This is a genomic window from Rhodococcus sp. KBS0724, assembly GCF_005938745.2.
Taxonomy (GTDB): Bacteria; Actinomycetota; Actinomycetes; order Mycobacteriales; family Mycobacteriaceae; genus Rhodococcus_F.
Genome location: NZ_VCBX02000001.1, coordinates 5689461 through 5920146 on the forward strand (window position 1 = coordinate 5689461; position 230686 = coordinate 5920146).

General features: G+C 61.7%; 223 protein-coding genes (2 of these 223 only partly in view). 88 read left to right on the forward strand and 135 right to left on the reverse strand.

Annotated features, from left to right (window positions below):
• On the reverse strand, nt 1-320 hold the 5' portion of the coding sequence (locus FFI94_RS26075) for a helix-turn-helix domain-containing protein (protein ID WP_138870357.1). The gene continues 34 nt to the left of window position 1, outside the view; 320 of the gene's 354 nt are visible here — the first part of the coding sequence; its start codon is at nt 318-320; the stop codon falls past the left edge of the window.
• Between the two features lie 104 nt (nt 321-424).
• On the opposite strand from FFI94_RS26075, the gene FFI94_RS26080 reads away from it, so the two are divergent.
• The 6 genes from FFI94_RS26080 (at nt 425) to FFI94_RS26105 (ending at nt 5481) form a co-directional block, all read left to right on the forward strand.
• Nucleotides 425-1045 (forward strand): malonic semialdehyde reductase, encoded by a 621-nt coding sequence (locus FFI94_RS26080; RefSeq protein ID WP_138873428.1) that lies wholly within the window; start codon nt 425-427, stop codon nt 1043-1045.
• 81 nt (nt 1046-1126) lie between these two features.
• Nucleotides 1127-1582, forward strand: a complete 456-nt coding sequence (locus tag FFI94_RS26085) for a DoxX family protein (RefSeq protein WP_138870358.1) — start codon at nt 1127-1129, stop codon at nt 1580-1582.
• 266 nt (nt 1583-1848) lie between these two features.
• Nucleotides 1849-2496 (forward strand): ABC transporter permease, encoded by a 648-nt coding sequence (locus FFI94_RS26090; protein ID WP_138870359.1) that lies wholly within the window; start codon nt 1849-1851, stop codon nt 2494-2496.
• Nucleotides 2493-3689: an ABC transporter ATP-binding protein gene (locus tag FFI94_RS26095; protein ID WP_138870360.1), complete on the forward strand. Its 1197-nt coding sequence runs from the start codon at nt 2493-2495 to the stop codon at nt 3687-3689. Before FFI94_RS26090 ends, FFI94_RS26095 begins: the two co-directional genes overlap by 4 nt.
• A 92-nt stretch (nt 3690-3781) precedes the next feature.
• On the forward strand, nt 3782-4498 hold the full coding sequence (locus FFI94_RS26100) for an ABC transporter permease (protein WP_138873429.1): 717 nt from the start codon (nt 3782-3784) through the stop codon (nt 4496-4498).
• Nucleotides 4495-5481 (forward strand): glycine betaine ABC transporter substrate-binding protein, encoded by a 987-nt coding sequence (locus tag FFI94_RS26105; RefSeq protein ID WP_138870361.1) that lies wholly within the window; start codon nt 4495-4497, stop codon nt 5479-5481. Before FFI94_RS26100 ends, FFI94_RS26105 begins: the two co-directional genes overlap by 4 nt.
• Here the strand turns inward: FFI94_RS26105 and FFI94_RS26110 are convergent.
• The 3 genes from FFI94_RS26110 to FFI94_RS26120 all read right to left on the reverse strand — a co-directional run bounded on the left by FFI94_RS26110 (nt 5478) and on the right by FFI94_RS26120 (nt 8925).
• Nucleotides 5478-6260 carry a trans-aconitate 2-methyltransferase gene (locus tag FFI94_RS26110; protein ID WP_138870362.1) on the reverse strand — a complete coding sequence of 261 codons (783 nt, stop codon included), beginning with the start codon at nt 6258-6260 and terminating at the stop codon, nt 5478-5480. The genes FFI94_RS26105 and FFI94_RS26110 overlap by 4 nt on opposite strands.
• Nucleotides 6261-6306: 46 nt before the next feature.
• A complete protein-coding gene (locus FFI94_RS26115) occupies nt 6307-7785 on the reverse strand; it encodes an HNH endonuclease signature motif containing protein (RefSeq protein WP_138870363.1) in 1479 nt (492 codons plus the stop codon).
• Nucleotides 7786-7893: 108 nt separating this feature from the next.
• The gene (locus tag FFI94_RS26120; protein WP_138870364.1) at nt 7894-8925 is read right to left on the reverse strand and encodes a phosphatidylinositol-specific phospholipase C domain-containing protein; all 1032 of its coding nucleotides are present in this window, start codon (nt 8923-8925) and stop codon (nt 7894-7896) included.
• Nucleotides 8926-9059: 134 nt separating this feature from the next.
• Here FFI94_RS26120 and FFI94_RS26125 point away from each other — a divergent pair, with 134 nt between their 5' ends.
• Complete coding sequence (locus FFI94_RS26125) at nt 9060-10592, forward strand: AMP-binding protein (protein ID WP_138870365.1); 1533 nt, start codon at nt 9060-9062, stop codon at nt 10590-10592.
• On the opposite strand, the gene FFI94_RS26130 is transcribed toward FFI94_RS26125, so the two are convergent.
• The gene (locus FFI94_RS26130) at nt 10582-11133 is read right to left on the reverse strand and encodes a TetR/AcrR family transcriptional regulator (protein ID WP_138870366.1); all 552 of its coding nucleotides are present in this window, start codon (nt 11131-11133) and stop codon (nt 10582-10584) included. The two genes, FFI94_RS26125 and FFI94_RS26130, sit on opposite strands and share 11 nt — an antisense overlap.
• A gap of 179 nt (nt 11134-11312) precedes the next feature.
• Here FFI94_RS26130 and FFI94_RS26135 point away from each other — a divergent pair, with 179 nt between their 5' ends.
• Complete coding sequence (locus FFI94_RS26135) at nt 11313-12512, forward strand: cytochrome P450 (protein WP_138873430.1); 1200 nt, start codon at nt 11313-11315, stop codon at nt 12510-12512.
• Nucleotides 12513-12601: 89 nt separating this feature from the next.
• On the opposite strand, the gene FFI94_RS26140 is transcribed toward FFI94_RS26135, so the two are convergent.
• The 9 genes from FFI94_RS26140 to FFI94_RS26180 all read right to left on the reverse strand — a co-directional run bounded on the left by FFI94_RS26140 (nt 12602) and on the right by FFI94_RS26180 (nt 21233).
• On the reverse strand, nt 12602-13645 hold the full coding sequence (locus FFI94_RS26140; RefSeq protein WP_138870367.1) for a hypothetical protein: 1044 nt from the start codon (nt 13643-13645) through the stop codon (nt 12602-12604).
• On the reverse strand, nt 13638-14225 hold the full coding sequence (locus FFI94_RS26145) for a signal peptidase I (protein WP_138870368.1): 588 nt from the start codon (nt 14223-14225) through the stop codon (nt 13638-13640). Before FFI94_RS26145 ends, FFI94_RS26140 begins: the two co-directional genes overlap by 8 nt.
• 8 nt (nt 14226-14233) lie before the next feature.
• Nucleotides 14234-14839 (reverse strand): SipW-dependent-type signal peptide-containing protein, encoded by a 606-nt coding sequence (locus FFI94_RS26150; protein WP_092803702.1) that lies wholly within the window; start codon nt 14837-14839, stop codon nt 14234-14236.
• Nucleotides 14832-15575 carry a signal peptidase I gene (locus tag FFI94_RS26155; RefSeq protein WP_092803705.1) on the reverse strand — a complete coding sequence of 248 codons (744 nt, stop codon included), beginning with the start codon at nt 15573-15575 and terminating at the stop codon, nt 14832-14834. The genes FFI94_RS26150 and FFI94_RS26155 overlap by 8 nt, the downstream gene beginning before the upstream one ends.
• Nucleotides 15575-16114, reverse strand: coding sequence for a hypothetical protein (locus tag FFI94_RS26160; RefSeq protein ID WP_092803708.1), 540 nt, complete (start codon nt 16112-16114; stop codon nt 15575-15577). Before FFI94_RS26160 ends, FFI94_RS26155 begins: the two co-directional genes overlap by 1 nt.
• Before the next feature lie 26 nt (nt 16115-16140).
• On the reverse strand, nt 16141-16665 hold the full coding sequence (locus FFI94_RS26165; RefSeq protein WP_092803711.1) for an alternate-type signal peptide domain-containing protein: 525 nt from the start codon (nt 16663-16665) through the stop codon (nt 16141-16143).
• Between the two features lie 223 nt (nt 16666-16888).
• Nucleotides 16889-17815: an Ig-like domain-containing protein gene (locus tag FFI94_RS26170; protein ID WP_138870369.1), complete on the reverse strand. Its 927-nt coding sequence runs from the start codon at nt 17813-17815 to the stop codon at nt 16889-16891.
• Between the two features lie 860 nt (nt 17816-18675).
• Nucleotides 18676-20268, reverse strand: a complete 1593-nt coding sequence (locus tag FFI94_RS26175) for an amidohydrolase (RefSeq protein ID WP_138870371.1) — start codon at nt 20266-20268, stop codon at nt 18676-18678.
• The gene (locus tag FFI94_RS26180) at nt 20265-21233 is read right to left on the reverse strand and encodes a DMT family transporter (RefSeq protein ID WP_138870372.1); all 969 of its coding nucleotides are present in this window, start codon (nt 21231-21233) and stop codon (nt 20265-20267) included. Before FFI94_RS26180 ends, FFI94_RS26175 begins: the two co-directional genes overlap by 4 nt.
• A 53-nt stretch (nt 21234-21286) precedes the next feature.
• On the opposite strand from FFI94_RS26180, the gene FFI94_RS26185 reads away from it, so the two are divergent.
• Nucleotides 21287-21844 (forward strand): TetR/AcrR family transcriptional regulator, encoded by a 558-nt coding sequence (locus FFI94_RS26185; RefSeq protein WP_138870373.1) that lies wholly within the window; start codon nt 21287-21289, stop codon nt 21842-21844.
• Between the two features lie 14 nt (nt 21845-21858).
• On the opposite strand, the gene FFI94_RS26190 is transcribed toward FFI94_RS26185, so the two are convergent.
• Nucleotides 21859-22680 carry a carboxymuconolactone decarboxylase family protein gene (locus FFI94_RS26190; protein WP_260684336.1) on the reverse strand — a complete coding sequence of 274 codons (822 nt, stop codon included), beginning with the start codon at nt 22678-22680 and terminating at the stop codon, nt 21859-21861.
• Nucleotides 22681-22732: 52 nt separating this feature from the next.
• Nucleotides 22733-23359, reverse strand: coding sequence for a TetR/AcrR family transcriptional regulator (locus tag FFI94_RS26195; protein ID WP_138870375.1), 627 nt, complete (start codon nt 23357-23359; stop codon nt 22733-22735).
• 258 nt (nt 23360-23617) lie between these two features.
• Here FFI94_RS26195 and FFI94_RS26200 point away from each other — a divergent pair, with 258 nt between their 5' ends.
• Genes FFI94_RS26200 through FFI94_RS26210 form a run of 3 tightly spaced genes read left to right on the forward strand, consistent with a single transcriptional unit; the run spans nt 23618 to nt 27076 of the window.
• Entirely contained in the window at nt 23618-24850 is a 1233-nt protein-coding gene (locus FFI94_RS26200; RefSeq protein WP_138870376.1) for a cytochrome P450, read from the forward strand.
• Between the two features lie 28 nt (nt 24851-24878).
• Nucleotides 24879-25694 (forward strand): SDR family oxidoreductase, encoded by an 816-nt coding sequence (locus FFI94_RS26205; RefSeq protein ID WP_185993324.1) that lies wholly within the window; start codon nt 24879-24881, stop codon nt 25692-25694.
• Between the two features lie 14 nt (nt 25695-25708).
• Nucleotides 25709-27076: an aldehyde dehydrogenase family protein gene (locus FFI94_RS26210; RefSeq protein ID WP_138870378.1), complete on the forward strand. Its 1368-nt coding sequence runs from the start codon at nt 25709-25711 to the stop codon at nt 27074-27076.
• Nucleotides 27077-27130: 54 nt separating this feature from the next.
• Here the strand turns inward: FFI94_RS26210 and FFI94_RS26215 are convergent, their stop codons facing one another.
• The 5 genes from FFI94_RS26215 to FFI94_RS26235 form a co-directional block, all read right to left on the reverse strand.
• Nucleotides 27131-28441 (reverse strand): MFS transporter, encoded by a 1311-nt coding sequence (locus FFI94_RS26215; protein WP_260684337.1) that lies wholly within the window; start codon nt 28439-28441, stop codon nt 27131-27133.
• Nucleotides 28442-28503: 62 nt separating this feature from the next.
• The gene (locus tag FFI94_RS26220) at nt 28504-29961 is read right to left on the reverse strand and encodes an FAD-dependent oxidoreductase (RefSeq protein ID WP_138870380.1); all 1458 of its coding nucleotides are present in this window, start codon (nt 29959-29961) and stop codon (nt 28504-28506) included.
• Nucleotides 29958-30740: an SDR family NAD(P)-dependent oxidoreductase gene (locus FFI94_RS26225; RefSeq protein WP_138870381.1), complete on the reverse strand. Its 783-nt coding sequence runs from the start codon at nt 30738-30740 to the stop codon at nt 29958-29960. Before FFI94_RS26225 ends, FFI94_RS26220 begins: the two co-directional genes overlap by 4 nt.
• Nucleotides 30733-31569, reverse strand: a complete 837-nt coding sequence (locus FFI94_RS26230) for an SDR family NAD(P)-dependent oxidoreductase (RefSeq protein WP_138870382.1) — start codon at nt 31567-31569, stop codon at nt 30733-30735. The genes FFI94_RS26225 and FFI94_RS26230 overlap by 8 nt, the downstream gene beginning before the upstream one ends.
• A gap of 54 nt (nt 31570-31623) precedes the next feature.
• Nucleotides 31624-32064: a nuclear transport factor 2 family protein gene (locus FFI94_RS26235; RefSeq protein ID WP_138870383.1), complete on the reverse strand. Its 441-nt coding sequence runs from the start codon at nt 32062-32064 to the stop codon at nt 31624-31626.
• Between the two features lie 142 nt (nt 32065-32206).
• Between FFI94_RS26235 and FFI94_RS26240 the strand changes: the two genes are divergently transcribed.
• The 9 genes from FFI94_RS26240 (at nt 32207) to FFI94_RS26280 (ending at nt 41094) form a co-directional block, all read left to right on the forward strand.
• Nucleotides 32207-32929, forward strand: a complete 723-nt coding sequence (locus tag FFI94_RS26240; RefSeq protein WP_045064872.1) for an IclR family transcriptional regulator — start codon at nt 32207-32209, stop codon at nt 32927-32929.
• Between the two features lie 101 nt (nt 32930-33030).
• Nucleotides 33031-33996, forward strand: a complete 966-nt coding sequence (locus FFI94_RS26245; RefSeq protein ID WP_138870384.1) for a pirin family protein — start codon at nt 33031-33033, stop codon at nt 33994-33996.
• Nucleotide 33997: 1 nt separating this feature from the next.
• Nucleotides 33998-34759 (forward strand): pirin-like bicupin family protein, encoded by a 762-nt coding sequence (locus FFI94_RS26250; RefSeq protein WP_138870385.1) that lies wholly within the window; start codon nt 33998-34000, stop codon nt 34757-34759.
• A 28-nt stretch (nt 34760-34787) separates the two neighbouring features.
• Nucleotides 34788-35552: a pirin-like bicupin family protein gene (locus FFI94_RS26255; protein ID WP_138870386.1), complete on the forward strand. Its 765-nt coding sequence runs from the start codon at nt 34788-34790 to the stop codon at nt 35550-35552.
• A gap of 45 nt (nt 35553-35597) precedes the next feature.
• Nucleotides 35598-36521 (forward strand): PaaI family thioesterase, encoded by a 924-nt coding sequence (locus FFI94_RS26260; RefSeq protein WP_138870387.1) that lies wholly within the window; start codon nt 35598-35600, stop codon nt 36519-36521.
• Between the two features lie 65 nt (nt 36522-36586).
• Nucleotides 36587-37579: a protocatechuate dioxygenase gene (locus tag FFI94_RS26265; RefSeq protein ID WP_138870388.1), complete on the forward strand. Its 993-nt coding sequence runs from the start codon at nt 36587-36589 to the stop codon at nt 37577-37579.
• Nucleotides 37580-37665: 86 nt separating this feature from the next.
• Complete coding sequence (locus tag FFI94_RS26270) at nt 37666-38142, forward strand: hypothetical protein (protein WP_138870389.1); 477 nt, start codon at nt 37666-37668, stop codon at nt 38140-38142.
• 96 nt (nt 38143-38238) lie between these two features.
• A complete protein-coding gene (locus FFI94_RS26275; RefSeq protein WP_138870390.1) occupies nt 38239-39096 on the forward strand; it encodes a type IV toxin-antitoxin system AbiEi family antitoxin domain-containing protein in 858 nt (285 codons plus the stop codon).
• A gap of 39 nt (nt 39097-39135) precedes the next feature.
• Nucleotides 39136-41094, forward strand: coding sequence for a M13 family metallopeptidase (locus tag FFI94_RS26280; protein WP_138870391.1), 1959 nt, complete (start codon nt 39136-39138; stop codon nt 41092-41094).
• A 59-nt stretch (nt 41095-41153) separates the two neighbouring features.
• Here FFI94_RS26280 and FFI94_RS26285 read toward each other — a convergent pair whose 3' ends face one another.
• The gene (locus FFI94_RS26285) at nt 41154-42068 is read right to left on the reverse strand and encodes an SDR family oxidoreductase (RefSeq protein ID WP_033236661.1); all 915 of its coding nucleotides are present in this window, start codon (nt 42066-42068) and stop codon (nt 41154-41156) included.
• Nucleotides 42069-42170: 102 nt separating this feature from the next.
• Here FFI94_RS26285 and echA20 point away from each other — a divergent pair, with 102 nt between their 5' ends.
• The 4 genes from echA20 to FFI94_RS26305 are packed head-to-tail and all read left to right on the forward strand — an operon-like array spanning nt 42171 to nt 45690.
• The gene (echA20, locus tag FFI94_RS26290) at nt 42171-42947 is read left to right on the forward strand and encodes a (7aS)-7a-methyl-1,5-dioxo-2,3,5,6,7,7a-hexahydro-1H-indene-carboxyl-CoA hydrolase (RefSeq protein ID WP_033236660.1); all 777 of its coding nucleotides are present in this window, start codon (nt 42171-42173) and stop codon (nt 42945-42947) included.
• Nucleotides 42948-42953: 6 nt separating this feature from the next.
• Nucleotides 42954-43847: a cholesterol ring-cleaving hydrolase subunit IpdA gene (ipdA, locus tag FFI94_RS26295; RefSeq protein WP_138870392.1), complete on the forward strand. Its 894-nt coding sequence runs from the start codon at nt 42954-42956 to the stop codon at nt 43845-43847.
• Complete coding sequence (locus FFI94_RS26300; RefSeq protein WP_138870393.1) at nt 43844-44599, forward strand: CoA-transferase subunit beta; 756 nt, start codon at nt 43844-43846, stop codon at nt 44597-44599. The genes ipdA and FFI94_RS26300 overlap by 4 nt, the downstream gene beginning before the upstream one ends.
• Nucleotides 44596-45690, forward strand: a complete 1095-nt coding sequence (locus tag FFI94_RS26305; protein WP_260684338.1) for a nitronate monooxygenase family protein — start codon at nt 44596-44598, stop codon at nt 45688-45690. Before FFI94_RS26300 ends, FFI94_RS26305 begins: the two co-directional genes overlap by 4 nt.
• Nucleotides 45691-45739: 49 nt before the next feature.
• Here FFI94_RS26305 and FFI94_RS26310 read toward each other — a convergent pair whose 3' ends face one another.
• The gene (locus tag FFI94_RS26310) at nt 45740-46984 is read right to left on the reverse strand and encodes a winged helix-turn-helix domain-containing protein (RefSeq protein ID WP_138870394.1); all 1245 of its coding nucleotides are present in this window, start codon (nt 46982-46984) and stop codon (nt 45740-45742) included.
• A gap of 81 nt (nt 46985-47065) precedes the next feature.
• Between FFI94_RS26310 and FFI94_RS26315 the strand changes: the two genes are divergently transcribed.
• Entirely contained in the window at nt 47066-47623 is a 558-nt protein-coding gene (locus FFI94_RS26315) for a TIGR03086 family metal-binding protein (RefSeq protein ID WP_138870395.1), read from the forward strand.
• Here the strand turns inward: FFI94_RS26315 and FFI94_RS26320 are convergent.
• The 3 genes from FFI94_RS26320 to FFI94_RS26330 all read right to left on the reverse strand — a co-directional run bounded on the left by FFI94_RS26320 (nt 47620) and on the right by FFI94_RS26330 (nt 50973).
• Nucleotides 47620-47931: an HNH endonuclease gene (locus FFI94_RS26320; protein WP_138873432.1), complete on the reverse strand. Its 312-nt coding sequence runs from the start codon at nt 47929-47931 to the stop codon at nt 47620-47622. The genes FFI94_RS26315 and FFI94_RS26320 overlap by 4 nt on opposite strands.
• A gap of 76 nt (nt 47932-48007) precedes the next feature.
• Nucleotides 48008-49297: an alkaline phosphatase family protein gene (locus FFI94_RS26325; protein WP_138870396.1), complete on the reverse strand. Its 1290-nt coding sequence runs from the start codon at nt 49295-49297 to the stop codon at nt 48008-48010.
• Complete coding sequence (locus FFI94_RS26330; protein ID WP_138870397.1) at nt 49294-50973, reverse strand: alkaline phosphatase; 1680 nt, start codon at nt 50971-50973, stop codon at nt 49294-49296. The genes FFI94_RS26325 and FFI94_RS26330 overlap by 4 nt, the downstream gene beginning before the upstream one ends.
• Nucleotides 50974-51096: 123 nt before the next feature.
• On the opposite strand from FFI94_RS26330, the gene ilvD reads away from it, so the two are divergent.
• Complete coding sequence (gene ilvD, locus FFI94_RS26335) at nt 51097-52791, forward strand: dihydroxy-acid dehydratase (RefSeq protein WP_138870398.1); 1695 nt, start codon at nt 51097-51099, stop codon at nt 52789-52791.
• A gap of 41 nt (nt 52792-52832) precedes the next feature.
• Here ilvD and FFI94_RS26340 read toward each other — a convergent pair whose 3' ends face one another.
• Both FFI94_RS26340 and FFI94_RS26345 read right to left on the reverse strand, forming a co-directional pair.
• Entirely contained in the window at nt 52833-53489 is a 657-nt protein-coding gene (locus FFI94_RS26340) for a trypsin-like peptidase domain-containing protein (RefSeq protein WP_138870399.1), read from the reverse strand.
• 73 nt (nt 53490-53562) lie between these two features.
• The gene (locus tag FFI94_RS26345) at nt 53563-54279 is read right to left on the reverse strand and encodes a DUF6319 family protein (protein WP_138870400.1); all 717 of its coding nucleotides are present in this window, start codon (nt 54277-54279) and stop codon (nt 53563-53565) included.
• 225 nt (nt 54280-54504) lie between these two features.
• Here FFI94_RS26345 and FFI94_RS26350 point away from each other — a divergent pair, with 225 nt between their 5' ends.
• Nucleotides 54505-55524, forward strand: coding sequence for an adenylate/guanylate cyclase domain-containing protein (locus FFI94_RS26350; protein ID WP_260684524.1), 1020 nt, complete (start codon nt 54505-54507; stop codon nt 55522-55524).
• 5 nt (nt 55525-55529) lie between these two features.
• Here FFI94_RS26350 and FFI94_RS26355 read toward each other — a convergent pair whose 3' ends face one another.
• Nucleotides 55530-56135: a TetR/AcrR family transcriptional regulator gene (locus FFI94_RS26355; protein ID WP_138873433.1), complete on the reverse strand. Its 606-nt coding sequence runs from the start codon at nt 56133-56135 to the stop codon at nt 55530-55532.
• A gap of 97 nt (nt 56136-56232) precedes the next feature.
• On the opposite strand from FFI94_RS26355, the gene FFI94_RS26360 reads away from it, so the two are divergent.
• Nucleotides 56233-57804 carry an MFS transporter gene (locus FFI94_RS26360; protein ID WP_138870402.1) on the forward strand — a complete coding sequence of 524 codons (1572 nt, stop codon included), beginning with the start codon at nt 56233-56235 and terminating at the stop codon, nt 57802-57804.
• 13 nt (nt 57805-57817) lie between these two features.
• Here FFI94_RS26360 and dmpG read toward each other — a convergent pair whose 3' ends face one another.
• The 3 genes from dmpG to FFI94_RS26375 are packed head-to-tail and all read right to left on the reverse strand — an operon-like array spanning nt 57818 to nt 60611.
• Nucleotides 57818-58846, reverse strand: coding sequence for a 4-hydroxy-2-oxovalerate aldolase (gene dmpG, locus FFI94_RS26365; protein ID WP_138870403.1), 1029 nt, complete (start codon nt 58844-58846; stop codon nt 57818-57820).
• A complete protein-coding gene (locus tag FFI94_RS26370; RefSeq protein WP_138870404.1) occupies nt 58843-59787 on the reverse strand; it encodes an acetaldehyde dehydrogenase (acetylating) in 945 nt (314 codons plus the stop codon). Before FFI94_RS26370 ends, dmpG begins: the two co-directional genes overlap by 4 nt.
• The gene (locus FFI94_RS26375; protein ID WP_138870405.1) at nt 59784-60611 is read right to left on the reverse strand and encodes a 2-keto-4-pentenoate hydratase; all 828 of its coding nucleotides are present in this window, start codon (nt 60609-60611) and stop codon (nt 59784-59786) included. Before FFI94_RS26375 ends, FFI94_RS26370 begins: the two co-directional genes overlap by 4 nt.
• Before the next feature lie 69 nt (nt 60612-60680).
• Here FFI94_RS26375 and FFI94_RS26380 point away from each other — a divergent pair, with 69 nt between their 5' ends.
• The gene (locus FFI94_RS26380; protein WP_138870406.1) at nt 60681-61442 is read left to right on the forward strand and encodes an IclR family transcriptional regulator; all 762 of its coding nucleotides are present in this window, start codon (nt 60681-60683) and stop codon (nt 61440-61442) included.
• Between the two features lie 10 nt (nt 61443-61452).
• Here FFI94_RS26380 and FFI94_RS26385 read toward each other — a convergent pair whose 3' ends face one another.
• Complete coding sequence (locus FFI94_RS26385) at nt 61453-62355, reverse strand: AEC family transporter (RefSeq protein WP_260684340.1); 903 nt, start codon at nt 62353-62355, stop codon at nt 61453-61455.
• 35 nt (nt 62356-62390) lie between these two features.
• Here FFI94_RS26385 and FFI94_RS26390 point away from each other — a divergent pair, with 35 nt between their 5' ends.
• On the forward strand, nt 62391-62927 hold the full coding sequence (locus tag FFI94_RS26390) for a CGNR zinc finger domain-containing protein (RefSeq protein ID WP_138870408.1): 537 nt from the start codon (nt 62391-62393) through the stop codon (nt 62925-62927).
• A 3-nt stretch (nt 62928-62930) separates the two neighbouring features.
• Here FFI94_RS26390 and FFI94_RS26395 read toward each other — a convergent pair whose 3' ends face one another.
• Complete coding sequence (locus FFI94_RS26395) at nt 62931-63452, reverse strand: Lrp/AsnC family transcriptional regulator (RefSeq protein ID WP_138870409.1); 522 nt, start codon at nt 63450-63452, stop codon at nt 62931-62933.
• Between the two features lie 154 nt (nt 63453-63606).
• Between FFI94_RS26395 and hppD the strand changes: the two genes are divergently transcribed.
• Nucleotides 63607-64809, forward strand: a complete 1203-nt coding sequence (gene hppD, locus FFI94_RS26400; RefSeq protein WP_138870410.1) for a 4-hydroxyphenylpyruvate dioxygenase — start codon at nt 63607-63609, stop codon at nt 64807-64809.
• Here hppD and FFI94_RS26405 read toward each other — a convergent pair.
• Genes FFI94_RS26405 through FFI94_RS26420 form a run of 4 tightly spaced genes read right to left on the reverse strand, consistent with a single transcriptional unit; the run spans nt 64806 to nt 68798 of the window.
• Nucleotides 64806-65465, reverse strand: coding sequence for an NUDIX hydrolase (locus FFI94_RS26405; protein WP_138870411.1), 660 nt, complete (start codon nt 65463-65465; stop codon nt 64806-64808). The genes hppD and FFI94_RS26405 overlap by 4 nt on opposite strands.
• A complete protein-coding gene (locus tag FFI94_RS26410) occupies nt 65462-66748 on the reverse strand; it encodes an adenylosuccinate synthetase (protein WP_138870412.1) in 1287 nt (428 codons plus the stop codon). The genes FFI94_RS26405 and FFI94_RS26410 overlap by 4 nt, the downstream gene beginning before the upstream one ends.
• Before the next feature lie 28 nt (nt 66749-66776).
• On the reverse strand, nt 66777-67763 hold the full coding sequence (locus tag FFI94_RS26415; protein WP_138870413.1) for a hypothetical protein: 987 nt from the start codon (nt 67761-67763) through the stop codon (nt 66777-66779).
• 15 nt (nt 67764-67778) lie between these two features.
• Nucleotides 67779-68798 carry a serine/threonine-protein kinase gene (locus FFI94_RS26420; RefSeq protein WP_138870414.1) on the reverse strand — a complete coding sequence of 340 codons (1020 nt, stop codon included), beginning with the start codon at nt 68796-68798 and terminating at the stop codon, nt 67779-67781.
• 151 nt (nt 68799-68949) lie between these two features.
• Here FFI94_RS26420 and FFI94_RS26425 point away from each other — a divergent pair, with 151 nt between their 5' ends.
• Entirely contained in the window at nt 68950-70047 is a 1098-nt protein-coding gene (locus FFI94_RS26425) for an ABC transporter ATP-binding protein (protein ID WP_138870415.1), read from the forward strand.
• 55 nt (nt 70048-70102) lie between these two features.
• On the opposite strand, the gene FFI94_RS26430 is transcribed toward FFI94_RS26425, so the two are convergent.
• Nucleotides 70103-70792 carry an HAD family phosphatase gene (locus FFI94_RS26430; protein WP_138870416.1) on the reverse strand — a complete coding sequence of 230 codons (690 nt, stop codon included), beginning with the start codon at nt 70790-70792 and terminating at the stop codon, nt 70103-70105.
• Nucleotides 70792-71610 carry a DeoR/GlpR family DNA-binding transcription regulator gene (locus tag FFI94_RS26435; protein ID WP_138870417.1) on the reverse strand — a complete coding sequence of 273 codons (819 nt, stop codon included), beginning with the start codon at nt 71608-71610 and terminating at the stop codon, nt 70792-70794. Before FFI94_RS26435 ends, FFI94_RS26430 begins: the two co-directional genes overlap by 1 nt.
• Nucleotides 71611-71953: 343 nt before the next feature.
• On the opposite strand from FFI94_RS26435, the gene FFI94_RS26440 reads away from it, so the two are divergent.
• From FFI94_RS26440 to FFI94_RS26455, 4 genes are read left to right on the forward strand one after another with little or no spacing between them, the layout of a single operon-like run.
• Complete coding sequence (locus FFI94_RS26440) at nt 71954-72910, forward strand: carbohydrate ABC transporter permease (protein ID WP_138870418.1); 957 nt, start codon at nt 71954-71956, stop codon at nt 72908-72910.
• A complete protein-coding gene (locus FFI94_RS26445; RefSeq protein WP_138870419.1) occupies nt 72910-73764 on the forward strand; it encodes a carbohydrate ABC transporter permease in 855 nt (284 codons plus the stop codon). Before FFI94_RS26440 ends, FFI94_RS26445 begins: the two co-directional genes overlap by 1 nt.
• Nucleotides 73765-73817: 53 nt before the next feature.
• Nucleotides 73818-75194 (forward strand): ABC transporter substrate-binding protein, encoded by a 1377-nt coding sequence (locus FFI94_RS26450; RefSeq protein ID WP_138870420.1) that lies wholly within the window; start codon nt 73818-73820, stop codon nt 75192-75194.
• 2 nt (nt 75195-75196) lie between these two features.
• On the forward strand, nt 75197-75985 hold the full coding sequence (locus tag FFI94_RS26455) for a glycerophosphodiester phosphodiesterase family protein (RefSeq protein WP_138870421.1): 789 nt from the start codon (nt 75197-75199) through the stop codon (nt 75983-75985).
• Here FFI94_RS26455 and FFI94_RS26460 read toward each other — a convergent pair.
• Nucleotides 75931-76692: an SDR family NAD(P)-dependent oxidoreductase gene (locus tag FFI94_RS26460; RefSeq protein WP_138870422.1), complete on the reverse strand. Its 762-nt coding sequence runs from the start codon at nt 76690-76692 to the stop codon at nt 75931-75933. The two genes, FFI94_RS26455 and FFI94_RS26460, sit on opposite strands and share 55 nt — an antisense overlap.
• A gap of 184 nt (nt 76693-76876) precedes the next feature.
• Here FFI94_RS26460 and FFI94_RS26465 point away from each other — a divergent pair, with 184 nt between their 5' ends.
• Entirely contained in the window at nt 76877-77674 is a 798-nt protein-coding gene (locus tag FFI94_RS26465) for an SDR family oxidoreductase (protein WP_138873434.1), read from the forward strand.
• A 134-nt stretch (nt 77675-77808) separates the two neighbouring features.
• On the opposite strand, the gene FFI94_RS26470 is transcribed toward FFI94_RS26465, so the two are convergent.
• The 6 genes from FFI94_RS26470 to FFI94_RS26495 are packed head-to-tail and all read right to left on the reverse strand — an operon-like array spanning nt 77809 to nt 83473.
• Entirely contained in the window at nt 77809-78630 is an 822-nt protein-coding gene (locus tag FFI94_RS26470; protein WP_138870423.1) for a MaoC/PaaZ C-terminal domain-containing protein, read from the reverse strand.
• A 14-nt stretch (nt 78631-78644) separates the two neighbouring features.
• Complete coding sequence (locus FFI94_RS26475) at nt 78645-79823, reverse strand: lipid-transfer protein (RefSeq protein ID WP_138870424.1); 1179 nt, start codon at nt 79821-79823, stop codon at nt 78645-78647.
• Nucleotides 79823-80251, reverse strand: a complete 429-nt coding sequence (locus FFI94_RS26480) for a MaoC family dehydratase (RefSeq protein WP_138870425.1) — start codon at nt 80249-80251, stop codon at nt 79823-79825. Before FFI94_RS26480 ends, FFI94_RS26475 begins: the two co-directional genes overlap by 1 nt.
• Complete coding sequence (locus tag FFI94_RS26485) at nt 80248-81363, reverse strand: acyl-CoA dehydrogenase family protein (RefSeq protein WP_138870426.1); 1116 nt, start codon at nt 81361-81363, stop codon at nt 80248-80250. Before FFI94_RS26485 ends, FFI94_RS26480 begins: the two co-directional genes overlap by 4 nt.
• Nucleotides 81363-82310: a MaoC family dehydratase N-terminal domain-containing protein gene (locus tag FFI94_RS26490; protein ID WP_138870427.1), complete on the reverse strand. Its 948-nt coding sequence runs from the start codon at nt 82308-82310 to the stop codon at nt 81363-81365. Before FFI94_RS26490 ends, FFI94_RS26485 begins: the two co-directional genes overlap by 1 nt.
• Nucleotides 82307-83473, reverse strand: a complete 1167-nt coding sequence (locus FFI94_RS26495; RefSeq protein ID WP_138870428.1) for an acyl-CoA dehydrogenase family protein — start codon at nt 83471-83473, stop codon at nt 82307-82309. The genes FFI94_RS26490 and FFI94_RS26495 overlap by 4 nt, the downstream gene beginning before the upstream one ends.
• Before the next feature lie 135 nt (nt 83474-83608).
• Here FFI94_RS26495 and FFI94_RS26500 point away from each other — a divergent pair, with 135 nt between their 5' ends.
• On the forward strand, nt 83609-84061 hold the full coding sequence (locus FFI94_RS26500; protein ID WP_185993325.1) for a nuclear transport factor 2 family protein: 453 nt from the start codon (nt 83609-83611) through the stop codon (nt 84059-84061).
• A gap of 9 nt (nt 84062-84070) precedes the next feature.
• Here FFI94_RS26500 and FFI94_RS26505 read toward each other — a convergent pair whose 3' ends face one another.
• A complete protein-coding gene (locus FFI94_RS26505) occupies nt 84071-85291 on the reverse strand; it encodes a fatty acid desaturase (RefSeq protein ID WP_138870429.1) in 1221 nt (406 codons plus the stop codon).
• Nucleotides 85292-85408: 117 nt separating this feature from the next.
• Between FFI94_RS26505 and FFI94_RS26510 the strand changes: the two genes are divergently transcribed.
• The 3 genes from FFI94_RS26510 to FFI94_RS26520 all read left to right on the forward strand — a co-directional run bounded on the left by FFI94_RS26510 (nt 85409) and on the right by FFI94_RS26520 (nt 88705).
• Nucleotides 85409-86614, forward strand: a complete 1206-nt coding sequence (locus FFI94_RS26510) for an enhanced intracellular survival protein Eis (protein WP_138870430.1) — start codon at nt 85409-85411, stop codon at nt 86612-86614.
• Nucleotides 86615-86680: 66 nt separating this feature from the next.
• A complete protein-coding gene (locus FFI94_RS26515) occupies nt 86681-87220 on the forward strand; it encodes a GtrA family protein (RefSeq protein WP_138870431.1) in 540 nt (179 codons plus the stop codon).
• A gap of 282 nt (nt 87221-87502) precedes the next feature.
• Nucleotides 87503-88705, forward strand: coding sequence for a ricin-type beta-trefoil lectin domain protein (locus tag FFI94_RS26520; RefSeq protein ID WP_260684341.1), 1203 nt, complete (start codon nt 87503-87505; stop codon nt 88703-88705).
• Between the two features lie 68 nt (nt 88706-88773).
• Here FFI94_RS26520 and FFI94_RS34380 read toward each other — a convergent pair whose 3' ends face one another.
• The 3 genes from FFI94_RS34380 to FFI94_RS26530 form a co-directional block, all read right to left on the reverse strand.
• Nucleotides 88774-88899, reverse strand: a complete 126-nt coding sequence (locus FFI94_RS34380) for a hypothetical protein (RefSeq protein WP_255285241.1) — start codon at nt 88897-88899, stop codon at nt 88774-88776.
• A gap of 446 nt (nt 88900-89345) precedes the next feature.
• Nucleotides 89346-90176, reverse strand: a complete 831-nt coding sequence (locus FFI94_RS26525; RefSeq protein ID WP_138870433.1) for an SDR family NAD(P)-dependent oxidoreductase — start codon at nt 90174-90176, stop codon at nt 89346-89348.
• Nucleotides 90173-91804, reverse strand: coding sequence for an AMP-binding protein (locus FFI94_RS26530; RefSeq protein ID WP_397495583.1), 1632 nt, complete (start codon nt 91802-91804; stop codon nt 90173-90175). The genes FFI94_RS26525 and FFI94_RS26530 overlap by 4 nt, the downstream gene beginning before the upstream one ends.
• A 273-nt stretch (nt 91805-92077) precedes the next feature.
• On the opposite strand from FFI94_RS26530, the gene FFI94_RS26535 reads away from it, so the two are divergent.
• Genes FFI94_RS26535 through FFI94_RS26560 form a run of 6 tightly spaced genes read left to right on the forward strand, consistent with a single transcriptional unit; the run spans nt 92078 to nt 97627 of the window.
• Nucleotides 92078-93739, forward strand: a complete 1662-nt coding sequence (locus tag FFI94_RS26535; protein WP_138870435.1) for a class I adenylate-forming enzyme family protein — start codon at nt 92078-92080, stop codon at nt 93737-93739.
• Nucleotides 93736-94206, forward strand: coding sequence for a nuclear transport factor 2 family protein (locus FFI94_RS26540; RefSeq protein ID WP_138870436.1), 471 nt, complete (start codon nt 93736-93738; stop codon nt 94204-94206). The genes FFI94_RS26535 and FFI94_RS26540 overlap by 4 nt, the downstream gene beginning before the upstream one ends.
• Before the next feature lie 36 nt (nt 94207-94242).
• On the forward strand, nt 94243-94599 hold the full coding sequence (locus FFI94_RS26545) for an EthD domain-containing protein (protein WP_138870437.1): 357 nt from the start codon (nt 94243-94245) through the stop codon (nt 94597-94599).
• 45 nt (nt 94600-94644) lie between these two features.
• Nucleotides 94645-95541 carry a TIGR03619 family F420-dependent LLM class oxidoreductase gene (locus FFI94_RS26550; RefSeq protein WP_138870438.1) on the forward strand — a complete coding sequence of 299 codons (897 nt, stop codon included), beginning with the start codon at nt 94645-94647 and terminating at the stop codon, nt 95539-95541.
• 1 nt (nt 95542) lies between these two features.
• Entirely contained in the window at nt 95543-96073 is a 531-nt protein-coding gene (locus tag FFI94_RS26555) for a nuclear transport factor 2 family protein (protein WP_138870439.1), read from the forward strand.
• A 48-nt stretch (nt 96074-96121) separates the two neighbouring features.
• A complete protein-coding gene (locus FFI94_RS26560; RefSeq protein WP_138870440.1) occupies nt 96122-97627 on the forward strand; it encodes an HNH endonuclease signature motif containing protein in 1506 nt (501 codons plus the stop codon).
• A 22-nt stretch (nt 97628-97649) separates the two neighbouring features.
• Here the strand turns inward: FFI94_RS26560 and FFI94_RS33845 are convergent, their stop codons facing one another.
• Nucleotides 97650-97790, reverse strand: a complete 141-nt coding sequence (locus FFI94_RS33845; RefSeq protein WP_185993326.1) for a hypothetical protein — start codon at nt 97788-97790, stop codon at nt 97650-97652.
• Nucleotides 97791-97983: 193 nt separating this feature from the next.
• On the opposite strand from FFI94_RS33845, the gene FFI94_RS26565 reads away from it, so the two are divergent.
• Entirely contained in the window at nt 97984-99456 is a 1473-nt protein-coding gene (locus FFI94_RS26565; RefSeq protein ID WP_138870441.1) for an FAD-dependent oxidoreductase, read from the forward strand.
• Nucleotides 99457-99526: 70 nt separating this feature from the next.
• Here the strand turns inward: FFI94_RS26565 and FFI94_RS26570 are convergent, their stop codons facing one another.
• From FFI94_RS26570 to FFI94_RS26605, 8 genes are all read right to left on the reverse strand, one after another.
• Nucleotides 99527-100972 carry an aldehyde dehydrogenase gene (locus FFI94_RS26570; RefSeq protein ID WP_138870442.1) on the reverse strand — a complete coding sequence of 482 codons (1446 nt, stop codon included), beginning with the start codon at nt 100970-100972 and terminating at the stop codon, nt 99527-99529.
• Between the two features lie 266 nt (nt 100973-101238).
• Nucleotides 101239-102027, reverse strand: coding sequence for an SDR family NAD(P)-dependent oxidoreductase (locus FFI94_RS26575; protein WP_138870443.1), 789 nt, complete (start codon nt 102025-102027; stop codon nt 101239-101241).
• A gap of 70 nt (nt 102028-102097) precedes the next feature.
• Nucleotides 102098-102748 (reverse strand): PaaI family thioesterase, encoded by a 651-nt coding sequence (locus FFI94_RS26580; RefSeq protein WP_138870444.1) that lies wholly within the window; start codon nt 102746-102748, stop codon nt 102098-102100.
• On the reverse strand, nt 102748-103617 hold the full coding sequence (locus tag FFI94_RS26585) for a MaoC/PaaZ C-terminal domain-containing protein (protein ID WP_138870445.1): 870 nt from the start codon (nt 103615-103617) through the stop codon (nt 102748-102750). Before FFI94_RS26585 ends, FFI94_RS26580 begins: the two co-directional genes overlap by 1 nt.
• The gene (locus tag FFI94_RS26590) at nt 103617-104819 is read right to left on the reverse strand and encodes a lipid-transfer protein (RefSeq protein ID WP_138870446.1); all 1203 of its coding nucleotides are present in this window, start codon (nt 104817-104819) and stop codon (nt 103617-103619) included. The genes FFI94_RS26585 and FFI94_RS26590 overlap by 1 nt, the downstream gene beginning before the upstream one ends.
• A gap of 7 nt (nt 104820-104826) precedes the next feature.
• On the reverse strand, nt 104827-107007 hold the full coding sequence (locus tag FFI94_RS26595; RefSeq protein ID WP_138870447.1) for an acyl-CoA dehydrogenase: 2181 nt from the start codon (nt 107005-107007) through the stop codon (nt 104827-104829).
• A 34-nt stretch (nt 107008-107041) separates the two neighbouring features.
• Complete coding sequence (locus FFI94_RS26600; protein WP_138873436.1) at nt 107042-108205, reverse strand: steroid 3-ketoacyl-CoA thiolase; 1164 nt, start codon at nt 108203-108205, stop codon at nt 107042-107044.
• Nucleotides 108206-108385: 180 nt separating this feature from the next.
• Nucleotides 108386-108997, reverse strand: a complete 612-nt coding sequence (locus FFI94_RS26605) for a TetR family transcriptional regulator (RefSeq protein ID WP_138870448.1) — start codon at nt 108995-108997, stop codon at nt 108386-108388.
• 171 nt (nt 108998-109168) lie between these two features.
• On the opposite strand from FFI94_RS26605, the gene FFI94_RS26610 reads away from it, so the two are divergent.
• On the forward strand, nt 109169-110701 hold the full coding sequence (locus tag FFI94_RS26610; protein WP_185993327.1) for an FAD-dependent oxidoreductase: 1533 nt from the start codon (nt 109169-109171) through the stop codon (nt 110699-110701).
• A 79-nt stretch (nt 110702-110780) separates the two neighbouring features.
• Here the strand turns inward: FFI94_RS26610 and FFI94_RS26615 are convergent, their stop codons facing one another.
• From FFI94_RS26615 to hsaA, 6 genes are all read right to left on the reverse strand, one after another.
• The gene (locus tag FFI94_RS26615; RefSeq protein ID WP_138870450.1) at nt 110781-111785 is read right to left on the reverse strand and encodes a TIGR03617 family F420-dependent LLM class oxidoreductase; all 1005 of its coding nucleotides are present in this window, start codon (nt 111783-111785) and stop codon (nt 110781-110783) included.
• A gap of 10 nt (nt 111786-111795) precedes the next feature.
• Complete coding sequence (locus FFI94_RS26620) at nt 111796-112668, reverse strand: SMP-30/gluconolactonase/LRE family protein (protein ID WP_138870451.1); 873 nt, start codon at nt 112666-112668, stop codon at nt 111796-111798.
• A 91-nt stretch (nt 112669-112759) separates the two neighbouring features.
• Nucleotides 112760-113209: an SRPBCC domain-containing protein gene (locus FFI94_RS26625; protein WP_138870452.1), complete on the reverse strand. Its 450-nt coding sequence runs from the start codon at nt 113207-113209 to the stop codon at nt 112760-112762.
• Complete coding sequence (locus FFI94_RS26630; RefSeq protein ID WP_138870453.1) at nt 113206-113568, reverse strand: helix-turn-helix transcriptional regulator; 363 nt, start codon at nt 113566-113568, stop codon at nt 113206-113208. The genes FFI94_RS26625 and FFI94_RS26630 overlap by 4 nt, the downstream gene beginning before the upstream one ends.
• A gap of 56 nt (nt 113569-113624) precedes the next feature.
• Nucleotides 113625-114920 (reverse strand): glutamine synthetase family protein, encoded by a 1296-nt coding sequence (locus FFI94_RS26635; protein ID WP_260684343.1) that lies wholly within the window; start codon nt 114918-114920, stop codon nt 113625-113627.
• Between the two features lie 45 nt (nt 114921-114965).
• The gene (hsaA, locus tag FFI94_RS26640) at nt 114966-116132 is read right to left on the reverse strand and encodes a 3-hydroxy-9,10-secoandrosta-1,3,5(10)-triene-9,17-dione monooxygenase oxygenase subunit (protein ID WP_138870454.1); all 1167 of its coding nucleotides are present in this window, start codon (nt 116130-116132) and stop codon (nt 114966-114968) included.
• A 239-nt stretch (nt 116133-116371) separates the two neighbouring features.
• On the opposite strand from hsaA, the gene FFI94_RS26645 reads away from it, so the two are divergent.
• Genes FFI94_RS26645 through FFI94_RS26660 form a run of 4 tightly spaced genes read left to right on the forward strand, consistent with a single transcriptional unit; the run spans nt 116372 to nt 119139 of the window.
• Nucleotides 116372-117535, forward strand: coding sequence for a Rieske 2Fe-2S domain-containing protein (locus FFI94_RS26645; RefSeq protein ID WP_138870455.1), 1164 nt, complete (start codon nt 116372-116374; stop codon nt 117533-117535).
• The gene (locus FFI94_RS26650) at nt 117513-117809 is read left to right on the forward strand and encodes a hypothetical protein (protein ID WP_138870456.1); all 297 of its coding nucleotides are present in this window, start codon (nt 117513-117515) and stop codon (nt 117807-117809) included. Before FFI94_RS26645 ends, FFI94_RS26650 begins: the two co-directional genes overlap by 23 nt.
• 30 nt (nt 117810-117839) lie before the next feature.
• On the forward strand, nt 117840-118628 hold the full coding sequence (locus tag FFI94_RS26655) for an SDR family oxidoreductase (protein ID WP_138870457.1): 789 nt from the start codon (nt 117840-117842) through the stop codon (nt 118626-118628).
• Nucleotides 118629-118680: 52 nt separating this feature from the next.
• The gene (locus tag FFI94_RS26660; RefSeq protein ID WP_138870458.1) at nt 118681-119139 is read left to right on the forward strand and encodes a nuclear transport factor 2 family protein; all 459 of its coding nucleotides are present in this window, start codon (nt 118681-118683) and stop codon (nt 119137-119139) included.
• Between the two features lies 1 nt (nt 119140).
• Here the strand turns inward: FFI94_RS26660 and FFI94_RS26665 are convergent, their stop codons facing one another.
• The 5 genes from FFI94_RS26665 to FFI94_RS26685 all read right to left on the reverse strand — a co-directional run bounded on the left by FFI94_RS26665 (nt 119141) and on the right by FFI94_RS26685 (nt 124661).
• Complete coding sequence (locus tag FFI94_RS26665; protein WP_138870459.1) at nt 119141-119935, reverse strand: SDR family NAD(P)-dependent oxidoreductase; 795 nt, start codon at nt 119933-119935, stop codon at nt 119141-119143.
• Between the two features lie 165 nt (nt 119936-120100).
• Nucleotides 120101-121051: a TauD/TfdA family dioxygenase gene (locus FFI94_RS26670; RefSeq protein ID WP_138870460.1), complete on the reverse strand. Its 951-nt coding sequence runs from the start codon at nt 121049-121051 to the stop codon at nt 120101-120103.
• 79 nt (nt 121052-121130) lie between these two features.
• Nucleotides 121131-122651 carry an AMP-binding protein gene (locus FFI94_RS26675; protein ID WP_138870461.1) on the reverse strand — a complete coding sequence of 507 codons (1521 nt, stop codon included), beginning with the start codon at nt 122649-122651 and terminating at the stop codon, nt 121131-121133.
• 34 nt (nt 122652-122685) lie between these two features.
• Nucleotides 122686-123807 carry a DUF5938 domain-containing protein gene (locus FFI94_RS26680; RefSeq protein ID WP_138870462.1) on the reverse strand — a complete coding sequence of 374 codons (1122 nt, stop codon included), beginning with the start codon at nt 123805-123807 and terminating at the stop codon, nt 122686-122688.
• Nucleotides 123808-123857: 50 nt separating this feature from the next.
• Nucleotides 123858-124661: an SDR family NAD(P)-dependent oxidoreductase gene (locus FFI94_RS26685; RefSeq protein ID WP_138870463.1), complete on the reverse strand. Its 804-nt coding sequence runs from the start codon at nt 124659-124661 to the stop codon at nt 123858-123860.
• 189 nt (nt 124662-124850) lie between these two features.
• Here FFI94_RS26685 and FFI94_RS26690 point away from each other — a divergent pair, with 189 nt between their 5' ends.
• On the forward strand, nt 124851-125558 hold the full coding sequence (locus FFI94_RS26690; protein ID WP_138870464.1) for a TetR/AcrR family transcriptional regulator: 708 nt from the start codon (nt 124851-124853) through the stop codon (nt 125556-125558).
• Here FFI94_RS26690 and FFI94_RS26695 read toward each other — a convergent pair.
• Complete coding sequence (locus FFI94_RS26695) at nt 125555-126148, reverse strand: TetR/AcrR family transcriptional regulator (protein WP_138870465.1); 594 nt, start codon at nt 126146-126148, stop codon at nt 125555-125557. The two genes, FFI94_RS26690 and FFI94_RS26695, sit on opposite strands and share 4 nt — an antisense overlap.
• A gap of 102 nt (nt 126149-126250) precedes the next feature.
• Here FFI94_RS26695 and FFI94_RS26700 point away from each other — a divergent pair, with 102 nt between their 5' ends.
• The 3 genes from FFI94_RS26700 (at nt 126251) to FFI94_RS26710 (ending at nt 129121) form a co-directional block, all read left to right on the forward strand.
• Nucleotides 126251-127012: an enoyl-CoA hydratase-related protein gene (locus tag FFI94_RS26700; protein WP_185993328.1), complete on the forward strand. Its 762-nt coding sequence runs from the start codon at nt 126251-126253 to the stop codon at nt 127010-127012.
• Between the two features lie 243 nt (nt 127013-127255).
• Nucleotides 127256-127771, forward strand: a complete 516-nt coding sequence (locus tag FFI94_RS26705; RefSeq protein ID WP_138870467.1) for an OsmC family protein — start codon at nt 127256-127258, stop codon at nt 127769-127771.
• A gap of 36 nt (nt 127772-127807) precedes the next feature.
• Entirely contained in the window at nt 127808-129121 is a 1314-nt protein-coding gene (locus tag FFI94_RS26710) for a bifunctional o-acetylhomoserine/o-acetylserine sulfhydrylase (protein WP_138870468.1), read from the forward strand.
• A 63-nt stretch (nt 129122-129184) separates the two neighbouring features.
• Here the strand turns inward: FFI94_RS26710 and bphC are convergent, their stop codons facing one another.
• From bphC to FFI94_RS26735, 4 genes are all read right to left on the reverse strand, one after another.
• Entirely contained in the window at nt 129185-130105 is a 921-nt protein-coding gene (gene bphC, locus FFI94_RS26715) for a biphenyl-2,3-diol 1,2-dioxygenase (RefSeq protein ID WP_138870469.1), read from the reverse strand.
• 35 nt (nt 130106-130140) lie between these two features.
• On the reverse strand, nt 130141-131319 hold the full coding sequence (locus FFI94_RS26720) for an acyl-CoA dehydrogenase family protein (protein ID WP_138870470.1): 1179 nt from the start codon (nt 131317-131319) through the stop codon (nt 130141-130143).
• A gap of 325 nt (nt 131320-131644) precedes the next feature.
• Nucleotides 131645-132517: an alpha/beta fold hydrolase gene (locus tag FFI94_RS26730; RefSeq protein ID WP_138870472.1), complete on the reverse strand. Its 873-nt coding sequence runs from the start codon at nt 132515-132517 to the stop codon at nt 131645-131647.
• Nucleotides 132518-132593: 76 nt separating this feature from the next.
• Nucleotides 132594-133502: an IclR family transcriptional regulator gene (locus tag FFI94_RS26735; protein ID WP_138870473.1), complete on the reverse strand. Its 909-nt coding sequence runs from the start codon at nt 133500-133502 to the stop codon at nt 132594-132596.
• A gap of 138 nt (nt 133503-133640) precedes the next feature.
• On the opposite strand from FFI94_RS26735, the gene FFI94_RS26740 reads away from it, so the two are divergent.
• The gene (locus tag FFI94_RS26740) at nt 133641-134510 is read left to right on the forward strand and encodes a TIGR03619 family F420-dependent LLM class oxidoreductase (protein WP_138870474.1); all 870 of its coding nucleotides are present in this window, start codon (nt 133641-133643) and stop codon (nt 134508-134510) included.
• A gap of 31 nt (nt 134511-134541) precedes the next feature.
• Entirely contained in the window at nt 134542-135051 is a 510-nt protein-coding gene (locus tag FFI94_RS26745; protein ID WP_397495507.1) for a nuclear transport factor 2 family protein, read from the forward strand.
• Between the two features lie 63 nt (nt 135052-135114).
• On the opposite strand, the gene FFI94_RS26750 is transcribed toward FFI94_RS26745, so the two are convergent.
• Both FFI94_RS26750 and FFI94_RS33850 read right to left on the reverse strand, forming a co-directional pair.
• Nucleotides 135115-136698, reverse strand: a complete 1584-nt coding sequence (locus FFI94_RS26750; protein ID WP_138870475.1) for an acyl-CoA synthetase — start codon at nt 136696-136698, stop codon at nt 135115-135117.
• A gap of 70 nt (nt 136699-136768) precedes the next feature.
• On the reverse strand, nt 136769-136921 hold the full coding sequence (locus tag FFI94_RS33850) for a hypothetical protein (protein ID WP_185993329.1): 153 nt from the start codon (nt 136919-136921) through the stop codon (nt 136769-136771).
• A 258-nt stretch (nt 136922-137179) separates the two neighbouring features.
• Between FFI94_RS33850 and FFI94_RS26755 the strand changes: the two genes are divergently transcribed.
• Nucleotides 137180-138118: a 3-oxoacyl-ACP reductase gene (locus FFI94_RS26755; protein ID WP_138870476.1), complete on the forward strand. Its 939-nt coding sequence runs from the start codon at nt 137180-137182 to the stop codon at nt 138116-138118.
• A 30-nt stretch (nt 138119-138148) separates the two neighbouring features.
• Entirely contained in the window at nt 138149-138892 is a 744-nt protein-coding gene (locus FFI94_RS26760) for an SDR family NAD(P)-dependent oxidoreductase (RefSeq protein WP_138870477.1), read from the forward strand.
• 25 nt (nt 138893-138917) lie between these two features.
• Here FFI94_RS26760 and FFI94_RS26765 read toward each other — a convergent pair whose 3' ends face one another.
• Nucleotides 138918-139823 (reverse strand): amidohydrolase family protein, encoded by a 906-nt coding sequence (locus tag FFI94_RS26765; protein WP_138873439.1) that lies wholly within the window; start codon nt 139821-139823, stop codon nt 138918-138920.
• Nucleotides 139824-139949: 126 nt separating this feature from the next.
• Between FFI94_RS26765 and FFI94_RS26770 the strand changes: the two genes are divergently transcribed.
• The 3 genes from FFI94_RS26770 to FFI94_RS26780 all read left to right on the forward strand — a co-directional run bounded on the left by FFI94_RS26770 (nt 139950) and on the right by FFI94_RS26780 (nt 142720).
• Nucleotides 139950-140477: a nuclear transport factor 2 family protein gene (locus FFI94_RS26770; RefSeq protein WP_138870478.1), complete on the forward strand. Its 528-nt coding sequence runs from the start codon at nt 139950-139952 to the stop codon at nt 140475-140477.
• A 5-nt stretch (nt 140478-140482) separates the two neighbouring features.
• Nucleotides 140483-141616, forward strand: a complete 1134-nt coding sequence (locus tag FFI94_RS26775; protein WP_138870479.1) for an NADH:flavin oxidoreductase — start codon at nt 140483-140485, stop codon at nt 141614-141616.
• Nucleotides 141617-141721: 105 nt separating this feature from the next.
• Nucleotides 141722-142720 (forward strand): acryloyl-CoA reductase, encoded by a 999-nt coding sequence (locus FFI94_RS26780; protein ID WP_138870480.1) that lies wholly within the window; start codon nt 141722-141724, stop codon nt 142718-142720.
• A 24-nt stretch (nt 142721-142744) separates the two neighbouring features.
• Here the strand turns inward: FFI94_RS26780 and FFI94_RS26785 are convergent, their stop codons facing one another.
• Entirely contained in the window at nt 142745-143314 is a 570-nt protein-coding gene (locus FFI94_RS26785; protein WP_138873440.1) for a ribonuclease H, read from the reverse strand.
• Nucleotides 143315-143387: 73 nt separating this feature from the next.
• On the opposite strand from FFI94_RS26785, the gene FFI94_RS26790 reads away from it, so the two are divergent.
• Both FFI94_RS26790 and FFI94_RS26795 read left to right on the forward strand, forming a co-directional pair.
• Complete coding sequence (locus FFI94_RS26790) at nt 143388-144314, forward strand: DNA-3-methyladenine glycosylase (RefSeq protein ID WP_138870481.1); 927 nt, start codon at nt 143388-143390, stop codon at nt 144312-144314.
• Nucleotides 144315-144636: 322 nt separating this feature from the next.
• On the forward strand, nt 144637-145371 hold the full coding sequence (locus tag FFI94_RS26795; protein WP_138870482.1) for a FadR/GntR family transcriptional regulator: 735 nt from the start codon (nt 144637-144639) through the stop codon (nt 145369-145371).
• Between the two features lie 79 nt (nt 145372-145450).
• On the opposite strand, the gene FFI94_RS26800 is transcribed toward FFI94_RS26795, so the two are convergent.
• The 5 genes from FFI94_RS26800 to FFI94_RS26820 all read right to left on the reverse strand — a co-directional run bounded on the left by FFI94_RS26800 (nt 145451) and on the right by FFI94_RS26820 (nt 151505).
• Entirely contained in the window at nt 145451-146809 is a 1359-nt protein-coding gene (locus FFI94_RS26800; RefSeq protein WP_138870483.1) for an MFS transporter, read from the reverse strand.
• Between the two features lie 26 nt (nt 146810-146835).
• On the reverse strand, nt 146836-147795 hold the full coding sequence (locus tag FFI94_RS26805) for an alpha/beta hydrolase (protein ID WP_138870484.1): 960 nt from the start codon (nt 147793-147795) through the stop codon (nt 146836-146838).
• Nucleotides 147792-148811, reverse strand: a complete 1020-nt coding sequence (locus FFI94_RS26810; RefSeq protein WP_138870485.1) for an LLM class flavin-dependent oxidoreductase — start codon at nt 148809-148811, stop codon at nt 147792-147794. The genes FFI94_RS26805 and FFI94_RS26810 overlap by 4 nt, the downstream gene beginning before the upstream one ends.
• A gap of 73 nt (nt 148812-148884) precedes the next feature.
• The gene (locus FFI94_RS26815) at nt 148885-150354 is read right to left on the reverse strand and encodes an aldehyde dehydrogenase (RefSeq protein WP_138870486.1); all 1470 of its coding nucleotides are present in this window, start codon (nt 150352-150354) and stop codon (nt 148885-148887) included.
• On the reverse strand, nt 150351-151505 hold the full coding sequence (locus tag FFI94_RS26820; RefSeq protein WP_138870487.1) for an acyl-CoA dehydrogenase family protein: 1155 nt from the start codon (nt 151503-151505) through the stop codon (nt 150351-150353). The genes FFI94_RS26815 and FFI94_RS26820 overlap by 4 nt, the downstream gene beginning before the upstream one ends.
• 217 nt (nt 151506-151722) lie before the next feature.
• On the opposite strand from FFI94_RS26820, the gene FFI94_RS26825 reads away from it, so the two are divergent.
• Nucleotides 151723-152514, forward strand: a complete 792-nt coding sequence (locus FFI94_RS26825; protein WP_138870488.1) for an SDR family NAD(P)-dependent oxidoreductase — start codon at nt 151723-151725, stop codon at nt 152512-152514.
• 98 nt (nt 152515-152612) lie between these two features.
• Here FFI94_RS26825 and FFI94_RS26830 read toward each other — a convergent pair whose 3' ends face one another.
• Genes FFI94_RS26830 through FFI94_RS26845 form a run of 4 tightly spaced genes read right to left on the reverse strand, consistent with a single transcriptional unit; the run spans nt 152613 to nt 158080 of the window.
• Nucleotides 152613-153824 (reverse strand): CaiB/BaiF CoA-transferase family protein, encoded by a 1212-nt coding sequence (locus FFI94_RS26830; RefSeq protein ID WP_138870489.1) that lies wholly within the window; start codon nt 153822-153824, stop codon nt 152613-152615.
• Nucleotides 153817-154710, reverse strand: a complete 894-nt coding sequence (locus FFI94_RS26835; RefSeq protein ID WP_138870490.1) for a CoA ester lyase — start codon at nt 154708-154710, stop codon at nt 153817-153819. The genes FFI94_RS26830 and FFI94_RS26835 overlap by 8 nt, the downstream gene beginning before the upstream one ends.
• Nucleotides 154711-154726: 16 nt before the next feature.
• Nucleotides 154727-156373 carry an AMP-binding protein gene (locus tag FFI94_RS26840; RefSeq protein WP_138870491.1) on the reverse strand — a complete coding sequence of 549 codons (1647 nt, stop codon included), beginning with the start codon at nt 156371-156373 and terminating at the stop codon, nt 154727-154729.
• A 60-nt stretch (nt 156374-156433) separates the two neighbouring features.
• On the reverse strand, nt 156434-158080 hold the full coding sequence (locus tag FFI94_RS26845; protein WP_138870492.1) for an NAD(P)/FAD-dependent oxidoreductase: 1647 nt from the start codon (nt 158078-158080) through the stop codon (nt 156434-156436).
• 261 nt (nt 158081-158341) lie between these two features.
• Between FFI94_RS26845 and FFI94_RS26850 the strand changes: the two genes are divergently transcribed.
• The 4 genes from FFI94_RS26850 to FFI94_RS26865 all read left to right on the forward strand — a co-directional run bounded on the left by FFI94_RS26850 (nt 158342) and on the right by FFI94_RS26865 (nt 161841).
• The gene (locus FFI94_RS26850; protein WP_138870493.1) at nt 158342-159106 is read left to right on the forward strand and encodes an enoyl-CoA hydratase/isomerase family protein; all 765 of its coding nucleotides are present in this window, start codon (nt 158342-158344) and stop codon (nt 159104-159106) included.
• A 39-nt stretch (nt 159107-159145) separates the two neighbouring features.
• Entirely contained in the window at nt 159146-160054 is a 909-nt protein-coding gene (locus FFI94_RS26855; protein WP_138870494.1) for an SMP-30/gluconolactonase/LRE family protein, read from the forward strand.
• Nucleotides 160051-160803, forward strand: coding sequence for an SDR family NAD(P)-dependent oxidoreductase (locus FFI94_RS26860; RefSeq protein ID WP_138870495.1), 753 nt, complete (start codon nt 160051-160053; stop codon nt 160801-160803). Before FFI94_RS26855 ends, FFI94_RS26860 begins: the two co-directional genes overlap by 4 nt.
• Nucleotides 160804-160899: 96 nt before the next feature.
• On the forward strand, nt 160900-161841 hold the full coding sequence (locus tag FFI94_RS26865) for an LLM class F420-dependent oxidoreductase (RefSeq protein WP_260684345.1): 942 nt from the start codon (nt 160900-160902) through the stop codon (nt 161839-161841).
• 70 nt (nt 161842-161911) lie between these two features.
• On the opposite strand, the gene FFI94_RS26870 is transcribed toward FFI94_RS26865, so the two are convergent.
• From FFI94_RS26870 to FFI94_RS26880, 3 genes are all read right to left on the reverse strand, one after another.
• Nucleotides 161912-162715, reverse strand: a complete 804-nt coding sequence (locus tag FFI94_RS26870; protein ID WP_138870496.1) for a crotonase/enoyl-CoA hydratase family protein — start codon at nt 162713-162715, stop codon at nt 161912-161914.
• Nucleotides 162716-162754: 39 nt separating this feature from the next.
• Complete coding sequence (locus FFI94_RS26875; RefSeq protein WP_138870497.1) at nt 162755-163519, reverse strand: SDR family NAD(P)-dependent oxidoreductase; 765 nt, start codon at nt 163517-163519, stop codon at nt 162755-162757.
• Between the two features lie 67 nt (nt 163520-163586).
• A complete protein-coding gene (locus tag FFI94_RS26880; RefSeq protein ID WP_138870498.1) occupies nt 163587-164765 on the reverse strand; it encodes a thiolase family protein in 1179 nt (392 codons plus the stop codon).
• Nucleotides 164766-164896: 131 nt separating this feature from the next.
• Here FFI94_RS26880 and FFI94_RS26885 point away from each other — a divergent pair, with 131 nt between their 5' ends.
• Nucleotides 164897-166066: an acyl-CoA dehydrogenase family protein gene (locus tag FFI94_RS26885; protein WP_260684346.1), complete on the forward strand. Its 1170-nt coding sequence runs from the start codon at nt 164897-164899 to the stop codon at nt 166064-166066.
• Between the two features lie 173 nt (nt 166067-166239).
• Here the strand turns inward: FFI94_RS26885 and FFI94_RS26890 are convergent, their stop codons facing one another.
• From FFI94_RS26890 to FFI94_RS26925, 8 genes are all read right to left on the reverse strand, one after another.
• Nucleotides 166240-167475 (reverse strand): cytochrome P450, encoded by a 1236-nt coding sequence (locus FFI94_RS26890; RefSeq protein WP_260684349.1) that lies wholly within the window; start codon nt 167473-167475, stop codon nt 166240-166242.
• Between the two features lie 76 nt (nt 167476-167551).
• Nucleotides 167552-168577, reverse strand: coding sequence for an ABC transporter ATP-binding protein (locus FFI94_RS26895; RefSeq protein ID WP_138870499.1), 1026 nt, complete (start codon nt 168575-168577; stop codon nt 167552-167554).
• Nucleotides 168552-170552, reverse strand: a complete 2001-nt coding sequence (locus FFI94_RS34385; protein WP_138870500.1) for a dipeptide/oligopeptide/nickel ABC transporter permease/ATP-binding protein — start codon at nt 170550-170552, stop codon at nt 168552-168554. Before FFI94_RS34385 ends, FFI94_RS26895 begins: the two co-directional genes overlap by 26 nt.
• A complete protein-coding gene (locus FFI94_RS26905) occupies nt 170549-171490 on the reverse strand; it encodes an ABC transporter permease (protein WP_138870501.1) in 942 nt (313 codons plus the stop codon). Before FFI94_RS26905 ends, FFI94_RS34385 begins: the two co-directional genes overlap by 4 nt.
• A 59-nt stretch (nt 171491-171549) precedes the next feature.
• Complete coding sequence (locus FFI94_RS26910) at nt 171550-173067, reverse strand: ABC transporter substrate-binding protein (protein WP_138870502.1); 1518 nt, start codon at nt 173065-173067, stop codon at nt 171550-171552.
• A gap of 312 nt (nt 173068-173379) precedes the next feature.
• A complete protein-coding gene (locus FFI94_RS26915; protein ID WP_138870503.1) occupies nt 173380-174459 on the reverse strand; it encodes a Zn-dependent alcohol dehydrogenase in 1080 nt (359 codons plus the stop codon).
• Nucleotides 174460-174541: 82 nt separating this feature from the next.
• Nucleotides 174542-176665: an acetate--CoA ligase family protein gene (locus FFI94_RS26920; protein WP_138870504.1), complete on the reverse strand. Its 2124-nt coding sequence runs from the start codon at nt 176663-176665 to the stop codon at nt 174542-174544.
• A gap of 53 nt (nt 176666-176718) precedes the next feature.
• A complete protein-coding gene (locus FFI94_RS26925; RefSeq protein ID WP_138870505.1) occupies nt 176719-178833 on the reverse strand; it encodes an acyl-CoA dehydrogenase family protein in 2115 nt (704 codons plus the stop codon).
• A 109-nt stretch (nt 178834-178942) separates the two neighbouring features.
• Between FFI94_RS26925 and FFI94_RS26930 the strand changes: the two genes are divergently transcribed.
• Nucleotides 178943-179542, forward strand: a complete 600-nt coding sequence (locus tag FFI94_RS26930) for a TetR/AcrR family transcriptional regulator (RefSeq protein ID WP_260684352.1) — start codon at nt 178943-178945, stop codon at nt 179540-179542.
• Between the two features lie 22 nt (nt 179543-179564).
• On the opposite strand, the gene FFI94_RS26935 is transcribed toward FFI94_RS26930, so the two are convergent.
• The 12 genes from FFI94_RS26935 to FFI94_RS26990 all read right to left on the reverse strand — a co-directional run bounded on the left by FFI94_RS26935 (nt 179565) and on the right by FFI94_RS26990 (nt 189954).
• The gene (locus FFI94_RS26935) at nt 179565-180305 is read right to left on the reverse strand and encodes a FadR/GntR family transcriptional regulator (RefSeq protein ID WP_138870507.1); all 741 of its coding nucleotides are present in this window, start codon (nt 180303-180305) and stop codon (nt 179565-179567) included.
• A gap of 85 nt (nt 180306-180390) precedes the next feature.
• Nucleotides 180391-180798 (reverse strand): Zn-ribbon domain-containing OB-fold protein, encoded by a 408-nt coding sequence (locus FFI94_RS26940; protein WP_138870508.1) that lies wholly within the window; start codon nt 180796-180798, stop codon nt 180391-180393.
• Nucleotides 180799-180813: 15 nt separating this feature from the next.
• Nucleotides 180814-181989 (reverse strand): thiolase family protein, encoded by a 1176-nt coding sequence (locus FFI94_RS26945; RefSeq protein WP_138870509.1) that lies wholly within the window; start codon nt 181987-181989, stop codon nt 180814-180816.
• Nucleotides 181986-182444, reverse strand: a complete 459-nt coding sequence (locus tag FFI94_RS26950; protein ID WP_138870510.1) for an acyl dehydratase — start codon at nt 182442-182444, stop codon at nt 181986-181988. Before FFI94_RS26950 ends, FFI94_RS26945 begins: the two co-directional genes overlap by 4 nt.
• A complete protein-coding gene (locus tag FFI94_RS26955) occupies nt 182441-183049 on the reverse strand; it encodes a MaoC family dehydratase N-terminal domain-containing protein (RefSeq protein ID WP_260684353.1) in 609 nt (202 codons plus the stop codon). Before FFI94_RS26955 ends, FFI94_RS26950 begins: the two co-directional genes overlap by 4 nt.
• 73 nt (nt 183050-183122) lie before the next feature.
• A complete protein-coding gene (locus tag FFI94_RS26960) occupies nt 183123-184343 on the reverse strand; it encodes a CaiB/BaiF CoA-transferase family protein (RefSeq protein ID WP_138870511.1) in 1221 nt (406 codons plus the stop codon).
• Nucleotides 184340-185617, reverse strand: coding sequence for a CoA transferase (locus FFI94_RS26965; RefSeq protein ID WP_138870512.1), 1278 nt, complete (start codon nt 185615-185617; stop codon nt 184340-184342). Before FFI94_RS26965 ends, FFI94_RS26960 begins: the two co-directional genes overlap by 4 nt.
• Before the next feature lie 4 nt (nt 185618-185621).
• Nucleotides 185622-185828 (reverse strand): ferredoxin, encoded by a 207-nt coding sequence (locus tag FFI94_RS26970; RefSeq protein WP_138870513.1) that lies wholly within the window; start codon nt 185826-185828, stop codon nt 185622-185624.
• Between the two features lie 126 nt (nt 185829-185954).
• A complete protein-coding gene (locus FFI94_RS26975; protein WP_138870514.1) occupies nt 185955-186743 on the reverse strand; it encodes an SDR family NAD(P)-dependent oxidoreductase in 789 nt (262 codons plus the stop codon).
• A gap of 90 nt (nt 186744-186833) precedes the next feature.
• Nucleotides 186834-187670 (reverse strand): glucose 1-dehydrogenase, encoded by an 837-nt coding sequence (locus tag FFI94_RS26980; protein ID WP_138870515.1) that lies wholly within the window; start codon nt 187668-187670, stop codon nt 186834-186836.
• An 84-nt stretch (nt 187671-187754) separates the two neighbouring features.
• A complete protein-coding gene (locus FFI94_RS26985) occupies nt 187755-189431 on the reverse strand; it encodes an FAD-dependent oxidoreductase (RefSeq protein ID WP_138870516.1) in 1677 nt (558 codons plus the stop codon).
• A 43-nt stretch (nt 189432-189474) separates the two neighbouring features.
• On the reverse strand, nt 189475-189954 hold the full coding sequence (locus tag FFI94_RS26990; RefSeq protein WP_138870517.1) for a nuclear transport factor 2 family protein: 480 nt from the start codon (nt 189952-189954) through the stop codon (nt 189475-189477).
• Between the two features lie 418 nt (nt 189955-190372).
• On the opposite strand from FFI94_RS26990, the gene FFI94_RS26995 reads away from it, so the two are divergent.
• Nucleotides 190373-190783 carry a hypothetical protein gene (locus FFI94_RS26995; protein WP_185993330.1) on the forward strand — a complete coding sequence of 137 codons (411 nt, stop codon included), beginning with the start codon at nt 190373-190375 and terminating at the stop codon, nt 190781-190783.
• A gap of 1 nt (nt 190784) precedes the next feature.
• Here the strand turns inward: FFI94_RS26995 and FFI94_RS27000 are convergent, their stop codons facing one another.
• Genes FFI94_RS27000 through FFI94_RS27020 form a run of 5 tightly spaced genes read right to left on the reverse strand, consistent with a single transcriptional unit; the run spans nt 190785 to nt 194878 of the window.
• Nucleotides 190785-191153: a helix-turn-helix transcriptional regulator gene (locus FFI94_RS27000; RefSeq protein WP_138870519.1), complete on the reverse strand. Its 369-nt coding sequence runs from the start codon at nt 191151-191153 to the stop codon at nt 190785-190787.
• Nucleotides 191154-191209: 56 nt separating this feature from the next.
• Nucleotides 191210-192406 (reverse strand): acetyl-CoA C-acetyltransferase, encoded by a 1197-nt coding sequence (locus FFI94_RS27005; protein ID WP_138870520.1) that lies wholly within the window; start codon nt 192404-192406, stop codon nt 191210-191212.
• Nucleotides 192407-192444: 38 nt separating this feature from the next.
• On the reverse strand, nt 192445-192897 hold the full coding sequence (locus FFI94_RS27010) for a MaoC family dehydratase (protein ID WP_138870521.1): 453 nt from the start codon (nt 192895-192897) through the stop codon (nt 192445-192447).
• Between the two features lie 51 nt (nt 192898-192948).
• Nucleotides 192949-193695 (reverse strand): GntR family transcriptional regulator, encoded by a 747-nt coding sequence (locus tag FFI94_RS27015; protein ID WP_138870522.1) that lies wholly within the window; start codon nt 193693-193695, stop codon nt 192949-192951.
• Between the two features lie 31 nt (nt 193696-193726).
• On the reverse strand, nt 193727-194878 hold the full coding sequence (locus FFI94_RS27020) for an acyl-CoA dehydrogenase family protein (RefSeq protein WP_138870523.1): 1152 nt from the start codon (nt 194876-194878) through the stop codon (nt 193727-193729).
• A 220-nt stretch (nt 194879-195098) separates the two neighbouring features.
• Between FFI94_RS27020 and FFI94_RS27025 the strand changes: the two genes are divergently transcribed.
• Genes FFI94_RS27025 through FFI94_RS27035 form a run of 3 tightly spaced genes read left to right on the forward strand, consistent with a single transcriptional unit; the run spans nt 195099 to nt 198216 of the window.
• On the forward strand, nt 195099-195974 hold the full coding sequence (locus FFI94_RS27025) for a CoA ester lyase (protein WP_138870524.1): 876 nt from the start codon (nt 195099-195101) through the stop codon (nt 195972-195974).
• A complete protein-coding gene (locus tag FFI94_RS27030; RefSeq protein ID WP_138870525.1) occupies nt 195971-196966 on the forward strand; it encodes a MaoC family dehydratase in 996 nt (331 codons plus the stop codon). The genes FFI94_RS27025 and FFI94_RS27030 overlap by 4 nt, the downstream gene beginning before the upstream one ends.
• A gap of 20 nt (nt 196967-196986) precedes the next feature.
• Nucleotides 196987-198216 carry a CoA transferase gene (locus FFI94_RS27035; protein ID WP_138873445.1) on the forward strand — a complete coding sequence of 410 codons (1230 nt, stop codon included), beginning with the start codon at nt 196987-196989 and terminating at the stop codon, nt 198214-198216.
• A gap of 69 nt (nt 198217-198285) precedes the next feature.
• Here FFI94_RS27035 and FFI94_RS27040 read toward each other — a convergent pair whose 3' ends face one another.
• Entirely contained in the window at nt 198286-199443 is a 1158-nt protein-coding gene (locus tag FFI94_RS27040) for an acyl-CoA dehydrogenase family protein (protein WP_138870526.1), read from the reverse strand.
• Nucleotides 199444-199739: 296 nt separating this feature from the next.
• On the opposite strand from FFI94_RS27040, the gene FFI94_RS27045 reads away from it, so the two are divergent.
• From FFI94_RS27045 to FFI94_RS27065, 5 genes are all read left to right on the forward strand, one after another.
• On the forward strand, nt 199740-201077 hold the full coding sequence (locus FFI94_RS27045; protein WP_397495584.1) for an MFS transporter: 1338 nt from the start codon (nt 199740-199742) through the stop codon (nt 201075-201077).
• 135 nt (nt 201078-201212) lie between these two features.
• A complete protein-coding gene (locus FFI94_RS27050; RefSeq protein ID WP_138870527.1) occupies nt 201213-202343 on the forward strand; it encodes a thiolase family protein in 1131 nt (376 codons plus the stop codon).
• A 54-nt stretch (nt 202344-202397) separates the two neighbouring features.
• Nucleotides 202398-203162, forward strand: a complete 765-nt coding sequence (locus tag FFI94_RS27055) for an SDR family NAD(P)-dependent oxidoreductase (protein ID WP_138870528.1) — start codon at nt 202398-202400, stop codon at nt 203160-203162.
• A 41-nt stretch (nt 203163-203203) separates the two neighbouring features.
• On the forward strand, nt 203204-204856 hold the full coding sequence (locus tag FFI94_RS27060; RefSeq protein ID WP_185993442.1) for a class I adenylate-forming enzyme family protein: 1653 nt from the start codon (nt 203204-203206) through the stop codon (nt 204854-204856).
• Nucleotides 204853-205815 (forward strand): nitronate monooxygenase family protein, encoded by a 963-nt coding sequence (locus tag FFI94_RS27065; protein ID WP_138870530.1) that lies wholly within the window; start codon nt 204853-204855, stop codon nt 205813-205815. The genes FFI94_RS27060 and FFI94_RS27065 overlap by 4 nt, the downstream gene beginning before the upstream one ends.
• Here FFI94_RS27065 and FFI94_RS27070 read toward each other — a convergent pair.
• Genes FFI94_RS27070 through FFI94_RS27095 form a run of 6 tightly spaced genes read right to left on the reverse strand, consistent with a single transcriptional unit; the run spans nt 205812 to nt 211837 of the window.
• The gene (locus FFI94_RS27070; RefSeq protein WP_138870531.1) at nt 205812-206690 is read right to left on the reverse strand and encodes a LysR family transcriptional regulator; all 879 of its coding nucleotides are present in this window, start codon (nt 206688-206690) and stop codon (nt 205812-205814) included. The two genes, FFI94_RS27065 and FFI94_RS27070, sit on opposite strands and share 4 nt — an antisense overlap.
• Before the next feature lie 3 nt (nt 206691-206693).
• A complete protein-coding gene (locus FFI94_RS27075) occupies nt 206694-207596 on the reverse strand; it encodes a LysR family transcriptional regulator (RefSeq protein WP_138870532.1) in 903 nt (300 codons plus the stop codon).
• A gap of 30 nt (nt 207597-207626) precedes the next feature.
• Nucleotides 207627-208439, reverse strand: coding sequence for an enoyl-CoA hydratase/isomerase family protein (locus FFI94_RS27080; RefSeq protein WP_138870533.1), 813 nt, complete (start codon nt 208437-208439; stop codon nt 207627-207629).
• Nucleotides 208436-209197 (reverse strand): crotonase/enoyl-CoA hydratase family protein, encoded by a 762-nt coding sequence (locus FFI94_RS27085; protein WP_138870534.1) that lies wholly within the window; start codon nt 209195-209197, stop codon nt 208436-208438. Before FFI94_RS27085 ends, FFI94_RS27080 begins: the two co-directional genes overlap by 4 nt.
• Before the next feature lie 37 nt (nt 209198-209234).
• Nucleotides 209235-210281, reverse strand: a complete 1047-nt coding sequence (locus tag FFI94_RS27090) for an MBL fold metallo-hydrolase (RefSeq protein WP_138870535.1) — start codon at nt 210279-210281, stop codon at nt 209235-209237.
• A complete protein-coding gene (locus tag FFI94_RS27095) occupies nt 210278-211837 on the reverse strand; it encodes an AMP-binding protein (RefSeq protein ID WP_138870536.1) in 1560 nt (519 codons plus the stop codon). Before FFI94_RS27095 ends, FFI94_RS27090 begins: the two co-directional genes overlap by 4 nt.
• A gap of 186 nt (nt 211838-212023) precedes the next feature.
• Here FFI94_RS27095 and FFI94_RS27100 point away from each other — a divergent pair, with 186 nt between their 5' ends.
• Nucleotides 212024-212968, forward strand: coding sequence for a LysR family transcriptional regulator (locus FFI94_RS27100; RefSeq protein WP_138873447.1), 945 nt, complete (start codon nt 212024-212026; stop codon nt 212966-212968).
• On the opposite strand, the gene FFI94_RS27105 is transcribed toward FFI94_RS27100, so the two are convergent.
• Together FFI94_RS27105 and FFI94_RS27110 are read right to left on the reverse strand one after the other, a co-directional pair.
• Complete coding sequence (locus FFI94_RS27105; RefSeq protein WP_138870537.1) at nt 212902-213792, reverse strand: LysR family transcriptional regulator; 891 nt, start codon at nt 213790-213792, stop codon at nt 212902-212904. The genes FFI94_RS27100 and FFI94_RS27105 overlap by 67 nt on opposite strands.
• A gap of 33 nt (nt 213793-213825) precedes the next feature.
• The gene (locus FFI94_RS27110) at nt 213826-215016 is read right to left on the reverse strand and encodes an acyl-CoA dehydrogenase family protein (RefSeq protein WP_138870538.1); all 1191 of its coding nucleotides are present in this window, start codon (nt 215014-215016) and stop codon (nt 213826-213828) included.
• A gap of 221 nt (nt 215017-215237) precedes the next feature.
• Between FFI94_RS27110 and FFI94_RS27115 the strand changes: the two genes are divergently transcribed.
• The gene (locus tag FFI94_RS27115; protein ID WP_138870539.1) at nt 215238-216458 is read left to right on the forward strand and encodes an acetyl-CoA C-acetyltransferase; all 1221 of its coding nucleotides are present in this window, start codon (nt 215238-215240) and stop codon (nt 216456-216458) included.
• A gap of 11 nt (nt 216459-216469) precedes the next feature.
• Here the strand turns inward: FFI94_RS27115 and FFI94_RS27120 are convergent, their stop codons facing one another.
• The 4 genes from FFI94_RS27120 to FFI94_RS27135 all read right to left on the reverse strand — a co-directional run bounded on the left by FFI94_RS27120 (nt 216470) and on the right by FFI94_RS27135 (nt 220803).
• Complete coding sequence (locus FFI94_RS27120) at nt 216470-217678, reverse strand: CaiB/BaiF CoA transferase family protein (RefSeq protein WP_397495508.1); 1209 nt, start codon at nt 217676-217678, stop codon at nt 216470-216472.
• A gap of 21 nt (nt 217679-217699) precedes the next feature.
• Nucleotides 217700-218440, reverse strand: a complete 741-nt coding sequence (gene fabG, locus FFI94_RS27125) for a 3-oxoacyl-ACP reductase FabG (protein WP_138870540.1) — start codon at nt 218438-218440, stop codon at nt 217700-217702.
• A gap of 28 nt (nt 218441-218468) precedes the next feature.
• On the reverse strand, nt 218469-219632 hold the full coding sequence (locus FFI94_RS27130) for an acyl-CoA dehydrogenase family protein (protein ID WP_138870541.1): 1164 nt from the start codon (nt 219630-219632) through the stop codon (nt 218469-218471).
• Nucleotides 219633-219738: 106 nt separating this feature from the next.
• Complete coding sequence (locus tag FFI94_RS27135) at nt 219739-220803, reverse strand: enoyl-CoA hydratase/isomerase family protein (RefSeq protein WP_138870542.1); 1065 nt, start codon at nt 220801-220803, stop codon at nt 219739-219741.
• Nucleotides 220804-220912: 109 nt separating this feature from the next.
• On the opposite strand from FFI94_RS27135, the gene FFI94_RS27140 reads away from it, so the two are divergent.
• Together FFI94_RS27140 and FFI94_RS27145 are read left to right on the forward strand one after the other, a co-directional pair.
• Nucleotides 220913-222097: a CoA transferase gene (locus FFI94_RS27140; RefSeq protein ID WP_138870543.1), complete on the forward strand. Its 1185-nt coding sequence runs from the start codon at nt 220913-220915 to the stop codon at nt 222095-222097.
• A complete protein-coding gene (locus FFI94_RS27145; RefSeq protein ID WP_260684363.1) occupies nt 222094-223461 on the forward strand; it encodes an amidohydrolase family protein in 1368 nt (455 codons plus the stop codon). Before FFI94_RS27140 ends, FFI94_RS27145 begins: the two co-directional genes overlap by 4 nt.
• Here FFI94_RS27145 and FFI94_RS27150 read toward each other — a convergent pair.
• Nucleotides 223458-224978: an acyl-CoA synthetase gene (locus tag FFI94_RS27150; RefSeq protein ID WP_138870545.1), complete on the reverse strand. Its 1521-nt coding sequence runs from the start codon at nt 224976-224978 to the stop codon at nt 223458-223460. The genes FFI94_RS27145 and FFI94_RS27150 overlap by 4 nt on opposite strands.
• 45 nt (nt 224979-225023) lie before the next feature.
• Nucleotides 225024-225821: an enoyl-CoA hydratase gene (locus FFI94_RS27155; protein ID WP_138870546.1), complete on the reverse strand. Its 798-nt coding sequence runs from the start codon at nt 225819-225821 to the stop codon at nt 225024-225026.
• A gap of 110 nt (nt 225822-225931) precedes the next feature.
• On the opposite strand from FFI94_RS27155, the gene FFI94_RS27160 reads away from it, so the two are divergent.
• Complete coding sequence (locus tag FFI94_RS27160) at nt 225932-227362, forward strand: aldehyde dehydrogenase family protein (RefSeq protein ID WP_138870547.1); 1431 nt, start codon at nt 225932-225934, stop codon at nt 227360-227362.
• A gap of 62 nt (nt 227363-227424) precedes the next feature.
• Here the strand turns inward: FFI94_RS27160 and FFI94_RS27165 are convergent, their stop codons facing one another.
• The 3 genes from FFI94_RS27165 to FFI94_RS34395 all read right to left on the reverse strand — a co-directional run.
• The gene (locus tag FFI94_RS27165) at nt 227425-229344 is read right to left on the reverse strand and encodes an SEC-C domain-containing protein (protein WP_260684366.1); all 1920 of its coding nucleotides are present in this window, start codon (nt 229342-229344) and stop codon (nt 227425-227427) included.
• A 62-nt stretch (nt 229345-229406) separates the two neighbouring features.
• On the reverse strand, nt 229407-230555 hold the full coding sequence (locus FFI94_RS34390; RefSeq protein ID WP_260684368.1) for an SEC-C domain-containing protein: 1149 nt from the start codon (nt 230553-230555) through the stop codon (nt 229407-229409).
• 30 nt (nt 230556-230585) lie between these two features.
• Nucleotides 230586-230686, reverse strand: partial view of a hypothetical protein gene (locus FFI94_RS34395; protein WP_260684370.1) — the 3' portion only. The gene runs 565 nt beyond the window's last position; 101 of the gene's 666 nt are visible here — the last part of the coding sequence; the start codon falls outside the window, past its right edge — the gene reads right to left on this strand; it ends in the stop codon at nt 230586-230588.

A 230686-nucleotide genomic window follows, 5' to 3' on the forward strand; every position in this document is an offset into this window, starting at 1 on the left:
GCTGCCCAGGTCGTCAGTTCACTCAGCGCGGGGAGCAAGGCCTGTCCCGACGCCGTGAGTTCGTACGCCACCGCAATGGGCGGACCTGCGTCGACGGTGCGAATCACCAGACCAGCGCCTGCCAATTCCGTTAGTCGATCAGACAACACGGAGTCGCTGATTCCACTGACCGCCCGCTTGAGTTCGGCAAATCCAGCAGGCCCACCGAGCAGCGTCGCAAGGATTACACCGTTCCAGCGTTTGCCAAGAAAGCCGAACGCACGCGCCAACGCCGCATCGCAGACCCGTGGCTGGTGATCGGTCCCGCTCTCGCTCGGCATTTCCCCATCCTAGCTGAGGTGCTAACGTCAACCTAGGCACTATGTTTTTACTAGCAACTCGTAATACCGGGATTCCGGTTACACATCACGGAACGGAACGCATCATGTCGCTCGACGCAGCCACCCCCTTCACCTCACAACAACTCGACGCAGTTGGGCGAGAACTTCTCTTCACCGAGGCTCGCTCGGCCAACTCGTTCTCCGCCGAACCCGTCACTGACGACGAACTGACCGCGATCTGGGAACTCGCGAAGTGGGCACCGACCGCAGCCAACACCAACCCGCTGCGCGTGCACTTCGTTCGCACCGAAGAGGGCAAAGCTCGCCTCGTGGAGCACATGGCCGATGGCAATAAGGCCAAGACGGCTTCCGCCCCGGCCGTCGCAGTTCTCGCCGTCGACACCAAGTTCTACGAGCACATTCCGGCACTGTTCCCCATCCGCCCGGAAATGAAGGACTACTTCGAGGCCGACGAAGCCGCCCGTACGTCGACCAGCCAGTTCAATGCCGCATTGCAGGCGGGCTACTTCATTCTGGCCGTCCGCGCACAGGGTCTGGTTGCCGGTCCGATGGCCGGTTACGACGCCGCCGGCATCGACGGAGAGTTCTTCGCCGACGGCCGCCTCAAGACCACCCTCGTAGTGAACATCGGCCACCCCGGCGAGAACCCGTGGTTCGACCGCCTGCCGCGCCTGTCCAATGAGGATGCGCTCAGCTGGGCCTGAGTCGGACACTCGCGCAACCTTCGGACAATCGTCCAGTTTTTAGGGTAGGCAAACCAAACAAATGTGTGCAATGCTCCTCGAGTGAAAAACACATCCAACACAGCGGCGCCGTGGGGCATCGCAGCATTCCGCGTCGTTGTCGGCTTCCTGTTTCTCTGCCACGGCCTGTCGACACTGACCGGATGGCCGGTAGCGCCTTGGGGCGGTAACACATCGTCGTGGACGGAATGGCCCGGCGGCTGGGCAGCGACGATCGAACTGGTAGCCGGAGCGTTGATCATCGTCGGACTCGGTACTCGCGCAGCAGCTTTCATCGCATCGGGTTCGATGGCTGTTGCCTACTTCTGGAAGCATCAGCCCGACGGTGCGCTGCCCATCCAGAATGACGGAGACTCGGTAGTCCTGTTCTGCTGGTCCTTGCTACTGCTCGTCTTCATCGGACCTGGCGCTGCAGCACTGGACAACCTCCGACGCACCAAAGCAAGCACAAACGATTCCGTCGACGAACCTGTCTCAGTAGGTACTGCCAGCTCGTAATCCGCCCCAGAGCCCCTATCGTCTCGACTTCACGGTTGCCGAACAGCCGGCGTCGCACCGCACATTATTCGCGGAGTGACGCCGGCTGTTTTTGTCTGCCAAGAGCAGATGCGACACGCAGCTATCGGAAATATTTGCGGTACTGAACTTTTTGGACGAGTGTCAACGGAAACTCTTCGCGCCGCGAACGATGCTCGTGTATCGGAACTGCGTGACGGGTACTCGATCGAGCGAACAGCAATCCGAAAGAAGGTCGGTTCGGAAAAATGGGCGCATTGTGGGAATTTATCGTCGAACGGCGACAACAGTTGTTGACCGATTCGTATCTGCATGTCTCGGCAGTCATTCAGTCGGTGATCATTGCAACGATCGCCGCGGTGGCCATCGGAATTCTTGTGTACCGCAGCCCTATCGGCTCGTCGGTGGCAACAGCGCTGGCGAGCACGATTCTGACGGTTCCGTCGTTTGCTCTTCTCGGACTTCTCATTCCGATTCTCGGCCTGGGTGTCGCACCCACCATCACCGCGCTGATTCTCTACGCGCTACTGCCGATCATCAGAAACACCATCATCGGTCTCGACGCGGTCAATCCCGCGATCACCGACGCCGCACGTGGCGTGGGGATGAATCGTCTACGCGTTCTCAGCCGCATAGAACTGCCTATCGCGTGGCCGTCGATCCTGACCGGTATGCGGGTCAGCACTCAGATGCTGATGGGCATCCTGGCGATCGCCGCCTACGCAAAAGGCCCAGGTCTGGGCAACTTGATCTTCTCCGGACTATCACGCGTCGGCAGCCCCACCGCTGTTCCGCAGGCGCTGACCGGCACGGTACTCATCGTCATTCTGGCTCTGATTCTCGACGGTATCTACGTCGTCATCGGCCGGCTCACTACATCGAAGGGCCTCCAGTGACTGAAACCATCTCTCACGACGTCACCAGCGATCACACGGTTTCCGGGGTCGAGATCGTCCTGGAATCAGTGACCAAGCGGTACCCGGGGCAGAAAGCGGCGGCCGTCGACAACGTATCCCTCACTGTTCCTGCCGGTGAAATCGTTGTTTTTGTCGGTCCGTCGGGCTGCGGTAAGACCACCACAATGCGGATGATCAATCGGCTCATCGAACCGACTTCCGGCAAGATCACCATCGACGGCAAGGACGCTTTGTCGATCGACCCGGACAAGCTACGACGCGGCATCGGCTACTCGATTCAGCAGGCCGGGTTGTTCCCCCACTTCACGATTGCAAAAAACGTAGCAACAGTTCCAGGATTGATCGGGTGGGACAAGAAGCGGATTGCGGCCCGCACCGACGAGATGCTGGATCTGGTGGGGCTGGATCCGGATACGTACCGAGACCGCTATCCCCGGCAACTCTCCGGCGGTCAGCAGCAGCGCGTCGGCGTAGCTAGAGCACTTGCCGCCGATCCCCCGGTCCTGTTGATGGACGAACCCTTCGGAGCTGTCGACCCCATCACTCGCGGTCTTTTGCAGGACGAGTTGATGCGTCTGCAAACGGAACTCGGGAAGACAATCGTGTTCGTCACCCACGATTTCAACGAAGCAGTCAAACTCGGTGATCGAATTGCCGTGCTGGGCAACCAATCCACGATCATGCAGTACGACACTCCCGAAGCTATCCTCGCCAACCCTGCCAACGATATGGTCGCGGGCTTTGTCGGCGCCGACGCCTCTCTCAAACAGCTGACACTCACGCGCGTGCGGCAGATCAAACTCAAGCAATGCCTCACTGCGCGGGAGACCGACTCAGTGGATGAGCTGAGAAGTTCACTCGCAGCACGCAAGTGGAAGTGGGCGTTGATACTCGATCAGCGCGGGCGCCCGCTGCGGTGGGTGTCGCCGTCGCATCTGGCTCACGCGTCGTCGCTCCGCGGCATCGGCAACGAGATCGGCGAAGCCGTGTCGATTCAGTCGACCTTGCAAGATGCGCTCGAAGCTCTGCTCGCCGAGAGCAATGCGTCGACGGTGGTCACCGGTCGTCGCGGCGAATACGTCGGTCTGATCACTATCGACACACTGGTAAGCCATCTTTCGGAGATGCGTGAGGAGCACGCACACGATCACGACGAGGATGTTCCGGAGTGAGCACGTCGACCGAAGATCTCTCTACGGCATCCGCTACTGCAGCTACAGAGGCCGGTACCGCAGAGCAGGCCGCCACCCGACGTGCGGAAAGAATGCGACTGCTGGTCCAACCAGTTGTCGTACTGATACTTGTAGTCGGAGTGCTGGTCTGGGCCTTCAGCCGTGATCTCAACGCAACGCAGAAAGCCAGTATCAACGTCGAAAACATTACGACGCTCACCTGGCAGCACATCCTGCTCACCGCGGCGGTGGTCATCATCGTCGTGGCGATAGCCGTGCCGCTCGGCACGCTGCTGACCAGACCGAGATTCACCCGCCTGGCGCCGTTCTTCGTGGGAATAGCCAACATCGGCGCGGCCGCACCGGCCATCGGCCTACTGGTCCTGTTCTATCTCGCCACTCGCACCACCGGATTCTGGATCGGCGTATTTCCCATCGCGTTCTATTCGTTGCTTCCGGTGCTGCGCAACACGATTCTCGGCTATCAACAGGTAGACGAGACTCTCATCGATGCAGGACGCGGACAAGGCATGTCGACGCTCACCATCTTGCGACAACTCGAATTCCCGATGGCTGTTCCGTACATCCTTGCCGGTCTTCGTACTTCATTGGTCCTCGCGGTAGGAACGGCAACTCTGTGCTTCCTGGTCAGTGCCGGCGGACTCGGGATCATGATCGACACCGGGTACAAACTGCGTGACAACGTGACGCTGGTAGTGGGCGCAGTGCTGGCTGTATCGCTCGCTCTGCTCATCGACTGGCTGGGCGCACTGGCGGAACAGTTCCTCGGACCCAAGGGATTGCGATGACAACGCGACGTACACGCGGTTGGAAACTCACCGCAGCCGCACTCGGTTTCGCCCTAGTGGCGTCGTGCGGACTGGAATCCGGCGGCGCACTTCCCCTCGCGGTTGGGCCCGGAAGTATCCAACCCGTTCCGGAGCTCGAAGGCGTGAAGGTAACCGTCGGGTCCAAGGACTTCACCGAACAGATAATCCTCGGATACATCATCGAATTCGCGATGTCCGCTGCGGGCGCCGAGGTTCGAGACCTCACCAACATTCAAGGTTCCAACAGCACCCGCGACGCCCAACTCAACGGGCAGATCGATCTTGCCTACGAATACACCGGTACCGGGTGGATCAACTATCTCGGAAACGAGATCCCGCTACCCGATTCGCAGGCGCAGTTCGAAGCCGTCCGCGATGCGGATCTGGCTGCCAACGACATGGTCTGGACCGATCCGGCGCCGATGAACAATACGTACGCATTGGCCATGAGCAAGGAGACGGCAGAGAAGACCGGCGTCAAGACGGTCTCCGACTACGCGAAATTGGTCGAATCCGATCCCGGTGCTGCAGTAACGTGCGTCGAAACCGAATTCAACGTCCGGCAAGACGGATTCCCCGGTCTCGCAGCTAAATACGGTTTCGACGCTTCGCGTGCCCAGCGCCAGATCTTGCAGACCGGCATCATCTATCAGGCGACAGCCGACGGTACCCAGTGCAAGTTCGGCGAGGTATTTACCACCGACGGACGCATCATCGCCCTCGACCTCGTACTACTCGAGGACGATCTGTCGTTCTTCCCCAAATACAATCCAGCGCTTGTCATGCGCAAGGGCTTTGCCGAGGATCATCCGCAGGTAGCCGAGGTCATGGCACCAATCTCGGCTCGTCTTACCGACGAAGTAATGACCGAACTCAATCGCCAGGTGGACGTCGACGGCAAAGAGCCTGCTGAAGTTGCACGAGATTGGATGGTGTCGGAAGGGTTTGTGACAGCGGATTAGTCACCGGATTTCCGGCCTACGCAAAAGACTCGCCGGAACGGAAACAGGGTGCCTGCGACTGTGGGCGGATAGGCCTCGCGGAGCATCGCGGAGTACTCCTGCTCGAACTCGAGAGAATCGGCTTCACTCAGTACGTCGAGCACCGGACGCAGACCTGTTCCGCGAACCCAGCCCAGAACGGGGTCATCACCGGCCAGCACATGAATGTACGTTGTTTCCCAGGCATCGACATCGAACCCGTGGGCGTGCAACCTGGCCGCATAACGTGCCGGGTCGTCAACGCCCTCGGGTCCACGCAAGACGCCACCCACACGATCACGCCACCTCGACGACTCGGCAAGTTCACGCATCAAAGCGTGCGACGGGGCGTCGAAGTTACCGGGAACCTGCCACGCGATCCACGACCCTGGCGTCATGGCATCGGCCCATGCGTCGATCAGCTCACGATGGTTCGGAACCCATTGCAATGCAGCATTACTCACAATGACGTCGTAGCCGGTGGCATCGAACTCGTTGATGTCCTGCAGCGCGATCGTGACGTTGCCCGGCAGATCGGTGGGTGCCTGTGCCACCATCTCCGGCGAAGAATCGGTCCCCACCACACGAGCATCCGGCCAACGCTCGCCGAGCATCCCGGTCAGTGCCCCTGAGCCGCATCCGAGGTCCGCGACCCTAGCCGGCGTCTGCGCTGCTATCCGCGAGATCAAGTCGACATAAGGGCGTGAACGTTCGTCGGCGTATCGACCGTAGGTTTCGGGGTTCCACGTAACACTGCGCATGTGCCCATTCTGCCTGCCGTGGCAAGTTCAGGGAGGTCGTGACACCTCAGAATGGCGGCGGGTCGGCGCCGTAGTCGACGGGTTTGTGGGGTGTGGGTTTTCTGGTTTTCGGTTTCCGGCGGGTTGTTCGTCGTTTGCGTTCGGCCCGGATGCGGGCAGCTTTGTTCTCCAGTCGTGTTCGTCGCCGGGTGCCGCCTTCCGGTGGTGGTGGTTCCTGCCTTCCGGCGAGTAGCCCGGCCGGTCGGGTTCGGTAGCGATGCCCGGTCTGCGAGGTCAGGGTGATACTGCGATCCGGGTTCGGGTCGATCCGCCAGGATCCGGAATGCTTGAGGCGGTGATGGTTCCGGCAGAACGCACTCAGATTCGACGCCACCGTCCGCCCACCGCGGGCGGGATCGGTGTGGTTGAACGGATCGTTGTGGTCGAGGTCGCAGTTCCAGGCCGGGACATCGCAGTGCGGCCACTGGCAGCTGCCCGCGAAGACGCGTAACCAGGTGTCGAATGCGGCGCCGGGACGGTACACAAGCGCCGACGCAGGCACAGGCACAGGATCTGCGGGTATGGGGTCTGCCGGAACCCGTACTTCCCGCACGGTGGCGTCTTTCGCGATGTCGCGGGCATGCTCGGCGCTGATCACGCCGTATCCATCCAAATGGGCCGGCTCATCCGAGTCCGTATCCAGAGTGGTTTCGTACATCACCACATGCACCAACGGCCGACGCACAACGATCAGACCACTGCGGTCCTGCGGGCAATCATCACGGCCGCAGTCACACACCAACACCGTCGAACCGCTAACCAGCACGCCCAACGCATCCGCGCGGCGCTGCTCGTACGTGCGGGAATCATGACGGCAGACCGACATCGCCAACTCCCGCAACCGCCCGTCAAACGCCCGAGCCTGCTCCGCCGGGATACTGCCCAGGATGCGGGCCATCCCGTCCTCGGCGGCACTGACCCCAACGAACCTGTCGGCGAGGGCTCGGCGTCGGCGCTCCCGTAGCCCTTCCGGATCAACGCGGGCCACGATCCGATCGATCGCCGCCGTCAACCGTCGTCCCGTCAACCCGGTCCCACCGTCCACGGGTGGGGCCAACACCTGCTCGAGAAGTAAACGTTCGACCTCGTCGATCAACTCGTCACCGACATTCGCGGTCGCCGACTCGATCAACGACACCCGGTAGAAGTCGAGTTCACCGCGCGCCATCGCCGCCCGCGTCCGATGCAACCGCGTCTTGAGTGCGAACCCCAACCCGATGAGCTTTCCGGCCGCGGCACGCCCCATCGTGAGCACTGCACCGACCTCGGATTCGGCCAACTCGTGCGCCGACGACGTCCACGCCCCACCCTCGACATGCTCGCCGCTACGGCGGGTGAAGAACTCCGCTACCACCGCCAGTTTCCGCTCGACCAGCATCGCCTCACACGCATGCAACTCGGCCATCAAATCGACGAGGGCGCAGTCAGTTTCGGTACCACTCAGCTGTGCCGAGCTACCGAAAATCCCCACCCCCGGATCGAACATTCCCCCACCGTAATCGAAATCCTGTTCGAATTCGAGGGATCCTCGAGATCAGTCGGAAAAGTCCGAAAATTGGCAGAGGCAACCTGTGTCGCCACACACGGATAGTTCTCAGCGCCGCTGAATTACGGTGGACAGAACGCCCGGAAGGCTCGACCAGTCGGCGGTGATGTAACTCGCGTGATCACCGGCCAACCGGTCCAGCCGATCTCTGGCTTCGGATTCGGATGCATGTGTACCGTCGATTGCCGGTAACACTTTGTGTGCGTCGGTCATGATCAACAGGTACCCGCGTGCGTGATACCAGCTCGAATCTACTGCACCACTACTGTATTCGAGTGCATTTCCGTCGAAGAGCACAAACCAGACCCGGACCGACGGGTCCGAGTAGCGGGCAATGCGCGGATCGCCCGGAGCCGCGACGTGTACCGCCGGGAACGCTGCCGCGAGAGCAAGCCGATTTGTTGCCGCGAGATCTCGCAGATGCGTCGCATACTCGATGTCGGTCCAGTACGTGTCGAGCGGATTACCTTCCTCGATAGTTCCGGGAATCAACTCGAAGATAAATTTGCCAGCCATCTCGCTTACCGTCGGCCAACCTTGCTGTGTCACTGCGGCGTCCGGCGTCGAGAATTTATCGGCTACCAGATCGGCCGGGGCAAAGACGGCGTCGCCTAGAGTACCGAGGATCAGGGCATCAAGATCGGCAGGCCCGCGACCGTACCCGGCGGTGAATCCGTCTTTGAGTTCGAGCTTGATCATCACGGGCGAATGTTCGGGATTGGCATCGTGCCAAGCCCTCATATCTGCCAGGCAGCCGGCGAGTCCCTGATCTCGAAAACCACTGCGCAGTCCGGCCGCATCCTGCGCGCCGACGCAGTTACTGTCACTGGCAAACGGATTCATGTGCGAAACGCGCCAGTCCGCACCGCCGCCGTTGGACCACAGATCGAGTTCGAGGAGGCCTGCGCCGGAGTCGAGGGCGTCGGCAAAGTACGGGAAGGTCGACTTCTCGTAGGAATTGTGGACGCCGACCGACGTGGTATCACCGAACGACGTTGCCTCGGGCACGGCTCCGGCCACCCCGAACGCTGCCAGTGGGAGGACGAGGGCACCGAGCAACACCACTCCGAATTCGCGCACCTGAGAACTCTCGCACGCCGCGACTCTCGCCGGTGGGTACTTTGGCCAGTTTCTTTTGTGGTCCTCGAAGCAGCACGTGTCCTCCGACGGTGCGATGATTCTGGCGTAGACATTTCAGACCTCGGAGGACAGTCGTGTTTCTGACCCAGTTCGTTCATCGTGCCCTGCGCGAATCACCTCAGCGCCCGATGACCGTCTTCGGTGAGCGAGTGTTCACAGCCTCCGAGTCGATTGATCGGGTAGCACGACTCGCACACGGACTCGGCGCAGGCGAAGGTGACTGCATAGCGCTACTCGCGTTGAATTCGGACCGGTGTCACGAGACTATTTTGGCCGGCTGGTGGTCAGGCGCAACCGTCAGCCCGCTCAACTCTCGGTGGAATGCTGCGGAAATAGCCTATGCACTAACCGATTCGGGATCGACGATTCTCGTCATCGATGAGAATTCCGCACCTTTGGTTCCGGAACTGCGCACACTGTGCCCTGATCTGACGCGTGTCGTGTACTGCGGTTCCGGAAGCACGCCGAACGGCATGATCGACTACGACGCACTGATTGCCGATTCCGAACCCGTCCCGGATTGCAGAATCGGCGACGACGCCGTTGCACTGCTGCTCTATACCGGCGGCACAACAGGACGCTCAAAAGGTGTGATGGTCAGTCACAAAGGCTTGATGACGTCGACGCTGGGAACCTTGGCCGCCGGTAAACCCGCCATCTCCGACGGGGTCAATCTGCTTGCGAACCCACTGTTCCACATCGCCGGCATCGCGAGTTGGATGGCCCAGAACGTGATGGGCGGCACGCAAATCTTCCTGCCGGCGTTCTCACCTCGCATCATGCTCGAGGCAATCGACCGTCACCGGCCAACCACTGTGGGCGTCGTGCCAACCATGCTTCACATGCTGGTCACCGCCGACGATATTGATGCCTATGACCTTTCGAGTGTTCAGGTGGTCCGATACGGGGCCTCCCCCATTTCACCGGCACTGCTCCAACGTGCCATGAAGCTCTTTCCTCGTAGCGGCTTCACGCAGGGATACGGTATGACCGAGACGGCGCACATCACTGTACTGAGCGCCGCCGATCACCTACGCGGCGGTGATCTACTTCGATCGGCCGGTCGTGCGCTCCCCCATTGCGAAGTGCAGATTGTCGACCCGGAAGGCAACGAAGTTCGTTCGGGCACTGTGGGCGAAATCGTCACTCGTGGTGATCATTTGATGCTCGGCTACCGTAATCTGCCGGATGAGACAGCCGCAGCCCTCGATGGCGGTTGGATGCACACCGGCGATGCCGGATACCTCGACGAGCAGGGGTATCTGTTCATCGTCGATCGAATCAAGGACATGATCATCACGGGCGGCGAGAATGTCTACTCGACCGAAGTCGAGAATGCCTTGGCACAGCATCCGGCGGTTGCGGCATGTTCCGTTGTAGGAGTCAAGGATCCGAAGTGGGGCGAGCGGGTTCACGCAGTAGTAGTTCTACAGCCCGGCGCCCAGGCAGACCTCGACGAACTTCGTGTGCATACGAAATCGCTTGTCTCTGCTTTTAAAGCACCGCGTTCGATCGAGTTTGTCGACGCGCTACCCCTCTCTGCGGCCGGTAAGGTACTCAAACGCGATCTGCGCGATGCTGCGGAAGCAACTGATGTCACGAAATAAACGATTCGACCATGCGCCGTTCGGACCCTTCATCGGCCAGTGGCCAGGCCAGGAGCGCCAGCACTATCCGGACCACCCATTGTGATGTTTCATCTCCGGCGTCGAGGCCTGCGAGTTCGATTGCCGTGTCACCGAGCAGTTTCGACGACGTCACGTAGTTGTCCATCCCGGTTGCCCGGGCCGCGGCCAGTCCGTCACTGACTGCGGCGTCGGCGCGAATGGCGCGAACCGAGACAAGAATTGCCTCGACAACCCGCGCCTTGCCGGTCAACGACGCCACGGCGGCAGAGACTTCCCGAGCTACTGCTGCCGCACTCCGCGCCATCACTCCGTCGCGAATAGCCGCTTTGCCGCCCACATAGCGGTACAGGGTGGCCCGTGAGCACCCGGCGCGCTCGGCCACGTCGTCGACGCTGATGGAGTCGAACCCGCGATCGCGTATCAGTTCTGCGGCCACCTGATAAATGCGATCGACGGCCAGTTCCCGACGGTTTCCACCGGCCAGCCAGTCGGTAGCATCGGGGTCGATCCGTCTCACCATGAGACGAATATAGCGACAATTCTCAATTCTCGCTGTGCGTTCAGCGTTATGACCTGCACTCGAAGCCACCTCTCGACGCATCGTGAGAATTGATTGAAATCGCAGGTCATCATGCATTTTCATCAATTGACAGGGCTGCCGTGGACCGGGATTCTGAAGCGGTGACCACCTCATTCGACATGGATCCCTTTGCTCCTTCGAACGTCGAGAACCCCTATCCGCTCTATGCGGCCCTGCGGCGAGATCACCCGGTGTACCGGATTCCCGAGACCGACTTCTACCTGGTCTCGAGTTGGGAACTAGTCACCGAAGCGCTCCATCGCACTGCGGACTTCTCGTCCAATCTCACCGGCGTCCTGGTCCACTCTGCGCAGGGTTTACCGAGCATCTTCGACCTGGGCGGGGGCGGGCACGCCATCCATGTTCTTGCCACCGGCGACGACCCCAGCCATCAACACCATCGCAAACTGGTTCTTCCCACACTCGTCGCCAAGCGCATCCGGGCAATGGAGCCGATGATCGCACATTACGCAGAAGAGTTGTGGAACAACCATTTTGACGGTGACCAGATCGAATGGGTATCTGCCCTGGCAGATCAGCTCCCACTACAGATGGTCGCCCACCTGATCGGGTTGCCCGACGCCGATGTGCCACAACTACTTACGTGGTCCTACGACAGCACCGAACTACTGAGCGGGGTGGTCACCACCGATCGCCTGCCCGAGGTTGTCGACGCCGCCACCCACCTCACCGGATACCTGTACGGCAAACTTGCCGACGCCCAAGCCGCCCCGGGCGACAATCTTGTCGGCGATCTGGTGCGCGCCTGCGACAGCGGCGAAGTAGACACAACGGTGGCAGTTCTCATGCTGGTGCAATTGGTGGGCGCGGGCGGCGAATCCACTGCCGGGCTGATCTCCAATGCTGCCAGAATTCTTGCCGAAGAACCTGCACTGCAACAACAACTTCGAGAAGATTCCGCGCTGATCGCACCCTTTCTCGAAGAATCGCTGCGGCTCGAATCTCCGTTCCGGGGGCATAACCGGCACGTCACCGCGGATACCACACTCGGAGGAGTCGAGCTTCCAGCCAGGAGTCATCTAATCCTCTTGTGGGGCTCCGCGAATCGCGATCCGGAAGCCTTCGAGAACCCCGAAGCACTGAATCTCGATCGCACCAATCTGCGATCTCATCTCGCTTTCGGGAAAGGCGCACATTTTTGCGTCGGCGCGGCCCTCGCCCGCTTGGAAGCAAAGATCACCCTGACGCTGTTGCTCGCGAAGAGCAAGCACGTATCGCTGACTGAAACTGCGCCGCCGGTGTGGGTGCCGAGCCTGTTTGTTCGACGTCATCAGCGCCTACACCTGACCATCCGGTGACTGCCGGGAACACGACTGTGCCCCCGAGTCCGGAAACTCGGGGGCACAGCGAAGCTCGGGGCACAGCCTAGAGGTCTATCTGTTAGCTGTTAACCGAAGTCAGGCAGGTTCTGCCCGCTGTCCTTGTAGAACTTCCACGTGCCGTCCTGCGGCGACACCATGATGCGGAACACCTCGGTGTCCCCGACGATCCACAGCTGGCCATCAAGCCAGTGCAGGGAAGAGCCCGATTCGGCTCGGCCACTGGCCAACTCCTTGCCGTCAGCGTCGACAACTGCAACCTTGTTGCCGCCCAAGGTCCAGCCCGCGGTGAGGCCGTCACTTTCGACGGTGTCCGTCAGCACGAGCTTCGGGTTCGCGGTCGGAGTGGTCTCCGGCGCGGTAGTCACGTCCGGAGTAGTCGTGCCGGGAGTAGTTGTCGAGTTAGTGGAACCCTCGGTCGTAGTCGTGTCCGGCGCCTCGGTCGTCGTGGTCGGAGCCGGGGTGGTGGTTTCCGCGGCACCCGCTTCCGTGCTCACGTCCGGTTCCGAATCCACCTCCATCATCTGCGGCGCCATCCCGCGGGCGGCGGTGCCGTTGGGGTCTGGCGTTGTCGGATCCCAGACCGTGGTGTTCTCCCACGGCTGGTTGGCTTGATCCCAGCGCACTCCGCCACCGCAACTGGACTGAACACCAGAAATCCTCTTGATCTCCACGCCCTGCCATCCCGAAGACTCAGCACCACCGCTGATTGTCTTGACCCTGAGGTAATACCAATCGTTGTCAGGTAGCGTGTTTGCCCGGTTCTCTTTCCAGGGGTCCGTAGTCACCCCAGCGGAAACGAGGGTTGTCTTATTGTTCCTGTAAATCTCCCACCTGTATTCGAATGGTCCCGGGCCATCAGGCTTGGTCCAGTCGACGTGGGCCTGGTTTTGCGAACTAACGAATTTCACATGGCAATAGAGACCCTTCACCGGCGGCGTCGGATAGAAGTTGCCCGTCGCAACCTGAGCGGTCGCATTGACGGTGTCCGTGGGGTTTGCCATTGTTCCCGTGGCCTGCGCCAATCCGAAGGTTGCTGCGGCAACGCCGGCGACAGCGATCAAGGATCGCGCTGACAGCTTGCCGCCGCGAGCACGTCGCAGATCAAACATTGTGAGCCTCCTGAAGTTCCCCACGGGTTTCGGGGGCGTCGTTCGTAGTGCCGGCACCGGAGGGAGCCAAGCGTCGGTCTTTGGATTTTCCGAATGCGATGACAAGCACTGCGCCTACCAGTCCGCCGCCGAGGAAAGTGGCAAGTGGGCTGGACAGCCAGGCGACGATGTAGCCGAGTCCGCCGATGTGAAAGAACACGCGATCTGCTTCGATGATCGTGTACGGCAGGCGGTCAGGCGCGTTATTGGCGTCGCCTTTGAGCGTGGCAACCACCTCTTCCCCTCCGGTCAGCTCGAGGTTGTCCACCCGGTGGGTGATCCGCACGCCCTGATCGTTGTAAACGCTGACCACATCACCGACTGCCAACTCTGTCGCGGGAACAGTCTTGGCGAAAGCCAGTGCGCCGGTGGAGATCTCCGGCGACATCGAGCCCGAACGGAACACCAGGTGCTTGATGCCGAACATCAGCGAAGCGAGAGTGGCGATGATACAGATCAGCCCGGCGATCGCGGCGACGTTGAGCGCGATCTCCTTGCCTCTGCTGCGGCCACGCGAGGCCGACTCATCGGTGATCGTCATCGCGCTGGTCACAGCCCTTCGGCAGTGAAGTTGAAACCGAGGTCGGCGATCTTGAACCGCTCGTTTATGCCGGCATCCGAAGCGACCTTGACTTGAATACACACGGTGTCAGTCGCTCCCGTTGCCAGCGCTCTCCCGGTAACGAGGGTCGGACTGGTAGCCACGCTCTGCGCCGTACCGATCAATGTTCCCGAGCAGACCGTGCCGTTGTTCGCGCCGGTGTTGTGCAGACTCACCGTCAGCTTGCCAAGCAGATTCGATGCTCCGGATCCGGATGCAACCGCAGCCCATGTGAAATCAACCGTGCCGGTGTTCTGGACCTTGATCTCACCAGCCACCGAGTTTCCAGGAAGCATGCTGCTCTTGGTGAGCTGGGTGAAGACGGCGGTGGGCCGCTGGTTGTCGACCTTCAACTGGATCGACGACGTACTGAAAATACCGGTGGTCGCGGTAGCACTGTCCGACCACGCCGCCATCGTTCCGACCGCGCCGAGACCCAAGACCATGCCGAGCGAGAGAACGGCTCGGGTGCGGTTCCAGCCGGATTCGCCCAGACGGCCGCGCATCCCCGACCCGAAGCGCGCGTTTGTGCGCGATTGCTGGTTGTTAGACATTCTCGTGTCCTATTTTCGTTTCAGTGGTTGATACCGGCATGGCATGAGCCTGCAAGTCGTCTGCATCGGAACCCTGTTCGTCGACCGGTTCCCCGTCCGCGCCGTTCTCACGGCGCTTGTCGAGCAACCCGCTGATCACCATCCACACCGCGTATCCGCCCAAAGCCACAGCAGTACCCGTGACGAGGATCGACCGCGATTGGCCGTTGATCACCGTGTTCACCCGGCCCAGCTGCGGCACCGAGTAAATGACTCGGCCCCGGATCTGTTCCGGCACAAGCGACCACGAGTCGGCGATGGGGTTGTTGTCGCCGCGAGTATGGATGCGACGCTCCCCTTCACCGGTGTAGTAGATGCCCTCGATGCGGTGAGTCACCACTGCGGGATCACCGGATACCGGCTGGAACGTGATCACATCCCCGGTCGCCAAATCCTCGTTGGGAGTCGGCTTGACGACGATGAGCGTGCCCGGGGGCATCGTCGGTTCCATCGACCCGGTGAGCACCGTGTACGCGGTCGAGCCCGTAAGCCGAGGGATGACGACCATCACCGCGAGAAGTCCGACCATCACCAGCAGCAGCAGCCACGAGACGACGGTCCGAGTCCACCACCAGATCGTGGTCTTCTCATCCGCATCATTGTCGGATTGCTCATGCTCATCAGGTGCGGGGGCTGCGTGCCGAGGAGATCCGTCGACACGATCACCCGCGCGAGGACTTCTCGCGGTGATTGCCATTACTGGCTAACCGAACTTGCAGCGAAGGTGAACGTGGCGTCGCTCGCCTGGCTGGCGGCCGCGCCCGACCCCAGCGTGGCCCGCAGGCACAGCACCTGCATCTGACCGGCCGGAACCAACTGCGCGCCAAACCCCGCCCCGTCCATAGGGCCGTCGTAGATTTGGGTGCCCACATCGCCGGTTGCCGTGCACGCAGCCTCGCTGGTCACCATAGCGACCCGCAGTGTCAGCGGTGGAGGGGTCGCACTGTTGAGGGTCACATCGTCCAGCAAATAGCTCATCTGCACGTTGCCGGAATTGATCACCGGTAGCGGCATCTGAATGCTGTCGCCCGGGCCCTTGTTCTCGAGCTTGAACCCGGCGAGATTGAACTGCTTGACCCCGCTGGTACCAGCGGAGATGTCGAGCAGACCGGCTGTGATGGTGCCGCCGGTCGATTCTGCGCTATCGCGCCACAGCGCGCCGGTCTGCTGCACCGAGACAAACCCGATGAGCAGAACCGACGACGCTGCGATCGCCCATTTGTACTGGGTTTTCACGTGACCTTCTTCTGGTTACGAATTAACTACGGGGTGGTAAGAACCTGCTCGAGGGTGACCGTGCCCCCGGAAAGGCTCGCGGTCTGACCCTTGCCGTCAAGGTTTGTGGTGCCGGGCTTGAACTCGATGACGGTGGTGAAGGTGGCAGCCTGGTTCAGACCTGCCGTGTACTCCGTCACCGTGCCGTTGGCCGGCGTCACGGTGAGGAGATTCGCATCCTTCAGCGCGCCGGTCACGCCCGAGACGGCGGGCGTCAGCTTGGCCTTCAGGTTCGTTCCGACGAGATCGATCTTGTAGTTGGCGGTGTACGAGACCTTGTCGCCCGGCACAATGAGATCGGTTGCCGGGGCGAAGGTCTGACCGTCCTTGAGTCCGCCGACCCACTTCCAGGAACCGGCAGTGGTCTGCTCAACAGCCATCGAGCCTGCAGTGACGGTCTGCGCGGGACCAGCGGTGGTGGATGCGTTCCACGCAGCCATGGTGCCCGCGCCGCCGGCGAGGAGCAGTGCAGCAGCGCCAGCGGCGACAGCACCCTTGGTGGTCTTCTTCATCTGATGTGTCCTTTACTTGAACAACCAACGCCAGTGCGGGAATGCACTGGCGGTACATCGAGAGTTCCGGCCACCAATCGGCCGTGCCTCGTGGTCCAACCCGATCGCTCGAGCCGGGTCAGCTGTGCAACACGCCTGGGCGCATCAGCTGAAGTTTTTGTGGGGCAGGGGCTCTCGCCCCTGCCGGGGGTGTACTGTCGAACGTCCGGTGAATCGTGAGCGACTAGCTGCCGAAGATGTCCAGGCTGCCCAGCGAGCCGGTGCTGCTGCCGAGGCTGCCGCTGCTGCTGCCGCCGGGATCCGTGGTTTCCGCCGTCACCTTCACCGTGACCGAGGTAGAGGCCGGGCTGGTCCCGCCGTCGTTGGTCGCGGTAGCAGTGATTGGGTGATCGCCGACCGCGGTGATCGTCAGGTCGCAGCTGAAGTTGCCACTCGCGTCTGCGGTGGCTGTGCAGGTCGCGCCGCCGCCCGTGACGGCAACGGTGCTGCCGGGCTCGGCCTTACCGGAAACCTTGACCGGCGTACCCGTCTCGACCTCGGCCGCGCCGAGAGTCAGGCCGGTGGGAGCAGCGGGTGCAATTACGAGTTCGTCCTCGACAAGCACGAGGCCCCAACCGCCATTGATCTCGTTGCCCTGCACAACCTCCGAAGCCGGGAGGCCCAGGATGAAACCGACCTTCACGCCGACGTTCGTCGTGACCGACTTCTTCGCCAATTCGAGGCGGGTCGTGGCATCCTTACCCGCACCGATGACAAACTGCTGGCCCTTCTGGCTGCTGATCTCGCCCCGCACCGTCGCGTTGCCATTTTGGGTAACCGACCACTCCTCACTGAAGAGGGTGAGGGTCGCGGGTACGTCGCAGATGTTGCGGACATCGAAGGTCAACACTGTGCCCTCATCTCCGGGAACCGGGATGTAGTCGGTACCGACGGGAAGAAAGGCCCCCGGCGCGACCCACGCACCACCGCCCTGGGACATCTCGAGGCACGAGTCGGTGATGTCGTCGCCCGGAGCGGCCGAGGCGATGCTGGGCGCGAGCAGTGCACCCGAGCCAGCGAGAAGGAGTGCGGCCGGCAGCGCGGTGAACAGTGCAGTGCGCCAGGGAAGACCGGATTTGCGTCCGTCCCCGACCGGGAAAAATCGAGACATGTGAAGACTCATTTCGTCCGTCCCGTTACCGGGCGTGTGGGTTTGAAAAGACGGCAACTCCAGTTCGTGTGTGCTCGGAACCGAGCACTGTGAACAGTCGTCTGCCTTACGTGCCAATCGTGTTGCGGAAAGCTTGCGAGCCGAACCGTTAGCTATGCATGTTCTCGCTCATACCTAGCTACCAGTTGCGTCGAATCAATTTTTATCACACGTATCAGTTTTTGTGGCGGCTTTCCTGGTCAAGTGTTCAGAAGACTTTCAAACGACAGGCAGGAGCGACTTCCAGTTCCCTGACCAGGAAAATTGAAAATAGTTAGCTACGCATAGAAACTAATCTACGGAGAAAGAATTCGTAACAAAGCGGCCACTCGCTCTATGGGAGACACCTACGGCGAATCAGCGACCAGCACTGCGATGATCACACACGCCGCGATGCGGGCGACAGTGACTCTCGGGTAACTCACACCGCAAGCGCTCGAAACAGGGACATCTCCGAGAAACAAAACATCCGGCGAAGCCCTTCCAGGGCTTGGGACTCGAGATTTCCTTACCGGCACTGTTGGTAACTGCAACGGCGAGGCCATAACCGGCCTCCATCAACGTTGCGGCGTCACAATTCGACGAGGTTTCCGGTTCGCCCTGAGCGATCGGCGCTTCTGTGATATTCGTCGTCGCGATTGCACCCGGTGTTGTTGTCGGAGTGATCGACTCAGTGTTCGGACCGGTCAGGGCTTCCACCGCCGTCGTGCAGTCCGTGAACATAGCCGACGGAATAGTGGTGGCAGCGGTGATTTTCCCGTTTCCTGGCAACCCTCCTCGGGCGCGGCGACGCCCACACCCGAGGTACCGGGAAAGAAAAACTATGCTTCGAAGATCGTTTCGCCGCCAACTACAGTGCGAAGAACCTTCAGTTCCGACAGGTCAACCGGACCATCCAACGGATCGCCGTCGAGGACAACAAAATCCGCCAGCAGCCCTACTGCAATTCGGCCCTTGTCCGATCCCTCACCGGTAATGCGGGCGGCCGCAGTTGTGTAGCCGGACAACGCATCACGCGTGCTCACACATTGTTGCGCACCAAGAACGTGCCCCTTCCGCGTCAGCCTGTGGACCGCTGTATTCATGGTGAAGAGCGGATTCACCGGAGTGACCGGGCAATCACAATGCAAACCGTAGGGAAGACCGGCCGCAACCACCGACGCCACCGGGCTTATTCGCTCTCCTCTGTCCGGGCCGAGAAAACGATCGCGGTGACGGTCACCCCAGTAGTAGACGTGATTGACGAAAATAGACGCAACAACACCAACTTCGACCATGCGCTGAATTTGATCCTCGCGCAACGTTTGCACGTGCTCGAGCCGGTGCGCAATGTCGATGTCAGGGTGCGCAGCTTTTGCCCGGGCAATAGCGTCGAGTGCGTGGTCGATGGCCTGATCACCGTTGGTGTGAATCGCTACCTGGCGTCCTGCGCCGTGATGCTCACTCACCAAAGCATCGAGCGCGCCCGACGGGATTGCCATTCCGCCACAATGACATCCACCCAAATCGTGATACGGCTCGCTCAGCGCGGCAGTATGCAGCTGGATGGAACCGTCCGAAACCAGTTTCACGCCGCCAACAGTGACGTGGCTGGTCGAATCGGCAAGTTCACCCAACTGATCGTGGACGCCATGACCCAGGTACAGACGCGCACGCAAGCGCAGTTCACCCGCGTCGTCAAGCTCGCGGTAAGCGTCGTACATCTCCGAGGTGACGTACATGTCGTGGAAGCTTGTCACGCCGACGGACGCCATCACGTCTTGTGCTCCCAGTAACGCCAGCCTGGAGGCGCCCGGGGCAATGGCCGGAGCTAGATTGTGCACCAACGACATTGCCGGAATCTCACACAGCTCACCGGTAGGGGTGCCGTCGGCATCGCGGACAATCACCCCACCCTCGGGGTCGACAGTTGCGGCAGTGATCCCAGCCTTTTCCAGGGCAACCGAGTTGACATACACTCCGTGAGCAGACAAGTGACGCACCAGAATCGGGTGCTGCGTCGACGCGCGGTCGAGATCTGCCGTCGTCAATCCCCGATCCTCGGCGACGAGACTGTCGTCAAATCCCCACGCCTGAATTGCCTCGCCCGGGGGTGTCGTCTCGGCACGCGCGGCCAATGCAGCAACAACCGCGTCGATTGTCGGGCAAGCACCTGTCGTGGCCTCGACGTCACCGAGCATCAAACCCCACATCATCGGATGTAGGTGGGTTTCGATGAAGCCCGGAACCACCACCGCTCCATCCAGATCCACGACCTCCACGCTGGGGCCGGCCAGTTCCGAGATCTCGGCGTCGGATCCAACGGCCACGAATCTGCCGTCCTTGCTTGCCATGGCAGTCGGCGCAACAGTGCCGGATTCGTCCATGGTTCTGATGTCGCCGTTGATGTAGATGCGGTCGGCCGTCGCGGTCATACTCGTGTCTCCATTCGTTCACCGACAACGGGTGTCGGCTTCTTTGCTGCGGGCTGCCGCGTCGCGATAACCACTCCGGCAAGAATCAGCACCGCACCGACAATCTGCACGACACTGGGGATCTGTGAAAGTAGAAAAGCACCGAACAATAGCGCCGACGCCGATTGCAGCACCAGGCTCGCCGCAACGGAACCAGCCGGCAACCGCTGACTCGCACTTGCCACCAGCAGCCACCCCACCACCTGAGATACCAAGGCCAACAGGATGAGCCAACCCTGAGCGGGTAGAGCGGGAGCGAGATCAAGTGTTCCGGTGACAATTCCGATCACGCCGGATGTAAGTCCGGTAGCGATCGTGGAAACGAGCACCGGCAATGCAGTCCGGCCCGCAGCTCGCGTCGCCAATCCCATCAAGAAGATATACACGGCATACGCGCCGGCAGCGATCACCGCGAAGGTCGCACCCACTGCGGGGTTGGCTCCGGTAAGCGTCGTACTCATTCCGGCGACCAACGCCACGCCGACCAAAAGTAGCGGCAGACTCGTCACCAGTTCCTTTGTAATGCGCTGGCGTAGAACCACGTAGCCCAGGATGGCCACAAAGAGCACCTGCAGATTCAAGAGCACCGTCGACAAACCAGCGCCGATCGAATGAATGGCCTCATGCCACAGAACGAGGTCGATGCCGAGGAACACTCCGGCGAGAACGGCCTTGACTATCCACGGCCCCGTCGAGGTCTTTCCCGGTTGGCGGCGTCGTTGCACCCATACGAGGATCCCGAGCGGAATCAAGGCGTAAACGCACCGGAAGAAGGCGCCGGTCGCGGGCGACACTCCGGACAGGTCGTACAGGATCGATGTGAGGCCCAGAATGCATGCACCAGAGACAACCACTCGCAGATCTCGACGGCGTTGTTCGTCGTCGGTCCGCGCCGAAGCGGGTCTCGAAGATACATCATCACTCATGGTGATAATGTATCACTAGGAGTGAGAGCTGGCCCACAGGGGAAGATAGAGCCATGAGAACCCCGGTAACCCGAGAACGCGTCATCTCCGCCGCAGCCGAACTCGTGGACAGCAAAGGCCCGGACGCGCTGGTACTCAGTCAACTCGCCGACACCCTGGATGTGCGGCAATCAGCTCTCTACAAGCACGTTGACGGCGTTGACGACGTCCAGCACCAGCTCAGCCTGCTCGCCCGAAAACTACTCGCCCAGCACCTCCGCGACGCCGCCGTCGGCCTCTCGCGTGATGACGCCGTCATTGCCCTCGCCGACGCGTGGCGCAGTTTTGTTCATATCCATCCCGGGCTGTACGCAATCACCGACCGCTACCCCACAGCCCCTCACGCAGACCTCGTCGCGGCCGTGGGCGAAGTAGTCGACGTCATCAACCGAGTCATCGCCGGATACGGCCTGAGCGACGACGACTCGGAGCAGGCAGCCTGGTCGCTGCGAAGCGCACTGCACGGGTTCTGCGTCTTGGAATCTCAAGAAGGCCACCCCGCCGGCACCGATCCCGACCGCGCCTATCGGAGATTGGTCGAACTTCTCTGCGCGGGAATCAGCCGAATGTAGAACGGGTGTCGGATCTAGACGCGAAATCCCAACCCGAATGTAACCTGCCCGTCCTCGTCCACCTCGTAAATTTCTACGCCCTCATCCACGTGCGGGGCGTCCGAACCGAACGCGACAGCCACTTTCGAGCTTGCATTCCTCGTCATGTCCAACACCAGTTCCACGGACTCGGCCGGCGAGAAGTGCTCGCGCACTGCATCGATCACGTCGGCCGGGATGTAGCCGGGTTGCCACACCATCGCATCAGCAAGCGACAGTGCAGCCTTGTGACGAGCCGACAGCGCACTGTCCTGGTAGTTGTCGACCTCGTCGAAGAGGGCTTCGTCCGCACCGGCTTCCAGCGCAGAACTCATTCTCAGCGATTTGCACAATCGGCAATTGTGTTGGCGAGCTTGACGTAGACGCACCAGTTCGGTGGTGACCGGATCGAGCACCCGCAGCCGCGCCACGCTGCGCGAGAATTCCGCACTGTCCACCGACAGTTCCGTTTCGCGCCACTCCGCTGTCAGCTTCGCCTCGCTTGTCCACGGCCCGAACAGTAAGTCCAATGCGTGCAACAGACGCGGAAACCAGTCGGCGACATACACCGAAAACACGAATTCCTTGGCCTGCGAACCAAGTTCCTTGAACAACGCCGCACGCAAATCACCGTCGACATTCGACACGTCGACACTGAATTGCTCGGCAAACTCGCGCGCTACCGATTCCGGGGCGGAATGGGTAATCGGCGGCAACGGCAAGGCCGGCAGCGACAGAGTTTCGGCGCAGGTTGAACGCACCAGTGCATCCAAGGACCCGGTACTGCTGAAGATCATGCGGCGTAGCACTTCTGACACTTCCGGCGCATACCGTCGAAGTGCTTCTCCAGCATCGATACCAGTCGAGTTGTCAAACGCGTCCATAAATCGATCCCATCCAGACTGCACACAGCGCCTGCGTCGCCGCAGCCACATCAGCAGGCTTCTGATCACCAATCCAGTAGCGATCACCCATGCGGGCGATGCTCTCCAACAGAACAAGCGCCAGCATGCGACTGTCGGCACCAACCGGCGCCCGGCCCGATTCACGTTCCGAGTCGATCACTGCAGCAACGGGTTCGACAAATCCTTCCAACCCACGATTCCACAGGTCATCCACCCCGGGGTCCGACGATCTGGCGTCACGCATTGCCCGGAACAAATGCGGGTGGCGCATCCAGGTGTCACGAACCGCGCCCATCATCTGCCCGATCTGGCGTGCAGGATCATCAGCCCCACCCGAATAGATTGCCGATGCGGCCGCAACCTCTTCGTCCACGACCTTGCTGAGTTCACTGACCGCCGCGGCCTTGTTGTCGAAATAGAAGTAGAAGGCCGAACGGGTTACGCCCGCAGCCTTGGAGATATCGCGGACGTTCAGTTCGTTGAGAGTGGTTGCCTCCAAGAGGTTTTCCAAGGCTCGCAGGATCGACTCGCGTCGAAACTCGCCTTTGTCCGACCTTCCGGAATCAACACCGTCTCGCACAGCCGATTCCACATTCCACCTTCAGATTCGTCAGTTTGTGAGCCGAACCACATCGTATGAACATTTTTGACACGTGTCAATAGTGCGGAATTCAGCGCGCTCAGCGGCCGAAAAGGCCAAGTCCCACTCACTGGGACCGGTGTTATCGCACCCCCGTCTCATGCTGTTGCCTCTCCCTCATCCACTGTCGCCTTCCTGCAATTCTGCAGTGCACCTGGCGATTTCATCCCACAAGCGCCGGCGCCAATCTCACCGAGACAAGGATCCACCATGACGAGTACCGTCCCCGCCGTCACCGAACACCCCAGTGCCCCCTTCCCCTGGCCCCGCCCTCCGATCGACCCACCGGCGGAGTACCAGTGGCTACGCGAGAACGCCCCCATCACGCGAGTCGAGATCTTCGGCGGCGAATATGCCTGGCTCGTCACCCGTTACGACGACGTGCGCTCCATCCTGTCCGACCCGCGTGTCAGTGCCGACAGCCGCAATCCCGGATATCCCCGATTCGGCGCGCCGCCCGAACCTGAGGACCAACGCCTGTTCCTGCGCATGGACGGAGCCGAGCACGAGATCTTCCGCAACCTGCTTGCCAAGAACTTCACGCTCACCGCGATGAAGAAGATCCGTCCTGCGCTGCAGGAACTCGTCGACACCACCATCGACACCATGTTGGCTTCACCCGAAGGCCACACCGATTTCGTGAAATCCGTTGCACTCCCCATCCCGAGCACGGTTCTCAGCTGGATCCTGGGCGTGCACGCCGAGGATCGCGCTTTCTTCAACAAAGCCGCCGACGAAGCGCTGATGGCCAACGATCTCACCAACCCCGACGCCATGAGCCGCGCCATTGCAGCCATGAACGACCTACGCGGGTATATCCGCAAGATCGCGAACGAACGAGCGGCACTTGATGATCCGGGTGACGACATCATCGGTCAGCTGGTAGCCGCCGAACGCGCCGGCACCATCACCATGATGGACGTCGAGAACTCCGGATTCCTCCTCATCATCGCCGGGCACGACACCACCACCAACATGACCGCACTTGGCATGTACACATTGCTGCAGCACCCCGAGCAGTGGGCGCAGATGCAAGAGAACCCAGCCTTGGTCCGCAACGCCGTCGAAGAACTGCTGCGCTACCTGACCGTCGTCCACCTGGTCATCCTCCGGTCCTCCACCGAGGACATCGAAATCGGCGGCGTCACCATTCCCGCCGGCGAGGCCATCATCCCGCTCAACCTGTCGGCCAACCGCGACGACGCCCATTTCCCCGGTGCAGATGCTCTCGACATCCATCGAAAAGCCCGTGATCACTTCGCTTTCGGCTACGGGGTTCACCAGTGCATCGGCCAGGCGCTGGCTCGTCTCGAACTGCAGATCATCTTCGAAACTCTCGCTCGCCGGGTGCCGACGCTGAAGCTAGCCGTCGAGCCCGAGGAACTGCAGTTCAAGGCGTGGTCGGGCATCAACGGAGTCTTTTCGCTCCCCGTCACCTGGTAACCATCTCCCTATGTCAGGAGCATCACCCATGATCAGTTTCACCGGCAAAACTGTTGTCCTCACCGGATGTTCGTCCGGAATCGGGGCTGAGGCAGTCACCAAACTGGCCGCTCTCGGCGCAAGCGTCATCGGTGTCGATCGAGTTGCCTCGACCGACAACTCGATCAGCCAGATGATTGTCGGCGACCTCTCCACTCAGTCGGGTGTCGCGGACATCGCCGCGCAGATCGACGGCCCCGTCGACGTGCTGATCAACAACGCCGGCGTCGCGGCAACACTCCCGTGGCGAACCGTCATGTCGATCAACGCGCTCGCTCCGCGTGATCTCACTCGCCTTCTCCTGCCCAAATTTGCCGTTGATCCGGCAGTGGTCACCACCGCGTCGCAGGCAGGTTTCCTGTGGCAGCAGAACTTTGCCCGACTCAATGCCTTTCTCGCCATCGATAACTGGGACGACGCCCTCGAATCTCTCGCAGACTTCCCCGGCATCGACGAGGTCTGCTACAACCTCTCCAAGGAAGCCGCCATCATCAATGCGGGCAACCTGGCCGTCGACGGCAAGCACATCGGACTGCGTTCCAACTCCGTTTCGCCCGGCACCGTCGGAACACCGCTCCTGAAGGACTTCACGGCCACTATGGGCGACGCGGCCATCTCCGGCGCCGTAACGTGGGCAGGCCGCCACGCCCGGCCAGGCGAGATCGCCGACGCCATCATCTTCCTCGCGTCCTCCGACGCGGCCTGGATCAGCGGCGCTGACATCCCGATCGACGGCGGATTCAGCGCCATGATCTTCCGTTCGTACATCGCGCCGGCCATGGCCGCGATGACCGCCAGCGCCTAGTCAGGAGAACCACTATGAGTACCGACAATGAATTGATCTCGATCAATCCGGCGACTCTCGAGGAGGTAGGGCGCACCGCTGTCACCACGCCGGCCGAACTCGATGCGAAAGCTGTTGCCGCCCAATCCGCGTTCCAGGCCTGGCGAACCTCGAGAAGCACCAGGCAGGGTCTACTCGCTGCCTGTTCCTACGAATTGATGCGGCAGTCCCCGGCGATCTCCGCGCTCCTCACTGCGGAGCAGGGTAAGTCGCTCACCGATTCGAGCGGTGAAGTCTGGATCTCGGCCCGGTGCCTCGCACACTTCGCCCGCCTCGACTGGGCCGACGAATCGCCGGCCCCGCCCTCGCCGATACGCGAAGCGCGAATTCAGCACCGCCCGCTGGGCGTCGTTGCCGCTATCGTGCCGTGGAACTTCCCGATTTTCCTGATGATGGCCAAGATTGCGCCGGCACTGGCTGCGGGCAATACAGTCCTGGTCAAACCTGCGGAATCGGTGTCGCTGGTAGTCGGTGAAGTGGTCCGCATCCTGCAAACCATTCTTCCCGAAGGCGTGCTCGACATCGTCTACGGCGGCTCGGATACCGGCAAGTCGTTGATCGAACATCCTGCCGTGCGCAAGGTCTCGTTCACCGGTTCCACGGGGGTTGGCAAGGCGATCATGAAGCAGGCTGCCGATACGATCACCCCGGTCACTCTCGAACTGGGCGGCAATGATCCCGCGATCCTGCTCGACAGTGCAGATATCAACTACGCTGCAGGGTTTTTGGCGCATTCAGCCTTCTTCAACAGCGGGCAGATGTGCATCGCTCCCAAGCGTGCGTACGTTCCCGCAGACAAGGTCGACGCCTTCTGCGCCACGTTCGAAGCCGTCATGTCGACCATGGTCGTGGGCGACGGGGCCGCAGCCGGAACCACGGTCGGGCCGTTGCACAATTCTGCGCAGCTCGAGTATGTGCAGGGTCTGCTCGACAAGGCCCGAGCTGACGGCGCAGACATCACGGGCGGAAACCGAATAACCACTCTGCCCGGCTATTTCATGGAACCCGCTCTGGTGCGCGGAGTCGACGATACCAGCGACATCGTCGAATTCGAGCAATTCGGTTTGGCATTCCCCGTCGTGGCTTACACCGACGTCGACGATGTTGTCTCCCTCTTGAACAGCCAAGAGTTCGGGCTCGGCGCATCTGTCTGGGGCGAACAATCCGCCGCAATCGAAGTTGCCGAACAGATCGACGCCGGTCAGGTGTGGGTCAATACCCACAACGCCCTTGAAGTCGAACTTCCCTTCGGCGGAGTGAAGAGCAGCGGCTTCGGCCGGGAAGGTGGCGAAGCCGGCGTCCACGATTTCCTGGAAACGCGGGTAGTGAGTGTAAAGCTGTAACGCACTATGCGCCTTTATCAACCGCGGGCGGTTGATAAAGGCGCACAGCAGGGCTTAGTCGATCTGCAACGCGACGCCCTTGGTTTCCTTCACGAAGAACACCGTGACAAATGTGATCAGGGCGCAGAACACGAAGTATCCGGCGGGCGCAAGATTGTTGTCCGTCACGCTGATCAGGTACGTCGCGATGAACGGCGCGGTACCACCGAGAAGCATATTGGTGACGTTGTTACCCAAAGCCAGACCGCTGTAACGCACTGATGCCTTGAGCATTTCGACGTAGGTTACGTACGACGCACCGTTGACTACGGAGACGCAGACGAACAGAATCGACTGACCGGCCACTGCGGCCCACGTTCCCGAACCGGCCATCAGCATGAACATCGGGACACCCAGGACGACCGACGCGGCGCTACCGGCAAACAACACCGGACGACGGCCGTACTTGTCTGCCATGTAGCCGGCGATGGGCAGTGTGATCACGCCGAGCACCAAGGCGAGCGACGTGGACAGGAATGCCACCTGCTTGGAATGTCCGCCGGCAGTCTGGAGGTACGTCGCGGCGTACACCGAAGCGATGTAGTAGCCACCGGTGATGAGCGCTCCGAGAAGGATGATCTTGACTACGCTGCCACCTGAACTGCGCAGCAGTTCCTTGATCGGGAGCGACTCGGTCTCGCCCTTTTCCTTGAGCTCTTCGAACTGCGGGGTGTCTTCCATCTGGCTACGAATCCAGATACCGATGCCACCGATCAGCAGGCTGAGCAGGAACGGCAGACGCCATGCCCATTCGAGGACCTGCTCTTCGGAGAACACTGACGTGAGGCCGAGAGCGATCAGCGACGCCGCAAGAGAACCCAGGTAGGTGCCGGTGTTGACCATCGACGTCTGGGTTGCGCGCCAACGCGCCGGAGCGGACTCGGAGACAAAGGCGTTTGCACCGCCAAGCTCACCGCCGGCCGCAAAGCCTTGAAGGCAACGAGCCAACACCAGGATCGATGTCGCCCACATGCCCAACGTGGCGTAGGTCGGAAGCAGGCCCATTCCGGCGGTTGCGATGACCATCAGCAAGATGGTCCAGGACAGCGCATTCTTGCGTCCATAGCGGTCGCCGATATGGCCGAAGAAGATTCCGCCGGGCACACGGAGGAAGAAAGCCACGGCAAACGCCGCGAAGGTACCGAGTAGCGCGGCATTCGGATCGGATGAAACGAAGAACAGCGCGGCAATGGTGGTTGCCATGTATCCGTAGATACCGAAGTCGTAATACTCGACAACGGTACCGACGACGGCCGCGCGAATTACCTTGACGGTTGACTGGCCTTCGGCTGGAGCGCTCTCTTCGACGCCCCCGGCTCGCGCCATGGTCTCATTCTCTGACATGTTGGTCCCTACTGACTGAAGTCGTGCAGCGCAAACGATAGACGTCAGGCGTGCGCAATGGAATTGACCGGTACGCCCGCGGCGCTGGTCTTCGTGAAACTCGCCGCATTGCGTCCCGCAATACGACCCATGGTCAGAGCGTTTGCAACTGCGTTGCCACCGCCCACATATCGCAATCCCAAGATGCCGGCACCGGCCTCACCGGCTGCGTAGAGCCCCTCGATCGGGACCCCGGTTTTTCCGAGAACTGCTGCACTGCTGTTGATTTCCAGGCCCGCGTGGGTGCACACCAGTTCGGCGGGAAGAATCTTTGCCGCGTAGAACGGTGCCGTGCCGATCCGGTCCGGATTGCCGACCGCGCCCTTGTTTCGCAACGTGCGATGACGCAGAAAATCGTCGTCGTATCCGTTTGGCAACTGCTCGTTCCAACGATCTACCGTTGCCACCAGCGTCGGCGCCGGTACGCCGATCAGTTCGGCAAGTTCCTCGATCGTGTCGGCTCGAAGCGTACGACCGGCTTCAGCTTCTTCTGCGACGCGCTCGGGGTTCCAGTCGGCATAACCGGGAGTCTGAGTCACTCGGGCGTTCTCGTCGAAGACCATCCAGCCGTAGCCGCCTTGCTGGTCGATGATGCCCGTCGAGACCGCGTACGAGCTGTCCTCGTCCATAAACCGCCGACCGTCCTGATTGACGTTGACCCGGGACTTCGGCGGGAAACCGGACTGCCAGTGATGGAACCGCTGGAAGTACACCGTTGGCATGATGAGACCCCAGCCGTCACCGGCAACCGAAGCGCCCAAGTCCTTGGCAAACCGCAGGTGGTCACCACGACTACCGTCGGCAGCAACGACGAACAACGATTCTCCGGCGTGGTTGGCGTCGGGGAAATAGCGATCGACAAGCGTCGGATCCTGAGCGAAGCCACCGGAAGCTACGACGACAGCACCGGCCGGAACCTCGATATCGTCCGCCACTACGCCGACAACCCGACCGTCTTCCTCGATCAGCTTTTGCACCCGCGTCCCGAAGATCACTTCGATGCCGTGCTTACGCCGAGCCTTGTCGAGTACCTGAATCAGACCGTATCCCTGGTCTTTCGGGACGTGGCCACGCCAGACATCTTCGACTCCGGCCTGCGCCAGACCTGGCTGGTGTGCGTTACCCGAGATCGCGGCTGGGATCTCGACGCCGAGGCCGATAAGCCACTCGAGCGTGGGTGCGGCATTTTCGCAGAACGCACGAATCAATCCGGGTGCAAGCACCCACTGGTTGAGATCCATGTAGTGCTGGAAGAACTTCTCCGCGGTGTCGTCGATGCCCAGTCCCGACTGCACACTCGTACCGGCTGCGGTGAAGATACCGGCGGACAGTGCTGTGGAGCCACCGAGTTCGGTCTCGGATTCGAACAGCAACACGGAGGCGCCTTCTTCAGCGGCTGATACCGCAGCTGCGAGTCCCGCTCCGCCGCCACCGATGACAACGACATCCCAGTGATCACTCATGAAAGTTCTCCAGTCTCCGCGATGATGCGGTGGTACAAGCCGTTCGAGACCAGCCCGCCGTCCACGGTGATCTCGGTTCCGCTCGTGTAGGTCGACTTGTCGGACAACAGGAACAGGACGGCCTCGGTGATCTCGTCCAGAGTTGCTATGCGCCCGAAGGGCACTGACTTGAGTGACGCAGCAACAAAGCTGTCAGCACCACCGAGCAGTGCCGTACCGACCAAACCCGGGTGCACCGAGTTGACGCGAATTCCCCACTGCGCAAAGTTGCCTGCCGCTGATTTCGACAGCCCGGTCAGGCCCCATTTGCTCGACGAGTACGCGGGTGAGAAGTATCCGATCTGTCCCGCGATGGACGAGATGTTGACGATGGATCCACCTCCGCTCTCCTGCATCAACGGAGCTACCGCCTTCATGCCGTAGAACGGCCCGAAGAGGTTGATCTTCATGGTCAGTTCCCAGATGTCATCGGGAGTGTCCATGAATTCGAGACGCCGCGAGATACCGGCGTTGTTGATCAGTCCGCCCAGTTCACCATGGGCGGAGCGGATTTCGTCGACAACCCGGGCCCACGCTGCGGGGTCGGTGACATCGAGCGAATGCGCGGACGCCGAACCTCCGTCGGCGATGATCTCCTCGACCAGAGCCGAGGAATCCGCGACGTCCGCAATGCAGACGTGGGAACCACGCGCGGCAAGCGTACGAGCGTGGTGCGCTCCCATACCTCCCGCGCCACCCGTAACAAGTACTACGCCTGGATAATTCGTGGTCTCAGACATGCCGCGAACCGCCGTCGACCGCAATGCTGTGGCCGGTCACGTAACGTGCGCTGTCCGAGAGCAGGAACAACACCGGGCCGAAGACCTCTTCCGGGGAACCCAAACGGTGCAGCGGGACAGCGTCGAGAGCCTTGGCAAGTGCGGCCGGATCTTCCTGGACCCACTTGGTCATGGCGGTGTCGATATATCCGGGTGCGATGGAGTTGACACGAAGTCCCTTGTCGCCGAACTCAACTGCGAGCGACTCGGTAAGGTGTGCGACGGCTGCCTTCGACGTGCAGTACGCACCGCGTCCCTTGCGGACGCGCAGAGCGGACACCGAAGACATGTTCACGATGGCACCACCGGGCTGCATGTGGCGCGCAGCCGCCTGAGCTCCGTACAGAACACCTTCGACGTTGACGCTCAAGGTCGCACCGATTTGCTCGGGCGTGATCTCTTCAGCCAGTGCAAACGGGAAGATACCGGCGTTGTTGATCCAGAAGTCGACCTGTCCGAACTCCGCGAGTGCCAGCTTGGCCAGCGTTTCATGATCCTCGGGCTTGGTGACGTCAACACGGGCGCCGACCACACGGCCAGGCTTGTCCGCCAGGGAGTTTGCACTCAGCGCAGCGTTGATGGTCTCGGCCGTTGCCAGCATCTGCTCTTCATTGATGTCTGCCCCGACCACGTTGACTCCGCGTGACGCCAGACCTTCGGCGAACGTCGCACCCATTCCTTGGGCAGCGCCGGTCACTACGGCAACCTTGCCTGCCAACTCGGGGTACACCGCCAACATTTGTGTGGCAACGGTGCGGCCCGGGTTCGTCTGATCAGCGCTAACGGTCATGATGTTTGATCTCCTACTGAAATTTTGTCGTACACAAAGACTTGCTGAATGCGGTCAGGGATTGCGTGGCGCGTCATCGCGGAACACACTGCGGCGGGCAATCTTCCACTCATCGCCGACCCGGATCACTCGATCGGTGATCGTTGTCATCCGAACCAATCGCGTGTCGCCACCGCGTGTGGTGGCGACAATCTGCAGGTAGCCGCACACCGTCAACTCGGCTTCGGCTGCCGGTTCCACCAACAGGTTGGTGATCACGTGTCGGTGCACCTCGTCAGCCGCATCGGCTCCCGAGTAGAAGCGGCCGGCAAAAGCTTCGAGATCCGAAAAACCGACTACGGGTTCCGGATAGCTGGGCGAGTGGAACTCACCGTCAACTGTAAATGTTGCCGCCCAATCCCGTTGCCGCCCAGAGTCGATGAAGTGACTCTGCAATGCGTACAGCTGGTGGATTGCGACAACATCGTCGGTTGCCACTCCGCGGTAGTCAGTCATGAGGATGTTCTCTCCGGAAACACTGCGTTGGACTCCCCCAAGGGGGTTGCCCACTTATTCAATGTGTGCGATAATCGCACAGGCCGTGCGATATGAACAAAGCGTAGGTGGCCCACCTCACAAACGTCAAGGAGCGAACTCGATGCGCGAACTCAGCGATGACCATCGACCACGAATAAGCCCAGTTCAGGTGGACTCCGGCATGTCGAAAACTCTCCATCACGGACTCGAAATTCTGGAGCTCCTCACCTCGTATCCGCACGGATTGTCAGTCACCGACATCGCCGACGGCATCGGCGTTCACCGGACTGTCGCGCACCGACTCATCCGAACCCTCGAGGCACATCACTTGTGCCGCAAGGACACTTTCAAGCGCGTCACACTCGGCGCCGGACTGGTCACCCTCGCCGAACCGGTCGAGCAGGATCTACGAACCCTCGCCCGCCCGATCCTCGAAGAACTTGCCGACGCCACCGAGGCCACCGCCCACCTCGTAGTCCGCGAGAGCGAGACGGAAGTTCGCGCACTGATGGTCGTCGAACCGCGCAGTGCCCGCATGCACGTCGCCTTCCGTCCCGGCCAGGTCGATCCGATCGACCGCGGCTCCGCCGGCCTGTCCATGCTTGCCTCGCTCCCGCCCGTCGACGGTGAACGAGACGAAGTGCGCATTGCTCGCGCCCGCGGTTACGCGTCGACGATCGGCGAAATCACCCCTTCGGTCCACGGCATCTCGGCGGCAGTTCCCGGACGCCGCGGCGACGCCATCACCAGTATCGGAATCTCCGCTTTCCACGCCGACGACCAGGACGCACTGGGTGCGGAAGTTATCGCGGCCGCACAAAAACTGGGAAGCTTGTTGCGCTGATCGCCCTCCAATGTCGAGCCTCGGGAATATCGCAGGCTCGACATTGTTGACTCCACATGAGATAGTTGAACAATCAACTACCTGAGTGCAAGGAGTACGACATGCCTGCTATGACAGTCGAGAATATTTTGGCCCTGCCCCGGCTCGACGAGCCTGCAGCGTCCGCAGTCAGCCGCCCCGTCAAGAGCATCACCACCGCTCCGGTCGGCTACGAAGGCGAAGGGTTCCCCGTACACCGCGCATTCGCGGGCATCGATCTCTCCGCACTCGACCCGTTCATCCACATGGACCAGATGGGTGAGGTCAACTACGCCCCCGGCGAACCCAAGGGCACGCCGTGGCACCCGCACCGCGGCTTCGAAACCGTCACATACATGATCGACGGCATCATGGAGCACCAGGACTCCAACGGTGGTGGCGGCATTATCGGCGGCGGTGACACCCAGTGGATGACCGCAGGTGGCGGCATCCTCCACATCGAGACTCCCCCGGAGCACCTCGTTGTCAGCGGCGGCCTCTTCCATGGCGTCCAACTGTGGGTGAACCTGCCCCGTGACAACAAGATGGCGGCGCCGCGGTACCAGGACATCACCGGAAACAAGGTGGCCCTGCTTTCCTCGCACGACGGTGGCGCATTGGTTCGCGTCATCGCCGGAGAGATTGCCGGCCACGCCGGACCGGGATCGACCTACACGCCCATCGCCCTGTCCCACACGACCATCGCACCTGGCGCCAGCGTCACCTTGCCGTGGAACCCCGAGTTCAACGCCATCGCGTACGTTCTTGCCGGTGAGGGAACCGTCGGCGCCGACCGTCGGCCGATCCGCGCAGGCCAGACCGCCGTCTACGGACGCGGCGACTCCATCACCATCGCCGCATCCGATCGCCAGGATTCACGGACCGAATCGCTCGAGGTCTTCATCCTCGGCGGCAAGCCGATCCGCGAGCCCATCGCCATGGCCGGACCGTTTGTCATGAACACCAAGTCCGAGGTAATGCAGGCGTTCGAGGACTTCCAGGCCGGACGCCTCGGCTCCATCCCGGCAGCCCACGAAACTCTGAGCTGACATGTCATCGGTAGTAGTTCAGCGTGCGCATGAACGTGCGCACCTGAACTACGGCTGGCTCACGTCGCGTCACAGTTTTCCCTTCGCCGGGAACTTCGACCACGCCGCCTACGCACACGGGTTGTTGTTGGTCAACAACGACGACATCGTCGAAGCCGGCTCCGGTTTCGACACCCATCAACACCTCGATACCGAAATCGTCACGTGGGTGCTCAGCGGTTCCCTGGTCCATCAGGATTCAGCGGGGCATACCGGCGAAATTCATCGCGGCCTCGCGCAACGAATGAGCGCCGGAACCGGGATCCTGCATTCCGAGCGCAACGACACCAGACGCGCCGACGGTACCCGCCACACCGAACCGGTCCATGTCGTCCAAATGTGGATTCCGCCAGACGAATCCGGGATCACTCCGAGCTATCAGGAACTCGACGTCAATACCGAACTCGACGCCGGTGGTCTGATCACCTTGGCGTCGGGAATGCCGGCGCACCGCGATCACAGTGCGATCACGCTTCACAACAAGTATGCGGCGCTGCACGTCGCACGGCTCGAACCCGGCGAAGTCATAACACTTCCGGACGCTCCGTATGTTCACGCCTACATCCCGCAGGGCTCCGTCACTGTAGAGGACGTGGACACTCTCATTGCTGGAGATTCGTTGCGACTCAAGGAAACCGGCGGACATCGAGTCACCGCCGTGGAACCAGCGGAGGTCCTGATCTGGGAGATGCACGCCGGACTGCAGCCGCATCTCGTACGCTGAAGGAATTCGGCCCCAAAGGAGGAACGCCATGTCGGCGCTCACAACCCCGCACATCGACGTCCATCGCAGCGGCGATCGCCTGAAATCCCGCATCTCCTGGCTTGATTCAAAACATTCCTTCTCGTTCGGGCAGCACTACGACCCCGACAACACCCACCACGGCCTGCTCCTCGTCAACAACGACGACACTGTGCTCGCGGGCACCGGATTCGATACTCACCCGCACAAGGACATGGAAATCGTGACGTGGGTGCTTCGCGGTTCCCTCGTTCACCAAGACTCCATCGGACACTCCGGCGTCATCTATCCCGGACTCGCGCAACGGATGAGCGCGGGCACCGGAATCATGCACAGCGAGAAGAACGACTCGTGGCGTCTGGGCGGCCGACAGCACTCCGACCCCGTGCACTTCATCCAGATGTGGGTAGCACCCGACGAGGGCGGACTGACACCTGGATACGAACAACTCGAAATCGACGACGAACTCCTACGCGGTGGCCTGATACCCGTCGCCTCCGGAATGGATCGCTACAAAGATCATTCGGCTATCCGCATCAACAACAAGTACGCGGCACTACATGTGGCTCGGATTCTCCCGGGAACAAGCGTGAGCCTGCCGAGCGCCCCGTTCCTCCATGTCTTCGTAGCGCAAGGAACCGCAGAGCTGGAGGGCACCGGCACCCTCTACGAAGGTGACGCCGTGCGGATGAGCGACTCCGGCGGACAACTCGTCACCTCCGAAACCGGTGCCGAAGTACTGGTCTGGGAGATGCACGCACGTATCGGTGGCTGAGACCCGCCGTCAACTCCCATCCCAGGTTCGGGCGATACTCGACGCATGAGCATCGACAACTCCGCGCCCACCGTCAAACTTGATCCCCTCAACACCTTGATGGATGTACGCGCAGTGGCGATCACACCGGGCGATCTCACTTTCGCTCAGACAATCGGGAATCGCTTCCACGACCATCGCGGACGCACAGTGCTCGGATCGCTCGGCGTCATGATCGACGGCGCCATGGGCGGAGCTGTGTACTCGGGACTCACTTCTGGCCATCAGTCGGTTCTCGCTCAGGTCACGGTCAGTGCGGCCGCCGATATCCCGACGATCGGAACAGTCGGAGCCACCGGTGTACTCATGCACCTCGACGACGGCGTCGGCCTTGCGTCGGGGCAACTACGCGGTGACGACAACACTCTCCTGGCAGTGATGGCCGGACGCGCCATGGTTGTCTCACGGCCACCCGTCGTCGCACCCGACGAGTACATCGCCGGCCCTGCCCTTGACGTACCGGTGCCCGAGGAAGTCAGCGATCTGAACGGGCGCAGCGGCTCCGACGTCGTCGAAGGAATCCTGGCCGGAACTATCAAGCGCGGACCGCTCAATGGACTCCTCGACCTCACGCTGACCGAGGTGACGCCAGGTTCGGTCGTCGGCGAACTCGCGCCGGTCGAATGGATGGCAAATCCCCTCGGCGCAGTGCAGGGCGGTGTACTGATCTCCGTAACCGACGCCATCACCGGACTCGCCGCGCAAACCCTCACCACCGCCGAACAGGATTACCGCGTCCTCGACCACAAGATCGACTTCCTGCGCTCACCCGCCATCGGTGGTCCCGTCATGCGTGCCGAAGCCAGCGTGATCCGCGCCGGCCGTAGGCTCGCACTCATCGAATCGCGCATCGTGGACAACACCGGCCAGGTCTACATCCGCGCCACTTCGAGCGTCCAGATGATCTCCCAGCAAGTTCACAGCCGATAACCAGCCTCGCGCCAGGGCGCTCGTCCACCATTGAATCAACAGCCCAGATCAATGGAGGTAGACGCGTGAACAAAGACATCGAAGCCAGCCGGCAACGAGTGAGCCGTAGACGAGCACTGGCGCTCGGCGGAACCATCAGCCTCGGCGGACTCATCGCCGCATGTTCCGGCAACAACGGCAGCTCCACCACGACGTCCACCGCTGCAGCGTCTACGACCACCGCCGGCACCAGCGCCACCGCTGCCTCGGCAACCTCCGCAGACGCGGTCACCGCGCTGCTCGCCAAGGCACCGCAGTGCGTCATGAGTGAAGAAGAAACTCAGGGCCCGTACTGGTTCGACGTCGACTCCATCCGCAGCGACATCCGCGAAGACCGACCAGGCACCACCCTGCAGGTCGCACTCCGGGTGCAGGACAACAGCATCTGCAACGCCGACGGCACCGTAGGCGCAGTCAGCAACGCCGTCGTCGAGATCTGGCACTGCGACGCGGGCGGCGTGTACTCCGGCTTCGAGTCCGGTTCCCTGAGCGCAAACGGTGGCGGCGGTGGCGGAACTCCTCCGGCCGGCGGCATGGGCGAACCTCCCGCAGGCGGCATGGGCCAGCCCCCGTCAGGCGGACCCGGCGGTGGCATGGGCGGCGGCGACATGGGCTCGATGGGCGGCTCGGGTGAAACCTCCGACGGCTCGTACAGCGTCGGTGACAGCGAAGCCACCACCACGGACGACGGCACCTACCTGCGCGGCGCCCAGACCACCGACGCAAACGGGATCGCCCAGTTCACCACCATTTTCCCGGGCTGGTACATGGGCCGCACCACGCACATCCACGTCAAGGTTCACATCGACAAGAAGACCGTCCTGACCACGCAGACCTTCTTCGAGGAGTCCCTTCTCGACGAGGTGTACGCCGTCAGCCCGTACAGCGAGCACACTGGCCGTGAGAGCAACACCAACAATGCCAACGACAGCATCTTCTCCGACACCGGCATGATGACCGCCGAAAAGCAGTCGGACGGCTCTTACCTCGCCGTCATCAACCTGGGCATCGACGCCTGATCCTTCACAATCAAGGGGCCCACTTAATCAGACCGGTTGGTCGGCTAATGTTCGCAAGTCCAGTTTGCGAACATTGGGGTTATTGAGTGAAGAAGAAGTTTGTCGGCGCACTGTTGTGCGTCACGTCGGCAGTCGGTATGGCACTCGCAGGAGGTGGTGTCGCCAACGCCGCTGGCACCTACATCCCGGCCGGCACCGACGGCGTATACCGCGTCGGTGGCGGTGACGGCCAGATGCTGCCTGGCCTGTGGAGCACTTCAGGTGGTCGATCCTGCTACTGGGAGCGCACCGGCTACGGCCGGGACATCATTGCCAACAACTACGGCGGCGGCCCCGAAACAATCGAAATCAGTTGGGGCGATACAAGCTTCACCTCCGACCGATGTGGCGCCTGGCAGCGTCACGCACCGGTTCCCAATCCGATCCCCGGACTTCCGCCCATCGAGGCTGTTGACTACCAGAACATGATGTCTGTACTCGTCCCTCTCGGCATTGGGTCAGCGGCCGTAGGTTCGTCGATGGGTTCCACGATCCTCCCCGCCCTGATCGTCAGCGGGAGCTGATCCGATCGTGAAGGATTTTGTTCGCTGAGCGAGCAAAATCCTTCACGATCAGCGTCCCTCGGGGAACCTCCAGCGCTGTGCCACGTCCAAGCAGTCATGAACACCAACAAAATCATGGCGGCCCAGGACGGCGTCATCACCCGCGCGCAGGCAATAAGCAGTGGTGTCAGTTCCGCTGCAATCTCGCGGCGACTGATCTCCGGCGAATGGACGGCCCTGCGCACCGGGGTCTACCTACGCGAGGATCGCGAACGGACACCGGCAGTCGATCTGCGTGCGGCCGTCTACAGCAGCGACGGGTGCGCGCACGGCCCCTCGGCTGCATGGTGGCACGGACTGCTCAGCAAACCTCCACGCCGCCATTCGGTGACCGTGCCCTTGTCCCGGTCCGTCACCTGCACGGGTGTTCAGGTGCGCCGACGCGACCTCGATCGCCGCGACGTCGACAACCGCCGCTCCCTGCGCGTAACCAGCCTGCCACTGTCAGTGCTGGAAACGGCGGTGGTGGTGTCCGATGGTGCGGAGCTGATGGATCGAGCGCTTCAACGCCACACATCCCTCCCGATTCTCGAAGCGGTGCATCAACGCAACCTCGGGCGCACCGGAAGCGCCGCAGCAAGAAAACTGCTGCGCGCCGCTGGACGGGGCGGCGAATCCGAAGCCGAGCGGATCTTGCATCAGCTTTTGAGATTGCACCGGATCTCCGGCTGGACCACTCAGCACCGAAGCTGCGGCTTTGTCATAGACGTGGCGTTCGTCTCGCACGGCGTAGCGATCGAGGTCGACGGTTGGGCGTGGCACCGAGATGTGGACCGGTTCAATTCCGACCTGCACCGGCAGAACATTCTGGTCAACGCGGGCTGGCATGTCCTCCGCTTCAGCTGGCATCAATTGACGCTCACACCTGAACTTGTGGTGACGCAGATCGCCCGAGCACTGAACGGCTCACGATAACGACTGAGCGGATTGTGGTGATCGTGTAAGGATGGAGAAATGACCACGGCTCATCGCTCAGGCATCGACCTCACCCACCTAGACAGCGAGACCCGCGCGCAGGACGACCTGTTCGTCCATGTCAACGGGAAATGGCTCGCCGAATACGAGATTCCCGCAGACCGCGCAGTCGACGGCGCTTTCCGCACGCTGTACGACAAGGCCGAGGAAGATGTGCAGACCATCATCACCGAGGCGTCCGCGTCGTCACCGGAGTCCGGTACCGATGCCCAACGCATCGGCGATCTGTACTCCAGTTTCATGGATGCCGACGCTATCGAGGCTGCCGGTCTCACGCCGATCGACGACGAACTCGACGCAATCGCGGACGCGGCCGATCGTTCTTCGCTGGCCACGGTAATCGGACGCCATCAGCGCACCGGTGTCGGCGGCGCTATCGCGCATTACGTCGATACGGATGCGAAGAACTCCGAGCGTTATCTCATCCATTTCAGCCAGTCCGGCATCAGCCTGCCCGACGAGTCGTACTACCGGGAAGAGAACTACGCCGAGATCCGCGACAAGTTCGTCGCCCACGTCGAGAAGATGTTCAATCTCGCGGGGCTCGGCTATGAGGCGCAGCGTGTGTTCGACCTCGAGAAGAAGATCGCGGCCGGGCACTGGGACGTCGTGAAGCGTCGTGACGCCGAGTTGAGCTACAACCTCGTCGAATTCGAGGAACTGACCGAGCAGAACCCCGGATTAGACTGGGCTGCTTGGCTGTCCGGCCTGGGAACAACTTCCGATAAGTTCGCGGAAATCGTGGTTCGCCAGCCCGGATTCCTGCACACCTTCACCGCGCTGTGGGCGTCGGAAGAACTCGACGACTGGAAGGCGTGGGCTGCATGGAAAGTCATCCATGCGCGAGCTCCGTATCTGCATTCCTCGTTGGTGGACGAGAACTTCGCGTTCTACGGCACCGCGCTCTCGGGTACCGAAGAGAACCGTGAGCGCTGGAAGCGTGGCGTCGGCCTGGTCCAGGACCTGCTCGGCGAAGCCGTCGGCAAGCTGTACGTGGAACGCCATTTCCCGGCCGAAGCCAAGGTGCGCATGCAGGAACTGGTCGGCAATCTTCAGGAAGCCTACCGCCGCAACATCTCCGACCTCGAGTGGATGAGCCCGGACACCCGCAAGGCTGCGCTGGCCAAGCTCGAGAAGTTCACCCCCAAGATCGGCTATCCCGACAAGTGGCGTGACTACTCGGGTCTCGAGATCTCGGCTACGGATGTCGTCGGAAACTACCGCCGCGGATACGCCGCGGAATACGACCGCGACCTCGCCAAGCTGGGTGGGCCCGTCGACCGCGACGAGTGGTTCATGACCCCGCAGACGGTCAACGCGTACTACAACCCCGGCATGAACGAGATCGTGTTCCCCGCAGCCATTTTGCAGCCGCCGTTCTTCGACGCCGCCGCTGACGACGCCGCCAACTACGGTGGAATCGGTGCCGTCATCGGCCATGAGATCGGGCACGGTTTCGACGATCAGGGTGCCAAGTACGACGGCGACGGCAACATGGTCGACTGGTGGACCGACGACGATCGCACCGAATTCGGCAAGCGTACAAAGGCTTTGATCGAGCAGTACAACGAATTCGAGCCCAAGGAACTGCCCGGCCATCATGTCAACGGCGAGTTCACGATCGGCGAGAACATCGGCGATCTGGGCGGCCTGTCCATCGCGATCGCGGCGTACAAGATCGCGACCGAAGGCACCGAACCGCCTGTCATCGACGGGCTCACCGGTTTGCAGCGCGTGTTCTTCGGATGGGCTCAGGTGTGGCGGACCAAGGCGCGAGAGGCCGAGGCACTGCGTCGACTCGCCGTCGACCCGCATTCACCGCCGGAATTCCGCTGCAACGGCGTCGTCCGCAACCTCGACACCTTCCACGAGGAGTTCGACGTCAAGCCCGGCGATGCACTGTATTTGGAGCCGGAGAAGCGCGTAAAGATCTGGTGACCTGATCCTGAAGGATTTCGTTCGCTGAGCGATCGAAATCCTTCAGGATCAGTGAGTGCTTAAGCTCCGTACACCGGCGTCGGGGTCTCGGCCTTCTCCAACAGCGATGCCACGACGGGTCCGATTTCCTTCGGGTCCCAGCGATCGCCCTTGTCTTCGCTCGGGCCGTGACGCCAGCCTTCTGCGACGGTGATCTTTCCACCCTCGATCTCGAAGACGCGTCCCGTGACGTCCTTGGACTCTGCGCTACCGAGCCACACGACGAGCGGTGAGACGTTCTCCGGAGCCATGGCGTCGAAGCCCTCTTCCGGAGCTGCCATCATCTCGGCCATTGCGCCGCCGGCACCAACCGTCATGCGGGTACGCGCGGACGGTGCAATTGCGTTGACGCTGACGCCGTAGTTCTTGAACTCTGCTGCTGCCTGGATGGTCATCTCGGCGATGCCGGCCTTCGCTGCGGCGTAGTTGCCCTGGCCGATGGAGCCCTGCAGTCCGGCGCCCGAGCTGGTGTTGATGATGCGTGCGTCGATCGGATTGCCCGCCTTGGCCTCGGCGCGCCAGTAGGCGGCGGCGTGGCGCAGGGGCGCGAAGTGGCCCTTGAGATGGACGCGTGTGACGGCGTCCCATTCGGCTTCGCTCATGCCGACGAGCATGCGGTCACGCAGGAAGCCTGCGTTGTTGACCAGTACGTCGAGGCGGCCGAAGTTGTCGATGGCGGTCTTGATGAGGTTTTCCGCACCGGCCCAGTCGGCAACGTCGTCACCGTTGACAACAGCTTCGCCGCCCGCGGCGATGATTTCTGCGACTACCTGCTCGGCCGGGCTCTCGCCGGTTGCGGAGCCGTCAGCACCTGCGCCGATGTCGTTGACGACAACCTTGGCGCCCTCTGCCGCGAATGCCAGTGCGTGCGCGCGTCCGATACCGCGGCCTGCCCCGGTGATGATGACTACGCGTCCATCGACCAATCCACTCATTTTTATCTCCTATTGCACTCTGCTCGGGCTTGTCGGCTCCGCTTGTGTGCTAACTTACCAAGCAATCGCTTGGTTTGGTACACAGACGTAAGGAAACCCGCTATGGGCATCAGCACCTCCTCCGACGGGACCGGCATCACCACGGTCACCATCGACTACGCACCGGTCAATGCAATCCCGTCGCAGGGATGGTTCGATCTCGCCGACGCGATCCTCGCCGCAGGTAAAGACCTCAATACCCACGTCGTGATCCTGCGAGCCGAAGGCCGCGGATTCAACGCCGGCGTCGACATCAAGGAGATGCAGGCCACCGACGGCTACGACGCTCTTGTTGCTGCCAACCGCGGTTGCGCTGCTGCTTTTGCCGCGGTCTACGACTGCGCCGTTCCGGTCGTCGTGGCAGTCAACGGCTTCTGCGTCGGCGGCGGCATCGGCCTGGTCGGCAACGCTGACGTCATCGTCGCTTCCGACGACGCGATCTTCTCGCTCCCCGAGGTCGACCGCGGCGCACTCGGCGCAGCAACACACCTCGCTCGCCTGGTACCGCAGCACATGATGCGCACGCTGTACTACACCGCCCAGAGCGTCGACGCCCACACACTCAAGCAGTTCGGCAGCGTCTACGACGTCGTCCCGCGCGAGAAGCTCGACGATTGCGCCCGCGAGATCGCTGCCAAGATCGCCGCCAAGGACACCCGCATCATCCGGTGCGCGAAGGAAGCCATCAACGGCATCGACCCCGTCGACGTCAAGAGCAGCTACCGCCTCGAGCAGGGATACACCTTCGAGCTCAACCTGCTCGGTGTATCCGACGAGCATCGCGACGAGTTCGTCGCAACCGGCAAGCCGCGTGAGAACGCAACCCAGAAGGAAGGCTGAGACATCATGGCAAGCAAGCGTGACAAGACAATGTCGCTCGACGAGGTTGTCGGCGAGCTTCGCTCCGGAATGACCATCGGATTGGGCGGCTGGGGATCTCGCCGTAAGCCGATGGCTTTCGTTCGCGCGATCCTGCGTTCGGACATCAAGGACCTGACGGTCGTCACGTACGGCGGACCGGATCTCGGCCTGCTGTGCTCGGCCGGCAAGGTCAAGAAGGCGTACTACGGCTTCGTGTCCCTGGACTCGGCTCCGTTCTACGACCCGTGGTTTGCCAAGGCACGCACCAACGGTGAGATCGAGTCCCGCGAAATGGACGAGGGAATGGTCAAGTGCGGCCTCGAAGCTGCAGCTGCCCGTCTCCCCTTCCTGCCGATCCGCGCAGGCCTGGGATCCGATGTCTGCAACTTCTGGGGCGACGAACTCAAGACCGTCACCTCCCCGTACCCCGAGGCCGACGGCCGCTCCGAGACCCTGATCGCGATGCCCGCGCTCAACCTCGACGCGTCGTTCGTTCACCTCAACCTCGGTGACAAGCACGGCAATGCCGCATACAACGGCGTCGACCCGTACTTCGACGACCTGTACTGCATGGCAGCGGAGAAGCGTTACGTCTCGGTGGAACGCATCGTCGAAACCGAGGAACTGGTCAAATCCGTTCCGCTGCAGAATCTTCTGATCAACCGCATGATGGTCGACGGCGTCGTCGAGGCTCCGAACGGTGCGCACTTCACCCTCGCCGGCGAAAGCTACGGCCGCGACGAGAAGTTCCAGCGTCACTACGCCGAAGCCGCGAAGACCCCCGAGTCGTGGCAGGCATTTGTCGACACCTTCCTCTCCGGCAGCGAAGAGGACTACCAGGCCGCAGTAAAGAAGTTTGCAGAGGAGCAGGCGTCATGAGCGAATCCACCGTCACCCGCGCAGAGTACGTAGTCCTGGCTTGCGCCGAAATCTTCTCCGGCGCAGGTGAAATCATGGCCAGCCCGATGTCGACGTCATCGACCATCGGCGCTCGCCTGGCCCGTCTGACCACCGAGCCTGATCTCCTGATCACCGACGGCGAAGCCCTCATCTTCGAGGACACCCCGGCAGTGGGAACGAAGGGCCCCATCGAAGGATGGATGCCGTTCCGCAAGGTGTTCGACGTGGTTGCTTCCGGTCGTCGCCACGTGGTCATGGGCGCAAACCAGCTCGACCGCCACGGTAACCAGAACCTCTCCGCTTTCGGCCCGCTGCAGCAGCCGTCGCGTCAGATGTTCGGTGTGCGCGGAGCTCCGGGCAACACGATCAACCACGCCACGAGCTACTTCGTCCCCAAGCACTCCAAGCGAGTGTTCGTCGACAAGGTCGACGTGGTGTGCGGCGTCGGCTACGACCAGATCGATCCCGAGAACCCGGCATACAAGTACCTCAACATCCCGCGCGTTGTCACCAACCTCGGTGTCTTCGACTTCGGCGGACCGGGAAACACCTTCCGCGCGTTGAGCCTTCACCCCGGCGTCACGGCCGAAGAGGTTGCCGAGAACACCTCGTTCGAGGTTGCCGGACTCGCCGAGGCCGGTATCACCCGTGACCCCACCGCCGAGGAACTCCACCTCATCCGCGAGACCCTCGACCCGCGCAACCTGCGGGACCGTGAGGTCAGCGCGTGAGTACCCCGGTCGAGCGGAGCGAGAGTAGATCAACACCTCGCATAAAGACTGCGCTGACCGAACTGGTTGGCGTCGACTACCCGATCGTGCAGACGGGCATGGGCTGGGTTTCCGGTCCCGCTCTGACGTCGGCAACGGCTAACGCGGGCGGTCTCGGCATCCTGGCTTCGGCCACGATGACGTACGACGAGCTCGAGCACGCGATCAAGAAGACGAAGCAGCTCACGAACAAGCCGTTCGGCGTCAACATGCGCGCCGACGCCTCGGACGCCAAGCAGCGCATCGATCTGCTGATCCGCGAAGGCGTCAAGGTTGCATCATTTGCTTTGGCTCCCAAGAAGGATCTGATCTCCAAGCTCAAGGACAACGGCATTGTCGTCGTACCGTCGATCGGTGCTGCGAAGCACGCGGTCAAGGTTGCGTCCTGGGGCGCGGACGCCGTCGTCGTCCAGGGCGGCGAGGGTGGCGGTCACACCGGCGGCGTGGCAACGACACTTCTGCTCCCCTCGGTTCTCGACGCCGTTGACATCCCGGTTATTGCCGGTGGTGGTTTCTTCGACGGTCGCGGTCTGGCTGCAGCGTTGGCTTACGGCGCTGCCGGCGTCGCGATGGGCACTCGTTTCCTGCTCACGAGCGATTCCTCCGTACCTGATTCCGTCAAGCAGGAATACCTCAAGCGCGGCCTGACGGATACGACGGTGTCACGCAAGGTCGACGGCATGCCGCACCGCGTGCTCAACACCGACCTGGTGAACAGTCTCGAGCAGTCGAGCTATGTTTCCGGTCTGATTGCCGCTGCCAAGAACGCCACCAAGTTCAAGGCCATGACGGGCATGAAGTGGTCGACGCTGGCCAAGGACGGCCTCGCGATGAAGCGGTCCGGTGACCGCACAGTCATGCAGATCATCATGGCTGCCAACACCCCGATGTTGCTCAAAGCCGGTCTGGTGGAAGGTAACACCGAAGCCGGCGTGCTGGCGTCGGGTCAGGTTGTCGGCATGATCAACGATCTGCCCAGCTGCAAGGAACTGATCGACAGCATCATGGAAGACGCCGTCAAGCGCATCGACGCGCTCGCTGCTCTTCGCTGAATCACGTAACCATCACTGAGTGCGCCTCCCCCATGTCGGGGCGGCGCACTCAGTGCGTTTGCGCTGTGTCGTACTCGTTGTCCGGCACGGCTCTCATCGCGGCGGACAACTCCTGAGACAGCGTGCCTTTGTCCTCCACCTCTACGGTGTCGCAGCCCTGCCACTGCGCAGTTCGGCGAAGGAGCTCCGCCAGCCGAGGCGCAGTATCGGCGTCCGCGGTGGGTTCGGCCCACGCCGAGCGGACGAGCAGCCGACGGTTCTGCCGGTCGTTCTTGAGATCGACTCGGGCACAGATCTTGTCGTCGATCAGGACCGGGAGCACGTAGTAGCCGTGAACACGCTTGTGCGCCGGGGTGTAGATCTCGATCCGGTAGTGGAAGTCGAAGAGTCGCAACGCTCGATCACGCGCCCACACCACGGGATCGAAGGGCGACAACAGAGCGTCAGCTCGAATTGCCCTGGGCCGCTTGGCCTGAGGATCAATCCACACTTCCCGCGGTTTTCCTCGACGCTCCCATCCCTCGACGGAGGCGAGGCGCACGCTGCCGGCGTCTTCGAGCTCGTGCAATGCAACTCTGGTCTCTGCGCTGGGTAGCCGAAAGTAGTCGGCGATATCGTCGAGAGTGCCGAGCCCGTGTGCCTTCACTCCCCGCAATACGAGCTCACGGATCGCATCCGGCCGCTCGACTTTGGCGTCGAGGATTGCCGGTGGCAAGATGTGCTCGGCGAGTGCGTATCGACGTTCGAACCCCGCTCGACCCGCCGATACCACCTCACCCCACCGGAACAGGGTCTCCAGACCGAATTTCACGTCCGACCAGCCCCACCACGGACCGCGACGCCTGTTCGCGTCGTGCTCGACCTCGCTCGCCGCCATCGGCCCGTTGTCGCGTAATTCGCTGCGCAGCCACTCGAGGAAGTCGAGACGCTCGGACGCCCATCCGTCCTTGTCTGCGAGGGCCTTTTCCCGAAACTGATCCATTCGCCAACGGAAAAGCGGCCACATGTCGATGGGTAGGAACGTCGCTTCGTGGCCCCAGTATTCGAGGTATCCCGATCCGGGTGCAAAGGCGAGCTGATCGAGTCTCGACTTGTCGTACGCACCCGTGCGCGCGTAGATCGGCAGGTAGTGACTGCGCTCGAAAACGTTGACCGAATCGATTTGTAGCACCTGCAATCGGTCCATTACCCCGATCAGATTGCGTCGCGTCACCGTCGCGGGGTGCGCTTTGCCAAACCCCTGAGCTGCAAGCGCGATGCGGCGCGCCGCGGCCGGTGACACAACTTCGCTCATACTCGAGGAGACTAGCCATCACCACCGACAGCAAATTCGAGAACCCCGATTGAGCCTGCCGAAATCGGGTTACCCTCGAGTGTGGAATTCGATTGGCTCGAACTTGTGCTCACTGCCCACCGTGAATTCGGTTCACGACTCGCTCAGGTCGAGGACTGGACTGCGCCCACTCCCGATTCCGACTGGCAGGTGGAACACCTGGTTCGTCATGTGATCGAGGAGCAACAGTGGGTGCCACCTCTACTGTCCGGGCTGACCGTGGGCGAAGCGACGCCGGACATCGTTCCGGTCGGCGACGATCTGTGGACCGAATGGCAGAAGTACTCCGAAGCCGCAATCAATGCCTGGAAATCGACCAATCTCGATACGCAGGTTCATCTGTCCTACGGCACGGTGAACATGGAGCCGTATCTGCGTCAGCAGACCTCTGACGTCACGATTCACGCGTGGGATCTGGCGCGAGCCGTCGGTGCGGACGATCGACTGGATCAGACGCTCGTCGAAGCCGTCTGGTCCGATCTCGACGGCCAGCGCGACATGCTTGCCGAAAGTGGTTTGTTTGCCGCCCCGGTCGAGATTCCCGACGACTCGTCTCTGCAGGACAAGTTGATGGCACTCACCGGCCGTGATCCACGCTAGAGAAGTTCCGTCTCCGCGAAACGCCCTCTCAGCGCGATACCGATCTCGGCATGACGGAGTAGGAACGACTTCTCGTCGTACCCTTTGCGACGCAGCCAGAGTGTGACTTCGCTGTTGCACTTGCTGGCATTGCACGACGCGCAGGCCGGCGCAATGTTGTCGAGCGTGTAACGACCGCCGCGCGAGATCGCCAGAACACAGTCACGTTGCAGCGGTACGTCCTGCGCGCAACAGTAGGCGCACCCGTCCCAGGAGGATTTGAGGGCGGCCCACTGCTCGGCGCTGAGGTCGTGTGTCGTGCTGTCCATCCGGCGTTTACGTTTGCGCGCGTACCGGGCTTTGCGACTGCGGTTGATCGTCACCTCGTCATGCTACTGACCGCCCCTAGACACCTACCTGAATACCCGCGGTGCGAGCGGCGCCGTCCCATCCTCCGGCCGGTGCCGGAAGACCGAAGAGCGCCGCGACTGTCGGTGCCACATCGATCGTGCGTACCGGAGTATCGACGCGGCGACCGCCGTCGAGTGCCGGGTGACCACCGCTGAGGAAGAACGGAATCGGCAGCGTCACCGAGTGGCCGTGGTTACCCGGAATCGGGTTGGACAGCGGTGTCGGATCACTGAACCGCCACCCCTGCGCGCAGAACGCAACAACGTCACCGGCATTGTCACCGAGATTGAATTCTGCTGGAAGATGGCTCGATTCGACGCCGTCGACGGCGCCGACAATTTCCTGAATGCGTCGAACAGCCTCTACCCGTTCCTGATCCGGTCCCACGAAGTAGATCAGATCGGCGCCACCGTTCTGCGCGATGCGGATCTTTCCGGACAACAACGGATCTGCGTTGAGAGGGCGATCAAGCCCGATGAGACGCGTCGGCTCCGACCAGTCCATCGAATGATCGGCCAGCACAATGAGGACGCTTCGATTCCACCGTCCGGTGCTGTGAAGGAAGTCGACAAAGCGTCGCACCTGATTGTCGGTGTTCTGCAGTGCGGCGGTACGCGCGATCCGAATCGACGGTCCCGAAAGATCAAGGTGACCAACACGGTCCACGTCGCCGAGGTTGGTGAACGACAACCGCGGTGAGCTTTCGCCGACGATCCTCATCAACGCGTCGATCGTGAAATTGTCCGGGGCATGCTCGGTGCCGGGAAGCAGTGGCTGCGGATCCCAGACGACGGACGCACGATCACCGAACAACCCGTGCAGGTATTGCTTGGACAGCACACTCGCAGTGGTCAATCCGAGCTCGGTGCGCACGCGGTCGAGGACCGTCGACGTCTGCAGATCCGAAGCCCGATCGAGATCACGCTTCTTGTCGATCGCCGGGTCGTAGACGGAATTGGCCGGCACACCCGAACGCGCGGGGTACACGCCGGTCATCATCGCCGTGTGGTTGGGAAGCGTCTCGGCGATGTTGATCGCGCTGGCATTGGGGTAGTGAACACCACCGGCAGCCAGACCGGTCAGCATCGGTGTGAGATCCGCTCGCAGTTCGTCCGGGCGCATACCGTCGACAACCATGACGTAGACGTCGACGTCAGGTAGTCCGCCATCAAGAAGTCCGCCACCTGTAGGTACGCCCGCATTCGCCGGCGCACCGAGCAAAGCTGTTCCCGCAAGTACACTTCCGCCGATCAAGACGTTGCGGCGCGAGAGTTCGAGGCTCACTGGTTGACTCCTGGTCGGTACGAGTTCGGGTCGAGCGGACTGAAGGACGGCGCAACCCTGCTTCGGGCACCGGCAGGCAGCCGGTAACTGGTTGCGTAATGGGCGTTGCTCTGTGGATCGGTGACGTTGTCCACGTAGTACCAATCCATCTGGGTACCATCGCGGGCGATGTCGAATACACCGTAGCCGTGCGAATCCAGTTCGACGTACCGAACGTGGCGATTGACCGCCTTGAACGCTTCTTCCGCCGCAAGGGAAACGGTGCGCGGCGGCACCTTCAACATGTCATCGATGTTGGGAGAGGTCACCGACGGAACAACGAACTCCGCGCCGACGGTCGGTCCACCCGGATAGTTGGCGGCGTTGGTGGGCAGGTCGCACGCCCACGACGTGTGAATGTCTCCGGTGATGAAGACCGTGTTGTCAACGTTGTTCGCGGTGATGGCGTCGAACAGTCGCGTGCGGTCGGCGGTGTACCCGTCCCACTGATCGGTGTTGTACGGGAAACCCGCCTGAGGAAGGCCGACCAATTCGGTCAGGGCCGCCGTCGTTGCCGGTTCGAGCGGCGGAAATACGCACGGCGTGATCATGACGGGATTACCGACGATCTTCCACTGCGCAGGCGAGGTGACGATACCGCTGGTGAGCCAATCCATTTGCGCGCGTCCGGTAATGGTGCGATTCGGGTCGTCGACCTGACGCAATGTGGGCTGCTCGTCGCGGTACGTGCGCAGATCCAGCATCGAGATTTCTGCCAGGTTTCCGAAGCGGAACCGCCGGTACAGTTGAACGTTCGAACCACTGCCGGAGGGCCGAACCGGCATCCACTCGAAGTAGGCCTTGGCCGAGTTGGCCTTACGATCCGCCCACTCGCCTTCGACGCCGGGAGTGTGGTTTTCGGCGCCGTCGCGGAACGCGTTGTCGGCCGATTCGTGATCGTCCCACGTCGCGATGAACGGCAGTTTCAGATGCAGAGCGGCAAGGTCCGGGTCGGTCTTGTACTGCGCGTGCCGGATTCGGTAGTCCGCCAGGGAAATGATTTCATGCGCCGGTTCGTGCAGACGTACGGATCCGTTCTTGGCGCCGTATTCGCCCTGGCCGTATTCGTAGATGTAATCGCCCAAGTGGATGATCGCGTCGAGGTCCTCCCGGAACCCGAGATGACGATAGGCACCGAAATATCCTGCCTCCCAGTTGGAACAGGAGACAACTCCGAAGCGCATCCGATCGATGTCCGCCGAATTCGACGGAGCGGTGCGAGTCCGTCCGGTGGGTGAGAGCACCGAACCGGCGGTGAATCGGTACCAGTACGTGGTGGACGAATCGAGGCCCGTCACATCAACTTTGGCCGTGTGGTCCGACCCAGCTGAAGCCACGACACTTCCCGACGCCACGACTGTCGCGAACCCCTCATCGGTCGCGACCTGCCAGTTCAGCGTCACTGCGGGCCCGATTCCCGAACCCGGGGTCGCATCCGCTGTGGGAGTGATACGCGTCCAGATGATCACCGCGTCCGGCAGCGGGTCACCGGACGCGACTCCGTGGTTGAAGCCCACAGCCACCTCGGCACTCGCGCGGTTGGCCGAGGCGACACCGAGGCCCACTGCACCGGCCAGCGCTGCCGAACTCTGCAGGAGGCCACGTCTGGTTATTCGATCAAAGGCATTCGTGTGCACGCTAGGAGTGAATCCGCTTCTGAACAGATGTTCAAGAGAGCTTCGCGATGTTCACCCAGGCTTCGCCTGCGTGCCGTCGCCAGTAGCCCGGAAGTTGGTTCAGGCGGAGCCTATGCTTGGAAAATGACCGAACCCGACATCAAGCCCAGAAGTCGTGACGTCACCGACGGACTGGAAAAGACCGCAGCGCGAGGCATGTTGCGTGCAGTAGGAATGGGTGACGACGACTGGGTCAAGTCGCAGATCGGCGTCGCCTCATCGTGGAACGAGATCACCCCCTGCAACCTTTCCCTCGACCGCCTGGCCAAAGCTGTCAAGGAAGGCGTCCGGGAGGGCGGTGGATTCCCTCTCGAATTCGGCACCATTTCCGTTTCCGACGGTATTTCGATGGGTCACGAAGGTATGCACTTCTCCCTCGTCTCTCGAGAAGTGATCGCGGACAGTGTGGAAACCGTCATGCAGGCCGAGCGCCTCGACGGCTCGGTCCTCCTCGCCGGCTGCGACAAATCACTGCCGGGCATGCTCATGGCGGCGGCTCGCCTCGACCTCGCCAGCGTGTTCCTCTACGCCGGTTCCACGTTGCCTGGCGTCGCAAAACTGTCCGACGGCAGTGAACGCGAAGTCACCGTCATCGACGCCTTCGAAGCTGTCGGTGCGTGTGCCCGCGGGTTGATGAGCCGCGAAGACGTCGACATCATCGAGCGCTCCATCTGCCCGGGCGAGGGTGCGTGCGGCGGTATGTACACCGCAAACACCATGGCCAGTGCTGCGGAGGCCATGGGCATGTCGATACCCGGCAGCGCGTCGCCGCCGGCGCCGGACCGTCGACGTGACGGGTTCGCTCGCGAGAGCGGCAAAGCCGTCGTCGAACTCCTTCGTCGGGGAATCACTACCAGGGACATCCTCACCAAGGAAGCGTTCGAGAACGCGATAGCGGTGGTCATGGCTTTCGGTGGTTCCACCAACGCGGTGCTCCATCTCCTCGCGATCGCACACGAAGCGTACGTCCCGCTGACGCTCGACGATTTTGCTCGCGTCGGAGCCAAGGTTCCGCATCTCGCCGACGTGAAGCCTTTCGGAAAACACGTCATGACCGACGTCGACCGCATCGGCGGAGTTCCCGTCATCATGAAGGCGTTGCTCGACGCCGGTCTCATGCACGGCGATTGCCTGACGGTCACCGGTAGGACCGTGGCGGAGAATCTGGCGCACATCACCCCACCCGATCCGGACGGCAAGGTTCTGCGGGCGATGAACAAGCCCATTCACCCGACCGGCGGCATCACGATCCTCAAGGGCTCGTTGGCTCCCGGCGGCGCGGTCGTCAAGTCCGCCGGCTTCGAGTCCGACGTATTCACCGGCACTGCACGCGTTTTCGAACGCGAACGGGCCGCTATGGACGCGCTCGAGGACGGCACCATCACCGCCGGCGATGTTGTGGTGATCCGGTACGAAGGCCCCAAGGGCGGCCCGGGAATGCGCGAGATGCTGGCCATTACCGGCGCTATCAAGGGCGCCGGCCTGGGTAAAGACGTCCTGCTGCTGACCGACGGACGATTCTCCGGCGGAACCACCGGCCTGTGCGTCGGGCACGTCGCGCCGGAGGCTGTGGACGGCGGACCCATCGCGTTTGTTCGTGACGGCGATCAGATCCGGCTCGACGTCAGTACCGGTCTGCTGGAACTTCTTGTCGACGACGCGGAACTGGTTGCCCGCAAAGAAGGTTGGGAGCCGTTGCCCCCGCGCTACACGCGCGGCGTGCTGGCGAAGTACACCAAGCTGGTGGGATCAGCGTCAGGTGGAGCAGTGTGCGGCTGAAGCCGTACAGATACCGCACCGAGTCCAGATAGCGCACCGACCTAGATCGGCTGGAACCCGGCACCGACGCCTCCATCGGAATTGATATCCGCGATGATCGAGGACATGTTGGTGCCGAGTTCCGGCCCCAGGCACGGCACGTACAGGTAGGCGTTCACCATCGCCACCAATGTGGTTCCGACGGTGACGGGGGCTCCGGAATCGCCGTGGTCAACACACACCTGAGTCCAGGTCTGAGCGTCGGCGCTCAGATTTCCCCACACGACGCCGCACGTCTGCCCCGTTGTCCGGCCTTCTTTGCAGGCGATGGCCGGGAAGCTCGCTGGCTGTCCGATCGACGTGATGGTTGCACTGTCAACGGTCCGAACAGGCGTTACTTTTGCCGGATCGAACTCGATGATCGCGTAGTCGAGCTCTGAATTGGACTTGACGAAGGTGCCCACGACCCCGGCTCCCTCGTTGTCCTCCGGAACAACCGTCGAGCCAGGTCCACCGCAGTGACCTGCGGTGATTCCCACCAGCCGGCCGCCGTTGTCGCGCCCGATCGTCGTCAACGTACATATCGTCTCGTTGCTGATGATGATGCCGCTGCCCCCACCGAGGGGTGTTGCCGCGGCAACGGCCGTCCCACTGACCACCAACCCGAGTCCCAGTGCAATTACGACCGCCGCCAATACGGAAATGATTCTCTGCAACATCACACACTCCCCGCCGAGTAGTCCCCGCTGCACAAATCGCATACCCCGGAAACTCGGCACCTACGCAGGAGAGTTACTCGTTGGTTCCCAGCGCCTCGAGCATCTTGCGGGCTTCTTCGAGTTGACGGCTGAGCTCGTCCACCCTGGCGGCTGCGGCGTCGCGGGCCTCCACGATGATCGATTCAACGGCCTCGATGGCCGTCGGCTCACCCAGTTCGCGGATGGCACGCTCAACTGCGTCCGGTGCCACGGGAACCGCTTTGCCCGGCCGCTTGGCGCCCAACGTGACGGTGACACTCCAGTCGTTGTCGGCGCCGGCATGGATGGTGACACTGACTCCCGGCGGCAGTTTCTTGGCACGCTTGACCGCCGGACGAGGCGCGGGAGTTGCAGCGGGCGCAGTGACCGGAGCGGGTGCCGGGGCCGGTGTGGTTCGGGGCTTCGGCCGAGTTTCGACGAGTGGTTCCATGAGCGGTTCGGACTCCACAACTGGTTTAGGGCGGGGCGCCGGTTTGGGGGGCGTCGACGCCACGCGATTGATGCGCAATTCCTCTGCCTCGAAAGGCAATTCGTCATTGACGCCCTTGGGGCGGATCAGCACGGTGTTCCCGTCCACCGACACCACCTTCGCGGACGTTCCTGCGTCGATGCCGAGGCTGGGGGTTGCCTCGCGTAGGTATACGGTGGCGCGTTTGCCTTCGGCGATTGCCGTGGCGAGAGCTGCCAAGTTTTCCGCAGTGAGGTGATCCGGCGTTGATGCGGTAGCGCCGGAACGTCTACGGGGTGGCATGCGCAAATCCTTTCGAGAGTGTCGGTATAGCTTTTCTCGGGGCAACTCTTGCACAGGGCACCGACGCGTTCCCGCTCACCGCCTCCCAGGTTCGCCGAATTCAGTACTGTTCGGCAGAGCGCACGTGAAAGATAGTGTCGGAAACACAGCACATGGGACGCAAGGAGCACAGTGAGCAGTTCGGAATCAGCACCGGTCGACGAGGGCACCGAACCCGGCACGTCGCTGTCCCGAAGCGGTTTCGACGCTCTCACCTTCAGCCGCATTCAGTCCGATGTCGAAGAATTCCTCCTCGGCGGTCCGCGGTGTTACACGCAATCTCAGATCGCCGAATTCGCGGGTGTTTCCCGTGAGCGTGCAGATCGCCTGTGGGTCGCGATGGGTTTTGCCATCAACGACGACCCGGACGCCGTCATGTTCACTCAACAGGACGCCGATGCCCTGCAGGGCATCATCAGAATGGTCGATCGTGGAATCATTTCGCGCAGTAGTGAAGTCGCTGCGGCACGCGCGCTTGGCCAGTCGATGTCGCGTCTCGCCGAATGGCAGGTCTCGATCATCGGCACTCATATCGTCGATCAGTTGACGGAGTCCGCGGATGACGACCCCGAGGCGATCCGCAAGCAAATTCTGCGGCTCGGGGCCGAGATCATCCCCGCTGTCGAATCGCTCCAGACCTATGTGTGGAAGCGGCACGTCGCGTCGTCGACGGGTCGGAACGTCGGAAATCCCGGAGAAGAATTCTCCAGCCGGATCTTGGTCGTCGGTTTTGCCGACATCGTCGGATACACCTCACTGACCCGAGGACTCGACCCCACCGAACTCAACGACTTGCTCGAACGCTTCGAATCCGCGTCCACGGAAATCATCGGCCGCAACTTCGGGTGGGTCGTCAAAACCGTCGGCGACGAGGTGATGTTCGCCGTGGAAAGCCCCCATCACGCCGCCGAAATCGCCTTGCAGATTCAAAGCGCCGTACTCGCCGACCACGACGATCCACAACTGCGGGTGGGGCTCGCCATGGGTCCGACGCTCGTCCGTTTCGGCGATCTGTACGGGTCGGTGGTCAATAAGGCTGCCAGGCTCACCAGTTCCGCGCGCCCCGGCACCGTACTGATCGATTCGGAATTGGCCGCCGCGGTGACGGGCGACGCCAATTTCAAGCTCCGTCACCTCCGGCCGCGGCGGGTGCGCGGCATCGACCGCCTCGAGCAGTACGTACTACGACGCAATCTCGAACCGTAGCCCGCTCATGCGCGTCGAGCAGCGAGGAAATCGTCGACGATCTGCGCACACGCTGATTCCCCCAACGGCGTCATCGTTGCCAATTTGGTGAGCACCAACGGACCGACCAACTGCGCGAGCGCCACGTCGTAGTCGTACTCCCCCAACTCCTCGATTGCCTCGGGCGTACGCAAGACCCGGTCGAACGCGTCCCGGTACTGCTCGATGATCATCTGTCGCAGCGACCGCATCTCCGGTTGCCGCTCGGCCAGCGCCGCTGTGCTCGAGTAGCCTGTCAGATCCGGCCCCAAACCGAGCCAGCACATAGCTGTGACCTGGATAGGAGCGCTCTCGATCGCCTTGGCTTGATTGGTGAGAAGTTCGAGCAGCTGGGCTCGCAGATCGCCCTCGCCCGACAGCGCAGGCACGGACGGCAGTAGCCGCGCAAACGCCGCGGCCACCAACTCGGTGCCGCTGTCGAAATGCCGATACAAGGTCGCGCGAGCAACATTCGCGAGCTTGGTGACAGCGTCGATCGTCACAGCGTCGACTCCGCCTTCGGCAAGAAGTGTTGTTGCAGCATCGAGCAATCGAGTCCGGGATCGCAGTTTGCGCGGATCCTCGTCTGCCATTTGTCGATCTGCGTCAACCGTTGTCACAACCACAGTTATACCCAATCGGGGGTTGTGGAACTACCATTCTCCCAACGATACTGGTGGTCTCGTTTCTATGGGAGGCCTCGTGACCGGTACGACGGAGATCGAACAGAGCACCTGGACACCGCGGCAGATCTGGATGTTGACAGTCTCGTGCTGCGCGGTGGCATTGGTCGTCGCAGCCATGGCCGCCCTCAACACCGCACTCCCCGACATAGCCCGCGACACCGGCGCCACCCAAACGCAGCTCACCTGGATCGTCGACGGCTACACACTTGTGCTCGCCTGCCTGCTGCTGGCAGCCGGCGCGCTCGGTGACCGCTACGGCCGACGCGAACTGCTGATGTTCGGGTTGGTCGTCTTTGCGGCTGGCAGCGCGATCCCCGTCTTCATCGACGAACCGTCGTGGATCATCGCCTCCCGAGTCGTCTCCGGAGTGGGCGCCGCATTTGTCATGCCGGCGACGCTCTCACTGCTCACAGCGGGTTTTCCGGCCACCCAACGCAGCCGAGCTGTCGGCGTCTGGTCCGGCGTGGCAGGCTCGGGCGCCATTGCCGGACTTGTCATCTCCGGGTTCCTGATCGAAAAATGGTCGTGGCATTCGATATTCATCAGCCTCGCCGTTGTCTCGGGACTGATCCTGGTGGCCTCGTTCACCATCGCGTCGTCGAAGGACGAGGAGACAACTCCGCTGGATTTCCTGGGCACCGCACTGATTGCCGCGGCGATCGGCCTTTTTGTCCTCGGCATGATCGAAGCGCCCGTCCGCGGCTGGTTGAACCCCGTGGTTCTTGCGCTTCTGATCGGCGGAATCGCCATGGGTATCGTGTTCAGCTTCGTGGAATTGCGTTCCGCCCATCCGCTTCTCGATGTCGGACTGTTTGCCAACCGCGCATTCGGCAGTAGCGCAACATCACTCGTCCTGCAGTTCCTCGCCACCTTCGGCATGTTCTTCATGCTCGTGCAGTACCTGCAGCTTGTGCTCGACTATTCACCACTGCAATCGGCGCTCGCACTTCTCCCGATGGCCGTCCCTGTCATGGCACTGTCCGTCGTATCGCCGCTGCTGATCCCGCTCGTCGGACTCCGCATTCTCACCGCAGTGGGAATTGCGCTTCTCGGCACCGGAATCGCACTCGTGACCAGGTTGGAGTTGGGATCGAGTTATGTCGACGTGTGCATTCCCCTGATTGTTGCCGCCATCGGATTGGGACTGTGCACCACACCGGCCACTGCCGCAATCGTGTCCAACACACCGGACGCCAAACAGGGCGTCGCGTCGGCGATCAACGACGTCACGCGCGAAATCGGTTCTGCAATAGGCGTTGCCCTTGCCGGCAGCATCTTGGCCACGACGTACGCTCGGCACGTTCAACCTGCCGTCGACATGCTGCCTGAACCAGCGAAGGAACCGGTCTCGGGTTCCCTGGCTGCGGCCCTGCACATCGCGGAAAGCGCCGGACCACAAGGTGATCAACTGGCGGACTTCGCCCGCGAAGCCTTCATCGAAGGAATGAATCAAGCCGCATTGACCCTGGCCGTCATCATCTGGGTTTCTGCGGTCGTTCTCGGATTCTGGGCACCCGGACGGCAGAAGAGCACAAAGGCGCTGCCGTCGGAATCGACGGCAGCGCCTTTGGCTTGACGGCTGGTGAGTGTCAGGCAGATTCGCGGTCACGCTCTGCAGCGAGTGTGAGCGCGATGTCGACGATCATGTCTTCCTGACCGCCGACGAGACGGCGCTGGCCGGCTTCGAGCAGCAGCGTGCGGACATCGATGCCGTAACGCTCCGACGCGGTCTCCGCGTGGCGCAGGAAGCTCGAGTAGACACCCGCGTAGCCGAGCGTGAGGGTTTCGCGGTCGACGCGAACAGGCCGGTCCTGCAACGGACGGACGATGTCGTCGGCAGCATCCTGCAGAGCGAACAGGTCGCAGCCGTGCTCCCACTCCTCGATGTTGGCAACGGCGATGAACGCCTCGAGCGGGCAGTTACCGGCACCGGCACCGTGTCCGGCGAGCGATGCATCGACGCGGGTGACGCCGTTCTGCACTGCCACAACGGAATTGGCAACGGAGAGCGAGAGGTTCTCGTGGGCGTGGATACCGATTTCGGTACCATCGTCGAGGATGTCACGGTACGCGCGAACACGGTCCGCGACGTCGTTCATCACCAGACGTCCACCCGAATCGGTGACGTAGACGCAGTGCGCGCCGTACGACTCCATCAACTTGGCCTGCTTCGCCAGTTCTTCGGCAGGTGCCATGTGGCTCATCATCAGGAAGCCCGAGACGTCCATGCCGATCTCGCGGGCGGTCTCGATGTGCTGCGCGGAGACGTCGGCCTCGGTGCAGTGGGTGGCAACGCGAACGGAGCGTACACCCAGGTCGTAGGCATGCTTGAGTTCACTGATCGTGCCGACACCCGGCAGCAGCAGCGTGGTGAGGCGAGCGTGCTCGAGCACCTCGGCTGCTGCTTCGATCCATTCCCAGTCGGTGTTCGAGCCGGGGCCGTAGTTGAGCGAGCCACCAGCGAGGCCGTCACCGTGCGCAACTTCGATCGCGTCGACGCCGGCAGCGTCGAGAGCTGTGACGATCCGCTTGACGTCGGTCGGCGAAATGCGGTGGCGAACAGCGTGCATGCCGTCACGAAGGGTGACGTCCTGGACGAAGATCTTACGGTTGCTCACTTGGCTGCTTCCTTCTGCTGGGCGATGCGCTCCGCGATCTGCATTCCGGCGGACGTCATGATGTCGAGATTGCCGGCGTACGCAGGCAGGTAGTGTGCAGCGCCCTCGACCTCGAGGAATACCGACACCTGGTGGGTGGGGCGATTGCCGTCGACGAGCAACGTCTCGACCGGCTGGTCGGCCGGGATCTCGGTGATCTGGACTTCCTGCTTGAGGCGGTAGCCCGGGACGTATGCCGAGACGTCGCCGACCATCTTCTCGATCGACTGACGGATCTCGTCGTGAACAGCCGGGTCCGGGGCGTCGACGAGGCAGAAGACCGTGTCGCGCATGATGAGCGGCGGCTCAGCGGGGTTGAGGATGATGATGGCCTTGCCGCGGCGAGCGCCGCCGACTGCCACGATCGCCTCGGAGGTGGTCTCGGTGAACTCGTCGATGTTGGCGCGCGTTCCGGGACCGGCAGACTTGGAAGCGATGGACGCGACGATCTCCGCGTACGCCACCGGAACTACCCGAGAAACAGCGGCAACCATCGGGATCGTGGCCTGGCCACCACACGTCACCATGTTGACGTTGGGTGCGTCGAGGTGCTCGTCCGCGTTGACGGCCGGCACGACGTACGGGCCGATCGCAGCCGGTGTCAGGTCGATCATGCGCTTGCCGAGCGGTGCCAGGCGCGCGTTGTTGGCGACGTGCGCCTTTGCCGACGTCGCGTCGAAAACGATCTCGATCTCGTCGAAGTTCGGCAAACCGACGAGGCCTTCGACGCCTTCAGCCGTGATCGGCACGTTCAGACGCGCGGCGCGAGCCAAACCGTCCGACGCCGGATCGATGCCGACCATGGCACCCATCTCCAGGTAGTCGGAATTACGCAGCACCTTGATCATCAGATCGGTGCCGATGTTGCCCGATCCGATGATCGCGACCTTGACCTTGCTCATGCGTTGTCCCCTTTGCTGGAAAAACTTGTGGTGACCGAACCGAGTCCGGATACGTTCACGGTGACGACATTTCCCGCTACGACCGGCGCCATGGGGCCGAGAGCGCCGGAGAGAATGACCTGACCTGCAGTCAACGGCTGACCGAGTTCGCGGGCGGTGCGGGCGAGCCAGACCACTGCCTCGATCGGATCACCCAAGCAAGCGGTTCCGACGCCGGTGGATACCTCGGTGCCGTCGACGCTCATCGACATGACAACCTCGGCGGGTTCGACCTCGGCGAGGGTGCGGCGCTCGGTTCCGAGGACATACACGCCGGACGACGCGTTGTCGGCCACAGTGTCACCGAACTTGATGTCCCAGGACTCGATGCGGCTGTCGCAGATCTCGATCGCGGCGACGGAGTACTCGATCGCGTCGCGGACCTGGGCGCTGTCCAGCGGTCCGTCCACGAGGTCGGAGCCGAGCACGAAGGCAACTTCGGCCTCGACCTTCGGCTGGATCAGGCGATCCATGGGGATCGAGTCGCTGCCGGAAAAGTCCATGTCGGCGTACAGAACACCGAGGTCGGGCTGATCGACGCCGAGCTGCTGCTGGACGGCTACCGAGGTCAGGCCGATCTTGCGACCCACCACGACGGCACCGGCGTTGCGACGGATTTCGTCGACGCGGCGCTGCACGGCGTATGCGGCAACAAGGTCTTCACTTCCGATCAGATCCCGCACGGGTGCGCAGGGCACGCCGGTTGCGGCGGCGGTCGCGAGGCGATCCGCGGCAGCGGCGATGTCGGTCTCGCTCGCTGTACTGGAGTTCGAGGGCTGGCTCATGACCCCTACTTTCCAGGCTTGCACCCCACTACGCCAGGTTGATGTCTCACTCACCGATACGATTGACGAATGACTGGTGGCGCGAACCTCGACACCGTGCTCGGTAAAGCCGTGACGATCCTGCGCGCATTCCGGCCCGACGACCACGCTGTGCCCCTCGCGACGCTTGTCGCGCGGACCGGATTGCACAAGGCAACGGTGCACCGCCTCGCCGGTGAACTCGTCGCGAACCGGTTACTCGACCGCGTCGAGGGCGGCTACCGCCTCAGCGGCGGTCTGTTCGAACTCGGGATGCTCGCCTCGCTCGAGCGCAGCCTCCTGGAAATGGCGATGCCGTTCCTTCAGGACCTGTACGAGCGAACCCACGAAACAGTGCATCTAGGTGTGCGCGACGGACACGACGTCGTGTACATCGCCAAGATCGGCGGGCATCGCCAGGCTAACTCCCCCTCGCGCACCGGCGGACGGATTCCGCTGTACTGCACGGCAATCGGCAAGGCTTTGCTCGCCTACTCGGAGCCGGATTTCCGGCGCGAAGTGCTTGCGGCACCGATGACCCGGCGCACCCCACACACGATCGTCGCGCCCGGAATTCTGAGCACCCAACTCGATCGGGTCTTCGAAACCGGCGTTGCCTTCGAGCGCGAGGAATCAGCGCCGGGTCTCACGTGTGTAGCCGCCCCGGTTTTCGGGAGCAACGACAAACTTGTGGCCGCCATCAGCGTCACCGGTCCCACCAGTCGGTTCAAGCCCGAAACCCAGGTGACCGTCCTGCGCGCAGCCGCCGAAGGTTTGCGCAGCACGATGGCCCGCCGCGAGAACCTGCGCTGACCCGGAGAACTCACATCACTGTCACCAGTGGCATGGTCACTACGGCCAAGAGCGTCTGAACCCCGGTTATCGATGCCATGAGTGTGGTGTCGCCGCCCATCCGGCCGGCCAGGATGTAGGCCGAAGGCGCAGTCGGCACCGAACTGATCAGGATAACACTAGCCAGAAGGGTCCCTTGGATTCCCGTGGCGGCGGCGAGGGAACCGACAACCAGTGGCAGCGCCACCAGCCGCAATGTCGACGACAATCCGACGTCGGCCACGTCCTGCAAACGCAGACGCAGCGTAAGTCCTGCCCCCACCGCAAGAGTTCCCGTCACGAGGGCGGGTGAGGCCAGGAGGCCGAGAGTTTCGCCGACAAGATCGGGAAGCGAGAAACCGGCAACACTCAGGGAAAGGCCGATCAGACAGGACAGGATCAGCGGGTTGGTCGCCAACTCGCGGACGATATGCCCTGGTGTGACCGTCTTTTCGCCAGCGCCGTAGCGCGCCAGGACGACAATGCACAGTACGTTCACCGTGGGCACCACCACGGCCGAGCAGAGAGCAAAAGTCGCGACGCCCTCGGCTCCGTGGAGCGCGGAGGCAAAGACCAGCCCGATGTACGTGTTGATGCGGATGCTGCCCTGAACCACCGAGGTAAGGCGGGGGCCGTCGGATCGCAGCAAGCGCCCCAACCCGACAAGCATCAACGCGGTTGCGACGAGCGGCGCTGCCAGGGTCAGGAACAACGGCCACACCGGCATAGTCCTCACCTCGGTGACGGCAATCGAACTGATGAACAGTGACGGCGTGAAGACGTGGTAATTCAGCCATTCCAGACCTCGCCAGAAGCCGGGGTCTTGGACAAATCGTTGTCGGATGACAAAGCCCAGAACTAGCAGGATGACGACGGGGACGATGGCGGAGGTCACGAGATGCACCCGGACCACGATGCTTTAATGGGTCAATGCAGTTCAACCATGACAACATGACGGGAGTCATGCTCGCTGCAGACCTGGCCAACATGACGAAGACGGCCGCGCCAACCTGCGACGACGTGCAGGAATTGTTTATCGCGCACCAGATCAGAAGACCTGACGTGAGCGCCGGCGCGCGCGAGGAGATTCTGGATTGGGGCCGACGCCTACACTCTGTCTTCTCACAACGGGACATCACGCGACGCTGCGAGGAACTCAACGATCTTCTCGGCCGCTCAGCCACCCGCATGTATCTGACATCGCATGACGGACTACGCCCGCACCTGCACTTCATGCGAGACGACGACGATCTGGTCCGACGAATCATGGCCGTGACGGCCGGGAGCCTTTCGCTCTTTCTGGTCGAGTCCGAGGGGCTAAGACTCGGCGCGTGCGCCCGGGAGAGTTGCTCGAAGGTATTCGTGGACACGAGCCGCAACGGAAGACGTGCCTATTGCTCACCCCGGTGCGGTAACTACGACGCGGTGGACCGCCACCGCAGCAAAGCCCGTCAGCGCCCGTGCTAGACGTCACTGCCGATACGCGGGCGCCTTGGTGCCACTGCGAGCCTCGAGGGTCTCGAGCAACGGCAACGCCCGAAACGGCACCACTACCGACAGAACCATGACACTCGTAGAGCGGGTGGCCACTCCTGAGCGATTGAGGTCGAGCAGGGTCTGCTGCAAACCTTGATGCGACGCTGCCGCCACTCGGCATAGAACGTCACCGGTTCCCGTGGTCGCAAATGCTTCGATCACACCGGGTATGGCTTCGAGTTTGACCGTGACGGTATCGAGTGCACCCTGGGCAATCTCCAGAGTCACAAATGCCTGCACACCGAAACCTGCTGCAGCCAAGTCGATATGCGGTTCGTAACCGGCGATGATTCCGCCGTCCTCGAGTCTGCGCAGTCTGGCCTGCACAGTGGCCCGGGCAACCCTGGTCACCCGCGACAGTTCGAGCGCCCCCGCTCGCGGATGCGTGTGCATCGCTTCGAGCAGGGCCAGATCGAGACCGTCGATCGACACTGCATTGCGTACCGATTCCGCCATAGCTTCCAACCTATACACAGCGACTGGAAAACCTCACGAATCTTGTCAGATTCCATCGAAATGACTAGCAGGAAACACACCCGTTGACTAGCTGCATCGCATCAGACTTAGCTGCAGGTATCGAAAAAACCCGTCGCTGCCGGGAGGACGCGAAATGACCATCGAACACATCACCGACGAAGAACGGTTGGCCGGACTCGATCTCGAGCAGCTACGCCAACTGGTCGGACTGATCGAATACGACGACGCTTCGGATCCCTTTCCGGTCCACGGATGGGACGGACTCGAGTGGATCGTCGGTAACGCCACCCAGACCTCCCACTTCTATCAATCCGCCTTCGGCATGACGTTGGTGGCGTACTCGGGTCCGTCCACCGGCAACCGCGACCACCACGCGTTTGTACTCGAAAGCGGCGCAGTACGTTTCATCGTCAAGGGAGCTGTAGACCCGGCAAGCGAGTTGATCGAGCACCACCGCATCCATGGCGACGGTATCCGCGACATCACCTTGAACGTCCCCGATGTCGACAAAGCCATAGCGCACGCCATCACGCAGGGCGCGCGGGTCGTCGCCGAACCGCACGACATTGCCGACGATCACGGCAGCGTCCGCCTGGCGACCATCGCCACGTACGGCGACACGCGGCACACTCTGGTCGACAGGTCCGGATACCACGGACCGTACTTGCCCGGATATATCAGTCGCACATCGTCATTCGTCGCCCGCGATGGTGCCCCCGAGCGAATCTTCCAAGCTCTCGATCACGTGGTCGGGAATGTGGAACTCGGGAAAATGGACGAGTGGGTCGACTTCTACCGGCGCGTCATGGGGTTCACCAACATGGCGGAGTTTGTCGGTGGCGACATCGCGACCGACTACTCAGCGCTGATGAGCAAAGTGGTCTCCAGCGGCGATCACCGCGTCAAATTCCCGCTCAACGAACCCGCCATCGCGAAGAAGCGATCACAGATCGACGAGTACCTGGAGTTCTACCAAGGTCCAGGCGCCCAACATCTGGCGCTCGCCACTTCCGACATCCTGACCGCCGTCGACGCACTTGTTGCCGAAGGAATCGAGTTTCTGTCGACACCGGCGTCGTACTACGAAGATCCGGAACTGCGCGCCCGGATCGGTAAGGTGCGGGTCCCCATCGAAGAGCTGCAGAAACGTGGCATCCTCGTCGATCGAGACGAGGACGGCTATCTCCTGCAGATCTTCACGAAGCCGATTGGCGATCGACCCACCGTGTTCTTCGAACTCATCGAACGCCACGGATCACTCGGTTTCGGCTTGGGCAATTTCAAGGCACTTTTCGAGGCGATCGAGCGCGAGCAGGCGCTGCGTGGAAACTTCTAGGTATCTGCGCTCCACTGCCACACAACCGACGGGCGACCCGTTGCACTGACCCGCACACGCTCGTCGGTACGTTCCAGTCCGGGTAAGGATTTGAGCGTGCGGTTGAGATTGCCGGGGTCGGGGCGGGCGCCGGAGAGTTCCTCGGCGACGGCCAGCGCGTAGGACGCCGGGAACGACGCCCCGGTCAGAGCCCGAGTGAAAACCTGATCGCGCCACAAGAGAGAGTCCGCCAGGATGGGCCGAGTATCCGCGACTATCCGATTGTGATCGAAGGCAAGATCACCCGGGTTGTCCCAGCTCACCCATTCGGGAGTGATGTCACCGGTAGGCACATCGCTGGGCGTGATGATCGCCCACATCGTCACCGACAGTGTCGGACCACGCGGGTCTCGGTGGGGTTCGTCGAACACCGCCAACTGTCCGCTCGCAAGAATCGCGTCGTCGGGGAGCCCGAGCTTGGTAGTTACTGCTCGCCGCGCCGCATCTTGGAGTCGTTCACCCGCGCCGAGCAGTACACCGGGCAACGCACGCTGCCCGGTGTACGGCTCTGCCTGCCGCTCGGCGACGGCAAATCGCAAGTGGCCCGGTTCCGGATTGCCGAAACGCAGAGCGATGACGTCGATCGAGACTAGTGACTGTTCCACGCCATCCATCATGCAGGCACGCCGGCGCGAAGCCGACGATCGGCCCGGTCTGGTCCGTCCGAGGTAAGCACTACCGGAACCGCGATCTCGCTGCCGAGGTAATCGACGAATTGGTCGACTTCATCCGGAACTTCCCGCGGCACAGTCGACATGGTCCGCAGCGCTTCGGTCAACGCTGCCTGATGTTCGAGATCCTTCCACTTTCCGACGGGTATCGACGTGCACCAGTCGTACCTGTCCACACCCTGGATCGGAGTGCCCGCCGACGTTGCACGTTCCAGCGCGTCGAGGTGCGTGAGAGCCAAACCGTCGACGCCGCCACTGACCTCCACCGCGTATCGCAACAACATCGTGTCGAGGTGCCCGACCCGAAATGAGCCCTGGTACTCGCCGACGCCGTTGTGCGGTTCCGGCAGGGCTGCCCCGAGCGCTCTGTCTTCGGTGGGAAACGGCCCGGCACCGTGACGCGTGGTGTACGTGCGGGTCACGCCGAGCACATAACTCTCCCTGCTCATTTCGGCGATCATTGCGCGGGCATTGGACGGCTCCACCGTCGACCAAGTGGTATGCGGGTGAAATCCACGCCACTCGTCGAGGAGGACACCTTGCGCACCTTCGAAGACCAGTCGACCACGGGCACCGATGGACTCCAACGCTCCAGGTGCGACAATATCCACTACCGCAGCGAATTCCGCGTACATGTCGACCATGTCCACTAGTGCGGGAAACCTGTGACGACCGCCGGAGATCAACCTCCCGTAGTACTCCGCCAGGTTCTCGAGTTTGCGCGCGAGCCCATCCGGTCGTCGGCAGTCACCGACGGTCGGCGCGTCAGGGCGGTCGAGCGCATACGCTGCCGTCTCACCGATTCCCTTGCCACACGAGCCGTGCCGGTTGCCACCTCGCGCATCCTCACGAGCCCGGTTGGCGGCCACGTGAATCGGCGTCGTCAACAGTGCCCGACCGTCGACGGTCAACAGGTCGAATGGATCTTGTACGCCAACGGCTTCCAATGCTCGCGCTTCCCTCGCCAAGGAGATCGGTTCGACGAGCACGAACTTCGAGAGAAAGGTAGGAATGCCGTTGAGTGTTCCCGATCCGAATTGCGAAAAGGTGTGGTGACGTTCTCCGTTCACGACATTGTGAGCGGCTTGCGCCCCTCCGTTGAACCGAACGACTGCCGCCACATCGAGATCTGCCTGCGGTGAGCAGAGCCAGTCGACCGTGGCGCCCTTCCCGGCGTCACCGAAGCCCAGGTCGACAACAACGATGTCACGATCACCCAAAGCGTCCATTGTGTCCTCCTTCAGTCTGTGTCCTCCTTCAGTCGAAATCGACGTCATCCGCGCCTGTTCCGAGATCACTCGGCAAGGCGGCCACCCGTGCGGGAGACTTTTTCGTGATTCTCGCCAGCGCCTTCCCGACAGTCGTGGCCTCTGCCGTCGATCCCACATCCCGGAGGTCAGCCAACCCGTCATTCAAGTCGATGCGGTCTTCACCGATCCCCACGGTCAGGGCAATGAGTTCACACACGGCCGCGGGATCGTCGAGCTTAAGGAAACGCTCCCCCAACAGATCCGTCCAGTGGCCGGCGATCTCCGGATCGTTGTAATACGACGACTGGTTGGGCAACACGAAGTAGACGTTCCACTTTTCCTCCAGTTCGCGATACACCGAGGGAACGGAAATGTCCCGTCGAACCTTGTCGCCGATGACGTCGCGAATGTGACGACCCGACAGTCGCGGCTTGTTCAATTCGTCGCCGATGATGAACAGATAGCCTTTGCGTCCCCGCTTCTCCCAAGCGTCGGTGCTTGTGTGGCGGGCCATGAAATAGGCTGCCAGTTCATAGCTTTCCGATTTCTGACCACCACCGTTTCCTTCGAGGAAGATGGTGCGCAGCTGCTCGTCCATCGCATTGCCCGACTCGAATTGCCCTACCTGCAGCGGCACCCGATCGGAATCCGCGTCGCCGATCCCACCGAACAGAATCTGAGGATCATCTGCATAGCCCTTGCGTTGCAGCAATCCGTGCAGCTTCCCGAGCTTGTCCTGCATGATGCGCGGAACGGCGCCCATCGAACCTGTGACGTCGAAAAGCACTGCAATAGGTAAAGAATCAGGGTGCCCGTTCGAATCGCGGCACTCTCGTGTGTCTACGCCGAACGGATCGAGAGTGGGATCTGCTTTCCAACTGCTCCGCGGACGCGACCGGAGCGCATCCGTGTACCCGAAATCGTCGACACCGCGCGCGGCACGAAATGTCTTGCCCGCCAAATACGTGTTGTCGTCCCAGTATCCATATCCCATGATGATCACTGCCTTTCAGATTGTGGGGACGCTGAACGCCCGGAATGTTCGTTCGCCGTACAGAAGCTCGAGGAGTTCGTCGAACTCGCCGAGAAGGTCGACTGCGTCAGGTCGCAGCCGTGGATTGTCTTGCATACACCCCAGCGCGAAAGTGTTCATACGACTGGGAATTCGATCACCGAGCATGAACGTCATCAGCCGATGCGCCATGTAGACGTCCCATCCCGGAGAAGCCACTTCACCGAGTTCCGGCGGGTAGGCATCTCGGCAGGAACTGATCTTCGCTGCCGGTCGCATCCCCGAACGAGTCGCAAACGACCAGCCCACCAGCACCACTCCATGCAGATCAGGCTGTATCAACACGTTCTCTTCCACGATCGCGGTATGGACCCAACCCGCCTGGTGGGCTGCCGCAAGTGCCCGCAACAGGCGTCGGTGCATCCAGGCCCAATCTCGTGGATCGAGGCCGTCCGGGTAGGCGCGGCGTACATCGGCAAGGGTGACAAAGCCGGTAGAGCGATCATCGAGCACATTGATCCGGCGAACTTCCCCCGAAGCCGGGTCGGCTGCCGAAATGCGGTCGATCAGCGTCGGAGCGTAAGGCGCCCCGTAGATGCTGGTGAGGGCCGACCTTTCCGCTTCCATCAGCAGGTTTGCTCGCCGACTGCGAGGGATCTTCAGAACAACTGGTGCCCCAGACCGGTCCCGCGCGCGGTACACCGTCGACACCGAACCCCGAGCAACAAGATCACCCAACACGTACTCGTCGCTATCCCCGACGTATGTCACCGCGGAATGCGCTGCTTCCGATTCCGCCAACCAACTGCGGTACAACTTGTTCAACCGAGTTGTCGCGGCGGCACATCGCGCGACATCACCTGCCTGCGCCCGATCCGGATGGACCGCAGCAACCAAGCAATGGAATTGACGCTTCGCCTGCCGGCGCGATTCCGAATCCGCGGTGGCACTTCCGAACAGCTCGGTCGAGGTTGTTGCCGCCTCGACAGTTTCGAGATCGTTCTTGACCGTGTTCATGTGTTTTAGTCTAAGTGACTAAAACGTATTGCGCAAGATCTACTGCACGGCCACACTCCGTTCACCCGACTCGTGTTCAGTTACAGAGGCGATACTCTCGCCGACTCACTCGGATCGTCGGGCACGTTCCTGCCCGTGAAGGGAATTCATCATGGCCAGCGTTACTTTCGACCGCGCAACTCGTTCATACGGGGGTACCGATCGCCCCGCACTCGACCAACTCGAGTTGGACATCGCAGACGGAGAGTTCCTTGTCCTCGTCGGCCCATCGGGATGCGGGAAGTCGACTTCTCTGCGAATGCTTGCCGGACTCGAACCGGTTGATTCGGGTCGCATCCTGATCGGTGATCGCGATGTCACCGACGTGGAACCTCAGCATCGCGATATTGCGATGGTCTTCCAGAACTACGCGCTCTATCCACACATGAGCGTGGGAGCAAACATGGGCTTTGCCCTCAAGATCGCCGGGGTCCCGAAGCCGGAGCGGGAAGCTCGAGTGCTAGAAGCCGCGAGGGTGCTCGATCTCGAGCAGTATCTCGATCGGAAACCGAAGGCGCTGTCGGGTGGACAGCGGCAACGAGTTGCCATGGGTAGGGCCATTGTTCGCAATCCTCAGGTATTCCTGATGGACGAGCCGCTCTCCAATCTCGACGCCAAGCTGCGCGTTCAGACCCGCACACAGATCGCCTCTCTGACCCGGCGACTCGGTGTCACCACCGTGTACGTCACCCACGACCAGGTCGAGGCAATGACCATGGGCGACCGTGTTGCGGTACTCAAAGACGGTGTGCTCCAACAGGTAGACACACCTCGCCGACTCTACACCAGCCCCGCCAACATCTTTGTGGCCGGATTCATCGGCTCACCCGCGATGAGCTTCATCGACCTCGACCTCGACGACGGCGAGATGTCACTCGGCGGGACAGCGTACCGCGTTCCACGATCCGTCGCCGACGCGTCACTGACTCCCCACGTCACAGTGGGTATCCGGCCGGAATCTTTTGTGCGGGTCGAGAACGGAATTACAGTCACCGTCGACGTCGTCGAAGAACTGGGGGCCGACGCATTTGTGTACGGCCACACCACTATCAACGGCAAGCGCCATGAGCTGGTGATTCGAGAAGAAGGCAATACCGCGCCGCCGATCGGAGCACAGTTCGACGTGCTCCCCGTAGCCGAGAGTATGCACCTCTTCGACCCGACCACCGGCACCCGCCTGTCCACCGATGACACGGCCGTACACGTATAGGCCCTGATTCACGAAGGTCCCGCCGCGGTTCGTCAGCGGCGGGACCTTCGCGTCTTCAGATGGACTGCAGTTCGAGCGATGCTGCCCGCCCAGCCACCAACTCCTCGAGATCCGTGACCGACTTGCCGGCCAACGTCGCCCACAGGACAACGCCGGGATCTTCCTGCAGACTCACCATGTTCGGGACGCCCACTGCGACGGCACCCGCAGCAATCGCCGACGCCAAACCTGGGATCGAATCCTCGATCGCCACAACCTGATCCATGGAGATCGGACCCGCCAGGGCCGAAAGATCTTCTCTGGCCCGCAAGTACGGCTCCGGGTGGGGCTTACCGCGCTCCACCATGTCTCCGGTAACCATCAGCTGAAATGTTCCGGGTGGGAGCGCGCTTGCCACAGCCTCCGCCAGCGGCGCCTCACTCATCGTCACCAGCACACAGGGGATTCCGGCCGCGCGAACCTGCGCCAACAACTCTCGGGCGCCCGGACGCCACTCGATCGACTGCCGAACACCCGCCACGACGGCGGCCACCAGCTCGTCGACGATCTCGCGGATGGGCAGATCTGCGCCCGCCGCTTGAAGGACCGCAGCAGAGTCCGGTAGGGCCTTCCCCACCAGCGCTGTTGCCTGTTCGTCAGACCACTCCACTCCGTACCGCGACATCAAGGCACGCTCCGCCGCAAACCAACTCGGCTCGGTGTCCACCAACGTTCCGTCCATGTCCCAGAAGACCGCTTGCAGCATCAGGACTTCCCTTCCTCTTGTAGATCGACACGATCGGATGAAGCGACGCGCACCACAACACCCTGCGCACGAATATCCTCGATAATCCCCAGCGGCGCAGCGTCATCGGTGATCAATTCGTCGATCACATCCCACCCACACACTCGATGTAGCGAGGTCTGCGCCAATTTGGAACTGTCCATCAGCAGAACCCGACGGCCGGCGCACCGGATCATCTCCGCTTTGAGCCGAACCACCTTTTCTTCCTGGTGGTACATGCCGTCTCGATCGGCGCTCGACGTCGAGAAGTACAAAGCGTCGACGCGCAGCTCACGAACTGCTTTGGCTGCGCCTTCGCCGACAAACGATTCATGGCCGGAGTCGAAATCGCCGCCGATCGCGGTCACCGAAATGCCGGTCACTTCGGATAGTTCACGAAGAGATGGCAGATAGTTCGTCACGACCCGAAGTTCTTCGATCTCGATCAGATGCCGGATCATGTGGGAGGCGGTGGTGGAATCGTCGAGCATTATCACCTGCCCCGGTGCAACCTCGGTGGCAGCAGCAGCGCCGATCGCCAACTTCTGTTCAGTGGCGATACGACGCCTCAGCGGTGCCGCAATTTCGTAACTGCTGGTTCGTTCGATGCTGACGCCACCCCTGAACTTCCGGACTATGCCGCGACGTTGGAGTTCGTCGAGATCACGGTGGACCGTCATCAACGAGATGTCGAAGTGAGCGGCCAGCGATTGCGCGGACGCCGATTCATCTGCCATCAGGCATTCGAGAATGCCGTCCAACCGTTCTTGCCTGGTGTGGGTGATCAATCGTCGACTCATCCAATACCTTGCTGTTGCTGGTGTGATTACACGTCATTTATATCACTCTTCCTGATATGAATGCTCGATGAACGAGTTGAGAATCTTGGGCGTGACAAACTGAAATTCCAGCTCCGCCGGCATCGGCACCGTCATGCCATAAGTCATTAAATCTGCTGCACAACAACATATTTACTAACTTCATCACTCATCACCACCTCTTCAAAGATGCCCGTTTTGACCATTTGACGGCCACCGGCCCGAGTGAAACGATCACTGCGATCAACGAAGACGTAACAGCGTCGATGTGATCTTCACCGTCTCGCATCAAGAAAGCGATACCCCCGGAAGAAATGGTCTCGACATGTCGTTGACAACTCAACGCCCGGCACCGCCGACGGTCTCCACTCCTGCGAGTCGCGGATCGACCCGGGGTCGCCCTACTCGAAAGCGTGATCGCAAGGGCTACAAGCTCTTTGTGCTCTTCACCTTCCCGAACCTCCTGTTGATAGCGGTCTTCGCGTATTGGCCCGTAATCGGCAATATCTATCTCAGCCTCACCGAATGGGACATGATCGCTCCGACGCCGCTGTTCGTCGGCATCGACAACTACACCAAGTTGTTCGGTGATCCAGCGTTTCTCCGCGTATTACGTCTGACCTTGGTATGGGTTGTTGCGATTGTCGGCATCAGCCTCACCGCGGGACTCGCCCTGGCGTGCCTGTTCAATCGCCAATCCCGAGGACGCGCAGCCGTTTCCGCTTTGGCATTCTCACCACACATTCTCTCGGGCGCCGCGGTAGCCGCGATCTGGTTGTTCATCTTCGATCCGAACTACGGACTGTCCCGAGCGCTGTTCGGGTTGTTCGGAGCAGATTCACCGCACTGGACGACGTCGAGTTCGTGGGCGATGCCCGCGCTGATCATCGTCTCGATCTGGAAAGGTGTCGGCTTTGTAGCCATCGTGTACGTGGCCGCACTTCAATCGATGCCCGCCGACGTCCTCGAGGCGGCTCGTCTCGACGGGGCAGGTGCCTGGCAGACATTCCGGCACATCACCATGCCGCTGCTCTCACCGACAACGTTCTTCCTCCTCATCACACAGGTCATCAGCGCCTTTCAGTCCTTCGACGTCATCGCGATGATGACCAGTGGCGGACCCGCAGGCGCCACAACCACTCTCAGCTGGTTCATCTACCAAGAGGGATTCAAGGCATTCAGTGCCGGCACTGCCGCCGCCGGATCCATGGTGATGTTTGTCGTCCTGATGGGCGTCACAGTGTTCCAAATGCGATTCGTCGAGAAGAAAGTGCACTACTGATGTCCGCACCCAGCAGAACGACAACCCCGACAAAAACGCGCATTCGCTTTCGCCTGTCCTGGATCGGACTTGTTGTTGTCGGCCTTGTCTTTGCCATCCCGTTCTACTGGATGATCTCGTCGGCCTTCAAGCCGGAGAGCGAGATCTACCAGTGGCCACTGCAACTCGTCCCCAGCCGCCTGGCGTGGGAGAACTTCAGCCACGCGTGGAATGCCGTTCCGTTCGGCGACTTCTTCGTCAACTCACTGATCGTCACAATCGTCGGTGCCACCGCGAAGGTCACCTTGGCAATTTTCAGCGCCTACGCCTTTGCGTTCCTTCCCTTTCCGGGTAAGAAGTGGCTCTTCCTTGCGGTCTTGGGAGCCTTGATGGTGCCGGGACACGTGACGCTGTTGCTCAACTACATCACCATCGGCAATCTCGGATTGATCAACACATATGCGGGAATCATTCTGCCCGGACTCGCAAGCGCCTTCGGAACATTCCTTCTACGCCAACACTTTCTGAGTCTCCCGAAGGAAGTCATGGAGGCAGCAGAACTCGACGGCGCCGGGCACATCCGCAAGCTGTTCTACTTTGCATTGCCGATGTCCGTTCCCGCGGTCGTCACCGTTGCGCTGATCGCTGTCATCGACGAGTGGAACGACTTCATCTGGCCTCTTCTCGTCACCAATTCCGTTCAGATGCGCACTCTTCCCATCGGTTTGATGGCACTCAAAGAGAGTGAGGGTGTGGACAACTGGGGCGCAATCATGGCAGGCACCACCATGGTTGTCCTCCCCATGCTGCTGCTCTTTCTCTTCGCTCAGCGATTCATCGTCGCCGGGCTTGCCGGAGCGTCTGTCCGACGCTGATCGGTTTTCCGACCTTTCCCTGCCAGTTCAGCATCTTCCAGGAGATAACCACCATGTCGCTTTTTGCCCGATCAGGCTCCGCGCAGAAGCCTGTGAACATCTCTCGCCGCAGCTTTCTCACTGCTGCCGGTATGACGGCGATCGCACTACCCGTCCTCGCGGCGTGCGGTAGTCCCGCCGGCGGTACGGCGTCATTCTCGGCGCCGGACGTCAAGGCCCCCAGCGAATTTTCCGGGAGGACCAACGTCGTCATCTGGAGTCCGTGGTCGGGTAACAACCACGAGGTCTTCACCGGAGTGGTTGACGGATTCAACCGCTCACAATCCGATATCTACGCAGAAGTTCAACAGTTCAACGGGTACGACGGCGTCACCGAGAAGATCGCCGCCGGTCTCCAGGCCAGGCAGATCCCCGATATCGGCGTCTTCTCCGACGTCTCGTGGAACAAATTCTTCCTCAACGACACACTCGAACCGCTCGGCGGATACTTCGACAACAACTTCGGCCCGAGTACGTTCAACGAGCGTCTGTTCACCGAGGGTGTTGTCCGCGGCGAGTCCTACTGGATCCCGTTCGGCCGATCGACGCCACTCTTCTACTACAACAAGGAGATCTTCTCGTCCGCCGGGTTGCCGGATCGCGCCCCCGCCACCTGGGATGAATTCCGTTCGTGGGGAAAGCAAATCAGCGGCCAGAACTACAACGGCAACTCGCTGAAGATGCGCGCGTACACCGGCGCCGACGACTGGTACATGCAGGGATTGATCTGGAACTTCGGTGGATCGATCTCCGACGGCCTCGACGTCACCGTGGACTCGGCCGCTGCGATTGCCGCAGCAGAGTTCGATCGGGCTGTGATCAACGACGACAAGATCGCGTACCTCGCGCAGGAGATCAACAACGACTTCATCAACGGCCAGGTCGCAACCATCACGAACTCCACCGGCTCCCTGACCGGACTGATCAAGGGCGCTCAGTTCGAAGTCGGTGCCGGTTTCCTGCCTCAACAGAGCACACACGGCGTGCCGACCGGTGGTGCCGGACTCGGAATCATGAAGAACGCCAGCCCCGAACGCAAGGAAGCCGCCGCCCAGGTACTCGCGTATCTGTCCGGCGAGGAAGCATCGTCGACCTGGACCGTCGGAACGGGGTACCTGCCGTCGACCATTTCTGCGGCAAATTCCACCAAGGTCCGCCAGGTCATGGCCGATAACCCGAACTACAAACTGGCCGTCGATCAGCTCGAGCTCGCCCGCCAACCTGACGCAGTTCGACGGTACGTCCAGAGCACCATCACGGAAATGCGCACCGCAATTCAGAAGCTGTACACCGAAAATGCCAACGCCGAAGCAACTTTGAAGGCAACGGCAACCAAGCTGCGCGCAGACACAGATTCCGTGCGCAAACTCTACGAAAGCAAGGTGGCCTGACCATGCGATCCGAATCATTCACCTTGGTGGGCCATCGCGGCGCCATGGCTTACGCACCCGAGAACAGCATCGCGTCATTTCGCCTCGCGGAGGAGATGGGTGTCGACGAGATCGAACTCGACGTGCGATTGACCGCGGACGGCGTTGCGATCGTGCTCCACGACGCGACGCTCGATCGCACTGCCTCCGACGACTCCGGGCGCGGACTCGGCCCCGTCGCCGAACTGACCTTCGATGCGATCAAAGACATCGAATTGGACTCCGGACGCGGGGTCTTGACCTTCGACGAGGCGCTCGACAACACCACAGTGACCTTGCAGGTGGAGATCAAGGCCATCGAGGTGGTGCCGGAACTCGGACGGATCGTGGCGGCACGCCCGGAAGACGCTCAGCGCATTCAGTTCACGAGCTTCTCAGCCGAGGCTCTGCTCGCTGTCGCCGAGGCCGCACCGTTCATACCTCGCGGACTGATCGTGTCCGAGTATCCGGCCGCCGACGCTCACCCCGCCGGCGTCGAATCCGTTCTTGCGGCCACCGGTTCGGGTGCCTTCTACTGCGGCTGGAACGGGCTGACCGCAGAACTGGTCCGCGACCTCCACGAAACCGGATTGCAAGTTCACGCCTGGCCCCTGCGCACACCGGAGGACGCCGAACGAGCTCTCGAACTCGGAGTGGACGGCACGACCACGGATTTCCCGGCGGAAGCCATCGAGTGGCTCGACAGCGCGCGGCAGAATTACCCCCAGCGCGACTGTCCGCCGTCGAGCGGGATGGTTGCACCCGTCAGATAGCCGGCATCTTCGCCGACCAGGAAGACGACGGCACGCCCGATGTCGGTTTCGGGATCTCCGACGCGACCCAGCGGGATTCCCGCGACAAAGGCTGCCGCTTCTTCCGGGTTCTTGTCCATCCACCACTGCAGGGCCGGTGTCTGCGCGTGGGGCGCAACGTTGAGGACACGGATGTTGTCCTTGCCCCACTCGCAGGCCGCGGCGCGGGTGAGTGCGCGCATGCCTTCCTTGATGGAACCGTAGGCACCGTAGTTACTGGCATCCCAGCGCACTGCTGCGGAAGTGACCATGTTGATGATGACGCCGCCGCCGCGGCTGTTCAGGTGGGGGTACGACGCCTGCATCATGCGCAGGGTCGCGAGCGGTCCCGTCGCGAAGGAGCGCTCGAAGTCTTCGTCGAGCACCGTGAGCAACGGGCCGGGCTTGCAGTCGTTCGCGTTGTTGATCAGGATGTCGATTCCGCCGAACAGTTCGACGGTACGGTCCACTGCTGCAGTGATGTCGTCCTTCTTGCTGACGTCACAGACGACTACCTCGCCGCGGGCACCGATGTCGGCGAGAAGTCCACAAGTGGTGTGGAGCTTGGATTCGGTGCGACCGGCTACCACAATCTCGGCACCTTCCTTGGCCAGGGCCAAGGCTATGCCTTGGCCGATTCCCTGACCTGCACCGGTGATGAGTGCAACTTTGCCGTCGAGCTTGCCCATGTGATTGCTCCAATGTCCTTTTGTGCGAGGGGACTGGTCGATTCTGGTGACCGCCGGTGTTGGTCGTCTACACTCAACGAACTAAGCAACCAAGCACTTGCTTGACCCTATGACGGCCGGCACTGTCGCGTCAATCACACTGGGCGGCAAATCGGCTCGGCCCCAACAGCAGGAAGGCTCCACCGTGACACTCCCCAACCCCGTCGATTTCAGCGGACGCTCGGTGATCGTCACCGGCGGCACCAAAGGCATCGGCTTTGTCATCGCCGAAACCTTCCTAGCTGCCGGAGCAAACGTGCTGGTCTGCGGCCGAAACGAGCCGGAAAAGCTGCCGTCGGCCGACGGCCGAACCGCTGCATTCAAAGCCACGGACGTTCGCGATCCCGCGGATGCCGCAGCCCTCGTCCAGGATGCCGTTGACCGCTTCGGCCGCTTGGACGTTCTGATCAACAACGCCGGCGGCTCCCCCGATGCCGACGCAGCCACCGTTTCCCCTCGCTTCGTGGAGAAGATCGTGGCCCTGAACCTGCTGGCACCCTTCAACGTTGCCCAGGCTGCAAACGCAGTAATGCAGACGCAGGACAACGGCGGCGCCATCATCAACATCGGCAGCGTCTCGGGCATCGACCCGCAGCCCGGCACCGCGGCATACAGCGCCGCCAAGGCCGGACTGTTGGTCCTGACAAAGGCTTTGGCGCTCGAGTGGGCACCCAAGGTCCGTATCAACCACATCACGACCGGCCTGATCCGTACGGAAGCCGCCGCAGAGGTCTACGGCGCCGACGGCGGAGCGGCCGTCACCGAAATCATCCCGATGGAGCGCATGGCCGTACCGTCGGACATCGCGAATTCCTGCCTCTTCCTGGCAAGTTCACTCGCGTCGTACGTCACGGGAACCGACATCGCCGTCCACGGCGGCGGCGAGTACCCGGCCCGCTACCTGGCGACCCACCCCGAGCTGTTCACGCGCACCAGCTCGTAAGGCCGAATAGACCTCGTAAGACCGTATGCACAAGCAAGCCCTCGAGCAATCGCTCGAGGGCTTCCTTGTTTCGTGTGAACAACTGCGGGGCGCGACGGGGAGGTCGAGCGCCCCGCAGTTGAGTCTAGTGCCGGTCAGCGAGCGGAGAAGCTCACTCGCGCACCGGAAATCGCTACCTGACCATCCTTGTGTACCTGGAACGACAGGTCGTCGGGAGTTCCCCAGGCCACGATGGACGGCGCTTCACCCGGATGGATGGCCGCGGCGAAGCGACCCTCGAGGCTGACGAGGTCGGCCGGATGCACTCCGGCGACCCGAGCCAGTTCGAGCGTGCTGGCCGCCAACGTGCACAAGCCGTGCATGATCGGACGCGGCTGATTGATGCGCGCTGCGGCCGCGGGGTCGATGTGAATGTGGTGCATGTCGCCCAGAAGTCGGTACATCGCCGTCTGGTTCTCGGCCGTGGTCAGCACACCGGTCAGCGACGGCTCACCAGTAGGCTCCGCCGGACGAGACGGTCCGCGTTCTCCGCCGAATCCACCAGCGCCGGGAGCAAAAAGTGACCAGGTCGCGACGAAGTACTCGCACTCGACCTTCACCTCGAACACCGCGGCGGCGCCCTTGTCCCACACCTCGCCGACCGAAGCCTTCAACGTCACCTCACCGCTACGTGGCAGCGGTGCAAGAACTTTCAGTTCCTGCGAGCCGTGCAGCGCCGTCGAGGTGTCGAAAGCGCCCGCTGAACCCAGAGCGTCCGGGGCCCACTGCGCCAGCGTCAGAGCAAACGTCGGCAGTACCCGAAGCTGATCCTCGAAGACGAGGTCCAGCTCGGTTGCCTTGGCGCCCACGGCAAGTGCGTACAGGATCGCGTCGCGCTCGGTGTACGAGACGGTACGGGTACCGAGGTCCGCGCCGCGCCAATCGCCGGCGGTCTTCGTTGTTTCCGAAGTAGTCACGTTCAATTCCTCTCTCACACAGCGCCGAGAATGAGACCGCTGGTGGGTACTGCTGTTCCGGCAGTGACCAAGACGTTCTCGACACCCTCGGGCTGATTGGTCGACGTACCGCGAATCAGTCGCACACCTTCGGCAACGCCGTTGACACCGTGCAGGTACGCCTCGCCGACCTGACCACCGTGAGTGTTCGCCGGCAAGCGTCCACCGAGCTCGAGATTGCCTTCGCGGATGAAGTCCTTCGCTTCGCCGGGCTTGCAGAAACCCAGTTCTTCGAGCTGCGGAAGGACCAGCGGTGTGAAGTGGTCGTACAGGATCGCGGCGTTGATGTCGTCCGGCGTCAGGCCACTCTGGCTGTACAGCTGACGACCGACCAAACCCATCTCCGGAATACCCGTGATGTCGGGGCGGTAGTAGCTGGTCATCATGTGCTGATCCTTGCCACTGCCCTGAGCGGCTGCCTTGATGAAGGCCGGCTTGTTGGCCAGATCCTTGGCGCGTTCAGCAGAGACGACGACGAGCGCCTGGCCACCGTCTGTTTCCTGGCAGCAGTCGAGCAAGTGCAGCGGCTCGGCGATCCAGCGGGAATTCTGGTGATCCTCGAGCGTGATCGGACGCTCGTAGAACCAGGCAGCCGGGTTGTTGGCGGCGTGCTTGCGCGCCACCACTGCAACTCGGCCGAAGTCCTCACTCGTCGCACCGTACTGGTGCATGTAGCGCCGGGCGAACATAGCGACCCACTGAGCGGGAGTCGACAGGCCCTGCGGGGTCATCCACGCGTACGCGGCGCGGTCCGCTGTGGTGGCCATCGGGCGATCGTGCTGGCCCAGACCGTAACGCTCACCGGATCGCTCGTTGAAGGCGCGGTAGCAGACAACGACATCGGCAACACCCGTCGCAACAGCCATCGCTGCCTGCTGCACGGGTCCACATGCAGCGCCACCGCCGTAACCGATGCGGGAGAAGAACGTCAGCTCGCCGAGACCACAGTTGCGGGCAACGATGGCTTCGCCGTTGGTTTCCGCGGTGAAGGTGGAAAGTCCGTCGACCTCGGACGGTGCGATACCCGCGTCCGCGAGTGCGGCGACGATGGCCTCACACGCCAACTGCAGTTCGGTGCGGCCGGAGTTCTTGGAGAACTCGGTGGATCCGATGCCGACGATGGCAGCGGCTCCCGAGAGCGGGCTGATCGCCATCAGGCGTTCCCCTCTTCCTTGAAAGCGACTGTGACGGTGCCGGATGCATGGTTGCCGAGGCTGTTCGCGCCCTGCACCTTGACCACGACAACACCGTCTTCCTTGGACACGACCTCACCGGTCATCGTCATGGTGTCACCCGGGTAGTTGGGTGCGCCGAGACGAATGGCGATGCGACGCAGGGTCGACGCCGATCCGGCCCAGTCCGTGACGTACCGGCCGACAAGACCGTTGCTCGTCAGGATGTTCATGAAGACATCCTTGGAGCCGCGTTCCTGCGCCAGGCTCGGATCGTGGTGCACGTCCTGGAAATCGCGGGTGGCAATAGCGGTCGCGACGATCAATGTGCGGGTCAGCGGGATCGCCAACTCGGGGAGAGCCTCGCCGACCTCGATGTCCGCGTAGCTACGACCGACGAGAACGGTCATGCGAGCACCTCCACACCGGATGCAAGCTGCGCACCCAGACGCGCGAGGTCGGAGCTGGAACCACCGAGGGTGGCAGCAATCTGCTTGCCCCACAGCAGGTGACGGTGAACCGGGTAGTCGGTGTCGACGCCCATGCCGCCGTGGACGTGCGTCGTGCGATGCACGACGCGCTGTCCGCCGTCGGTGGCCCACCACTTGGCGACGAGTACCGAGGTTCCGAGATCCAGCCCCTCGGAAATGCGCCAAGCGGCCTGCCACAGTGTCACTCGCATCGCTTCGAGATCGATGTAGCAGTCAGCGAGCTGGTGGTTGACAGCCTGGAAGGTCGCGAGCGGACGGCCGAACTGCATGCGTCCGTTCAGGTAGGTGACAGCCTGCGCGACAGCGCCCGAACCGACGCCCCATTGAATTGCGGCCAATGCCAGTTCAACTCGGTCGATCAGCCACGGCACCGTGGTGCCGTCTGCGGCACCGATCAGCTGTGCGGGGGCAGCGGAGAAGGTGAGGTTGGCGCAGATCTCGTGGTTGGTGGACTGCGTCTGCTCCACCGCGACGCCGTCCGCGGACAGATCCACCAGCAGCAGAGCCGTTCCGGTGGACGTCGTTGCCGAGATGAGCGCGAGGTTCGCGATATTCGTGATCGGCACAACGGCCTTCTCGCCGCTGAGTGTCCAGTTGCCGTCGGCGTCCTGCGTAGCCGTCGTCAGCGGATCGCCGCCCGTGTACGGGCCGAATTCCTCGAGCCCGACCGTCAGGAATCGACTGCCGTCGGCGACACCCGGAAGAAGCTCGGCGCGAAGGGAATCGGAACCGAACTCGTTGATCGCCAACGCTGCGAGCGTTGTCTCCCAGATCGGCACGGCCGCAACGTGGCGACCTTGCTCCTCGAGCAGGGTGTACAGCTCGGACAAGCCGAGACCGCCGCCGCCGAACTCCTCGGGCAGGGCGATACCGAGCAGGCCAGTGGTCGCGAGTTCGCGCCACAGTTCACGGTCGACGCGCTCGACGGAGAGTTCGATCTCCTTGGTGCGCTCGATCGTGGCCTTGCTGGTGAAGACCTCGTCGGCCAGTGAGCGAATTGCGTCCTGCTCTTCGCTGAAATTGAAGTCCATCAGTGCTCCTCGCGTGCGGCCGGCCGGAACGCGGGAAGCGTCAAATCCGGGTCGGCGTCGATCCAGTCAAGTTCCACGGGCATGTCGACCACGACATCTTCGGGCGCGATACCCACCATGTTGGCGATCAATCGGGTTCCCTCTTCGAGTTCGATGACCGCAACGATGAGCGGGTAGTCGAACGCATCGATCTTGGGGTGGTGATTGACCACGAAGCTGTACACCGTGCCACGACCCGACGCGTCGATCGTGTCCCACTCGAGTGACTGGCACTCCCCGCACATCGGGCCGGTGGGATGACGCAACGTCTTGCAGGACATGCAGCGCTGGATCACCAGACGGTGTTCCTTGGCGGCTTCGAACCAGAAAGCGTTGTCCGCGTTGAGAGCCGGACGCGGGCGCAATGCGCGCGGAGCTTCCGGAGCCTTGGCTTCCTGCGGCTTGAACCGCAGTGTCCGCCATCGCTGCGTGCCGACAACCTCGTCGTCGCCGTTGCGGTAGGTCTTGAGCGTCGTCACGAAGTGTCCGACGCCAAGGCCGGTCTTCTTCTCCGGGGAGATCGACTCGATGACCTCGGTGTAGTTCACACGATCGCCCGGGCGCAGTTCGGTGAGGAACTCCTGATCGGAATCGGTGGCCACGACGGAGCTGTAGCCGGCCGCGTCGAGGGTGGCGATCAGATCGGTCCACACCGGCGACGGGTCGTTGCCCGCCATCTTGTCGGTGAACGTCCGCATGATCCAGACCTGGAGCATCTGGGCGGGAGCAACGACGCCGTCACGGCCGGTGGCGCGGGCAGCTTCGTCGTCGAGGTAGACGGGGTTGGTATCACCCATGGTCTCGGCCCAATGGCGGATCATGGGGATGTTGACCTCGTCGGGTCCCCACGTCGTGGGAACCAGCGTCTGGCCGACAAAAGCGTCGAGTTGCGCCGAAATGTCGCTCACTTGACCCTCTTTTCGCGAACGAGACCCAAGCCGATGGTGCCGACCATGTCGCGCAGAACTTCGTTGACGCCGCCGCCGAAGGTGTTCACGACACCCTGACGCGAGATCTGCTCGATCTGACCGGCAAGCAGCGCGCCCGGAGACTCGGGGCGGATGCGTCCGGCGGAGCCGAGAATTCCCAGCAGGGTGCGGTAGACGTCGACGTGGGTTTCGGTGCCGTACGTCTTGGTGGCACCCGCGTCGGCTCCGGAGAGCGCGTCCTGCGCCACGGCGGCCGTCATCTTCCAGTTCAGCAGCCGCATCGCTTCGAGCTTGGCATGTGTGCGCGCAAAGTCCTGCTGGACCCACGGGATGTCGATGGCGCCGTTTTCCTTGGCCCAGTCCAGGACCAGGTTCCACAGACCGTAGGTACGGCCACCGATGGCCGCCAAGCCGATTCGCTCGTGGTTGAGCTGCGCCGTGATGAGCTGCCAGCCGCCGTTGACCTCGCCGACAACATCCTTCGACGGGACGCGAATCCCGGAGTAGTAGGTCGACGTCACCATCAGACCGCCGACGGTGTTGATCGGTGACCACTCGAAGCCTGCGTCCTCGGTGGGGACGATCAGGATCGAGATACCCTTGTGCTTGGGGGCGTCCGCGTCGGTGCGGCAAGCCAGCCACACGTAGTCGGCAGTGTTGGCGCCACTGGTGAAGATCTTGTTGCCGTCGACGATCCACTCGTCACCGTCGAGGACCGCACGGGTCTTGAGCGAAGCCAAGTCGGTTCCGGCCTCCGGCTCGGTGTACCCGATGGCAAAAACGATATCGCCGGCCAGAATGCCGGGCAGGAATCGTTCCTTCTGCTCTTCGGTGCCGTACTTCATCAACGTCGGCCCGACGGTATTGACCGTCACGAAGGGGAACGGCAGTCCAGCGCGCTGAACCTCGTCGAAGAACACGAACTGCTCCTCGATGGAGCGACCCTGGCCACCGAACTCCTTGGGCCAGCCGATACCGAGCCAGCCGTCCTTGCCCAGCAACTTCACGATTTCACGGAAGTACTCGCCGCCCACACCTTGTTCACCGGCAGCGCGGCGCTTCTCCTCCGGCAGCAGCGTCGCGAAATACGCGCGCAGCTCCTTGCGGAGCTCCTGCTGCTCGGGCGATTCCCTCAGATCCATCGCTGTTCTCCTATGGCATTCATGGCTGGCAACTCTTGGGCTGGACGCTATCCAGATGCACATCGGGTCGCTGAATATGTCTCGTTGAGCGGGAGGAACAAACATGAGCGCGGTCACATGCGCTGGGATGGGTGCATGGAATCCTCGGATCGCGTCGCACTCACCGACTTGGCTGCCAGATATGCGCAGGCTGTCGACAGGCGAAATCCCACCGCTCTCGCCGCCTTGTTCACCGAAGACGCCAGGTTCGTCCTGCCGCCGGCGTTGAACGGCACCGACGCTCCGACGGAGATCCAGGGCAATACGGTGGTTGCGTCGTCGGTAGTCGACGCCGTCTCTCACCTGCACTCGACGCGACACATCGTGCAGCAGCAGGTCCTCGATTCGGACAGCGCCACCACCGCACACGGCGAGGCGTACTGCTCCGCGCACCACATCTATCCTCGCGGCGACGGGTATCGGAACAACCGAATCGAGATTCGCTACCAGGACAGCTTCGAGAAGGTCGACGGGTCGTGGTTCTTCTCGCGCCGCGAACTTGTTGTCGACTTCGCCGAAGACGTTCCCGTCATACTCCTCGGCAAGTAGTGGCGAGCGTCAACTCGCAATCATGGCGATGGCTGTTCGCAGCCCACGACGCTTACCGGTGTGCGGGTCGACGCCGAACACTTCCTTGATGCCGCCCCGGACGCGGAACTTCAGCTCGGAGTGCGTTTCCGGTGCGTCGTCCTGAGAGGCGGAGAGAAACCTGTTGGGAAGCGACAACTTCCAGATGGTGCGCAGTGTCAGTCCGTACTGCTTCCACAACGGGCCTGTTGTGTACGGAAGATCGTACTTTTCACACAATTCACGAAGCGGCACAGCAATTTCCGAGTATCGATTGCTCGGCAAGTCGGGAAAGCAATGATGCTCGATCTGATAGCAGAGGTTACCGCTCATGAATGCCATGACCGGTCCGGCGTGAAAGTTTGCCGAGCCGAGCATCTGCCGTAAGTACCACTGTGCGCGCGATTCGTTCTCGAATTCCGCGAGCGTGAATTTCTCGGCTCCGTCCGGAAAGTGCCCGCAGAAGATGACTGCGTAACTCCAGTAGTTGCGAATGAGATTCGCAACGAAATTTGCCGTCAGTGTGGTCTTCCAAGCTGGACCGGTCAGAGCCGGATACAGAATGTAATCTTTGGTCACTTGCCGTGCGATCTTCTTGCCGACTTCCTTTGCCATCTCGGATTTGTCGGACCACTTCACCTCCCCTTTACGGAGTTTGTCCGTCTCCAGATGGTGAAGTGCCACTCCCCATTCGAACAGAGTCGCCAGCACAAAATTGGTGATCGGCTGGAACAGGTAGTCCGCGTGCCACTTCTGATCTCGCGTAACGCGCATGATGCCGTAGCCCACGTCATTGTCGAGACCGACGATATTGGTGAACTTGTGATGGGTGAAGTTGTGCGAGTGCTTCCAACCCGAAGACGGACAAGTGTTATCCCACTCCCAGTTACTCGAGTGAATTTCGGGATCGTTCATCCAATCCCACTGACCGTGAATGATGTTGTGGCCGAGTTCCATGTTCTCGATGATCTTGCCGGCCCCCAGAAGCGCCGTCCCCAGTATCCACGCAGGCTTCTTCCTGCTGGCAAACAGGACAACACGACCGGCCACCATCAGAGAGCGTTGAAACGCGATAGTTCGCAGAACGTATCGAGCGTCACGCGCACCGCGCTTCTCCTCGATGTCGAGTCGAATAGCATCGAGTTCACGCCCGAGTGCCTCGACATCTCCTTCAGTCAGGTGCGCATATTCCTTGATATCGGTGATCGCCACTGTGCTCTCTCCTGTCGCGGGGCCGGTTCGTCGGACGGTACCCCCGAGAATCGCCGGTGAAACGTCGGCCCGCGCTATACGTGCGTCACCGCAGAATCTGTGCCAGCATCAATGAGCGTGAGCACCGACAACCAGATCACTATCCGAACTGCCACTGAAGCCGATTGGCCGGCGATCCAGTTGCTCGACTCCACGGGGTTCGGGTTCCATCCGTCGACAGCCGACAAAACACTCACCCGCACGCTGTACCGCCCCGAAGACACCGTTGTCGCGACCGAGGGTGATCAAGTGGTCGGGCTGGCCATCGAGTTCGACATGGAATTCACCGTTCCCGGTGGGCATCAGCTGCCGACTCGCGGAATCACCTGGGTATCCGTCGCCCCGACGCACCGTCGCCGCGGGATCCTACGATCGATGTTCGTCCGGCTGCACCAACACATCGCGTCGACCGGCGCGCCCCTGGTAGCTCTGACGGCCAGCGACGCGCGCATCTACAACCGGTTCGGTTACGGCCCCGCAACCGTCAGTGAGAACATCACGATCGATCGACGTTTTGCCGACTTCCGCCGCGAAGCACCGACCGGCAGCGGTGTGCGGATCACCGACGCGCAGACCGCAGCCACGTTGCTGCCGGCAATCTACGACCGCTGGCGCCTCGTCACTCCCGGCGCGCAAAGGCGTCCACAGGCGCATTGGGATTTCACTTTTGCCGACCCGTCGGACCATCGCGCCGGCGCGTCCGGGCTGTTCTTTCTGACACATCCCGACGGCTACGTTTCCTACCGCCACCGAAGCGACGGCCCCGACAGCGTCGTCGATATCGCCGAGTTCGTTGCGATCGACGTCGACGCGTATGCCGCGCTGTGGCGGACGATGTGCGGGCTCGATCTCGTGACCCGTATCGAGGCCGAACAGCATCCAGATGATCCGCTGCGATTGATGCTGACGGACTACCGCTCGGTCCGGACAACCCGTCGATCCGACCGTCTGTGGATGCGGATCATGGACGTTCCAGCGGCGCTCGAAGCTCGTGAATATGCCGCTGACCTCGACACTGTCATCAAGATCGAGGATCCGTTCCTCGACGCGGGCGGCACGTTCGCGCTCAGCATTCGCGGCGGCAAGGCCACCTGCCGACCCACGGACGCCGATGCCAGAATCACGATGCCGTCCGATGTCTTGTCCAGCATCTACCTGGGTTCACACCAGGCCCGGATCTTCGCGGCAGCAGGCCGCGTCCAGGCCTCGACCGCTCAGGAGATACGGGACGTCGACTTTGCTTTCGGTACCACCCGCCCCGCAGTGATGGGATATGGTTTCTGACTTCCCGAACACTTCGGCGCGAGCGATTTTTATGCTCATCGGCACCAACCCGGTTAGCCTCGACCAATGGCGTTTGTAGGAAAACTGGTCAATTGGCTTCCTGAGAAGATTCTCGTGCGGGTTCTGCCGCACGCGGAGATGCTCAAGTTTCTGGTGGTCGGCGGCATAGCCTTCATCGTCACCACCGTGCTGTTCTTCGGCATCAAGTGGACCGTTCTGCCGCAACATCCGGTTACCGCCAACATCATCGCAGTCCTGGTCGCGACGGTCCTGTCGTACGTCTTGAACCGTGAATGGTCGTTCGCAGAGCGCGGTGGGCGCCAGCGTCACCACGAAGCGGCACTGTTCTTCATCGTCGCCGGTATCGGCTTGGCCATCAACCAGGTTCCGCTCTGGATCTCGAGCTACGTTTTCGACCTCCGTCAGCCCAATGTCTCCGTGTTGATGGAGAACTTCGCCGACTTCATCAGTGGATCCATCATCGGCACCCTGCTTGCAACGGCCTTCCGTTGGTGGGCGATGCGCAAATTCGTCTTCCCGGAAGAATCCACGAATGGCGAAATGATCCTCGATGCAGAAGCGACGGACGCTCCTTCACTCGACTGACTCCGACAGCAACCGGGGAGCATCACTCACCAGCAAACTTCGTCAATATTTGCACTATTCCAACCTTCCCGAAAGGTGCAAATAGCCCCGAATCTTTTGTGTAGCATTTCGGCCGTCAAAGCCTTTTCGGAATTGTTTCCGACAAGCTTGGTTCTCGCCGCACAAAAGAATGGAATCACAATGAGAGAGACTGTGTTTTCGTATATTTCGGGGGAATCGTCAACAAAGAATCGACATTCGAAACAGACCGTTTGTTTTCTCATCGCAGTCATTGTCATGTCGATGGGAATACTCGTGTTTTCACCGCCTGCCGCGGATGCCGCAGTGATCGGCGCGGTCAAGACACCAAACGGGCGATGCCTGGAGAACAAGTGGGGCGTGACGTCGGACGGCAACCCGGTGCAGATCTACGACTGCAACGGCAGCGCTGCGCAGATCTGGAGCACTGAAACCGATGGAACTATTCGCGTACAGACAAAATGCCTGGGGCCGCAGGGTGGTTCCCTGGTGGCAGGGACCGTCCTGGTCATATCGAATTGCACAGGCGCAACATTCCAACGATGGACTTCCGGCCCCGGAGGCACGGTTCGAAGCCAGGTCAACGGACTCTGCGTCGAGAATCGCGGCGGAATCAACGCAAACGGCAATCCCGCGGTGGTCCAGGTATGCGATGGAACGCAGGCCCAGAGCTGGTCTTACGCAGGGGCCGTCGTGACGCCGCCGTCTCCGTCCGGGGTTTCGGTACCGGTCGGCAATCTCAACGGATGGCGTCAGATCTTCTACGACGATTTCACCAAAGATGCTGCGCTGGGCACCTGGGCAAGTACTTGTGATCCCAACAAGATCGTCTATACCGGTGCGCAAGGACAAAAGTGGCGAGCCTACCCGTCTTGTTATCTCGATACGTACCAGAAGCGACCGTATCGCTCCGACCAAGTTCTCAGCGTTAAGAATGGCGTGCTCAATTTCAATCTGCACAATGTCAACGGACAACCGGCAGGAGCAAGTCCGTCACCCGTCATCAACGGCCAGAATCAAAATCAAACCTACGGCCGTTACTCAGCGAGATTCAAGGTCGACAATCCGAATCTCAATGAATATTACGTCGCCTGGTTGTTATGGCCGCAGTCCGAAGTGTGGCCACGCGACGGTGAATTCGACTTCCCGGAAGGTGGTCTGTCCGGCACCGCTGGAGGTTTCCACCACTACTCCGGCGCCGGTTCCTGTGTAGGCGGATGTCAGGAATTGGCAACAGACATCGGAGCACGGTTCACCGACTGGCACACATACACGATCGAGTGGTCGCCAGGGCGGATCAAGTATTTACTCGACGACCAGGTAGTGCTGGAAAGCACCTCATGGGTTCCGTCCACGCCGATGCGCTGGCAATTGCAGACCGAGACAAAAGGCGCGGGAACCAGCAACGGGAACCTGATGCTCGATTGGGTCTCGGTGTACGCCTACGACACGAGCGCGCGGCCGTAACCTCAAAACGCGAGAAGGTCCGCGTGCCACTGGCACGCGGACCTTCTGCAGGTGAATCCGATGCGGAACTAGCTCAGTCCACCGAAAACAACGACGAGGCTGTTCACGGTGTTCGTGAGTGATTCGAACACACCCTTGAGAACGAGGTCTGCACTGCCGACCGGGATCATCAGAATTGTGGAAAGGGAACCCATTGTGTGCCTCCATGATTGACCAGGCCGAAGGAACGGCCCGCAAAGAAAGTTGATCGCGCTCGGATAGGAGCGCAGTGTGAAGTGCGGTGGCGACTACCGAGAGTCACCGCAGTCCGGGCGCGCTATCAGCTACCGAACGCTCCACCGAGCACACCGAGGAGGTACTTGAATGCAGCCAATGACTGGCTCTGAGCGAGAAGATCCGAGATCGATCCCATGTGAAACTCCTTATGTGAAAATAATGTGAAGCGGGTTGCTGTACTTGCATTTTCGCTGATCACAGGACAGCAGAAAATGCTTATGCCCGAGCTGTTCACCCAAGCATCATCGGATGCTAACACCGCGATCGAGCGCTGTGGGGTGCTACGAATTTGCCCTCAGGTGGTCAGGCCGCAGCCCGGATCACCACTACGTTCCGAGTGCCACCGGTTCGACGCCGCCGAGCTTTACTCCGTCTTCTGAAGCGTCGCCATCAATTTCGGGCCATCGACAACGCGGCCGAGAAATCGGTCGGCGTCGGGATCGGTGGCAAGCCACACCGCGGCCGCGGCCGGAACCGACGCCGGTGTGGCGGCAAACCCGGCGTCCACGATCGCGTCCGCGCCGCCGCGAGCTTTACCTGATTCCGTGATCACAAACCCCGGACTGAGATTGAATGCCTTGATTCCGGCGCCGCGGTACTCCGCATTGATCGCACCGGCGATCCGCCCGAAGCCGGCCTTCGACGCGGCGTACGACAAGCCCCAGCCGCCTTCACCAGGAGGCGCCGGTGGGTCCATGGTGGCCGAACCGGATGCGAGGCCGATGACAACACCGTTGCCGCTCTTCACCATCGACGGCAGGACCACCTGGACCAACGCGAGCTGGTGGAGATAGTTTCCGACAACCATCGCCTGGGCATCGTCGATCTCGATGTCGAGAATCCGGTCCATGTTGCCGACTGTCTGTGCGTAGGCGTTGTTGACCAGCACATCTACCCGGCCCCACTCGCGCAGGACACGCTCCCCCGCCGCAACAACCGATGCCCGATCGAGAAGGTCCATCGGAACCGCCAATGCCCGCACGCCGCAGGCCTCGATTTCGGCAACCGTCGTCTCGAGGCTTCCGGTAACAGGGATAACCTGCTCGCCGTCGCGCGTTCGCGGTGCCGCGCGGCCGTCACCTTCACGAACGGTGCGGGCAGTGATCGCGACATCGAAACCGGCGCGAGCAAACGCCAGCGCGCACTCGCGGCCGATACCGCGAGAAGCGCCGGTTACCAGTGCTACTCGGTTCACAGGAACCTCGAACGGCCGTGAGTCTCGAACTCCTTCTCCAGGCTTTCGATGTCAGCTTCTGTCATCAGCGTGTACTCGGGAGCGCCGCGACCCACCCAGTGGTACACCGGCTCGTCGCTGCGCCAGCGATCGACCTGAAGGTCACGCTTGAGCACCTTGTTGGAACCTGTGACGGGCAGGTTGGTCGACACGCGAATGAAGCGCGGCGCCGACTTGGTTCCCAAATCTGCCTGTGCGGCAAGGTAAGCGGCAAACTCGACCGGGTCGAAGTCTGCCAGATCCGCAACCTCGATGCCCGCCATGACCTGATCACCCGAGCGCGGGTCCGGAACGGCAAACACACCGGTTGCGATCACCTTGGGGTGGCGGCGCAGGATGTGCTCGATCATCAGAGCCGACGTGTTCTCACCGTCCACGCGGATCCAGTCGCCCTTGCGTCCGGCGAAGTAGATGAATCCGGCTTCGTCGACGTAACCGAGATCGCCTGTCCAGTACCAACCGTCACGGATCTTCTCCGCCATGGCGTCTTCGTTCTTGTAGTAGCCCTCGAACTTCTGCGAACCTGCCTTGTCGACCATTTCGCCGATGGACTCGTCCGAGTTGAGTACGTGGCCGTGCTCGTCCAGGATCGCGCGGGGACGCTCTTCCTTCGTGTCGGGATTGACGATGACGATGTTCTCATTGGCCGGACGTCCCAACGCTCCTGCAGGCTGATTCGGATCGAGGACTACCGAACCGGCACCCTCACTCGAGCCGTAACCCTCGAAAAGCTTTGCACCGAAGCGACGAATGAACTCGGCTTTGTCACCTGGCGACGCTTCTGTACCGAAACCGTGTGTGAGGGTGTTCTCGATGTCGTCTGACTTTTCCGGAGTCGCCATCAGGTAGCCGAGTGCCTTGCCGACATACGTGAAATACGTTGCGCCGTAGAACCGGACGTCCGGCATGAAGCCCGAAGCCGTGAACTTACGGACGAGGCAGACGGTAGCGCCCTGTGACAACGCGGGAGCCCACAGTGCCATCAGTGCGTTGCCGTGGAAGAGCGGCATGCAGCAGTAGCAGACGTCGTCGCGATCGATGTCGTACTTTGCGCAGTTTGCGTACGCCAACCGGGTCAGACGTCCCTGGCTGCATCGCACAGCCTTCGACATACCGGTTGTTCCGGACGTAAAGAGGAGCAGGAACAGCGTCGACGCGTCGACACCCAGGTCGATCTGCGGCGTCTCGACGCGATGCGCAGCAACAGTTTCGGCGTACGACGCGTCGTCGACGAGGATGAAGCGGTCATCGGTCAGACCGAGATCGAGACCCGCGAGCTTCTCGTGGCCGGCCTTGTCCGTGACGATCAACTGGCAATCGACGTACCGAACCTCGGCTTCGAGCTCGGCTCCACGACGGGTCGGGTTGATACCGACGATCGTGGCACCCGTCAGCGCAGCGCCGCCGAGCCAGAACAAGAACTCGGGCTCGTTCTCGAGGAGAACACCGATGTGGAAGGGGCCAGGCGCGCGAAGCGACTTGGCGTATGCACCGCGGGCAGCACTTTCATGGACAACTTCGTCCCACGTCCAGTCCTGAGTGCGCGTCCGCAGTCCGAGATGCTGATCGCCCACACGATCGATCAACATCTGTGCGACGTCCTCACGCTGCGGAGTGGCAACGGAACTACTCGTCGGTGCTTCGGTGGCGGTGTTCGTCATCGTGATCCTGTGTCCTACTCGAGAGGGGAAGGAATTCGTGTGCGCTCACGCTCATTCCTTCGGCTGCGATTCTTTCGGAACGCTAACTGCGCGATATGGCAGCAACGCGCTCAGTCTCGCTCAGTGGTAACCGCCCCACAGATAGGATTGTCCCGTGACATTTTGTGACGTGAAAAGCGCCACAATACGAAAGGCCAATCCATGACTGCCCCCGCAGATCCGCAGTTGCTCCTGGACCAGGCGGTCTCGCGCCTCACCGGTCCCGGTGGGCCGTTCGAGATCGTCGAAGAAGAGGTTCTCGGCACCGTCATGCCCGTGATGAAGAATCGCGGGCATGCCATCGGCGAGCTCATCTCCGCGTCTCGGGCCTGGGGCGACGGCGACTACCTGGTCACCAGCGACCGTCGTATCTCGTTCACGGAGCACGCCGACGCCGTAGCCGCGCTCGCGACTGCACTGCGAGACAAGTACGGCGTCCGCAAGGGCGATCGCGTGGGAATCCTCGCCGCCAACAACCCCGAGTGGGTCATGACCTTTTTCGCGACGCAGGCGCTCGGCGCCATCGCGGTCGGCCTCAACGGCTGGTGGGTTCCGCGCGAGGTCACACACGGCATCGAGCTGTCGAGCCCGAAGGTGCTGGTAGTCGACGCGAAGCGCGGCGCTGCGCTTCCTGAGTTGCCGTCGGGCATCGCGGTCCTGACCATGGAAGAGGATCTGCCCGCCCTCATCGCCGAATACGCCGGCGCCGAGGTGCCCGTCGTAGACATCGACGAGGACGATCCGGCTGTCATCCTGTTCACCAGTGGCACCAGCGGCCGCCCCAAGGGCGCGCTCCACTCGCACCGCAACGTGATGGCTGTTGTCGACTACCACAAGTACAGCGACGCTATCGGCGCTGCATTCACGGGACGGGAGTACGACGGTTCCAAGCCCAGCCCGCTGCGCTACCTGCTGACGTCTCCCCTGTTCCACATCGCGAGCCTCCACAACCTGGTCGTCCCGCGTCTGGCCACCGGCAGCGCAGTCGTGATGATCGACGGCGGCTTCGACGTGGACAAGGTACTCGGCCTGGTCGAGCGCGAACGAATCACCAATTGGGGCGCCGTTCCTACCATGGCGTCGCGGTTGCTCGAGCACGGCAACATCGGCAAGTACGACGTTTCGTCCCTGACGGCTTTCTCGCTGGCGTCCGCTCCGTCGTCACCGGCGTTCAAGGAGCGACTCAAGGAGCAGGTTCCGTTCGCGCGCAACGCTCTCGTCGACAGCTACGGTCTCACCGAGTGCAGCACGGCCATCGCCGTTGCCGTCGGAGCCGAACTCGAAGAATTCCCCGGCACTCTCGGACGCCCCATCATCACTGTGTCCATGGAAATCCGTGACCCCTTCGGTGAGTGGCTCCCCGACGGCATCGAGGGCGAGGTCTGCGTACGCAGCCCGTTCGTCATGCTCGGATACTGGGAGAACGAAGAGGCCACTGCCTCGGCTATTTCTCCCGGACGCTGGCTTCGCACCGGTGATTTCGGTGTCATCGAGAACGGCCGTCTCCGTCTGACCGGCCGCCGTTCCGACCTCATCCTGCGTGGCGGCGAGAACGTCTACCCCACCGAGATCGAGCAGACCCTCGACGAGCATCCCGATGTCATCGAGTGCGCCGTCATCGGTATGCCTCACCCGGACCTCGGCCAGGAGGTGTCAGCCGTGGTCGTCCTGCGTCCCGGCTCGACCACCACAGAAGACGACCTCCGGGAATACGCTGCCGAGCGCCTGTCCTACTTCAAGGTGCCGTCGAAGTGGCGTATCACCGGCGATCTGTTGCCCCGCAACGCAACCGGAAAGATGGTTCGCCGCGAGATCACGGTATGACCGAAGAGCTGTCACGGATCGTCGCCGAGTCGGCGATCCGTGACTTGCTCTGCGAGTACACGCACCTGATCGATCAGGGCAGGTTGCGTGAAGTCGCAGCATTATTCGCACACTCCGATTACGGCCAGTGCGGACCCGACGGCGTCGCCACCACTGTCATTTCGTCCGACGCCGACGCTGTGTTTGCAGCGTGCACCGGCTTCATCCGGATGTACGGCACTCCCCCGACCCCGAAAACCAAGCACCTGTTGACCAATACCCGCGTATCGGTCGAGGGGAACGAGGCCTCGGCGCTGTCCTACATCACGGTCATTCAGGGCACCGAAGATTTTGCCCTGCAACCCATTCTGTCGGGTCGCTATTTCGATCGATTCACGTGCGTTGACGGATCGTGGCAGTTCACATCACGACTTTTCTGCATGGACAGCATGGGCGAGTTGTCAGCTCACGCCAACCGATCACTCTGAATACACCTCGCAGCACCTTCTACGGGAAGACGAACGATGTTCAAAGCAATCGCATTGCTCACTCGTAGGCCTGGACTCTCGAGGGAAGAGTTCATCGACTACTACGAGAACAACCATGCCCCGCTGATTACCGAAACCTTCCCGCAGATCATCGAATACCGCCGGAACTTCCCCGATCTCAGTCAGGTTCTGCGCACCGAGGATACCCCCGACCCGACATTTGATGTCATCACCGAAATGTGGTTCCAGGACAAGGACGGGTACGCCGACATGCTGGCCACTCACGCTCGACCGGAGGTCGGCAACCGCATCCGAGCCGACGAAGCCAACTTCCTGGATCAGACCAAGATCATTCAATTCGTCGTCGACGAGTGCCAGCTGCCGCAGAGCTGAAACTCGCCCGTCGTTCCCGTAGATCGTCGAAAAGGACTTCTCCGCATGGAAATCGGTGTCAACGTATTGGGCCTCGAAGCGCTGTTCGAGGGAAAGATCAGACCAGTCCTCGATTTTGCCGCTGCCGCCGATCGCGTCGGGGTCGACTTGATCTGCACGGGTGATCACCTCGGGTTCAATGCCGATTCCCATGCGCAGCGCGTCAGCGAACACAACTTCCTGTTTCCACTCGATCATCCTTGGTACGAGCCGATTTCACTGCTCTCGTCAATCGCCGCAGTCACCGAACGCGCTCGCCTCGGAGTGTCTGTTCTGATCGCGACAGTTCGCCCACCGGCACTGCTCGCCAAACAAGTTGCCACCCTCGACGCGCTGTCGGACGGGCGCGTGACGATGGGCTTCGGAGTCGGCTGGCAGGAGGCCGAATACACCGCTACGAACATGCCTTTCGACGCCAGGTTCGGGCGCATGGAGGAAACCGTCGCAGCGTGCCGCGAACTCTGGACGCACGCACCCGCCACCTTCAAGGGCCGCGACTTCTCCTTCGAGAACTACCACAGCATCCCGCTCTCGACCCAAGAGCGCGTTCCCGTCCTGTTCGGGTTCGGGCCCAGCCAGCGAAACTTCGACCGTATCGCACGCGTCGCCGACGGCTGGACCGTCAACCCAGCCGACTTGGCCACCTTCACGGACAGTGTTGCACTGCTGCGCAACACATTCGAAGCACACGACCGCGATCCGGACACCGCTCGCGTGCAGGTTTCTGCTTCACCGGTTCGACGCGACAACGGAAGCGTCGACCTCGAAGCCACCGCGGAGAAGGCTCACGACTGGTCTGATCGTGGCGCATCCGTCGTTGTCTTCCGTCCAGTCGTATTCGACTGCGCTGCCGAAGAACTACCGGAACTGCTCGACTGGATGATCAGCGTCAGGGAGGCGTGAAATGGACCAATCGCTACAGGATCTGTTGGACAAGCAGGCTATTCGCGAAGTAGTCATGACGTATGCCCGTGGCATCGATCGGCTCGACTTCGATCTCGTTCGTAGCGCCTATCACCCCGATGCCATCGATCATCACACCGGATTCGACGGCAACATCGACGAATACATTGCCTGGGTGAAGCCGAAGCTCTCCGTCATCGGCGGCACCATGCATCACATCGGCAACCACCTCGTCGAACTGCATGGTGATCACGCAATCAGCGAGGCGTACTCGATGTCTACGCACTGGGGCGGCCCCGAAGGCGTCGGGATGATCAACTTCACCAGCGGCGCACGCTTCATCGACCACATGGAGCGTCGAAACGGACGTTGGGCGATCAAGGAACGCTGGGCCGTACGCGAATGGACCCGCTCCGATGAAGGCCGTTTCGTGGATCCCGAGAGCGCCGGCCCGCGAGGCCGACGCGACGGTGCAGATCCACTTGCCGCGTTGAGGAGCTCCCTTTCAAAGAAATCGGACTTTTCCGACTGATCTCGAGAACCCCTCGAATTCGAACAGGATTTCGATTACGGTGGAGGAATGTTCGATCCGGGGGTGGGGATTTTCGGTAGCTCGGCGCAGCTGAGTGGTACCGAAACCGACTGTGCCCTCGTTGATCTGATGGCTGAGTTGCATGCGTGTGAGGCGATGTTGGTCGAGCGGAAGTTGGCGGTGGTGGCGGAGTTCTTCACCCGCCGTAGCGGCGAGCAGGTCGAGGGCGGTGCGTGGACGTCGTCGGCGCACGAGTTGGCCGAATCCGAGGTCGGCGCGGTGTTGACGATGGGCCGCGCCGCGGCCGGGAAGCTCATCGGGTTGGGGTTCGCTTTGAAGACGCGGTTGCATCGGACGCGGGCGGCGATGGCGCGCGGTGAACTCGACTTCTATCGGGTGTCGTTGATCGAGTCGGCGACCGCGAATGTCGGTGACGAGTTGATCGACGAGGTCGAACGGTTGCTCCTCAAGCAGGTGTTGGCCCCACCCGTGGACGGTGGGATCGGGTTGACGGGTCGCCGATTGACGGCGGCGATCGACCGGATTGTCGCCCGGGTTGATCCGGAAGGTCTGCGGGAGCGCCGACGCCGCGCTGTGGCCGACAGGTTTGTCGACGGCATGGCCCGCATTTTGGGCAGTATTCCAGCGGAGCAAGCTCGGGCCTTTGACGGACGGTTGCGGGAATTGGCGATGTCGGTCTGCCGTCATGACTCCCGCACCTATGAGCAGCGCCGCGCCGACGCGCTCGGGGTACTGGTGAGCGGTTCGACGGTGTTTGTGTGCGACTGCGGCCGTGATGATTGCCCGCAGGACCGCAGTGGCCTCGTTGTTGTGCGCCGGCCGTTGGTGCATGTGGTGATGTACGAAACCACTCTGCGGGCCGACGGCGACACCCCAGACGCGAACGAACCCGCTCATCTGGACTGGTACGGGGTGATCAGTGCTGACCATGCCCGCGACATCGCGAAAGACGCCACCGTGCGCGAAGTACGAGTACCGGAAGCACCTGTGCCTGCATCGGCGTTTGTGTACCGTCCCGGCGCGGCACTCGACACCTGGCTGCGGGTGTTGTCGGGCAGTTGCCAGTGGCCGCACTGTGACGTCTCGGCCTGGAACTGCGACCTCGACCACCGAGTTCCGTTCAACCACACCGATCCGACGCAGGGCGGGCGGACGGTGGCGTCGAATCTGAGCGCGTTCTGCCGGAACCACCACCGCCTCAAGCACTCCGGATCCTGGCAGCTCGACCCGAATCCGGATCGCAGTATCACCCTGACCTCGCAGACCGGGCACTGCTACCGAACCCGAGCGGCCGGGCTACTCGCCGGGATGCAGGATCCACCGCCACAGGAAGGCGGCACCCGGCGACGGACTCGGCTGGAGAACAAAGCTGCCCGCATCCGGGCCGAACGGAAACATCAACAAGCAAAGATCCGGCACCGCACGGCGAAACGATCGGATCGGAAACGCCGGCAGACTTTTCCGATCTCGACACCGGCAAAGCGCGCGCCCGACAAACCCGTTGACTACGGCAACGACCCGCCACCGTTCTGACGGGCTCCGGCGCGCCTAGGGCTCAATCCGAGGTGGGCGTGTCTTCATCTTGCTCGGCAAGAGGATCGATGGTGTCGACGCCCTCCAACACCGTCAGCTCTTCTTCCGCCTCGGCTATCAGCCCTTTGGCCTCGGCCTCGACCTTCTTCACCCAATCGGACATCCCGAGCCTCGTCTCTTCGGTGCAGAGCTCTCGTTTCCTGGGTTCAGACTACGTCGCCGAACACAAAAATCAGTCGAGTATTGGTACCGATATCGCCTTTTGCCCGGTTTCCCACTGAACGGCATACCTACTTCACCAGCATGTGGAGGCAGCCGTAGCCTGCGAAAAACCACAACTGAACTGGAGATCTTCTATGAGCGCACGCCATCCCGTAGCCCCACTGAATATCCACGACGTAGAGAAGTTCGAACACGAAACCGAGGTCCTCGTCATCGGATACGGCTGCGCGGGTGCAGCGGCGGCGTTGGAAGCATCCGATCGCGGCAGCGACGTGATTCTGCTCGAACGGGCAAGTGGTGGCGGCGGATCGTCCGCACTGTCCGGTGGCGAAATCTATCTCGGCGGCGGCACCGAAACGCAGCGTGCGTGCGGATTCTCGGATACTCCCGAAGATATGGCGGCCTACCTCATGGCTGCGCTCGGGCCGGACGCCGACAAAGAGAAAATCGATGCCTACGCCCAGGGCAGTTTGGAGCATTATCAGTGGTTGGTCGACCACGGCGTGCCATTCAAACCGTCGCTGTGGGACTCTCCGACGTGGGTGCCGCCCACCGATGACGGTTTGATGTGGCTGGGTGAAAACAGCTGGCCTTACGACAAACTCGCCAAACCAGCTCCGCGTGGTCACCGCGTCACCGCCGATGGCTTCGGCGGCAAGGTGCTAATGGCAAAACTCTCCGAACAGGTGGCGGCACGCAACATCGGCGTACACACCGATACATACGCCACCCGCCTCATCATGGACGGCGACCGCGTCGCTGGAGTAAGCGCACGTAGTTTCGGCAAGACGGTCACGTACCGCGCGCGACGCGGAGTTGTTCTCACAACAGGTGGCTTCGCCGACAATGCCGAAATGGTGGCTCAACACGCACCACAACTCGTGGGATTAGGAGTGAACAGCGACGGTGGTGACGACGGCCGGGGCATCGTTATCGCTCAAGCAGTCGGAGCTGCAGTCAAACACATGTCTGCCGGCCAGGTGGGAATCACACTGGTTCCCGCAATGATGGTGCGGGGCATGATCGTCAACAATGTCGGGCAACGTTTCATCAACGAGGACGTCTATCCCGGTTTGGTCGGACAGGCCGCATTGTACCGGCACAGCCTCGATGTCTGGGTCATTCTCGACGAGCAGGCGTACGAAGAAGTGCCCGAAGTGGAACGTTGGGGTGTGCAGCCACATTTTGTGGCGGAAACCCTCGAAGAGCTCGAGAAAGAGATCGGGATGCCCACCGGAGCGTTGGTCACCACTGTCGGCGAGTACAACAAGCATGCAGCAGATGGAGTCGACCCGTACTTCCACAAATCAGAACGGTGGTTGCGTCCGCTCCAATCTCCTTTCGCGGCAATTGATGTCCGACGCGGGATGGCGCCTCCCGAGCTTGGAGCATCGGGAGGTGGCGGCGCCGAGGTATTCACGACCGGCGGTTTGTGGACCACTGTCGACGGCCGCGTCCTCAATTTGGACGGTGAGGCCATCCCTGGACTGTTCGCCGCTGGCCGAGCAACATCCGGCCTGCATTCTTGGGGATACATCAGCGGAACATCCTTGGGCGACGGCACCTTCTTCGGTCGCAGGGCAGGAATCTCGGCTGTCGGCGGATAGTCGACCGCAGCAGCGATGCCCCGGAGTCTCGAACAGTACGTTCGGAACTCCGGGGGGCATTCGAGCAGTGCTACTCCGGCAAGAAGATCGATTTGAGGCTGTAGTACGACGCGAGCCCTTCCGGTCCCAATTCACGGCCTACACCGCTGGCCTTGACCCCACCGAACGGCGAACCCCAGTCCAGGCCATAGGTATTCACTCCGAAGGACCCTGATTCCACCTTCCGGGCCACGTCGATTCCTCGATCACGGTCGGCAGTCCACACCGTGCCGCCGAGCCCGTACTCGGAATCGTTGGCCAATGCGATTGCGTCGGCTTCCTCGCTGTAGGGAATCACGGTCAGAACCGGACCGAACACTTCTTCCTTCGCGATGTTCGCGTCGTTACTCAGATTGCCGAATACTGTCGGCTCCACGAACCATCCACGATCGAGGTGAGCCGGACGCTTGCCGCCGGTCGTGACCGTTGCACCCTCCGCACTTCCCGCATCGATCATCGACAGAACTCGCTTGTACTGACGCTCGCTTACCAGGGGGCCGACAAAGGTATCGGCGTCAGCGGGGTCACCGATCGGCAGCGACGCCGCCATTGCGGTCACCGCATCGAGGAATTCGGAGTAGCGATGCGCCGGGGCAAGAATTCGCGTCGACATGTAGCACGTCTGGCCACTGTTCAGCAGGGACGCCGTGGCCAGGCCCGCCACCGTTGTCTCGATGTCGGCATCGTCGAGGATCAGAGCGGCTGACTTTCCGCCCAGTTCGAGAGTGACCGGACGCAGAAGCTCACCGCACACGCGACCGATGTGCCTACCCGCGGGCGTCGAACCGGTAAACGCAACCTTGGAGACGCCAGGGTGGGCAACCAGGTACTGACCGATGTCTGGGCCGCCGGTCACGACATTGAGAACTCCGGGAGGCAAGCCGGCTTCGACAGCTGCTTCCGCCAACAGGTAGGAGTCGAGTGTCGTTTCGGGAGAAGGCTTGAGCACTACCGTGCAACCAGCAGCGAGCGCTGGGGCGATCTTGAACATCGACAGGATGGCCGGGTAGTTCCACGGTGCAATCGCGGCCACAACACCGACGGGTTCCTTGCGAACGATCGTCGTACCGGCGCTGGAAAGGCTCTGACGAACTTCTTCGACCGACGACGAACGGATCAGATCGGAGTAGTAGCGCAACAACTGCACCGGAGCGTCACCCTCGGCGAACCGGGCGAGTGTGATCGGCATACCGTTCTGACGGCTGACCAGAGTGGCACGCTCCTCCGATCGCCGTTCGACTGCATCTGCAAACCTGTCGAGAATCGCGGCACGCTCGGATCCGTCGAGGTTTGCCCACTCCGAGGAGCGCAGTGCTCGGCCGGCCGCAGCGACCGCCGAGTCGACATCTGCCGTCGAAGATTCCGGAAAACTGCCAAACAATTGTTCGGTAGCCGGTGAAGCTACCTGAATGACGCCGCCCGCCGCAGGCTTTGCCCAGTCGCCGTCGATGAAGAGAGTCGAATGCTCAATTTCCATGTCTGTACCGGTACTTTCAGCTCGGAAGAATAGCCTGAGTGATCGATCGCAGACGCCACTGCACGCCCTGAAAACCTCAACTTGCAATCGACAGGTTAGCGATCGTTCGCTTGATTACTATCGGTGAGCCAGGAGGCGCTGTCAAGGACATGATGTGTGTCGGGCCTCGAGACAGGCACCGGGCAAGGCCTACAAACGCATAGTGGCTCGACGCTGAATCAGCGTCGAGCCACGTGTGAATCCGGAGTGCAGTCAGTCCGGTGAAGTCAGTCCACGGTAGGTGCCCACTGCACACCGTTGATGTGCCCACCACCGTCGACGAAGAGGGTATTTCCCGTGACGTAGCGACTGTCGTCACTTGCCAGGAAAGCGGCAACGGGGCCGATGTCGTCGAGGGGATCGCCGATCCGCCCCATCGGGTTCTGCGCCGCCATGACAGCCACGTTCTCCGGGTTGGCTTCGGCGACACGCTTGTACGCCGCACTCTGCGCACCGGGGCAGATGACATTGCAATTGACTTGTCTGGGAGCCCACTCGCGAGCTGCGGTCCGCGTGAGTGTCCGCAGCGCTTCCTTGGCCGCGTTGTACTGCACCGAGTACATGTGAGCATTCACGCCGTTGAGACTGCACATGTTGATCACTCGGCCCGTGCCGTGACGCTCGAGTTCAGGCAACGCAGCCTGCATGGCCCAGAAAGCTGCCATCACTGCCATGTCGAAACCGCCGCGCAACTGCTCGTCTGTCATCTTCTCGAGCCGAGCGAAACCGAAAGTCCGCCAAGCGTTGTTGACCAGAATGTCGAGACGTCCGAACCGCTCGACGGCCTTGTCGACCATGGCAACAACCTGAGCTTTGTCGGTGACGTCGGTGCGGATGAATTCCGCTTCCGCGCCCCACTCGTCGCGCAACCACTGGGCAGTCTCGAGGCCGGCTGCCTCGTCGATCTCGGCCACCAGCACCGACGCGCCTTCACGCGCGAAGGCACCTGCCACACCACGCCCGATTCCCATGCCGGCGCCGGTGACAACTGCTACACGTCCGTCGAGCTTCCCCACAGGGGTTCCTCCTTGATCAGATCCCCTACCGGGGGCGGTCAGATCCCCTACCGGGGGGCGGTCAGATCCCCTACCGGGGGCGCGGAATGGTCTTGTCGATGAACAGACCCTCGACCGAAACGCACACTTCACCGTCGGGAGTCCTGATCTCACCCACCGTGTGAACCTTGCGGCCTTCCTTGGAGATGAACTTGCCGCTGATGGTCAGCGGTACGAACAACGGGGTCGGACGGTGATAGCGCGTGCTCAATTGTGCTGTCATACCGGCGGTTCCACCCCAAGCGTTGGCGACACCGAGAACGTGATCGAGCAGCATCGCCGATACGCCACCGTGCACGTGGCCGGGAGGGCCCTGGTACGGCAAGGTCAAGGTGACAACGCCCTGCACGGAACCGTCTTCGAGTCCCTCGAGAACTATTGGCGGTGCGATGGCATTTTCCCGACCGGTCACCGGATCGTGGCGGGTGACGCCTTCACCGTTCCACATGTCGATCAATCGCTCTTCGACCTCGGGCGCATGCTGCTCGAGGTGAGCGACGATGCTGTTGAGTTCCTCGGCAACTCGATCGAGGTTTGCGTTCTCCCGATCGGTGCGCTGTAGCGCGTCGATGAGCTTGCGCGCTGCCTCGGTTGCACGGTCTATAGGTGCGTCCTGCGGCGGCGATGTCAGCACGGTGCCACCCGGATGTGTTGCGGCAGTGGGGTGTGTTCCGAGATTCATCAGTTGATCTCCATGGTGGCGTGCGTGAGAACCGGTGCGTTCGCGCGCTCGGGGCAGGTTGCTGCCAGCGTCAAGGTGTTGCCGTCCTGCCACACCGATGTAGTGATGGATTCGCCCGGGAACAGCGAACCGGCAAACCGCACCGAGTAGTTCTTCACTCGCGACGGGTCGCCGCCCAGAACACCGTCGACGACGGCCTTGCAGACGATGCCGTACGACGCGAGGCCGTGCAGGATCGGTGCGTCGAATCCGGCCATCTTCGCGAAGGCAGGATCGGCGTGCAGTGGGTTCATGTCTGCGCTGAGCCGGTACAGCAACGCCTGCGACGCGCTGGTCGCGGAGGTGAGTACAGCGTCCGGCGCGCGATCGGGAACTTCGGCAACAACTTCGGGGCCGGTGTTTCCACCGAATCCGCCTTCGCCGCGGGCCCAGATCTGCATTCCCGTGGTCCACAACGGATTACCGTCGGAGTCCGCGGCCGCGGTTTCGAGCACGATGACGGCAGCCTTGCCCTTGTCCCACACATCGGCAATGCGAGTGGAGATGCGGGCGGTACCCGTCGACGGGATCGGCGCGTGCAGGGTCAGCGACTGCCCACCGTGCAAGATCTTGCGCAGATCGATGTCGATACCGGGCATGTTCATTGCGGCGCGCGGCAATACCCCTGCCGAAATACCCTGGCCCGCAACCATGGCAAAGGTCGGAAGGACCTTCAAACCCTTTTCGTACACCCAGGTGAGCTCGGCGGGGTCCAGAGCATTCACTCCGGCTCCCAGGCCCAGCTGGTAGAGCATGACGTCGCGGTCGGTCCACGACGCTTCGCGCACAGTCGGTTCGGCGGACAATGCCACCGCAAGGTCGATAGCCATCAGTTCTCCAAAGTTCCGGCTCGGTAGACCGTCACGACGCACGCGCCGCCCAGTCCGAGGTTGTGCTGCAATCCGATTCGAGCGCCCTCGACCTGACGGGCGTCTGCGGTACCGCGTAGCTGCCACGTCAGTTCGGCACACTGCGCCAACCCGGTGGCACCCAGCGGGTGGCCCTTCGAGATCAGACCGCCCGACGGGTTGACGACCCACTGGCCGCCGTAGGTGGTTGCACCGGATTCGACGAGCTTGCCGCCCTCACCGGCCGCGCACATTCCGAGACCTTCGTAGGTGATGATCTCGTTGATCGCAAAGCAGTCGTGCAGTTCGATGACGTCGACGTCGTCGATGGTGATGCCCGCTTCGGCAAAAACCTGCTCGGCGGCTGCCGCCGTCATCGGCGCGCCGACCACGTCGATCATCGACTTCTCGGCAAACGCTGCCTCGGTGTCGGTGGTCATTGCCTGCGCGACGATCTCGATCGCGCGGTCCTCTAGCCCGTGTTCGCGGACGAATTTCTCACTCACGACTACTGCCGCTCCGGCGCCGTCCGAGGTCGGCGAGCACTGCGAACGTGTGAGCGGCGCGTGAATCATCTTGTCCTCGAGCACTTGTTCGAGGGTGTACTCGTCACGGAACTGCGCATACGGGTTGTTGACCGAGTGCTTGTGGTTCTTGACCGCGACGGCAGCAATCTGCTCGACCGTGGTGCCGTACTTCTGCATGTGCTCGACGGCAGCGTTGCCGAACAGCTGCGCGGTCATCGGCGAACGAGCGAACCCGTAGTCCTCGACCATGATCTTCAGCTGCGAGTCCAAGGTGGTGACCTTGGGCATCTCACCGTTTCCGGTCAGCGCCGTCTTGGTCATCTTCTCGAAGCCCACGGCCAAGGCGCAGTCGGCCTGGCCGGCCTGGACCCACTCGCGTGCCATCATCAGCGCCGTCGAACCGGTGGCGCAGTTGTTGTTGACATTGAAGATCGGGATACCGGACAGACCCGTTTCGTACAGAGCACGCTGGCCGGCGGTCGACGCATTGAACACGTAACCGACTGCCGCGCGTTGAATCTGGTCGTAGCTGATCCCGGCGTCGGTGAGTGCGTTCGTGACAGCCTCGGTCACCATGTCCGGGTATTCCCAGTCGCGGGTCTCGATCTTCTCGAACTTGGTCATACCTACGCCGATCACGAAGGTGCGATTGCTCATATGCAGGTCACTTTCCCGGTTCGGGGTCACGGGGCAGACCCAGGATTCGCTCACCGATGATGTTGAGCTGAACATTGGTTGTACCACCCGCGATGGACATGCACTGCGAGTTCAGGAACATCTGCGTCGCCGACATCCGATGCTGGTCGCCCAGAAGCGAACTCGGTCCGGCCCACTCCATAGCCACATCCCACACCTGCTGGATGTGCTCGACACCGATGAGCTTCGCAACGGAGGACTCCGCCCCCGGCTGGGCACCGGACAGCGAGCGCAATGTGGTGCGCAGACTCAGCAGACCGCCGGACTGCGCGTCGCACAGCACCTTTCCGAGTACCGTCAGCTGCTCGTCGTCGATGCCGCCTTGCAGTCCCTCGACCAGGCTCAGCAGAGCCTCGCCGCCCGAGCCCAAAGACGAGTCGTTGGACAGCGAGACACGCTCGTTGGCCAGCGTGGTGCGAGCGAGCTTCCAACCGTCGCCCGGCTCGCCGACGAGGCACTCGTCGGGAACGAAGACGTCGTCGAAGAACACCTCGTTGAAGAGTGCTTCACCGGTGATCTCGCGCAGCGGGCGAATGTCGAGGCCGCTGTTCTTGATGTCGATGAGGAAGTAGGACAGACCCTTATGCTTGGGTGCGTCGGCGTCGGTGCGTGCGAGGCAGATTCCCCAGTGCGCGTCGCGTGCCATCGACGTCCACACCTTCTGGCCCTGCAACTTCCAGCCACCGTCGACCTTGGTTGCCTTCGTGCTCAGAGCAGCGAGGTCGGATCCTGCGCCCGGCTCGGAGAACAGCTGGCACCAGACGATGTCGCCGCGCAGTGACGGCGGGACGAACTTGGCAAGCTGATCTTCGTTGCCGTGCGCGATGAGCGTCGGGATGACCCAGTTGCCGATGATCATGTCGTGCGGCTTGATCTTTGCCGCGCGCAGTTCCTCGGCGATCACAAGCTGACTGACGGCATCGGCAGACTTACCCCACGGAGCGGTGAAGTGCGGTGCGGTGTAGCCCTTTTCCGCAAGGTAGGTCTTCTGCGCGGCACCTTCGAGCTCCAGCGCCGGAGCGAGCTCAGCGCGGACGTCGGCGCGGATCGCCTCGGCCTCAGGCGGCAACTCGATGCTGAGCACGCGACGGGTGCCGGCAATGGTCAGCTCGGCAACACGACGACGCCAGGACGCCGTGGAACCCAGCAGGATGCGCAAAGACTGCGCACGGCGAAGGTACAGGTGAGCGTCGTGCTCCCAGGTGTAACCGATACCGCCGAGCACCTGGATGCAGTCGCGGGTGACGGAGAACGCGGCTTCGAGAGCGGTGGCTCCGGCGACTGCTGCTGCGAGAGAGGCTTCTTCGGCACCGACGCCGTTGGCGGGAGTCAGAGCGCGGGCAGCATCCCACGCACAGACGCGAGCCTGCTCGGCAAGTGTGAGCATGCGAGCAGCCTTGTGCTTGACGCCCTGGAACTGGCCGATGACGCGTCCGAACTGCTGACGCACCTTGGCGTAGTCGGCAGATGTGGTGACCGCCCAGTCGGCCAGCCCCGAAGCCTCTGCCGCGAACAGTGTTGCGGCGATGTCGAGTACACGCTGGTTGTCGATGTCGAGGATCTCGGCGTCGGTGAGTACCAGTCCGTCGACGCTGACCTCGGAGTTACGACGCACGACGTCGTAGCTGGCCAGGTCGGTGACCTCGAGTCGGTCACGTCCGAGCAGTACGAATCCGCTGTCCGTGGCAAGCAGGAACAGGTCGCCGACATGTCCGCCGAGAATCTGGCTGGACGTGCCACTGAGAGTGGCAGTGTCACCGTCACGAGTAACCTTCAGCGAACCGGGCTGCAACGCAACAGCTCCGAGTGTGCTGCCGTCGACAAGGCCGGCAAGTGGAGCGTTAAGTCGGGCGTCGCTGAGCACTGCGCTGACCAGAACAGTCGGCAGGAACGGGCCGGGAACCATGGAGCGTCCCAGTTCCTCGACAACGATCGCGAGTTCGACCAATCCGTATCCAGCGCCGCCGAATTCCTCAGCGACGTGCAGTCCGAGAAGTCCCTGCTCGGCGAGTCCGTCCCAGAGCTGCGGGCGCGTCTCGACCTTGGCCTCGACAGCTTCGCGGATGACGGCCGGCGTTGCGTGGCGCGCAGCCCAGCCCCGTACGGAATCGCGGAGGTCGCGATCTTCTTCACTCAATCCAATAGTCATGTCTACCTCGTCAATTCGAAAGTGTGAGTACGGATCAGATGCGTTCGATGATGGTGCCGGTCGAGAGAGCGCCACCGGCGCACATCGTGATCAGTGCCGTCGACTTGTCGGAACGCTCGAGCTCGTGCAGCGCCGTGGTGATCAGGCGGGCGCCGGTGGAACCGACAGGGTGTCCGAGTGCGATCGCGCCGCCGTTGATGTTGACCTTGGACAGGTCTGCGCCGTGAACCTGGGCCCAGGAGAGTACGACAGAAGCGAATGCCTCGTTGATTTCGACCAGATCGATGTCGGCCAACGTCATTCCGGCCTTGTCGAGTACCAGCTGGGTGGACTCGATGGGTCCGTCGAGGTGGTAGTAGGGATCGGATCCGACCATGCCGGATGCAATGATCCGCGCGCGGGGTTTGAGACCCAATTCGTGTGCACGCTCTTCGCTCATCAGCAGCACCGCAGCGGCACCGTCGCTGATCTGCGACGAGTTGCCGGCCGTGTGGATGTGGCCCTCGATGACGGGCTTGAGTCCGGCGAGCGCTTCCGCCGTCGTCTCACGCAGTCCACCGTCACGCGTCACGGTGGCGATCTCGCCGGTCGGCACGCCTTCCTTGGTGATGACGGGAGCCTTGACGGGAATGATTTCGCGGTCGAAGCGGCCTTCTGCCCACGCCTGAGCTGCGCGGCGCTGCGACTCGAGACCGAAGGCGTCGACGTCGGCGCGCGTGATGCCACGCTTCTCGGCAATGCGCTGCGCGGACGTGAACTGGTCACCCATGTCGATGGTCCAGTCGTCCGGGTACGGGTTTCCGGTTCCGGGCGCATTTGCCTGGCCGAGGAACACACGGCTCATGGCCTCGACGCCGCAGCCGATACCGGCCGAGATCTGACCGGAGGAAATGAGGCCGGAGATCAAATGCACTGCCTGCTGAGCAGATCCGCACGCGCAGTCGATGGTGGTGGCAGCCGTACCGTACGGAAGACCGGCGTGCAGCCACGCCTGACGCGTGACGTTGTTGGACTGTTCGCCCGCCTGCGTGACACAACCGCCGATGATCTGTCCGATGTCTTCCGGTGCAACGCCTGCCCGTTCGAGGACACCGCGCTGCGCTGCTCCCAGAATCTCGGCGGGGTGCAGTCCCGCCAGGGCGCCGCGGCGACGGCCGATCGGTGTGCGTGCGGCTTCGACGATGACTGCATGGCCCATGATGCTTGCTCCTCCGTGGAGATTTCGGTCGGTGAGCTGGCTCACCTATTCACTTTTCTGCAATGTATTCTATTTATGTACGCCGAGCAACGTTGCGGTGCAAGTTCAGCGCTCTCACCAAATTAGAATTGATTTCAATTTTCAGGATATGACAAGCTCATCCACTTCGGATGAAGCCTGTCAGTGCCGGGAAAGATTAACCAGAAGCAAGTCGCAGCCCTTACGGATGTCGTACTCCGCATCGGGAATCGAGATCCGACCGTTGAGGCACGACTGAATGACGCCGAACCACAACTGCATCAACAGACGCAACGCAGTGTTGTCGTCTTCGGTGGGATTCACGATGCCCGCGGCATCGAGGACGATCTGACGGAATCCGCGATCGATCTTGCCTGCATCGGGAACTGTTGCGACGTTGGCGGTGCTGGTCGATTGCAGCATCGCTGTCGAGAGGGCCGGCCGACGCAGTAACCCGCGAGTGGCGCGCACCAACACTTCGTAGACCGCGTCCTGGGGATTTGCCGACTGCACCTGATGCTTGGTGAAAGTGTCGCCGATCTGATCGATCTGCTCGACCATCACCGCGACAAACAGGTGCGTCTTCGACGGAAAGTAGCGATACAGCGTTCCGATGGCGACTCCGGCGCGCTTCGCGACCTCGTGCATCTGGACGCGAGCAAGCTCCTTCTCGGTTGCCAGTTCCTCTGCCGCTTGCAGCATCCGAACATGGCGTGCCCGCTGCTCGTCCGAACTGGGCTCGGCCGCGTCCCTGACCTCGGCAATTCTCGGCACCGTCGCCCCTAATCATCTTGTGAGTGTGTAACGGCCGCGCACGACCTAGTCAATTCTCGCACCCCATGCCGCCTCACCGGCGTATTGCCCGCTCAGTGGGACCTGACGTAGCCAACGCACGCCACTGGGTATTGCGTATAGGCCCCACCCTCTTCGAGTTAGGACGCAATGATGCAGGACTGGACCACGGAATGCGACGTACTGGTTGTCGGTTCCGGCGGCGGGGCACTGACCGGCGCTTATACCGCCGCAGCTGCCGGATTGAGCACCGTCGTGATCGAAAAGACCAACCGCTTCGGCGGAACGTCGTCGTACTCCGGAGCTTCCATCTGGCTGCCGGGAACTCAGGTCCAGGAACGCGCCGGCCTGCCCGATTCCACCGAAAATGCGCGCACCTACCTGCGCTCGCTGCTCGGTGACTCCGAGTCCGATCGCCAGGACGCGTACGTCGACACGGCTCCCGCCGTCGTCGCACTGTTGGAGAAGAACCCGAACATCGAATTCGAGTTCCGGGCTTTCCCCGACTACTACAAGGCCGAAGGCCGGATGGACACGGGACGCTCCATCAACCCTCTCGACCTCGATCCGGCCGACATCGGTGACCTCGCAGAACTGGTTCGACCCGAGCTCGATCAGGACCGCACCGGCCAGGGCCACATGCCGGGCAAGATGATCGGCGGACGCGCACTGATCGGCCGTCTGCTGGCAGCCGTCCAGAGCACCGGCAACGCCGACCTCCGGACCGAAACCACTCTCACGTCTCTGATCGTCGAAGACGGTCGGGTGGTCGGCGCCGAGGTCGAATCAGGCGGCGAAACCCAGCGCATCAAGGCAACCCGCGGCGTGCTCATGGCAGCCGGCGGCATCGAAGGCAACGACGCGCTCCGCGAGCAGGCCGGTACCCCCGGCAAAGCCATCTGGAGCATGGGACCGTTCGGCGCGAATACCGGCGACGCGATCAGTGCCGGTGTTGCCGTCGGCGGCGCAACAGCACTGCTGGATCAGGCCTGGTTCTGCCCCGGCGTCGAGCAGCCAGACGGCAGCGCCGCATTCATGGTCGGTGTTCGTGGCGGCCTCGTCGTCGACAATGCCGGCGAGCGCTACCTCAACGAGTCGCTGCCGTACGACCAGTTCGGCCGCGCCATGGACGCACACAACGACAACGGTTCTGCCGTACCGTCGTTCATGATCTTCGATTCCCGTGAACGCGGCGGATTGCCCGCGATCAGCATCCCCAACACCCCTCCCGCCAAGCACCTCGAAGCTGGAACCTGGGTAGCTGCGGACACTCTCGAAGAGCTCGCAGAAAAGACCGGAATCCCGGCCGACGCACTGCGCAGCACGGTCGAAAAGTTCAACGACGCAGCAAAATTGGGTGTCGACGAGCAGTTCCACCGCGGCGAAGATCCCTACGATGCGTTCTTCTGCCCACCCAACGGCGGCGCCAATGCAGCGCTCACCGCAATCGAGACGGGTCCGTTCTACGCGGCGCGCATCGTTCTCAGTGACCTCGGCACCAAGGGCGGTTTGGTCACCGATATCGACGGCCATGTTCTACGCGGCGACGGTACCGTGATCGACGGCCTCTACGCCGCAGGAAACACGAGCGCCTCCCTCAGCGGCCGCTTCTACCCCGGCCCCGGCGTTCCGCTGGGCACAGCGATGGTCTTCTCCTACCGAGCAGCTCAGGACATGGCGAAGTAAGTAACTGACCGGCAAGTGGGGCAGGCGACTTAATCTTGCCTGCCCCACTGCGCGGCATCATCTTCCAATCCGAGGATTGCTACTCCGAAGATCGAAGTTCCAGGCACATCCTCCGGAAATCCTCGTCGTCAGCGGGATCCGCGGGAACCGCCAGGGCAAGTCCGTCACACAGATCCCCGTACTTCGCTCTCAGTAACGCGGGCAGTTCCGCATAGGTGCATTGAAGGACAAGATCATCGAGTACGTCGTCCGTGAGGACCGCAGCCAGATCAGCCCAATCGCCCGATCGCGCCATGGAAGTCAGCTTCTCACCGACCTCCGAAAATCCCAGTACGTCCAACGCAACTCGATAGGCCGGTGTGGAGTAGAGGAATGCAAGCTCTTTGCGTACCGGCTCACGGGCCGCAGCGACTGCGGTGGCGCCGCGCCCCGTGATCACCTTCGGAACCGCGACAATCCGAGGTTTTCTACCGCCAGACTCGAGCGCCGGAATTATCCTCTCCGCGAGCACCTTCGGATGCGAGCTCGTGGGATGTGCAACAAAACCGTCGGCAACTTCGCCGGCAAGTGCGCACATCCGCGTGTTTACGCCGCCTGTCCAGATCTCGGGCGCCGGCACGTCGATCGGCCCCGGATTGAAATACGGCTGCAACCGGTTGAATGTGTAGTGCGTGCCCGCGTAGTCGAGAGCATCGCCGGATCGGAAAACCTCGAATATCGCCCGCACTGCACCGACGTAATCGCGCAGTTGTGCAACAGGATCCGTCCACGGCATCGAATAGCGTCCGACAATATTTCCGCGCACCTGAGTTGCCAGCCCCAACTGGAATCGACCGCCGGAGAAGTCCGCAAGATCCCAGGCCGCCAATGCGGTGAGCATCGGACTTCGCGCAAATGCCACCACCATGGACGTCCGCACGGTGAGCGTGGAACTGTGCTCAACGGCCAGCGCCGCAACACCGAATGGATCTCGAACAGTCTCCGAGACATGCACGGTGTCGAAACCGAGTTCCTCGATACGCCGTACACGTTCCGCTACTTGCCGCAGCGGAGTGTCAGCGGGTAGCGACGTCACTAATTCCATCAGAATCCAACTACTCCAAACGTATAGACAGCAACTTGCCCTCCGTTGCCACCTTACGTGCATGCTCGTTGAAATCCGGTGCCGCACAGACAAATAGTGTTCGTCCGTCGGCTCCGCCCAAGCCGCAGGCAAACACCCCGGTGTCGAACGGAATCTCGTCGATCACGCCAGAGCCCTGCGCAACATGAAGTATCCGGCTACCGATCGCGTCGGCCACCCACATCGAATCATCGGCATCGATACAACACCCGTCGGGCGCAATCACCATCTGGGAAATGGTGGACTCCATCGTCGAACCATCCGGCACGACCCCGAACGTCGCCCAATCACGGCGCTCACCCAGGGAACCGTCGTCCGCGACGGAGAAGACGCTGATGCGATTACCGAGGGTCTCGTCCACCAGCAGCTCCCCGCCGGAAGTCAGTGCCATGCCGTTGGGAAAATGCAGATCCCGCGCAACAACATGCACACTGCCGTCCGGGTCGACCCGCAGCAGATCCGCAGTCTCGACCGCCGCAAGATTCATCAGATCGAACCCGAAGTTGCCGACATACGCACGCCCTTGAGCGTCGACGAGCATGTCGTTGACGTTTCCGCTCACATACTTCGCCAGATCAGCATGAACGACAAGTTGCCCGTCCGGTTCACGACGAAGGACCTTGTGATCGCGCATCGACACCACCAGCAACCTGCCGTCCGGTAACCAACCGAGACCAGACGGCTGACCGGGAACTTCGGCCTCGACACGAACATCCGTTCCGTCTTCGCGAGCCGAAACCACCTGATGGCTATAGAAATCCGATACCCAGATGCGATTGTCGTGCCAACGTGGGCATTCGAAATAGGTGTAGCCGTCGAGTACTACGGTCACGGTACGCGCCATGGCGTTCGACTCCCTTACACCGGTGAAGTACGACCTTTCCGACATTCAATCACCGGTGCACGGACGTAGGGCCTGATTTACGACTATTGAGTCATCGCTCCTCGAAAATATCGAAGGCCTCGTTCCAGCCGTCGTACACGTTGCCATCACCCTTGAACCCGGGGATACCAACAAGATGGAAGGTCATTTCCGTCTTGTTCCCCCGCTCCACCAACGTGACCGTGATGCGGGGCGCACTCTCGACAGAGTCCTCCGGGTTACCCCAGGTGAAGACCAGCCTCTCCGGCTTCTCGACTTCTAGATACGTTCCACCGGTGGGATATTCGGCACCGTCATCGTCGTTGATCATCAAGTAGCTGTATGTTCCACCGACGCGTGGGTCGATGGCTACGTGCTCGCGAGGGCTACTCACACCACGCGGATGCCACCAGCGGGCCGCCTCGTCCGGGTCTGTCCAGGCGCGCCAAAGCTGTTCACGCGGTGCGTCGAAGATTCGGATGATGGTGAATTCTGCGGTCTGATCGACATTGTGCTCACTCATTGCCCTTCTCCTTCTTCGTTTTCATGCGTTTTCAGTTCACGATTTTTCAGTTCACGGAGCCGCTCGTCGAGAAGATCGAACCGCTCGTTCCAGCCGCGACGGTGTTTATCGACCCACACGGCAGCATCGTTCAGACCTTCGGCGCGAAGCGTGCAGGTGCGCCATTGCGCAGTGGCTGTCCGTTCGATCAACCCGGCCTTCTCGAGGACCTTCAGATGCTGCGATATCGCCGGCCGACTCATCTCGAATGGCTCGGCCAACTCCCCCACCGTCATAGAACCGCTGGTCAAGCGTGACAACATTGCACGCCGGGTGGGATCTGCCAATGCCCCGAACACCGCGTCCAGCTCGCTAGTCATTTAAGCAACTCCTTAATTAAGGAACAACTTAAATTTAGAACGTCCGGCACACCCCGTCAAGCACTCCAGGCGTAGCGCAATCGCTCGACGAGCACCGACGCGTCCAACTCCGAGTACCGAGAATGTTCGAGTTCTTTCACTGCGACCACTGCATCGATGATCGCACCCCCGATGACGCTCTGCGCAACAGTCGAACGACGCAGTCGTTGCAGCATCTCCCCCATCTCGGTCGGCATGCGTGTGACCGAACAGGCCGCTCGCTCCACCTCGCTCAGACCGGACGGATTGACACTCACCTCCGGCGGCAGCGATAGAGCGCCGGCAATCCCTGCGTGCATGGCACCAAGAATGACTGCGGTAGCGAGATACGGATTTGCGGAGGAATCCATCACCTTCACTTCGACGTTGGCGCCGTGCGGATTTCCGATGGATTCGGCGCAGAATCGGACTGCGGCCTCTCGGTTTTCGTGGCCCCAACAGATGAAGGCACCAGACCAGGTATCTGGCTGCAACCGCAGCCCGGACAACGGCGACGACGCCAGCACCGCCCCCAAGTCCGCCAGGTGAGCCAGTAGACCACCCACCGCAGATGCGCCCGCTTCCGACATCCCGTGATCCCGTCTCCCGCCGGACAAGATCGGCTCACCGGACCGAGTCAACGAAATATGCTGATGTGCGCCGTTTCCCGAACCGCCCACGACAGGCATCGGAGAAAACGACGCAGCCATTCCGTGCGATCGGGCAGTGCGGCAGATCAGAATTCGGGCCACGATCAGGTTGTCGGCTGCTTCGAGCGGCGAGTCGGGTGCAAGGGAGATCTCGAACTGTCCGGGACCGTACTCCGCGTGAAATTGCTCGATATTCAGTTGGGCGCGTTCGGCATTCACCAACAGATCCCTGACAAACTGCTCCTGCGCAAGCGCTGCTCCGAGCCCGTAGGCAGACCATTGTTCGGCCACATTCCCGCCGAAGAGTGTGAACTCGATTTCGTGGCCCACCCGGGCTTCGAGATTGTCATGCGCAAGCGTCGTGACTGCGCGTCGTAGCGCCGTTCGACTGCACACCGCCGATACCGATCCGTCCAACTCGTGCAGTGTCGCGGGCGCCCACGACACATCGTCACCGACTGCACGCAGGTCCGATTCCGCGATCCTCAGCCGAAGATCACCCACCGCGGAAAGCTCTTCAGTGAAGGCGAGGGCGTCGTCGGCACAGAACACACTCCAGCTGGGCGATGCACCCATCCCGCTGGCGACAAAAACATCAACTCTGTTCGCGGGCACCACTTTCGCTCGCGAAACACCGGCCAGGTCGACAATCGACCCGACGATCAGTTCGGAGGTGCGCCTCACAGGGCGGAGGTTACCCCGCAACCGGACGTTGTGAACCCGCGGCAGTCAGATCAAATTGTCTTCGACCGGCAAACCGAACGCTGCCCGCCCGTACAGCGCCAGCGCCCGCTCCGGTTCGTTTGCCACGTGCACGCTGCCCGCGTGAACGTCCCGCCACGCCCGCTCGATCGGATTGCCCCGCGACAGCGAGTTTCCACCTGCCGTCTTGAACAGCATGTCGATAGCTTCCACCGAACGCTCGGTAGCCCGTACCTGGTCACGCCGCGCACGCAGTCGCATCGAGAGTGGCAGTTCCTTACCGGCCACCGCGAGTTCGTACATCTCTCGTATGTTTCGATCCATCTGCAGAATCGCCGCATCGATCTCCGAGGACGCCCGCGCCACGGCCACCTGAGCGAACTGGTCCTCGCTGAACCGTCCACCACCAAGACTGAGCCGAACGCGCTCGCGCATGACCTCGAGATAACCCTCGTAACAACCGGCGACGATACCGACGCACGGTGCTGCCACTGTCGACGTGAAGATGCTTCCGAACGGCAATTTGTACAGCGGACCAGTGTTGACCGCCTGGCCGGGCCCCTGCAACTGAGCCGTCTCGTAGTTGCGCTTCAACCGGTGCTCCGGGACAAATGCCTTTTTGACGATGATCTCGTTGCTCGCCGTTCCGCGCATGCCCACGACGTCCCAGACGTCACGGATCTCGTAATCCGTGCGCGGCACCAACACGGTCATGAAGTCGACCGGGCGCCCGTCCATCCCCACGACCATCGCGCCTAGCAAAGCCCACGTTGCATGCTCGCACCCCGAGGAAAAGCCCCAGTTGCCGGACAGTTCGTAGCCACCCTCCACTGCCGTCAACCGCCCGACCGGCGCGTAAGCGGAGGAGACGAGCGTCGTCTGATCCTCGCCCCAGACATCCGCCTGCGCCTGATCGTCGAACAAAGCCAGATGCCACGGGTGCACGCCCACCACCGACGCGACCCACCCCGTCGAGCCACACGCGGCGGAGATCGCGCGAATCACTTCGTAGAACTGGACAGGGTCGCTCTCGGCGCCGCCGTAACGCTTCGGCTGCAACATCGCGAACACACCTGCATCGGAAAGTTCCCGGATGGTTCGATCCGGTATCTTCCTGGAGTCATCCACCTTCTGAGCTCGTTCGGCAATCTTGGGAAGCAGATCGCGAACGGCGCTCAGAACCTTGTTGACCATGGGAAGACACTCCTTGCACCGACCAACGGAAACCGGATCGGCAAATAGACATAGCGGCTGCCCCGTCACGATATCGTCTTCCGTCGTTCCGGTGACCGGACATCCCGAAGGCCGGGACGGATGCCGTCTTCGAGTCAGTCACACACCGGTCCCGCCCAGTGAGACGATCCGCGGGGTGTCCTTCACAGCTCCCTTAGCGTCGTATTTCGACACTGACCCTGGAAAGGACGGGACTCATCGTGACGATCAATCAGTCCGATAACGAAGAGGTTCGCGAGATCCAAGCTGGAACCGCGCCTACTCGCTTTGCACGTGGATGGCACTGCATTGGACTCACGGAGTCCTTCAAGGACGGCGAACCGCACTCCATCGAGGCGTTCGGCACCAAGCTCGTCGTCTTCGCCGACAGTGAAGGCAACGTCAAGATCCTCGACGCATACTGCCGTCACATGGGTGGCGACCTGAGCCAGGGCACCATCAAGGGCGACGCCATTGCCTGTCCGTTCCACGATTGGCGTTGGGGCGGCAACGGCAAGTGCCAGAAGATCCCGTACGCACGTCGCGTTCCCCCGCTCGCCAAGACGCGCTCCTGGCATACCCTCGACCAGGACGGCATGCTCTTCGTCTGGCACGACCCCGAGGGCAACCCGCCGACGGACGACGTAGCCATCCCCCGCATCGAAGGCGCACTCAGCGACGAGTGGAGCGACTGGGTCTGGTACACCACCACCGTGGACACCAACTGCCGCGAAATCGTCGACAACATCGTCGACATGGCGCACTTCTTCTACGTGCACTACTCCTTCCCGACGTACTTCAAGAACGTCTTCGAAGGCCACGCCGCGACGCAGTACATGCGCGGCGTCGCTCGCTCGGACATGCGTCCGCACGCAGCAGGCACCCCGAAGATGGTGGGCAGCAACTCCGTCGCCACGTACTTCGGTCCTTCCTTCATGGTCGACGACCTGACCTACGAGTACGAGGACTACAACGTCGACTCCGTGCTCATCAACTGCCACTACCCGGTCAGCGCAGACAAGTTCGTGCTCCAGTACGGCATCATCGTCAAGAAGTCGGATCGTTTCCAGGGTGAAGCTGCCGACGCGATGGCCGCGAACTTCGGCACGTTCATCGCCAAGGGCTTCGAGCAGGACGTCGAGATCTGGAAGAACAAGACTCGCATCGAGAACCCGCTCCTGTGCGAAGAGGACGGCCCGGTCTACCAGCTCCGCCGCTGGTACGAGCAGTTCTACGTCGACGTCGCGGACATCGCTCCCGAGATGACCGAGCGCTTCGAATTCGAACTCGATACCGCGCGCCCCGTCGCTGCTTGGCAGAAGGAAGTCGAAGACAACCTCGCTGCGAAGAAGGCAGAAGAAGATGCAGCCTCTTCAGTGCGCTGAGTGCAAGGCGCAGGTCCTGGTCCAGAAGAACAGTTGGGAACACACCACCGTTCAGTGGACCGACGAGGCCCGCGCGAAGTGCCTCGAAATTGCCGACGACCGTGAATTCGGCCGACGCGAGGGGCGCCCCGGCGCTCCTCGCAAAGAGTGCGGCGCCTTGATCGCGTCCATCGTGAACGCTGCAACGGCCGGCAAGATCGAGATCCTCAACGACGAGCCGGTACCCAAGCCGATCGTCGACGACAGCGAGCCGGTACCGGCGCCGTTTCACTAGTCAAGCCAACATCTTTCGAAGAAGGTAGTAATGATCGATCCTCAGTACTACGGCCCGTGGGCAGTGATCGCCGGCGGTTCCGAAGGTGTCGGCTCAGGGTTCGCCGACGAGCTCAGCAAGATCGGCATCAACCTGGTGCTCATTGCCCGCAAGCCGGGTCCGCTCGAGGAAACCGCAGCCAAGGCACGCGCCAACGGCGTCGAAGTACGCACTCTCGCACTGGATCTGCTTGTTCCCGACGCGCTCGATCAGATCAAGGCCGTCACCGACGACCTCGAAGTGGGCTTGCTCATCTTCAACGCCGGCGCCAACAGCTACGGCCACGAGTTCGTCACCGGTGATCTGAAAGGTTTTGCCGGAGTCATCGAGCTGAACATCAACAAACAGCTCGAACTCTCGCACCACTTCGGCGGTTTGATGAAGGATCGCGGACGCGGCGGCATCATGCTGCTCGGTTCGTTGGCCGGATTCATGGGCTCCGAGCACCAGAGCATCTACGCGGCATCCAAGGCATTCGGACGCATCTTCGCCGAGAGCTTGTGGCTCGAGCTTCAGCCGTACGGCGTTCACGTCGTCGAGTTCATTCTCGGTGTCACACGCACACCGGCGATGATTCGCGCCGGCCTCAACTTCGACATCCCCGGCATGAACGTCGCGGAGCCCGAAGATGTTGCACGCGAAGGACTCGAGCACCTCGCCGACGGCCCGATCTGGGTTGCCGCCGGAAACTACGAGGGCGCTCAGAAGCGCAGCGGCTTCCCCCGCGACAAGATGGTCAAGGGCGCTGCCGAAGCGATGCGTAAGCTGCTCAACCGCTGACAGGTGCTGTGCGCCTTTGTTAACCCCCCGCCGCCCGAGAAAGGCGCACAGCATGAGCGTCGACATCACCACTCTTCTCGCCGAACGTGAGATCACCCGCTCCATCTTCGAGTTCGCCCGCGCCATGGACGCCCGCGATTGGGATGAACTCCACCGAATCATGACATCGGACGCCACCGCCGAACTGGGAACCGGAACTCTTCGTGGACCCGCCGAGGTGGTGGCCTCCATCCGCTCGTTTCTCGACGACTGCGGCCCCACCCAACATCTGATCGGCAACGTGCTCGTCGAGGTCGTCGGCGATATTGCCACCAGTCGAGCCTATGTCAGCGACATGCATCTGGGTACGGGCAGCAAGGCGCACCTCAGTTTTTCGACGCTGGGCGACTACCACGATTCCTGGGCACTGATCGACGGAGTCTGGCGAATGACACACCGCACCAAGCATTCCCACGGAGTACGTGGGTCAATCGAGGTTCTCGGCGCGGGCCCCAGCGGCTGGCGAAGGTAACTCAGCCCAGCATCGCGGATCGTCCGGTTGCGAGGGGACTCTTGCTGGTGAGTCCCCCGTCGACCACCAAGGTCTGCCCGGTCATGTAGCGGGATTCGTCCGACGCCAGATAGACCATGGCATTCGCGATATCTTCCGGTTGCCCGAGGTAGGGCAGTGCATTTGCCTGCTTCATTCCTTCGATGACGTCAGCCGGGATGTTGTTCACCAACGCGGGCGTCAGAATTGCACCGGGTGCCACGCCGTTGCACCGAATGTTCTCCGGTCCGTACTGAACAGCGATGTACTGAGTCAGCCGGATTACCGCAGCCTTGGCCGCTCCATAGGCCGATTGCAACGAATCACCGATCAAGCCGCCCACCGAGGCGGTGTTGATGATCGATCCACCGCCCGCTTCGATCATGTGCGGAATCGCCAGACGCGACGCAACCACTGTGCTGCGGGCGTTGAGCGCCATCACACGATCCCACTCGTCCAAGTCCAACCGCAGTAGGTCGAGGTCTTTGCGCGGGTTGCTTCCACCCACGTGATTACACAGGACATTGACGCCACCGAATTCGGCTACCGCTAGTTCGATCATCGCAGCAACGGCTTCTTCGTCCATGACATTGACGCCGAAACCTACTGCAGTACCGCCTAACTTGCGAATGGAGGCGGCTGCTTCCTCTGCATGTGACGCATCAAGATCGGCAACCAGAACCTTTGCTCCTTCGGCTGCCATGATCCCGGCGCCAGCGCGGCCAATTCCGCTGGCTGCCCCGGTGATCACAACGTTCTTACCTTCGAGCCTGTTCATCTTCGCTCACTTTCGGGGCATCGCCTACGTCCGGATCTCACACGCCCGGCGACTACCCAATCACTACCAGTGAACGCCTGATCACCAACTCCCTTCAACTTTCTTGAATGAACTCACAAGTACGTGACGACGGTCCGTCCACCTGCTACATCTGCGGCATTGGCCTCAGGACGATCGAACACCTAATGGCCGGTCGCCGACGATCGAGATCCGGTCCATCACACGACGGGCCGGAAAGTAATCACTCGACGCATAGTGCTGACACGTCCGATTATCCCAGAAGGCAACGGTATTCGGCTCCCACTTCAATCGGACCTGGAATTCCGGACGATTGACGTGCCGGTACAGCAGGGTGAGAAGTTCGTTCGACTCCTCTTGCGAAACCCCGACGATCCGTTGCGTGAAGGTCATGTTCACGAACAGGACCCGCCTGCCACTCTCGGGAATGACTCGCACAACCGGATGCTGCACCGGCGGAAATTTTGGACGCAGCATTTCCACAGCCTCGGCCGGCATCGACTTTCCGAACGCGTTGATCCAATCATGCTCGGCTTCAAGGTGTTCGATGCGATCCTTGATATCCTGCGGCAGGAGGTCGTAGGCCGCAGCAGTATCAGCCCACAACGTGTCGCCTCCCACTTCCGGAACCTCGACGGCCCGAAGAACTGCCGCAAAAGACGGATGCTCGTGCCACGTCACATCGTTGTGCCAGTTGTTCTCGACGCCCCCAACCATTGCGTCCTTGGCCAGCGTCGTGACGTCGATGTCGGTCTGACCCGGCTGGGTGTACTTGAAGAACGGATGTTGCTCGAGCGAACCCCAGCGTTCCGCGAAGGCGCGATGCTCCGCACGGTCGATATCCTGATCCCGGAAGAACAGCACCTTCCACTCGAGCAAAGCTCGGCGCAGTTCGGCAATAACCTCGTCGGACAGGTCGCCACTCAGGCGCAGTCCCGAGATTTCCGCACCAATGGTGGGCGTCTGCGCCTTGACCGTAAAATGGATATACGGCTGCGGTGCAACCGTTTCCGGATTCCGGTTTGCCACCAGCGGGCCATACGCAGCCAGCGGGTCCGTCGGGATCGGAAAGATCATGGTGGGAAACAGGACGGCCATCTTCAGACTCCTTCGAGTACAGCGACAGTGAACCAGATCACCATCAACGTTAAGGATTATCCCTTAACCTGTCAACGCTTCATCCCAGCAGCACGCCCTTGATCTCGTTTTTGAGAACCTTTCCGACTTTCGATCGCGGCAGATCTTCCCAGACGAGAATTTCTTTCGGTGTCTTCACGCTTCCGATGCGAGCCTTCACAAAGGCCATGACTTCTGCTCCGTCGATGACCGCTCCCTGATGCGGTTGTACGACGGCCACAACACGCTCGCCCCATTTGTCGTCTGGCAGACCGATCACCCCGCAGTCCTGAATTCCCGGATAGGCCATTAGTGCCTGCTCGACCTCCACTGAATAGACGTTGAATCCACCGGTGATGATCATGTCCTTTGCACGGTCCACGATGAACAGGAAGTTGTCCTCGTCCAGATATCCGATATCGCCGGTGTGATGCCACCCGTGCGCCGACGCCTCGGCGCTGGCTTGCGGGTTCTTGAAGTACCCCGCCATCACCAGCGAACTGCGAATCACGACCTCCCCGCGTTCTCCGCGCCCGAGTAGTTGGCCCTTGTCGTTCATGATCCCGACGGTAACCAGGGGCGACGGGCGCCCGGCGGAGGACAATCGCTCGGTGGCAATTGCTCCGTCTCGGCCGAAATGATCCTTTGGTGCCATCGTCGAGATCATCATCGGCGCTTCGCTTTGCCCGAAGAGTTGCGCCATGACCGGCCCGATCTTGGTGATCGCCTCCTCGAGCCTGGTCGGCGAGATGGGCGCAGCGCCGTACCAGAAGCATTGCAGCGAGCCAAGATCCGTGCCCGCCAGATCAGAATGCTCTAGCAGCATGTAGATGAGCGTCGGCGGCAGGAACGTGTGCGTGACTTTGTGTTTCTGTACGTTCTCCAAGAAGGCACCGAGCTCGGGTTTCGGCATGATGACAACTTCTCCGCCCAACGCCATGATCGGAAAGCAGAGAACCCCGGCCGCGTGTGTCAACGGCGCCAACGCCAAATACACCGGACGCCCCTCGAAGGGGTAGCTCATCAAAGTGATCGCTGTCATCGTCTCGATATTGTGGCCGGTCAGCATCACACCCTTGGGACGCCCGGTGGTACCGCCGGTCCCGACGAGCATGGTCATGTCGTCGAGCGGCGCCGCCTCCGATTCTTCTGCACCGAGCCAATTTTCGAGGGACGGTGCCCAGTCGGTCTCACCGTCGATGCAGACCAGCGTCACCAATTTCGGCAGCGCCCCCCTGATCGAGTCGACAAGAGGCTCATACGACTTCTGGAAGAACAGGGCCCGAGTATCGAACAGATCCAACAAGTCTCGGTTTTCCGCAGCTTCGTTTCGCGGATTGATCGGGCACCACACCGCTCCCGCTCGACTGATACCGAAAACGCACGAAAACGAGATCGGATCATTGCCGGACAGAATGGCCACCTTGTCTCCCGGGGCAATTCCGGAGGTCACAAGCGATGCGGCGAACCGGCGACTGAACTGTTGAACGTCACCGTAGGTGAGCGTGCGCTCCTCCATCGTCAAACATGGCGCGGTGGAACCGAGAGAGGCTCCCTTGTCGAGATAGTCGGTCAAACGCATAGCGGGAGCCTCTCCGGCAGAATCGGGCAGTGGTCTAGGTGTTGATGGTGATTTCGGGTTCCAGCGCCAACCCGAAGCTACGCAACGCACCCAACAGTTCGCGGTGGCCGAAGGCCTGGCACGCCGACGCCAATCCCACACGCTTGGGCGGCTGCTGCAACAGCGAGTGCGCCGCATATGCCTGCAACAGGCCCGTCTGCTTGTAGTTGCAGTTGCCGTGGATCACGACATGGGCGCGTCCGAGCGGACCGGACGCGTATACCGAGTCCATCGACGTGTTGATGCGCGGGTTTTCGCGCGGCGGCATGCCTGCCTGCACCGAACCGGCAATTTCCGCCAGCGCCGCCTCCTGCTGATCCGCGGGCAACGTCTTGATCTGCTCTTCCACCATCTTCTGCGTGGCAACTACGCCTTCCATCACAGAGCGGTCGAACACGCCACCCGCAGCCTTGACGTTGGATACACGTGGGTCGTTCTTGAACCACACCGGATGGCAGGTTCCACCCCACGGCAAGGCCAGCGCCGTCTCGTGCTGCCCCGGAACAACAACGTCGAAGGTTGAACCGGGCGCCCACTGCACGTACTTGTTCTGCTCGAGGTAGTACCAGTTGGCTTTGAGGATCGTGAAGATGGTCTGGGTGGATGCGTAGGTGGGAAATCCCTTCCACAGCACCAGAATATCGAGAGTGTCGAGTCCCGGATTCTCCAGCGCGATGTTGGCGGCAATCTCACCGGTCGTGTACATCTGCGCAATACCGGGTGAGAGCAACAGACCCTTTTCTTGGTATTTGTCGCCGAACTTCTCCTGAACGTCGAGAACCCAGTCCTGCTCGCCGGTGGTGTCCATGTAGTGGCAGCCGGCGTTGAGCGCCGCCTCTACTACGGTGCCACCCAACTTGATGAACGGGCCAACCATGTTGCTGACTACCTGTGCGCCGGTGAACAGTTCGGTCAATGCTTCCACCGTGTGCTCCACCTCGACCACTTCGTGATCAACAGTGTCGAGGCCGGGAATCTTGTCGAGCACTTCTTGGATGCGTGCGGCATCTCGGCCGGCGGCGATGAACGGAATGTTGAACTCTCGCAGGTATTCACACACGAGGCGTCCTGTGTACCCGGAAACGCCGTAGACGACGACTGGCTTCTTGTCAGACATGGTGGTTGAACCTTTCGAAGTTGGGGTCGAGCCGAAAATGACTGTGTGGGTTACATACCCATGCCGCCGTCGACGGGCAGGCCGATACCGGTAATGAAGCGTGCAGCATCCGAGGCCAGGAAGACGACGGCGTCCGCCATGTCGTTGACTTCACCGAGACGTCCGAGTGGCGTGAGCCCGATGACGTCGCCCACGGCCGCCTCCGCGCTGGGCCACAAACCGAGCTTTTCCATGTCAGACGCGAGACCCAGACCCATCTCTGTCGCGACAAGTCCCGGATAGACACAGTTCACGCGTACTCCGTAGCCAAGCTTGCCGGACTCCGTCGCAGCAACGCGGGTAAAGCGGTCGACGGCGGACTTGGTGGCCGAGTATCCACTGATGCCGGGAAACGGAATCGTCGCGGCAACCGACGAGATGTTGATGATGGACCCGCCGCCACCCGCTATCCCACCAGGCCGCATGCTGCGCAAACCGTGTTTGGTGCCGAGCGCAGTGCCGAGAATGTTCACCTCACACATCCGTCGGATGTCATCCGCGTCCAGGTCCACCACCAGTGAAGAAATTTCAATGCCCGCATTGTTGACGAGGATGTCGAAACCGCCCAGGGTTTCCGCGGTGGCAGCGACCGCGTCAGCCCAGTTGGCGTCGTCGGTGACGTCGAGCCGGACGAAGCCGGTCTTGGCTCCGCCGGAACCGACGGCTTCCGCGGTTGCCCGGCCCTCGTCTTCGAGAACGTCGCCGATCATCACCGACGCTCCCGCCTGTGCCAACGCTTCCGCCATTCCAGCACCGAGACCCTTGGCGCCGCCTGTGACCAGTGCTTTTCGTCCCTCGAGATCAAACACGCTCATTTTTCACTGCCTCCATGACTGAAATGAATCTCGCGATGCCACCGTTCACAGCAACGCTGCCAAGTGGCGTGAGTCACAGAGTATTCAACTTTGGACGAGTGTCAAGAGAAATCTTGACGACTGTCAAGATTTTGTTACACGATCGTCAAAGAGCAGGGACTACACTGTGTCCAGCAGCCGGTCATACTGATGGAACAATTCGCAGGAACAGGACGTAACGCCGTGACAACCACCGTCGAGAATGCAAGTGGGACAACTAAAAAGAGTTCCCCGAGCAACGCCGACAAGGTCTCACGTCGGCAGGTCGACAAGTTCTCCGAGCGACGCGATCAGTTGGCCGAAGCAGCGTTGCAAACGCTCGCCGAACTCGGCTACGCGCGTACGAGCCTGCGCGAAATCGCCCAGAACTCCGAGTTTTCCCACGGCGTCCTGCACTACTACTTCAGCGACAAAGTCGACCTCATCACGCACTGCGTGCGCCACTACAAGGCGCGCTGCGTCACCCGCTACGACGGCATAGTCTCGACCGCTCAGACACCCGAAGAGTTGCGGGCCGGATTCGGGGCCATCTTGGCCGAGACCATGCTCAACGAGGCGACGATGCACCGACTCTGGTACGACCTGCGGGCACAGTCCCTCTTCGAGGAGTCTTTCCGCGCAGACGTAGCCGCAATCGATGCAAGCCTCGAAAACATGATCTGGCGCATCGTCAGCCGCTACGCAGAACTGCTCGACACCGAACCCACCATCACGCCTTCCGCTATGTACGGAGTTTTCGACGGCCTGTTCCAACAGAGTCTGCTTCGTCATTTCTCCGGCGACGAGAGCGCCGCTACGGATCTGTCCGACACTGTGCAGTCGATACTCGTACAGGTGGTGCCCACTCCGCACGCCTAACGGACTGCGATGCTTTCCGCGACAAACCTTGCGCCACGGTCGAATTCGACAAGCACGTCGAATTCGGCATCTTGACGCCAGAATCTGACCAGCGTGCCGTAGACGCCACCGATCATCTGCGCCAGGAACAACGGTGGATAGTCGGTTCGAACCTCACCGGCCTCGAGACCGGCAGCGACAATGCGCAGCAGTTCCACGTGAAACCGCTTGTCGTGGGAGGCTCCCGCACCGGACGCGGCAAAGTCGCGTTCCAATTCCGTTGTCACCATACGTAAATAGCGTGGATGCTTCACCGACTGCAGTGCAAAATCCTCGAAAAGTTTGACGATTCGGTCCGTCGTGGATATCGGTGTCCCCATCAGCTTGTCCACCATCGACGCAAGCTGATCCAGATGGTCACTGTGCAGCGCTTCGAGAACCGCATCCTTGCCCTGGAAATAGTTGAAGAACGTGGCCCGCGAAACTTCTGCCCGCTCAGCGATATCTTCGACGGTAGTGCTGGCAAATCCTTGTGCCGAGAAGAGAACACGAGAGGCGGACAGCAACCGATCGTTGGTGTCACGCTTGTTCTGTTCACGTTTGGAAACCATGTCTTTGGAAACTATGTCTTTGGAAACCACGCGGACTCGCCTCCTCAGCGCTGGGCCGTGCAATCAGCGTACGGAAGAATATAGATGGACTACAGTCCAATTATGTCGACTGTCACCACTGAACGCCAGGGCAAGGTACTCATCGTTCGGATCGAACGCGAAGAACGACGTAACGCGATCAACCGCGAAACTGCCGAAGGCATCGAATCCGCCCTCGATCTCCTCGATGACGATCCGCAGCTGTGGGTCGGCATCATCACCGGCACGAACACTGTCTTCAGCGCCGGCACCGACATCCGTGAGCGCGCCGACCTTCGCATGCCGCGCGGTGGCGAATACGGCATCATCCGGCGGCAACGCACCACACCGTTGATTGCAGCAGTCGAGGGATACGCACTGGGCGGCGGATTCGAAATCGCCTTGGCCTGCGACCTTATTGTTGCCTCTCGCACAGCACAATTCGGCCTTCCCGAGACCCGCCGCGGGTTGGTCGCCACGTCGGGTGCCCTGTTCCGGGCGCCACGCGCCTTACCCCTCAACGTTGCTCGTGAACTGCTGATTACCGGCCGCACACTCGATCCCGAACGCGCTCTGAACCTGGGCGTCGTCAATTCGGTAACCGAACCGGGCAAGGCGCTCGAAGAAGCCCTGACCATGGCGTCGGAAATCTGCGAGTCCTCCCCCACCTCGGTGAGCCTGACCTTGAAGTCGGTGAATGCCCTGTACACAGAAGATGATTCGCGGGGCTGGGAAGTCACCGACACGGCGCGCGATCACATCCTGGCGTCACCGGATATCGCCGAAGGACTCGACGCATTTGCCAGCCGCCGAGTGCCCCGCTGGAACAACGTCCCGAGCGCGTGAGCTACCAGCATTCGGGACAGATTCCCTATAGGGCTGGTGGGAAAGGTTGCCAGGCGGTTACAGTCACTGGCGTGATGGGATTCGGCGCATATACGACACGCACGCTGCTGACGCGGCGTCGCCATGTCGATTTTGCGCACGTCTGTACCTCTGGGTGTCCGATCTTCTGATCGGACCTACTTCCGCGGTCACCGCCCGCGGGAGGTATTCGTATGCTCACCCAGATCAGGGGATCTTTCTGTCATGACCACCGCTTCCGTTTCACACCTGAGTTCCGTTGTCGCCGCGAACGCTGACGCGATCGGCAAGGATTCCGGCAAGGCTCACGTCGTCTTCAAGGCGTCGGCGCAAGCCCACGATGCTGTTGCCAGCACGGTTACGCTCGGCAAATACAGCGTCGAGGTCGACGAACCGCCGGCCCTCGGAGGCGAGAACACGGCCGCCAATCCGGTCGAGTACTACCTCGCGTCACTTCTGTCCTGCCAGGTAGTGACCTACCGCGTCTGGGCGGACAAGCTCGGTATCGCGCTAGACGACATCTCCGCACGCGCCGAGGGCGACCTCGACGTGCGAGGCTTCTTCGGATTCGACGACGCTGTCCGGCCCGGCTTTTCCGAGGTTCGTGTTGTCGTGACACTCACCGGCCCGGAATCGCGTGAGCGCTACCTGGAGTTGCAGGAGACGGTCGACGCTCATTGCCCCGTACTTGATCTCACCCGCAATCCTGTCCCAGTGCATACAGTCGTCGAAACCGCCTGACCCGCATCAACCACCTTCACTACGGAGTATGAATTCATGAGCGAGAACACCCCAGCCCCGACGGATCCGACCGCCAACTGGTCGTTCGAAACCAAGCAGGTCCACGCCGGGCAGGGCCCGGACAGCGCCACCAATGCTCGGGCACTGCCGATCTACCAGACCACCAGCTACGTCTTCGACAGCACGGACCACGCCGCTGCACTCTTCGGCCTCGCCGAACCCGGCAACATCTACACCCGCATCATGAACCCGACGCAGGACGCCGTCGAACAGCGCATCGCCGCCCTCGAAGGCGGAGTCGCGGCTCTGCTGGTCGCGTCCGGTCAGGCCGCGGAGAGCTTCGCGATCCTCAACCTTGCCGAAGCCGGTGACCACATCGTCTCGAGCCCGCGCCTGTACGGCGGCACGTACAACCTTTTCCACTACACGCTGCCCAAGCTCGGCATCACCGTCGACTTCGTCGAAGATCCGGACAACCTCGATCACTGGCGCGAGGCAATCCGTCCGAACACCAAGGCGTTCTACGGCGAAACCATCTCCAACCCGAAGAACGACGTGTTCGACATCCCCGGTATCAGTGCGATTGCCCACGAGAACGGCATCCCGCTGATCGTGGACAACACGGTTGCAACTCCGTACCTCATTCAGCCCCTGAAGCACGGCGCTGACATCGTCGTCCACTCCGCCACCAAATACCTTGGCGGACACGGCACCGCGATCGCCGGCGTCATCGTCGACGGCGGAACCTTCGACTGGACCCAGGGGCGCCACACCAACTTCACCACCCCGGATCCCAGCTACCACGGCGTCACCTTCGCCGACCTCGGTGCGCCCGCCTACGCTCTCAAGGCCCGCGTCCAGCTCCTGCGCGACCTCGGTTCGGCAATCGCACCGTTCAACGCGTTCCTGATCTCGCAAGGCATCGAAACGTTGAGCCTGCGCATCGAGCGCCACGTGTCCAACGCCCAGAAGGTCGCCGAGTTCCTCGACGGCCGCGCCGAGGTGACGTCGGTCGCCTACGCCGGACTGCCGTCATCGCCGTGGCACGAGCGCGGAAAGCAGCTGGCGCCCAAGGGCACCGGCGCGATCGTGGCATTCGAGCTGGAAGGCGGGGTCGATGCTGGCAAGAAGTTCGTCAACGCCCTGACTCTGCACAGCCACGTCGCCAACATCGGTGACGTCCGCTCACTTGTCATCCACCCCGCGTCGACGACGCACTCGCAGCTCACTCCCGAAGAGCAGCTCGCATCCGGAGTCACTCCAGGACTCGTCCGTCTGGCTGTCGGAATCGAAGGAATCGACGATATCCTCGCCGACCTCGAAATCGGTTTGGCTGCAGCAGCTTCCTGATCACCGACGACAAAAGGCTCGGCCCCGACGCGAAAGTCGGGGCCGAGCCTTTTGGCTGTGAAACTAGCTCTTGGGCGTGAAGGCCGCAAGCGGTTCGCTTGCCGACCAGTCATGACCCCAGTAGCTGTCCGCCGTGATTTCCTCAGCGGTGTAGAACGTTTCGTCGACCAGCATTCCCTCGCAACCGAACTCGAGGTCCCATCCACCGGGAGCGCGGACGTAGAACGACACCATCTTGTCGTTCGTGTGGCGTCCCAGGGTCGAGGAGATCGTGAAGCCGAGCTTGGCAACACGATCGAGTGCCTGACCGACGGAGTCGAGGGTCTCGGCCTCCATCATCAGGTGCACCAGACCGGGCTCGTCCACCGGCGGGGCCGGGCACAGGGCCAAGCTGTGGTGACGCTGGTTGACACCCATGAACCGGACACGGCGAGCCGGCGACGGGGCATCGATGCCGCCGAGGCGGATGGAGCCGCGCGGCAGGAAGCCGAGAACCTCGGTGTAGAAGGCGTGCGCTTCGTCGAAACGCGTAACCGGGAGCACCACGTGGCCGAGACCCTGATCGCCGGTGACAAAGCGTCCACCGTGCGGGGTGACCAGCGGGCTGTGGTCGAGAACCGGTCCGAAGAAGACCTCGACACGGTTGCCGTTGGGATCGTCGAATGCGATGACCTGTTCGGCGTCGCGGTAGCTGGCGTCGGTCTCGGAGAGGATCTCGACCTCGACGCCGGACTTCTCGACAGCTTCGCGAACACGCTGAAGAGCGAACTGATCGCGCACTTCCCAGCCCACTGCGAGTGCCTTGTCCGACTCACCCGGAAGGACGATCAGTCGCGAGCGACGCTCGTCCAGGCGGAGGTAGAGGCCGTCGGGTTCCGGGCCACTACCAACCGCGAGGCCGAGTCCGTCAACCACGAGCTCGCGCCAGCGAGCCACGTCCTGCGTTTGGATCCTGAGATATCCCAGGCCCCGAATTTCAGTCATGCCTAACCGTCCTTGATTCGAAAATGTTTGTGGGACTAGATCATCGAGCGGTGGATGCCCTGCGGCTCGCCACCGAGCTGAGTCAGGGTCGACGCGTGGAAGATCGATCCGGGCACGTGGATGGCATGCGAGAGACCCGCATGTGCGTCACGCCAGAATCGCTGCATCGGAGTGCTGAGCTGCAGTGCCCCGCCGCCGGAACGAGCGAAGATCTCGTCCACTGCGCGCACGGCACGCCACGCAGCAGCTGTCTGCGTGCGTCGGCCGATGGAACGAAGCTCGAACGATACTTCCTGACCCTTTTCGGTCATGTCCCAGAAACGGTCGACCGTCTCGAGGATCGCCGCACGAGAAGCGGCAATTTCGGCAGCAGCCTCGCCGATGGCAAAGAGAACGTACGGATCTTCCTTGATCGGGACACCGCTGACCGTGACGCGCTCACGCTGAGCGGCGATGTTGCAGGCCAGAGCACCTTCGGCGATACCGATCAGTGAGGACGTGATGCCGAGCGGGAAGATGCAGGAGAACGGGAACTTGTACAGGGTCTCCGTGCGGCCGGCTTCCTTCCACGCGCTTCCGTCGTACACCTTGGAAGCGTCGATGGTGCGGTAGGCGGGGAGGAAAGCGTCCTTGACGATGAGGTCCTTGGAACCGGTGCCTCGCAGGCCGACGACGTTCCAGCTGTCCTGGTCGATCTCGTAATCGCTGCGCGGCAGCAGGACGTGAAGGTGCTTCGGCGGCATGACGGGCTTGCCCTCGGCGTCACCGACCACCGCACCGATCATGACCCAGTCACAGTGATCCGTTCCCGAGGAGAAGGACCAGCGACCGTTGAGGATGTAGCCACCGTCGACGGGACGGGCAACACCCATCGGTGCGTACGGGGAAGCCATCCAGGTGTCCGGGTTCTCGCCCCAGACCTCTTCCTGAGCCTTCTTGTCGAAGAACGCAAGCTCCCACGGGTGGACGCCGACGATGCCGCTTACCCAGCCTGTTGCGCCGTCCATCGCGCCGATAGCCATTGCCGTCTCGGCGAACTCACGCGGGTGCGATTCCAGCCCACCGAATTCCTTGGGCTGGAACATGCGGATGACGCCGGAATCACGAAGGCGCTTCGCGTTCCCGTCCGACAGCTGCATGAGCTTGTCGCCCTCGACGCCGCCGGCGCGGATCTCGTCGGCGAACTGAGAGATGTTGTCTAGAACCTGTCCCATGGTTTTCTCGGCTTTCTGGTTTCGGTACCCGGCGAATGCCTAGGCAGACTTCTTCGCGGCGAGTCCAAGCGCGATGTAGATCAACTGGTCTTCCTGCCCACCAACTACCTTGCGACGGAAAACTCGCTGCGTATCACTGAGCATCGCGTCCTCCTGGAAGATCTGGCGAGGTGAAAATCTGTTGGTGAAACCGTGGCAGGTGCGGCTCGGTAGTGCAGAAATGCTTCCCGGTGAGTGGGAGCACCCCGTGCGCCCTTTTTCGAGGGCCTGCCCGAAAGGCGCACGGGGCCACAGGCCTAGTCGACCTTGACTGTGGCGACAGTGGTCAGTTGTCGGCTTCCGGGCGGGTGAGGAAGGCAAGAACGGCCGAGACCCACGCGTCGCGGGCTTCGATCATCGTCCAGTGGCCGCACTTGGGGAAGATGTGCACTTCACCGTTGGGGATGTCGCGCATCGGCAGAATCGCCATGTCGACAGGGCTGACGCGGTCATCGCGGCCCCAGGTGAGCAGGGTCGGAGCCTTGATCTTGTTGAGCTGCGCCCAGTACGGAACGGCCGTCGACGTAGCGGCGGCGGCGCCCATGGCGGCCATGGCCTTGCTGCTGTACATACGACGCGCGATCTCGAGGGTCGTCGGCTCGGTGGCGAGCGCCCAACGCTCTTCGATGAGCTGCTCGGTGACCACGGCGGGGTCGTAGACCATCGACTGCAGCCAGCGGATCAGGCCTTCGCGGGTGGGGTTGTCGGTGAATTCCATGAGGAGCTTGATGCCTTCACCGGGGCCGGGCGAGAAGGTGTTCTTGCCCATGCCGCCGATGGTGACGAGCTTGCTGACGCGGTGCGGTTCGTCGATCGCGACCTTGGTGGCAACGATGCCGCCCATGGAGTTGCCGATCAGGTGGACGGGACCGAGGCCCAGTCCGTCGAGGAAGGCGCTGACCGAAGCCTGAGCCATCATCATCGGATGGCCGTCGCCTGGGTCGCTGACTCCGAAGCCGGGGAACTCGAGCACGTAGCAGTGGAAGTGCTTGGCGAAGTCCGCGAGAACGCCGCGGTAGTTACGCCAACCGGTGACTCCGGGGCCCGATCCGTGCAGCAGCACCAGCGGCGGACCGTCGCCGGCCTCGTGATAGCGGAGCACACCGAGATCGGTCTGCAGCTCTTTCAGAGTGTCCTCGTAGCTCAGTTCAGTCGTCATACTCCGAACGGTGCCACCACCACCGCTGAGCTGCTACGAATCGTCCCGATCAGCGAGACAGAAAGGGCAGGAAGACTCAGATCCACTGCTCGGTGGACGCCGCCAGAAGACGGTCCATCGTGTCTGCCGAGAAGGTGTTGGCCGGGATCGGAGGAGCCTTGCGGCCACGGCGCGGCGCACCCAGTTCGGGGTACAGGGACCGCGAGACCTCACGGGCCGCGTCGACTACCAACGGGGCAACTCGTTCGAGCTGAGCTGTCCGCATGTCGCCACACAGCGCGATGCTGCCGACGGGACCGTCATGCCCACGAATCGCCGCTGCCACGCACGCCAGACCGCGAGCGGATTCACCGCGCTCGAAGGCCAAGCCACGGCGCTGACGGATGCGGTTGAGTTCCTGATGCAAAATGCCGATCTCCGCGATGGTGTTCTCGGTACAGCGCGGAAGGGTCGCGCCGAACAAAGCGTCGACGCGCTCGGGGTCGATCCACGCGAGCATTGCCTTGCCACCCGCGGTGGAGTGCGCAAGAACGCGGCCACCGACCCGTGACGGGAGCGCAGCGGCAAAACGGCCGCCGACCTTGTCGAGGTAGACGCTTTCGCGGCCGTCGAGCACAGAAAGGTGCACAACCATTCCGGTCTGCAGGTGCAGCTCGTGCAAGAGGGGCGCAGCGGCTTCACGAATCTGGCTGTGGCCACCATCGCCGCCACCGAGCCCGAGTGCACGCCGTCCGAGGCAGTAGCCGAACGATGCATGGTCGACCCAGTCGAGCTTCACGAGCTGATCGAGAATGCGGTGGACGGTGGAGCGCGGCAACTGCGTGCGGCACGCCACCTCTTCCAGGGTCAGCCGTGCGGCGCGTCCGTCGAAGGCGTCGAGAATCAACGTCATCCGCTCGACCATCGACGGCGGCAGGTCCTTTTTGACCTGAGCACTGGTCGGCTGAGTAGTGGTCATGGTGTCGTTGATTTCAACGATGGTCATTGACGCCTCCCGGAAACTGGAATTGATTCTAGTGACTATAACCTAGGTCACAGTATCTGGAAAGCCGATCCGGCAATCTCATCCCGATCAGCGGAAATTTCGGTGTCACGACAGCTCTCCTACAGCTATAAACACTCGATGCACCTCGGACTTGTCACACCGGTACTGATCCAGCACCCCAGCACCCGATCAGACTGGGAAGCCACGGCCGAGATCGACGAGGTCGCACGGATCGCCGAAACTGCCGATCGCCTCGGTTTTCACCATCTGACCTGCAGCGAACATATCGCAGTTCCCACCGAAACAGCCGAAGAACGCGGCGGAACATACTGGGATCCGCTCGCAACTCTCGGATATCTCGCAGCCCGAACACGCACAATTCGGCTCGCAACCCAAGTGCTCGTGCTGGGATACCACCACCCACTGGAGATCGCGAAGCGCTACGGAACGCTGGATCGGGTCAGCAACGGCCGACTTGTTCTGGGCCTCGGAGTCGGAACGCTGAAAGAAGAATTCGATCTTGTAAACGCTCCGTTCGCCGATCGTGGAGCGCGCGCCGACGACGCCCTTGCCGCGCTGCGCACCTCGCTCTCCACTCCGCTCCCGGAGTACCACGGCGAGTTCTACGACTACTCGGGATTTGTTGTCGAGCCCCACGCCGTCCAACCGCGCGTGCCACTGTGGATCGGCGGCCGCACCAAGCGCTCACTGCGCCGAGCACTCACGCACGGCGACGGTTGGGTGCCCTTCGGACTGCGTCTCTCGGAACTTGCGGACATGCTCGCGGCAGCTCCGCTTCCCGAGAACTTCGACGTCGTCCTGTCCACCGGCGCAGCCTTCGATCCGCTCGGCGACCCGGAACGCGTCGTCCGCTCACTCACCCGAGTCCGCGACGCCGGTGCCACCATCGCCAGCACGTCGATCAGCGCGTCGAGCGCCGATCACTTCGGTGAACAGCTCGAAGAGCTTCACCGCCTCGCCCTCGCCGAGGGCGTCGAATTCACCTGATCGATCCACTTCGTCTACGTAAGGAATGCCGATGACCGACGCCACCGCACTGAGCGACTCTCTCGCCCTGGTCGAATCACTGATTGCCCGAGTCGAACTGCTCGAAGACAAGTTGGCGATCACCGAGCTGCTCACCGCGTACAGCCCCGCCGTCGACAGCGGATCTGCCGACGAAGTCGCAAACCTGTGGCTCGAGGACGGCGTCTACGACGTCGACACGGGAGCTATGCACGGCCGCGGCGAACTGCGTGCCATGGTGCGCAGTGCCTCTCATCAGAACTGGATCATGAACGGTGCGGCGCACATGATGACGCCGGCGCACATCCGCATCGACGGCAACAAAGCCGTCGCCACCTGCCACTCGCAGCTCGTGATCAAGGACCCCGAGAACCCGTCCGGATTCAAGGTCCTCCGCATCACCGCGAACCGGTGGGAACTGGTCAAGAACGACGGCGTCTGGAAGGTCGAATTGCGTACAAACGCGCTCCTCGACGGTCGCCCCGAAGCCCGCGCCCTCCTGGCCGCCGGGGTGGCGAACTAGCTCTTAGCTCGGCCCGAAAGTCATCCAGCGCGCCCCTCACAAAACGCGCTGGATGACTTCGAACTAGTTAGCTTCTGCCAAAGTTGCTTTAGCCCAACGGTAGTCGGCCTTACCGCTGGGAGAGCGCCGGATCTCCGACACACTCACGACGGTACGAGGCACCTTGTACCGAGCGACCTGCGACGCGCAATGCTCACCGATTTCGGCGAGGTTCGGAACGTCGAAACCTTCACGAGTGGTGATGACCGCAGCCACGCGCTCGCCGAACTTATCGTCCGGCACACCCGCGACCAGAGCGTCGAGAACCGCAGGATGGCTCTTGAGTGCCTGCTCGACCTCTTCGGGGTACACCTTCTCGCCACCGGTGTTGATGCACTGAGAACCGCGGCCCAGCAGAACGATCGAACCGTCGGCTTCCACGCGGCCGATATCGCCGAGCACAGACATACGAACACCGTCGACGACGGGGAACGTAGCTGCTGTCTTCACGGGATCGTTGAAGTATCCGACCGGAACGTGACCGGAACGGGCGATGTACCCGGTATCCGGTGAACCGGGCTCGAGCGGACGCATCCGCTCGTCGACAACACGAGTCTCGTCGCGAGCAGCGATCCGCATCAAGCCGTCTGCGCCGATCTCGAGGTTGCCGTCGACGCCGGACTCAGACGAACCGAAACCGTCGCGGATGATCAGGTTCGGAAGAATCGACTTCAACTGCTCACGTAGGGAGAGTGAGAACAGTGCTCCGCCGGAGGAGACCATGCCCACCGTGCCGAGGTCGTACTCCGCGGCATTCGTAGCCAATTCGTCGGCGAGCGGGCGTGCCATCGCGTCTCCGACGACGGTGATGGAGACTGCCTTTTCGCTTCCGGCAAGCTGAAGCGTCTTCTTCGCGTCGAATCGTGCCATCAGAATTGCGTTGGCGCCCATGAAGAATCCGGTGAACAACGAGTAGGATGCTGCGCCGTGCATCAGCGGGGCGGTGCTGAGCATGTTCATCGCGGGGACGTGCGGCACGGCGGCGTACAGATCTTCGGCCTTGACATGCGGAGGACCGAACGGGTTTCCGCCGGTGAGGGCGGCGAAGTAGAAGTCCTCGTGACGCCACATGACACCCTTGGGCATACCAGTGGTGCCGCCGGTGTAGATGACGAACAGATCGTCTTCGCTGCGTGGCCCGAAGTCCCGCTTGGCCGACTGGGCCTGCGTTGCAACGTCGTAACTGATGCTGTCGACGCCGACGAGGTCGGCTTCACCAACGACGACAACATGCTTGATGCCCGGAGTTGTCGGCAGGATCGACGAAACGGTGTCGGCAAACTCCTCGTCGACGATGAGCGCGACCGACATGGAATCGTTGTAGAGGTACGTCAACTCGGCATCGACGTAGCGGTAGTTGACGTTGATCGGCACTGCGCGAATCTTGAGGCAGCCCAACAAACTTTCGACATATTCGATGCTGTTGCGCATGTGCAGCGCAACGTGATCGCCCGGCCCGACGCCCACACTCGCGAGGTGATGGGCGATGCGGTTGGAGCCTTCGTCGAGTTCCGCGTAGGTCCGTCGACGCCCGTCGCACACAAGTGCCGTGCGATCCGAGATCAAGTCCGTTACACCCTCGTACAGATCTGCCAAATTCAGTGACACTGTTGGTGCCTTCCGTTATTTCAGGTGCGACCGGTCCGGTCCGGCCGCATCTATTGGTACTTCGAGTGCGTCATCCGCCGGTCCGACGCCCCAACATCGATGCCAGGAGCTGCGCAGATCCTCCTGTTGTTCCACCCGATGCAGCCAGAGCGGAACCTGCTGTGAGGATCTCCGACGATTGACTGGGGCGTAGATGCTTCCGAGCAGGCGAGTCGTTGAACATGGGGCGCTCCGGGCAGAGTTGGCGGTGACGCAAGTGCGTGCGCGCCCTGTCGGCGCGTAGCCACAAGGTGGCATGACCAGCTCGTGACCTACATCACCGCTCCCACTGACCGGGACTGTAGTGTTCTGGCTCGCATTTCTGATCAAAACTAGAACTAATTCTGATTTTGACTTTGCTAGTTTTGCGGAACTTACCCCAAGATAGCTTCAACAAATTAGAATGAATACTAATTTCTGACCTGGATCGAAGGAGCACGACATGACGCAATCACTGAGCTTGGAAGGCAAAGTAGCCGCAGTCACCGGTGCCGGCGCCGGACTCGGCCGCGCAGAGGCACTCGGCCTCGCAGCAGCCGGCGCGGCCGTCATCGTCAACGACATGGGCCCCGCAGCCAATGACGTGGTCGACGAGATCAAGGCCGCAGGCGGACAAGCCATCGCCATCACCGGCGACGTCTCCGACTGGTCGCTCGGCGCACGCTTCGTCGAGGAAGGCGTCAAGAACTTCGGCTCCTTCGACATCCTCGTCAACAACGCAGGCATCCTGCGCGACAAGATGATCTTCAACCTGACCGAATCCGACTGGGACGACGTCATCCGCGTGCACCTCAAGGGCCATGCCGCAACCTCCCATGCGGCTGCAGTGCACTGGCGCGCCGCCAGCAAGGCAGCCGACGCCCCCGTCTACGGCCGCATCATCAACACATCCTCCGAAGCCTTCCTCTTCGGCAGCGCCGGACAGCCCAACTACTCGGCAGCCAAGGCCGGCATCACGGCTCTGACGCTCTCCAGCGCAGCCGGCCTCTCCCGTTACGGCGTCCGCAGCAACGCAATCTGCCCGCGCGCCCGGACGGCCATGACGGCAGGTGCATTCGGCGAGAACAACACCGGCGTCACCGGCCTCGATCCGCTTGCACCCGAGCGTGTTGCCACGCTGGTCAGCTACCTGGCTTCGCCCGATTCGGACGAGATCAACGGACAGGTCTTTGTCGTCTACGGCAAGATGGTGGCACTGATGGAAGCACCGAAGGTCGAGAACCGTTTCGACGCAGCCGGATCCGCATTCACCGTCGAAGAGCTCGGTGGTCAGCTCACGTCGTACTTCTCGGGTCGTGGACCCTACGAGAACTACGCCGCCTACAGCGTTGCCGGCCTCGAGAAGATCGCACTCGCAGTCGACGAGACCGCAACCGTATAAGCAGCATTCACAGAAGAAGGAGCGTTTTTCATGAGGTTGAACGGCAAGGTAGCGATTGTCACCGGCGGCGCCGGTGGTATCGGTCGCGCAATCACCCGAGTCTTTGCCCGTGAAGGCGCGAAGGTCCTGTTCGTCGACATCAACGACGAACAGGGCCAGGCCCTCGAGCAGGAACTGGCCGGATCCGGCAAGTTCCTCAACGTCGACCTTGCTGCCGCAGGTTCAGCCGAGCAGATCCGTGACGCCGCGCTCGCGGCGTTCGGCAAGCTCGACATCCTGGTCAACAACGCTCACGCGTCTCGTCAGGCCCCGTTGCTGGAAACCACGCAGGACATGTTCGATCTGTCCTTCAACACCGGTTTCTACCCCGTTGTCCACCTGATGCAGGCGTGTCACGACGAACTGGCGAAGTCCAAGGGTTCGGTCATCAACTTCGCGTCCGGTTCCGGCTTGGACGGTATGCCCACCCAGACCTCGTACGCAGCGGCCAAGGAAGCTGTGCGCGGCCTGACCCGCGTCGTCGCCAACGAGTGGGCGCCGGAAGGCATTCGGGTCAACGTAGTCTGCCCGTTTGCCGCCACCGAAGGCGTCGTCAAGTGGCAGGAGGCCTTTCCCGAGCGCGCAGCCGCATCGGTCGCCAAGGTACCTCTCGGGCGCATCGGTGACCCCGAAACCGACATCGCTCCCGTCGTCGTGTTCCTGGCGAGCGAGGATTCCAAGTACATGACCGGCCAGACGTTGATGGCCGACGGCGGCAGCATCAAACTTCGCTGAGCACCAAGCTCTTCTCGGTGAGCGCTCAGCTCACCGAGAAGAGTTTGGCAGCGTTGTCGTGAACAACCGCGCGCAACCACTCGTCACCGAGGCCGAAACGCGTAAGCGCCTGTAGTGCTTTGAGATACGGGTACGGAATGTTCGGAAAATCGCTCCCGAAGAGGATCCGGTCCTGCAGGTCGACCAGGCGGGAGACATCCGATGTCGGGAACGCACACTGCTCTTCCGTGAAATCCGTGAACGCCATGGTCGTATCCAGTCGCACATTCCCGTATGACTCTGCAAGATCAAGGAATTCGCTGTACTCAGGCATTCCCATGTGCGCGATGATCAGCGGCAGTCGCGGGTAGCGCGCCAACAGAGAAGCAATACGATCGGGTCCCGTGTACTTTCCCGGCGCCGGTCCCGATCCACAGTGGATCACGATGGGCGTCTCGGAGTCCTCGAGCTGCCCCCACACCTTGTCGAGCAGCGGATCGTTCGGATCGTAGTTCCCGACCTGGATGTGGGACTTGAAGATTCGCGCCCCCGACTCCAAAGCCTTTCCGACGTACGACGCGGCCGTCTCCTCGGGATAGAACGTGGCCGTGTGCAGACAATCCGGTGTTTGGGCGGCAAACTCGACGGCCCACTGATTGAGCCACTCGGCCATCGCGTTCTTGTGCGGGTAGATCATCGAGGTAAAGGCCCGGACTCCGAATTCACGCAGCCGATGTACGCGTTCCTCCTCCACCAGGCGATACGTGATGGGCCATGGTCGACCGATCATCGGTCCGGCGGAGTCGAAGTAGCCCCACACCTTGTCCATGACGCTCTTGGGCATGAAATGGGTGTGAACATCGACCAAGCCCGGAACGCCCAACTCACTCCAGAAATCCCGAACCTCAGCGATCTCCTCGGCCCCGGGGACCGAATCCGTATCAACGCACATAGCGAGCGCTCCTTCCGTTTGCTCGACCATACCGAGTGTTGTCGCGCTCACTGAGACAGGTGATTGACGGCAGGGCCTTACGCCCTCGAATCTGAGGGCATCTTGCCGATTACTGCTGGAGGTTGCATGTCTTTGACCGAGTCCGAAGTCGCGTCACTCAGTCCTGTCGAGGAACTACTCGCAATCGAGGAAATCAAAAAGGTCTTCTCGGCTCGGCTGCGCTGCATGGACACCAAGCAGTGGCATATCTACCCGACGCTGCACACCGCTGATGTCGTCAGCGAGACGTGGGGCGGACTCCCGACGGACAAGCAACCCAAGACCGGTGACACGTCGAACCAGGTGGTCGGTATCGAGAAACTTACCAACGCCATCCGGAACATGCTCGACGGCGAAATTCCTCTCACCACCGCGCACCACGCGCACACTCCCGAAATCGTGTTGACCTCCCCCACCACCGCCACGGGGATCTGGGCGATGGAGGACATGCTGTGGTGGAACGACGGTGAAAAGGAACTGCACCTGCACGGCTACGGCCACTACCACGAGGAATACCGCAAAGAGGACGGTAAGTGGCTGATCAGCTACCGCACCCTCACGAGGCTGCGCGTCGATCAGGACCCCGGATTCTTCCGATTCATGAAAGCACTGTGATTGACATGACCAGTCCCCTTTTCCAGCCTTTGCGCATTCGTTCGCTCGAACTGCCCAACCGCATTGTCATGTCCCCGATGACGCGCACTTACTCCATCGAGGGCGTCCCAGGACAGGACGTCGCCGATTACTACCGTCGACGCGCTGAGGGCGGCACCGGCCTGATCGTCACCGAAGGCGTTGCGATCGATCACGTGAGCGCGGTCGACCATGCCAACGTCCCCAACCTGCACACCCCCGCCGCTCAAGCCGGCTGGCGCAAGGTCATCGACGACGTTCACGCTGCCGGCGGCAAGATCGTGCCGCAGTTGTGGCACGTCGGCCCGTTGTGGGGCGCGATGACGCAGATGGATCCTTCTCTCAAGCCGATGCGCCCGTCCGGTGAGTGGGGACCGCTCGGTGTCACGTCGTACTCCGCCGCCTACGTCGAGCGCGCTCAGGCAACAACCGAAGCGATGACCGAGCAGGACATCGAAGATGTGATCGCCGCCTACGTCCGCAGTGCGAAGCACGCTGTCGAGCTCGGGTTCGACGGCATCGCCATTCACGGCGGCCACGGCTACCTGCTGGATTCCTTCTTCTGGGAAGGCACCAACCAGCGCGACGACGCGTGGGGCGGCGACTTGGAGCATCGTACCAAATTCCCCGCGGCCGTCGTGGCAGCGATCCGCGAAGCCATCGGCCCCGATCTGCCGATCATCTACCGCTTCTCCCAGCACAAGCAGCAGGATTTCACTGCAAAGATCGCGGAAACCCCGGAAGAGTTGGGCGTGATCTTGGGTGCTTTGGTCGATGCCGGGGTCGACGTGCTCGATGCCAGCATCCGGCGCTTCGACGTCCCAGCGTTCGAAGGCAGCGACCTCTCCCTCGCCGGCTGGGCGAAGAAGCTGACCGGCGCCGTCACCATGGCCGTAGGCAGTGTCGGCCTTGGAAAGTCGTTGCGCGACAGCCGCATCGAAGGTGTTGCACCCGTCGTGGACAACATTCCGCAGCTCGAAGAGCGCATCGGTAGCGGCGAGTTCGACCTGATCGCGATCGGTCGCTTGCACTTGGCTGATCCGGCACTCGCCACCACTCTGCGTGCCGGCGGTCCGTTGCCCGCATTCGATCGAGCAGTGCATGAGGGCAGCTTGATCTAGGGACTGCGCCCTGCGCGTTGATCTAGGGGCTCCGCCCTGTGCGCCGTTTCGGCAATCGGCACTACCGAAACGGCGCACAGGGCCGAAGGCCTTTATGTTCGACCTATGACATCCTTCAACGCCTGGGTTGCCCGAGAGGGCGACAACGCCATCGATTTTGCCCCCGAGACTGTCGACGAATCTTTCCTCCCCGCAGGTGAGGTCACCATTCGTGTCGAGTACTCCAGCGTGAACTACAAGGACGCACTGGCCGTCACGCCCAAAGGCGGTGTTGTCCGGAACTACCCGATCGTTCCCGGCATCGACATCGCCGGCGAGGTTATCGCCTCCGAATCCGACGAGTTCGCTCCGGGCGACAAGGTTGTGGCCCACGGCTACGAAATCGGTACCGCCCGCCACGGTGGTTACGCCGAGATCGCGCGACTCCCAGCTGAATGGGTAGTGAAACTCGACGGCATGTCCACCGCTGATGCGGCCGCGATCGGTACAGCAGGATTCACCGCCGCGATGAGCGTGCAGGCAATCCTGGCGAGCGGAATCACTCCAGCCGACGGTCCGGTCCTCGTAACGGGGGCGAGCGGAGGCGTCGGCACAGTCAGCGTAGATCTGCTGTCGAGTGCGGGTTTCGACGTAGTCGCGTCCAGCGGCAAACCCGGCGCCGTGGAACTTCTGACATCACTCGGCGCTTCTTCGGTGATCGGCCGCCTGCCCGAGGATCCCGATGCAAAGCCTCGCCCGCTCGGCAAATCCCAATGGGCGGCTGCAGTGGACTGCGTCGGCGGTAAGACTCTCGCTCATGTCTTGAGCACGATGAATTACGGTGGCGTGGTCGCGGCCAGCGGCCTGACCGGCGGCGCTGCGCTGCCGACAACCGTGATGCCCTTCATTCTCCGCGGAGTTTCGCTGCTCGGTATCGACTCGGTTCTGATGCCGATCGCACCTCGCCGCGAACTGTGGGCACGCCTTCACTCCGATCTCGCTCCGCGCCATCTGAAGGACATCACCAACCGCGTCGCCGTTCGAGACGTCGTGTCGGTGATCGATCAGGTGCGCGAAGGCAAGTACACGGGCCGCGCGCTCGTCGAGGTTGCAGGCGGGTTCTAAAACTCCCGGTAAGGCAGCGCGCTTTCAGAACAGTGTGAACAGATCTTCCGGTTCGACAGCCGTCGTGGACTTCTCCTTGTACGAGGAGTTCACGACGGTCACTTCTTTCTTCACGGGAGCCGGAGCCGGGGTATGCACGGCAAGCGGCACCGACTCGATATCGCCGGAGACAATAGCGCGGGCGGCTTCGCCCGCCAGTTTGTCGGCCACCTCGTTGTAGTGGTTGCCCACGTGCCCGCGGACCCAACGGAAACGTACCGGCCCGACACGATCACTGATGGCGCGGTCGATGCTCTGTACCAGTTCCAGGTTCTTGACGGCGCCACCGCTCGCGGTTTTCCAGCCCTTGCGCTTCCAACTCGGCAGCCACTCGGACGCACATTTGATGGCGTATTGAGAGTCGGATTCGATGAGCAAAGGCTCGTCTCCGGGGTGAGCTGCGACGGCCTCGAAGAGCGCCCTCAACTCGGCGATCTGGTTGGTTCCGGATGATTCGCCGCCCGACATCGACGGACCCTCGTGATTTACCCAAGCCCAGCCGATAGCTCCGCCAGGGTTGCGCAGACAGGATCCGTCGGTGCTCACGATGATCATGGCTCGGACCTTACGTTGCCGCACCGACATGTAGCTGAACACCCACCGACGGTTGCAGATACGCTGGCCGACAATGACGCCGCAACCAGGCGCTGCCGAAGTCACGGTGACTTCTCAGCGACCACTCGATGCCGCGCTGACGCTCAGCCCGCATCAGCGCGGACCTGGCGACCCCACTCACAGACGGTCCCCGGACGGCACAATCTGGCGAGTTTCCCGCCAACTTTCCGGTCCTGTGACCTACCGCATCACGCAGTCCGATCGCCACACCGTCCGGGTGCAGGCGTGGGGCCCCGGCGCTACGGAATTCCTGGGCGGAGCCGAAGCACTGCTCGGTCTGGGCGACGAAGCCGAAGACTTCGCTCCCGAACATCCCAAGCTGGTCGAAGCTCATCGACGCTTCCCGCATCTTCGGATCGGACGCACGGGCCGTGTCATGGAGGCCCTCGTCCCCGCCATCCTCGAGCAACGTGTCCACGGCGTCGACGCTTTCGCAGCGTGGCGCCGTCTGCTGACCAAGTTCGGAGAACGCCCTCCCGGACCTGCGCCCGACGGAATGCGAGTTCCACTCACCGCAGATCAGTGGCGACGCATGCCGTCGTGGGAGTTTCATCGCGCGAACGTCGACCCGGCACGATCGAAGACGATCGTGCAGTGCGCTCGGGTCGCCGATCGATTGGAGCAAGCGTCGACCTTCACTCCGGCCGAGGCAACCAGACGTTTGCGAGCTGTGCCGGGCGTCGGGATCTGGACGGCCGCCGAGGTGGCCCAACGCGCTTTCGGGGATTCGGACGCACTGTCGGTGGGCGATTACCATCTCGCCGCGGTAGTCGGCTGGTCACTTCTCGGCGAGCCGATCGACGACGCTCGTATGGTCGAGTACCTCGCTCCCTTGCAACCGCATCGGTATCGGGCGGTTCGACTCCTGCAGATCAGTGGGCAGGCCGTCAAACCGAAGTTCGGGCCCCGCACCGCTATCGCGGATCATCGTCGGCACTGATCGCGCGCCACCCGGCCGCGACAGAAATTCGGCCACATGTCTTGCACCCCAACAGATTAAGATTGTCCGGCCCCCAAAGTACGGGGCACCGGAGGTAGCCATCACCCGGGACGATGCTCGGGTGCCTCTACAGCACACGAAATGCAAACCGCTGCATTGTGTCAGAAGTAAGCCGAATCCGCCGACGCCCGGTTCACAACTCAACCACTACCGTTCAGGACTGTGATGTCGTCCTATTCGTCTCTACCACCGCGGCCCGTTCGCTACGTTCCGTCCCGTAACATCGATTTCCGAATCGAGCACAGGGTTGGAGGGGACACGCATGGCTACCAGATCAGGTAGGCCGGAGAAGACCGCAATGATCGTGGCGAGGCGAATCGTCTCCGAGATCGCGGCCAAAGGACTACGTCCAGGGGATCGCCTACCCCCGGAGAAAGTCATGCTCGATCAGTACGAAATCGGTCGGGGCACGCTTCGTGAAGCGCTCCGATTCCTCGAACTGTCTGGGGCGCTGTCACTTAAGCCCGGTCCGGGCGGTGGACCCACTGTCGAGAAACCCGACGCGTCGCACCTCATGGACAGCCTCGCGCTGCTACTTCAGTTCGAGAAGACGCCCTTCGATTCGATCCTCGAGGCCCGAGTGGGTCTCGAACCGATGAATGCCCGTCTCGCCGCGGCACGGGTCACCGACGAGCAACTAGCAGCGATGGAAGCTGCTGTGACACGGATGGACGAAAACATCCGTGATCTCAATCTGTTCCATGAAACAAGCAAAGAATTCCATGATGCGCTCGCCTGGGCTTCCGGCAACGCTGTCTTCGGATATCTCATCGACGCTATCGACGGCATCTTCGAGGGTCCGATGTTCTCCGAATACCCCCTGGCCCGAAGAAAGAAGGACCTCGCAGCTCATCGGGCGGTTCTCGCCGCTGTCGCCCAACGCGATCCGGACGGCGCAGAAGCCACGATGCGCGAGCACATGGAAGAACTCGCGGGGTTCCTGCGTAAGAAATCTGCGGCACTTCTCAATCAACCGATAACCTGGGCTGCACTCTAGCCAGATTTGGCACCCAACTCACACTGCGAAGACGGATCGGGAGCTCGCTGCCGTCTTCGCAGTGCATACAGCCGTCACCTCAATGTGCGGCGGAGGCAACAGTCCTCGCGGTGTCCACCGACTCCAATTGTCGTGTCCGGCTCAGCCTCCACAACGAATGAGTAGCCCAGGCGCCGATCAGCATCGGGATGGCTGCGAAGTAGTACAGGGTCTGCGGTGCAACGACGGTCAACGCGTATCCGACAAGGATGGGGGCGGAGATCGAGCAGAGTCGGCCGACTCCGAGCATCCAGCCCATCGCGGTAGCGCGCGAGCTGGCCGGATATAGCTGCGGCACGACGGCCGCGCTCGCGGTGATCGCAATATAGGTGAACAGACCAACTGCCGCGGTGATTGCGATCGCTATGGCCGAATGTGTAAAGAAAGCGGCGAAGGTGAAGATCGAGATCGCTGCTCCCAGCATCGAAATCCAGAGCACTCGCGGCGCGGATGTCTTGAGGGTCCACACACCGAATGTCAACGCGCCGAAAAGTCCACCGAGGCTGAGGATCAGACCAGCCGTCGTACCCAAGTTCGCGTCGCCGCTGGCTGTCTTCACCAATTCCGGGGTCCATGTATTCGCAAAGTAAAACGAGCACATCAGACTTGCGTAGGCAAGCCAGGACAACAACGTCCGCTTGGCAAGTCGCCCTGAGAACAAACTGCGTAAGCTCCCTCCGGCAACGACAGCAGGAGTTGCGGCCGGCCGGGCTTCTGGATCGATGGATGGGTCATCCAAACGTGCGACGATCCTGTTGATCTCCGCCTGTGCCTCCGGAGTGTTGCGGGTAACCAGGAAGTCGATCGACTCCGGCATGAAGAAGTAAGCGACGACGATTGCACCCAGTGTTATGACGGCACCGAAGGCGAACATTACGTGCCAGGAACCGCCGAGTGATCCAACAAGGAAAGCACCGATTCCGCCTCCGACGAGGCTCCCCACTGGGAATCCGATCGAGTAGATACCCACCATAAGGTTCCGCCGACTGTCGGAGCAGTATTCCTGAACAAGCACAACCAGACTCGCGGCCATTCCGCCGATACCGATTCCCGTGATAAGTCGGGCCACGATCAAGGCCTCGACGTTCGGCGACATCGCACTGGCAACCATCCCCACGAGGCTTGCAGTCAAACAAATTTGGACCAGCTTTCGTCGACCGATCCGGTCAGCCAATGGCGCCAACAGTATCGACCCTGCTGCCATTCCGAACAAGCCGGCGCTGAGCAGATAGCCCTTCTCTGCCGTCCCGGAGAAGAAGTCGTCAGGAAGGTGAGGAAGCACGAATCCCATGACGAACACGTCGAATCCGTCGACTGTGATTACGAGCAGGCATGCCATGAGCGAGACGTACTGGAACCGCTTCATCGGTTTCGTCTTTATCGCAGTGAGAACATCCATCGGAGTTCCTCCATCGGTTCAGGTGGCTAGCTACGAAAGCTGAGGGCTCTCACGACGGCCTCGGAGAGTTGCGCCGCAGCGCGCGGTACGTAGTCCTCGAGTACGGACTCGAATCGAAAGAATCCGTGGTTCATCCCGGGATGATCGATCAACTCGACCGGAATCCCCGCACGGCGCAGTTGCTCGGCGTAGTCCACGCCCTCGTCGTGCAGCGGATCGTGACCGGCGACGAGCAGCACTGTCGGGGGCAACCCGCCGAGATCCTCGCCGTTCATCGGGGAAAACATCATGCCGGTACGTTCCTGCAATTCGGGGCAATAGTGGTCCAGAAACCACTCCATCTCCCGGGTTCCGATTCCGTCGGCCGACGACGAACGCCGGTACGACGGGCGAGTGGTGTCGCTGTCGAGCACCGGATACAGCAGCACCTGAGCCGCGACGGCGACGACGCCGCGCAATTGCGCGACTGCTACTGCGGCAAGGTTCCCCCCGGCGCTGTCTCCTGCCACTGCGAGCGGCACTCCACCGGTTGTTGCTGCGATCGCGACTACAGCCGCTACGGCGTCGTCGGCAGCAGCCGGAAACTGCGCTTCCGGAGCAAGTCGGTAGTCGACGCTGACAACTTCGACTCCGGCCCCGGCGGCGAGATACCGGCACACGTTATCTGCGTAGTCGAGGTCTCCCGTCACCCAGCCGCCGCCGTGGAAGTACACCACCACCGCGACAGGGTCCCCGATGCCCGACGGGGTGTAGCGCCTGGCGGACAGCCCCGTCGATTCCAACGTAATGTCCTCGACTGCAACGGTATTCGGACCATCTGAGCAGAGCCTGTTGCCGGCCAGCACTTTGGCCCGTGCATCGTGGACTGCCAACTCGTACATCGGCGGGCCGCCCATATTGCGGCCCCGGTCGAGCAATGCCCGCAACCGCCCGTCGAGAGGTTCGGGTGCGGCTCCCGACTCGACATACTCACCGGTACGAGTCATGCCGGACTCGAAGCAAACTCGGGCAGTACCCGGTCATGAAACAGTTCCATGGTTTTGAGCAATCGGTCCTGTGGCAGGTCGTACCACTGCATTCTCAGGATCACGTAGGTAATGCCCTGCTTCTCCAGTGCCTTGAGCTTCTCGACTGCGGTGTCCGGATCGGTGAACAGATACGACTGGTCTGCCACTTCTTCTGCGGAGTTGGCACCGTCCAGATGCTTGTAGACGCCCGAGGCGTCGGGCGCGTTGAATGCAGAGTATTTCTGGGTCAACGCGCCGCGTGCCCGGACGCCGATCTCACGCGCACGGTCCGGGTTTTCGTCGAGCACCAGTTCTCGGCGGACCACGAGTTCGCCGTCCGACGCCTTACCTAGTAGATCGCGCTCGGCGCGGTAGTGGCCGAGCACCACATCCAGACGGTCAGGTGTGACGTGCGGAGGAATGATCCAGGCATCGCCGAGTCGGGCAGCGCGCCGAGCACCGGTCTTGTGCGCACCCGCACCGATCCATATCTTTGGACCGTAGGGCTGAACCGGTTCGAGGCTGATTCGCTGCTCGTCGAGCTGAAAGTGCTTGCCCTGGTAGCTGATTGTGCGTCCGCTCCACAGCTCGCGAATGATCTCGACACTCTCCTCGAACCGCCCGACTCGCTCGTCCATCGGTACACCGAAGGATTCGAACTCGTTGTCACGGTATCCCATTCCGAACCCCGCGATGACATTTCCGCCACTGAGGTGGTCGATGGTCGCGAACTCCTCCGCGACGGCGACGGGGTGCCGGAGCGGAAGAATGAACATGTTGGTGCCCACATCCATCCCGTCGGCGCGCTCAGCCAGTGAAGCGATCAACGGGATCGGCTGCAGGGTAGGCATGTTGCCGAGATAATGCTGCAACACCCACACCGATTCGAATCCCGATTTTCTTGCGGCACCGACCTGCTCGCGCAATTCCGCAAGCTTGGACGGATTGAGCATGCCGGGCGGAAAATCGTTCATGATGGCCAGACCGAACTTCATGGTTCTCCCTTGAATCAGAATGTCAGCGTCGTCGAGCGGAGTTGCATCACTCCGCGTGAATAACTCAGCCTCTTCACACGTTCGGACCGAGAGCGATCGACTGTTTCTCCAGATATGCCGACAACCCCTCAGGACCCATTTCACGGCCGATCCCGGACTGCTTGAACCCACCGAACGGCGTACCGAAAGCCTGCGGATTTCCGTTGATACTGACCATCCCGGTACGGATCCGACGCGCCACCGACACTGCGCGATCAGTATCGGCGGACCACACGGATCCGGAAAGACCGTATGGAGAATCGTTCGCGATACGGACGGCGTCAGCCTCGGTGTCATAGGGAATCACCGCGATGACGGGTCCGAAGATCTCTTCACGTGCCACTCGCATGCTGTTGTCGACGTCGGCGAGCACTGCCGGATTGACGAAGTGGCCGTTACCAGCATCAACCGGGCGTCCGCCGCCGATGACACGGGCTCCTTCGTCTGCGCCGATCGAGAGGTAGCCCTCGACCCGCTCGCGCTGGGCAGCACTGACCAGAGGGCCGATATCGGTCTCGGTATCGAACGGGTCGCCGACGCGCAGCGCCGTGACGGCAGCTGCAAGGTGGTCCACAATCTCGTTGTACCTGTTGCGGGGAGCCAGAATTCGACTTTGCGAGATGCACAGCTGTCCGTTGACGATCATCGCCATCGGAATCACCTTCGCCACAACGGCATCGAGATCTGCGTCGTCGAGGATGACCGCTGCCGACTTGCCGCCCAGTTCGAGCGTGACCCGGGCTACCCGGTCGGCGCACAGCGCCATGATCCTTTTCCCTGCAGCGGTACTGCCGGTGAACCCCACCTTGTCCACTGCGGGGTTGCGCACCAGGTGTTCACTGACCTCGCGACCGGCGGGCAACACGCTGAGCACACCTGCCGGCAGTCCAGCGTGCTCGAACGCCTCGGCCATGAGCAGCGCCGACAGCGGAGTTTCGGGCGCAGGCTTGAGCACTACCGAGCACCCGGCCGCCAACGCCGGCGCAACCTTGAGGACCGGACTGCTCAACGGACCGTTCCACGGAGTAATCGCACCGACGACTCCGACCGGAGTTTGGGTGACCAGGCTACTCAGGGTCGAGTCGCCACGAATCTCGTCGAATGGGTAGTTGCGGATCAATTCGGCGTAGTAGCGGATCATCCGGATCGGGTTCGGCACGTGTGCACGTTCGGCGAAGCTCCGGGGGCAGCCGAGTTCGCTGGTGAGGATGTCTACAGCCCGATCCTGTTGGGTTTCAAGGTAATCAGCAGCACGGTCCAGTACCGCTGCACGATCAGCAGGCGGTGTGTCGACCCAAGTCCTGACCTCGAAGATCTCCTTGGCCGCGTCCACCGCGCGGTCGACGTCAGCTGTGGAGGCCAACTGCACCGTGCCTAGCGCGGTACCGTCTGCGGGGTTACGAAGTTCGGCGGTCTCATCACCCTGACTCCGCTCCCATCGCCCGGCGATGAACGGGATGCCACCGTGCGTGGGCGTCGTGTCCGCCCTTGTCGCGGAGGTCATTTGGCACTGTCCCGGACGAGCTTCTTTGCCAGCGAATCATAGATGACCTCGGTCGAACCCTCGTAGATGCGCATGGGCCGCGCTTCCCGGTAGAGCCGCTCGATCTTGCTGCCGCGGACCAAACCGAACCTGCCCATCATCTGCACGGCCCGGTCTACTACGCGGCCGGCTGCCTCGGTGGCACCGGCCTTGGCGATCGACGACAAGTGGAGATTCGCCTTCGGATCCCGCGCGGCTGCTGCAGCGGCACGGTAGGTAAACGCGCGGGACATCTCCACGTCAACCCAGGACTGCGCGAGCAGGCTCGGGATCGGCCCGAGTCTTGCCAGCGAAACCCCGAACTGCTCACGAGAGCTGGTGTGCCGGACGGCCTCGTCGAGCGCAGCCTGGGCGAGGCCTACCGCGGCACCGGCGACCGAAACCCGGAACGTCGCCAAGGTGTTGAGCACCAGAGCAAAACCCTCACCCGGCGCACTGATTCGGTTGCCTTCCGGCACCCGGACGTTGTCGAAGATGATGTCGCCCAGAATATGCGGTGCAATGATCTGGAACGGCGCCGAGGTGCGAACGCCTTCGGCGTTGGCCGGCACCAGCACAAGGGAGTACCCGTCGCCCTCCTTCGCCAGCACCGAATAGAAGTCTGCAGCACCTCCGTTGGTGATGAACGACTTGTGTCCGTTGACGACCAACATGTCACCCTCGGACTTGACCGACGTTGTCATGGCCTTGAGGTCCGAGCCGACCTGCGGCTCCGTCAGGGCGAGAGCCGCGATGGCCTCCATCGAGGCAACCTTCGGAAGCCACTCTTGCTTCAGTTCGACGTTGTCGCAGGTGGACAGACCGAAGCTGCCGATGCCCTGCATCGCGAACAGTGAATCCAGATGCGCACACTCGTAGGCCAGCGCCTCACGGACGACAGTGACAGCCAGGGAGTCGACAGCTTCGTCGCGGCCGCCGAACTGTGCGGGCACCACCACGCGGGCGAGCCCACTCTCGGTGAGCAGAGCTCGGACTTCCGCGTCAACAGTTTCCGACTCGTCGGCGCGTTCGGCGATCGGAGCGACCGTTCGGGCCAGTTCGCGTGCCTCCTGCTGCAAGTCCCGGTACCGCGCGGGAAGTTCGAAAGGTTGCACGTCCTGATCTACGGACATTCTTTTGTCCCCTTCTGTGGTCCGCCACGCCGGCGCGAAGCACCAAGGCCTCGATTCAGCGCAGCCCTCGGGTGGCCGTGACGGGCGTCGCCAGGATTGGCGCCTTGCCCATAATTCATTATCATAGTATCTATGATCTACCTCTCGTCAAGATAGTCTGCCATCAATTCGGTGCGGAGTCTGCATACGCACCACTTTCGTCCCGAAAGGGGATTACATGCCTACCGACCTACCCGCCGAGAACACGGATTCGACTCGTGGAGTCGCGATCGATCTGACTGGAAAGGTCGCCCTCGTTACCGGCGGCAGTCGCGGATTGGGCCGCGCTATGGTGGCAGGCTTCGCCGCCGCAGGTGCGGATGTGGTTATCGCCAGTCGCGACGGAGATGCGTGCGCCAAATACGCTTCGGAGATAACCGAACTCACCGGCCGTCGAGCGTTCGGCATCGGAGTGCACGTGGGCAAGTGGGATGAACTCGACCGGCTCGCAGATCAGGTCTACGACGAGTTCGGTCAGGTCGACGTGTTGGTGAACAACGCAGGGATGTCACCTCTCTACGACACGATCGAGTCGGTGAGCGAGGAGTTCTTCGACAAGGTGATCGGAGTAAATCTCAAGGGACCGTTCCGACTGACCGCAAACATCGGCAGCCGAATGGCACAGACGGACGGCGGCTCGATCATCAACATCAGCAGCGCCAGTGCAGTTCACCCCCGAGCCGGCCTGGTCCCCTATGCCGCCGCCAAAGCTGCCTTGAACGCCATGACCATTGGCATGGCACACACCCTTGGACCCACCGTGCGGTGCAATGCGATCATGGCCGGAACCTTCCTGACCGATGTCAGCAAGTCCTGGGACATGGAGGCTTTCGGCAAGCGAGCCGCAGGCTTCGCGCTCGGCCGCGGAGGTCAGCCGGACGAGATCGTCGGCACCGCGCTCTACCTCGCCAGCGACCTGTCCAGCTTCACCACCGGCGCGATCATTCCGGTCGACGGCGGACATCCGTAATCCGACGGTTCACAGCTTGACCGATCAACGGATGAAGCCCGATACGGATGATCCGTACCGGGCTTCCCTCATCCCCAACAAGTTTCACGTGAACCGTGTCAGTCGTTCCCTCCGATGACACCTGCGGCCCGCAGCTCGGCGATCGACTCCGCAGACTCACCGATCAATTCACCGAGCAACGCATCGGTGTGTTGACCGATCCGGGGGACGCCGTCGTAGTTCGGCCGGGCGCTCTCCCTCATATGCAAGATCGGGCCGGGCATCAGCACGGACTTCAACAACTCCTCGCCTTTGACCTCGACCAGGGTTCGTTCCAGGAAATGCGGGTCAACGACGATATCGCTCGAGTCATTCACTGCCGAGGACACCACCTCGAACTTTTCCAGAATGCCCAGCGCCTCTTCCCGCGAATAACTGGCCACCCAGTCGATCACCTTCGCCTGCAGGACCTCGTTGTTCTCCATCCGTGCGGGGTTTGTCGCAAACCGGGAATCGTCGAGAAGTTCCGGCTGGCCCATTGCGTGAAACAACCGCTTAGCGATGCCCTGATTGGACGCGGCAATGGAAAGCCACTTACCGTCAGCAGCCTGGTATATGCCACGCGGTGAGGCGGATCCGGTACCGTTGCCGACCCGATCCTGAATTTCTCCGGTAGCGGTGTACTTGAGGATCATGTCGCCGAGAATGAACATCAGCGGCTCGTAGAGCGCAACATCGACCTCTTCACCCCGGCCTGTTCGCTCTCGACGGAACAACGCCATCGCTGCGCCCATCGCAGCCGAAATGCCGGCGATGGAATCTGCGAATCCGAACGGCGGCGATGTCGGAGGCTTGTCTGCCCAACCGTTGACGTGCGCAAAACCGCTGGCTGTCTCGGCCACCGTACCGAAACCTGGAAGCTCCGAGTACGGACCTGTCTGCCCGAAACCCGATACTCGGACCAGCACCAGCCCCGGATTGGCTGCGCTCAGTTCCGCGTAGCCTAACCCCCACGTCTCGAGGCGGCCCGGCCGGAACGACTCGATCACCACATCGACCTTCGCCGCGAGTCGACGCACGAGCTCTCGGCCGCGATCCGTACGCAGGTCGATCCCGATGGAACTCTTGCCTGCGTTCAGTCGTGTGAAGCCCAGCGACAGGCCTTCCTTCTGAGGAGTCCAATGCCTGGCGAAGTCACCCGTCTCCGGATCCTCCACCTTGATGACCTGGGCCCCGAAATCGCGGAGCATCCTGCCCACGGTAGGGGCGGCATACATGGTCCCGAGTTCGAGAACCCGAATTCCGTGCAGGGGCGCGTTCGGGTCAGACATTTCTGTTTCCTTCCGTCAGCTCTGCAGCGTGTTCGAGCCACTGGAGCGCCTTGTCGTAATGTGCGCGGTCGATGTGCAGACCTCGGTAACGGACTGCCCCATCCCCGACTCTCTCCCCCGCTAGGTAGGCATCGGCCAATCCTCGGTAGAAAGCAATGTCCGTCTCGGACGGAGTGAAGGCCGCGTTGACCACCGGGACGTGACTGGGATGGATCACGACCATGCCCCGGAACCCGAGGCGACGACCGCCGTCGGCGAAGCCGGCCAGACCGTCGAGGTCACCGAGTTCCTCCCACAGTCCCGTCAACGCGTGGAGTCCAGCTTCTCTGCATGCCAACAAGATTCGGCTCCGCAGGTACAATGTCTCGGTACCTTCCGCACTCCACTCGAAGCCAACCTCACGCGCAATGTCGGCATGCTCCGCAGTCGGGCCGATCATCGCCGCGATCCTGGGCGACGCCAGTGCAATCTCCCGGCAATTGTGGATGGCCTTGACGGTCTCGACAGGGACGATGACGCGCTGACGGCCGGCGCCGTTGCGTTGCTCGAAGTGATCCAGCAACGCGTCATAGGCGACCACGTCATGCACGGTTTCGATCTTGGGAGCAAAGATTCCGGTGAGGCCGGGCAGCACCACCGCCTCGAGATCAGCGCCGGTCGTCCGAGTACCGAGCCCATTGGGGCGAACGAACAACCCGACCTCTGAATCATGTTCTCGTACTGCGATAATTGTGTCGGCGACGGCCTTTCGGGCCGATTCTTTCTCCGCCTCTGGAACCGAATCCTCGAGATCCAGCACAATCGCATCAGCGCCGGTACGGAGCGCTTTTAGCACCCAGTCGGGCTTGTGCCCCGGGACGAACAACAGTGTGCGGTAAGGCTTCATGTTCTACTCCTGCCCTCTATTGCGTCAGGACCAGCGTGCGGTCCGCAGTATCCCCGGTGACGCCTTCTTCGCGGAGGACAGCCTTGCGCACCTTCTCCGAAGGCGTCTTCGGCAGTACATCCACGAATCGGATGTACCGCGGGACGGCAAATGCCGGGATCCGCCCCTCGCAGCGCTTCCAAATATTTTCCGCAGCAATGGGTTCGCGCACGACAATCACTGCCAGCACTTCATCCTCACCACCGTCGACGTCTGCCTTGACACCGATGACAGCACACTCGACAACCTCGTCGATGGAAAGCACGGCCTGCTCGACCTCGTAGGAACTGATGTTCTCGCCGCGGCGACGGAGCGCATCCTTGTAACGGTCGACGAAGTAGTACCAGCCGTCCTCGTCCCGGCGTAGAGCGTCGCCGGTATGAAACCACAGATTCCGCCACGCCTCGACGGTCTTGTCCGGCATGGCGTAGTAGCCCTGGCTGCAGGTCCACGGCAAACGCGGACGGACCACGAGTTCGCCGACCTCACCGACCGGCACCTCCTCGTCCGTCTCCGGGTCGACCAGTCGGACGTCGAACCAGTCCGCCACAGCCAGTCCAGCGGCGCCGACTGGCCTCTTCTCGCCGTAGGGTGACAGGATCGGTGCGCACGTCTCGGTCAGCCCGAACACCTCCACAAACGCCTCGACGCCGAACCTGGCGGCGAACTCGTCAACGATCGACGCAGTCGGCGCAGCAAAGATGCAGCGCAGTGTGTTGTCTGCATCGTCCGATCGGGGCGGTTGCTTCCAGGCGAAGTCCATCATCACGCCGAGGAAGTTGGTGACCGTGACCTCGTTCTCGCGAACGAAATCCACCCATCTGCTGGCACTGAACTTCGATCGGACTACTAGTCGCGCGCCGGCGATCAACGCCGGGTAAGCCGCCATGAACTGCGCATTTCCATGAAAGAGCGGGGTCATCGTCAAGTAAGTATCGGCGGCAGTGAGCCTCGTCAGCGCGACCACTTCCTCGGCGAAGAAATACATCTGCGCGTGCGGCATCGATACCCCCTTGGACGGTCCCGTAGTACCGGAGGTGAACAGGATCGACGCCGGGTCCTGCGCTCGCGGCGCAGGCAATTCGACGCACGGACCGTCGAGCAGCGAGTCCCACGGGTCCGCGCTCCAGCCCTGGCCACGGAGCGTAGCCAGCGCGGAATCGATTGCGCCCGTGCCCGTATCGATCACCCAGAACCGCTCGATCTGACCTGAACTCGCGGCGATAGCAACAAACCGTTCAGCGAACACGTCGTCGATCACGGCCCAGCGCGGGCTGACGGTATCGAGTTGATGACGCAGGAACTCACCCTCGTAGGCAGTATTGATCGGCACCTCGACGAGCGAGCAGACCGCAGAACCGAACCAGGTCCGGATGAATCGCGAAGAGTTCACGGCCATGATCAGCAGCCGGTCACCAGCGATCGCACCGGCTCGATGCAATGACCCCGCGACCGTCTCGGCTTCACTGAGAACCTCACCGTAGGTCCACTGCTCGGACTCCTCGGGCGCGATCAGAAAAACACTGTCGGGGGCCGTGGCGGCGCGACTGCGCAGCACGGTAGGCAGTGCCCAGTCGTGCGGATCGACGAATGTGGGCTTGAGATCCTCGTACACCCTGGTCATATTGCGGTCACACCTCGTTCGATTGATTTTTGTTGTGGGACAGAATGACTCGGCGAAGGATCAACGCGAGACGAAACCCTCGTAGTCGTTCGCCGCGACCTTCTCACAGTGTCGACGAAAATTGCCGACCCCACCCACGTACGGCATGAACACTCGCGGTTTTCCTGGCACGTTGGCACCGAGGTACCAAGAGTTCGCGGTCAGATACAGAGTGCCCGACGCCGCGTCCTGGACCCGCTGAACCCAATCGTCCTCGTCTGCCACGACTGCGGCCGCATAGGTGTGGCCTCGCGCCGTCAGGTATTCGATGTAGTCAGTGATCCACTCGACGTGCTGCTCGACAGACATCAGAACGTTACTGATCACCGAAGGACTGCCCGGACCGGTGACAGTGAACAGGTTGGGAAAACCCGCTGTCGCAACGCCAAGCAGGGTGCGCGGACCGGCATGCCACTTGTCCTGCAATGTCACCCCGTTCTCGCCGCGGAAATCCACCCGCAGTAAGGCACCTGTCATCGCGTCGAATCCTGTGGCGAAGACGATGACGTCGAATTCGTACTCTGCATCGGCCGTCTTGATGCCTGCGGAGGTGATCCGCTCGAGCGGTGACGCCGCGACATCGACGAGCGTGACATCCTCACGATTGTATGTCTCGTAGTAGTTGGTACCCAGCGCAATTCGTTTGGCGCCCACCGCATAGTGCGGACTCAGCAGGGCGGCACGCTCCGGATCGGTGACAATTTCGGCAATCTTGCCGCGAATGAACTCGGCAAGCGTTTCGTTGGATTCCGCATTGCGCAACAGGTCTCCGTAGGCACCGACGATGTCGGGACCTCCACTCTCCCAATGTGCCTCGTATCGCTCCTGCCGCTGCTCAGGAGACTCATCGAGCGCGGACTGCTCGCGCAGGTTTCGCAGAATACCACCGGGCGCATACCGCGCCTGTTCACGCAATTGCGGATAGTGGGCCTTGAAGTCCTCGGTGAACTCGTCCGTCAGCGGCGCGTTCCGCGCGGGCATCACGAAGTTCGGCGTGCGCTGGAATACGGTCGTGTGCGCAGCCTGCTCGGCAACCAGCGGAATCAACTGGACGCCGGAAGACCCGGTACCGATCACCGCGACTCGCTTACCTGTCAGGTCGACGCCCTCGTGCGGCCAGTCACCGGAGTGATACCAGTCGCCACCGAAGGTCTCGAGACCTGCGAAGTCCGGAACCCTCGCCGAGGACAGGCACCCGGTCGCCATTACGACGAATCGCGCAGTCCGAGCACTTCCGTCCGCAGTGCGGACCGTCCACCGAGAACCGCTCTCGTCGAACTCCGCGCCCGCAACCCGAACTCCGAACTCGATGTCCTTGCGCAAGTCCAGTCGGTCCGCGACATGCTCGATGTACCGCAGAATCTCGGGCTGAGTAGCGAACCGCTCGGTCCACTCCCAGTCATTCTGCAAGCCTTCGTCGAACGAGTACGAGTACTCCATACTCTGCACGTCGCAGCGTGCGCCGGGGTATCGGTTCCAGTACCAGGTTCCACCGACGCCGTCTCCGGCTTCGAGCACCTGCACTCGCAATCCCTGTGCGCGCAAACGATGCAGTGCGTAAAGGCCCGCGAACCCGGCGCCCACCACGACGACGTCCCACTCCGGCGAGGCCGGATGACCATCTACGTGATCGCTACCCACTGCCGCAGAAACCGATGCTCGAGACATTGCATACCCTTTCAGTCGAACGTGATGCACGCCACGACGAACTATACATTCAATGCGCATCAATAGCAGCATTTATTTCAAATGAGCAATTCGGCCAAGACCCAGAACCCATCACTCAACTCGATATCAGAGCAGGTCGACCACAGCGACACACTAAATCCGAATGCTTGACTCTAAAGAAATCTATATGCACCATTAGCAGCAATAATCGATGTGTCGGATGACACTGTCGATACGACGCGAAGGAAGACGAGGGAGCAGATGTCCGACATCGAGACCAGCGAACGTGGATCTGCACTGTGGATCCGGCTGAACCGGCCGGAACGGCGCAACGCCTATGACGCAGCGATGGCGGGCGCAATCTCGGACGCTCTCGAGGACGCCTCACGGTACGGCTCGGTTGTCATCACAGGGGTACCCGGAAGCTTCTGCGCCGGCGGCTCGCTCGGCTCGCTGGCAACTCCCAGCGTCACCGAGATGCGCGGCCTCTACCGTTCCTCGCTGCGGTTGTTCGATTCGATCCGTAACTGCCCTCGTCCCGTCATCGCAGCGGTGAACGGCCCGGCCGGTGGAGGCGGCAACGAACTCGTCGTCGCGTGCGACCTCGCTGTTGCAGCTCGGTCTGCGACATTCGGGCAGACCGGGCCGCGAGTGGGCAGTTCACCCGTTACCGGCGCCACCAATGTGATGGGCGTGCAGATCGGCGAGAAACGCGCCAAGGAACTCTCGATGCTCTGCCGGCGCTACAGCGCGGAACAGGCCTTGGCAATGGGGCTGGTGAACGAGGTTGTCGAGGACGACGACTTGGAAACGGCCGTGATGCGCTGGACCGAGGAACTTGCAGCCCTGAGTCCCCGCTACCTGGAGATCACCAAGGTCAGCTCGAACCTGTGGTGGAACAGCGCCCGCGATTCCTTTGCCAACGGCCTCGGCATGCTCGTCCAGGCGATCGGTAGCGACGACATGATCGAAGGCGCGAATGCCTTCATGGAGAAGCGTCCTCCCCAGTTTCCGGATCCGTCCTGAACCGCGAACACCCAAACCACTACTCACCCAAGGATTCTCATGACACAGACCAACCTGAAAACGCGCGACATCAGCACTGTCATCGACGACCGGGCATTCCTCGAGTGCCCCCGCTGGCATGAGGACCGGCTTTGGGTGTCCGACCTCTATGCCCACGAAGTCCTGTCCATCGGGCAGTCCGGCGACCTACGGGTCGAGGCGCAGATTCCGAACCAGCCGTCGGGTCTGGGTTGGCTGCCGGACGGACGACTGCTGATCGTATCCATGCTCGACCGAAAGATCCTGCGCCGCGAGCACTCCGGCGAACTAGTCGTTCACGCCGACCTGTCCGCCCTCTCCCCCACCAAGATCAACGACATGGTGGTCGACGGTTTCGGCCGCGCCTGGGTGGGCAGCTTCGGGTTCGAGTTCCGCAGCACTTCTGCAGTCGAGCCTGCAGACCTGATCCGCATCGACCCGGACGGCACCGTATCGATAGCCGCGACCGGACTGCGGTTTCCCAACGGCGCCGTCGTCACTCCCGAAGGTGTACTCGTGGTCGCCGAGAGTATGGGCAACCGGCTCACAGCATTCGACATCGCAGACAACGGAGATCTGACCAATCGCCGCACGTGGGCGGTATTCGGAGACGACGTCCCTATGTCCTCGGTGGCCGACGCAATGGCCGCGTCGTCCGTCGCGCCGGACGGCATTTGTCTCGATGCCGAGGGCGCCATCTGGGTCGCGGACGCACTCAACCGTCGACTCGTTCGTGTTCGCGAGTCGGCTGGCATAGTTGATGAAATACCCTTCGAAACCGGAGTTTTCGCCTGCATGCTCGGCGGCACCGACGGTCGCACCCTGTATGCCTGCGCATCGCCGTCGTCCTCGGAGCACAAGCGCGCACATACCCGCGACGCCAGCATGCTCGCTGTACGCGTGGAGATCCCGCACGCAGGAAAACCGTGACCGGTAACTCGTTCGCCGGGGCATCGGCAATTGTGACCGGCGCCGGCAGCGGCATCGGCCGAGCCACCGCCTTGGCACTCTCTGCCTCGGGCGCCCGCGTGCTGGCGGTGGACATCGACGCTGCCGGTCTTGCAGTCACTGCGGAGCGCGTCACCGGAGCACCGATCGCCACCCATGCCGCAGATGTCTCTGTCGCCCGGCAGGTTCGCGAGTATGTCGACGCTGCAGTCGAATTGCTCGGCCCACCCGAGTTGTTCTTCAACAACGCCGGGATCGCCGGTTACGCAAAGCCGATTACCGAACTGAGTCTGCAGGATTGGGCATCGGTAGTCGACGTCAACCTCAACAGCGTGTTCTGGGGGCTGAAATTTGTTCTCCCCCATATGTATGCTGCAGGTCGCGGGGCGATCGTCAACACCGGTTCGATCGCCAGTCTGCAGGGGGCAGCGCATCGCGCCGACTACGTGGCCACCAAGCATGCCGTGCTCGGCCTCACCCGATGCGCAGCCGCGGAGGCACGAGAGCATGGGGTGAAAGTGAACTGTCTGTGTCCAGGACCGGTAAATACCGAAATGGTTTCCAAGTTTCGCAATGCAGTCTCATCCGCCGGGCCCGACGCTGCGCCGGCCACATCGATGGCGACCCCTGAGGAAATCGCCGAGGCTGTACTGTTCCTGCTGCAACCCGACATACCATTCCTCACTGGCTCGGCGGTCTCCGTGGACGGCGGCATGGCAGGCCTGTTCTGAGCGGCACGCACACGACGCAGATTGAGGTTGATCTCCTTGCCAGACAGGAACTTACCGCCGGACAGATACATCCCGGGGTCAATCCGACGTTACGGGTTGACGGTTCCACTCAACGGAATACCACTACGCAACCAACGTGATCTCATCGCGGAACTACCCGACCTCGGATACACCGACGTGTGGTCCTCGGAGTCCTCGGACGCTGATGCCTTCACTCCCCTTGCGCTGGCCAGCGTATGGGCACCGACCCTCCGGTTGGGTACCGCAATCGTTCCGGTCTATACACGGGGCCCGGCTACCCTTGCCGTTTCCGCGAATACCCTCGCCGCGGTGGCTCCCGGCCGATTTGTACTCGGGATCGGATCTTCATCGAGTGTCATCGTGGAGAAATGGAATTCGATTCCGTTCGACGAACCGTACAAACGGGTCCGCGACACGCTCCGCTTCCTCCGATCGGCACTCTCCGGAGAAAAAGTAACCCAACAGTACGACACATTTTGTGTCGACGGGTTTCGTGCCGGCCTGACCTCGGACCCTCCACCGCCCGTACTCCTCGCGGCGATGCGCCCGGCGATGCTCCGTCTAGCGGGGCGCGAGGCAGACGGCGCCATCGTCAACTGGCTTTCTGCGGAAGACGTCAAAACCGTTGCCCCGTACGTTCACGGAGGAGGAGAGGGTAAGGAGATCGTCGCTCGGATATTCGTCCTGCCCGGTGTCGATGCGAACACTGCGCGCGCCATCGGGCGGCGCAGGATCGCGGCGTATCTCAATGTCCCGGTCTATCGGGCATTTCACGAGTTCCTGGGCCGCCAAGACGGACTCGACAAAATGTGGCGTGCCTGGTCGGACGGAGACCGGGCCGGCGCATTGGCTGCGATTCCCGATCGGGTTGTCGACGACCTGTTCGTCCACGGGGCGCCTGAGACGTGCCGCGAGCACATCGAACGCTATCGGTCGGCGGGCGTCACCACTCCGGTGATCTCGGTACTGACTTCGGGCAACCCTATGCCCGCCATCCGAGCGTTGGCCCCAAGGTAGCCGAATATTGCTGTGAGACAAGAGCGGGTCGCCTCGGATACTCCGAGGCGACCCATTGCTGTGACTGGTGCTACTTACCTTGCCAGCGCGGCGCACGCTTCTCGGTGAAAGCGCGTGCTCCCTCCTTCGCGTCCTCGGAGCCACGCACCGGCTCACTGAGTTCCCGTTGTCGGACGAACTGCTCGTCGAGTGTCCAATCCACTGATTCGACAATGATCTGCTTGGTCGCCTTGACTGCCAACGGGCCGTTCGCCGCGATCTCCTTCGCGATGGCCAGTGCTGCGTCGAGCGCGCCACCAGGCTCGGTGATTTCGTTTACCAGCGCAGCCCGATACGCGTCCTCGGCACTGATGAACCCGCCGGTCAATGCCCACTGCATCGCCAGGTGATACGGGGCGCGACGCGGCAGCCTCATCAGGCCGCCGGCACCCGCGACCAGACCACGTTTGACCTCGGGCAGACCGAACTTCGCGTCGCTCGCGGCAACGATCAGATCACACGACAACGCGATCTCGAAGCCCCCGGCAAGTGCGTACCCCTCGATCGCAGCGATCATCGGCTTGGCGGGTGGTTGCTCCACAATTCCTGCGAAGCCACTACCCGGAAGCGAAGGTCGCTCGCCGCCGAGAAATCCTTTCAGATCCATACCGGAGCAAAAGGTTCCACCCGCCCCCGTGATGACACCGGCCACGAGGTCCACCCGCGAGTCGAGTTCTTCGAGTGCTGCGGCGATTGCTTCAGCGGTGGCCAGATTGATGGCGTTCCGGGCGCGTGGCCGGTTGAGTGTGATCACCTGGACTCCGTCGATCCGGTCGACCAGAATCGGGTGTTCCTCGGTGCCCACCGTGGTGCCACCGTGCTGTGATGCGGTCATGGTGTTCCCTTTCGCTGTACTACTAGCTTCTCGGTGTGACTAGCGCGGCTGCATACGGATGGCACCGTCGAGTCGGATCGTCTCTCCATTGAGCATCGCGTTATCGATGATGTGCAGGGCCAACGACGCAAACTCGTCGGGTTCACCCAACCGCGACGGGTGCGGAATCTGCTTGGCCAGGCCGTCACGGATCTCGTCGGAGAACCGGCTCAGGATCGGAGTATCGAATACACCGGGCGCGATCGAACAGACCCGGATCAGCTTGGTGGCAAGATCTCGGGCTGCCACAAGTGTCATGCCGACAACACCGGCTTTGGCTGAGGCGTAGGGGATCTGACCGATCTGTCCTTCCCACGCGGCTACCGACGCAGTCAGCACACAGGCGCCGCGCTCACCGTCGACCGGTTCGTTCTTCGACATCCGGGTGGACCCGAGACGGAGCACGTTGAAGGTGCCGACCAGGTTGATATCCACCAACTTCCGGTACAGATCCAGATCCCCCGGAGTACCGTCGCGGTTCACAAGTCGCACGGTGCCGCCACGGCCGGCGCAGTGTACGAGTGCGCGGATCGGTCCGTTCCGTTCCGCGAGATCGAGCGCTGCATCCACTGCCTCGGCATCGGTGACGTCTGCGGGCCCGAAGGTAGCGAGTGGCCCCAGTTCCTCGGCGACCTGAGCGCCGGCCGAACTCGGCAAGTCGATCAGAACCACAGGAATCCCGCGGTCGACGAACCTACGAGCGGTCGCGAGCCCGAGGCCCGACGCGCCGCCGGTAACGACGGCCGATCCATTGTCAAGCTTCATTTCTGCACCCGATCCCTTTCGGTAGCGTGAATTGTCGTGAGGTCTATTGCTTGGGACAGAATCATTTTCAGTTGATCAGCTCGATAATGGTGGCGTTGGCCATGCCACCCGCCTCGCACATCGTCTGCAGTCCGTACCGGCCTCCACGCTGTTCGAGTTGGTTGATCATGGTGGTCATCAAGCGACAACCGGAGGCGCCCAGCGGATGCCCGAGCGCGATGGCCCCACCTGCCGGATTGAGTCGCTCATTCTTGACGCCGAACTCCGCCTGCCACATCAAAGGCACCGAAGCAAACGCCTCGTTCACCTCGACTACGTCGAGGTCGTGAACTCCCAGCCCAGCACGGCTCAGCGCCTTATGGGTGGCATCGATCGGCCCGGTCAACATCATCACCGGATCGGAGCCGACTACAGCGGATGCGACGACCCGCGCCCGAGGCCGAAGACCCAATGCCTTGGCCTTGTCCTCGGACATCACCAGTAGAGCACTTGCACCGTCGGTGATCTGAGATGAGTTGCCGGCTGTCACTTTCCAGTCCAGATCCGGGTACCGCTCGCGATGGGCATCCGTCCCGAACACCGGTGCAAGGCCTGCAAGTTTCTCTGCGGTCGTGCCGCGGCGAATGCTCTCGTCGGTCGCACGGGTCTGATCATCGACGGTAAGCGGGACGATCTCGTTGTCGAAACCCCCACGGTCTGCGGTTTCGGACGCCAGTTCATGTGAGCGAGCGGAGTACTCGTCGAGTTGCGCGCGAGAGAGTGCCCACCGGTCTGCGACGAGTTCAGCGGCCACACCCTGCGATACCAGGTCCGGATACCGCGCACGTACCCCCGGCCCCTGCGGGTCGCGCCCCATCGAGGCGGATCCCATCGGAACCCGACTCATCGACTCGACGCCCGCCGCGATCGCGATGTCATAGGCGCCGGCCGCTACTCCCCACAGTGCAAAATCCAACGCCTGCTGCCCGGATCCACACTTGCGCTCGATGGTTACCGACGGCACGTGTTCGGGATACCCGGCGGAGAGCCAAGCCTGACGTCCCGGCGTCGCAGACTGCTCGCCGCTCTGGTTCACGCATCCCACCAGCACGTCGTCAACCAGCCCCGGATCGAACTGGGAGCGGTCGATCAGCCCCGTCAGGACTCCGGCGAGCAAATCTGCCGGATGCAATCCGGAGAGCGCACCTCCCGGCTTACCCCGGCCCATGATCGAACGCACCACGTCGACGATGACCACGTTGCTCATAATTCCTCCGATTCATTGTCATAGATGACCGTACATCAGCACATGCGAGATATTTCGATTTCGACACTATGCACAGCACCTTCGGATAATCTATGCTCACCAATATCATGAAATGGAAGGAAGGTGTTCCGATGACATCAGTGGCGACAGTCGACGTAGCCGAGAGGGAGGCCGTTCGCGAGCTGGCAGCAAGCCTCGGCCGCGAGCGCTATGCCCCGAAGGCCGCAGAATGGGACGCCAATCGCACGGCATTCCCGCACGACGAACGCAGACACCTGGGCTCGCTCGGACTCCTGGGTATCGCACTCCCCGAGGAGTACGGCGGCTCCGGAGCACCACTTCGCGACGCCCTTGTGGTAATCGAGGAAATTGCAAAGCATTGCAGGCCAGCCGCTTTCCAGGTGTTCGAAGCAAACACCGGTCCCGCGCACGTAGTCGCCATGCACGGTACCGAAGAACAGAAGCGTCGATTCCTGCCGAAGATCATCGCGGGCGAGACCACCATGGCCGTCGCGATCTCCGAACCGGATGCCGGCTCAGCCGCAACGGACATGACCACCAAGGGAACCCGCACTCCGGAGGGGTATCGCATCACCGGAACCAAGCGGTGGATCTCCAACGGCAGCGAGGCAGACACCTATCTCGTGTACTGCCGGCTTTCCGACGCCCCTGGCGCCAAAGGTCTCGGCGCGATACTGGTCGAGGCCGACCGTCCTGGCGTCAGTTTCGGCACTCGCGAAAAACTGATGGGTTTCCGCGGAATCCCCTCAGCTGACATCAATTTCGATGATGTCGAGGTACCGGAGGAGAATCTACTGGTCGGCCCGGGCGGATTCCGAACGCTCTTCTCCGCGTTCTCGATCGAACGCCTCGGCAATACCACCATGAGCTTGGCCATCGGACAGGCCGCCCTCGACCGCACCATCGAATACGTGCAGGAACGCACACAATTCGGTAAGGCACTGATCGAGTTCCAGGCCGTTCAGATGACCCTCGCCGACATGATCCTGCAGGTCGAGGCAGCGCGCAGGCTTCAGGAGAAGGCGGCAGACTTCCCCGCGGGCACGCTGCCCAACACACTGGACGTATCCCTTGCCAAGTGCACAGCCAACGAGATGGCCAAGCGTGTAACCGATCTCGCGATGCAGCTGCACGGCGGAAACGGCTACACCGAAGAATACGGACTCGAGCGCCTCCACCGAGATTCGCACGGCTGGGCACTGGCCGGCGGCACGCCGACCATGCAACGCACCCGTATCGTGTCGGAACTACTAGGGCGTAACTTCGACCAGCGCCGATAACAGCACGCGTCGAACACAATCCGCGAGAATGGCCCCCCGAAGTCGAAACTGGGGGGCCATTTTCAGCTAGACGTCCCGAGTTGTTCCCGGCCGCGCATACAACGGAACTCCGGAGCCCAACTGGCTCCGGAGTTCCGTCATTCACCGAGGTCGTGATGCCTGCCTTTTCCTGACTACACGTCCCACTGCAGTGGGAGCGAAAGAAGGGACAGCTGTCCACCGCGTTCAGTCAACTCCGAGTCAGGCGCGACGCGGTAATTCGGAATGCGAGCGTGCCACTCTCGCAGGACAACCTGAAGTTCGAGCCTTGCCAGGTGCATTCCCAGGCAACGATGCGCCCCGGCACCAAAACCGAGGTGCTGGTTCACTCCGGTGCGGCCGAGAATGTACTCGTCCGGATCCGGAAACTTTCGTGGGTCCCGGTTGGCGGATCCGATTCCGAGCCATACGACATCGCCCTTGCTCATCTCCAGATCGTCGAATTCGGTGTCCTGGGCGACCTCTCGGCCTCCCTGAATAACCAGCGGATAGAGCCTGATGAATTCTTCCAGCGATGCCGGGATCAGCGAGGGATCTTCCACCAACTCCTGACGATGGTCGTCATGCTCCGCGAGATGCGTGAAAATGTAGCCCAGCGCGCTGCGTGTGGTGTCCAATCCGGCCAACATCAACGTCATACAAACCGTGAGGATGTCCTCGTGCGGGATCGGCTGGTCGTCGATCGTCGCTTCGATCAGTCGACTGACCAGGTCTTCCTTCGGGTCCTTCGGATTCTTCCGACGATCTGCAACGGCCTTGTCGAAGTAGTCCATGATCTGGTCACCCGCCGCCTTCGCCTCCTCCTTGCTACCACCGAAGAAGCCGTCAAAAACTTTGTCGACCCAGGGAAGGAAGAACTCGCCGTCCTCGAGCGGGAGCCCGAGCAGGTGCAGGAACATGTCCGTCGGATAGCGAATTGCGAACTCGGAGACGAAGTCACACCCGCCTTTCGGTGCAAGTTCTTCGATCAACTCGATGCACCGTTTAGTCGCCGCCTCCTCGAGGCGTCGCACGGCCGCCGGGGCGAAGTACGGATTGATCACCCTTCGCATCGCGATATGCGGCGCACCGTGGAGGTGCTGAGGTAGCAGATCGACGGTCCTCGACGGGTTGAGTGCACTCGTCACATTCGTAGTGAAATCCTCGGCTCGCTGAAACCCTTCGAGCACGTCGTCATAGCGCGTCAACATCCAGAAACCACGGTCAGTGGTGTCATTGAACTGGAACCGGGAGGCCTCACGATCCGCATTCAGCAGGTCGTAATGGCTACCCATCGGCCCGTCCGCCGTGTAGTCGGTGTGATTGAAGGGGCAGCCTGCCTGCTTGCCGGGAGCACCGGAAGCCGGAGAATGCAAATCTTCGATTGTCACTTGTCTTCACCTTCTCCTCGACGCGATGCCTCGTGCAAGGCTCGCGTCATAACTAGTTATCGGCGATAGCCGTGGATTACGCGATGTGCGCTGGGATACGTCGTACCCCAACACTCTCCGGATGCAACGAGGCCGGGTCGTAGAGGTGGCATGCCACCTGTACGCCCTCGGATACGGTGGTGGTCGGCCTGGTCGAAAGGCAGACCGGAGCGGAGTGCGGACACCGGACGGCGAAGGGGCAACCGGTCTCGGATGCGTGGGAAGCTCCCGCTGTGGTTGCCGAAACAGATTGTCGACGAAGCTCACGCCGCTGCCGCTGCAGTGTGGGGTTTGCGACCGGAGCTGCCGCAACCAATGCTTTGGTGTAAGGATGCAGAGGTCGATCACACACGCGGTCTGCCGGGCCGCTCTCCATCACCTGGCCGCGATAGAGAACGACAACCCGATCTGAAATATGCCGAACCACGGCAATGTCGTGGGCAATGAACAGATATGCCACCCCGAGTCGATCTTGAAGCTCGTCGAGGAGATTGATCACCTGTGCCTGAGTCGAGACGTCCAGCGCACTCACTGCCTCGTCACAGACCACCAGTTTCGGCGAGATTGCCAGAGCCCGGGCTATCGCGATGCGCTGACGTTGCCCGCCGGAAAACTTGTCCGGGTAGCGTTCCGCCGCATCAGCCGGCAGACCGACAGCGCGCAGCAATTCGGTCACCTTGGACTGAGCTCGCGCCTTTGTCATACCGGGCTGCATCAGAAGTGGCTCGGCCAATGTCTTCCCGACCGGGTGACTCGGGTTCAGTGAACTGAAAGGATTCTGGAAGATGACCTGCAAGTCCTCCGCCAACGAACGCCGGGCGGGGCCCGACGCATGGGTGATATCTGCACCGTCGAATCTGATCTCTCCGCCCGATGGCGGAGTCAGGCCGAGCACCGCACGCCCAATCGTGGACTTACCCGACCCAGACTCACCGACGAGACCAACTGTCTCACCGGCATTTACAGTCAAACTGACGCCGTCCACGGCACGCAACGGTTTGGACTTCCTGCCGGGAATCCGATATGTGACCTCGAGGTCAGACAGCTCTAGAAGAGTACTCATGCTCCACTTCCTCCAAGGAGTCGATTCGGATGCATCGGCTCTGTCGACCGAATGCGTCAAGTGCCACGAGAGGTACCGGCTGCGTCGTGCACTCGGGAACTACGAGCGCGCACCGCGACGCAAACCTGCACCCGTGCGGCCAGTCTCGGGGCACGGGCACCGTCCCCTCGATGGTGGGTAGCGTCCCTTCTGTCCCCTCGAGGGCAGGCGTCGATCGCAGCAATCCTCGGGTGTACGGGTGGCGAGGCTGCTCGAACAGTTCCTCGACAGGGGCCTGCTCCACGACCTGACCGGCATACATGACAACCGCGCGATCGCAGATATCCGCGACCACACCCAGATCATGGGTCACCAAGATCAGCGCCATCCCCAGTCGCTCTTGCAACGAACGCAACAGGTCGAGGATCTCCGCCTGCACCGTGACGTCCAGCGCGGTGGTGGGTTCGTCTGCGATCAACAGTTCCGGTTCACCGGACAACGCGATGGCAATTCCGGCGCGCTGGGCCATGCCGCCGGAAAGTTGATGCGGATAGCTGCGAAACACGTTTTCCGGGTTGGGAATCCCGACCAAACCGAGTAGTTCAAGGGCACGCTCACGCGCCTGAGTCCGATTCATCTTGGCGTGGTAGCGGATGGGCTCGCAAAGCTGGTAACCGATCGTGAAGGCCGGATCGAGCGAGACCATCGGCTCCTGCGCGATGTACCCGATCCTTGTCCCGCGATACCCGGACAATTCCTTGTCCGAGACCCTGGCGAGGTCGACGCCGTCGAACAGCACCTGGCCGCTCACAATGTGGCCTTCGCCCGGCGTCAAGCCCGGAATCGACAGCGCAGTAACAGTTTTTCCGCATCCGGACTCCCCGACCAGACCGATGGTCTCGCCTTTGCGCACGTCGAAGCTGACTCCGTCGACGACGGGCTGCATTCCACCCTCGACCGGGAACGAGACGACCAGATCCCGCACGTCGAGCAACGGCGCGGAGCCGGTCGCACTCGTCGTAACGTCGGAAGAACGAGCCGCCCCGGGCAGTCGCAACCGGGCGAACGGCTTGCCGGTAGCAGCATTGCCCTTGGTGGTCGGTGCGGCATCGCGCAATGCGTCGCCGAGGAAGTTGAACGACAACACCGTGAGGATGAGCACCATACCGGTGGGCACCATCAGCCACGGGTCGACGTTGATGTTCAGCGCTGCCTCGGCGATGCCTGCTCCCCAGTTGGGCGCGGGTTGCTGAGGCCCGAGTCCGAGGAAACCAAGCCCGGACTGAACCAACAGAGCGGTTCCCAATGTCACTGAACTCAGAATCAACAGCGGAGCAGTCACATTGGGCAATACGTGACGCACGACGATTCGGAAGCCGCCCAGACCCGAGACCTTGGCGGCGTCCACGTAAAGTTCGTTGCGCACCGCCGCTGTCGTCGCGCGGACCAGCCGAATAAAGCTCGCCGAGACGATGATGCCGAACGCCGTCATCGAAATGGTGAATTCACGTCCGTACACCGCCACCACCGCCAGCAGGATGATAATTGTCGGCAGCGCCATCAGCAGTTCCGCGAGTCGACTGATCACGGCGTCGAGCCAACCCGCCCGATATCCGGCGATCAGTCCCAGCGGCACCCCGATAACCAGCGCAGTCACGACCGTGGTGGCCGAGCCGAGAATGCTGATCGACCCGCCGTGCATGAGCCGGCTGAGAATGTCGCGACCGAGAGAGTCTGTGCCGAGCAAGTACTCACCGGAAGGTAGCGCGAAGGAGTTGCCGAGGTCCTGGGCAAGCGGGTCGTGCGGCGCCAAGATCGACGCCCCGAAACTGCAGACCAACACGAGTAGAACCCAGCCCGCACTGAACCACACACCCGGCCGGGCCACCAGCCTGCGCAAGTAACTATGCCCCTTCGCCGCACTGGGACCAGCGGGCACGGACTCGACTGCGTCCGGAGTTACGAGATCCGCTTGTGGTGTCGTCACTGTCGTCATGAGCGCCTCATCTTCGGATTGAGCCAACTGTTCGCGATGTCCACGAGCAGGTTCACCGCGAGCACGATGGTGGTCGTGCAAATGACCACGGTCAGGATCATCGGCAAGTCCTTGGCGTTAACTGCCTGCAACGTCAGCGCGCCGAGCCCGTTGAGGGCAAATACCTGCTCGACGATGACCGTGCCACCGAGCAATCCGATGAACTGGAATCCCACGCTGGTCACGATCGGGATCGACGCGTTGCGTAACGCGTGCCGAAACACCAAGGAGCGATGCGGAATTCCGGTCGCCCGAAGGGTTCGAATGTAGTCGTTGCCGAGCACGTCGAGCATCGCCCCTCGAGTCTGACGTGAGATCGCAGCCACGCCCACGGCACCAACCGATATGGCGGGCAACGTGATCGAGCTGAGCCAGCCCGAGAACGACTGCTCGACAGGCACATACCCAACCGAGGGGAACATACCCAGCTTAACCGAGAAGACCAGCACCAGCAGCGCGCCGAGCCAGAAGGAAGGTACCGACATCATCAGGCTCGACACCGCTTGAGTGCCACGATCGACACGCCGCGAACTCATCGCACTGAGGACACCGAAGGTGACGCCGATCACCACGGTCAGTATCACCGCGCCGATCACCACCGAAAGCGTGATCGGCAGACGGGAATTCACGTCCGTGATGGCGGGCCTGCCAGTCTGCAGCGACGTCCCGAAATCGCCTGTCAACACTCCGGTCAACCACGACCAGTACTGAACAACCAGCGGACGGTTGTAGCCCATCTGTTCGTTGAGCGCCTCGACCGCCTCCGGAGTGGCAGATTCCCCGAGGATGGTGCGCCCTGGACTGCCTGGCATCAGATTGACCAACAGGAACGCCATGGTCGCAATCGCCCACAGCATCGGGATGACTGTCAACAGTCGCTTCGAGATTGTGCTTAGCACGGTTCACTCCTCTACCTGTCCGTGTGACCCACCGCGGCGGGCCACACGGACGATGGTCACTACGCCGGTTGGAGGGACCTGATAACCGGCAGGGTGGGATCGAACTGGGTGAACTCGGGCTCCTTCAACGTCTTCGGGTTGTAGAAGTAGTACGCGTCACCAAAGTTCGTGATCGTGAAGAAGGCCTGATCCACCGTATAGGCGGAGAGCTCCTTGAAAGTTGCGTCCTGCTCTGCGCCGGTCTGCACCGCGGCCCGAGCGATCAGCTCGTCCACCTTGGGGTCTTTGATCTTGTACGCGTTGTAGAGGCCGTTGCTCGACAGCACCTGAGAGGCGTCGTAGAAATTGTCAGCCGGGTTGTAGAACCAGGCGTAGGTCGGCGTCTTCCCGGAGAATCGAGCCGTCTGATAGTCCGGCAACTGCAAGTTGTTGATGGTCGCGTTGATTCCGACCTTGTTCAGCATCTGTGCGGCAGCCTGCGCGTAGCGGTCGAAGAACTGAACCTGCGTGCACACGATCGTCAGATCAAGCCCGTTTCCGTAGCCTGCCTCGGCGAGCAGTTGGCGCGCCTTTTCCGGGTCGTACGGGTACTTGGTGTCCAGTGTGGGATCGTTGCCCGGGCTGCCCGGCGGGAAGAGCTGTGTCGAGATCGTGCCGTCACCGATGGTTTCCTGCAACGCTTCCCGGTCCATCGCGTAGTTCAGTGCTTGGCGGACGCGAACGTCGCCGAGTGCCGGAACATCACGCCCTTCCCTGTCACCGATCATCAGGCCGGCGCTGTAGGACAGCTGCTGATGTGTCTTCATACCAGCTTGTTCAGCGGTCGGTACGTCCGGTCGGTTGCCGATCGTGCCGTCGATCTGACCCGAGCGCAACGCGTTGAGCGCAGCAGCTGTATCCGAAATCTTCTTCAATACATAGGTATTGAAATGGGTATTCGCAACATCCCAATATCCGTCGTTCTTCACGAACGTGAAGGTGTCGTTCGGAGTCGAGCGGGCAGCGTCCAGCGAGTATGGCCCCGATCCGACGGGTTGCTGGTCGAGCTGATCAGGATTGTCGATCGCCTGCGAGCTCACCATCATGCCGAGGTTCTGCGTGAAGACCAGCGGCAGTGAAGGGTTCGGCTGCGAGAGCGTCAACTTGAGCTTATAGGGATCAGTGACCTCTACACCGGTGACATCCGCGAGTTGGAACGTCTTCGGCCCCGTCACGGTCTTGGCTCGGTCCAGGTTCTTCTTCGCGACTGCCGCATCGAACGTCGTACCGTCCGTGAACGTCACGCCTTCGCGAAGCGTCATCTCGAAGGTTGTGGGTGTCGAGTAACCCCATTCCGTCGCCATCCCCGGAGAAAATGCCCCGTCGGCACCACGGTAGATCAGCGAGTCGTAGACGGCCTGGAGGCTCTCTTTGAACACGCTCCAGTCATTCTTGTACGGATCCCACTTGCTGACGACGCTTGTCGCAGCCAACGTGACAGTGCCCGTGGACTGTGCGCTCGTCGTACCACCGCCGCAAGCCGTGAGCAGTCCGACGGACATGATTCCCGCCATCACCGCCGCCACTTTCGTGCGCATGAACCCTCCTGGATGGATTTTGTTCGTGGCTCCTGCCACGCATTAGATGAATCATGATGCAGATCACATCCAAAGTCAATGACAATTATGCGCATCGTTAGCACTAATTTCTCGTCGAACTGTGACACTCGGCAATCACGGCAAACGCAAGATTGCGCGGAGTAGAGGGCTCGGATCGCACCTTGTCATCTCAATACCGCTCGACGGATTCGACAGTCTCCCTTGATCTACACACGCATGAGGAAGCAGCCCGTCGGATATGGATCCGGCGGGCTGCTGTTGAGCTGTCGACAGTGAAGGACTGTCGTTCGCCTAGAAGGCAATTACCGCGCGTGCACCGAGAGGATGATCCAGATCCTTCAGGGCTGAATTCACGCCGGTGAGCGAAACGCGCTCACTGAGCAACGCGTCAAGCTCCAACCGCCCGTCAAGATAGAGCTGGCAGTACAACGGGATGTCCAGCCGAAAACGGGTCGACCCCATCTTCGTCCCCTGTAACTTCTTCTCCAAGAGCAGATCTGTCGCCGGAATTCGGACCTCCACGTCCGGCCGAGCAACACCGACCACCGTTGCCATGCCCATTGTGTCGAGCATCGCAAACGCCTGCTCCACCGTCGCCGCAACACCAACCACCTCGATCGCATGGTCCACCCCGCCACGTGTGAGTTCCCGCACCGCTTCAACCGGGTCGCAGATGCTTGCGTCCACCACGTCTGTCGCACCGAACTTCTTCGCAAACTCGAGTTTGGCCGGGATCCGGTCGATCGCAATGATGCGCGACGCACCAGCCAGTCGTGCGCCTTGGACGACGTTGAGACCGACACCGCCACAACCGATCACGGCTACGGTCTGGCCCATCCGAACCTTCGCGGCGCGCCGCACAGCACCGAGGCCGGTGATACCCGCGCAGCCGAGCAGCGCAGCAATATCGAGAGGCATTTCGTCCGGCAGTCGGACAAGTGTGCGTTCGTGCACGAGCAACTCTTCTGCGAACCCACCCAACCCGACAAAGGCATCCACAGCGGTGCCGGCACGAGAAAGTCGTGGTGTCCCACCCGTAGGCCGCGCACGCTTCTTGTCTTCACAGTGCTGCAGCTCGCCGGACATACACCAACGGCATACCCCGCAGAATGCAGACGCGCAGGTGGCTACACGATCACCTGGCCGTACGTACGTCACCTCACTGCCCACTCGCTCGACGATTCCCGACGCCTCGTGCCCGAGCACCAATGGGAGGGAAAGAGGCTGAGCACCGAACTGCATGGTCCTGTCGGTTTGGCACACTCCCGAAGCGACAGTGCGAACCAGCACTTCATGGGGTCCCGGGTCCGCGACATCGATATCCTCGATGCTCAGATCTGAATTGAACTGGTTGAGTACTGCAGCTTTCAACGCTTACACCTCCGGATTATCGGTGACGTGTCGGAAAATGGAATCTCGGGTTCGCCTGCCAGTTTCGTGTGCACCCACGCTCTTACTCCGATGCACGCCACACCACCAGCGCGTCAAGCGCTTCGATTGTCGCGCCATCGACCCGAAGTGGGTTGACCTCCAAAGAATCCAGGGTTGGTTCGAGTTCCTGCGCGAGACGACCGATCGAGCACACCACCTCTGCGAGCGCGTCCAGATCCGCGGCCTTCCCGCCCCGCACACCGTGCAGCAGTGCCGCACCTCGCAACCTCTCGAGCATGCGTCGCGCCTCGCCCTTCGCAACCGGAAGAGGTGCCGACGCCACATCATCGAGGACTTCGACCAGGACTCCGCCAAGCGCCACGGCAAGCATCAATCCCCAGTCCGGATCGCGCGTCACTCCTACCAACAGTTCGATACCGCCGGACCGCATCGGCGAGACCAGAACGCCGTCCAGGACAGCACCGTTTGCCGTGGGATGAGCTGCCGCGATCAGGATCTCGTCGTAGATTCGGTCAGCGTCTGCTTCCGTCACCCCGAGGTGCACGCAGCCGAGATCGGTCTTGTGCGCTATGCCGGCCGAGACGATTTTCATCGCCACGGGGCAGCCGAACTGCCGTACAGCTGCCGCCGCGGCTACGCCGGAATGCACGTGCACCGCCGGAACTACCGGCACACCTGCCGATTTCATCAGATTGCGGGCTTCGACCTCGGAAAGAGGCGCTGCACCGACAGTTCGCACTACCACACTCTGCGCCACCTCCGTAGAATCGATCCGAGCGCGGCGCCGCGACCACTGCGCAACCCGGGCGAAGGCGTCCACACCCAGTCGCAATCCCGGAATCACATGTGGCACACCTCCCCTACTCATTGCCTGTCGCGCCGTTGCACCGATCGGCTGGGTTACCTGGGTCAGATAACTGCCAGGAGCCTTGCTTCCGATCAAGCCTGCCCCGATCGCATCGACGAGCGGTTGGCCGTAGAAATCTTCCCCGGCATCACCTAGCGGAAGACTGTTGACCACGAGGACCGCACCGACTTCCGGGTCATTGCCAACTGCCGTGACTGCGGACCGGAACAGGTCTGGGTCGATGATCGCAGCTCCGGTCACGTCCAGCGGATTCTGAACGTGTCCGTACGACGGCATTACCGCTGCAATCTCACGCACAGTTCCCTCGGTCAGGTCCGGGATTCGTACGCCGGCATCGTGCGCGAGATCCGCGATGATGTCGCACGCGCCACCCGAGATCGACACCACCCCGAGTCCCGTCTGTTCCAACGGGCCTGTGTGCGCTGCGAATCCAGCGGTGACCAACATATCTTCGACCGTGTCAACCCGGATCACACCGAGCCTTTCGAAGACCGCGTCCACCACCCGGTTGTCCCCGACCAGCGCGCCGGTGTGCGCAGTCGCCGACCTGGCCGCCAAGTCACTCTTTCCTGCTTTGAGGACAACTACGGCCTTGCCCGCCAAAGTTGCTCGTCGCGCAGCCGATGCGAAAACCTCCGGCTGCCGGATCCCCTCCATGAACACGGCGATGGCTTCGACCTGATCATCCTCGACCAGGTAGTCGATGAGATGGCCGACCGTCACCATGGCTTCGTTTCCTACCGTGATGACGTGTGAGAGCCCGACGCCGGATAACGCGGCAAAGTCCTTCATTGCTCCGCAACTGGCGCCACTTTGCGAAATGAGGGCAACGTTGCCTGGTTCCTGCGGCGGATTCGCCAGAGCCATCGCCGGAATCCTTGCCGCCACGTCGACGTACCCGAGCACGTTCGGCCCGATCAGCACGACACCCAATTCTTCCGCAACAGAAGTCAGCTCCTGCTGAAGCTGCAAGCCGTCCGGCCCCGTCTCGGCAAAACCCGAGCTCAGGACGAGGACGCCCTTGGCTCCGGCATCTGCAGCGTCGCGCAGCGCCTGTACTGTCGACGAGGCCGGCACCATGACAAAGGCGAGGTCGATCGGTGTACCGACTGACACGCAGGTCGGATGTGTCGGCCTCCCGTGTACCGCCGGCGAGCGCGGATTGATCAGGTACGTTCTCGACTCATGCCCGGCTGCAACAAGATTCGCATGGACCAGCCGCGAGAAATTAGACTTTTCACTAGCCCCGATGATCGCGAAACTCGTGGGCGCGAACGCGGCTCTCAATCGTTCCGGGGTAATCGGTGTACGGTTCATCAGTCCTCCAATGTCATTTGTCAATATGTTGTATTCACATGTGGTGCAGGGAGCTACTCGCGCGCCAGACCCATACGACGCGCGATCAAGGCACGCTGAATGTCGTTGGTGCCACCGCCGATGACAAACATCGGAGCCGTACGGAGCCCTTGCTCGAAAACACCGCCGGCCACAGATCCTGCACTGGTTGCGGACAACGCGGCATCAGGTCCCAGCACTTCGAATGCAAATTGTCCGAGGTCTTCGGCAAGCTCGCCGGCGAGAACCGCCGCCATCGGCGCCGTGTCGGCATTTCCGGAACCGCCCGCGACCTCTGCGTTCGCGGCAGCCACCAATACCCTCGCTGCCTGCAATCTTGCGGCTAGGCTGGATAGCCGATGCCGCAGAAGCGAATCGGCACTGCCCAATTTTCCCTTCGGGTCTGTACGGACCAGTCCCACAAGGTCGTCGAGTTGCCGGTGCAGCGTCGCAGCGATCCCTCCCATCACCAACCGCTCGGATGTGAGCGCGTCCGTGATGACCCGCCACCCACCGTTGACGTCACCTACTCGGGCCGAGTCCGGGACCCGCACGCGATCGTAGAACACCGAGCACGAAATTTCCCCGGACAGTGCTGTGTGACTTTGAATTTCGATACCGGGTGTATCCATCGAGACGAGGAAGATGGTGATACCCGCATGCCGGGGAGAAGCGCCAGGATCAGTACTGGTCGCCAGCCACACGTGAGTCGCCGACAGCGCCCGTGTTGTCCAGGACTTCTGCCCGTCAATCAACCAGTCGCCGCCATCTCTGGTCGCCCGAGTGCGGACCGACGCCAGATCCGAACCAACCTCCGGTTCGCTGTACCCGAGGCAGAACGCCATCTCACCACGGCCGATCAGCGGGAGGAACTCGGCCTTCTGCTCGTCTGTACCGTGCCGGAGAATTGCGTGACCCAGCAAGCTGGTTGCACTGAGTGCGCGATCCACCACGACAGGGGCCCGATAGTACTTGGACTCGGCCGCCAGAGTGGCTCGATCCTCGGCCGTGGCCGAACGCCCGCCGAATTCGTCAGGCCACCCCAGCCTGAACAAACCCCTGCGGGCATACTCGTCACGCAAGCTCTGGTCATCCAGGTTCACGCCAGATTCCCAGCGATGCAATAATTCCCGAACCTCCGACCTGAAAGCACTGTCGGCGGGGGCTCCGATGCCCGGCAATTCTCGACGGCCCTCGACCAACCGGCGGGCAACCTGGGAATTGCGGCCACGCAACTGGTCGAGCACGGCGACATCAGCATGCACTCTTCGGAAGAGCCAGGCCGCCTCGTGCTCCTCGAAAAATCCGATAGCACCGAGCGTGTGCTGCGCCGCGAACAGTGACGTGGTGACGATTTCCCGTCCGTGATGGACAGCCAGGTCGACCGACATCGCAGCATCAACCGGATCTTGATGTCGAATTACCTCGTCCACAAGGAGGTTCGCGGAGACAAGTTCGATCTGCGTGTGTGCGATTCGCTGCTGGACCGCGCCGAAGGCGCCGATCGTCCGGCCGAACTGGGTACGAGTGCGAGCATGATCCGTCGCAAGTTCATGCGCACGTCCGGCCGCGGCGAGAGTGCGAACCACCAGCGCCAGCTCCGCAATACCCCGAACCCGGCGCACCCAACTGACACCCAGCGTGCGGGTGCACACAGGTTCCGAACCTGAGACCCGCGTCCACGCCGGCACCGCCATTCCGGGAGCCTCGGCAAGACGCCAGACAGGTAACAGATCCACCACCCCGTTGAGAGTGTCGACCCGAAGCAGGTGGGTTGCGCCGAAAGCACATTCGAGTGAGGAAAATTCAGTCTGGTCTGCCTGTTCTGTGAAACAGACGAGAGGCCGGATCACGCCCCGCGTGATTGCATCAGCTTCGGCACCGTCGAGTAGTTGGACGGCGACATAGGCGTCCGAGACCGGCAGCGGGCAGGCGCGTCGCCCGAGTTCACGCTGCGCGGCCAACAGAAATCCCAGCGCACCTTCCGCGCCCAGTTCGAACCAACCCTGCTCGGCAGCGACGTCCCACAGCCCGGCGACGTCGGCCGCAGGCGCGGCCGTGGCCTCACCCCACAGTCGATCAAGCACTCGCCCAACAGAATTCGCAAACTCCTTGCAGTCCGTCGTATCGGATTCCACAGTCGTCGTCATGCGCCCACCTTTACTGAACGATCATCGTTGATTAATTACTATATGAACGCTTATCGTTCAGTAAGTCAACAGCGAATCTCACGAAACATGCGAAACTGGAGGAATGATGATGGAAAGGGCTGGGAGACCGCGGGATCCAGAGGTCGATCGACGGATCACCGATGCTGCCATGGACGTATTCGGCAGCGCCGGATGGGCAGGGTTCTCCATAGACGCGGTAGCCCGGGTAGCCGGCGTCGGTAAGGCGTCGATCTACCTGCGATGGGCAAGCAAGGAAGAGTTGCTCACTGACAGTGTGGGCCAACGTTTCGCACCGATCGTCGAGATTGACACCGGGAACGTGCGTGAAGACCTACTGGCGATGACGTCGGTACTCGTGGAGCTCTTCAGTGGTCGACACGGACTCGCCGCCCGCCGAATGACGGTGGAATCGCACGCCACCGAAGGTATCGCCGAACGATGGCAATCTGTGCGCGGGTCACAGATCACCGCAGCACGAACCATCGTTCAGCGAGGCGTCCGCCGTGGAGAACTACGTTCGGACACGCCGGTGACCATTCTGCTCGACACGCTCTGCGGAGCCGCGATCAACCACGCCATCGCGACACCACCGCACCTGCGGGAACGAGTTGCCCGGGAGCGCGACAAATACACGAGCGACCTCGTGGACTTCGTACTCGCCTCACTGATCACCACAGATGACTCCTGACGGCACACTGACGCAACACGCACTAGTGCATCGCGTCCCAGGTTACTGATTGCTCGAGCGCCTCAGGGTATTTCTTGCGCAGATACCTGCTCAACTCCAGAATGTGCTCACGCATCGAGTCCAACGCCGCTCCGGGATCCTTGGCTTCGATCGCAACGTAAATCGCGGAATGCGCCTTCAATACAGCGGACCTGCGGTGCACCGGATAGTCGACACCCAGCGCCGCACCTTCGAAGATTCCCTCGATCGCATCGATCAGATATCCGAAGAGCGGGTTCCCCGACGACCACGCGATGATGTCGTGGAACGACTGGTTCGCTTCGAGGAACATCGCCCGGTCGGAAAGGTTCTCACGCATCAGTTGCACCGACGCTTCCAGCTCCGCGAGCTGATCGGCGCCGATACGTTGCGCCGCGAGACTCGCGATCAGTGGCTCGAGGCTTTCCCGGACCTCGACGATCGAACTGAAAGGCGCACCGTCGAATTGGAGCAGCAATCCCAGACTGTTCGCGAGATGTGAGGCGTCAGGCTTCTCCACGGTTGGGCCACCACCGGGGCCGGGCTTGAGCGAGATCGCACCCGAAAGTTCGAGATAGCGAAGGGATTCCCGCAGAGTTCCACGTCCCACCTCATAGCTACCGAGCATGTGCTTCTCGGAGGGCAGCCGATCCCCCTGCTTACATCCGTCGTGGTGGATATCCGCGACTATCCGCCTCGCCACGATCAACGCGGTCTTCTGTGGACGCGCGGTTCGTACGCTCATCTTCGATCCCTCCAATCCGTCAATACTCCGGCTATTCATCCTCATGAATCGCAGTAATTAGCCTTAGTATATCTGCAACTTCGGTTCACGAGTGGCTTGTGCGCAACCGTGCGACCGGCAACACTTCACCGCCTTCGACTGCGGTGAACTCGGTCACAACAGATATCCCCGCAGTCAATCCGACTCCGTCATGATCGACGAGCGCCATATGTACCCAGGGCCCCTCCCGCATCTCCACCAACACGACGACCTCGGACAGTGGCGCTATTCCGTCACGAGGGCGCCCCGGGATGACCGTCCAACTCACCACCTCGCCATATCCGGCCGAGGCCGCCCATTCCAGGCTTCTGCCCTGACAATGAGCGCACAGCAGCGCGCCCGGCTCCGACCAACTCTCACAGCTCGTGCAACGACGCAGCATCAGCCGACCCTCGGCCGTGCCGTCGAAGAATGGCGCCGAACTTTCGTTCCGCAAGACTGCCGACAATCCCATGAGTGTTCTCCGATCTCAGTTGTTCGTGGGCCGTGGACTCAGGACCAGGCTTGAATGGAAGTCCAATACGCCGCCGTTACCGCTCACCAGTACGTGGTCGTGGGAATCCACTTGCCGCTCGCCGGCTTGCCCACGAGCCTGGATTACCGCTTCGGAAAGCGGAGTCATTCCCCACATGTAGTAACCGGACAGTTCTCCGCCGCCGGTATTCGTGGGCAGCGAACCACCGGGCGCGAGGGCGCCGCTCTCCACGAACTTGCCGCCTTCACCCTTCTCGCAGAAGCCATAGTCCTCCAGTGTCACCAGGGTGGTGTAGGTGAAACAGTCGTAGATCTCGGCAATGTCGATATCTTCGAGTTCGATCCCGGCCATCCGCAACGCCGCCGGACCCGAGGTCTTCGCGCCGGTGCTCAGACCGAAGTCGCTGCCCCGCGCCTGAATGTAGCCGGGGTGTCCCTGACCCCAACCACGCACGTACACGGGCGGCTGGGCAAGGTCGCGAGCACGTTCGGCACTGGTCACGATCACCGCGACCGCGCCGTTGCTGACCAAGCAGCAGTCCAACAGTCGAAGCGGGTCAGCAATGACACGTGAAGCCTGGTGATCCTCGAGAGTCATCGGATCACGCATCTGGGCAAGAGGATTCATCTCGGCCCAGGCCCTCGCGGCAATCGCAACCGCCCCGAACTGCTCCGAAGTGGTCCCGTATGCCTCCATATGCCGACGAGCCGCCATCGCGTACTTAGCCGGCGCGCTACGCAAACCGGCTGCCGTAGGCAACGCACCGATGCCGGTCAGGCTCCGTCCTGCACCGCCGTAGGCTCCACTCGAGCCCTTACCCTGAGTCAGTGGCGCGTCGGCGAACACGCAGACCACAGTGTCGACCATTCCGGCCTCGATCGCGAGGGTGGCATACTGCACCATAGCGCCAGCTGACGATCCGAAAGCCTGTACTGCGGTGAGCATTCCAAGATTCCGCATTTGCAAGGAGAACTGCAGTTGCATGCCGATGTCACCGCCCACCCCGGAGTTCACGAGCAGTCCGTCGATCTCGCCCATCGTGATTCCGGCATCGTCCGCGGCCAGACAGATGGCGTCGACAGCAAGTTCGGCAGCCGACTTACCGTAGATCTTTCCCATGGGCGTCATTCCGAGACCGGCGATCGCGGACGTCACCGGGCGCGCGCTCATGGTGCCACCCCGATGCGACGAGGAAGTGTCACTGTGACGACACCCGGACCAACCGAAACCCCTCGTGGGCTTCTGGATTCAACCTCCAGCGCGACCACCCCCGCCCCTGGTCCGTCGATCCCCTTGCCGATTACCTTGCCCTGCACCACCATCGTCTCTCCTACGTAGTTGAACGAACGCATTCGGAATTTCTCCAGGCTGCGGATGGTTCCGTCGATTCCGATCCAATCCCGCACGCACCGTTCCCAGGTTCCGAGAAGGAAGCCGGTATTTGCGTACATTTCATCGGCACCGCTGGCCAGAGCGGACTCGGTGTTGTGGTGGATCGAGTTGAAGTCCCTCGTGGATCCAGCCGCCATCACCATCCGGTACACGGTCAGCGGAAAGGGCACCGCTTCGGTACATTCACCCACTTGGACGTCCTCGAAGTAGCGCTGCGAAGAATGTGCATTCACGAGCTTTCTCCTTTCTGCGTCGGAACGTATGCAAAGGTGCCGGTGCGCTGACGCGCCACGACCTCGCCTGCCTCGGTGACGATGTCGCACTCCCACTTGAGGAAAGCCCCCCGACCCAACGCGGTCTCCTTCGGAGAACAGGCAACGAGCCGATTCGACCTGCGGCCTAGCCGCTCACCGGCAACCACCGGCCGCAAGAAGTCCATGTCGATATCCGTACCGATGAAACCGGTAGTCTTCGGACCTATTCCGAGGCCCTCGTTGTTGATCGGACTGCGCGCGGGCTGGGCGTTTCGTTCATCCGAATCGAAGAGCACCTCGCTCGGACCGCGCATCGCAGGAATCGTCGCGCTCATCATCGCTACGTACGGCATCGTCACGTCCGCGAATCCGCGATCCATGGCAGCAACGGGATCGGTGTGCAGCGCGCAATCGAGTTCCAACGGCTCGGTGAATCGTCGGATCGCCCCGCGCTCGACCGTATCCGCGCCCCACTGAATCTCACCGTCGGAAAAGTCCCGACCGATCGCGTCCACTACGGGCTGCCACTCGCGCTTCCAATCGTCGACCTCGGTCAACGACTCCTGCGCTACTGTCTCAGTCAACGTATTCACTCCTGTGTTTGATTCACATGGTCTCGAGCAGCAAGCCTTCTCACCTGATTGATCACCGGAGCCGTCAATTCAAGGTCCCAGCAGCATGTAGGTCAGCTATCTCGTCGGCCGAGTAGCCGAGTTCGTCTGCGAGCACGGCATTGTTGTGCTGACCCAGCGTCGGAGCGCCGGTTCGAGGCCCGCCTGGAGTCCTCGACAATCGATACCGCGGCCCCTCCACCGTCACGTGACCGTGCAGCGAATGCGGCACTGAGACCAGATGCCCGCGGTGCACGAGTTGCTCATCTTCGGTGAAGTCCTGACTCGAAGCCGAACGGTGCGCCGGTACGCCTGCCTCCTGGAGAGCCCGCTCGGCTTCCGCCGCGGTTCGAGCGCTGGTCCACTGCGCGATGGCAGTGTCGAGATCATCGCGCGCAGATCGCCTTCCGGCAACGGAGTCCATCGACTTGTCCTCGAGCAGGTCAAGCCTTCCGATCACGTCGGCGAGCCTGGGCCACTGCACGTCCTCGGTCACGGCAACGGCAACAAACCTGTCAGTTCCGTCCTCGGACCGGCTCGGGTACACCCCATGCGGCGCGTACGCGGTATCCGCATTCCCCTGTCGCTGAGCGATCACACCGTCGGCAAAGTAGTGCGCACATTGCGGCGACAGAAAGAACACACCCGCCTCGACTTGCGACACATCCAGATACCGGCCCGTACCAGTGCTGTCGCGATCAGCCAGTGCTGCCAGCAATGCCACCAACGCGAGCCGTGGACCGACGTAGTCGGTGTACGGTCCGAACGGCCCGAACGGCAGTCGATCCGCGTAGCCCACCAGATTTTGGAAGCCGCTCGCCGAGGCTCCGATATTGCCGAATCCAGCCAACGTGGACAGTGGACCCGACTGACCCATCAGTGATGTGCTCAGCATGATCAACCCTGGGTTGCCCGCAGACAACGTGTCGAAGTCCAGACCCCAACGCGCCATCAGACCTGGTGAGAACGACTCGATCAGTACATCCGCCTTCGAAGCCAGTGCTGCAACCACCTTGCGCCCGGCTTCGGAGCTGAGATCGACAGTGATGCCCCGTTTTCCGGCGTTGGCGTTCCCGTACAGCATCGAGTTCTCGACGCCCTGCTCGCCGCCTTGGAACGGCGGCATCAAACGAGCTGTCTCGATACGAACCGACGACTCGACTCGGATCACCTCGGCGCCGAAATCAGCCAGCGTTCGACCGATCAAAGGACCCGCGACCACCCAGGACAAATCGAGTACCCGCAGTCCGTTCAGTACGCTTGTCATGCCACCACCTCACTCGCCAAAAGTTCGGACAGGACCGGATCGTCTGCGCCGAGCCAGGACTCGAGCACCTCGGCGGTGTGTTGACCGATACTCGGCGCCGGGCGGCGAACCTGGGGGCCTGCTCCCCCACTGACGTGCACCCATCGAGCGGGAAGCCGCACCTGATCCCCGCCAGATCCCGTCTGCGCGAAGAACTCTCGATGGCTCAGTTGTGGACTTGTTGCTATGTCGCTCATGTCCGAGATCCCGATACACAGCAACCGATAGCGGACCGCCGCGTCCTGCACCTGAGCCTTGGTCTTCGAACCGAGGAACTCAGCCGTCAGTCGTCGCACCTCGAAGATGTCGTCCTCGCCGATCTCGCCCGATTCGATCCGGGCAGGAACGGTGCGCCAGTCCCACGCAAGAAGGTAGTCACCACAAGCGCCCTCGTCGTGCATCCAGCGGATGAAGTTGTTCGTGAAACCGCCGGAGGCCGGCCCCATGGCCAGATGCAGTTCGACGATCCCGTCGATGCAATGCCACTTCTTCAGCGAACTGGAAGTTGATGCACCGCTACCACTTTGGTCGACGCGTCCCGACGCAGGCTTCGGCGCCTGAAAAGTGGGCTGCTGGTGCCACTGAGGTTTTGCATCCCCGGCCGTATACGCCAGCACCCGACCGAGCGTTGCGACCCCCAAGCATGCCTGTGCGGACACGTCGACAACCTGGCCGCGGCCGTCGGCGCAGCGGACCCGATGAGCCAATAGCGCGCCGGCCGCAGCGTCGGTCGCAGCGTGTAAATATGCTTGCTCGACACTGATCCTCAGTGGGGGCAGCTCTCCGTCACGATGCGGGTCGAGCGGTCCACCTGCAGCCCAGATGACGAGATCGGAATCGAGATATCTGGATTTCGGCCCGGTCAGGCCGAATGGGGTAATCGCCACATGTACGAGCGCGGGGTGTACTGCTGTCGTCCGATCGGGATGCAGATCGAGCCGCTCGAGATCCGGTACGGGCATCGACGTCACGACGATGTCGGCAACGGCAAGCAATGCGTCCAGGCACCGAGCACCCTCGGGTGCCGCTACATCGAGAGCGATGCTTCGCTTGTTGGCAGAGAACGTCTCCCAGAACATCGACCGGCCGAGGCTGTCGACCGGAGCCGCGCCTCGAGCTGTCGACCCGGCCTGCGGTTCTACCTGTACGACGTCCGCACCGAGATCCGCCAGAAGACGACCACAGGCTAGCCCCCGATGATCGGTGAGGTCGAGAACCTTGAGGTGGCGGAGCATGGACTCAGACCGTGCCGGTAGACCGACGGATGGCAATCTCGGGGCACGCATTGACTGCCTCCTCTGCCTGAGCCTCGAACTGCGCCGGAACCGCAACCTCGCCCGTCTCGGCGACGTAGCCCTGCTCGTCGTCCGAAAGAAGGTCGGGGGCGACGCTGTAGCAGCGTCCGTGGCCTTGGCAGCGGCTCTTCTCGATAGTCAGAAAGCTCATCACGACTCCCGTTCGTAGGATGGCGACACGCAACCTGCGTGTTCCAGGTCACCTAAATCTATGACTATCATTAGTCTCTATTGCTTGGATGTCAAGGACTACCCAGGCTCCGGGACAAGGTCCAGGTCAGGCCCGTACTCCGCGCCACGCCGTAGTTCCACCGTCCACGGGATAGACGCCCCCGGTGATGAAGGAGGCCGCATCGGACGTCAGGAAACACACCAGTGCCGCAACCTCCACAGGCTCACCGCGACGCGGAATCAGGTGTGTGCCACTCATTTCGCGCTCCCGCTGCTCCTTGTCCTCCGCATCGGCAAGATGCGCATCGGCCATCGGCGTCTTGATGGAACCCGGGCAGAAGCAGTTCGCGCGAATATCCGGCGCGAGAGCGATCGCGGTAGTCCGCGTTAGCTGAATGACCGCCCCCTTACTCGATGCGTATGCCGGCAACGAGTATCCCGTCATGCCTGCCACAGAAGCTGCGTTCACTACCGACGGTCCTCGATCCGACGCCCGCAGGTGTGGCGCTGCGAACTTTGTCGCCAGCCACATCGCCTTCACATTGACCGCGTAGACGGCGTCCCACGCCTCCTCGGTCAACTCCTCGATGCTCGCACTGTCACAGAAGACGGTGTCCAGAACTCCCGCATTGTTGATCAGAACGTCCAACCCGCCGGCAGCCTCCACCGACTGGTGGACCATTGCCTGCACTTGATCCGAGTGTCGCAGGTCGACATGCACCGCAACGGCTTTCGCACCCAGCTCGCGCACCTCCGCTGCAACCGCCTCCGCTTTGGCCAGATCGAGGTCGGCAACCGTGACATGTTCGGCACCTTGGCGAGCGAATTCGAGCGCGATTTCACGCCCCATCCCCATTGCAGCGCCGGTGACCAGAACTCGCTTTCCAGTGTTCATTTCTGCCTTCTCGTGTTTGTCGTTTTCAGTGACCGTGAGCGACCGTCGCGGAAGCGACAACCTTGTCGAAATATGAAGCGAGAAAATGAATCAGCCTCGTAGCCCGGCATGGAGAACCGACGACGGCTCCTCGTACCGGCCGGTGCTGAACGGCGCCGTTCCACCGGCCCGGGTCATACCGGCATCAACCGGGAGCGCGATACCGGTCACGAAGGCCGCCTCGTCACTAACCAGGTAGAGCGCAGCCGCAGCAATGTCCTCCGGCGTCCCCGGGCGGTTCATCAGTGCGGTGCGGCCGAGCGAAGCCCTAGCTCCGTCGATATCGTCCGCACCGCCTGCGGTGAGGTCGGCGGTCATCGCCGAAACCACCGCCCCCGGTATCACCGCGTTAACCCTGATTCCGTGCGGACGCAGTTCGGCGGCCACAGACTGTGTGAGTCCGATAATTCCCGCCTTCGTCGCACTGTAGGCGTGTGGGCCGACTCCACCCATGACACCGGCCGGGCTCGACGTCGAGAGAATGACGCCTTTGCGACGCGGAATCATCACACGAGCAGCATGTTTCATCCCGAGGAGGGTAGCTCGGAGATTAACTGCGAATGTGATGTCGACGTCCTCGGACCGCAACTTCGCAATCGGACCCATCGCGCCCATGATTCCCGCATTGTTGAACATCACGTCGAGATGATCGAACTGCTCGACCGCCGCGTCGACGGCTGCAGCAATATTCGATTCCTCGGTAACATCGGTGTGCACGAATACAGCCGCTGAGCCGAGCTCGGCGGCCAGAGCTTCACCCGCGCCCACCTGGAGGTCCGCGATGACTACACGCGCCCCTTCAGAGACAAATCGACGTGCGGTTCCTGCGCCGATCCCGCTCGCTCCACCGGTAATCAGTGCAACCTTGCCATGCAATCGGTCGGACATTTCTGCTCCCGTCATCTACTGTCTCAGTGAACTACATATATCCGATATCGACCAATCATCATGTTCGTCAATATATTTCGAGCTTCATCCTCGAGCGACAGATGCCATCTCCTCGATGCGAATCAGCTTGACTCGGCGACGTCCCGTTTCCGACCCGACCGCCCGTTCAACCGCGTCGATCCTCTTCCAACCTGATCCGTCGACAAGGTCCGCGCCGCGCCCGGATACCAGGTCTGCAATATCAGCCGGAGATTTGCTCGGTTCCGGAAGAACCCCGGCTCGTAGGTCTGCGATAACCGCTCGTGCAGTCTCTTCCCCACACATACGATTTCGACCGATACCGCCGGTGGCGCCTCGTTTGATCCACCCCGTCACGTAGACCCCGGGTACTACGTCCCCACCAGTCGCGCCGACGACCCGGCCTTCGACGTTGGGAACGACTCCGGCTCCGTCGTCGAACGGCACGCCGTCGAGAGCCAGGCCGGTGTAGCCGATTGCCCGCATCACCAACGTGGCATGAAGGTCGAACTCCTCACCTGTCGGTGCGACCGCCGCGCCACTACCCGGCGACACGCCGAACGCATTGCGCACGCAGCGCACCGAATCGGTTCGATCCCCGGCGCCGTCGATCGCAATGGGCGAGAGCAGATACCGGAACACGACCCGTTTGGCCCCTTCCGTCGGCATCCGGGCGGCGAACTCCTTGGCGATCCGAAGTTTTGTCGCAATCGTCGAGTCGAGAGTTCCGTCAAGGAGCGCCTTTGCATTGACCGGATCCAGAACCAGTTCATCGGGGTCGATAATCACATCCACACCTGGCAAGTCACCCATCGCCAGAAACTCTCCGACGGTGTACGCAGCCTGCGCGATCCCTCGCCTGGCCATGATTACCACTTCGTCAATTCGCGACCTGCCCAAGGCTTCCAGAGCATGGTTCGCAATGTCGGTGGTTCTGAGCACATCAGGGTTCGTAAGAAGTATTCGCGCTACGTCCAACGCGACATTGCCATTGCCGACGACAACGGCCCGCGAACCGGACAGGTCGAACTGTCGATCTGCGTAGTCCGGATGTCCGTTGTACCAGGCCACGAAATCAGTTGCCGCTATACTGCCCGCGCGGTCCTCACCAACGATTCCCAGACGCTTGTCGGTGGACGCGCCGTGCGCGTAGATCACTGCGCCATACCGTTCACGCAGTTCGTCGGTGCTGACATGCCGGCCGACCTCGACGTTGAGAAAGTACTCGAACGACTTTCTCGCGGCGATAGCCGCAAAGGTCTTCTCCACTTGTTTCGTCGAGGGATGATCCGGCGCCACCCCGGCCCGAACCAGGCCGTACGGAGTGGGGAGTCGATCGAACATGTCGACGCGCACGGCTGGGTGCTTCACCAGTTCGCCGGCGGCGTAGAAAGCCGCCGGCCCCGCCCCGACGATCGCGACGTTCACCTTTTCACCGTCGATGAGTGGCAGGTTCTTGCCAGGCACGACCAACCCTGCGGTCACATCGTGATCTGTGTAGTAGTCCGCATTGATCTGCAGGTACCGCTGCTGCCCCTCGTCGAGCGACTCGTCATCGAGAATTGCCTCGACCGGGCACTCCTCGACACATGCGCCACAGTCGATACACGTGGCAGGGTCGATGAACAACATCTCGGTCCGCATGAACTCCGACTCATCGGGAGTCGGATGGATGCAGTTCACCGGACATACGCTGACGCAACTCGCATCGTTGCAGCACGGCTGTGTGATCACATAGGTCATTCGGCTCGAATCCTCTTCCTCGACTGTCCTGCGAACTCTCTGGTCAGCATCCGACCGGGGCAGACCAACCGGCCGCGAGAGTGGTTCCCATCTCTAGGGTGATCCTGTGGTCGATCATGGTCGGAACGCCGACCGTATCCACGGTGCAACGGTATGCGCCCCAACCGATTACCGAGTCCTCGGACGGACGTCCGACGTAGAAGAAATAGGCATCCAAGGCGACGACGTTCGAAGACATCCAGGTGGCCGTGATATTGGAAACGAAGTGCCTCTTACCTGATGGCCCGGCAGCCCATGCCCTGTCGAAGAACGCCGCAATTTCGTCTGTACCAGTGAAGGTTCCGACCCGAGTATCCAGAATGCTACGCGCGGTGTAGAGACGACGAAGTGCATCGGCGTCGTGATTATCGACGGCGGTTGCGTAGTCCGCGAATACACCGCGCGCCGCCTCGATCTGCTCGAGGCGCTCCACACGAGCAAGCACCGCCGCCAATTCATTCCCCGTGACAGTGTCAGCAGGCATCGTGTTCCTCCTTCGAGACGGTCAACGCATGTGGCCTTACTTCCGGCGATGCGCACGACCTGAATATTCGTCGGCGTGTGCCACATCACTCATTAACATGCTAATTATTAGTATGAATTAGTTCAGGATGCAAGGCCCGCCCCCGTATCGGTCGAACAGCGTGCGAGAAGGCAAAGTTCGAACCAAAGCAAGAAGCGCTCGACGCTCCAACGAACAATCCGGCTCAACCTGCAGAAACCGAACGAGAATGGACGGTTTCAAGAACCTCAGAGTCGGATGGACGGTTTCAAGAACCTCAGAGTCGGATGGACGGTTTCAAGAACCTCAGAGGCGGGTAGCCACATCTCACGACCCGTCGCGCGCAGAACGACGGGTCCGCTTGTGCCCGAAAGTTCCACACAGACAGATTGGTTTTCCCATGAAACTGTCCCGAACTCTGACCATGACCGCGATTGTCGTTGCCGCCGTCGGCGCGGGCGCCGGCACGGCTGTGGCAGCACCGAACACCGGCTTCGATCCGTTCAACCCACCGGTAAGCACGAACAGTCCGACTGCAGCGACGCTCTTCCCTGGTAACGATGCCAAACAAGCTGCGTTCGACACCATGACAAACGAAATCAATATCGGGTGGAACAACGGCGGCTTGCAGTCGACGCTCGGCGGAGCGGCCACGGGCATCGGGATCGGTTGCTTGTCGATCTTCCCCAATTTCATCGCGGGATGCATCGTCGGTGGAGCCATCGGAACGGGCATCGGCCTCGGCAACGGCATCATGAACGGAAACCCGAATGCCGCACCGGCAGTGGAGAAATTCTTCGCCACTCCGTAATTCAGTCGTGTGTGTGACCCGACGTGGGATCGTCACCGAAATGCGTAGCGCCGATCGAGTGCAGTAGCTGGTGAACGGTGTCGTCAGCCAATTGGTAGCGCATCGAACGGCCGTCTCGCGTCGCAGTCACCCACCCCTGGCTCCGAAGCAGCCGAAGTGCATGCGAGACAGCCGTCCCGCTCATTCCCAATGCCACGGACAGGTCCGTGACGCAGATACCCGGCGCGTGATGCAGGCACAGGAGAAGCCGAAGGCGATTGGCATCGGACAGCAGTTCAAATCTGTTGGCCCACACAGTCACGTCCAGACCCTCGAGCGCCGCCTGCCCGCGCCGGACATCGGCGATGTTCAAAGCGCCGCTTGACTCCATGCCCGACCGCCTCCGTAGTGCTGTTATCCCTCATACGGAGTGTACCCAGGGTGCACTCAGGCGGATTCCACTACAGCAGCTAGTCCCTGCCCGCCGCCGATGCACATGGTCAACAGCGCTTTTCCACTGCCGCGGCGGTTGAGTTCGTGCAGGGCGGTGGTCGCCATTCGGGCACCCGTCGCGCCGACGGGATGTCCGAGTGAAATTCCGGAACCGTTGACGTTGAGCCGGTCGAGGTCCTCGAAGCCCCATTCCCTCACGACACCGAGAACCTGGCACGCAAATGCCTCGTTCAACTCCACCAACTCGAAATCGGAGAAATTGCCGCCGGTCCTGGCGAAGAGCTTCGATACTGCGGCGACGGGGCCGAGTCCCATCAGCGCGGGTTCACAGCCCGCGGCAGCCCAACTGTCCAGGAAGCCGATCGGTTCGAGACCCAACTCGTCGAGGCGATCTTCCGCAACCACCAACATCGCTGCCGCAGCGTCATTCTGCTGACTGGCGTTTCCGGCTGTGACGACGCCACCCTTCGTGACGGTCCGCAACCGCCCGAGTGTGTCCATCGACGTATCGTCGCGGATTCCCTCGTCACTGCGGAACTCCGTGACGTTGCCCTTGCGGTCGGTCAGTTCCACGGAGACTATTTCGGCGTCGAAACGGCCGGAATCTCGCGCAGCCGTCGCCTTGCGATGACTGTCCACCGCAAACTGATCGGACTGCTCGCGGTTGATATCGCAGCGCTGAGCAACATTCTCCGCGGTTTCGATCATGCCGCTGATCTTGCCGAATCGCCATTCCGGCTGTGACCGCTCGCGGCCACGGTCAAGCCTGTCGAACAGTTGCAGCCCACCGGCTTTGGTGCCCCATCGTGCTCCGGTGGCGTAATGCTCGATACCGCTCATCGATTCGACGCCGCCCGCGAGAACTACGTCGGCAGCGCCTGTTTGAACCATCAACGCCGCGGTGATAATGGCCTGCAGACCCGTTCCGCATCGACGATCGGTCTGAAAACCGGCAACCGAGATGGGAAGCCCGGCCTCGAGTGCTGCCCACCTGCCGATGCACGGCGCTTCCGAATTGGCGTACGACTGGCCCATCGCAACATCGTCGATGCGCGCCGGATCGATGCCACTGCGACGAACCGTCTCCCTGATTACCGTGGCTGCCAAAGTCTCGGCAGGCACATCACGCAGTGCCCCGCCGAAGCGGCCCACCCCGGTACGAACCGGCGCAACCAGCGCTGCTCGTTTCATGATTTCCTCGAATCTTGTTCTGTAAGTAGAAGAATGGCTCAGGCAACGAGCAGACGGACCGTCTCGGCAACAAGAGCCGGCTTCGTAGCGCCCTCGATCTCGATCGTGTATCGAACTACCACGGTGGCCCCTTTGAGGGTTCGCTCGAACGAGAGAACTTCGGCACCTGCCCGAACCGACGAACCAACCTTGACCGGCTCGGGGAAACGGACCTTATTGGTACCGTAGTTGACAGTCATCGCTATGCCGTCGACGCGCATCACCTGGGCACCGAGCACAGGCAACAGCGACAGAGTCAGGTAGCCGTGTGCGATGGTGCCGCCGTACGGACCCTGCGCGGCGCGTTCAGGATCCACGTGAATCCACTGACGGTCTTCGGTCGCGTCGGCAAACTTGTCGACTCGTTCCTGAGTGACCGGAAACCACTCGCTGTATCCGAGGTGCTCGCCTACTGCCGACTCGACGTCGTCGATTCCGTTGAATACTCGCATAGTCTCTCCTGAGAGAATTTGGGTGACAACGAGATACCACCGCGGAATCCGCTAGTGCGCACCTCGTCGTAGCGTCACTCGATAGGTGTACTGCTCGGGCAGGAAGTAGCTGACCGACAATTCGTTGGCCAGCCCGGCAGCATTGGTATACAGACGATCGACGCGCAACATCGCGTGCCCGGGTTCACAGTTGACGTCTCTGGCCACGTCAGCAGTGGCTGGCGCAACTGTAATCGACTGCGCTGCTTCAATGATCGGACTGGCCAGCAGGGGCTCCAACAATCCGATCACGGTGTAGGAACTGACGGCACCGGCCAGCATTTCGGGCGCGTCGACAATATGACGGGCAACAGCTTCGGGCAGGTGCGCGGTGGTCTGCACGAAGGGAATTCCTTCATGAAATCGGCGAAATACCACCGTGTACACCACGTCAGTATCCAATCGAAGCCTACTTGCCGCTTCGATATCCACGCGCCGAACCAGTGGCGACACCACTTCCATCGTCGTGTCGTTCGACAGGTTCATCAGGTCTTCGATGGACCCCAGATGCCGCAGATACTGGCCACTGTTCTCCGTCACGAACGTGCCACGACCCGGAACCCGATACACGATGCCTTCGGACACCAGGTCGTGGAATGCTCGTCGAACCGTCTGGCGGCTCACGCCGTGCTGAGTCGCCAGTTCGGATTCGGTGGGTAGCTGAAGGCCGTCGCGGTAAGTTCCGGCGGATATCTGCTGACGAAGCTCACGGGAGAGGCGTTGGTACGCCGGCTCCGTCTCTCTTTCCTTACCGCTCATAGCATTCAGATTCTACTGGCTCACAGAGTGGTCACAGACCACCGCGCGCAACCAGCTGCGCGACGATGACATTGCGCTGAATCTCGTTGGTACCCTCGCCCACGATCATCAGTGGAGCGTCCCGGAAGTAGCGTTCTACGTCGTATTCCGTCGAGTAGCCGTAGCCACCGTGAATGCGGACCGCGGACAGCGCAATTTCCATGGCGATCTCGGACGCGTACAGCTTGGCCATCCCGGCTTCCATGTCGCACCGCTCGCCGCTGTCGTACTTTTCCGCCGCGTGCCAGGTCAATTGCCGGGCCGCGGTCAACTTCGTGGCCATGTCCGCAAGGTAGTTACCGATCGACTGATGCTTCCAGATCGGCTTTCCGAAGCTCTCACGCTGCTGGGCGTAGGCAAGCGAATCTTCGAGTGCAGCGGTCGCAACGCCGAGCGCACGGCAGGCCACCTGGATACGGCCGGTTTCGAGGCCCTTCATCATCTGCCCGAAACCTTTGCCCGGTACGCCGCCGAGGATCGCGTCTTCGGAGATACGGTAGTTGTCGAACGACAACTCGCAGCTCTCGACACCCTTGTAGCCGAGCTTGGGGAGATCCCGCGAAACGGTGAGCCCATCACCTTGTTCGACCAGGACGATCGAGATACCGGCATGACGCGGACTTGCCGAAGGATCTGTCTTGCACAGCAATGCGATCACACCGGATCGCCGGGCATTGGTGATCCAGGTCTTCGCTCCGTTGATGACCAGATCGCTGCCGTCGCTCTTGGCGTTGGTGGTCATCGCCTGGAGATCCGAGCCGCCGCCGGGCTCGGTGAGCGCCATCGTGGCGCGAATCTCGCCGGTTGCCATCCGCGGCAGGTACTTCTGCTTCTGTTCCTCGGTGCCGAACAGCGTGATCAGCTTGGCGACGACGGTGTGTCCGCCCATAGCGCCGGACAAGGTCATCCATCCGCGAGCCAATTCCTGAGTCACCATCGCGTAGCACGGCATCGACACCGGGGCTCCGCCGTACTCCTCGGGAATGGCGAGGCCGTAGATCCCGATCTGCTTCATCTGGTCGATCCACTTTTCGGGATATTCGTTCGCGTGCTCCACCTCCTGCACGGAGGGCTTGACCTCGCGATCTATGAACGATCGCACCGTATCGACCAGAAAGGTCTCTTCGTCGTTGAGCTTGAGCATGAATCCGCCTCGACATTGTTCAAAGTTTGTACGGCCATATTTGGCCATTGTTCGCCCTTTGTCAATACTTCGCCTTGACAGTCACCCACAAATGCTGCCAGCATCGTGGCAAGACCAGTGCAATTCTGGAAATATCGACACAATTTCAACCTATTCACGGCAACTCACAACATTCTCAACTGGCCGTACATTTGGGCCCTGATAGAGGTAATCGACACACGTGACGAACAACGAGTACCGCACTGTCCGACGACGCACCGCCCTCGTCGCGCCCGGCAGCGACGAGCGCAAGGCACGCAAAGCACTGAACTCGACCGCGGACGAGGTGATCCTCGATCTCGAAGACGCCGTCACCACGGCCAACAAACACACAGCCCGCGAACTCGTCGCCGAACTCGTTCGCGAGTTCGGCCCGTCCCGGACCGTGTCCGTGCGCGTCAACGGACCGACCACACCGTGGTTCGAGGCCGACATGACCGCGTGCGGCGCACTCGACGAATCATTGACCAGTGCGATAGTCCCGAAAGTGGAGTCCCCCGAGAACCTCCTCGACGCGCAGCGACTGCTCGTCGCAGCAGGCGCACACTCCGTCACCCTTCAAGCGCTCATCGAGACACCGTTGGGTGTCTCGAACGTCGACGCCGTCACCCGAGCCACGACGCGCCTGCAGGCACTTGTCATCGGATACGCCGATCTCGGTGCAGCACTGGGACGCTCACGGACCGCACTCCCGGAGCACTGGCTGGCCGTGCAGGACAGAATTCTGATCGCCTGCCGCACCGCAGGCATCGCCGCCATCGACGGACCGTTTCTCGGAATCGCCGACAACGACGCCTTCCGCCACTCCGCAGCCTGGACCAGCGCCCTCGGATTCGACGGAAAATGGGTCATCCACCCCGCGCAGATCGACTCCGCGACAGCAGCATTCACACCGTCCGACTCCGATGTCGCCGACGCCCGACGCGTTCTCGGCGCCCTCGAGGAAGCCGAAGCCTCCGGAGCCGGCGCCGCGCAACTCGACGGCCAGATGCTCGACGAAGCCGTCGCGGTAGCAGCACGTCGCACACTCGCCCGAGCAGAAGGAGTCAACGCATGAGCGAACACCGTGTCGGCGGACCGTACTTCGACGAACTCACCCACGGCCAAATCTTCGACGAAGCCCCCGCCGTGACACTGACAAGTGGCCTCGCCGCCACCCACCAGGCCATCCTCGGCGACCGGATGCGACTGCCGCTCGACGCACACCTCTCGACAGCGGTCACCGGCGCTGCACCCGTCGCCAATCCCGGTTTGATCACCGACATCGCGATCGGCCAGTCCACCGTGGTCACCCACCACGTGAAAGCCAACCTCTTCTACCGCGGACTGCGATTCCACCGCTTCCCCGTCCTCGGCGACACCCTGTACACGCGCACCGAAGTTGTCGGCCTGCGCGAAAACTCGTCCAAACCCGGCCGCGCACCCACCGGCCTTGCGGCACTACGGATGACGTCCACCGACCAAAACGGCAACACCGTCCTCGACTTCTACCGGTGCGCGATGCTGCCACTGAGCGGCACACCCGACGAGAAGCGCACACGCCACGACGACGATCTCTCCTCCATCGGCCCCGACGCCCCCGCACCGTACGAGACGCCGCGCGAGTGGAACCTCGACGCCTACCGGAACAAGGTTCCCGGCAAGCACTTCGAGCAGACACTGGTCGGTTCAATCCACCGCAGCAGCGGCGACGTCGTCTCCAGCGCACCCGAACTCGCCCGCCTGAGCCTCAACATCGCGGCGACACATCACGACGAACGCGTCGGCGCCCACGGCCGTCTCGTCTACGGTGGCCACACCATCGGGATCGCCCTCGCCCAGGCGACGCGGGCACTGCCGAACCTGGTCACCGTCCTCGGCTGGCATTCCTGTGATCACACCGGACCCGTCCACGAAGGCGACACCCTCACCAGCGAACTGCACGTCGAAAGCGCCACCCCACTCGAACACGGCACCGCAGTCGAGCTTCGATCACTTGTTTTCTCCCACAACAGCTCTGCCACCGACACCCCCGTGCTGGACTGGCGATTCACAGCGTTGATGGCATGACCGAGACGCTAAGGACCATCATGACGACCCCCAACACATCCGCAGGCCCGTTGACAGGACTGCGCATCATCGAGATCTCCAGTTTTGTCGCCGCTCCCCTCTGCGGACTGACACTCTCCCAACTCGGTGCCGAGGTCATCCGAATCGACCCCATCGGCGGCGCTGCCGACTACAACCGCTGGCCGGTCACCGATCACGGCGAGAGCATCTACTGGACCGGCCTGAACAAAGGCAAGAAGTCACTCGCAGTAAACATGCGCTCCGAACAGGGGCAAGCATTGGTCCAACAACTGGTCACCGCACCCGGCCCCGGCAACGGCATCCTCGTCACCAACGCCGGCGGACGCGCCTGGATGAGCCACGACACCCTCACCGCTCTGCGCAGCGACGTCATCACCCTCGAAATCCTCGGCCGCCGCGACGGCTCCCCCGGCGTCGACTACACCGTCAACGCCGGATTGGGATTTCCGATGATGACCGGGCCTGCAGACCACGCCGGCGTCGTCAACCACGTACTCCCCGCCTGGGACATGGCCTGCGGATTACATGCAGCACTTGCCATCACCTCAGCAGCACGCAAACGTGACATCAGCGGCGAGGGATCCCAGATCACCCTCCCCCTCGAAGATGTCGCGCTCGCAACGGCGGGCACCCTCGGATACTTCACCGAAGTCCAGATCAACGGACACAGCCGCACATCCGGCGGCAACGCCGTCTACGGAACCTACGGAATCGACTTCGTCACCAGCGACAACGAACGTTTCATGATCGTCGCGCTGACCACCCGCCATTTCCGTGACCTCACGGCCATGACCGGAACAACCGAAGCCGTCGAAGCCGTCGAAGCTGCCTTGGGCGCAGATTTCACCACCGAAGCCGACCGGTACACCCACCGCGAGGTGCTCACCGCATTGTTCTCGCGTTGGTTTCGTGAACACAGCGGTAGCGAAGTTGCTGCAGCACTGGACAAGACATCGATCCTGTCCGAGCGCTACCGGAGTTTCGAAACGGTTGTCGAATCCGGCGAACTCGAAAAGAACCCGATGTTCACGACGCTCGAACAACCTCGTATCGGTTCCTACCTCGCCGCCGGTCATCCCGCATCATTCAACGGAACTCACTTCACGACCGGACCCGCCCCGGTAGTCGGCGAAGATTCCGTGACCGTACTGGCCGAGATCCTCGGCACGACTGCAGATCGTGCGGCCGAGCTGGCAAAGAACGGCATAGTCGGCGTTCCGGCACTCTGATCACCCGCATACAACTTCGGCCTCGGGAAACTCTCCCGAGGCCGAAGTTGTATGCGCGCAAGGGAACTGTCAGAGGCCAAGATCTTTCGCGATGATGGTTTTCATGACTTCACTTGTACCACCGTAGATTCGCGTGACGCGTGTATCAGCGTAGAGGCGAGCGATGGGGTACTCGGTGATGTACCCGTACCCACCGTGCAACTGGAGGCATTTGTCGATTACTCGACCTGCCGCCTCGGTACAGAACAGCTTTGCCTTCGCCGCGTCCGGAATCGTCAGCGTGCCACGGTCGTGGCACTCTAGTGCGTTGTCAGACACCAACTGGATGGCGTCGACTTCGGTAGCGCACTCTGCCAGAACGAATTTGGTGTTCTGGAACGCTGCAACGGGCTTGCCGAAGACCTTGCGATCCTTGACATAGTCGATGGCAAATCGAAGCGCTGCAGTGGCAGACGCGGCCGCGCCGAAAGCAATGGTCAATCGTTCCTGAGCCAGGTTGTGGGTCAGATAGCTGAAGCCGTGGCCTTCTTCGCCGAGCCGATCCTCGACAGGCACCTGGACGTCGACAAACGAAAGTTCCGCAGTGTCCGAGGTCTTGAGTCCGATCTTGTTGATCTTGCGCCCCACCGAGAAGCCGGGTGACGACGTGTCGACCACCAGAATCGACAGTCCGCTACGACGGTTCTCCGCTGTACTGGGCGAAGTGCGGCACACCACCAATATCCGATCGGCCAGCACACCTCCGGTGATGAACGTCTTGGCACCGTTGACCACGTAGTGTGTACCGTCCTCGGACAGCTTGGCCGACGTCGCAATGTTAGCCAGGTCCGAACCCGTTCCCGGTTCGGTCATCGCAATCGCAAACATCAGATCACCAGACGCAAACCCGGGCAGCCACCGATTCTTCTGTTCATCGTTCGCGTACTCGAGCAGGTACGGCAGGATCAGGTTCGTATGAACCGACTGCGAGCCGAACGACGCCCCGGCCGCGGCAACTTCCTCGGCGACGACGACATTGAATTTGAGCGAGGACTCCCCGCCTCCGCCATATTCCTCCGGCACCTGAATTCCGAGTACGCCCAGCTCACCCAGTCGGCGATAGAAATCACGGGGTGGGTGACCGTCCTCTTCCCACTTCTCGTGGACTGGCGTCACTTCCTTCGCGATGAAATCGCGGACGGTAGCCCGGAATGCCTCGTGATCCTCGTTGAACACGGTGCGCTGCATGTATGAACTCCAGTCGGTCGAGGGAAACAGGGTGATCCTTTTTTGTCACCTTGCCTCAATCTGCCGCGTTCGATCCAACACTCGTCGCCTATGCGTCCGATAGGGCATTCCAATGCGCCCTGACCTGCGATACATAGGCAACCGCTATCGTTCCGATCACCGACGCGACATTGCCGAAAGTGATCCAGAACACGTTGAATAGGGCAGCCGGCAACGCACACAACCGATCGCTTCGAGGCCGTGCTTCGATCACGATCGCAACCGCCTACCAACCTCGAAGGACGCCCGTGGCCAACATCGCGCAGCATCGTAACGACGTCCAACCTGAATCGACTTCGGTCCCTGTCTTCGGAACTCGCAAGCGCGCCTGGTCTATGACCGGACTGGTCGTGTTCCTCTACATAGTCAACTACGCAGACAAAGCAGTCCTCGGAATCATCGCTCAACCGCTTGCACGCGAACTCGGACTGAAGTCGTCGCAAATCGGCATGGTCGGCTCGCTCTTCTTTCTGATGTTCTGCATCGGCGGCTTCCTGGCCGGACCACTGAACAAGTACCTCACCCTGCGTTGGGCGCTGCTGATCTTGGCTGCGATCTGGTCCGTAGTCATGCTTCCCCTGGTTCTCGGCGCAAGTCTCGCGATGTTGATCGTCTCTCGCATGCTTTTGGGACTTGCCGAAGGCCCCAGCTCGGCGTTGATGCACACTGCCGCCTACTCATGGCATCCACCGGCCAAGCGTGGCCTCCCCGGCGCGATGCTCGCCGGATCCGCCTCCGTGGCAAAGATCGCGCTCGCACCGGTGCTCACATTCATCGCGGTCCATTACGGTTGGCGTGCAGCGGTTCTCTCGCTCTCCGTTCTCGGTCTGGTGTGGATGGGTTGTTGGCTGGCCGGTTGGTCCGAGGGTCCGTACACGAGCAAGGCAGTCAAGGCGACCAGACATGCCGATCCAGGAGAAGCGGTCGAGACGACAACAAAGGCAGTCACCGAACCGAACGTTCCGTGGCGCAAGATCCTGCTCTCCCGCACTTTTGTCAGCTGCTGCTTCCTCATTGCCGCCATCTACGCGTTGACCACAGTGGTCCTCACCTGGCTGCCGTCGTACTTCGAGGTCGGCCTCGGTTACAGTGCAATGCAAGCCGGTTCGATGTTCGCGCTGCCCTCGATCGTCGGTCTGATCCTCATGATCACGTCCGGTTCCGTCACGGACAAGTTGATCGGCCGCGGTTTCACGTCTCGTGCGGTTCGTGTCATCGTTCCCTGTGTCGGCGTTCTGATTTGCGGGTCGATACTCCTGTTCCTGCCTCAGATTTCCACTCCCGCCGTCGCTGTTGCCATCGTCTCGATCGGCTACGGATTCTCGGCAATCACTTTTCCTCTCATCAATGCTGCGATCTCCGAACTGTGCCCGCCGCAGCAGACAGCCGGAACCATGGGATTCTTCCTCGCCATCATGTCGATCGGCGGCCTGATTGCGCCATACGCAACGGGAGTCATCGTGGACAATGCCGCAACGCCGGCCGACGGCTACGCCCAGTCCTTCCAGGCAATCGGCATCATCGGCGTCATCGCCGCCGTTCTGGTCCTCGTCTTCGCCAATCCGGATCGCGACCGCAAGCTCATCCGCGGCTGAGTGCACTACTCATAGCCATTCGCTAACAAAGCCATTCACCGAAAGACATTGCCGGGACGTTGCCGCTCGTGATCGACTCGAAGCACGCCCCAACCGCACCGTTGCAACACCGGGCACGAACAGCAGGAGAGATACATGCGAGATGCCGTCATCGTCGACGCAGTACGTACACCGATCGGCCGTCGCGGCCGCTCCCTCTCGGAGATCCATCCGGCCGATTTGTCCGCACACGTCCTACGTGCACTCGCAGAGCGCACCGGACTCGACGCAGCGACGGTCGACGACGTGATCTGGGGGTGCGTCAGTCAGGTCGGTGAACAGGCCGGAAGCATCGCCCGCACAGCGGCACTCGCCGCCGGTTGGCCCGACAGCGTTCCCGGTGTCACACTGACCCGGGCCTGCGGATCGAGCCAGCAGGCAGTCTCCTTTGCCGCCGCTACCGTCATCTCCGGTCAGAACGACGTGGTTGTCGCCGGCGGCGTCGAGTCGATGTCGCGAGTACCGATGGGAACCGCCAGCAAGAACGGTGAGCATTTCCCGCCGTCGGTCCTCGAACGCTTCGGTGTCGATGGATTCAGTCAGGGAACCGGCGCCGAGATGATGGCCCGCAAATGGGCACTCACACGGACGGCGCTCGACGAATACTCTCTCCGCTCACATGAACTCGCGGCCCGTGCCACTGATACTGGAGCATTCACCGGACAGATTGCCACCATCGCCGATTTATCGCAGGACGAAGGGATACGGCGAGGGGGAAGCGTGGAGTCGCTCGCGAAGCTGCCGGCGGCATTCGACGCAGACGGAGTGATCCACGCAGGCAACTCTTCTCAGATCTCCGACGGAGCGGGCGCCACACTCGTCACGACCAGTGAATACGCCCGAGCACACGGGTGGAAGCCACTCGTCCGGATTCACACTGCAGTGGTCGCGGCCGCTGATCCGGTCATCATGCTCACCGGTCCGATTGCCGCCACTGCAAAGGCATTGGAGCGATCCGGGTTGTCCATAGACGACATCGGCGCCTTCGAGATCAACGAGGCGTTCGCGCCCGTTCCGCTTGCTTGGCAGGCCGAAACCGGCGCGGCCATCGATCGATTGAATCCGCTCGGCGGAGCGATCGCCGTCGGCCACCCGCTCGGTGGATCCGGCGCGATCTTGATGACTCGGCTAGCACATCACATGCGCGATCAGGGAATTCGCTACGGACTGCAGTCGATGTGCGAAGCCGGCGGCATGGCCAACGCGACGATTCTCGAATTGATCTGACCCGAACCGATTTTCGGGCCTACATGTCATCCAGCAGGAAAGAAGAACTCATTCATGAAACTCGAAGGACTTTCCACCGCGATCACCGGCGGCGCTTCAGGCTTGGGCCTGGCCACCGCTCGACGGCTGCTCGACGCCGGAGCGCACGTCACGTTGATCGATCTGCCGTCCTCCGACGGTAAACAGATAGCGGCCGACCTCGGAGAGGCAGTGCAATTCGCCGAGGCCGACATCACCGACAGCGAACAGTTCGCAGACGCGCTCGACGCGGCGCACGAGCGTGGTGGCCTCCGCGGCGTCGTCCACTGCGCGGGCGCGGGGCGTCGCATGCGCATTCTCGACAAGGACGGAAAAGCCGGATCGGTCGAGGATTTCGAGTTCGTCGTCAAACTGAACCTTGTCGGTTCGTTCAACGCGCTTCGTCTCGGCGCCGAGAGGATGGCCGAACTCGACGCCGTGGACGGTGAGCGAGGTGCCATCATCATGACGGCGTCGGTCGCAGCATTCGAAGGTCAGATCGGTCAGATCAACTACACGGCATCAAAAGCCGGGATCGTCGGCATGACGGTCACCGCTGCTCGCGATCTCGCCAGCCGTGGGATCCGCGTCAACACCATCGCCCCAGGCATCATGGACACTCCCCTACTGGCGCGCCTGCGCGAAGACGTGCGCACTGCCCTCGAAGCCTCGGTTCCCAACCCTTCACGGCTGGGTCGCCCGGACGAGTTCGGTCAGCTGGCCGTCTCGATGCTCGAGAACGACTATCTGAACGGCGAAACCATCAGGCTCGACGGCGCTATCCGGATGGCTCCCCGGTGACGGGCGCCGGCGTGATCGCCAATCCACAACTGCGCCACAACATGCACTACCCGGATACCACAATGGCGTACTGGGCCCCCAGCATGGCGGCACTCTACGGCGATCGCCTCGCCGTCGTGGACGGCGACCGCACGTGCACGTTCCGCGAACTCGGTGAGCGCAGTGCGCAATTCGCCGGAGCACTGAGGCAGGCGGGCGTTGGCGTCGGTGACGTGGTGTTAATGCACCTCGGGAACTGCGTCGAGTTCCTCCAGGCCTACTACGGCTGCCTGCAAGCCGGGGCAACCGTTACGTTGGTCAATCCGCTGCAGCCAGAGCTCGGCCTGCGCAAGCAGATCGAAGAGACGTCGGCCGTTGCTGCCGTCACGCAGAGTTCGCAGCTGCACGTCCTTCTCGCGGCTTCTTCAGGAAGCACCGTCCGTAGAATCGTGATGGTTCAGGACACCGAGGGCGCGCTCGACACACCGGAGCCGGTCGTCGCGTTCGACGCATTCATCGCCGATCTACCCACCGAATTCACCCCTACCTCCGTCCGCAGCGATGACATCGCACACATCGCGTTCACTGGCGGAACCACCGGAGTCTCCAAAGGTGTTCGCGTTCTTCACCGCAACGTCGTCGGCAACATCACGCAGATGTGTGGTTGGAGGACCGGGCACGAATTGGAGGCAGGTGCCGACGGTCTGGTCACGCCACGACGCATCGACGGCCTCGACGTGCTCGGTCCGACGCCGGGAACCGGGGCGACCATCGTGGTCTCACCGCTCTTCCACGCACATTCGTTGCTCAACACGTCGTTCCTGTTGATTTCCGGACTCACCCAGGTATTTGCCGGCCGGTTCGAACCCGGCCGGATGCTCGAGCTGATCGAAAAGCACGGGGCCACCTACCTCACCGGGTCTCCCGCCATGTGGCACGCACTGTCGGTTCATCCCGACGCTACGGTACGTAACACCGACAGCGTGTGTGTCGTGTCCTCCGGCGCTGCCCCGATCGACAGCGTCACGCTCGCTGCGCTCCGCCACGCCTTTCCCAAAGCGCTGGTCGTCGAGGGATACGGACTGACGGAGGCCACTTGTGTGGTCACGGCCGCTCCGCTGATCAACGGCTCGCAATACCGGCAGAGCAGCGTCGGCCTCCCGATCTTCGACACCGAGATACAGATTCGCGATCAACTCGACCGGAAGACCGTTCTGGGCGAGAACGAACGTGGCGAGCTGTGGGTGCGTGGACCTCAGGTCACCGACGGCTATCTCGGACACCCGGAAACCACCGCTGAACAGTTCGTCGACGGCTGGCTGGACACAGGAGACATCGCGTACCTGGACTCGGACGGATACCTCTTCATCTGCGACCGAGCCAAGGACATGCTCATCTACAAGGGGTACAACGTCTATCCGCGTGAACTCGAAGAGATTCTGGTCTCGCATCCGGCGATCTCGACTGCTGCGGTCGTCGGCCGCGAAGTGGGGAGCAATGGCCAGGAACCCGTCGCCTTCGTGGTGATGACTCCAGGTGCCGAGTTCGACGCCGAGCAGATCAAGGCATTTGTTGCTGAGCAGGTATTGCCGTACAAGAAGATTCGCGAGGTAGTCGCGGTAGAGCTTCTCCCGACGTCCGCTGCCGGCAAGGTCCTCAAGACCGATCTCCGGTCCAGGCTCCTCGAGTCAGTCGACACGGCAGGTTCCAAATGACAACCTTCGCAGATCTGACGTCGCAACTGCGCGTACCCGTCCTCGCCTCACCGATGTTCATCATCTCGACGCCCGACCTCGTCATCGCGCAGTGCACCGCCGGGATCATCGGGTCTTTCCCGGCCCTGAATGCCCGTCCGCAGTCGACACTTCGGGATTGGCTCAAACTGATCACGGTGGCGCGCGAGGAGCATGATCGTGAGCACCCGGAGAAGCCCTCTGCTCCCTTTGCGGTCAACCTCATCGTCCATCGGTCCAACAACCGCCTGGAGGAGGACCTGGCGACCATCGCCGAGTTCGAGGTCCCAATCGTCATAACCTCGCTCGGCGCACGCACGGACATCAACGATGCGGTTCATGCGTACGGCGGAATCGTTCTCCATGACGTCATCGACAATCGCTTTGCACGCAAGGCGATCGAGAAGGGTGCGGACGGCCTGATTGCGGTAGCTGCCGGCGCAGGTGGTCACGCAGGTAGACAGTCGCCGTTTGCCCTGATTCGGGAGATTCGTGAGTGGTTTGCCGGTCCAGTTCTGTTGTCGGGTGCCATCGCTCACGGAGATTCGGTTCTCGCTGCACTCGCCGCGGGAGCCGACCTGGCTTATGTCGGCTCGGCATTCATTGCAACCGAAGAGGCCAACGCCGATGACGCATACAAGGAAATGATCGTGGACTCGGGCGCCGCGGATATCGTGTACTCCAATCTGTTCACCGGCGTACACGGCAACTATCTGCGTGGCAGCATCGTTGCCGCCGGTTTGGACCCGGAAAACTTAGCCGAATCCGATCCTTCCGCAATGAGTTTCGCGACCACCGATACCGACACCAAGGCCTGGCGCGACATCTGGGGCGCCGGCCAGGGAATCGGGCCGATCGACGCTGTCCTTCCGACTCACGCGGTCGTCGAGCGTCTCGCCGCAGAGTACGAGGCTGCTCGCGAACGTATCTGCCGTCGCTAGCTCGGCAGGCATTCGTGGACCAAGTTCACGAATGCCTGCCCTACCGGAGAGAGGAGGGACTGGTCGAAGACTAGCCCGTATGTCCGGAGGAATCTCGGCTCACAGGCCCGCTCCACAACCTGCCCAGGCATCGACTTTGCCACGGCACGCTCGACTAACGACCCGCCGAGTCCGGCTATGACCATCGGTAGTCGCGACTCCCGTTGATCCGTGACCACCGCAAGTTCCGTTCTCGTACCGGCCTTTCGGATCGAATCTTCAATCGCGTCACCCATCGCGGCTCCTCGCGGAACGAAGACCATGGGAATATCGGGCATCTCGGCAAGACGCACCGGCCCCTCCGGAAGTTCGGTTCCGGCGGGATAGACCAACCGATAGTCCTGTTCCCCAAGCTCGATGATCTCGAATCCCTTTGCTGCTTCGAGAGGGAGATGGGCAACTGCGAATTCGCAATGCCCGTCACGTATCAGAGAATCGAGATTGTCTTCGCGCTCCAACTCCGAAAACCTGACTCGTGCACGGGGATACCGAATGCAGAACTCGGCAATCAGATCGACGATGGTCCCCGACGTGAGCGCGGGAAACGCCATGATGTCGAGTCGACCGACGACCGCGCCGTCGGCGGCAGTCAACTGTCCTTCGGCGGCAGCAACATCACGAAGCACCTGGCGACTCGGCCCCACCAGACTGCGCCCGGCCGCACTGAGCACCATCCCCCGCCCGATCCGATGGAAGAGCCGCACTCCCAGTTCGCGTTCCAGCCCGCGCAGAGCCTGCGACACCGTCGGCTGAGCTACGCCCAGCGCGGCCGCCGCGCCGCTGATTCCCTTGTTCTCGACAACCGCGAGAAAGTACTCCATCTGTCGAAATTCCACAGTTCAGCCCTTCGCCGTGGATCCCGCAGCAGCGGTCGCCATTTCGGCTGCCGTGGCGATGAAAGCAGCCGCTGCTGGCGACTGCTCACCGGCGCGATAGACCAGACCGACGTCTCGGGTCAGCGGTGGATCGAATGAGAACGTGTGCACATCTTTCATCTGCTGCTGCGCAACCTTTCTCGGCACAACTGTGGCTCCGATGCCACGGCGCACGAGCTCCCAGGTGGTCACCGGATGTACACAATCCACCACGACGTTCTCAGCGCCGGCGCTGAGCAGACCTCGGAATTGATTCGATTGATCTCCGAGGTCAACTACCAGTGGCAGTGTGTGGAGGACCTCACGCCGAACCGGATCGACCAGCGGTTTCACAAGCCGGTCGGACAACAACACATACGTGGCAAGCACCATCTCTTGCGTCGCTATCGGTGCAGTGATCAGACCTTCGTATCCGACGCTCAGATCGGTGACACCGACTTCGGCGGATCCACGCCTGAGGGCAGTATCCACCCCGGCCGGTCCGAAGGTGTCGAGAACCCGCACGACGATTTTCGGGAAGTCAGCCCGGAATCGCCGGACCAATTCGACCATCGGATCGATCGAAAACGCCGAGTACGACACGACGTCCACCCGGCCGAACTCGAGTTCACGAACGGCGGTCACCTTGGCCTTCGCGCGCTCGACGTCGGCCAGGATTCGCCGGGCCGCGAGATCGAACGTGCGGCCCGCATCGGTAAGAACCAACCGCCTACCGGTCCGGTCGAACAGAGTGGCACCCAACCGACGTTCGAGCGTACGAATCGCCTGAGAGAGCGAGGGCTGCGAAATGTAGAGAGCCTGAGCGGCCTTCGTTATCCCACCGTGGTCGACAACAGCGACGAAGTAGGTAACAAAATGCAGGTCCACTCACCCATCATACGACCAGCAATCTGTCGCTCACTCCACCCGAGCCACGCCAGCTACCGCCCATTCTCCGGTGAAGACCGGCTCGCGCTTTTCCACGAAGGCACGAACGGCGTCGGTAGCGTCCGTTGCGAAGTTGACGGCTTGCGCACTCGCCTCGTTGTCCAACGCCTCTCGTAAGGTCAGCGAGCTGTGACGCTCGAGCATGGCCGCCGACTGACTCAACGCAGCAGGCGGACCATCAGCAAGCCGCTGCGCAAGTTCCGACGTGTGTTTGTCGAGTTCAGCCGGTTCGACCAGATAGGTCACCAATCCGAGGTCGTACGCTTCTTGTGCGTCGACGGTCTCGGCGAGCATCACCAATCGTTTGGCTTGCTGGATGCCTACCAGCCTCGGCAGGATCCACGACCCACCGAAGTCAACGGACAAACCACGTTTGGCAAAAATCTGACTGAACTTCGCACCCTTCGCTGCCACGACGAAGTCGCAGAGCAATGCCATGTTCCATCCGGCTCCGACCGCAAACCCGTCGACCTTCGCCACCAGGGGCTTGGGAAACTCACCCAGCGCGACAGCAGTTGCGTTGATGACACGCATGCGGTCGAGGGGGTGCGACGAGCCTCGTTTGTCGAGATCGGAACCCGCACAGAAGGTGCCACCCGCACCCGTCAGGATCACAGAGCGAATGTGCGAGTCCTCCTGAAGTTCGTGAAGTGCCTCGCGAAGCTCGATCCAGGCGTCAAGATCAAGAGCATTGCGACGGTGTGGCCGATCGAGGACGATCGTGGCAACAGCGCCGGTTCGCTCGATCCTGACGGCCGCCCGCTCGATGGTCTCGGCACTCATGAACCGCTCCAGACAGGTGAGCGCTTCTCGGCGAATGCCGTCGCACCTTCCTTAGCGTCTCGGGACGCAAACACCGGGTCGATGAATTCACGTTGCGCGACAAAGGCATCCGGATCGGTATAGTTCGCGGACATCGCGAGAACCTGCTTGGTCGCTCGAACGGCCAACGGACCGTTTGCCGCTACTCTGGCCGCAAGTTCACGTGCGACGGTCAGCGCTTGTCCAGGTTCGGCAAGCCGATTGACCAGCCCGTGATGATGCGCCAACGTGGCACTGAGCGGGTCACCGGTAACAGCGATCTCCATGGCTAGCTGATACGGGAGAATCTTGGGCAGACGCAGAAGGCCTCCGGCGGCCGCGACAAGCCCTCGCTTCACCTCGGGCAAGCCGAATTTCGCATCGGTAGACGCCACGATCAGGTCGGCCGCCAAAGCCAGTTCACAACCGCCCGCCAGTGCCCAACCCTCGACCGCTGCGATCAACGGCTTCGACGGCGGAGCTTCGGTCAACCCGGCAAATCCCCGGCCGGGCAGCGACGGCCGTTCCCCGCTCGCAAATCCCTTGAGATCCATACCTGCGCAGAAAGTTCCACCAGCACCAGTCAGGATGCCGATAGTGAGATCCGGTCTCTCCTCGAACTCGTCGATCGCTGCTGCCAGGGCTCCCGCAAGTTCGAGATCGACTGCATTCTTGGCCTCGGGTCGATTGAGTGTGATGACGGCGATGCCGTCGGCGAAGTCCGTAAGCACGGCGCTCATATTCGGTTCCTACTTCCCTGATGAGAATGTTTGAAGGTCACAGCTCTCGAAGGCTCCATCGCACGGGCGAACGGCCGGACGCGGTCACCATCTCGCGTTTGGCCAACACGACGAGATGAGCGTGCGTCTCGCGGACAGCCAATCGCAGTAGTCGCGGCGACATCTGATCGAACGGCCGAGACCAGGAGATTGTGCGCGAGAGTTCCCAGGCCGTCGATTCGGGTTCGATCGCAACGGCCGCAACGATTTCCGACAGTCGCTCTTCGTGGTGCCCCATCAATTGACGCGCACGATCAGCGATCCCGCGGAATCGATACTCGTGTGCCGGCAGCACCTCGCATTCGCGCAGGGTTGTTGTTGCCTCGAGCGAAAGCAAGTAGCGATGCAGCGGATTCTCGAGTTCACCGGGAACCGTGGAGATGTTAGGACTGATCCGCGGCAGCATGTGATCACCGCTGAACAACAAGCCCCTGTCCTCTTCTACGAAGCAGAGATGTCCCGGAGTGTGCCCCGGCGTCCATTGCGCGCGCAGATTCCATCCCGGTAGGTCGATTGAATCCCCATCGCCCAGAACAACATCGATGGATTCATGTTCGGCGAACCGCACCAGATCGACCCGTGACGCGTCGAGCACTTCGGCCGGCGCCCCGAGTTCGGAGAGCTGCACATTCCAGCCGGTGATGTCCTCTCGGGCCTGCTCAGGACCATGGTAACCGAGTAGCGTCGCATCGGCCACATGCATCGCAAGTGTTGCGCCGCTGACATGCCGAAGGCGCGGTGCCAGTCCGAAATGATCGGGATGCAGGTGTGTGATTGCTGCATACCGAACTTCGGAAACGTGGTAACCGATCGACGCGATTCCGTCGACGAGTGCCTGCCACGATTGTTCGTGATCCCAACCGACGTCGATCAGTGCAAGCCCGTCGTCAAGGGCGAGCGCGTAGACGAGTACGTAACGCAAAGGGTTGTCCGGCATGGGAACAGGGATCGACCACAATCCGTCCCGTACCTGCTCCACCGGCGGAAGCACGTTGTTCGCCCAAGCCTCGCGTTGTGCAACACCAACGTCTTCGGTAACGATCACGATGCTTCTCCGCTCGCACTCAGCATGGTTCGCAGGCTCGACTTGAGTAGTTTCCCGCTCGCATTGCGAGGCAGGGAGTCCACGAAGTGGATCTGGCGGGGCTTCTTGTACGACGCCAATCTCGCTGCGCTGAAGGCGATCAGCTCGTCGGCACTTGGCACATCAGCACCGTCGAGAAGTGTGATCACCGCGGTGACGGCCTCACCCCAGCGCCTGTCGGGGACCCCGACTACTGCTACTTCGGCAACCGAAGGATGCTCGGCCAGACTGGATTCCACTTCGATCGGATAGACGTTCTCGCCGCCGGTTATGATCATGTCCTTGAGGCGGTCGGTGACAAACAGATAGCCCTCGTCGTCGAGGTGGCCGGCGTCGCCCGTTCGGAGAAAACCGTCGTGGGTGAACAATTCGGCAGTCTCACGCTCACGTCGCCAGTATCCGCAGGTGTTGTTTCTGCTGCGCGCGACAATTTCTCCGGATTCATTCGGCGGCAACTCCTCACCCGTCATGACGTCGCGAATGGAAATTTCCACGCCGATCATCGGCTTTCCGGCTGACCGCAGTAACCCGGAGCGCAGCCCACTCACATGATGATCGTAGGCACGAAGTACGGATACAGAACCCGTTGTTTCGGTCATCCCGTAACGCTGAACGAATTTACAGTTCAACACATTCATCGCGTGAGCCAGGAGCGACGGCGTGATCGGCGAGGCTCCGTACGCGACCACCTGCAAGCTGGACAGGTCGAAACTCTCGAGAGTGGGCAGATCTACCAGTGTCTGAATGACCGCCGGCACAAGAAATGCGTGGGTGACGTGTTGTGTCGCAATGGCTTCGACTACCCGGGCCGGCGCCATATCGCCGAGTAGAACCAAGTGCACCCCAGCCGACAGACAGGTACTCATCCACCCTGCACCAGCGATGTGAAAGAGCGGAAGCGCGTCGAGAGCCACTGCATTCGAACCGAATTCGTACACCTCGAACCCTTCTGGCTCATTGTACAGATTCCGATGTGTGGCCACGACGCCTTTGGGTCGTCCGGTTGTCCCAGACGTGTACAGCTGCAGCACGGAGGTGTCCGGATCGTGTCCCAGTCCAGGGTCGATGCCCGTTCCGGATGCCACGAAGTCCGCCCAGGTTCGCGAATCTTCCAGACCCCCTTCAGATCCCACAGCAACAACCGCAACCTCAGGCAACGCTGCGAGAATCGCTGCCGCACCCACTGCGAACTCGTCGTCGACGATCAAGACGTCGAGTTCCGCATCCACGGCAACGTCGACGAGTTCACGTGGGTTGAGTCGCCAGTTCAAAGGGATGAACACAGCGCCTGCCTTCGCGCACGCTATGAAGGTCTCAGCACCTTCGAGACCCATCCTCAGTAAGGCTCCGACACGGGCGCCCGCCGCGGACACTTCTGTCAACGCACTCGCCAGCGCATTGGTCTCGGCGTCGAGGTCGGCGCACGTCAACGTCCGATCGCCACACGTGATCGCCGGGTCCAATGGCCGTGCCGACGCCGAGTGGCGTATCCGGTTGGGTAGGTGAAGCTCGCTCACATCACGCTCCTGTGTTCCAAGTACAAACCGAGCACGCACCGCGTCGGTGGTACCGGAACAGTCGACCACTGCTATGGCCTGCGCCACAAAGACGAGAAGGCGCACAGAACCATAGCTCAGACCTATGTCTGCAGGTCGAAGCTCGTCACTGCAACCGATGCGCCGTCATCTGGGAGAATTCGACAGATGCAGGCACCCGGCATGGACATACGCAGCGCGCAATATCTCGTCGCCGTCGTCGATCATGGCAGCGTCACGGCAGCCGCCGTGGCGCTGCACATTTCGCAACCCTCACTGTCGCAGGCGATACGCAATCTCGAACGGACGCTGGGTTCCGCCCTGTTCGATCGCACCGCCCGCGGCTTGATCCCCACTGCTGCCGGAGCAGCGGTCGCCGACGCTGCTCGCAAACTACTCACCGACGTCGCCAAGGCCGAGACGGCAGTCGCTGCGGTGATCGCACTGCAATCGGGCGAACTCGCCATCGCTGTCCAATCCGACCTCGCGGTCGACGCGGTCGCCGACATGGCAGGTCAGCTCCACCGCACAGCTCCGGGGATCGTGTTCTCCACAACCGCGGCATCCAGCGCCCGCGAGGTACGGGCTCTGGTCCGGTCCGGCAGGTGCGAACTCGGATTTCTCGAACGCGATCTCGCGGACGGAACGTCCGACAACCTCCGCGAGATCGAGACCAGAGCACAGGAGACGGTGCTGTCGATCCCACCAGCACTTGCGGTCGGCCTCCCCGATCCGCTGCCCCGCGCGTCGATCAGTGCCCTGCCCATGATCGTCGACGCGCCGTCGAACCGTCGTAGCTACCCACTCGGCGCCGAGTGGGAACTCGTCGATATCGTCGTCGAGGTCCCCGATCGCCTGGCCGTTCGTGAGATGGTCGGCCACGGCGGCGGCGCCGCACTCTTGCCCCGTTCCATCGCCGAGCAGGACGCCCCCGGGACGAGCATTCGATCGCTGCACCCACCAATCATCCGACGGACAAGTATCGTCTTTCGCGACGGGCCTTTGTCCCCTGCTGCGGCGGCGCTGGTATCGAATCTCCGCACCGCTCACAGTCCTTCGACAAACAGCCTTCCCAACGGCGACAATCTCTCCGGATCGAACTCGATACCGTAGGTCAGTGAGATCGCAGGATTCAACGGGAAAATCTCGGCCCCCGAGGCAGCTGCACGCTCGGCAAGAGAACGTTCCATGAACGCCATACCCAAACCGGCGAGCACGAACTCGCCGACGGCCTCCCGGTGCGCGAGTTCAGTCGACATCTGTGTCCTGACGCCGGCGGCATGCAAGGACGACTCGATGGCAACTCGCGCCCGGGAATGTTTCTGCACTGCGACCACCGGTAGATTCGGAAGCTCGGTCAATGACACCGATTCTCCAGCAGTAGGTTTCATTCCGCTCGGCCAGACCGAACGCGGCGCCGTTCCCGGGACGGCAAGCCAATAGTCGTTCACTCCGATGACATGCGTCGACAGTACCGACATCTCCGGTTGCCAATAGCTGAATACCAACTCACACACCCCGTCGGCCAATACGCTTTCCGTATTCGCGCCACGTGGAAGCTCACCGACACGCACCGTGATGCCCGGGCAGCGTCGACGGAAATCGGCGACAATTCGTGCCACCGGCCCCTCCAGTCCATGAGCGGCGGAGCAGATGTCCAGACGGCCTTTCGGTTCCATGTCCACGCCGATCGCGGCATTGGACGCGGCCGCACTACTGCGCATCATTTGCCGAGCCGGCCCGACCAGCGCTCGTCCTGCCGACGTCAGGACCAGACCCCGGCCGACACGGTGGAAGAGTTCGACGCCAAGTTCACGTTCGAGACTGCGAATACCTTGTGACAACGACGGCTTGGTTACCGACATGGACTGTGCCGCCGTCGCCAAAGACTCCCCGTCTGCAACGGCGAGAAAGTATTCGACTTGACGTAGGTCCACCCGTCGACTGTACGACGCACGTCCACACGCGGTTCAGTTGTACGAGCGCAGCAGCCCCTTGCTGATGATCTGCTTCTGGATATCGCTGGTGCCCTCACCGATCAGGAGGAACGGCGCCTCACGCATCAAGCGCTCGATCTCGTACTCCTTGGAGTACCCGTACCCGCCGTGAATACGGAAACTGTCCTGCGTGACCTCCGAGCAGAACTCACTCGCCAGGTACTTCGCCATACCGGCAGCGACATCGTTCCGTTCGCCCGAATCCTTGAGCCGAGCCGCATTCACCATCATCAGATGCGCAGCTTCGACCTTCGTACCCATCTCCGCGATACGGAACGCGATGGCCTGATGCTCGGCAATGGGCTTGCCGAAAGTTTCACGCTGCTTCGCGTACGTCACCGCAAGTTCGAAGGCCCGCTGCGCGATACCGCACGCACGCGCCGCCACATTCACACGACCGACCTCGACACCATCCATCATGTGCCGGAACCCGACGCCGGGCTTGCCACCGAGAACCGCGTCGGCGCCAATCTCGAAACCGTCGAAAACCATTTCGGTCGTGTCGATGCCCTTGTAACCCATCTTCTCGATTTTTCCGGGGATGGTCAGGCCGGGAAGGACTTCACCGAATCCGGCAGGCTTCTCGATCAGCAACGTCGTCAGATTGTTGTGCGCCTTCGCCGCGCCTTCGTCAGTCTTGACGAGCACGGCCACCAGAGTCGACGAGCCGCCGTTCGTCAGCCACATCTTCTGCCCGTTCACCACGTAGTCGCCGGATTCGGTGCGCTTCGCCTTGGTCGAGATGGCAGCAACGTCGGAACCCAGTGCCGGCTCCGACATCGAGAAAGCACCGGTGAGCTCGCCCGTAGCCAACCGCGGCAGGTACTTCGCCTTCTGTTCCGGCGTCCCGTGTGCCGAAATCATGTGCGCCACTATGAAATGGGTGTTGACGACACCGGACACGCTCATCCAGCCGCGAGCCAATTCCTCGACGCACAGTGCGTATGTCAGGAGGGATTCTCCGATGCCACCGAACTCCTCGTCGATCGTCAACCCGAACAAACCCATGTCCTTCATCTGCTTGACGATGTCCGTGGGATACGTGTCGGTGTGCTCGAGTTCCTGCGCTGCGGGAATCACCACGCGATCGACGAATTCCCGCACGGCACCGATGATGTCGTTCTGCGTCTCGGTCAATCCTGCAGTCTGCGCCAAACGCGTCACTGTTCCACCTGTTCATCGAGGGAGATCCTCCACCCATTCAATCCCCGAAACACAGGGGTGTCAAAGTTCGACAACCATACGAATGGTTAGGGAAAAACTATGTCCGAGCAGCACTTCTACCGCTGTTGACAACTGCGGCGCCTGTCCTGAATATTCGAGGGCACGCGTTCGTATCTTCCGACGCACCTTCCTCATCCGCACTCTCCCGACAGGCGCATTCCATGTATGACGCAGTCATCTGTGAACCCGTTCGCACACCAGTAGGCGGTTTCGGCGGTGTCTTCAAAGACGTTCCGGTAACCACGCTCGCCGCCACCGTCATGCGTGGACTGATCGACCGGACCGGACTTCAGTCCTGCGACATCGACGACGTCGTATTCGGTCAGGGTTACGCAAACGGCGAGGCCGCTGCCATCGGGCGTATCGCAGCACTCGACGCCGGACTGGACATCTCGGTTCCCGGAATTCAACTCGACCGCCGGTGCGGATCCGGCCTCCAGGCAATCATCTACGCCGCCATGCAAGTTCAGACCGGAATGAGCGATCTGGTGATCGCCGGCGGTGCCGAAAGTATGAGTGGCGTCGAATTTTATTCCAACGACATCCGTTGGGGTACGAAGAAACCCTCGGTGGAGTTCCACGACCGCTTGGCCAAACCCCGCACCAACTCCGGTGGTGTCAATTTTCCGGTCGACGGCGGCATGATCGAAACGGCCGAAAATCTGCGACGCGAATACGCAATCTCACGCGACGAGCAGGACCGCTACGCGCTTCGCTCGCACGAGCGCGCCGTCAACGCACAGGACAAGGGATACTTCGACGAAGAGATCATTCCCGTCACCGTCCCCTCCCGCCGCGGCGACGCGAAAGTTATTACCCAGGACGAGCATCCACGTCGTGACGTGCAACTGTCCGACCTCGCTGCACTTCGCCCACTACGTAGTCGCGTCGACCCCGACGCGACCGTCACCGCCGGCAATGCCTGCGGACAGAACGACGGCGGCGCAGCGGCCGTCGTCACCACGCCCGCCAATGCCGAACGACTCGGGTTGCGCCCCTTCGCGAAACTGGTCAGCTGGGGTGTCACCGGTGTCGAGCCGAACCGCATGGGCATCGGACCTGTCTCTGCTGTCGCGAAAGCACTGTCGCGAGTCGATCTGCAACTCTCCGATATCGACCTGATCGAGGTCAACGAGGCCTTCGCCGCCCAAGTCCTCGCCTGCGCCCATGCCTGGAGCCTGAGCGAGGCGGATCTCCGCGAAAGGTTCAACGTCAACGGTTCCGGGATCTCACTCGGCCACCCCGTCGGCGCTACCGGCGGACGAATCCTCGCAAACCTGCTACGCGAACTCGACCGTCGTCAGGGGCGCTACGGAATCGAATCCATGTGCATCGGCGGCGGCCAGGGCATCGCCGCGGTCTTCGAGAACCTACGACGGTAAATGTCGAGGCGCTATCCGATCGATCCGTCGCGGTGAAGGTCCGCGATCTGATCGGCCGTGCGCCCCAACTCGGTCAGAATCGAGTCGGTGTGCTGGCCCAAAGATGGCACATCGCCCATCTTCATTTCCACGTCGGAGAAGGTCATCGGCGGTAGCACAGCGTCGATGGGACCGACTTCCGTCCCTACGGATCGCCACCGTGAACGCTCTTCCAGCTGAGGGTGTTTCAGTACGCCACCCATGTCGTTCAATGCTGCTGCGGGTACACCGGCGTCGGCCAGACGCTTATCCAGCTCTGCTGTCGAATACATCCGCGAGAGCGATCCGACCATCTCATCCACCTCGGCTCGATTTTCGACCCGGACGATGTTGGTGGCATACCGCGGATGATTCACCAGGTCTTCCCGCCCGAAGACGTCGACCATGAGTGCTCGCCATCCGCGCTCGTTCTGGACGCCGATGAGGATCTCACCGTCCGACGTCGGGAACGAATCATAAGGAACGATGGCCGCATGCCCGAGTCCGACTCGCGGAATCTGTTTGTCCGCATACATTTTCATGTACATCGGGTGACCGAGCCATTCCACCGTGGCATCGAACATCGACACGTCGACCGTTGCACCTTTGCCCGTTCTTTCCCGACGGAACAATGCACCCAATATCGATGTCAGCGCGTACATCCCAGCCGCGATGTCGGACACCGGAACACCCGTTTTTGTTGCTGTCTCGGGTGTTCCGGTCACCGAGATCATTCCGGTCTCGGCCTGCACCAGCATGTCGTACGCCTTGCGCTCACGACGTGGGCCGGCGCTGCCGTATCCCGACATGTTGATCACGATGAGCCGAGGGAACTCCGTGCGGAGCGTGTCTGCACCGAAGCCGAGTCGTTCTGCAGCATCCGGAGCGAGGTTCTGCAGGAAGACGTCAGCTTCTGCGATGAGATCGAGAACGACACGACGGCCGGACTCCGACTTGACGTCGACGGCAATCGATTCCTTGGAACGATTGAGCCACACGAAGTGTGAGCCCTGACCGCGTACCGCGCCGTCGTAGTGACGAGCGAAATCGCCCTCACCTACCCGCTCGATCTTGATCACGCGAGCACCCATGTCCGCGAGATGCCGGCTGGCGAGCGGCGCCGCAACCGCCTGCTCCAACGCCACCACGGTGATCCCGTCGAGAGGGAGATCCGAATGCGACTGTCCCATGTCAGAGTTCATTCCTGAATTGAAGCACGCGCCTCAGATATGGCGCCCGCCCGTGATCTCCAGGACGGTACCGGTCATGTAGCTGGACATGTCACTCGCGAGGAACACCACCACAGACGCAACCTCGGACGGTTCCGCCGCACGACCCATCGGGATCTCCGCCAACTTGCTGTTCCAGACACGTTCCGGCATAGCCTCGGTCATGGCGGTACGAATCAGTCCGGGCTGGACGGCATTGACCCGAACATTCTTGAACGCAACCTCTTTGGCCGCAGCCTTCGTGAGACCGACGATTCCGGCCTTGGCAGCCGAGTAGTTGGTCTGCCCCAACATGCCGACCTTTCCGGAGATCGACGAGATGTTCACGATCGACCCCGTCTCACGCTCACGCATGCGAGCTGCGGCGGCGCGAGTTCCGTTCCAGGCACCCTTGAGGTGGACGGCGATCACGTCGTCGAAGTCCTGCTCGGTCATGTTCCGCATCGTCGCATCCCGAGTCATACCGGCATTGTTGACCATGACATCGACTGGGCCGAAAGCACTTTCAGCGAGATCGAGCATTGCCTCCACCTGACCGGAATCACGCACGTCGCACGAGACGAACCGCGCCACGGAGTCGCCACCGAGTTCGGCCGCGGCAGCCACCCCGACGGTCTCGTTGATATCACCGATCACCACGGTGGCACCCTCTTTGATGAAGGTTCGGGCAATTTCGAACCCGATACCCTGTGCGCCGCCGGTAACTACCGTCACCTTGCCGTCCAACAGTCCCATATCCGCTCCGTTTCAAAAGTTGCTGTGATTACTTCGCTTGCTTCTTTGCCTGCGACACAAGGCCACCGCCGAGTATCAACCGCTGAATTTCGCTGGTTCCCTCGTAGAGGCGCAGCAACCGCACTTCCCGGTAGATCCGCTCGACCGGAACTCCCCGCATGTACCCACTGCCACCGTGGATCTGGACGGCAAGGTCAGCTACGTTTCCCACCATCTCGGTGCAGAAGAGCTTTGCCGCCGACGGTCCGAGGCGACGGTCCTCGCCGGTGACATAGCGTGCCGCGACCTCACGGACCATGGCTCGGCCTGCCATCACGCCGACTTGCTGATCGGCGAGCATCGCCTGGACCAACTGGAAGTCACCGATCACCGTCCCACCCTGCTGTGTGACGGTGGCAAAGGCGACGGATTCATCGAGGGCTCGCTGTGCCGCGCCCACCGACAAGGCAGCGATATGGACGCGTCCGCGCGCCAAGGACGTCATGGCGGCGCGATATCCCGTGTCCTCGTCACCGCCGACCAGAGCCGATGCGGGGACGCGAACGTTGTCGAAACTGACCTCGGAGGTCCACGCACCTTCCTGACCCATCTTCTTGTCTTTCGGCCCCACCGTGACACCTTCGGTATCGGCCGGGACCAGAAAGACAGCGATACCGGGGCCGTCCGCATCAGCCGGACGCGTACGCGCGAAGACGACAAATAGTTGCGCGGTCGGAGCGTTGGTGATGAACCGCTTGTTGCCGTCGATCACCCAGTCGCTCCCGTCGCGGACCGCCTTGGTGCGCAGGCCGGCAGGGTTGGATCCTGCTCCGGGTTCGGTCAGTGCAAACGAGGCGACTACCTCACCCGACGCTATGCGTTCGAGCCACTGCGCCTTCTGTTCGTCTGTACCGAAGCCGACGAGTACCTGTCCGGCGATGCCGTTGTTGGTTCCGAACATCGAGCGTAGAGCCAGCGACGTGTACCCGAACTCCATCGCGAGTTCGACGTCTTGCGTGAGATCGAGGCCCAGGCCACCCCATTCCTGGGGAATGGCATAACCGAACAGTCCGATAGCGGCAGCCTTCTTCCGGATGTCCTCCGGAATGGCATCGGTATCGGCAATCTCCTGCTCACGAGGGACAACTTCCTTCCGGATGAATTCCCTTGCCGTCGCCAAGATATCGGCGAAGTCGTCCGCGTCGACCTGCATACCCACCACTCACCTTGCTCGTTCCACATTGATGCGTCTTCCGAAGTCAATACGGTCGAGCATTATGAGTCAAAGACTTGAAAACGAACCGACAGTAAGGCGATGCCTATATCGACGCTATCGAATCGATCAAGCCCCACTCGAGCGCACGCTCCGCATTGATCGCAGCACCGGACAAGAACAGGTGATATGAGCGCCAACGCCCGATCCGCCGTGGGATCGACACGGTGCCACCCGCTCCGGGAATCAGACCCATCGAGATTTCCGGAAGACGGAACACCGCGTCCGGGTGTGCGCGCACGTCAGCGGCAAAGGCCGGCACCTCGATGCCCGCGCCTACGCAGCTTCCGTGAACCTGTACCTCGATTCGATCGGACAGGCGCGCCATCAGCCGCGCAGCTCCCGACCGGGTTCGAATCAGATGCGCGATGGCCAGATCCGGGGTGGTACCGAACTCGTCGAGATCACCGCCCGCGGAGAACGACGGACCAGCGCCGTCGAGCAGAACCTTCTCGACGCTGGGGTCCAGTAGAGCAATCTGTAGTGCTGCCACCAGTCCGTCACGGACCTGCGCACCGTAGGCGTTGCGGCGTTCCGGGCGGTTGAGGGTGATGTGCAACAACGCATCTCGACGGTCGATCAGCACCGGCTCCTGGGGCGCTGGGGGCGGCAGCGGCCGAGGCCCCCGCCCGTCCAGCCACCGCTTGAAGTCCGGAGTGCCCAACAGTGTCGAGTACGCCAGAGATTCAACGTCGAGCGCAGCGGGGATGGACAGGTTTTCGCTCAATCGCAAAACCTGCGAGGCCACAACGGACGCGTAAGGGTTCTCGTGGAAGCGGTCGAGGACGGACGTGAGTTCAGCGTCAGGATCTTCGACGCCTACGAACTCTCGGACGTTCTCGGTCGATACCGTCGACACCGTCGAGTCGAGCGCCCGCGACAATGCTCTTGTTGCGGCGTCCGGTGTGCGACCCGTGTACCTCCCGAGAACCACACGGTCGGATTCGAGGACTTTTGCCGACACCGCACGGGCTACGTCTTCTGAGAACTCGCCGTCCAGGTCGAGAACGACCACTGGATCGTCAAGTGTGCCACCATCTGCAAGAAGTGGAAGATCGATCCTGCCGTCGAGAATGTCCTGCGGCGACAGAGCGTGCATCTGGTTGACCATCTTCATCCTTCTCGAGTGCCGAATCGATGTTCGGCATACTGCACCGGATAACAGCTCCGCACGCGGGATAGCCTTTCCGGTAATACTTTTCGGAGTGTAACATCGGAGAATGTTTGCCTGGCCCGATGACGCCGACGAAGACCGCCGCGTCCTCGACTGGCTCGGCAGCGGGATAGTGCCACTCACCGGCTCCCCCAGCGAATCTCCCAGAATTCCCCCGGGAAACGCCGCCACCCTGGCCAGGCATCTCGGTAAATTCATCAACGGCAACGACGACGGAGCCCGCTTTCTTTCCGAACGCGCGGCATTCACCGGATTCACTCGCAGCGGCTCCATCTCGCTTGGGGGTAGCTGCCGCCTCCTACCTACGCGAGACGGCTGGGCCGCGGTGTCTTGCGCCCGACCGGACGACCCGATTCTCCTTGGCGCACTGATCTCCGCGGAGATCGGCGAGGATCCCTGGCCTGCGGTAAGTGCCTGGTTAGCCGCGCATCCCGGAACCGAACTGGCCGAGCGTGCATCCCTGCTCGGGTTGGCGGCCGCCCCGGTCGCAGGCTCGACTACGTCAGTTCCCAGGCCTACCACCCGGCGATCCGTCGAGGATCTGGTTGTTGTCGATTTCAGCGCACTATGGGCGGGCCCTCTGTGCTCACATCTACTCGGAGCCGCGGGCGCGAGAGTCGTGAAGGTGGAAACACCGACAAGACCGGACGGAGCGCGTCGCGGCAACAGCGAATTCTACGAACTACTTCATGCGGGCCACGAGTCCGTCGTCCTCGATCCGAGTACTTCGCCCGGCCGGTCCGCACTCGCGCAACTCGTGGAACGCGCCGACATCGTGATCGAAGCGTCGCGGCCACGCGCACTTGCGGGTTTCGGACTCGACGCAGAAGCTGCGGCCGCATCCGGTACCACCTGGATTTCCATCACGGCAGCAGGAAGGAACTCCGACCGCATCGGATTCGGCGACGACATCGCGGCATCAAGTGGTCTTGTTGCACATAATAATTCAGGCGCACCTGTGTTTGTCGGCGACGCGATAGCCGACCCTCTGAGTGGACTCATGGCGGCCGCCCTCGCCATGTCCGAGACACCGACCGCAGGACATCTCTGGGACCTGTCGATGGCCGACCTTGTCGCGTCGACGCTTACACACGGAACCGATGCCTCGTTGCCCCGATCATGTGCATCAGCAGTGGCCGTTCCGGAAAGACGCAAGTACGTCGGTACGGCGCCCGCCTCGGGCTCCGACACACACGCTGTTCTACGAAGCCTCGGAATTGTGGCCCCGTGAGCGATCTGCTGATCACCGATTGCTCGGTCGGTAACCGTCACAGCCTCGATATTCGCATCTCCGACGGTGTGATCACCGAGGTCGGTCGCAGACTCGCTCGCCGGGGCGAGGACATCCTCGACGCCGACGGCAATCAGGTCATTCCCGGTCTGTGCGATCACCACATCCACCTACAGGCGTTGGCAGCCCGACGCAGTTCCGTGGAATGTGGTCCACCCGCCGTACGGAATGCGCATGAACTGGCTGCGGCACTGCAGGGTTCACCCGGTTCCGACGGCTGGGTCCGAGGCGTCGGATACTTCGAATCGGTGGCGGGCGATCTCGATCGTGATGCCCTCGATCATCTGCACGCGTCACGACCCGTTCGTATCCAGCATCGCAGCGGCGCGATGTGGGTACTCAACACTGCCGGTGTCGTTGCTGCCCGACTGGGGCAAGCGGACCATCCCGGTGTCGAACGAGACGGCGCAGGAAGACCGACCGGCCGAGTGTGGCGCGCAGACTCGTGGCTTCGCGCACAGATCCCGGGAAATTCGCCACCGTCGTTACGCGATGTGGGGACCGAGTTGTCACGACTCGGCGTCACTGCGGTAACTGACGCGACGCCGGACCTGGCGCCGGAAAGCACCGAATCCATCTGCGCAGCAATATCTTTAGGAGATATTCCACAGCGAGTCCATCTCCTCGGAGTACCACTGGGAGCCTCGGTGCCGTCGACGGGACCAACCGTCGGACCCTACAAGATCGTTCTTGCCGATTCCGGGCTTCCCGATCTCGAACAGCTAGCCACCCTTATCGAGTCCGCACACTCGATCGGGCGACCTGTTGCAGCGCACAGTGTCAGCCGCGAAGCGCTACTGATCTTGCTGTCCGTACTCGGCGAAATCGGCACAATTCCGGGTGATCGGATCGAACACGGAGCATTGATACCCGTCGAATCCATCACCGAGATCAACCGCCTCGGGTTGGCAGTCGTGACCCAGCCGGGCTTCATTGCCGATCGCGGCGACGACTACCTCGAACATGTTGCTGCCATCGACCACCAGGATTTGTACCGTTGCCGATCCTTGCTGGATGCCGCTGTACCGGTGGCATTTTCGAGTGATGCGCCGTACGGTCCACTCGACCCGTGGAGTGTTATCGCAGCGTCGCAAACGCGGTTGACGCCCGCGGGCACTGTTCTGGGCGGCGCCGAGACAATCGACTACAACACAGCGCTGGCCGCCTATCTCGGCAGTCCCGAAGATCCAGGCGGCCCCCCGCGCCGAGTCGAAGTCGGCGCAGCGGGCGACCTGGTTCTGATCTCCCCGACACAGTCACCGTCGGTGCTGGCAACGGTCATCGGCGGCAAGCAAATCTACTAGACCGTGCGCAGTTCCCGCTTGAGCAGCTTCCCACTTTGGTTCCGGGGCAGCTCCGGCACGAAACGAACATGCTTGGGCACCTTGAAGGGAGCGATCTTCTCCTTCACATAGGCGATCAGCACCTCCGGCGTCAGTGCCTCCTGACCGTCCTTGAGAACCACGATTGCGGTGACCGCTTCGATCCACTTCTCGTCGGGTGTTCCGATGACGGCAACTTCGGCAACAGCCGGGTGCGTGTAGATGGCGTCTTCGACTTCGCGGGATGCGACGAGAATGCCGCCCGTGTTGATGACGTCCTTGATGCGGTCGACGACGGTGATGAACCCTTCACTGTCACGCACGACCAGGTCGCCGGAATGAAACCAGCCGTCGCGGAAAGCTTCTGCAGTTGCTTCCTGGTTCTCCCAGTAGCCATTGCACAGTTGCGGCGAGCGGTAGAGAACCTCTCCGGAAACACCGTCCGGAACATCGTTGCCCTCGGCGTCGACAACTCGGGTTTCCACGAAGAACACCGCCCGACCGCACGACGACGGCCGATCCGCGTGCTCTTCCGGCTGCAGAACGGCTGCCAGTGGGCCGATTTCGGACTGTCCGAAGCAGTTGTAGAAGCCGATGTCCGGGTACCGCTCGCGCAAGCGGTTCAGCACGGTGACCGGCATGATCGACGCACCGTACTGCGCTTTCTTCAGCGAAGACAGATCACGGGTGTCGAGATCCGGATGATTGGCCAGCGGTACCCAGACGGTGGGAGCGAGGAACAGCGAGCCGATCTTGTCGGCTTCGATGCGGCGCAGAATCTCCGGGATGTCCGGGGCCGCCATCACGTTGACCGTCGCACCGACTGACAGATACGGAAGCATGAAGACGTGCATTCCCGCAGAGTGGTACATGGGCATGCAGATCAAGGGGTTATCTGCCTTGTCGAGTCCGAGCGCAATCACCGACGACACGTACTCGTGTACCAGAGCGGCATGAGACATCATCGCGCCCTTGGGCTTCGATGTTGTTCCCGACGTGTAGAGCAGCTGTGCCAGATCGGTTGACGAGGCTCTCGATTCGAAGGTCGGGACCTGTCCGGCGGCGCTGATGGTGACCACCGAGTTCTTGTCGTCACGCAACGGCACAACGTGGTCGATATCAAGATCGCCGCGCACGGAATCGAGCGTCGGCAGCAATGCCGGATCAACCAGAACAGCCCGAGCGCCGGACTGTGCGACCAGGTAGCGCAGTTCATCACCCTTGAGCGCGTAGTTCACGGGTACGTGTACCAAGCCGGCCCGGCAACACGCGAGGAACCCGATTACATACGCGTCGGAGTTGGTTCCGTACGCGGCCACCCGATCGCCGTGCTGCAACCCGAGGTTGACGAGATACGCCGCGACCCGCGTCACCGCCTCGTCGAGCCCCCGATACGTATGTGAGCGATCTTCGAAAACAACAGCTACCCGATCCGGGTACTTGGCCGCCGAGCGCCGAAGCACTCCGTCAATGGTGTTGGTCCGCGGGTCCAGGCTCATGCACGATAGATTATCGGACGTCCAACTAATCCGAAAGGGTGTTGTTCATTTGTTCTGCCACTGCGGCGCCCGCTTATCCACAAACGCCTGCATACCTTCCTGAGCGTCGCAGGTCACGGCGTTTGTTGCCATCGTTTCCGCCATTGCCTCGTAGGCCTGCGCCTGGGGCAGATCGATCTGCTGATAGAACGCCTGCTTACCGATCTTCACTGTCAGCGGGCTGGCAGTCGTGATCTTGGCGGCCAGTTCCCGCACTTCCCGGTCCAGGTCTTCTGGTTCTACGACGAAGTTCACCAGACCCCAATCGGCAGCGGTCTCGGCGTCGATCGTCTGGCCCGTCAGCAGCATCTGCATCGACCGCTTGCGGCCAACCGCCCTACTCAGGGCCACCATCGGCGTAGAGCAGAACAAGCCGATCTTGACTCCGGGAGTACCGAAAACAGCATTCGACGCCGCCACCACAAGGTCGCACGACGCCGCCAACTGGCATCCCGCCGCGATTGCCGGTCCCTGCACCGCAGCGATCACCGGCTGGGCAATCTGCTGGACCGTCTCCATCATCTCGGTGCAGCCGTCGAAGATCGCGCGCTCGTCATCGAGAGTGCGGCCGATCATCTCCGTCAGATCGTGGCCGGCCGAGAACACCGGCCCCTCAGCTCGCACGACAACAATCCGGACGCGGGGGTCGGCGGAGAGTTCCCGAAGGCCCGTGGTCACCTCCCGCATGGTCTGCGCCGAGAGCGGATTGCGCCGCTGCGGCTGATCGAGGGTCAGAAATCCGATTCCTGTCGACTCGTCGACTGATGTAGCTACCGCGCTCTCGTTTATCTGCGTCTTCGACATGCGTCCTCTCTACCAATCGAATCCGTCCCGGTCAACGAGACGAAACGGGCAGTTCATACCGAAGCGTCGATACCTTTTCAGCTAATACTTCGCCACTACGAGGAGTGCCCATGAGCACCGACGCCATCATCACCACCGACCTTGCGCAGATCCTGCACGCACAACAGGCCGCCTCCCGCGCCGCGGGAGCGCCGAGCGCAGAGGAACGTCGCCGGCGCATCCAACAGGTGATCGACCTGCTCGTGGCGAACCACAAAGATCTGACCGAAGCCATGAACGAAGATTTCGGCGGACGCCTCCCGGCCTACTCGGTCATGAATGACGTTCTCGGATCAATGGTTTCACTCAAGCATGTCCGAGATTCCCTCGACGAGTGGATGGTTCGCTCGCCGCGCTCCACCGGCGCCGTCCAGGAACAGCTGGGCGCCAAGGCCTACGTCGCGTACCAGCCCAAGGGCTCCATCGGCATCATCGGCACCTGGAACGCACCCCTCTTCACGCTCTTGAGCCCCCTCGCCTGCGCACTCGGAGCCGGCAACCGTGCCATTCTGAAGCCTTCCGAAATCGTGCCGCACACCGCTGCCGTCTTGGCTGATGCTGCAGCACGCGCCCTCGACCCCCTCGAAATCGCCGTCGTCACAGGTGGACCCGATGTCGCTGACAAGCTCACCTCGCTCCCCTTCGACCACTTGGTCTTCACCGGAAGCACGTCCGTCGGCAAGCTGGTGATGGCCAACGCCGCGAAGAACCTCGTCCCGGTCACTCTCGAACTCGGTGGAAAGTCGCCGAGCGTTCTGGGTAAGAGCGCCGACTTCGACGAAGCTGCCCGCCGCTTGGCTATTGCGAAGTCCACCAACGGTGGTCAACTCTGTGTCTCGCCCGACCTGATCTACGTTCCGCGTGAAGGCATCGAACGCTTCATCACCGCGTTCGCCGATTCGTTCACCGGTCTCTTCCCCACCGTTGCCGACAACACCGACATGGTCTCCATCGTCAACGACCGCCATCTCGCCCGTATCGAGGGATACATCGCCGATGCCGCCGATCGCGGCGCGCGCATCATCACCGTTCCCGACGAAGAACTTTCGGCTGACACACGACGACGTCCATTGCGGTTGGTCGTCGATCCCCCGGTGGATGCCGAGATCATGAAGGAGGAGATCTTCGGACCGGCCGTCGTGATCTTGCCTTACGACGAGATGGACGCCGTTGTCGCCGATATCAACTCGCGCCCGAAGCCGTTGGCGCTGTACTACTTCGGCACCGATCTCGACGAGAAGGAATCCGTGCTCGAACGCACCAATTCCGGTGGTGTCACGATCAACGACGCGATGGCGCACCCCGGCCTCTCCGACGCACCGTTCGGTGGTGTCGGCGCATCCGGAATCGGTCACTACCACGGCCGCGAAGGCTTCCTCGAGTTCAGCCACGCACGTACGGTTCTCGAAGCAGCAGAACATGATCCGCGCGGCGAGTGGGGCATGTTGCCGCCGTACGGCGACAGCTTCGAGCAGATGATGCTGGCTCAGGTCACTCCGTAGCGACTCCGCCCCTGTGAGCCTTTCCGGTAGTCATCGCTACCGGAAAGGCTCACAGGCGCAGCCTAGGCGAACCGAGCACTCAAGAACTCGACCAACTGCCAGGGCTCTGTCTCCGGTGAATCGAGCAAGGCAATCAGCCCGTCCTTGTCTGCGGCTGTGATCGGCTCGATTCCGCCGAAGGTCCGCATCGCGCTGCCCGCGGACAACACTCGCGCGCAGACCAACGAACCAGCTTCGAGGTTCAGACTTCCCCATTCGTCGGCGACGTCGTGCGCCACGCCACTTCGGACGTCGCTCAATGTCAGTGATGTACCGGGCACCGTCGCGGTAACCTCGTACACCGATTGCGGCACCTGCAACCATTGCTGCGCCAGTTCCAATTCGTCGGCAGGCAGCAGTTCACCACGCCGCTCGACAAACACTCCGAAGATGTTGCTGTCGAAAAGTGCTGTGTCGACGGCCAATCCGCCTTCGAGTGCCCGGGTCAATGCGTCGTCGTCATCCCAATGCTGGGCGCGAATCTCGGCAAGGTCGAAGACAACATCGAAATACTCGGGGCTGCGTGAGAACAATTGCGCCTTGACGTACAGCCAATTTGCCCGGTCGTCGAAGGTGATTTCCGACTTACCCAGATGGCAGACCTTGTACTTGCGCCCAGATCCACACCAGCACTTGTCGTTACGGCCAAGTTCAGGATGTTCCGCCGGCGCATAGCGCGCGAGTACGTCGTGCAGAATCTCCGACTCTCCGCCTTCGATCCGGCCGAGCAATGCAAGCGCCCGCGTTGCGTCGCTCCGATCCGCCGCAAGCAGAGCAAGCTCGAAAATCGCCGGTACCCAATCGGGATCGCGATCGAGCGCGCTCTCGTAGTAGGCCTCGGCCACAATGACCTTGCCGAGACGATCTGCCGCCTTACCTGCCAGCCAGTACGCGGCGGGCTTGACCCGACGAGGTCCCTTGTCGGCCAGCGCCGTGGCCACGGCGTGCAAGACCTCGTCGTGGTCGTCGAGTTCGGACAACAATTCGAGTGCCGCCGCAGCTGCAGGCGGTTCGGCAACCGCCACATAGATCTGCGGGTTCTCCGTGATCTGCTGACGCGCCCAATCACCGATTGCCGACGTGTCTTCCGGGAATTCGAGATGCGCGGCCGACACCAGATCGACCAGTGCGATCACCGCAGCTGCCTCGTCGGGGTGCAGGTTGTCGCGAATCTCGAGCATCCGCGCGCGGTTCGCCAAGTGGAACGCCTCGAAATCGAAACCTTCGATTGCGACGTAATCGCCGTCGCGTACGTAGCCGGCGGATTCGAGCAGTTCCCCCAGCGGAGCCGCGGGCTGCCGGAACAGTGTCGGCTCCTCGAGCATCAGCTGCCACACAATCGCGTCGAGCGTTTCAGCGCCGGTATCGGTGAGGATGCTCGCGAGCACGTCCGCAAATCCAGGCGTCGGATCGACTACCTCTGCGACGGTACAGAGTGTCAGCTCACGATCGGCGACAAACAGCCCGATCAGATCGCCTGCCGAGCATTCCGACAATGCGTCGGGGGCAAGCAGAAAACCTTCGTCAGCCGGGAACGTCGGGTCGTCGATTCCGCGTTCGGCCAGGGCCGCGTCGTCGAGCCCACGGTGTACGACGCGAATCTCCCGATCCTCGGCGTCGTCGAAGCTGTCGAGGAAAACACGCAAGACCATGAGGTCGGGGTTCGCGTCGAGAACGCCCGAGCTGATCTCGGCGTCGGTCAGGCGATGCGTGAGTATGCGGTGCTCGAACAGTGTGTCGAGCGCGGCATAACGGGCCCCGGTCAGATAGCCGAGCAGCGGATCCTCGACGTACTCGACGAACTCCGTCATATCGTCGGGTGTTCCATGGCCGGCATCAGCCAGCAACTTTCCCCAGTCAGCAGCGGTCTGGGGGCCATGTTCGCGCAACAACTCCATCGCAGCTTCGGCGATCAAGTCATTGGGGTCCATAGGTTCGGTCACCTATCCAACTTTATCGGGTAGGCCCCGGCACGAGTATTCCGCATCGACCAGCGCCGACGCCCTCAGCTCAGCACTCTGATCAGCTCGGCGACATCTTGATGATCCCGCCCGAGAACCTGGAGCACATTGGCGGCCTGCAATTCGGAGGACACGATGACGCTGCCGACAACCTGGGCACTCGAACCTGCAGGCAAAACGCGGGCACACACCAAATCGCCGGGCTCGAGACCGGCAGCACCGCTGACGGTCACGGTGTCGCCGGATCGGCGATCCAGCAGCGTGTTGATCTCATCGACTTCGAACACGGACCGCTCGACATCGAGCCATCGAAGTGCCGTACCCACCTCATGTTCGGTGAGTAATGTTCCGCGGCGGGCAATGAACTGCGCGAAGATCCCACCCTCGAACAGCGCGATATCCAAGGCCGGACCGTCGAAAATACTTCGATCATCGTCAGCCGCGCCGGCAGCGACAAGATCATCGAACTCGACAACCATGTCGGCAAATTCGGAGGAAAACGCGAACATGCACGCCTTCTTGTAGAGCCAGCGGCCGTCTTCTCGAACCGACTCGTCAACCTTCCCCAGGTGACACACCTTGTACTTCCGGCCGGATCCGCACCAGCACTTGTCGTTACGACCCAGCTCGGGATGCTCCACTGGAATGTACTCCTGCAGCACTTCGTACAGGGTTTCCTCGGATCCGCCTTCGATTCTGCCCAACAAGGACAGTGCTCGGGTCGCGTCACTCCTGTCGGCGGCAAACTGTGCGAGCTCGAAAAGTGCCGGACCCCAATCAGCTTCCCATTCCAGCGCCTTCTCGTAATGCACTTCTGCGTCGAGAACGCGTCCGAGACGATCAGCCGCCTTACCTGCCAACCAATGTGCAGCAGGCTTGACAACCTTCGGACCGCGTTCGGCCAGTTCCCCGCCGAGCGCTTCGAGGATCATGTCCGCGGTGGGGTCCTGCTTCCGGAACCCCAGATCGAACGCCGCCACGGCAGCACCCGCATCTGCAAGGGCAGCAAACGCATCAGGAACGACACCGACATGTCGACGAGCCCAGTCACGAAGGTCCAGATTCTCGATCTCGGCGTCGACGTATCCCCGCTCAGCCAGGTCGACAAAAGCTACAACGGCCACAGCTTCGTCGTGCGCGAGATCGTACGTCGACGCAATCTCCGCGGTGCGAATTTGGGCGGCATAGGCCACAAAGTCGAATCCATTGCGCGCAAGGAGTTCTCACTGATCCTCGTATCCTGCCGCCGCGAACATCTCACCGAACGGAGTGCTGGGAACAGTGAACAACGACGAGTCGTCGACAGCGAGTTGCCAGCCCACTG

Excerpts from the sequence above, each read along its gene's own strand:
- FFI94_RS26080 (WP_138873428.1), top strand. The coding sequence starts at position 425 with ATGTCGCTCGACGCAGCCACCCCCTTCACCTCACAACAACTCGACGCA.
- FFI94_RS26090 (WP_138870359.1), top strand. The coding sequence starts at position 1,849 with ATGGGCGCATTGTGGGAATTTATCGTCGAACGGCGACAACAGTTGTTG.
- FFI94_RS26100 (WP_138873429.1), top strand. The coding sequence starts at position 3,782 with ATGCGACTGCTGGTCCAACCAGTTGTCGTACTGATACTTGTAGTCGGA.
- FFI94_RS26105 (WP_138870361.1), top strand. The coding sequence starts at position 4,495 with ATGACAACGCGACGTACACGCGGTTGGAAACTCACCGCAGCCGCACTC.
- FFI94_RS26110 (WP_138870362.1), bottom strand. The coding sequence starts at position 6,260 with ATGCGCAGTGTTACGTGGAACCCCGAAACCTACGGTCGATACGCCGAC.
- FFI94_RS26115 (WP_138870363.1), bottom strand. The coding sequence starts at position 7,785 with ATGTTCGATCCGGGGGTGGGGATTTTCGGTAGCTCGGCACAGCTGAGT.
- FFI94_RS26130 (WP_138870366.1), bottom strand. The coding sequence starts at position 11,133 with ATGGTGAGACGGATCGACCCCGATGCTACCGACTGGCTGGCCGGTGGA.
- FFI94_RS26135 (WP_138873430.1), top strand. The coding sequence starts at position 11,313 with ATGGATCCCTTTGCTCCTTCGAACGTCGAGAACCCCTATCCGCTCTAT.
- FFI94_RS26140 (WP_138870367.1), bottom strand. The coding sequence starts at position 13,645 with ATGTTTGATCTGCGACGTGCTCGCGGCGGCAAGCTGTCAGCGCGATCC.
- FFI94_RS26145 (WP_138870368.1), bottom strand. The coding sequence starts at position 14,225 with ATGACGATCACCGATGAGTCGGCCTCGCGTGGCCGCAGCAGAGGCAAG.
- FFI94_RS26150 (WP_092803702.1), bottom strand. The coding sequence starts at position 14,839 with ATGTCTAACAACCAGCAATCGCGCACAAACGCGCGCTTCGGGTCGGGG.
- FFI94_RS26155 (WP_092803705.1), bottom strand. The coding sequence starts at position 15,575 with ATGGCAATCACCGCGAGAAGTCCTCGCGCGGGTGATCGTGTCGACGGA.
- FFI94_RS26165 (WP_092803711.1), bottom strand. The coding sequence starts at position 16,665 with ATGAAGAAGACCACCAAGGGTGCTGTCGCCGCTGGCGCTGCTGCACTG.
- FFI94_RS26170 (WP_138870369.1), bottom strand. The coding sequence starts at position 17,815 with ATGTCTCGATTTTTCCCGGTCGGGGACGGACGCAAATCCGGTCTTCCC.
- FFI94_RS26175 (WP_138870371.1), bottom strand. The coding sequence starts at position 20,268 with ATGACCGCGACGGCCGACCGCATCTACATCAACGGCGACATCAGAACC.
- FFI94_RS26180 (WP_138870372.1), bottom strand. The coding sequence starts at position 21,233 with ATGAGTGATGATGTATCTTCGAGACCCGCTTCGGCGCGGACCGACGAC.
- FFI94_RS26185 (WP_138870373.1), top strand. The coding sequence starts at position 21,287 with ATGAGAACCCCGGTAACCCGAGAACGCGTCATCTCCGCCGCAGCCGAA.
- FFI94_RS26200 (WP_138870376.1), top strand. The coding sequence starts at position 23,618 with ATGACGAGTACCGTCCCCGCCGTCACCGAACACCCCAGTGCCCCCTTC.
- FFI94_RS26205 (WP_185993324.1), top strand. The coding sequence starts at position 24,879 with ATGATCAGTTTCACCGGCAAAACTGTTGTCCTCACCGGATGTTCGTCC.
- FFI94_RS26210 (WP_138870378.1), top strand. The coding sequence starts at position 25,709 with ATGAGTACCGACAATGAATTGATCTCGATCAATCCGGCGACTCTCGAG.
- FFI94_RS26215 (WP_260684337.1), bottom strand. The coding sequence starts at position 28,441 with ATGGCGCGAGCCGGGGGCGTCGAAGAGAGCGCTCCAGCCGAAGGCCAG.
- FFI94_RS26220 (WP_138870380.1), bottom strand. The coding sequence starts at position 29,961 with ATGAGTGATCACTGGGATGTCGTTGTCATCGGTGGCGGCGGAGCGGGA.
- FFI94_RS26225 (WP_138870381.1), bottom strand. The coding sequence starts at position 30,740 with ATGTCTGAGACCACGAATTATCCAGGCGTAGTACTTGTTACGGGTGGC.
- FFI94_RS26230 (WP_138870382.1), bottom strand. The coding sequence starts at position 31,569 with ATGACCGTTAGCGCTGATCAGACGAACCCGGGCCGCACCGTTGCCACA.
- FFI94_RS26235 (WP_138870383.1), bottom strand. The coding sequence starts at position 32,064 with ATGACTGACTACCGCGGAGTGGCAACCGACGATGTTGTCGCAATCCAC.
- FFI94_RS26240 (WP_045064872.1), top strand. The coding sequence starts at position 32,207 with ATGCGCGAACTCAGCGATGACCATCGACCACGAATAAGCCCAGTTCAG.
- FFI94_RS26245 (WP_138870384.1), top strand. The coding sequence starts at position 33,031 with ATGCCTGCTATGACAGTCGAGAATATTTTGGCCCTGCCCCGGCTCGAC.
- FFI94_RS26250 (WP_138870385.1), top strand. The coding sequence starts at position 33,998 with ATGTCATCGGTAGTAGTTCAGCGTGCGCATGAACGTGCGCACCTGAAC.
- FFI94_RS26255 (WP_138870386.1), top strand. The coding sequence starts at position 34,788 with ATGTCGGCGCTCACAACCCCGCACATCGACGTCCATCGCAGCGGCGAT.
- FFI94_RS26260 (WP_138870387.1), top strand. The coding sequence starts at position 35,598 with ATGAGCATCGACAACTCCGCGCCCACCGTCAAACTTGATCCCCTCAAC.
- FFI94_RS26275 (WP_138870390.1), top strand. The coding sequence starts at position 38,239 with ATGAACACCAACAAAATCATGGCGGCCCAGGACGGCGTCATCACCCGC.
- FFI94_RS26280 (WP_138870391.1), top strand. The coding sequence starts at position 39,136 with ATGACCACGGCTCATCGCTCAGGCATCGACCTCACCCACCTAGACAGC.
- FFI94_RS26285 (WP_033236661.1), bottom strand. The coding sequence starts at position 42,068 with ATGAGTGGATTGGTCGATGGACGCGTAGTCATCATCACCGGGGCAGGC.
- echA20 (WP_033236660.1), top strand. The coding sequence starts at position 42,171 with ATGGGCATCAGCACCTCCTCCGACGGGACCGGCATCACCACGGTCACC.
- ipdA (WP_138870392.1), top strand. The coding sequence starts at position 42,954 with ATGGCAAGCAAGCGTGACAAGACAATGTCGCTCGACGAGGTTGTCGGC.
- FFI94_RS26300 (WP_138870393.1), top strand. The coding sequence starts at position 43,844 with ATGAGCGAATCCACCGTCACCCGCGCAGAGTACGTAGTCCTGGCTTGC.
- FFI94_RS26310 (WP_138870394.1), bottom strand. The coding sequence starts at position 46,984 with ATGAGCGAAGTTGTGTCACCGGCCGCGGCGCGCCGCATCGCGCTTGCA.
- FFI94_RS26320 (WP_138873432.1), bottom strand. The coding sequence starts at position 47,931 with ATGGACAGCACGACACACGACCTCAGCGCCGAGCAGTGGGCCGCCCTC.
- ilvD (WP_138870398.1), top strand. The coding sequence starts at position 51,097 with ATGACCGAACCCGACATCAAGCCCAGAAGTCGTGACGTCACCGACGGA.
- FFI94_RS26340 (WP_138870399.1), bottom strand. The coding sequence starts at position 53,489 with ATGTTGCAGAGAATCATTTCCGTATTGGCGGCGGTCGTAATTGCACTG.
- FFI94_RS26345 (WP_138870400.1), bottom strand. The coding sequence starts at position 54,279 with ATGCCACCCCGTAGACGTTCCGGCGCTACCGCATCAACGCCGGATCAC.
- FFI94_RS26355 (WP_138873433.1), bottom strand. The coding sequence starts at position 56,135 with ATGGCAGACGAGGATCCGCGCAAACTGCGATCCCGGACTCGATTGCTC.
- FFI94_RS26360 (WP_138870402.1), top strand. The coding sequence starts at position 56,233 with ATGGGAGGCCTCGTGACCGGTACGACGGAGATCGAACAGAGCACCTGG.
- FFI94_RS26370 (WP_138870404.1), bottom strand. The coding sequence starts at position 59,787 with ATGAGCAAGGTCAAGGTCGCGATCATCGGATCGGGCAACATCGGCACC.
- FFI94_RS26375 (WP_138870405.1), bottom strand. The coding sequence starts at position 60,611 with ATGAGCCAGCCCTCGAACTCCAGTACAGCGAGCGAGACCGACATCGCC.
- FFI94_RS26380 (WP_138870406.1), top strand. The coding sequence starts at position 60,681 with ATGACTGGTGGCGCGAACCTCGACACCGTGCTCGGTAAAGCCGTGACG.
- FFI94_RS26390 (WP_138870408.1), top strand. The coding sequence starts at position 62,391 with ATGCAGTTCAACCATGACAACATGACGGGAGTCATGCTCGCTGCAGAC.
- FFI94_RS26395 (WP_138870409.1), bottom strand. The coding sequence starts at position 63,452 with ATGGCGGAATCGGTACGCAATGCAGTGTCGATCGACGGTCTCGATCTG.
- hppD (WP_138870410.1), top strand. The coding sequence starts at position 63,607 with ATGACCATCGAACACATCACCGACGAAGAACGGTTGGCCGGACTCGAT.
- FFI94_RS26405 (WP_138870411.1), bottom strand. The coding sequence starts at position 65,465 with ATGATGGATGGCGTGGAACAGTCACTAGTCTCGATCGACGTCATCGCT.
- FFI94_RS26410 (WP_138870412.1), bottom strand. The coding sequence starts at position 66,748 with ATGGACGCTTTGGGTGATCGTGACATCGTTGTTGTCGACCTGGGCTTC.
- FFI94_RS26415 (WP_138870413.1), bottom strand. The coding sequence starts at position 67,763 with ATGGGATATGGATACTGGGACGACAACACGTATTTGGCGGGCAAGACA.
- FFI94_RS26420 (WP_138870414.1), bottom strand. The coding sequence starts at position 68,798 with ATGAACACGGTCAAGAACGATCTCGAAACTGTCGAGGCGGCAACAACC.
- FFI94_RS26425 (WP_138870415.1), top strand. The coding sequence starts at position 68,950 with ATGGCCAGCGTTACTTTCGACCGCGCAACTCGTTCATACGGGGGTACC.
- FFI94_RS26430 (WP_138870416.1), bottom strand. The coding sequence starts at position 70,792 with ATGCTGCAAGCGGTCTTCTGGGACATGGACGGAACGTTGGTGGACACC.
- FFI94_RS26435 (WP_138870417.1), bottom strand. The coding sequence starts at position 71,610 with ATGAGTCGACGATTGATCACCCACACCAGGCAAGAACGGTTGGACGGC.
- FFI94_RS26440 (WP_138870418.1), top strand. The coding sequence starts at position 71,954 with ATGTCGTTGACAACTCAACGCCCGGCACCGCCGACGGTCTCCACTCCT.
- FFI94_RS26445 (WP_138870419.1), top strand. The coding sequence starts at position 72,910 with ATGTCCGCACCCAGCAGAACGACAACCCCGACAAAAACGCGCATTCGC.
- FFI94_RS26450 (WP_138870420.1), top strand. The coding sequence starts at position 73,818 with ATGTCGCTTTTTGCCCGATCAGGCTCCGCGCAGAAGCCTGTGAACATC.
- FFI94_RS26455 (WP_138870421.1), top strand. The coding sequence starts at position 75,197 with ATGCGATCCGAATCATTCACCTTGGTGGGCCATCGCGGCGCCATGGCT.
- FFI94_RS26460 (WP_138870422.1), bottom strand. The coding sequence starts at position 76,692 with ATGGGCAAGCTCGACGGCAAAGTTGCACTCATCACCGGTGCAGGTCAG.
- FFI94_RS26475 (WP_138870424.1), bottom strand. The coding sequence starts at position 79,823 with ATGGCGATCAGCCCGCTCTCGGGAGCCGCTGCCATCGTCGGCATCGGA.
- FFI94_RS26480 (WP_138870425.1), bottom strand. The coding sequence starts at position 80,251 with ATGACCGTTCTCGTCGGTCGTAGCTACGCGGACATCGAGGTCGGCGAG.
- FFI94_RS26485 (WP_138870426.1), bottom strand. The coding sequence starts at position 81,363 with ATGGACTTCAATTTCAGCGAAGAGCAGGACGCAATTCGCTCACTGGCC.
- FFI94_RS26495 (WP_138870428.1), bottom strand. The coding sequence starts at position 83,473 with ATGGATCTGAGGGAATCGCCCGAGCAGCAGGAGCTCCGCAAGGAGCTG.
- FFI94_RS26500 (WP_185993325.1), top strand. The coding sequence starts at position 83,609 with ATGGAATCCTCGGATCGCGTCGCACTCACCGACTTGGCTGCCAGATAT.
- FFI94_RS26515 (WP_138870431.1), top strand. The coding sequence starts at position 86,681 with ATGGCGTTTGTAGGAAAACTGGTCAATTGGCTTCCTGAGAAGATTCTC.
- FFI94_RS26520 (WP_260684341.1), top strand. The coding sequence starts at position 87,503 with ATGGGAATACTCGTGTTTTCACCGCCTGCCGCGGATGCCGCAGTGATC.
- FFI94_RS34380 (WP_255285241.1), bottom strand. The coding sequence starts at position 88,899 with ATGGGTTCCCTTTCCACAATTCTGATGATCCCGGTCGGCAGTGCAGAC.
- FFI94_RS26530 (WP_397495583.1), bottom strand. The coding sequence starts at position 91,804 with ATGTTGATCGATCGTGTGGGCGATCAGCATCTCGGACTGCGGACGCGC.
- FFI94_RS26535 (WP_138870435.1), top strand. The coding sequence starts at position 92,078 with ATGACTGCCCCCGCAGATCCGCAGTTGCTCCTGGACCAGGCGGTCTCG.
- FFI94_RS26540 (WP_138870436.1), top strand. The coding sequence starts at position 93,736 with ATGACCGAAGAGCTGTCACGGATCGTCGCCGAGTCGGCGATCCGTGAC.
- FFI94_RS26545 (WP_138870437.1), top strand. The coding sequence starts at position 94,243 with ATGTTCAAAGCAATCGCATTGCTCACTCGTAGGCCTGGACTCTCGAGG.
- FFI94_RS26550 (WP_138870438.1), top strand. The coding sequence starts at position 94,645 with ATGGAAATCGGTGTCAACGTATTGGGCCTCGAAGCGCTGTTCGAGGGA.
- FFI94_RS26555 (WP_138870439.1), top strand. The coding sequence starts at position 95,543 with ATGGACCAATCGCTACAGGATCTGTTGGACAAGCAGGCTATTCGCGAA.
- FFI94_RS26560 (WP_138870440.1), top strand. The coding sequence starts at position 96,122 with ATGTTCGATCCGGGGGTGGGGATTTTCGGTAGCTCGGCGCAGCTGAGT.
- FFI94_RS33845 (WP_185993326.1), bottom strand. The coding sequence starts at position 97,790 with ATGTCCGATTGGGTGAAGAAGGTCGAGGCCGAGGCCAAAGGGCTGATA.
- FFI94_RS26565 (WP_138870441.1), top strand. The coding sequence starts at position 97,984 with ATGAGCGCACGCCATCCCGTAGCCCCACTGAATATCCACGACGTAGAG.
- FFI94_RS26570 (WP_138870442.1), bottom strand. The coding sequence starts at position 100,972 with ATGGAAATTGAGCATTCGACTCTCTTCATCGACGGCGACTGGGCAAAG.
- FFI94_RS26580 (WP_138870444.1), bottom strand. The coding sequence starts at position 102,748 with ATGAATCTCGGAACACACCCCACTGCCGCAACACATCCGGGTGGCACC.
- FFI94_RS26585 (WP_138870445.1), bottom strand. The coding sequence starts at position 103,617 with ATGGCTATCGACCTTGCGGTGGCATTGTCCGCCGAACCGACTGTGCGC.
- FFI94_RS26590 (WP_138870446.1), bottom strand. The coding sequence starts at position 104,819 with ATGAGCAATCGCACCTTCGTGATCGGCGTAGGTATGACCAAGTTCGAG.
- FFI94_RS26595 (WP_138870447.1), bottom strand. The coding sequence starts at position 107,007 with ATGACTATTGGATTGAGTGAAGAAGATCGCGACCTCCGCGATTCCGTA.
- FFI94_RS26600 (WP_138873436.1), bottom strand. The coding sequence starts at position 108,205 with ATGGGCCATGCAGTCATCGTCGAAGCCGCACGCACACCGATCGGCCGT.
- FFI94_RS26610 (WP_185993327.1), top strand. The coding sequence starts at position 109,169 with ATGCAGGACTGGACCACGGAATGCGACGTACTGGTTGTCGGTTCCGGC.
- FFI94_RS26615 (WP_138870450.1), bottom strand. The coding sequence starts at position 111,785 with ATGGAATTAGTGACGTCGCTACCCGCTGACACTCCGCTGCGGCAAGTA.
- FFI94_RS26620 (WP_138870451.1), bottom strand. The coding sequence starts at position 112,668 with ATGGCGCGTACCGTGACCGTAGTACTCGACGGCTACACCTATTTCGAA.
- FFI94_RS26625 (WP_138870452.1), bottom strand. The coding sequence starts at position 113,209 with ATGAGTGAGCACAATGTCGATCAGACCGCAGAATTCACCATCATCCGA.
- FFI94_RS26630 (WP_138870453.1), bottom strand. The coding sequence starts at position 113,568 with ATGACTAGCGAGCTGGACGCGGTGTTCGGGGCATTGGCAGATCCCACC.
- hsaA (WP_138870454.1), bottom strand. The coding sequence starts at position 116,132 with ATGGTCAACAAGGTTCTGAGCGCCGTTCGCGATCTGCTTCCCAAGATT.
- FFI94_RS26650 (WP_138870456.1), top strand. The coding sequence starts at position 117,513 with ATGCAGCCTCTTCAGTGCGCTGAGTGCAAGGCGCAGGTCCTGGTCCAG.
- FFI94_RS26655 (WP_138870457.1), top strand. The coding sequence starts at position 117,840 with ATGATCGATCCTCAGTACTACGGCCCGTGGGCAGTGATCGCCGGCGGT.
- FFI94_RS26660 (WP_138870458.1), top strand. The coding sequence starts at position 118,681 with ATGAGCGTCGACATCACCACTCTTCTCGCCGAACGTGAGATCACCCGC.
- FFI94_RS26665 (WP_138870459.1), bottom strand. The coding sequence starts at position 119,935 with ATGAACAGGCTCGAAGGTAAGAACGTTGTGATCACCGGGGCAGCCAGC.
- FFI94_RS26670 (WP_138870460.1), bottom strand. The coding sequence starts at position 121,051 with ATGGCCGTCCTGTTTCCCACCATGATCTTTCCGATCCCGACGGACCCG.
- FFI94_RS26675 (WP_138870461.1), bottom strand. The coding sequence starts at position 122,651 with ATGCGTTTGACCGACTATCTCGACAAGGGAGCCTCTCTCGGTTCCACC.
- FFI94_RS26680 (WP_138870462.1), bottom strand. The coding sequence starts at position 123,807 with ATGTCTGACAAGAAGCCAGTCGTCGTCTACGGCGTTTCCGGGTACACA.
- FFI94_RS26685 (WP_138870463.1), bottom strand. The coding sequence starts at position 124,661 with ATGAGCGTGTTTGATCTCGAGGGACGAAAAGCACTGGTCACAGGCGGC.
- FFI94_RS26690 (WP_138870464.1), top strand. The coding sequence starts at position 124,851 with ATGGAACAATTCGCAGGAACAGGACGTAACGCCGTGACAACCACCGTC.
- FFI94_RS26695 (WP_138870465.1), bottom strand. The coding sequence starts at position 126,148 with ATGGTTTCCAAACGTGAACAGAACAAGCGTGACACCAACGATCGGTTG.
- FFI94_RS26700 (WP_185993328.1), top strand. The coding sequence starts at position 126,251 with ATGTCGACTGTCACCACTGAACGCCAGGGCAAGGTACTCATCGTTCGG.
- FFI94_RS26705 (WP_138870467.1), top strand. The coding sequence starts at position 127,256 with ATGACCACCGCTTCCGTTTCACACCTGAGTTCCGTTGTCGCCGCGAAC.
- FFI94_RS26710 (WP_138870468.1), top strand. The coding sequence starts at position 127,808 with ATGAGCGAGAACACCCCAGCCCCGACGGATCCGACCGCCAACTGGTCG.
- bphC (WP_138870469.1), bottom strand. The coding sequence starts at position 130,105 with ATGACTGAAATTCGGGGCCTGGGATATCTCAGGATCCAAACGCAGGAC.
- FFI94_RS26720 (WP_138870470.1), bottom strand. The coding sequence starts at position 131,319 with ATGGGACAGGTTCTAGACAACATCTCTCAGTTCGCCGACGAGATCCGC.
- FFI94_RS26730 (WP_138870472.1), bottom strand. The coding sequence starts at position 132,517 with ATGACGACTGAACTGAGCTACGAGGACACTCTGAAAGAGCTGCAGACC.
- FFI94_RS26735 (WP_138870473.1), bottom strand. The coding sequence starts at position 133,502 with ATGACCATCGTTGAAATCAACGACACCATGACCACTACTCAGCCGACC.
- FFI94_RS26740 (WP_138870474.1), top strand. The coding sequence starts at position 133,641 with ATGCACCTCGGACTTGTCACACCGGTACTGATCCAGCACCCCAGCACC.
- FFI94_RS26745 (WP_397495507.1), top strand. The coding sequence starts at position 134,542 with ATGACCGACGCCACCGCACTGAGCGACTCTCTCGCCCTGGTCGAATCA.
- FFI94_RS33850 (WP_185993329.1), bottom strand. The coding sequence starts at position 136,921 with ATGTTCAACGACTCGCCTGCTCGGAAGCATCTACGCCCCAGTCAATCG.
- FFI94_RS26755 (WP_138870476.1), top strand. The coding sequence starts at position 137,180 with ATGACGCAATCACTGAGCTTGGAAGGCAAAGTAGCCGCAGTCACCGGT.
- FFI94_RS26760 (WP_138870477.1), top strand. The coding sequence starts at position 138,149 with ATGAGGTTGAACGGCAAGGTAGCGATTGTCACCGGCGGCGCCGGTGGT.
- FFI94_RS26765 (WP_138873439.1), bottom strand. The coding sequence starts at position 139,823 with ATGTGCGTTGATACGGATTCGGTCCCCGGGGCCGAGGAGATCGCTGAG.
- FFI94_RS26770 (WP_138870478.1), top strand. The coding sequence starts at position 139,950 with ATGTCTTTGACCGAGTCCGAAGTCGCGTCACTCAGTCCTGTCGAGGAA.
- FFI94_RS26775 (WP_138870479.1), top strand. The coding sequence starts at position 140,483 with ATGACCAGTCCCCTTTTCCAGCCTTTGCGCATTCGTTCGCTCGAACTG.
- FFI94_RS26780 (WP_138870480.1), top strand. The coding sequence starts at position 141,722 with ATGACATCCTTCAACGCCTGGGTTGCCCGAGAGGGCGACAACGCCATC.
- FFI94_RS26785 (WP_138873440.1), bottom strand. The coding sequence starts at position 143,314 with ATGATCATCGTGAGCACCGACGGATCCTGTCTGCGCAACCCTGGCGGA.
- FFI94_RS26790 (WP_138870481.1), top strand. The coding sequence starts at position 143,388 with ATGACGCCGCAACCAGGCGCTGCCGAAGTCACGGTGACTTCTCAGCGA.
- FFI94_RS26795 (WP_138870482.1), top strand. The coding sequence starts at position 144,637 with ATGGCTACCAGATCAGGTAGGCCGGAGAAGACCGCAATGATCGTGGCG.
- FFI94_RS26800 (WP_138870483.1), bottom strand. The coding sequence starts at position 146,809 with ATGGATGTTCTCACTGCGATAAAGACGAAACCGATGAAGCGGTTCCAG.
- FFI94_RS26805 (WP_138870484.1), bottom strand. The coding sequence starts at position 147,795 with ATGACTCGTACCGGTGAGTATGTCGAGTCGGGAGCCGCACCCGAACCT.
- FFI94_RS26810 (WP_138870485.1), bottom strand. The coding sequence starts at position 148,811 with ATGAAGTTCGGTCTGGCCATCATGAACGATTTTCCGCCCGGCATGCTC.
- FFI94_RS26815 (WP_138870486.1), bottom strand. The coding sequence starts at position 150,354 with ATGACCTCCGCGACAAGGGCGGACACGACGCCCACGCACGGTGGCATC.
- FFI94_RS26820 (WP_138870487.1), bottom strand. The coding sequence starts at position 151,505 with ATGTCCGTAGATCAGGACGTGCAACCTTTCGAACTTCCCGCGCGGTAC.
- FFI94_RS26825 (WP_138870488.1), top strand. The coding sequence starts at position 151,723 with ATGCCTACCGACCTACCCGCCGAGAACACGGATTCGACTCGTGGAGTC.
- FFI94_RS26830 (WP_138870489.1), bottom strand. The coding sequence starts at position 153,824 with ATGTCTGACCCGAACGCGCCCCTGCACGGAATTCGGGTTCTCGAACTC.
- FFI94_RS26835 (WP_138870490.1), bottom strand. The coding sequence starts at position 154,710 with ATGAAGCCTTACCGCACACTGTTGTTCGTCCCGGGGCACAAGCCCGAC.
- FFI94_RS26840 (WP_138870491.1), bottom strand. The coding sequence starts at position 156,373 with ATGACCAGGGTGTACGAGGATCTCAAGCCCACATTCGTCGATCCGCAC.
- FFI94_RS26845 (WP_138870492.1), bottom strand. The coding sequence starts at position 158,080 with ATGTCTCGAGCATCGGTTTCTGCGGCAGTGGGTAGCGATCACGTAGAT.
- FFI94_RS26850 (WP_138870493.1), top strand. The coding sequence starts at position 158,342 with ATGTCCGACATCGAGACCAGCGAACGTGGATCTGCACTGTGGATCCGG.
- FFI94_RS26855 (WP_138870494.1), top strand. The coding sequence starts at position 159,146 with ATGACACAGACCAACCTGAAAACGCGCGACATCAGCACTGTCATCGAC.
- FFI94_RS26870 (WP_138870496.1), bottom strand. The coding sequence starts at position 162,715 with ATGACCGCATCACAGCACGGTGGCACCACGGTGGGCACCGAGGAACAC.
- FFI94_RS26875 (WP_138870497.1), bottom strand. The coding sequence starts at position 163,519 with ATGAAGCTTGACAATGGATCGGCCGTCGTTACCGGCGGCGCGTCGGGC.
- FFI94_RS26880 (WP_138870498.1), bottom strand. The coding sequence starts at position 164,765 with ATGAGCAACGTGGTCATCGTCGACGTGGTGCGTTCGATCATGGGCCGG.
- FFI94_RS26885 (WP_260684346.1), top strand. The coding sequence starts at position 164,897 with ATGACATCAGTGGCGACAGTCGACGTAGCCGAGAGGGAGGCCGTTCGC.
- FFI94_RS26895 (WP_138870499.1), bottom strand. The coding sequence starts at position 168,577 with ATGAGTACTCTTCTAGAGCTGTCTGACCTCGAGGTCACATATCGGATT.
- FFI94_RS34385 (WP_138870500.1), bottom strand. The coding sequence starts at position 170,552 with ATGACGACAGTGACGACACCACAAGCGGATCTCGTAACTCCGGACGCA.
- FFI94_RS26910 (WP_138870502.1), bottom strand. The coding sequence starts at position 173,067 with ATGCGCACGAAAGTGGCGGCGGTGATGGCGGGAATCATGTCCGTCGGA.
- FFI94_RS26920 (WP_138870504.1), bottom strand. The coding sequence starts at position 176,665 with ATGAACCGTACACCGATTACCCCGGAACGATTGAGAGCCGCGTTCGCG.
- FFI94_RS26925 (WP_138870505.1), bottom strand. The coding sequence starts at position 178,833 with ATGACGACGACTGTGGAATCCGATACGACGGACTGCAAGGAGTTTGCG.
- FFI94_RS26930 (WP_260684352.1), top strand. The coding sequence starts at position 178,943 with ATGGAAAGGGCTGGGAGACCGCGGGATCCAGAGGTCGATCGACGGATC.
- FFI94_RS26935 (WP_138870507.1), bottom strand. The coding sequence starts at position 180,305 with ATGAGCGTACGAACCGCGCGTCCACAGAAGACCGCGTTGATCGTGGCG.
- FFI94_RS26940 (WP_138870508.1), bottom strand. The coding sequence starts at position 180,798 with ATGGGATTGTCGGCAGTCTTGCGGAACGAAAGTTCGGCGCCATTCTTC.
- FFI94_RS26945 (WP_138870509.1), bottom strand. The coding sequence starts at position 181,989 with ATGAGCGCGCGCCCGGTGACGTCCGCGATCGCCGGTCTCGGAATGACG.
- FFI94_RS26960 (WP_138870511.1), bottom strand. The coding sequence starts at position 184,343 with ATGACAAGCGTACTGAACGGACTGCGGGTACTCGATTTGTCCTGGGTG.
- FFI94_RS26965 (WP_138870512.1), bottom strand. The coding sequence starts at position 185,617 with ATGCTCCGCCACCTCAAGGTTCTCGACCTCACCGATCATCGGGGGCTA.
- FFI94_RS26970 (WP_138870513.1), bottom strand. The coding sequence starts at position 185,828 with ATGAGCTTTCTGACTATCGAGAAGAGCCGCTGCCAAGGCCACGGACGC.
- FFI94_RS26975 (WP_138870514.1), bottom strand. The coding sequence starts at position 186,743 with ATGAACACTGGAAAGCGAGTTCTGGTCACCGGCGCTGCAATGGGGATG.
- FFI94_RS26980 (WP_138870515.1), bottom strand. The coding sequence starts at position 187,670 with ATGTCCGACCGATTGCATGGCAAGGTTGCACTGATTACCGGTGGAGCG.
- FFI94_RS26985 (WP_138870516.1), bottom strand. The coding sequence starts at position 189,431 with ATGACCTATGTGATCACACAGCCGTGCTGCAACGATGCGAGTTGCGTC.
- FFI94_RS26990 (WP_138870517.1), bottom strand. The coding sequence starts at position 189,954 with ATGCCTGCTGACACTGTCACGGGGAATGAATTGGCGGCGGTGCTTGCT.
- FFI94_RS26995 (WP_185993330.1), top strand. The coding sequence starts at position 190,373 with ATGAAACTGTCCCGAACTCTGACCATGACCGCGATTGTCGTTGCCGCC.
- FFI94_RS27000 (WP_138870519.1), bottom strand. The coding sequence starts at position 191,153 with ATGGAGTCAAGCGGCGCTTTGAACATCGCCGATGTCCGGCGCGGGCAG.
- FFI94_RS27005 (WP_138870520.1), bottom strand. The coding sequence starts at position 192,406 with ATGAAACGAGCAGCGCTGGTTGCGCCGGTTCGTACCGGGGTGGGCCGC.
- FFI94_RS27010 (WP_138870521.1), bottom strand. The coding sequence starts at position 192,897 with ATGCGAGTATTCAACGGAATCGACGACGTCGAGTCGGCAGTAGGCGAG.
- FFI94_RS27015 (WP_138870522.1), bottom strand. The coding sequence starts at position 193,695 with ATGAGCGGTAAGGAAAGAGAGACGGAGCCGGCGTACCAACGCCTCTCC.
- FFI94_RS27020 (WP_138870523.1), bottom strand. The coding sequence starts at position 194,878 with ATGCTCAAGCTCAACGACGAAGAGACCTTTCTGGTCGATACGGTGCGA.
- FFI94_RS27030 (WP_138870525.1), top strand. The coding sequence starts at position 195,971 with ATGAGCGAACACCGTGTCGGCGGACCGTACTTCGACGAACTCACCCAC.
- FFI94_RS27035 (WP_138873445.1), top strand. The coding sequence starts at position 196,987 with ATGACGACCCCCAACACATCCGCAGGCCCGTTGACAGGACTGCGCATC.
- FFI94_RS27040 (WP_138870526.1), bottom strand. The coding sequence starts at position 199,443 with ATGCAGCGCACCGTGTTCAACGAGGATCACGAGGCATTCCGGGCTACC.
- FFI94_RS27050 (WP_138870527.1), top strand. The coding sequence starts at position 201,213 with ATGCGAGATGCCGTCATCGTCGACGCAGTACGTACACCGATCGGCCGT.
- FFI94_RS27055 (WP_138870528.1), top strand. The coding sequence starts at position 202,398 with ATGAAACTCGAAGGACTTTCCACCGCGATCACCGGCGGCGCTTCAGGC.
- FFI94_RS27060 (WP_185993442.1), top strand. The coding sequence starts at position 203,204 with ATGCACTACCCGGATACCACAATGGCGTACTGGGCCCCCAGCATGGCG.
- FFI94_RS27065 (WP_138870530.1), top strand. The coding sequence starts at position 204,853 with ATGACAACCTTCGCAGATCTGACGTCGCAACTGCGCGTACCCGTCCTC.
- FFI94_RS27080 (WP_138870533.1), bottom strand. The coding sequence starts at position 208,439 with ATGAGTGCCGAGACCATCGAGCGGGCGGCCGTCAGGATCGAGCGAACC.
- FFI94_RS27085 (WP_138870534.1), bottom strand. The coding sequence starts at position 209,197 with ATGAGCGCCGTGCTTACGGACTTCGCCGACGGCATCGCCGTCATCACA.
- FFI94_RS27100 (WP_138873447.1), top strand. The coding sequence starts at position 212,024 with ATGCAGGCACCCGGCATGGACATACGCAGCGCGCAATATCTCGTCGCC.
- FFI94_RS27115 (WP_138870539.1), top strand. The coding sequence starts at position 215,238 with ATGTATGACGCAGTCATCTGTGAACCCGTTCGCACACCAGTAGGCGGT.
- FFI94_RS27120 (WP_397495508.1), bottom strand. The coding sequence starts at position 217,678 with ATGAACTCTGACATGGGACAGTCGCATTCGGATCTCCCTCTCGACGGG.
- fabG (WP_138870540.1), bottom strand. The coding sequence starts at position 218,440 with ATGGGACTGTTGGACGGCAAGGTGACGGTAGTTACCGGCGGCGCACAG.
- FFI94_RS27130 (WP_138870541.1), bottom strand. The coding sequence starts at position 219,632 with ATGCAGGTCGACGCGGACGACTTCGCCGATATCTTGGCGACGGCAAGG.
- FFI94_RS27135 (WP_138870542.1), bottom strand. The coding sequence starts at position 220,803 with ATGGTCAACCAGATGCACGCTCTGTCGCCGCAGGACATTCTCGACGGC.
- FFI94_RS27140 (WP_138870543.1), top strand. The coding sequence starts at position 220,913 with ATGTTTGCCTGGCCCGATGACGCCGACGAAGACCGCCGCGTCCTCGAC.
- FFI94_RS27150 (WP_138870545.1), bottom strand. The coding sequence starts at position 224,978 with ATGAGCCTGGACCCGCGGACCAACACCATTGACGGAGTGCTTCGGCGC.
- FFI94_RS27155 (WP_138870546.1), bottom strand. The coding sequence starts at position 225,821 with ATGTCGAAGACGCAGATAAACGAGAGCGCGGTAGCTACATCAGTCGAC.
- FFI94_RS27160 (WP_138870547.1), top strand. The coding sequence starts at position 225,932 with ATGAGCACCGACGCCATCATCACCACCGACCTTGCGCAGATCCTGCAC.